This window comes from uncultured Rothia sp., assembly GCF_963544205.1.
Classification (GTDB): Bacteria; Actinomycetota; Actinomycetes; order Actinomycetales; family Micrococcaceae; genus Rothia.
The window spans coordinates 1-230,686 of the sequence record NZ_CAUUDY010000001.1 but is presented as its reverse complement, the minus strand read 5'-3'; the positions used below and the strand labels follow the sequence as shown (position 1 = coordinate 230,686).

Sequence of the window (230,686 nt, the reverse complement as noted above, 5' to 3'; positions counted from 1 at the left end):
GCCTGGGTGTGCTTACCCTGGTCACCGGTCTTCTGGCTCTCTTCGGTGTTCTGGCGTGGGGTTGGGCTGTTCTCTTCCTGATTCTTGCCGGCGGCGCATGGGCTGTGAGCCGTTTTGGTTTGCTGGAGTCTGTCTCTAACCAGGTCAAGGCGAGCCGCGAAGCACGCCGTGCCAAGGCAGAAGATGCCGAGGATAATGACGCTGAGGCGTACGAAGAGTCCGACGACGAAGAAGTTTACGATGACGCTTCCGAGTCGGTAGAGGACTCGACTGCCGAGAGTGCAGATTCTGAAGCTACTGAAGAGCCTGAGCCTCAGGCTCGCCCCGCCAGCCGTGAGGTTGCTAATCGCAAGCCTGCGCGTGGCGTGAACCGTGAGGCATCACGCCCGAGCCGTGCGCACATTGCGGTGGACTCCTCTGAAGAGGCGCACCAGGCAGAAGCACCTGTAGCATCTGAGTCTTCTCACGCTGCCCGTCCCGTACCTGCCCGTTCTGCTCGTTCGGCGGAGGCGCCCGCGGGTCACCGTCAGGAGCGCCGCCAGCAGCGTCCGAGCCGCTTCCAGCCGATTCGCCGCGGTAGCGTGCTCTTTGACCAGGAGAGCGGTTCTGCCGCTCCCTCCGCTAGTGCCCCGCGTACTGCGGCACAGCATCAGGTAGCTCAGGCTCCGGTTGCTCCGAGTCAGCCGGTTCAGCAGCAGCCGGTGCAGCCCCAGCGCACTCAGTCCGTGCCGTTTGCACAACCCGCTCAGCCTGCACAACCCGCTCAGGCATCTGCTCAGGTCCCTGTTGTTCCTGCCCAGCCGGTAGCGCCTCAGCTTGCCCAGGCGTCTGCCGCTCAGCAGCAGGCTCCCGCACAGCAGCCGACTATCCAGCCGGCCCAGCCGATGGCTCGCCAGGCGCTACGTGATGGTTCGCCCGTCCGCCAGGCACCTGCTACTCAGGCTCCCGTTCCATCGATTCCTGAAGAGATTCCTCTGCCGGACGTCCTGGATGATTCCGAGTTCGATGCTCTGGATATTGCGTCCCTGAACGACCCGGCGCTCTCGACCGGTGCTACGGCGAGCGGTGGTGTTCGTTCGACGAACCGTCACCCCGGTGCTGGCTCCTCCTTTGAATCGGTCAGCAATACCTGGAACCCGGTTCAGCTGCCCAAGCCGCTGAGTGCTCTGCATCGCCAGGACCAAGATAAGAAGTAAGCGCCCAGCTTTTCATGCGTAAAACCCCGACAGTACGTACTGTCGGGGTTTTCGTGTTCTGGGGGGGGATGCTGAGAGGAAAAGTTAAAAAGAAAAGGAACCCCGTCCATGGGGTTCCTTTTCCAGCATCACACACAGGAAGAAAGTCTTCTAGACCGACTAGGAAGGCCTTCCCACAAGGCCTGACCTATTCGGTAATAAAAATATATCCTAATTCCCGTGCGGGTGACAAGCTGAAAATAGCGACAGCCTGTCAATAAACTAAGGTTGCCCTAAGTGAAATCCGCGTCATTGCAGGCGAAAAGGGGCAATAGTCCCCGCCTGAAAAAGTTTAAAAAATTTTCGCGCCCCTCCATGAGTCGAAATGAGACGCCTCAAAAACCTTCAATCAGGCCAATAACGCCCGCTCATGAGAGAATAGCCGGGTGAAAGATTGGTTTGACGCACTCCCGATTGAGGTTGCCCTAGCTTTCATGTGGGTGGTCGGTATCGTCCGTACCAGCATCGTGTACGCTCTCGGTGTGCTCGCTGCTGAAGGTGGCGCCCGCCTCGACCGCATCCGCAAGGCCATGGATAGCCCGCTCTACCGTAAAGCGCGCCGCTTGATTAACCGGTGGGGCGTTATTGCCGTGCCCCTCTGCTTTCTCACCGTGGGTCTGCAAACCGCAGTCATCATCACGACCGGCTTCACGAAGATGCCGCTGCGCCGTTGGGTGCCCGCGATGCTGGTCGGCACCTTCATGTGGGCGTGCATCTACACCACCATTGGCTTCGCAATTCTTGCCGCTCTCGGGCTGGAGCCGTGGATGTTCCCGCTCGCTCTCGCCGTTGTTATTGCGGTGTTGGTGATTGCGGCTCAGCTGCGCGAACGACGCATCAACCGCGAAACCGTTGAGAACGCTCCGGAGAGTATCACCGAGAGCTAGTCCTTTCTCCAGTAGGGGATAGGTGCACTATTTCGCCGGGTTGAGGGCGCTCACCTGAGCCCACTCATTTGACCCCAATGCACCCGCCCAAGATGTGCTAGCGTGGAGAGATGAGTTCATCCGCATCCTCCACCGCAGGTACCCCCGAAGAACAACCCGTCAACGAGCACGCTCTCGCCGCAATCGACCCCGAGCAGAGCGCGCCCGAAAACACTACCGACCAGGTAGAAACCGAAGTGCCCGCTGAGGCACCCACCCGCGTGTACCTGCACCCCGAGCAGCTGGCAATGATCCAGACTCCGGAGGCTCTGCCCATCCCCGTACTGCAGCGTTCCATGCTGCGCATTAGCTACGTGCCCGCGATTATGCCCGGCAAGTGGTTCAACCGTTGGCATGAGCGTTACGGTGACCGCGTGCAGTTGGCGGAGGTGCCCGTGCGTGAGGCGCGCGGCCTGGACTCCCTGCACCAGGATTTGTGCCTGATTGATCCTGCCCCTGAAGCGGCGGCAGAAGGAGAAAATGCTGCTGAGGCGCCCGCCGAGGCTGTCGAGCACGCCCCTGTACCCGTCGTTGAGGTCCCCGAGAACCCCTTCGCGCACATGAGTATTGTGCGCCCGGACCGCGAACCGGCAAGCACCGACGGCGAGAAGTACCACAGCATCCGCCTCTACGAGGAGCTGCCCGTGGTCATTCTGCCCGTGGACCACGTGCTCACCGTGCTCGACGAGGTACCCGTGGAGGAGCTTGCCGAGGAGTTCCTGCTGCAGCCCGCCTCCGATATTCCCGCCTATGAGGAAGTCTCCCGCGCATGGCGTGAGAGCGCCGGCCGCATCGTACCCGAGGACCTGACCGATAAGGAAACCATCGAGCTGGTTGCCGCCGGTGTGGGCCTGTACATTGTGCCCATGTCCATTGCACGTTTCTACCACCGCAAGGACCTCACCTACCGCCCCGTCGCGGGTCTAGACACCTACCCGGTGCACCTGGTGTGGCCGCGTGCCCCCAAGGGTGAGCCGCGCAGCGAAGAGCTCGAGGCGCTCCTGCAGGACTTCATCGGTATTGTGCGCGGACGCACCGCAACCAGCGACCGCGGCAGCGAAACCCGACAGGCACGTGCTGAACGCGTCGCCGCCGAAAAGGCGAAGGCGAAAGCGAAGGCACGAGCCGCCAACGCACGCCGTGAAGCACGCGATAAGAAGCGCGCCAACGCCAAGAAAAACGGCAACGCACGCCAGCACGCTCGACAGTCCGCCAAAGCCGCCAGCGCACGCCGCGGCAAGAAACGCTAACGAACGATAGACGGTAAAATCAAACCATGGCATTAGCAATGGAAACCCGACCCGCAGCCTACGCAGTGATCATTGAGCAGGGCAAGCTGCTCATGACCCGCTGGGTGCCCGAAGACCGTGCACTCAGCCCCCTCTGGTCCCTGCCTGGCGGCGGCATGGAACCCGGCGAACAGGCCGACGAAACCGCGCTACGAGAGACCCTCGAAGAGACCGGTTACAGCGTCGCCATTGAAGACATTCTGGGCGTGCACGCCGGACACTTCCCCGTGCGCTCCACCCAGAAAGACCCGCAAGCGCTACCCTTCTGCGCCCTGCGGGTGGTTTTCCGTGCCCACATTGTTACCGGCGAACTGCGCCACGAAATCAATGGCTCCTCCGACACGGCACGCTGGGTACCCATCGCTGAGCTGGACACCATCCGCTACGGCACCCTCATCGACGAGGTAGCCTCCATGATGGGCTACTCCAACGCCGCCAGTTGGGCACGCGAATACCGCGAATTTCTTGCCGATGAAAACGCACGGAAGCTTCCCTAATGAACCGACTGACCCTCACCCGCCGTGCGGCGCTCACCTCCCTGGCGCTCATGCCGCTGCTCGCCGCCTGCGGGAATAATGACGCAACCCCGCAGGTGGACCCTTCCGCATCCAGCTACGGTACCCTGCGTATCGGCTACGGCGCCCTGCGTGAGATGCGCGCCGTAGCGCACGTGTACGCGCGCGCCCTGCGACAGATTGGCTACTCCGTTGAACTTGTCGACACCGACAACAGCCGCGTCGCCGCCCTGCGCGGGCTCATGGTTCCTTCGGCTAACTCTGCCACCCCTACCGCAACTCTGCCCGACGACGAGGAAACCGGCAGCACCACTGCCGCCGCCCCTGAATCGTTGGACCTGGTCATCGACTACAGCGGAGACCTGCTGCTCTACCTGACCGACGACGGCAAAATCAGCCCCGCCGCCGCACAGAACGAACGTATTGCCGCCTCCGTAAGTGCCTCCGCTCAAGCGGCAGGCGTGACCCTGCCCCCGGCGGCCACCCCCACCGCGGAGGAGAGCACCGCCTCCGCACATGCTACGGACGGTACCGCGAGCCCCTCGGCAAGCTCCACCCGCTCCGCAGACCCCATCAACCTGCGCGCCATGAGCACCACCGACATGACCAACGCTATCTCGCGCATCCTGCCCGAAGAGCTCATGCTCCTCAACGGCGCCCACGCCACCAACAAGGATGTGCTGGTCACTACCCGCGCCGTGAGCGCCCGCCACAAGCTCAACTCCCTCGCGAACCTGCGTGAGGTGCAGTCTTCCCTGGCGTTCTCCATCCCGACCGGGTACTCCAGCGGTACTTATGGCGTGGATTCTTTGCGTAGCCTCTACCGCTACCGTGTGCACGACCCGAAGATTCAGGACGACCCCGCCGAGCGCGTCAACGCCCTCACCGCAGACACCGTGCAGGTGACCCTGCTGCACAGTAGCGACTCCGCGATTGAAGAGAATCGCCTGGTCACCCTGGAAGACCCCTCGACGGCGCTTTTGCAGCAGCAACTGGTGCCCATTATTCGCCGTACCCTGCCAGATAGCGCCCGGACGGCAATTAACCGCGTATCATCTACATTAGACACGGGTAACCTCTCGTTCCTGTTGCGTCTGACTAGCGGTTCCAACCCCATCGCAGATGACGACGCAGCACAATTCATTTTGGATCACCCTAGAAAGTAAATCATCATGACGAAGTACCGTCAGTCCTCAAAGTTGAGCAACGTCCTGTACGACATCCGCGGCCCCATTCTGGATGAAGCCAATCGCATGGAAGCGATGGGCCACCGCATCCTGAAGCTGAACATTGGTAACCCCGCGCCCTTCGGCTTTGAGGCGCCGGATGCCATCATGATGGACATCATTCGTCACCTGCCCGAAACTCAGGGCTACTCTGACTCCCGCGGCCTCTACTCGGCACGTACCGCCATTGTGCACCACTACCAGAACCGCGGCATCATGAACCTCGACACCGAATCTATCTACTTGGGTAACGGTGTGTCTGAGCTGATCCCGATGACCCTGCAGGCACTGTGCGAGACCGGCGACGAAATCCTGGTCCCCATGCCCGACTACCCGCTGTGGACCGCAGCTACCGCGCTGGTCGGCGGCAAGCCCGTGCACTACCTCTGCGATGAGGAAAACAACTGGTACCCGGACATCGAAGACATTAAGTCGAAGATTACCGAGCGTACCAAGGGCATCGTGGTTATTAACCCGAACAACCCCACCGGTGCCGTCTACCCGCGTTCCGTGCTTAAGCAGATTGTGGATGTGGCACGCGAACACGGTCTGGTCGTGTTCTCTGATGAGATTTACGAAAAGATTACCTACGATGGCGCAGAGGCCATCAACATGGCGACCCTCACCGGCGACGACGTGCTCTGCCTGACCTTCTCCGGCCTGTCCAAGGCATACCGCGTCTGCGGTTACCGTGCGGGTTGGGTCGCTATCACCGGCCCGAAGAAGGACGCTTCCAGCTACCTGGAAGGCATTCACCTGCTCGCCTCCATGCGCCTGTGCGCCAACGTTCCGGCACAGCACGCCATCCAGACCGCGCTCGGCGGCTACCAGTCCATTAACGAGCTGATTGTTCCCGGCGGCCGCCTGTACGAGCAGCGCACCCTGGCGCACAAGATGCTCAACGAGATTGACGGCATCAGCTGCACCAGCGCGGACGGCGCTCTGTACCTGTTCCCGAAGATTGATGTTGAGCGCTTCGACATTACCGACGATGAACAGTTCGCCCTGGACCTGCTCAAGAGCCAGAAGATTCTCTTCAGCCACGGCCGCGCGTTCAATTGGAAGGACCCGGATCACTTCCGCCTGGTGTTCCTGCCCGATACGCAGACCCTCACCAGCGCCCTGGAGCGCCTGGGTAACTTCATGGCTGACTACAAGCAGAAGCACTAGCCCTGTCGCCTCTGCCTTGTGACAGATAGAAATAGCCTGCCCCGCAGTTCTGATGAGCTGCGGGGCAGGCTATTTCTGTTTGACGGCTGGAGGATGTGCCAGAGCGGGTGCTGGAAGCGGCTTTAGTTTGCCAGGTTCTCCTGACCAGCCTGTGCACCGCGTGCCGCGTTCAGGCGCTCCTGCGCGCCCTGCAGCCACGCCTCGCAGCGGGCGGCAAGCGCCTCGCCACGCTCCCACAGGGCGATAGAGGTCTCCAGGTCGCTGGCGCCGGACTCCAGCTGGCGTACGACCTGCTCCAGTTCGGCACGTGCCTGCTCGTAGCCGAGGGTTTCGACGGGTGCGCCCAGCTCGGCGCTGTTGAAGCTAATGTTCTCGCTCATTGAGGAACCTTTCAGAGGTAAAAACTAGAGATAAAAACTAGGGGTAAAACGTAGGGGTATCGAGGTTTAGGAGATGTTTGAGGGATCCGTAGAAGTCACGGCCGCCTGCGCCGAACCGGTCGCCGCACGCACCGTAATCTGCTCGCCCTCGCTCAGCGCCGAAGCGTCACGCACAATAGCGCCCGCGGCATCCTGAACGATAGAGTAGCCGCGGTTGAGCGTCTGCGCAGGCGAGAGCGAACGCACCCGCGCCAACGTATGCGACAGAGTCGCCGACTCACGCTCCAGACGGTGCTGCACCGAACGGTGAGCGCGCTCGCGTAGCTGGCTCAGCTCCTCCACACGCATGAGCAGGGAGGACTCCGGGTGGGTGAGCACCGGGCGGCTGCGCAGCTGCGCAATGTAGTTCATCTGCATGCCCACGTAGCCGAGCACCGCGCGGTCCAGGCGGGCACGGGCCTCGGTGATGCGGGCGGTTTCCTCCGAAATATCGGGCACAATGCGCTTACCCGCATCGGTGGGGGTGGAGGCGCGCAGGTCGGCGACCGCATCGAGGATGGGGGAGTCCGCCTCGTGACCGATTGCCGAGACTACCGGGGTGGTGGCCGCCGCGACGGCGCGGATGAGCGCCTCCTCAGAGAAGGGCAACAGGTCTTCGAAGGAGCCGCCGCCTCGGGCGATGACGATGACGTCCACCTCCGGGTGGGCGTCCAGTTCGGCGAGCGCGGCAATGACCTCAGCCGCCGCACCCTCACCCTGAACGCGGGTATTGCGCACCTCGAAGACCACGCCGGGCCAGCGCAGGGAGGCGTTGCGGATAACGTCCTTCTCCGCGTCAGAATCGCGACCGGTAATCAGGCCCACACGGTTCGGCAGCATGGGCAGCGGTTTCTTCCGCGCGTCAGAGAACAGCCCCTCAGCGGCGAGAGCTTCGCGTAGACGCTGCAGCTGCTCGTGCAGGTTGCCGGTGCCGACCGCGTACACTTCCTTGCCGATGAGGGAGAGCTTGCCGTTCTTCCACAGGCTCGGCTTGGCGCGGGTGACGATGCGAGCGCCTACGGTCACATCGGCCGCCAGGCCGCTACCGGCACGCCCGAAGAGCGCGAGGGTGAAGGAGAAGTCTTCATTGAGGTCTTTGAGCTCCATGAAGACGTTGCCGCCGCGGCCGTTGAGGGAGGCGACCTGCGCCTCCACCCAGAGCTCGGGAACCTTGTCTACATAGTTTTTGAGGTTCTGCGCGAGCAGGGCGAGGGGCCAGGGGTTGGTGGCGGTGGTTTCCTGAGACTTCCTGGGAAGCTGCCGCTCGTGCACGGGCGGCACCACCAGTGCGGGTGCCGGCTGCGCTGCGGAGGGGTTGTAGAAGTTCATGCCTTCTATTGTCCCTGATTGGTCGGTTATGCGCCTGCGCACAGGTCAGCCTGGCGACTCGGGTAGCTTGCACGCAGTGCAGGCAGAACTTAGCTTCTGGCGCATTCTGCGGGTCCGAATCGGCTTTGAACACTGTGAGCGGGTACCCTAGGCTCATGCGCTCACCCGATCAGTCAGCACATCAGAACAACGCCCTCAACACCGCCGCGGCTTCGTCAGCGGCGGGTACTGGCGCGCAAAACTACCCGGCGGACGCGACCCGAGTCGTCGATACTCGGATTACCCGCACGGACGGCTACTATACGGCGGATGAAGACACCACCCTGCTACAGCCCACGCGCACGCTCGGCCACGCCGCAGCCCCCACCAAGGCTGAACTGCATGCCGCCCCCGAGCCTCCCTTTGCGGCGGGTCTGCGGAGGTTCCTGACCGTTGTGCTGTGCGCCCTCGCCCTGGTGACCGGTCTGGGTGCAACCACGGGTGCCTGGGTGAACTCCAAGCTCATGTCAGAGCGCGGTTTCTCGCAGATTTCCTCCAACCTGGCGGAAGATTCGCAGCTCGCCTCACGCATCGCGGACGGTGCAGTCGAAGACCTCATGAACTCCGAAGCTATGACAACCTTCCTCGACGGCACCAAACAAAGCGGCTTATACTCCATTCTTGTAAAGCCGACACAAGACGGCATACGTTCCCTGCTCAACCGTTCCGCGGCTGAGCTGTCAAAAACTGAAGAATATCGAAGCCTCTGGAAGGAAATAGCCGAGGAAACTCGCCGCTACAACCTCGAACACCAGGACGGTCCCGCCGTCATTGTGCTCACCCCCTTCTACCGTGCGCTGGATGCGAAGGTCGGTTCTATCGGCTCCTTCGACCCGGACCTGACGAAGCTCGGCCCTGAAACCCTCAACATTGACCGGGTAAAGGACGGCAACAACCAGCAGGAGCAACAGGAATGGTACCTGCACGCCGGCATTAACCGTGCCGCCGCGCTGGGCAAATCCACCGTGCCGCTGACCATCATCTCGGTGCTGAGCCTGCTGCTGGCTACGTTGCTGGCACCCAGGCACCGCATCCTGGTACCGGTGGTCACGGCTCTGCTCTACGCCCTGCTGGGCTGGGGCGCCGCAGCCTGGTTTGGCGGCCAGAGCCCTGAATCCCTGGGAATTACCAGCCACAGCACCGCCGGAACGGCGCTGATTACCGGGGCATGGAACCAGCTTGCACCGTCACTGACCGGGCACTTGCAGGCGGCGGCAAGCTACGGGCTGGTCATGGCAATCCTCGCCCTACTGCTCGGTATTCTGATTCGCCTCATCGCCCTGGGACGTAGCCCTGCGAGCGGTGCCACAGTCATCACACACTAAAAGTCCGAACAACGTAGGATAGTAACCATGTCCACTGAAACTATTGCCCTGGGCCTGCCGCCCGTACCCCGCGAGCGCCGCAGCCGCGCCGACGTTGAAGCCGCCGCACCCGTCACCGGTGAGAAGAAAGTCCTGCTCGCCACCCCGCGCGGTTACTGCGCGGGCGTTGACCGTGCCGTGATTGCTGTTGAGAAGGCACTGGAGCACTACGGCGCGCCCGTCTACGTGCGCAAGCAGATTGTTCACAACCGCCACGTGGTGGAGACCCTGGAGAAGCAGGGCGCTATCTTCGTTGATGAAGTGGACGAAGTTCCCGAAGGTTCCGTGACCGTGTTCTCGGCGCACGGAGTGTCCCCGGCGGTGGTTTCCGCAGCCGGCGACCGCTCCCTGAACACCATTGACGCGACCTGCCCGCTGGTGAACAAGGTACACCGCGAGGCCGTGCGCTTCGCCAAGCAGGACTACGACATTCTGCTCATCGGCCACACCGGCCACGAAGAGGTCGAGGGTACCGCCGGCGAGGCGCCCGAGCACATCCAGATCGTGAACTCGCCCGATGAGGTGGATCAGGTGACCGTCCGAGACCCCGAGAAGGTCGTCTGGATTTCCCAGACCACCCTGTCTGTGGATGAGACCCTGGAGACCGTGGCGCGTCTGCGTGAGCGTTTCCCCTCGCTGCAGGATCCGCCCTCGGACGATATCTGCTACGCAACCTCCAACCGCCAGGGCGCCATCAAGGAAATCGCTCCGCGCGCCGACCTGGTGATCGTGGTGGGTTCGGCAAACTCCTCGAACTCCGTGCGCCTGAAGGAAGTAGCACTCGAATACGGCGCCAAGCGTGCCGAGCGTGTGGACTTCGCACACCAGGTGGACGAGTCCTGGTTCGAAGGCGTGGCAACCGTGGGCCTGACCTCCGGCGCGTCCGTACCCGAGGTTCTGGTTCAGGAAGTGCTGGCACTGCTCGCCGAGTACGGCTACAGCACCATCGAAGAGGTCGAGACCGCGAAGGAAGACATTCTCTTCTCCCTGCCGAAGGAGTTGCGTTCCGCTCTGAAGAACGACGAGAACGTAGGCCGCCAGCTCGGTGGCCGCGGCGCTAAGCCCACTCGCTAATACTTTTAGCTTATGACCCCGTGTCCTCTTCCCCATGTGGGGAGAAGACACGGGGTTTTTGCGTCTGCTGTGCGGGATGCGCGGGTAGGGGTGTTTGCGCAGCTTCGCGGTCACGCTACGCGGGGGAGTGCCCCCTCTGCGGCGCTGAGCGCCTTGAGGACAGAGCCCCCGCTACGCGTGACCGCCTCCGCTGCTGAAAATGCCTCGTCATACCGGCCCCTCCGTGAACTCATGACATTTGTCATGGGCAGGTCATGACACTCTGTACCGCAGCGGCGCGAAAACCGGCGGTGTAATAGAAACATGAACACCGCAGCACTTCAGAACAGCAAGCCCAACACCGCAGAAACCGTTATTTCCGCCCGCGCCCTCAGCCAGGTTTTCACCACCCGCGCCGCCGGTAAAGTCGTAGCCGTCGACTCGATTGACCTGACCGTCAAGCGCGGCGAAATCATCGCACTGCTCGGCCCCAACGGCGCAGGCAAGACCACCCTCATCGACATGATTCTTGGTCTGACCCAGCCCAGCGGCGGCGAGTTGAGCGTCTTTGGCCGCAACGCCTCCGAGGCGGCACGTGCCGGTCTACTCGGTGCGGTTCAGCAGACCGGTGGCCTGCTCAAGGATCTCACGATCCGCGCCACGGTCGAGATGATTGTGGCGCTGTACCCCAAGCCCATCAACGTGGACGAGGTACTCGCCAGCGCAGACCTGACCGAGATTGCGAAGCGTAAGGTCGGCAAATGCTCGGGCGGTCAGCAGCAGCGCCTGCGTTACGCCCTGGCGACCATGCACTCGCCGGAACTGCTGATCCTGGACGAGCCGACTGCCGGCATGGACGTGAACGCGCGCCGCACCTTCTGGGAGCGCATGGAAGCCATCGCCGAACGAGGAACGACCATTCTTTTTGCGACGCACTACCTGGAAGAAGCACAGAACTTCGCCCAGCGCATCGTGCTCATGGAATCCGGCTCCATCATCGCTGACGGCTCCTCCGACGAGATTCGCGCCCTGACCGGCCACCGCCACCTCAGCTTCCTCGCCCCCGCACCCATTACTGACCTGGATGTGCCGGTCGAGGTGACCGAAGAGTCCGGCGGGTACCGCCACCGCATCTCCGTGCTGGAGATTGAGCAGGTACTGCGCACTCTGCTGAACAACTACAGCATCAGCGACCTGGAGGTCACCAAGCCCTCCCTGGACGAGTCCTTCACCCTGCTGACCGAGCAGGCCGCCGCCTCTAAGGCATCCGACGCCTAAACACTACACCATCTAAACGCTACGCCGCCGCTACACACCTCAAGGAAAACATCATGCTCCGCTACGCACTCTACGACATCCGCGCTTCTATTCTCTCGACCGACCGTTTCTTCTTCGGCGTGGCACTGCCCATCGTCTTCTTCCTGCTCTTTGGCGCGATGCAGGACTACTCCTCCCAGCCGATGGGTGACGGCAACGTAGCAGCGTACGTCATGATTGGCATGGCGCTGTACGGTGCCGTGCAGAACACCGTGGCGATTAGCGGCAGCACCGTCACCGAGCTCTCCAGCGGCTGGAACCGCCAGCTGGCGCTGACCCCGCTGACCACCGGCAAGTACCTGGGCGCGAAGGCGCTAACCGCCCTGGTGATTTCTGCGCTGCCGGTGATTGCGGTGAACATTGTGGGCATGTTTACCGGTGTTGAGATCCCTGTGAACCAGCAGCTTGCCGCCGGCGCGCTGACGGTGCTGTGCGGTCTGGTGTTCGCCTTCTACGGCATCATGATGGGTCTGCTGATTCGTAACGAGAACGCCGTGTCCATTGCGAACGGTCTGCTGGTGATTATGAGCTTCTTCGGTACCGTGTTCTCCCCGCTGAGCACCGACCTGCTGAAGTACGCACGCTTCACCCCGCTGTACGGTGCCGCCGAGATTGCTCGCTACCCCTTCACCGCAGGTCAGACCATTATTCTGGGTGGTGAGGACTGGTTCGTGACCGAGCCGCTCTGGTACGCAGTGGTGAGCCTGGTTGTGTGGGCGGCTATCTTCCTGGGTGTTTCTGCCCTGCTGATGCGCCGCGCAACCCGTCGCTAAATGCTTCTTCCCGCCGCAGTCTCAAGGGTCCCGTAGCATCAGGGGCTCCCGAGGCTGCGGCGGAAGCCGTATCCACTCACACTGCATCTACTAACACTGCCGCTACTGACACCGCCGCACCGGTGGTATCTGCACCCGCGGCACCCGCACGTTAGGCTAGAACCATGACCGAAACCCACACCCATTCCTACGAGAACGAACACCCCCACGCAGAGAACGAGGTGGCACCCTCCGCCGCGAAGCGCACCCTGGGCAAGCACCGCTTCCGCTTCCTCCACCGTGAACGTAGCGGCAACGTGAACTGGCTGGCGCTGGGCTTTAGCGCCCCGTGGCTGGTGTTTCTGCTCATGCCGCTGGACAGCTTCCTCACCACCCCGGAGCTGGGGCCGGTGCGCTGGGCCGGTGTGGCACTGGTGGTGCTGTTTGCGGTGGTGAACTGCTCGGCGTACGCGGTGCCGTGGCTGGTGCCGGTCACCTCCACGGTGCGTCGAAGCGTCATCTGGACGGTGCTGATGGCACTGCCTGTGGCTGGTCTGACGGCACTGCGGCTTGAATCGGCGTATACGGTGTTCTTGTCGTTCAGCATGTACTTTGTGGCGTTCTGGGTTTTTGGCACAATCGCCCCGTACCCCCTGCGCTTCGGTGTAGCGGCGACGATTGCCCTGGCCTGCTGGCTAATCTTTATGGCGGGCATCGGTTTTGACGTCACCGCGCACGGCGGAATTGCCCTCTTTATCGGCGCGCCGCTGCTGGGTCTTCTGGGCTTCTCTTACCTGATTGAGCTGGGCGAACGTGCGGACGTAGCACGAGCCTCCCTGGCGCTCTCCGAGGAACGCGAAGAAATTGCCCGCGACGTGCACGACGTGCTGGGCCACTCCCTGACCGTCATCACCCTCAAGGCAGAGCTGGCGCAACGTCTGCTGGAGATTGATCCCGCCCGCGCCGGCGCCGAGATGGAGGCGATTGCGCAGCTGTCCCGCGCATCCCTGGCGGAGGTCCGCTCGACCGTGACGCGCCTGCGCGTGCCCGACTTCTCGGGTGAGATTGAGGGCGCAGGGCGTGCCTTGCAAACCGCCGGTATTCGCGCCGAACTGCCCGAGAGCAAGAGTGCGCTCGCGGTGGCTGGCGTGAACGCGAAGCTGTTCTCCTGGGTTCTGCGTGAGGCGGTCACGAACATGGTGCGCCACTCGGGCGCGAACGCGGCGCGGGTGCGTCTGAGCGCAACCGGCCTGGACATCCTCGATAACGGCACGGGTGTGGGCGATGCGCGCGGTAACGGCCTGACGGGTATGGCTCAGCGTGTGGCGGCGTCCGGCGGTAGCGTGGTGATTGAGGCGGCGCCCGAGCAGTGGCTGGCGGAGAACCCGAACCCTGCCGGTGGGGTGGGTACGCGCATCCGTGTGAGCATGGACGGTGACACCTCACTGCTGTAAATAGTTGCTGTAGATTGTGGAACTTAGCGCCGCGCCCTGGACGGGGGAGCTACCCGCCCCTGTATGGTGGTGGTAGACAACCTCACGCGGTTGTTCCGCCCGCCGTTATCACCCCGTCTTCAGCCCTGGGAGGCTCCCATGATTCGTGTTCTGCTCGCTGACGATCAGCAGCTCATCCGTGAGGCTCTTGCCGCTCTGCTGGGTCTGGAGGTTGACCTGCAGATTGTGGGTCAGGTCGGTAGCGGTGACGAGGTGTTGGGCGCTGTCGCCCTGTTGAAGCCGGACGTGGTGCTGTTGGATGTGCAGATGCCCGGTACTTTGCTGGCTGATGGTATTGAGGCGGCTGCGGCGTTGCGTGATGCGGGTGCTTTGAGCGAGTCGGGTGAGCCGGTGCGCACGCTGATTGTGACGACGTTTGGCCGCCCGGGCTATGTGCGCCGCGCCCTGGAGGCTGGTGCGAGTGGTTTCGTGGTGAAGGATACGGGTGCTCGCCAGTTGGCGGAGGCGATTCGTCGTGTGCATGCGGGGTTACGTGTGGTGGATCCGTCGTTGGCGGCGGATTCTTTGGTGACAGGTGCTTCTCCGTTGACGGAGCGTGAGGCGCAGGTGCTGCGTGAGGCGGCGTCGGGTGGTACGGCTCAGCAGATTGCGTCGGCGTTGTTTTTGTCGGCGGGTACGGTGCGTAATTATTTGTCGGCGGCGATGGCGAAGACGGGTGCGTCGACTCGTCAGGATGCGGTGCGTATCGCCACGGAGAACGGCTGGCTTTAGCCCCCTGCTCTCATCAACACGGGCGGCTCCTGCGCGAACACGGTAGAATGGTAGTGTCTATGCCCGCAGGCACCCCGCACCCGTTTCTTCCTGAGACTGGCGGTGTCGTGCTTGGAAGCGGGCACCATTTTCGCCCTGTGTCCGCCCGCACCCGCCGCATCACGTACGCGGCGCATCCTGATTGTATGGCGGCACATGATTCGAAGGAAAACTTGTGGCTCTAACTATCGGCATTGTTGGCCTGCCTAACGTGGGCAAGTCCACCCTGTTCAACGCTCTGACCGGCAACACTGTGCTGGCGGCTAACTACCCGTTCGCGACTATTGACCCGAACGTGGGCGTGGTGAACCTGCCGGATGCGCGTCTGAACCGTCTGGCTGAGATTTTTGGTTCGGAGCGTATTCTGCCTGCGACTGTTTCGTTCGTTGATATTGCGGGTATTGTGAAGGGCGCTTCTGAGGGTGAGGGCTTGGGTAACAAGTTCCTCGCGAACATTCGTGAGGCGCACGCTATTGCCCAGGTGGTGCGTGCGTTTGATGACCCGGACGTCATTCACGTGGACGGCAAGGTCGACCCCGCCTCCGATATGGAGACCATTAACACTGAGCTGATTCTGGCTGACCTGCAGACTTTGGAGAACGCTATTCCGCGTCTGGAGAAGGCTGTGAAGATTAAGAAGGGTGACGCCGCTCAGCTGGAGACTTATAAGGCTGCGCAGAAGATCCTGGAGGATGGTGACACCATCATTTCTCGTGCGAAGGACGCGAAGCTGGAGTTGGCTCATTTGAAGGAGCTGAACCTGCTGACTGCTAAGCCGTTCATTTACGTGTTTAACGCGGATGAGGGCATTCTGGCGTCTGAGGAGAAGCAGCAGGAGCTGCGTGACATGGTTGCGCCGGCTGAGGCTGTGTTCTTGGATGCGAAGCTGGAGGCTGATCTGGTGGAGCTGTCTGAGGAGGAGGCTCGCGAGATGCTGGAGATGAACGGTCAGGATGAGTCCGGCCTGGACCAGCTGGCTCGCGTGGGCTTCTCGACCCTGGGTTTGCAGACTTACCTGACTGCTGGCCCGAAGGAGGCTCGCGCCTGGACTATTTATAAGGGTGATACTGCGCCGCAGGCTGCTGGCGTGATTCACTCTGATTTTGAGCGCGGCTTCATTAAGGCTGAGGTTGTGTCTTTCAAGGACCTGGATGAGGCCGGCTCCATGGCGGAGGCGAAGGCTCGCGGTAAGGTCCGTATGGAGGGCAAGGACTACATCATGCAGGACGGCGACGTGGTGGAGTTCCGCTTCAACGTCTAAATCTGATGATGGGTCGATAGGACTTTGAGAATTCGGTGACGGAGGGATGACGAAATTCATCTCACTGTCACCGGATTTTTTGTACCCTTAATGCGTAATGTAATTCGCTAATTGAATTTTGTGCAGGAGGTATAAAAATATCGTCTACAGGTGACGTAGAAGCTTTTAGATGTTGTAAATTTTTTATTTTTTGATTATTGGATGAAGTTCTGTTGGATTGCAGCGCACCACGGTTTTTGAACGAGGCGAGATTAGCCGTGATGCTTGACTCTCTACCCTTTTCCGTTCTTTCAATGCCCCTGTACCTAAAGGAGTGTACAAATGACAGCCTACGATGATGTTTTGCGCTGGGCAGGTTCAAGACCCTGGTGGCAGCAGAAGGTTCTTGCGCGCATTATTGCTGGTGATACTTTTGAACAACAAGATTATGAGGACATCGCGCGAAGTCTAATGGAGGAACCTGAATCTCCCCCTGATGGAGGTTGGTTTTCAAACCTCACACCACCTCAGGCAACGCGGGATGAATCTGTTCGTATAGTCGCGGTACGAGGCCTCGCCAACGTTAATCGTCTTGCCCCCGGCCAAGAACTTACATTTGACCCAAATGGGCTAACCGTGGTGTATGGAAACAACGGTAGCGGTAAGTCTGGTTATGCTCGAGTGATTAGCTCAATGGTCGGAGCGCGTCATCAAGATAGGGTCCTACCGGATGTGTTCGTGAGTGATCCTGGAACGCCATCAGGCGAAGTTGTCTTCAGTGTTGGTGATGATGAAAGAAGTGCCCTTCTAGGTCAATCACCTGATCCAGACCTCAAGCGCATAGCATTTTATGACGAACACTGTGGGGATAGCTATCTGACTACAGAAGCGGAGATTTCCTACCGTCCTTCAGCGGTCAAGCTGCTGGAGGATCTCGCAGTCGTCTGCACTGGTGTGTCCCGTGTGATTGAAGCGTGGAAGCAAGATATAAGCCAACCTGGGCTGCTGCCTAAGGTCGATTCTCAAGGTTCCGCTAAGGCCTTTCTTCGTGACCTCAGTGCCTCAACCACGGATGATGATATAAAAGCAGCAACCCAGTGCCCCTCTGACATTGACGAGCAATTGGATGCACAGAAGAGCATAACCGCTCGTCTTCGTGTCAGTAACCCTACCCTAGAAAAAGCCCGACTAATCGAGACTTCCAATGCACTCACTATGATTGCAAATCATTTGGAGACTCTTGAGGCAAAGACTGGAGAGCAAGCTGAGAAACGACTCGCTGTCCTGGTCGAGAAGGCAGAATCTGCGAAGAAAGCCGCGGATCTTGCTTCACAGAGGACGTTTGAGAATGACCCTCTACCTGAAGTTGGATCAAGTGTGTGGAAATTGCTGTGGGATGCAGCAGAGTCATATTCAAATGTTGTTTACCCCAATCACAGTTTCCCGAATACTTCGGATGGCGCGGTCTGCGTCCTATGTCAGCAACAGCTTGATGCTGATGCTACTGACCGACTTGTGAGGTTCCAACAGTTTGTCGTGGATATGACAGCTGAGGAAGCACGGCGCGCCCAGCACCAAGTTGATGAAGCACGAGACGAGCTTAAGAAATGGAGTAATACGCCAACAGACATATCAGAGGCAGTCATTAAACTTGAACTGAAAGAATATTCTAATGCGCAAAAACTTAGGTCTATCCTTGAGGACCTACAAACTCGTGCCTTGGCACTTGTTGCGGGTGATTCGACTGATTCGGCTGATTCGGCTGATTCGGCTGACGTCATTACCGCTGTGGCTACTCTTCGGAGGGACGCAACCACTCATCGTAACCAAGCAGATGGCGTAAATTCGGAGGGGTTTGCAAAAAATCTTGCAGAGGCAGAAGCACAGGAACTCCGTCTACAGGATCAAATTGCGATGCGCGATGGGTGGCAACTCATTGAAGCTGAATGTACTCGACTTCAGACGATAGATGAGTTTGATAGGAAGCTGTCCGAGGCAAACACCCGTTCAATTACCAAGAAAGTCGGCGAACTTACCCGCGCCTACGTAACTCAGGAGGCAGACGAGTTCTTTGCTCGCGAAGCGCAGAATTTCGGTCTGGAACAGGTTAGGTTTAAAGCCACCAAAGCTCGACAAGGTTCTCAACTTCATAAGGCGGACCTTCAAGGTGCTCGCACCGGAACGAAGCTCACAGATGTCCTTTCTGAGGGAGAGCAGACTTCCCTTGGCTTTGTAGGATTTCTCACGGAGGCTCATTTCGATGCTAGTAAGTCAGCCCTAATCTTCGATGATCCGGTTTCCTCTCTTGATCATATGAAACGTGAATCTGTTGCTAGGCGAATCGTTGAGTTAGCCAAAGATAGGCAAGTTGTGGTGTTCACGCATGATGTAGCCTTCACCATGCTCCTGTATAAAGCGGCAAAAGAGTGCAATGTGTCATATGCCACGCGAGGCATTGAAAAGCGAAGGAAAGCAGAGCCGGGTTATACGACTGAACATCATCCTTGGACTGCAAAAGACGTAGCCCAACGTATACATACGTTCAACGAGGAAGTGCGTGTTCTGCGTAGTAACGAAGCAGGGATGTCTAATGAGGAGTATCAACGAGAAACCGAAAAGATCGCAGGCCACATGTCTCAAACTTGGGAGCGGATTATTAGTCAGGTCATCGTGGAGCCTCTGGTTGACTACCGAGAATTAGAAGTTCGAGTCGGGAAACTCCGAATTATTGGTCGTGTCACAGAAGAAGATGTGAAGACCTATGATGACTCCTACAAGCGTATTTCTGCGTGGGCATCACGGCATGACCCTCATCCTACACTTAACTACTCCCCACCATCCGTTGACGAGCTATCGAACGAATGCGAAGTCATCAAAGCTTGGTACGAGAGGGTGAGGAGATATCAGAAATAGTGAAAGAAAGTCTACAAGCCGAAGAATCTCCCCGTAACTCACTTTGCTGGCTCAGATGAGTTAGTAGAAAAGGTGAACATGGACCCTAGGTCGGAGGATGGCGACGTGGTCGAGTTCCGCTTCAACGTCTAAGCGATAAAAGCATAAAAGCGGGGCCCCGCACTACAAACCGTAGTGCGGGGCCCCGCTTTATTCGCCCTTACGAGCTGCCTAGGTAGCTACCGGGTTTAAGCCTTATCGACCCGAATTAGTGGTCAGCACCAACCATAACGTTGGAAGCCTTAATCACTGCGTAAGCAGTCTCGCCAACCTTCAGGCCCAGTTCCTTAATGGACTCGTTGGTGATGGAAGCAGAGATAACAACCTCGGGAGCGATCTCAATCTTGACGATGCCGTTGGTTGCACCCTCAGTAATCTCAACAACCTTGCCTGCGAACTGGTTACGTGCGGAGAGCTTCATGAAGCCGTGCCTTTCACTCAATAAACGTACAAATACTCTAAGACTTTACACGCCACAGTCACTGAAACCAAAATATTACGCACGAACCAGGCAAATTTTATTTGTCGGCTTCACCCACACCCTGACCCCACCCCAAAGGACCGGCAAAAACCCGCCCCTCACATGCGGTTCACGCCCGCCAAATGGTATAGTCAGCACGAACGCGAGAATCCTCGCACCCTCCACCGTCGCACCCCCGCCTCGCTGACGCGCGCCCACACGCCACAGCACCACCGCCCAAAGCCGCGGTAATCAGGGACAGGGGAGCGGCGCATCCGCACAGACAGAAGAAGGAACCATGAGCGAAAACCTCAACGAAATCGAAGCACCCGCCTGCCCCGAATGCAGCGAAAACTACACCTACGAAATGGGTGAACTCTGGGCATGCCCCATGTGCGGCCACGAATGGGAACGCACCGCAGCAGGCGAAACCGAAGAAGAAGCAGGCGCCAAGGTTCTCGACTCCGTCGGTAACGAGCTCGTCGACGGCGACTCCGTCACCATCGTCAAGGGCCTGAAGGTCAAGGGCGGCGCAGACATCAAGGCTGGCACCAAGGTGCGCGGCATCCGCCTGCTCGAATCCCCCGTGAACGGCCACGACATTGAGGCAAAGGTCCCCGGAGCAGGCCAGATGTACCTGAAGTCCTCCGTGGTTAAGAAGGCATAAGCCAAGAAAGCATAAGCCAAGACACTATAAGCGCCTCGTGTGAGGCGCAGAAAAGGCGGTACCTCCCGCACTAGCTCACGCTAGGGGAGGTGCCGCCTTCGTGTATGAGAGAAGCTCAGTGAGCCCTAGTCAGGTCGAGTGAAATATTACTTCCTGCCGGTCATGCCCAGGTACAGGGAGATGGTCAGCATCGCCGCGAAGACCGACAGAATCCAGCGCATCCAGTCGATACCTGCGGTCGCGGCAACGCCCAGCTGAACTGCCGCCCAGTTGCCGACAGCCGCGCCGATAGCGCCGCAGACAATAGTCCATAGGATCGAAATGTTCTGGCGGCCTCGCATGAAGAAGCGTGCAATCACGCCGATAATTGCGCCGGTGATAATGGTGCCGATAAGAGCGTCCATTGTTGTCTCCAAAGGTTGTACACCTGCCGCTGTGACAGGTGGTGTGGTAGTTCCAGTGTAGGCAATGCTGGTTACGGAAAGCTTAATAATGGGTATGTTAAGGTAAACGGCACCTCAATGTTTTACGTGTAAAACACTGAGGTGCCGTTCCTAACGAACGAAGTGACTACTTCGACTTGCGCCAAATCTTCAAAGCGCTACAAATCAGCGGCAGCTGCAGGGGCAGGCGACCGTACGCAATAGCCTTACGCTGAGTGGACTGGTTACGGGCATCCAGAGCCATCTGAATGTTCGCGGGGAACACCGCAACAAACAGCAGAGCCGCCAGCAGACCACCGGCGCGGCGGGTCTTATCATTAGCCAGCAGGGCAGCGGTGCCCAGCTCAGCTACACCCGAACCGTGAGTGTACGCGTGGGGAGGACCCGGCAGGTACTTCGGCACAATCGAGTCAAAGGGTTCCGGGATGATGAAGTGCAGCGCACCCATCACAGCGAGGGCACGAGCCATGCGAGTAGCCGAGCGCTCAGCGCTGTACTCTTTCTTCTTAAAAATACTCATGCTCCCATTATGCGCCCGTCAGAGGCTTATTCCCCGCCTCAACGATGCGCTGAACCGCTGCGTGTTTGACTGTCTAAAATGCGGACTAGGCACGTCAAACAGAAAACATTGTTCAAAAGCAGGTAAGATAGGGAGCAACGGCACCACGTGCGGATGACGCCCCGCCTGCCCTCACCTTTAGGTGAGTCGCCAGACGGAGTAAAACACCGGGTGCCTACCGGAACAATCAAAGGAGTTATACCGTGAAGAAGATTCTGTGCATCGCTATCCTGGCAGGCGCCGCATACTTCGGTTACAAGAAGTTCGTTGCCTAAATAGCTAGCCCTCGGGCACTCTACATATCCTTAAGCAACGGAAAACCCGCCGTCTCACATATGCACCATATGCGAGACGGCGGGTTTCTCGTATGCCCAACCTCCCGGGCTTCAAATGCGTAGCCTAAGAGTTATAGCTCGGAGGAGGGGTGCCTTCCATATCGACTTGGTTCTTTGCCGGATTCCAAGTGAATTCAACGGTCGTGCGGCCGCTCGCGCTGGCGGAGCTCTCATCACCCTTCACGTAGCGGTAAGTCACGCTAATTGAGCTGTCGGAGGTGCGGGTAATCACCGGGGGGAAAGAGTACGGCTCGTAGGTTGCGGTACCAATGAACTTGCCGCGGTGGAACAGCAGAATGTGGTGCACCATCGAGGAGATACAACAATCCTTATGAGAGCTTCCGGGAATAGCGTCAATCCACGACAGCTCAGCACAGGGGTCATAGCCTTCATAGGTTTCTGATGTGTTCGTCCACTGAGCCCACTTGCTCTTATTCTTCAAATCGCGCAGAGCCTTAGACACCACGGTCGACGCAGAATCAGACGCACAGGTGGAATCCTTCTTCGACTCAGACTTAGCTTCAGACTTGGAATCCGACTTCGACTCGGATGCCGTCGGCTCAGCATGAACCGTAATCGTCACCACCGACGGCACCGGAGCAGGCGACGAAGCACTCGGGGAAGCGCTCGCGGATGCACTCGGGCTCGCCGACGGGGTCGGGAACAGCGCCTGAGTGGAGGTCGCGCTCGCGGATGCAGAAGCGCTGCTAGAAGAAGACACTACGGTACCCGAAACAGCAGAATCAGTGCTTGCCGAGCAGGAAGTGACAACAAGAGCTAGAGCGGCGCCCAATGCGGGTAGAGCCAAAGCGGTACGGCCGGTGAAACGGCGGCGATTAGAAGACATGGATACTCCTGAAGATGCGCGGCAGCGCGCACCGGTGCTGGTCAAGAAGTGAATAGTGAACTCGTCCAGTATAGGGAAAAAGAGGCGGGCACGTGGTGCGCGCGGTCAGTGCCGTTCGTTACCAGCGCCGTTCGTTACCAGCGCCGTTCGTTACCGTGACATGTGTGAGCATCTGCCCGGCCCAACCCCCCGGCCCAAACACCCAGCACCAAAAACCGGCTAGCAGACCTTATCGTCCGTCAGATAATGCACCAGCCAGGCGCGCCTCGCGGTCGCAATACGCGCCGTAATCCGCGGAAAAACCCACAGACTAATCGCGCCCTGAGCCCACAAAATCAGAGAAAACAGCAGCGGCCGGAACGCAACATCGCGCGGATCCATGCCGGGGTTGAGAAGGCGCGCGAGCGCATCCGACAGGAAAATCGACGGGAACATCAGCGACATCAGCACCGTACCCAGCACCCAGCCCGGCCCAAAACAGAGCAGAACCCAGCGGGCACTCATCCGCAGGTTCTTGCGGTGCGCCCAGCGGAACTGCCAGCCGCGCAGACGGTATGGGTAAATCACGCCCAGAATCGAGCCCAGGGACACCACAATAGCCGGCACCACAAAGAACGACAGGGACATCATGAGCGTGGGGGTCAGGTTCTTGTCCTGACTGTGCAGAATCAGCGCCAGCAGGGTGCCAGAAACACCCGTGATCAGACCGATTGCAATAGCCTTCGTACGCACGAATAGGTGCAGGGCGTGCGGGTCGCTACTGCGCAACGCACGCAGTGCATGCTCCTCATCGTGGCCCATCAGGTTCGTTGAGGTGACGTCCGCAACCATCCAGCCGACCATCACCAGCGCAAAACCAGCCGGGCCCTTAAACTCGCTAAACAGCCACGAACGCCAGGCTTCCGGGAGCAGGTACCAGCAGATTGCCGCCAGCAGGGCGTTACACACAAGGGTCTGCGTTTCCACCGGGAGGGGACGCGTGAACATGCGGCGCAGCTCAGCGCGCACACTCGGACGGTACGTATTCTGCGGATCAACGAGGGCACGACCCTCCACCCGCTGACGGCGCAGGTCCTGACGGAGTGCCCTGAAATTCGTCACGGGATGCGCCAGCGGCGCAAGGCGGGAAGATACGTGCCTCAAAATGCTCACCAGCCCATTGTAGAGGCGCCGCCGGGGTGAAACGGCACGGCAGAAAATCAGCTATGCGGAAACTACACCCGCTAACGCCTGTGTCCCCTTGCACACCCGCCCCATCCGGGGGACAATGAAGGCATGGCTGAAGTAACTCTACAGAATGAACTCGTAATCCACACCAACGGCGACCTGCCCGCAGTCGGCGCAAAGCTGCCCGAATTCTCGGTCCTCGCGGCTGATCTCTCCGAGATCTCCTCCGCAGACTTCGCAGGTAAGAACCTGGTGCTGAACATCTTCCCCTCCATCGACACCGGCGTTTGCGCAACCAGCGTCCGCACTTTCAACAAGGATGCAGCAAACCTGGACAACACCGTCGTGCTGTGCGTCTCCAACGACCTGCCCTTCGCAATCGGCCGTTTCTGCGCAGCCGAGGGCATTGAGAACGTTGTGACCTCCTCCGCTTTCCGCTCCTCCTTCGGTGAGGACTTCGGCGTGAAGCTCGTGGACGGCCCCCTGGCTGGTCTGCTGGCACGCTCCGTGGTTGTCGTGAACCCCGACGGTGAGGTTGTCTACACCGAGCTGGTTCCCGAAACCACCAACGAGCCCAACTACGAAGCAGCCCTGGCAGCTATCAAGTAAGCTTAGTACGGGAGCCGGACAAGGTGCCGGCACCCGCATAGTACTTCCGTCAGGGACACCTGGCGGTACACAGCACAGCAGATACTGAACGTCGACAACGCATGATCTAGGGTTCACCCACACATGCGGCTGGCGACAGCATAACGCCCCGCCCACCCGGTATTTCGAGTGGGCGGGGCGCTTTACTACATCCAGACTTAGCGCGCGGAGGCTCCGGGGTGACCGGGAGCTTCGGAGGTTTCGGCGGTTTCGGCGGGCTCCTCATCCGCGACCAGCATATGCTCCGGCAGGGTGCCGCGGCGCTTAGCCACCACAAAACGCGACACCAACAGCAGAATGTACACCACCATCGAAATCAGCAGCATCGACTGCGGCGCCACCAACAAACCAACCGCCGCAGACACACCCGCAATAGCGGCAGTCGTGCGGTCCTGAGAACTGCGATACGCATCGATAGCGAGCACCGCGAATAGTGAAGTCATCACAAAATCCACGCCCTTGAGCTCACTCAAGAAACTTGCACCCAGCACATAGCCGAGCGTAGCGCTCGCCAGAACGCTCAGGTGCAGGCCCGCGTGGATCCACAGGATGCGGGAGGCACGAAGCTTATGGCGGTCCGGTCCGGTGTTCAGCGCGTACGCCTCATCAATGAGCGTGTACACGGTGTAGAACTTCGCCAAACCACCACGCACTCGCTCAATCGGGTAGGACAGACCGTACATGAGGTGGCGGGAATTAATGAGCAGAGTCATCACCGCAATAGAGAACAGCGACGCATGATTCGAGATCATGTCAATCAGCACGAACTCTACGGAACCGGCAAAAACAACGGCAGGCAGCAGGGGAGCCACCCAGAACGGCAGACCGTAACTGTGCACCAGCACGCCCAAACCAATGCCGACAAAGAACAGGCCCAGCATGATGACACCGGCAACGCGCATCGCCTCGGCGAAGCCGCTCTCGCGCGGCTGCTGAGGCCCCTGTGCATCGGGGGAGGCGGGAGCCTCCACCACGGGAATCATGCCGGTTAGCGGAAGCGCAGAAGCAATGACCTGCTCCACCTGCTCGGGAGAAGCCTGATGGGGCGCGGGTTGGCTCGCCTGCTGAGGTGCGGGCTGAGAAGAAATAGCAGGGGAAGAAACAGAGTTCTTAGAAATGCTCATCATGACCCCCTAGAAAACCCAGTTAGCCAGCACAACGCAGGTGACGGTACCCGCCACCATGCTCAGCACCATATTCTTACGCCACAGGTGCGCCCCCACGGTCACCACCAGACCCGCCAGGTACGGTGCCGCTGTAGCGAATGAAGAATAATTAATCTTCGCCACCGCATAGATGGCAAGCAGTGCGACTGCGCCGAGCGGAATCCAATGGCTGAGCGCATCCAAAAGTTCGGAGCCAGCCAGAGCCTTCTTCAGGCCGAAGGGAAGCAAACGAAGCAGGAACGTAATACCTGCAGCCACAAGAATTGCGGCAAGAATATAGCCGGTGGTCACTTCACTGTTCATGAAGATTTTCTCTTTCTGCACATACTCAGCGAAAGACTCCGAAAGAGTGCCCCGAAAGGGGGGGGGAAGAGTCCCCGAAAGAGGGGCGCGGGTGAAGCCGTGAAAGCATCCGCGAAAAAGGGTAGGGAGAGCCCAACCGAAGAAGGGGCCGGGTGCTAAGTAGTGCGGTAGGTACGTGAGTTGATGAAAGCCGCGAAACATGGAGGCGGAGGGTCGTTCCTCCTGCGCGAGAGCAGTTATTTTGCGCGGATAGTTGTGCGCGTCGCTAGTTCTCGCGTGACCTCGGGTGATGCCGCTCCCGGTGCGGTGTTACTCCGGGGCGGCACAGCGTTCTGCGTCGCTAGTTTCCTTAGCGGTGTCTTTCATCTGAGTCATGGGTACCTCAACCTCTGAATCCTAGAAATAGAAAGAGGGGAGCGTGAAGCTCTACTCATCTATCCTAACCGGTTTTGAATACGTATGTAACGTTCTTATCGCTGTGTGGAAGCGGGCGCATCAGCGGAAGCGGTGGTGCCTGAGCTCTCTGCGGCAGTGCCTGGGGTCTCCGCGGCGCTTTCAGCCTCAGCCGCTACCTCATGCATAGCACGATGCGGTAGCGTGCCGCGGCGCTTCGCCACCGGGAAACGCGCCAACAGCAGCACCACATACGAACCCAACGCCACCACCAGGAACGAGGACGGCGCAAAAATCAGCGCCACCGCAGCCGAAACCGCAACGAACAGCGCCGTCACACGATCCGGGTTAGCGCGGTAGCCGTCCATAGCAAGAACCGTGAAGATAGCCACCATCACGAAGTCCACGCCCTTCAAATCGCTCAAGAAGCTCGCGCCCAGCACATACCCGAGGATTACGCTCAAAATCCAGGAGACGTAAATCAGCACGTTCACCCACAGAATGCGGGCACCCGAACGCTCATTGCGGTCGGGACCGGAGTTGAGAGCAAACGCCTCATCGCAGAGAGTATGAATCGCCAGGGCTTTAGCCCAGAACCCCTTCACCCTGTGCAGAGGGTAGGAGAGGCCGTACACCAGGTGGCGGGCATTCACCAGGAACACCGTCAACGCAATCGACGCTAGGGGCGTGCCAGCGCTGACCATGCCCACCATAAGGAACTCCACCGAACCGGCAAACACCAGGGCAGATAGCAATGGAGCAGTCCAGATGGGCAGACCGTGCGCGTTGAGGATAATGCCCAAACCCAAACCCAGCACAGCGATACCGAGCATCACAACAGAAGAATCCGCAATAGCCAAGCGGAAATCATTCTGTGCGCTCGCATGCTTAGCGCCGGGGGTCTGTGCCATCAGTGGGTTCCTTGTGTGCGTTACGTTCTGTGAAAAGCCTGTCTGCCTGTGCGCGGGTAAAGATAACGCCCGCCGCGGCTTTCAAGTGTATAGGAGGGGGTGGTTGAGCGTCGAGAAAAAGCGGCGGGGAATAAAATATGAGAAACACGCTTATAGTGAGTGACACTAAACAAAGAACCACCCGAAAGGGTACCCCTGAAAGGAACCTCAATGGCTGATCAGAACGCCTCCCAGAACACCGCAGAAGAGCAGAAGAAGGTGTACAAGCGCCAGCAGGAACGCCGCGAACTCGACAACTACCGCCAGACCAAGATTGAGCGCATCGACCGCCTGCGCTACCGTGCCTACGGTGCCAACGGCGCAACCCTCGACTTCGGTGTGGGTGAGGGGCTGCTGACCCCCGTCGAGCTACTGCTTGCCGCGATCGCCGGCTGCTCCTCCGTGGATGTGGACGCGGGCACCTCCCGCCGCTCCACCCCCGAGGTGTTCGAGGTGCTCGCCTCGGCGCTGAAGCAGACTGAAGACGGTGCGGTGCGCCTCGACGATGTTGAGGTGGACTTTGATGTGCGATTCCCCGAGGACGAGCAGGGCGCCAAGGCTCAGAAGATGGTGGACCGTCTGATTCAGCTCAGCGAGCAGAAGGACTGCACCGTTTCTCGTACCGTGGAGCACCCCACGAACGTTTCGTTCCACAACCTGGCGGACTAAATACGCCGGATGAACTGAATAGCTGGGCGAACTCGCCTGATATGGAACCCTCCCGTACCGCTTGTGATGAGCCGGTGCGGGAGGGTTTTTCTGTGTTTTTGTGGTTTTGGGTGGAAAAGAGCCTAAAAAGCGGGTAGGATTGACCCTCAGATTAGGAAAACTTACGGTACGTAAGAAATCCTTAAGATTGAAGAATTTCTTGACCCAGGCACAAACCTTCGGCGGCACCACCCGCAGCAGGACTAGACTGGACACCAGACTAGACCGCTAGCAAACGCACGAAGCAATAGCCTCAGAAAGAAGACCTGACATGGCACAGCCTACAGAGACTTCCGGCGCTGCATCGGAAGCCACCCCCGCAGAGGGTGAACTGAAGCGAGGCCTCTCCGCCCGCCACATGCAGATGATCGCAATCGGCGGCGCAATCGGCACCGGCCTCTTCGTCGCCTCCGGTAAGACCATCTCCACCGCAGGCCCCGGCGGCGCAATCCTCGCCTACGCCCTCATCGGCGTCATGGTGCTCTTCCTCATGCAGTCCCTCGGCGAGATGGCTGCGCACCTGCCCGTCCCCGGCGCATTCCAGACCTATGCGGCACGCTACGTGTCCCCGTCCTTCGGCTTCGCCATGGGTTGGAACTACTGGTTCAACTGGGCGATTACCGTCGCCGCCGAACTCGTCGCCGTCGGCGAGGTGATGAGGTACTGGTTCCCGGACATCCCATCCTGGGTGTGGGCGGCAGGATTCCTCGTGCTGCTGACCGGCATCAACGCCCTCTCGGCACGCTCCTACGGTGAAAGCGAATTCTGGCTCGCAACCATCAAGGTCGTCACCGTGGTCGTCTTCCTCATCGCAGGTATCGCCATGATCTTCGGCATCCTGGGCGGTAGCTCCCCGGGCGTCTCCAACTGGACCGTCGGTGAGGCACCCTTCGTTGGCGGCGCACCCGCCGTACTCGCCATCTTCATGGTGGCAGGCTTCTCCTTCCAGGGCACCGAAATGATCGGTGTGGCTGCCGGCGAATCCGAGAACCCCCGCCGCGACGTGCCCCGCGCACTGACCAGCGTGTTCTGGCGCATCATGCTCTTCTACATCGGCGCGATGGCCGTCATCGGCTTCCTGATTCCTTACTCCGACCCGAACCTGCTCACCGCAGCGGACGGCAACATCAACATCTCCCCGTTCACCCTCATCTTCGAGCGTGCGGGCATCGCCTTCGCGGCAGCCATTATGAACGCCGTGATCCTCTCCGCAGTGCTCTCTGCAGGTAACTCGGGCCTGTACGTTTCGGCTCGTATGCTCTTCGCACTCGCCCAGGAGGGTAAGGCACCGAAGATGTTCACCCACATCAACTCCGGCGGCGTGCCCATGAACGCACTGCTGGCAACCGCAGCTATCGGTGCAATCGGCTTCATCGCCGCGCTGCTCTCGCCGGATGGCGCGTACCTGTGGCTGGTGAACGTGTCCGGTCTGGCCGGCTTCATCACCTGGGTGGGTATTGCCGTGGCTCACTACCGTTTCCGCCGCGCATACCTGAAGCAGGGCAACAGCCTGAAGGACCTGCCCTACGTGGCGCCGTTCTTCCCCGCAGGTCCGATTATCGCCTTCCTCATGTGCCTGGTTGTGATTGGTGGCCAGAACTACGAGGCGTTCCTGAGCGGTGACTGGGCTGGCGTACTCAGCTCCTACATTGGTCTGCCCGTGATTATCGCGGTCTGGCTGGTGCACCGCGTGGTCACTCGTGACCGCCTGATTCCGCTGGAACAGATTGACGTGAGCGGCATTGAGGTTAAGGCTTCGAAGTAACGCGAACGCCAGCTGATAACGCCTGCGTCAGCTGATTGAATGAGCTGATACGTGAAGAGCCGCCGGTTCCCCCTACTGAGGGGAGCCGGCGGCTCTTTGCTATCCGCAGTTTATTCCGGACGGGTGAACTGGGCTGTATGCCCTGGGACTCTTAGGAGCTGCGGCGCGAGCGCAGAACGCTCAAACCCAGACCCGCACAGATCGCGGCAACACCAATGCCAACAATCACGCCAACACTGGATGCACCGGTGCTCGCCAGGGTGGCCTTCTTGGGGCTGCTCTCCTGAACCGGTTGATCCTTAGCGAGGCGGTCCTTTGCCAGGGTGTCCTTAGCCGATTGGGCGGCGGTCACCGGAGCCTCCTGAGCGGGCTTACTCTTGGGATGCGCCACGGTCGCGTCCTCCAGCTTGTCAGCGTTGGGGGTCTTATCGGCAACCGGCGCCGGAGCGACCGTTGCCTCCGGCAGTGCCGGGACGGTCGGTGCGTCGGTCGGGTTTACACCTACGGTTGCCTCGGGCAGTGCGGGAACGGTGGGTGCATCAGTGGGGTTTACGCCCACGGTTGCTTCCGGCAGGGGTGCCACGGTGGGGGCGTCAGTCGGGTTTACACCCACGGTTGCTTCCGGCAGGGGTGCTACGGTGGGCGCGTCAGTCGGGTTTACGCCGATGGTTGCTTCGGGCAGAGGCGCTACGGTGGGTGCGTCGGTGGGGTTCACGCCGATGGTTGCTTCGGGCAGGGGTGCTACGGTCGGTGCGTCGGTGGGGTTTACACCTACGGTTGCCTCGGGCAGGGGCGCTACGGTCGGTGCGTCGGTCGGGTTTACACCTACGGTTGCCTCGGGCAGGGGCGCTACGGTCGGTGCGTCAGTGGGATTTACACCCACGGTTGCTTCCGGCAGCGGTGCCACGGTGGGCGCGTCAGTCGGGTTTACACCCACGGTTGCTTCCGGCAGGGGTGCCACGGTGGGTGCATCGGTGGGGTTTACACCGATAGGTGCCTCGGGCAGGGGAGCTACGGTGGGTGCATCGGTGGGGTTTACACCGATAGGTGCCTCAGGCAGGGGTGCCACGGTGGGAGCGTCGGTGGGGTTCACGCCCACGGTTGCCTCAGGCAGAGGAGCCACCGTCGGAGCATAGGTCGGAACCGCAGAAACCACGGGCTCCTGCGCGAAAAGCTCAAGAGGCTTCTGTGCATCAAACGAGCCGTACTCAGCACCCTGAACGCCAGCCGCCATGGTGCCCGCAATGTACTTGTGAGAGGTATTCAGCGTCGCCGCAACATCCGCCGGGACCTTCACCTCCGTCTCAAAAGCACCGTTGTGAATCTGCGAAGCAGGTACGGTCACCTCAGCCACGAAGCGCATACCCGTCTGGGGAAAACGACCGGGAACCCACACATTCGTATCAGACACCACCACGCGCACACCGTGCGGGGTCGCTTCACCGGTGTAGCCGGTACCGCGCACCTTCAACACGGTCTCACCCTTGGTGTTCAAACGCGGTGAATCCACCTGAAGAACCGGTGCGGCGCTATCCTTCACAACGTCCATGCGCAGAATCTGACCGCCCCCGTAACCATCAACGGTGATATTAGCGACGAAGCTGTAGTTCTTCGCTGGGTCAATCAATTTTCCAGGAACGTAATGGGTCGCAGTCGCCGTGCCATCCTTGAATGGGCCCGCAACGTGCACCGTCTGAATCGGGTTTAGAAACGGGAAACCCCTATGGTTTGCCTCATGCAAAGCCGGGGAAAAAGCAGTAGTTTTTGCGGGCAGCTTCGTTGCCTTGAGCGTAATCTTATTCTGACGCAGGGCGGTCTTCAGCTCACGGGTATTGGTCTCAACCTTGTAGTTGTAGACCGTAAAAATCGGCGGGTTCACCGGATTCGGGGTATTAGCCGCTGCGACAGAAGGCAGAGCGCACAGGCTCAACGACGTGGCAAGAAGAACAGAAGCGCCAGCGCTACCGTAGCGGCGGGAACGAGAAGAGTTAGCCATCATGAAGTTCCTTCTACATGGGTGATTGAGCGATCCGCACTCTTCCTGTATCACGCCAAGTCGAGTGCGTATACGGTACCGCGACGTCGCGGTTAAATACACCGTAACACGCGCCTAAACGCATGAACCGGACATAACATAACTCGCCGAAATATTACGTAAAACCAACGCCTACAGGGCGCACAATAGGGCGGAATAATAAGACAAATACGCGTTGCGCCGGGTGGAGGACACGGAAATGCTAGGGTAGAAAGATGCCCACGCAGAAGAACCCGCAGAACCGAGTAGAAGCAGCCCAACCCACCGAGCACAGCGCTACTGAACACAGCGCCATCGACAGCACGCACCGCGTCGTGAACGTGTGCGCTGTAGCAATCCGTAACCGGGACGGGCTCGTACTCACCGTGCGTAAGCAGGGCAGCGACGGGTTCATGATGCCCGGCGGCAAACCCGAACCGGGGGAGACCCCGATACAGACCGCCTGCCGCGAAGCGAACGAAGAAATCGGGCTCACCCCCGACCCCGCCCGGATGTACCACCGCGGACTCCTGGAGGCGGCGGCACTGAACGAGGCAGGCTTTACGGTACGCGCCGAAACCTACGAATACGCACCCACCGACGAACAGCACGAGCTATTGGCTTCTCTGGTGCCGCAGGCAGAAATCGCTGAGCTGCGCTGGGTCAACCCCGCCATGAGCTGCCCCTCCGATTCTGCATCGCAGGCACCGCTGAATATCGAGCAGATTTTCCCGCTGCTGGCACGCACCCCGCTACCGTAACCCCCGCCCCTGACGCGCCCCCTGAACCGGCGGGTGGCACACATGAGGTACACAGGTGCATCCGGTACCCTCAACACAGCAACATCTATCGCGGGTAGAACGCATAGAGGCGCTCCACCCCGGAACCCCCCCATACACCCCAAGGAGAACCATGAAGAAGACTGACTACAACCTCGCCGTCTACTGCGGTGCACGCTCCGGCAACGACCCGCTCTTCACCACCCGCGCCCAGGAGCTCGGAACCCTCTGCGCCCAGAACAATATTGGCGTGGTGTACGGAGGTGGCCGCACCGGCCTCATGGGCACCGTCGCGGGCGCAACCCTGGACGCCGGCGGCGTGGTCTACGGCGTGGTCACCCACAAGCTGGTCGGACTGGAGGGCGTGTACCCCGGCCAGACCACCCTCGACATTGTGGACACCATGCACCAGCGCAAAATCGCCATGATTGAGAAGGCTGACGCGTTCGTCGCCATGCCCGGCGGCCCCGGCACCCTCGAAGAGTTCTTTGAAGTTTTCAGCTGGCAGTTCCTCGATATTCACTCCAAGCCGGTCGCCCTGCTGAACGTCAACGGCTACTGGGACAAGCTCATCGACGCGATGCACTACATGGCGTCCACCGGCCTGCTCAACGAACGCTACCTAGACGAGCTCATCATCGTCACCACCCCCGAAGAGCTACTGGAGGCGCTCGCCAAGGACCTAGAGCGCCGCGCCGCCGAAAAGAACACTGCTGAATAAAACTAACGCAGAAAACGAGATTGACTATGGCAACCACCCCCAACCAGGCACGCACTCTGCTGCTGACCTTCTTCGGCCCGTTCCCCGGCGTGCCCGTGAACCCCACCGTAGCGCTCGCCGAAGGCGCTCAGCGTCTGCTGACCCGGATGCGCCCGGATTTGAACGTCATCACCCGCGAGCTGCCCGTCAGCTACGACGGTTCCAGCACCGCCCTGCGCACTGCCCTGCAGGATGTGCAGCCCGATGCGCTCATCAGCCTGGGCGTGGCGGTTGGCCGCGACGTGGTCAGCCTCGAACAGGTCGCCATCAACCTGGACTCCGCCGGTATTGAAGATAACGACGGCGACCAGCGCTGCGATGAGCCGATTGCTCCGGGCGGCCAGGAGGCGTACTTCTCCTCCCTGCCGGTGCGCGCGAGCTTTGAGCGTCTGCGTGCGGCGGGGGAGCCGGTCGAGATTTCGTACACCGCCGGAACCTACGTGTGCAACCACGTGTTTTATGAGGGCCAGCGCATCAGCCGCGAGCTGGGGCTGAGCATCCCCGCAGGGTTTGTGCACGTGCCAGCCACCCGCTCCGACGGGGAACCGCTCGAAGACTCCGACACCGAGCTAACGGCCCACCGCGAGGCAGGGGGAGTCGTACGCGATCAGCGGGGTGTGCCGACCCTACCCGAGGGCACCGTGGTGCGCATTATCGCCGAGATCGCCTCCGACACCCTGCCCGCGCTGGACTAGCGGCACTGAGCCAGCTAGAACCCGTATAACTAGAACCCATATAGCAAAACCGCCGGATAGCCTCCCGACTTGGGAGCCTATCCGGCGGTTTGTGCATCCTACACCTGCAGGCTATAAAACCCGCGGGCGTAGGTCTGAGCTACTACTTGGTGCGGTTCTTCAGGTAGTAGTCAATCAGCGAAGCGGTCGAAGAATCCTGGCGCTCCAGAACCTCGCGGTCACCCTCAATAGCGGGAACCAGGTCCAGAGCCAGCTTCTTACCGAGCTCAACACCCCACTGGTCGAAGGAGTCAATACCCCAAACAACACCCTGAACGAAGGTGATGTGCTCGTACAGGGCAATCAGAGAGCCCAGAACGCGCGGGGTCAGGCGCGGCGCCATGATGGAGGTGGAGGGGCGGTTACCGCTGAAGATACGTGCGTTGACCACGTGCTCTGCGGTGCCCTCTGCACGGACCTCTTCCTCGGTCTTGCCGAAGGCGAGAGCCTGAGACTGTGCGAAGAAGTTAGCAAGGAACAGTTCGTGAACGTCCTGCTCGCCGTCCTTGGTCGGGTGGACCGGGTTAGCGAATGCCAGGAAGTCCGCGGGGATCAGGCGGGTGCCCTGGTGGATCAGCTGGTAGAAAGCGTGCTGGCCGTTGGTGCCGGGCTCGCCCCAGAAGACTTCACCGGTTGCGTAGTTGACGAAGGAGCCGTCTGCGCGAACGGACTTGCCGTTGGACTCCATGGTCAGCTGCTGCAGGTATGCGGGGAAGCGGTGCAGGTACTGGTCGTAGGGCAGAACCGCGTGGGTCTCAGCACCCAGGAAGTTCACGTTCCAGATGTTCAGCAGACCCATCAGAACGGGCACGTTCTGAGCCAGGGGAGCGGTGCGGAAGTGCTCATCCATTGCGTGGAAGCCGGCGAGGAATTCAGCGAAAACCTTCGGGCCGAAAACAATAGCCAGGGAGGTGCCGATTGCGGAGTCTACGGAGTAGCGGCCGCCAACCCAGTCCCAGAAGCCGAAAGCGTTCTCGGGGTCAATGCCGAATGCTGCAACCTTGTCGAGTGCGGTGGAGACAGCCACGAAGTGCTTAGCCACAGCCTCGGACGCTTCCTTACCTTCCAGCGCGCCAGCCTTACGCAGGGAGGAGAGCAGCCACTCGCGTGCAACGCGTGCGTTGGTCAGGGTCTCCAGGGTGCCGAAGGTCTTGGATGCGACGATGAACAGGGTGGTCTCGGGGTCCAGGTCGGAGACCTTCTCAGCCACGTCGGTCGGGTCAATGTTGGAGATGAAGCGTGCGGTGATGCCTGCATCAGCGTAGGGCTTGAGAGCCTCGTACACCATGACCGGGCCCAGATCGGAGCCACCAATACCGATGTTCACCACGGTCTCGATGCGCTTGCCGGTCACGCCGGTCCACTCGCCGTTGCGCACGCGCTCAGCGAATGCGTAAATCTTCTTCAGAACGGCGTGAACGTCTGCGTCTACGTCCTGGCCGTCAACGGTCAGTGCGGGGGTGTAACCCTCGGGGCGGCGCAGTGCGGTGTGCAGCACGGCGCGGTCCTCGGTGACGTTAATGTGCTCACCGGAGAACATAGCCTCGCGAGCCTGCTCCAGCTTGACCTCTTCAGCGAGCTTGACCAGCAGCTCGACGGTCTCGGGGGTAATCAGGTTCTTGGACAGGTCGACGTGCAGTTCGTCGGCGGTGAAGCTGAGCTTCTGCGCGCGTTCCGGGTCAGCGGCAAACCATTCGCGCAGGTTCGGAGTGAGGGACTTGTGGTGAGCGGACAGAGCAGACCACGCGGAGGTGGTCGTAGGGTCAATAGAAGTAGTCATGTTTCCATTCTCTTATTTTCGGGTGTCTATGTCACCTCTTTCGAGAGTGATATGGGACGATACGGCGAAAAAATCGAAACCTGGCACGCTGTTGTGGGCCTTGCAACATCAAGATGTAGAGTAAAACCTATGACTTCTTCACCTGAACACACGCCCGCTGATACTCACTCACTGCGCTACCTGCTCATCTCCCGTGAAGGGGAAACCCTCCTCAACGATGACGGAACCCTGCACTACCTGACCGGTAAGGATGCTGTCGAGCCGCTGACCGAAGAGGCGGTCCTTGCGCGCAGTGTAATTCGCCCCGCCGCCTACGGTGCTGACGCCCAGAAGAATAGTGAGGCAGAGGTGCACGTGCTCTACTGTGAGGATGAAACCCTCGTGCAGGTCGCCGCCGACCTGAACAACCCTCGGGTGCGCGCCTCCACCAGTGGTTTCCGCTACTACCCGGTCCACGATGACCCGGAAGGTCGCGCCCACTACGCCACCGCCCTGGCACGCCGCGACTATCTCATCGACATGCGCTACTCCGCCTACAGTGGCGAGGAGGCGCCCCTCGGCTCCAAGGGAATCCGCCGCACCGCCTCCGGCGAGCTGGTGTTCCCCCGCATTGAACCCGCCGTGATGGCGCTGGTGACCAGCCGCGACGGCGAGCGCGTGCTGCTGGCGAATAACCGCCAGTGGCACCCCAACCGCTTCGCCCTTATCGCCGGTTTCGTTGACCCCGGCGAAAACCTTGAAGAGGCGATTGCTCGCGAAGTTTACGAAGAGACCGGTCTGCACACCCTGAGCACCGAATACCGTATGAGTGATGTGTGGCCTTTCCCGCGCTCGCTCATGATTTGCTACCGGGCGCGTGTGGATGAGAACGAACCCATCATCCATCACGACGGTGAGATTCGTGCCGCACGCTGGTTTACCGCCGCTGAGCTGCGTGAGGCGATTGCTATTTCAGAGGAGCGCGGTAACAGCGACGAGGACGACCCCGCCAAGCTGGAGTTGCCCGGCACGAACGCTGTTGCCCGCCGCATGATTGATGAGTGGCTCGCAGAAAAGCCCTAGTGATACACTGGTAGCTAAGCCCAACGGAGGGGGGTCCGTTTTGGCGTGCCCGGAAACGTTCTCATCGCAGAGCGGGCCCACTGGCATACACTCAAACCGGCAAACACCCCCAGATAACCTATCTAAGGTACTGCCCCGTGACCCCCCGCGCCTTCTAGAGCGCACCCGCTGGCAAGACTATCCCCTAGATTTAAGCGAGAAACTTAACGCATGTCTGAAAACACCGCTTCGCGCCCCGACCTTCGCAATGTGGCCATCGTGGCACACGTTGACCACGGCAAGACCACCATCGTCGACGCGATGCTGCAGCAGACCCACGCCTTCTCTGCCCACGCAGATGTTGAAGACCGAGTCATGGACTCCGGCGACCTCGAAAAGGAAAAGGGCATCACCATTCTGGCGAAGAACACCACCGTGTTCTACAACGGCCCTTCCGCCAACGGTGAGACCATCACCATTAACGTTATTGACACCCCCGGCCACGCCGACTTCGGTGGCGAGGTGGAGCGCGGCCTGTCCATGGTTGACGGCGTTGTGCTGCTCGTGGACGCATCCGAAGGCCCGCTGCCCCAGACCCGCTTCGTGCTGCGTAAGGCACTGGCTGCTAAGCTGCCCGTGATCCTCGTGGTGAACAAGGTTGACCGCCCCGACTCCCGTATCGACGAGGTCGTTGGCGAGTCCATGGACCTGCTGCTCGGCCTGGCATCTGACCTGGCGGACGAAGTTCCGGACCTGGACCTGGACGCTGTGCTGAACGTTCCGGTGGTGTACGCATCCGGTAAGGCTGGCGCTGCATCCCTGAACCAGCCCGCAGACGGCCAGCTGCCCGACAACGACGACCTTGAGCCGCTGTTCAAGACCATCATCGAGCACGTGCCCGCCCCCACCTACGACCCCAACGAGGTTCTGCAGGCACACGTGACCAACCTGGACTCCTCCCCGTTCCTGGGTCGTCTGGCACTGGTCCGTATCTTCAACGGCACCCTGAAGAAGGGTCAGACCGTTGCGTGGGCACGTCACGACGGTGAAATCAAGAACGTCCGCATCTCCGAGCTGCTGGCTACCAAGGCTCTCGAGCGTGTACCCGCAGAGTCCGCTGGCCCCGGCGAAATCGTCGCAGTGGCTGGTATCGAGGACATCACCATTGGTGAAACCCTCACCGACGCTGAGAACCCCAAGCCCCTGCCGCTGATCAAGGTGGACGATCCCGCGATCTCCATGACCATCGGTATTAACACCTCCCCGCTGGCTGGCCGCGTCAAGGGCGCAAAGGTCACCGCACGTCAGGTGAAGGACCGCCTGGACCGCGAGCTGATCGGTAACGTGTCCATCAAGGTTCTGCCCACCCAGCGTCCGGATGCGTGGGAAGTTCAGGGTCGTGGCGAGCTCGCCCTGGCTATCCTCGTGGAGCAGATGCGCCGCGAAGGCTTCGAGCTGACCGTGGGTAAGCCCCAGGTGGTTACCAAGACCATCGACGGCAAGGTCTACGAGCCCATGGAGCACATGATCATTGACGTGCCCGAGGAGCACCTGGGCGCTGTCACCCAGCTGATGGCTGCACGTAAGGGCCGCATGGAGAACATGTCGAACCACGGTACCGGTTGGGTCCGTATGGAGTTCGCTGTTCCCGCACGTGGTCTGATTGGTTTCCGTACTCAGTTCCTGACTGAGACTCGCGGTGCCGGTATTTCTTCCTCGTACTCGATTGAGCACGAGCCCTGGGCTGGCGAGATTGAGTACCGCACCAACGGTTCGCTGATTGCTGACCGTGCCGGCGTGGTGACCCCCTACGCGATGATTAACCTGCAGGAGCGCGGCACCTTCTTCGTGGAGCCTACCTCTGAGGTGTACGAGGGCATGATCGTTGGTATGAACTCCCGTGCAGACGACATGGAAGTTAACATCACCAAGGAAAAGAAGCTGACCAACATGCGTTCTTCGACCGCGGACAACTTCGAGAACCTGACCCCGCCGAAGAAGCTGACCCTGGAAGAGTCCCTCGAGTTTGCTCGTGAAGACGAGTGTGTTGAGGTGACCCCCGAGGCGATTCGTATTCGTAAGGTCATCCTGGATTCCAACGAGCGTGTCCGCGAGTTCCGCCGCCGCGCCCGCGCTAACGACTAATACAGTCGACTAATACAGCGCCGACGACTATGAGCGCGTCAGCGACTCACCTGCTGTAGCGGGTGCTGTCGTTGTCCCAGCGCCGCCGCTGCCTTCTGAAGAGGAGGTAGCGGCGGTTCTGTTTAACCGCCCCGATTCGTTCGGGAACTAGCGGCGGGGTGGCGGGAGAGAAAACGAGGGCGGGGTGCTTTGGCTGGTGGCTCAGAAACGCCTTCGAAAAGCCTGAACACCCCGCGCCATGCGGGTGAGTGTGTAAGATAAAATAATGCGCCCGAGGCGGTGGCACCTACCCGCCACCCCGTACGGCGCTGTTGACTGTCCAAGAAGCCCGACCCTGCGTATGAGAGGGAAAGCCTGTGTCTGAAACCGAGAACACTCAGCCTGATTCTGCGACCCCCAGCTACCCCACGCAGGGTGAGCGCATCGCCCCCGGCTCGCGCCGTGACCTGCTGCCGAATAACTACGATGCGAAGAAGGCTCGCATCCTGTTTGTGCATGCACACCCGGACGACGAAACCTCCTCGACCGGCTCGACCATGGCGTACTATGCGCAGAAGGGCGCGGAGGTGTACCTGCTGACCGCTACCCGCGGTGAGTTGGGCGAGGTCATCCCCGAGGAGCTACACCACCTGGAGGTCGGTAAGCCCGGCTGCCGTGATAATGGTGAGGCGCTGGGCGAGTACCGTACCGGTGAGCTTGCCGGCGCTATCAAGGCGCTGGGTGTGAAGAAGCAGTTCTTCCTGGGTCAGGAGCCCGCCGTTGCCGAGGGGACGCTGCCCCTGTACCGTGACTCCGGCATGGCGTGGGGTCCGGAGGGTAAGCCCGTAGCCAACCCGGTGGCGGCGGCTGATTCGTTGACCGCGCAGCCTCTGGAACCGCAGGCTCAGGCGTTGGTGGCGGCTATCCGCGCCCTCAACCCGGATGTTCTGGTCACCTATGACGCTGACGGCGGCTACGGCCACCCCGACCACGTGCGCGTGTACGAGATTGTGCACCGCGCCCTGCAGATTCTTGACGACGATGATGACCGCCCGATTCTCACCTGGGGTATCGAGGGCGAGTTTGATACGGCTGATCAGCGCGTGCAGGCGGCTATCTACGGTGACGGAACCGCCAAGCGTAAGGCGATGGAGGCGCACCGCACCCAGATTACGGTGGTGGACGAGAAGACTTTCGAGTACTCGAACAAGGTGCCGCAGAAGATTTCTGCCGTGGAGACCTTCCGCGTGCTCGACGGCGACCCGACCGCGACCGTGCATCCGAAGCCGCAGGAGGCGGGTCTGGTGGCGGGCGTTCTGACCGGCTCGATTCTGGGTATTTTCGCCGGTATCGCCGGTTCAATTTACCACGCCTGGGTCGTGTATGCGGGGGATACCGCCCTGCCGCTGGGCTTGCTGGTGGCGTACCTGACGGTTTTCTTTACCGCCCTGTGGTGTGCCCTGTCGTTGCGCCGCGGCTACGCGGCGGCTGTCGTGGCTGTTGCAGTGTTCGTGACCGTGTACGTGCTCGGTTATGGTCGCCCCGATTCGCCGTTCGTGCTGGTGAACCCGAGCCATTCGGCGATTGGCTTCTACGGTGCCCTGTGGTGGTTTGGTGCCCCGGTTGCGGCGATGCTGGGCATGCTCGTGTACACGCGCGCTCGCGTGAAGGACGCGCAGTATTTCTCGCCGCGTGCGGCGCATCAGCGTGCGCGCGCTAAGAAGTAGTCTGAAGCCATCACTACGTCATAGCCTAAGGGGAGGGGCGTTCCGGTGTGCCGGGGCGCCCCTCCTGCCGTTTTGGGCGCTGTGCTGCTACTGCCTTCTACGCCCGCCGGATAGAAGCTCGGATAGAGGAGAATAGGAAAGAAAATGTATGCGTTATTCGGTGAATTTTACGGGGTGGAAATAGTGGCGACTTCATCAAAAAATTCATGTGACGAAGATTTCATTTTTGGCTTAATCTATTTTTAAAAGCCAGCCGACTAGTCGTAACGCAAAGAAATGCCAGGTCAGCCTAGCCTAAAAAATACCCCCACAAACCCATGAGCGCGTTGTCTGATACACCACGAAAATACGGTTAAACAGCCGGTGCGCGATAGACTATACACAGACTTCCCCGCCGGGTACCAACCACTCGGCGGTTTACTCTGTAGATTCTGCCCTGCAGCAGACGACCCGCAGAACGGCGGGCACGGGGCGAACAGCTTGTAGAAAGGCACACCAATGACCTACGTAATCGCGCTTCCCTGCGTGGATGTCAAAGACCGCGCATGCGTTGAAGAATGCCCCGTCGACTGCATCTACGAAGGCGAACGCACCCTGTACATCCACCCGGATGAATGCGTGGACTGCGGCGCCTGCGAGCCCGTCTGCCCCGTAGAAGCAATCTACTACGAAGATGACGTCCCCGAAGAGTGGACCGAATACGTCAGCGCCAACGCAGACTTCTTCGACGACCTGGGTTCCCCCGGTGGCGCAGCAAAGCTCGGCCCCACCGGCAAGGACGTGCCCTTCATCGCGGCACTGCCCCCGCGCGGCGAGTAAACCCTGCGGCGAATAATAGCGACAACCGCATAGACTGACCGCACCCGCTAACGGGTGCCAAGAGCCTCCATCACAGCACCCGGTGCCCACGCACCGTCTAGGCGCTGGAATGGAGGCTCTTGCTGTAGGCACACCAGCGCACGGACGCTAGACTAAAATGACGAAAACTATTCCCAAGCAACCAGGTGACACAATGACTTACGGCCTGAACCTGCCCGAATACCCCTGGGAGGCGCTCGCCCCCTACCGCGCAACCGCGGCCGCCCACCCGGACGGCCCGGTGGACCTGTCCATCGGCACCCCGGTTGACCCGACCCCGCAGAACATTCGCGAGGCGCTGGCGGCTGCCTCTGACGCTCCCGGCTACCCGACCACCCACGGCACCCCCGCCCTGCGTGAGGCTATCGCCGAGTGGTTTGAGCGCCGACGCGGCGTGAAGGGCCTGAGCCCGGACGCGATCATGCCCACAGTTGGTTCGAAGGAACTCGTGGCGTGGCTGCCGTTCCTGCTGGGTCTGGGCCCGGGCGATGTGGTCGTGTACCCGCGCGTTGCGTACCCCACCTACGATATGGGTGCCCGCTTTGCCCGCGCCGAGTCTGTGCCCGCCGACAGCCTGGACGAGCTGGACGCTGACACCCGCAGCCGCGTGAAGCTGATTTGGGTGAACTCCCCGGCGAACCCGAACGGTGTGGTGCGTACCGTGGAGCAGCTGCGTGAGATTGTGGCGCAGGCGCGTGAAATCGGTGCCGTGGTGGCATCTGACGAGTGCTACGCGGAGCTCGGTTGGGGCGCCTGGGATGAGGCGCGCGGCGGCCAGCCGGTGCCGTCCATCCTGGATCCTCGCGTGTGTGACGGCGACTTCACCGGCCTGTTTGCCGTGTATTCGCTGTCGAAGCAGTCGAACCTCGCCGGTTACCGTGCCGCGTTCATTGCCGGCGCCCCCGAGCTGATGCCGAACCTGATTAATAGCCGTAAGCACGCCGGCATGATTGTGCCCGCCCCGGTGCAGGCCGCCATGATGGTGGCGCTGGCTGATGAGGCGCACGTGGCGGCGCAGAAGGACCTGTACCGTGCCCGCCGCGAGGTACTGCAGGAGGCGATTGCCGCCGCCGGTGGCCGCATCGAGAATTCTGAGGCTGGCCTGTACCTGTGGACCACTTTCGGTGAGTCCACTTGGGATTCGATTGGTCGCCTGGCGGAGCTGGGTATTATTGCTGGCCCCGGCGTGTTCTACGGCGAGGACGGCGAAGGCTACGTGCGCATCGCTCTGACCGCTTCCGATGAGGCGGTGGCGAAGGCTGCTGAGCGCCTGAAGGCATCTGCATCTAAGTAGTCCCGACGGGTCTAACTAGCCCGCATAGCAGAAAGCCCCCGTACCCTCCCGAAAGGGGAGTGCGGGGGCTTTGCCGTATCTGCTGATAATCGTTGGCTGAGGAGCCCGAACGAGAAGGGTTACTTGCGGTCGCCGGGCAGAACGAACATCTGAACGGTCGGCGGGTTCGGGTTATCCAGAGCGTCCGGAATCAGGTTTCGGGTCACCTTTGCGGAGGTGCGCGACGCCAGCCTGTCCGTAATGCCGGTTGCTACAGCCGTCAGCACGAAGTTCACCGTCACGAAGAGTGCCGCCGCCAGAATCAGGGTCTGCAGCACGTTGCCGTCACCGGAACCGATGCGGCGCGCCGAAGCGAGCAGCTCGGGGTAGGAGATGATGTAACCGAGGGCGGTGTCCTTCAGAATCACAACGAACTGGCTGAGCATCGAGGGCATCATCGCGGTGAACGCCTGCGGAAGCAGGATCCGAATCAGCGTCTGGGTCGGGGTCAGACCAATCGCAAGACCCGCCTCGCCCTGACCCCGAGGAAGTTGCTTCACACCCGAACGCAGTAGCTCAGCAATCACCGAGCCGTTGTACAGGGTCAGACCAACCACCACGGCGATGAAGGGCAGCTGAGCCGGCGGAAGGCCGCTGTACTTGCCCAAGAACAGCCAGAAGAAGATCATCATGATCAGCACCGGCACGGCGCGGAAGAACTCCACCACCACGGTGCCGAACCAGCGGATAACGCGGTACTGGGAGAGTCGAGCAATACCGAAGACCACACCGAACGCAACCGAGGTAACCACCGAAACCGCTGCCGCCGACAGGGTCGAGGCGAGGCCCGGCAGGTAGTAGGAGCTCCAGGCGCGGGCGGTGAACAGGTCAGTCCACTTTTCTGCCTCCAGCTGCCCCTTCTGACCCATCACGGTCAGCACATACACCGCAAATAGTGCAAAAAGGACTACCGCAGCAATGTTGAAGATGCGGATACGACGCTGCGCGATAGGACCCGGCTCGTCGAAAAGCACCGAAGAAGCGGCGCGGGTGTCATTACTGATAAAAGGGTTTTTCATCGCTTTACCGCCAGCTTACGGGATGACCAGGTGGTCAACGCACCAATGGGAACAACAATGATGACGAAGCCCATCGCAAACATGATGAAGATAGCAAGCACCATGTTCGCGTCGAACTCAATCATGGATTTCATCAGCCCGGAGGCCTCCGCCACCGACGCGACCGAGGCGACAGTGCTGTTCTTCGTCAACGCAATCAGAGTATTGCCGAGCGGGGTAATGGCGCCGCGTAGAGCCTGAGGGAAAATCACCAGGCGGGCGGTGTCGAAGAAACCCAGACCGATAGCGCGTGCCGCCTCAGCCTGACCCTTCGGCACGGTGTTCACACCCGAACGGATCGCCTCGCAGATAAACGCCGAATGGTAAATCGACAGGGCAATGACCGCGTACACGAAGAAGTTCGTGTCGAAATCGTGCGAGAAGGAGAGCTGGAACTGCGTCCACACACCCAAAATGGCGAAAGTCATCATGATGGTGAGCGGAGTATTACGGACAGTATGCACATAGGCGGTGCCCACCCAGCGCAGGGACGGGACGGGGCTGATGCGCATGAGCGCCAGCACGGTACCGAGAACGAACGAGCCAAGAGCTGCCCAGAAGGTCAGCTGAATATTGGTCATGAAGGCGCCAACCACATCGTACTTGGACAGGAGGGTGCCGAGTTGGTCAAAGAATGACATTCGTGAACCTCTCTAGAGGCCTAGGCGCAGGAGGTGCCCAGGTGCGGCGGGTTGGTTTCGGTGTTGTAGTGGTAGCCGGTGCCTTCGGTGTACTTGGTGATGAGCTTCTCCCAGGTACCGTCGGCAACCATCTCGTTGATGGCGTTGTTCACGGCTTCGCACTTGTCGGTGCCCTTGGGCAGACCCACGCCGTAGCGTTCGGTCGTGAAGGGGGAGCCGACCACTTTCAGCTTGCCCTTGTTCGCTTTGGTGGCTGCCAGACCGGCGAGGGTAATGTCGTCGGTGGTGACGGCGTCCACCACGCCGCCGTTGAGGGCGACCACGCAGTCGGAGTAGCTGTTCTGCTTGACCAGGTTCACGTTCTTGGCGAACTTGTCCTGCACCTTCTGGGCGCTGGTGGAGCCGGTGACGGAGCAGAGGTTCTTGCCGTTGAGGTCGTCCGGTCCCTTGATGTCGGTGTTGTCGGCACGCACGAGCAGGTCCTGACCTGCGGTGTAGTAGGGGCCTGCGAAGTCCACGGTCTTCTTGCGGCTTTCAGAGATGGAGTAGGTCGCAAAAATCATGTCTACCTGGCCGGTGTTGAGCATGTTTTCGCGGTTAGCGGCGGGGGATTCTACGAACTCAATCTGCTCTTCGGAGTATCCGAGCTTGCCGGCGACGTAGCGTGCCACCTCCACGTCGAAACCGGTGTAGGTGTTGCCGTCCTGGTAGCCGAGGCCGGGCTGGTCTACTTTGATGCCGATGCGGATCTTATGGTCGCTGTCTGCGCTGGAGCAACCGGCGAGGACGCCGGTCAGAGCGAGGGATGCTGCTGCGGCGAGTGCCGCGAGCCTACGTGAATATTTTTGCATGTCGGTCCCTCCGCTTTAGTGGTTGATGATCTTGGAGAGGAAGTCCTTAGCGCGCTCGCTCTTCGGGTTGGTGAAGAACTCGTCCGGGTGCGCCTCTTCGACGATCTCGCCGTCGGCAAGGAAGACGATGCGGTCAGCTGCCTTGCGGGCAAAACCCATTTCGTGGGTTACCACGATCATGGTCATGCCTTCTCTTGCGAGGGAGACCATGGTGTCGAGCACTTCGTTGACCATTTCGGGGTCGAGTGCGCTGGTGGGTTCGTCAAAGAGCATGACTTTGGGCTTCATGGCGAGGGCGCGGGCGATGGCGACGCGCTGCTGCTGACCGCCGGAAAGTTCAGCGGGCATCTTGTGCACCTGGGAATCCACGCCGACCTTTGCGAGTAGGTTCATGGCTTCTGCTTCTGCCTCTGACTTGGACATTTTGCGGATTCGGCGGGGCCCAAGGGTTACGTTATCGAGGATGTTCTTGTGCGCGAAGAGGTTGTATGACTGGAAGACCATGCCGACTTCGGCGCGGAGCTTGGCGAGGGCGCGGCCTTCTTCGGGTAGTTCTTGTCCGTCAATGGTGATGGATCCGCTGGTGATAGTTTCGAGGCGGTTGATGGTTCGGCAGAGGGTGGATTTGCCGGACCCGGAGGGGCCGAGGAGGACGACGACCTCACCTTTTCCCACGGAAAGATTGATGTTCTTCAGAACGTGGTTGGTGCCGTAGTACTTGTTGACGTCGGCGATTTCGATGAGGTTTTTCTGCGCTTCGGGAGCTGCCTGTGCGGACATGATGAACCCTTTCACGTGAGGTGCGTCTATGATGCGGGTTGTCTGTATGCTGAGTTTTCAGCTTACGCCTCATGCGGTTTCCTGTCTGCAAAATATTCACTTTACTGTGTAAGCAATGTGAATTTTTAAGCATGAATGCATAGTTATAGTATTTTTGACGCAAAAATATGGGTAAAAAACACCCCATCTTCACAAAAGGCTCTGACTAGGGAATATATTCTTCCCTTTCTCTACGCACTCACGAGGTGTCAACTGCCTTTGGGGAGGTAGTCACGACTTGGTAAAAATTTCGAAAAAAGCGCAGAAAAGTGCCCGATAGGTGAGATAACACCTATCGGGCACTCTTCAACACCCCTCACACGGGGCTAAAACAGCTTAAGATTCGTAACCGTTGGGGTTGTTCTTTTGCCAGTTCCAGTGGTCGCGAACCATGGTCTTGATGTCGCGGCTAGCGCTCCAGCCCAGATCCGCCAGAGCAGAGGAAGGATCAGCGTAAGAGACCGCAACGTCACCGGGGCGACGATCCACAATCTTGTACGGCAGCTCCTTACCGCACGCCTCCTCGAACGCGTGCAGAACCTGCAGAACCGAGTAGCCGTTACCGGTACCCAGGTTCCAAGTGTGCAGACCGCCGTGCTGGGTAATGTAATCCAGCGCCTTCAGGTGGCCGTCAGCCAGGTCAACCACGTGGATGTAGTCACGCACGCCGGTACCGTCAACGGTCGGGTAGTCGTTACCGAACACGTTCAGGTGCTCGCGGCGACCCACAGCAACCTGCGCGATGAAGGGCACCAGGTTGTTCGGGATGCCCGCCGGGTCCTCACCGATACGGCCGGACTCGTGCGCACCAACGGGGTTGAAGTAACGCAGCAGAGCAATGTTCCACTTGGAATCGGACGCAGCCAGGTCAACGAGCATGTCCTCGATGTGCTCCTTGGTGCGGCCGTAGCAGGACTGCGCATCCATGTTCATCTTCTCAATCAGAGGCATGGACTCGGGCTCACCGTACACGGTAGCGGAGGAGGAGAACACGATGGAGTGGCAGTCAGCCTCGTCCATTGCGTACAGCAGGTTCAGGGTGCCAGCCACGTTGGTCTGGTAGTACCACAGCGGCTTCTCTGCGGACTCGCCCACAGCCTTCAGGCCCGCAAAGTGAATCACAGCGTCGGGGCGAACCTGCTTGAAGAGAGCCTTCATGCCTTCGAGGTCGAGCAGGTCAACCTTGTGGAACTCGGGGGCGCGGCCTGCGAGTTCAGCGACGCGCTTGAGGGACTCTTCGGAAGAGTTTGCGAGGTTGTCCATCACCACGACCTCGTGGCCTGCCTTGAGCAGTTCAAGTACAGTGTGGGAACCGATGTAGCCGGCGCCGCCGGTAACGAGTACCTTCATGATGTCCTTTCGGGCTTTATATATCCGGAAAAAGTGCTCCGGATGGGGGACAAAAGCTGTTGAGCTGTATCTAATGGTACAGCCGCGAATAGGGTGTAAGTACCTTCAGACACTGTGCGCTTGTGCACTCTGGTGTGAGCAAGTGAGAGGCGTTATTTAGGTGTGTCGCCACTCGCCCCCACCTAGCTTTATAACCCGCAGCTAATCCCACCAGAAATACCACTGGCGGCTCTGGTGAATAAACTCCGCCAGCTGCTCAACATCTTCAAACACCTGGAACGGAAGATCAGAACAAAACGCGAACTGCTCGACCGCCAGATTCTTCGCCTCGACCGGGTCGGTGACGGGGCGCTCTACCAGAAACTCCAGGCAGTCAGCACCGTCAAGAGCCGCCGGGATGGCACCGTACTTTTCACGCCAGTAGTGGGTGAACGCCAGCTGCGTTTCAGCGTCCGGGCAGTCATTCCAGCCGCCGAAGGGCAGGTACGCGGGGATATTGGCGGGGTCATCGGTCGGAATCTGTAGCAGGAGCATCTCGCCTTTATCCTCCTCATCCACAAGCTCATAGCGGAGCAGAGCACAAAGGCACGGGGCGTCAGCTTCGGGCTCTTCATTGGGCAGAAAATCGGAGCTCATAAACTCGCCCATAAGTTTGTTGAGGTTGAAGTCGTCCGGGTCGTCTTCGTTAGCCTCTTCGCCGTCGTCCATAACCCGGCGCAGCTGCCGGGCAATGGCGGTGCTGCCGTGTTCTTCGGCGGAGGCGCCACCCCGGGCGGTACGGTAACGCCCCAGAACGGCACGAGTGTAGGCGCTCACCTGCTCGGGGGTCAGAGTCTCAACATCGTCAATGATGTCGTGCTCAAGGGACACCGCAATGACCATGCTCTCAAGCACCGTGTCGTTCAGATTCAGGAAGAAGGGGACAAACCCCTCCGCGCGCCCCAACTCAGCCAGCTCATCGTAACGAGCCATGGCATCAGCTGCCGGGGTACCCGCCGGAATACGTTCGTGCGGGTAGGGGAAGAGGCGCGTAAAGTGCCGGTAGGTTTCGCTCATCGTCGACTCTGACTTAGCTGATTCGGGCATCTGAATTCCTCTCTGAACTGTGCGGGTGGTCAGTCATGGCGGGGCGGTGTGCCCGGTACTACCAGCCTAACGAAAGCTCGAGTAGTCCGCCCTGAAAATGGTCATTGTAGCCCTCGTGGATTTGCACCCAGCTTATGAGAGCCGCACAGAGGAAGCAAGGGCATAGAAAAGGGGCCGGGATGCTTCACACATCCCGACCCCTATAGCTCGCAAGGGCAACCAGCACTAGTTCAGGTGCAGCGCCTCGTTCAGCTCCACGGTGTTCTTCGCACGCGGCAGAACCTCAATCGCACCGCTCAGCGAATTACGGCGGAACAGCAGGTTCGACACTCCGGACAGCTCCGCAGCCTTCACCACTCGCGCCTCCTGACCGGGCAGCAGAACGCTCACACGCGAACCGGCGGTCACGTACAGGCCCGCCTCAACCACGCAGTCATCGCCCAGAGCAATACCGATACCGGACTCCGCGCCCAGCAGGGAACGCTCACCAATGGACACACGCTTCTTGCCGCCGCCGGAGAGAGTACCCATCGTGGAGGCACCGCCACCCACATCCGAGCCGTCGCCCACCACAACACCCTGAGAAATACGGCCCTCAACCATGGAGGTGCCCAGGGTACCGGCGTTGAAGTTCACGAAGCCCTCATGCATCACGGTGGTGCCGGACGCCAGGTGCGCGCCCAGGCGCAGACGGTCGCCGTCACCAATACGCACGCCGGCGGGAACCACGTAATCCACCAGGCGCGGGAACTTATCAATGTGGCTCACGCTCAGGTGACCCAGCTTGCGCAGACCAATCGCGAGCTTCTGGAATTCGGCGGCAAGCACCGGGCCGTGGTTGGTCCACGCCACGTTCGCGAGGGTGCCGAACAGGCCGTCCAGGTTCAGCTCGTTGGGGCGAACCAGGGTGTGGGAGAGCAGGTGCAGACGCAGGTACGCGTCGAGTGCGTCTTCGGGTGCCTCATCCAGGTTGATGGAAACGGTGCGCACCTCGGTGCGGGCATTGCGCGCCGGGTGCTCAGCGGCCAGTTCCTCCAGCTCGTCCGCGATGGACAGGTCGGGGGTCTGGGTCAGGGAGGGGGCGGGGAACCAAGCATCCAGAACGGTGCCGGCGTGCTCGCCGGAGACAACAACATTGACCAGTGCGACGCCGGAGGCGTAACGGGGAGTGTTTTCAGACATGCCTTCCATTATAGTTTTGGGGCTTGGAACCCCTTCAAGACCGTCTCATATGCTCGATATGGGCGTTGTGTGCGCGGGTATGCGCGCGGGGGAACCTGTAAGGTGGAAGGATGAGCGTTTCCCCGAATACTTCTGATCGTCACCCGGTCCCGGCGCCGCCCCTGAACTTGGACGTGTCTATGCCCGAGCTAACGCGTGCCCTGCTGGATTTCGAGTCGGTTTCTGGTAACGAACGAGCGATTGCTGACGCCGTGCACACGGCGCTGTCGTTCTGCCCGCACCTGCACCTGACCCGTGACGGGGACGCCATTATTGCCCGCACCGAATTCCCGCCTCTGCCCGGCGCTGAGGGGGAGCGTACCCGCATTATTCTTGCCGGTCACCTGGACACCGTGCCCCTGCCCACCGTCGAGGGTTCCCTCGGCACCGTGCCGGCCACCGTTCGCGAGGAAGACGGCGAGTACGTGCTCTACGGACGCGGCGCGACCGATATGAAGGGTGGCGTGGCCGTCCAGCTGAAGCTTGCCGCCGAGCTGACCGCGCGGGACACCGACTACAACCTGACCTACATCTTCTACGACCACGAGGAGGTCGCTAGCGAGCTTTCCGGCCTGGCGCGCCTGATTCGCAACCACGGGGAGCTCATCACCGACGCCAACTTCGGCGTACTGCTCGAACCGACCAACGGCACGATTGAGGGCGGCTGCAACGGCACCATGCGTTTCTTCGTGCGCACCCGCGGCCTGGCCGCCCACTCGGGCCGGGCCTGGCGCGGCGAGAACGCAATCCACGCCCTGGCACCGGCGTTGGCGGCGCTCGCCTCCTATGAACCGAAGACCATCGCGGTGGAGGGCCTGGACTATCGTGAGGGCCTGAACGCGGTGCAGATTTCTGGTGGCGTTGCAGGTAACGTGATTCCCGATGCGGCGGCAATGCATGTGAACTACCGATTCGCGCCCGACAAGACCCTGGACGAGGCTATCGCCCACGTGCGTGAGGTTTTCTCCGGTTACGAGCTGGACTTTGTGGATCTTTCCCCGGCGGCTCGCCCCGGCCTGGACACTCCGCTGGCGGCATCCCTGATTGAGGCGGTGGGCGAAGAGCCCCAGCCCAAGTACGGTTGGACGGATGTGGCGCGCCTGAGCGAGATTGGTATTCCCGCCGTGAACTTCGGTCCCGGTGACGCCCTGCTGGCGCACACCGATAATGAGCACGTGAGCTTTAGCCAGCTGACCCGCTGCCACGCGGATTTGCGCGCCTGGCTGCTCAGCGACCGCGACGAGGACTAACTGCAACGCTGACTAGCCGCGGTGCTGATTCTGTCGGTGCTACTCTGACTAGTTGAATCTAGGTGACCGCCACTGACGTGATGGTCCTAAATGATGTGAGAACAACATGAACTTTCTTCTGATTCTGATTGCCCTGCTGATCTCGGGCATTGCGGTGCTCGCCGTTGTGGCGCTCGGTGGTGAGCGTGCCGTGCCCGGTGCCGCGTTCTTTAGCGGCGTGGGCCGTGACGGCCTGGGCACCTTTGACCGCGTGGAGGATTTGGGCTTCCTCGCTGCTCTCTTGGATGCTCCTGAGGGTGAAAAGGCACCCGAGAATGCACCCTCCGCTGAGGTCTCTTCTGCCGCTTCGACCGCAGAATCCGCTGATGCCAGCGTGGTTGCCGCTGAGCCGGTTCGCCGCGGTGCGGTTCCCCTGTCTGATGAGTCGGAGTCCACTCTGAGCGCTCACGAGTTCGTGGAGAAGCGTAAGAGCCCGCAGGCTGAGGGTGCGTCTTCGGCGGCTGAGGGGAACTAGCGCCTGTGAGTGTTTCGCCTGAACGTAATAGTGCTTCCCCCGCGCAGGATGCCGCTACCCCCGCCTCCGGCAAGGAGCAGAGCGAGTCTTTTGATGAGCTCCTGACCTGGGCGTACACTGCCGCCGGTGAGCGCCTGCACCGTGTGGGGGAGCGTCTGCGTGCCCTGCCCGCGTGGCTGTCGGTGCTGCTGATTTACGGTCTGTCCCGCGTGTGGGGCTTCATCGTTTTTGCCGTGGTCGGTCAGCAGCAGTTGCGCAGCCCCTGGGGTCAGCATCTGGACTACCTGTCGTTCATTAGCATCTGGGATGCCGGCTGGTATGAGCAGATTGCGGTACAGGGCTACCCGAGTGAGCTGCCGGTGAATGCGGCGGGTGTGGTGCAGCAGAATCAGTGGGCGTTTTACCCGATTTTTCCGCAGCTTTCCGGTGCTATTAGCCACGCGACGGGCATCGACTACTACCCGGTGGCGGCGACGGTTGCTCTGCTTGCCGGTTTCGCAGCGGCGTGGGTGATTTACCTGCTGTTTGAGGCGTCGTTGAAGGCGACCGGTTTCAAGAGTGAGGAGTCGCCTTCTGCGCTGTCCATGTGGGCTGTGGCGCTGGTGTCGTTCTTGCCGGTGGCGCCGGTGCTTCAGGTGCCGTACGCGGAGTCGTTGAACCTGGTGTTCCTTGCCGGTGCGCTGCTGTGCCTGGTGCAGGGACGCTACGGCCTGCTGGTTCCTGTGGCGGCGTTGGCGTGCCTGTCCCGCCCGGTGGGTGTGCCCCTGGGGGCGGCTGCTGGCCTGTGGTGGTTTGCATGCTGGGTGCGTTCGAGCCGCCAGTCCGGTATCGGCGCGGCGTTTGTGCGTCATCTGGGGCAGCTGGTGAGCGCCCTGGTGGTGTGTGCGTGTGCGCTGGTGTGGCCTGCGATTGCGTGGTGGGCTACGGGCCGTGTGGATGCGTACACCGCCACGGAGACGGCGTGGCGCGGTACGCATTTGGCGCCGATTCAGCCGTGGCTTTCGCAGGGTTACCTGTACTTTGGGTATGCGGCTCCGGTGCTGCTGACTCTGCTGATTTTGGGCTTTATTGCTCTGTGTTTGAGCCCGCTGGCACGTAGGGTTTTGGCGGCTCCGCTAAACCTGTGGTGTCTGAGCTATTTTGCGTATTTGATTCTGTTTTTGAATCCGCAGTCGTCGACGTTCCGCTTGCTGTTGCCGTTGTTCCCGCTGGTGATTGTGGTGGCGGCGGCGAGCCGTTCGCGGGCGTATCGTTGGGCGCTGTTGGTGGCGGGTGCGTGTGCGCAGTGGGGCTGGGTTGGCTGGCTGTGGCATTGGAAGCAGCTCCCCGGCGGCGGAGATTACCCGCCGTAAACCGCTGATTCTTTCCAACGGGCGCTTGAGACCGCCGGTGAGCTGCCGGCGGTCTTGTGGGTTCTTAGCCGTGAGCGCAATGCCCCTCCGTAGCGCGGTAGCGTACGCCTTCTGCTTGTCCAGAGCTTAAAGACACGTCCAGAAAGCGCCGCGGGTTCGGCGGTGCTGGCTCGGAACTGATAATCTATATTCTGTGTTTGGTATTAGTGGCACCGAGTTTATTATTTTGGCCATCATCACGTTCGTGGTGATTGGTCCCGAACGCATGCCCGAATACGCCCGACAGATTCGTGAATTCGTCAAGACTGTGCGCCGCATGGCGTTCGACGCGAAGGACGACTTCAAGGAGGCCCTGGGCGAGACGGGTCTGGAAGATATTAACTGGCGCCAGTACGACCCCCGCCAGTACGATCCGCGCGTGATTGTGAAGCAGGCATTCGCTGAGGATGACGCTGAGCGTGAGCGTGAGGCGAGGGAACGTGAAGAGGCGCTGCTGAAGGAGAAGGAGAAGGCTGAGAGCCGTGCTCTTCCGCGAGGCGCATACGCCCCCTTCGACGTGGACGCCACCTAAGATTTTGAAACGAAAGAACCCCGCACCGGTGATGGTGCGGGGTTCTTTCTGTATCAGCTTATAGAGGCTCAAACCTAGACGAAGAGCGGCAGGCTCTGACCCGCCCTCGACTCGCCGGACTGCAGCAGCTGCGAGGCGATGGACTGAATCTCTTCAGCCGTGGGGGAGTTGGGGTGACCCCAGACGACGGGCATGCCATCGTCGCCGCCGGTACGCAGGTTCACATCCAGCGGGACCGAACCGAGCAGCGGTACCGGGTAGGAGAGCGCCTCCGAAAGACGCTCAGCGAGCACCTGACCGCCGCCAGAACCGAACATGTCGAGCACGGTGCCGTCCGGCAGGGTCATTGCCGCCATGTTCTCGACCACGCCCACGACCTCCTGACCGGTCTGCAGGCTCAGGGTGCCGGCGCGTTCCGCCACATCCACGGCGGCGTGCTGCGGGGTGGAAATGAGCACCAGCTCCGCATTCGGCAACAGCTGAGCCATGGATATAGCAATATCGCCGGTACCCGGAGGCAAATCGAGCAGCAACACATCCAGGGCGCCGAAGTGCACGTCCATGATGAACTGCTCCAGGGCGCGGTGCAGCATGGGGCCGCGCCAGGCGACCGGCTCGTTGCCCTTGAGGAACATGCCGATAGAAATCACGCGAATAAAGCCGCCGCTGACCTTCTGCTCACCCCAACGCTGGGCGGGGGCTGGCACGTCCACGGTCGGCGGAAGAATTAGGTCATCTAGGCGGGTTGGGGCATCGGTAATACCGAGCAAACCGGGGATGGAGAAGCCGTGCACATCCGCGTCAATAATGCCCACCGCAAGCCCGCGCGAGGCGAACGCTGCGGCAAGGTTCGCGGTCATGGAGGACTTACCCACGCCGCCCTTACCGGACACCACACCGAACACGCGGGTCAACGAACCGGGGGCGGTGAACGGGTTAGAACGCTCCGGCTTGAGCATCGAACGCAGGGCGGAACGCTGCTGCGGGTTCATCGCACCCACCTGCAGCTGCACGCGCTCAATACCCTCAAGGGTGGCGGCGGCGTCACGAACCTGCTGTTCGATGGTGTTCTTCAGCGGGCAACCCTCAATGGTGAGCAGAACCGTGACCTCAGCCCAGTGACGGCCGGGAATCGGCTCACCGCGCTCATCCAGTTCAGGATGCACGAGCGCAGTCTCCACCATGCCCAGTTCCGTAATGGGGCGGCGCAGTTCGGGATCCTCGACGCGGGCGAGTGCCGCGTAGAGCGCATCCTGCAGGGGCGAATTAGCGGTCACGGGCGCCTCCCTCACGGGTGCGCTCTGCCTGCTGCTGTGCCTGCTGAGATTCGCGGCTCTGAGGCTGGCTCAAATCGCCGCGGTGGGAATCCTGCGCGGAGTCCTTCACAGGGCGTTCAGCCTTGTCAGAAGACTTCTCGGTACCGTTCTCGGCGCCCGCAGACTCCTTCTTTTCAGGATTCTTCTCGGAGCCCTGCTCCTCAGCGTCCTTCTCTTCACCCTCGGAGATATCGATATCGTCGATTGCCTCCTCCAGGTCCTCAATGTCCTCACTGATGTCCTGCAGCTGCTCGGCGTGACGCTCCTGCTCCTGCGCAATGTTCTGCAGTTCTTCAAGAATGTCGCGCAGCTCGCTACGGACGAAGTCACGGGTCGCAACCTCACGCAGAGCAATACGCAGCGAAGCGATCTCGCGGGTCAGGTACTGGGTCTCCTCCAGGTTCTGCTGATCACGCTTACGGTCCTCGGATGCAACCACGCGGTCGCGGTCATCCTGACGGTTCTGCGCCAACAGCAGCAGGGGAGCAGCGTAAGAAGCCTGCAGCGACAGCATCAGGGTCAGCAGGGTGAAGTTCAGGCTACGCGGGTCGAACTGCATCTCCTCCGGCGCTAGGGAGTTCCAGGCAAGCCACACGCCACAGAAAATGGTCATCCACATCAAAAACTGCGGGGTACCCATGTAGCGTGCGAAGCCCTCGGTCATGCGGCCGAAAGCGTCCGGGTTGGGGCTTGCGAACAGCTTCGGCTTGCGGGTGCCGGGGGTGCTCAGCTGCGAGTCGCTACGCTGCGGGCGGGAGTCGCCGCGCTCGCGGTTGCGTTCAGCGTACTTCTTCTCCAGACGGTCCTTGAGGATGCGCGCCTTATCGATGCGGGGGTTCTCTTCGGTACGGTTTGCGTCGCGGCGGTTCGATTCAGGCAAAGCGTCGTCCTACCTTTCGTACGGGAGTTCCATCATCGTAAGTGCGCCAGTCTTCGGGCAGGAGCGCATCGAGCACGTCGTCGATGGTCACTGCGCCTACCAGGCGGTGCGATTCGTTCACAATGGGAACGATGGTCAGGTCATAGGTTGCCAGCACGCGTGCCAGCTCTTCCAAACTAGCCTGGTCAGAGACCGGCTCAGTGTCGGTATCGAGGATGTGACCAATCGGCTCGCTCGGCGGCACACGCAGCAGCTTCTGCATGTGCACCAGGCCCAGGTACTTGCCGGTCGGGGTTTCCAGGGGCGGGCGGGTCACCATGACGGCAGCCGCCATCGCCGGAGGAATCTCCTCGGCGCGGATGTGCGCGAGCGCCTCCGCGACGGTCGCCTCGGGGGAGAGGATAATCGGCACGGGGTTCATGAGCGAACCGGCGGTACCTTCGTCGTATTCGAGCAGTCGACGCACGTCGTCTGCTTCGTCGGGTTCCATGAGTTCGAGTAGCTTTTCACGCTGGGCGTCGTCCAGCTCGATGAGGAGGTCGGCTGCGTCGTCCGGTTCCATCTCTTCGAGGACCTGCGCGGCACGCTCGTCGTCCAGGTGCGAAAGAATCTGCACCTGGTCCTCTGCGGGCAGCTCCTGTAGAACGTCCGCGAGGCGCTCATCCTGCAGTTCGGCGGCGATTTCGACCATGCGCTTATCGCTCATCTCGTGGATAGCGTCTGCAAGGTCGGCGGGCTTGGAGTTCTCGTGGTTCGCCACGAACGCGGTTGCCGCCTGCGGTTCCACGTCGGTGGAGAGCAGAGCCTCGTCCCAGTCGACGATGAGGGTCTCCTTGGAACGGCGGCGCCACGTGCTGGAGCCGGAGCTGACGCGGGAGACGAACAGCTCGGTCACGCCCCAGTCGCCGTTGCGGCGCTGCTCAATCGCGACGTCCTCGATAACGGCGTCGCCGCTTCCGTCGAGCAGGCGCACGCGGCGGTCGAAAAGCTCACCGACGATGAGGGTCTCAGAGTTGCGCTGCTCGAAGCGGCGCAGGTTCACCAGGCCAGTCGAAATAATCTGTGAAGCGTCGATACTTCGCACACGGGTCATGGGCATGAACACGCGCTTCTTGCCGAGCACCTCAACGATGATGCCGACAACAATAGGTTCGGTGCCCTTGGCAGGGCGGGCGCCCGCAATGGACGCGCCCAGGCCACGTTTGAGCACGACGACGTCTCGGAGACGGCCGAGGCGGTCACCGAAGGGGTCAAAAACGTCGAGGCCCAAAAGGCGGGCAATGTAAATCTTGCTGGGGGTGCTGAACTTCGAATTGCTCACCTCTCTAGGGTACGCTCCGCCGCGGGGATTCGCACTTTGAGGAGCTTATTTGAACAGGTGTTCGCTACGCCTGTAGAGGAGCTGACTACCCACCGGGTCCAGGGTTAGGGCGGGCGGTAGAATAGGAGCCATGACTTCTAACCTGCCGAATATTCCCTCGACCCCGCCTTCTTCATATCTTGCCTCTCGCCTGGCGCAGGCTCAGGGCAAGCCCCTGCCCGCCGGTGAGGCGGTCGCCTCCTTCGTTCGTCACGATGATGCGCTCGCCGCTTTTGACGTGCTCAGCGAGCAGGATTATCCGGTGACGGCGCTGTACCTGGTCAATGACGGTATCCGCCAGGTGGAGTACCCGGTACAGCCCGGTTACGGTCGTGCCCTGATTTCTGCGGCGATTCAGGGTGCGGTGATTGGCCTGGTGTTTTCGGTGCTGATGACCCTTGCCGGTGACTCTTTTATCTCTGAAGCACTCAAGTACATGCCGCTGTCGGTTGCCGTGTTTGTGCTTTGGCAGATGTACGTTCTGCGTCGCTCCCATGGGGGTCGCTACCCGATGCGTACCGAGGCGATTCCTTCGCGTACCGTGATGTACGCTCTGCCGGAGTACGCTCAGGATGCGCGCCGCGTGCTGGGTGCGCACCCTCGCTTCTCGGCGGCGGTTGCGGCTGCGCGTGCGGCGGCGGCCCCGGAGGCTTCGCAGGCGCGTGCCGCTCAGAGCACCGTCTCGATGAATGGCGCACCGGTTCCGACCGGCGCCCCGAAGGCACCCTCGTACCGTGCGCAGGCGGGTAGCCAGCCAGCGCCGAACCAGAACCTGCCCGAGCGTGATACTACTGCGCAGAACGCGATGGCTCAGAGCGCGGCGCAGAACATGCCCGCGCCGGTTACCCCCGCACCGCCTGCTCAGCCCACTCAGCCTTCCGAACAGGACCAGGCAAGTACTGACCAGGCAACCGCTCAGAAGTCAGATACGCAGAAGCGCCCGGCGCAGCGGTACGGTCTGCGCGTGGACGATCCGGAAGAATACGCGAAGCTGATTCAGCCCAAGCCGCAGCGTCCAACCCCGTGCCCGCAGGGCCTGCACGATAAGCCCTCGCAGGACTCCGAATAACCGAACCTGCAATGGCGGTAGCCACCCACAACGGCGGGAAACCGGCATAGAAGACAGCATCATAGAAGACAGCACTTAGAAGACACGAGAAAGCCCCTCACCGAACGAATCGGTGAGGGGCTTTCCCTATCAGACGTTACTAACGTAACGGGGGGGGGGCTAGGCGTTACTTCGCCAGCTTCGCCATCCACTCCTCAATGCCCTCAACGGTGCGCGGCAGTGCAGCGGAGAGGTTCACGTTGCCGTCCTCGGTGCAGAGCACGTCGTCCTCAAGGCGGATACCGATACCGCGGTACTCCTCGGGAACCGACAGGTCCTCGTCCTTGAAGTACAGGGCCGGCTCAATGGTGAAGACCATGCCCGGCTCCAGCTCAGCCCACATGTACAGCTCAGCCTTAGCCTGCGCGCAGTCGTGCACGTCCAGGCCCAGGTGGTGGCTGGTGCCGTGCGGCATCCAGCGGCGGTGCTGACCGCCCTCAACGGTGAGCGAAACATCAGCGGAAACAGGCAGCAGGCCCCACTCTTCCAGACGGTGCGCCAGAACGTTCATGGCAGCTTCGTGAATCTCGTAGAACTTGGTGCCCGGCTTAGCCACAGCGAATGCAGCGTCAGCGGCATCCAGCACAGCGTTGTAGACCTTCGCCTGAACCTCGGTGAACTTACCGTTCACGGGGAAGGTGCGGGTCACGTCAGCAGTGTACAGGGTGTCGTCCTCAACGCCTGCGTCCAGCAGCAGCAGCTTGCCGTCATCGACGGTGCCGTTGTTACGAATCCAGTGCAGGATAGTTGCGTTGTTACCGCACGCTGCGATGGTGTCGTAGCCCAGGTCGTTACCGTCGGTACGTGCCACGGAGAAGAACGCAGTCTCAACGACGCGCTCACCGCGGTGGTGCTCCTTAGCCTTCGGCAGTGCACGAATGACCTCTTCGAAGCCCTTGACGGTCATGTCAACGGAACGCTGCAGGTTCTCAACCTCGATAGCGTCCTTAATCAGGCGAGCCTCGGAGAGAGCCACAGCCAGTTCGGAGTCCAGCTTGTCAGCCTGCTCCAGCTCCACGCCGGTGTTATAACGGGAAGTGTCAACCAGCGCATCAACGGCCGGGTCAACGTTGCGGACCAGGCGGATATTCACGCCGCCCAGGCCCTGGTTGCCGGCGTTCTTGGTGATAGCAACCTCAAGCTCGGACAGGTCGCGGGTACGCAGACCGTAACGCTCGGAGAATTCCTTCAGGGTGGGGCGGGGGCCAACCCAGAACTCGCCGTAGCGTGCATCCGCGTAGAACTCTGCGGTGTCGCGGCCAGCCAGCGGACGGAAGTACAGGGTGACCTCGTGGTTGGAGCCGTTGTCGCCGGTACCCTCTTCGACGGGCTCAAAGATGAGCACGGCGTCAGGCTCGTGGTCGATGCCCAGACCGGTCTGGTGCGCAAACGCCGAGTGGGGGCGGAAGCGGTAGTCGCAGTCGTTGGAGCGGACCTTCAGCGGGCCTGCGGGCATGACGAGGCGCTCGCCGGGGAATGCCTTGGAGATCTTGGCGCGGCGCTCAGCTGCGTAGTCTGCTACGGGCTCGCGAGTGTAGCCGTCATCTTCGGCAGGTGCCCAGTTTGCGGCAATGAATTCGGTGAACGCAGACGCCTTAGGGGTGCTGCGGTGGTCAGTCTTCTGAGCTTCGGTGCTCTTCTCGTTGTTCTCAGTCATGGGTTAATCATATCGCCTTCACCACAGGTGGGCAGGTGTTTTAGCGCTTTTGACCATAAGAGAGGGTGCGGTGGGACAGAATATATCTTTGACCTGCGACCGGGTGCCTGATATTGCGCCGCCGATATTGGTAGGGTTGAATCAGAAGAGTAGATGACATGCCTTAAAACCCCGCTGAGGTAGCGACGAACTAGCAGGGGCGGGGAAGGAGAGAATATGACGCAGACAGAACACCGAAACAATGCACCTAATGCGCAGCAGGCACCGCAGCCCGCTGAATCGGGCGCGCCTGAACACCTGAACCGTGCCGGGCGTTACGATCTGCATATTCACTCCGCTATTTCTGACGGCACGCAGAGCCTGACCGAGCTGGTGCCGCTGATTGCTCGCGCCGGGTTGGCAGGGTTTGCGCTGACCGATCACGATACGACGGCTGGTTGGGCGCAGGCGGCTCAGCTGGCGGGTGAGTACGGTCTAGATTTTCTGCCGGGTGCCGAGTTCTCTTGCCGTTACCGGTACACCGACGGCGAGGGCCGCGCACGCACGAAGACTATTCATCTGCTCGCTTATGGTTTTGACCCGGTGGGTTCGGAGTTGGCGCGCCGTGTGGAGGCGATTCGCGCCAGCCGTGAGGGCCGTGCGCAGGCTATTGTGGGCCGTCTTGCCGCTGACTACCTGCTGACCTGGGATGACGTGTTGGCGCAGGTGGGGGAGGGGAACACGGCGGTGGGCCGCCCCCATATTGCGGATGCGCTGGTTGCTGCTGGTGTGGTTACTGATCGTTCTGAGGCTTTTGCGAAGCTGCTGTACACGGGCAGCCCCTACTATGTGCCGCAGGATGCGCTGGACCCGCTGGAGGCGGTGCGTCTGGTGCGTGAGGCTGGGGGCGTGCCGGTGATTGCGCATCCGATGAGTACGATGCGTGGCCCCGCCCTGAGCCTGGAGTACCTGGGTTTGATGGTGGATGCTGGCCTGGCAGGTGTGGAGGTGTATCACCGTGAGAACTCCCCGGAGGACCGGGCGCGTCTGCTGGAGTTTATTGAGCGTCAGCGCGCGGCGGGCCGTGAGGTGCTGGTGACGGGTTCGAGCGATTATCACGGTGCGGGTAAACCGAACCTGCTGGGTGAGAATACGACGGATGCGGCGACGGTGGAGCGTATCCGCGAGCAGCTGGCGGCCCAGTAGTAAGACCAAATAGTAAGGCGAAAGAGTGTGGGGCGGGTTCCCGGTAAAGGAACCCGCCCCACACTCTTTTATTTTGTTCTAAAGTGCCGTATAGCTATGTGGGTTGTATCGGTGAATCCTCCAGCTGGCATGACGCAGTCTCAGATAAAGCACATAACCACGAGGCAGCGAACTGGTATATCAGTTCGTGGGCTAGTGACTGCACCTTTACAGGAGTACGCTCAGACAACCCCTACGGACCAAGCCAAGAAGTACCCCTAGAAAGAATCCTTGCTTCACTGTGGGGCTTCTATCTTGAAGGTAGTGTTAGGCGTTTGAATATTATTGGAGCAAACGCATACGACCAATGCCACATGGACTACGAAGACAATAACAAACCTAAACCCAAGGCGCTGGAAGGTGCATGGAAGTTCTCTATTGAGAATCCCCTGAAACAAGCCTGCAAGATTGAAATTATTCAGTATGCCTATACATCTAATGAAACTGCAGAGAAGAAATTAAATCCAGAAGATTATCCACTCAAGAAATAAAAATTACTGAAGAATACCCCTCACCTGTCAACGGGTGAGGGGTAAATCCTATTTAAAATTAAAAGATTTATCTGCCAAACGAATCACTTCGATAGCCTGCTCATACGTAGCGTAAGTCAACCATTCAAATTTATCATTAGGTGATACGATACCGTACTGTCGATACGATACGTTCTCAATAGAATCTTTATTATTTGGATTCTGAAGACCATAGTATAGCCAGGTGTATGCTTTATGGAGCTCCGAATTATATGGCATATTCGGCCATTTTTCTTTCCAAGGAGTATATAGAAAATAGGCATTAGGATCGTCTACTTCTACCGTTACGTTTGGACTACCCGCCAATCGATACACCATCAAGGCAGTAGCAGCCTCACTAGCAGGGGTATCGTAATGGAAATTCCCATCACTCCAACCCCAGGTAATGCCCCGCTGACGAGCCCACATCACCACAGGAAAACGCGGATCATCAGTCTTGATATCACCATACGGAGACTGAGCCAGAAGATTCTTCACCTCAGGAGAACCTGACAGACGGTACAAATACTCCACAAACTGGCCGCGAGAAATAACACTATCTTTCTTGACCATTTGGTACTTCTGGCGCTCAGAAATCAGACCAACACATTGTGCCCAACTAAAGATAACGCGACGCCCCAACTCACCATCTTGCCGATAATACTCATACTCTGCGCGGTCGTTACAGGTCACTGCCGGTTCGTCCGGCTGCACAATAGGGGTCACCTCGTGAGGCTTCAAATGCCCGGTAGCATACGCCGGAACACTGCCGCACACCATGGCGCTAGCCAAGAGTACAGCGCCGCCAGTCTGGACGACCCGCTTCGTGGGGCGGGCGAATAATTGTCGAAGCATCATAGCTCCTTCATGAACAGAAGGGGGCACAATCTTTGTGCACCCTCATGAGTAGAACGTTCTCAGCGTATCAAAAATCCTAACCTTCAGGTAGAGATTTAGGGAATATGCAATGGGATGAAAACAAAAGAATGGGGCGGGTTCCCGGTAAAGGAACCCGCCCCACACTCTTAACGCGTGCTCTCACGAACGCGCAGACAAGACAGCCTAGACGCTCTCACGCGACGCATGATGCTGCAACACCGCACCCGCAGCCGCCGCATCCATCTGAGCAGCCGCACGCGCCGCACGAGCCTTAGCCCGCGCCTGATGCTGACGCTGACGACGCAACTCATCACGACCATCAATACGCATCTTCTTATCCACCGCATCCATCGACCAGTGACGCACAAACCGGCACGACGCACCCTCAACCGGCTGCGTAGTCTCCGTGAGCGTATCCAACACGGCCTTCAACGCATGACGGCTCGCCGCCGTCAACGCATCACGACTCGTACCGCCACGAACACCCACCGTACGCTTCGGCGTGAACAGCACACTCGCCCCACGCGGAACACCACGATACTCAGCGAACGACACCGGATCCACACCCAGGCGCTTAGCCATCACCTCAATAGCCGGCGGATTCTGATCCACACACACGAACTTACGACCCAGCTGAGCCGCCGCCGCACCCGTAGAACCAGAACCAGCGAAGAAATCCAACACCCAATCACCTGGGCGGGAACTCGCAGCAATCATACGACGCAACAAACCCGTAGGCTTCTGCGTGGGATACCCCGTCTTCTCCTTACCCGTAGGCGACACAATAGTATGCCACCACACATCCGTAGGGAGCTTACCGCGAGAAGCCTTCTCCTCAGTCACCAGACCGGGAGCCATATAGGGTTCACGATCAACCTCCGCAGTATTGAAGTAATAGCTGCGGTGATCCTTCGCGTACACCAAAATATTGTCGTGCTTCGTCGGCCAGCGGCGCGTAGACTTCGCACCGTAGTCGTAAGCCCAAATCAGCTCATTAATGAAGTTCTCACGACCAAAAATCATGTCGCACATAATCTTCACATAATGAACCTCACGCCAATCCAGGTGCAGGTATAGGGTGCCGTCCTGCGCAAGCAGACGATGCGCCTGCTCAATACGCGGCGCTAGGAACGCCCAATAATCCTCGAACGAGTCGTTATAGCTCGCCAGAGTCTGCAGGGTGCTCGAATAGCTCTTGCCCTTAAAACCGGTGCGGTCACCCTTCTCAGAAGCCTCCGCGCTCAACGTGCGGCGCGTCTGCTTCTTACCCGTATTGAACGGCGGGTCAATATAAATCACGGTGAACGCACCATCGGGCAGCTCACGCAGATACTCCAGGTTATCTGCCTGCACCAGCAGCGACGGGCCCTGCGGATCGAAAACAGTCGAATCCGTGCGGTTCGCCTCAGCGGCAGGGGAGGGCGCGGCAGGCGCCGGGGATACTGAAATACCCAACCCCGGCCCTAGCCTTCAGAACCAGCACGGTCAGCGCCACGGCCCTTACCGCGAGAACCTTCAGAACGAGAACCTTCAGCACGCGAGCCTTCAGGGCGGCGACGGGTACGGCGGCGGCCCTCACCCTCCACGGGCTGACCCTCAACACGGCGGGTACGGCGACGCTGACGAGGCGCACGCTCAGAACGCTCAGAAGAGCGTTCGGTACGCTCGGATGCGCCCTTCTCGGAACGCTCAGTGCGCTTGCGGCCCTCGGAACGGCTACGGCGCTCGCCGCGGCCCTCACCAGAACGACCCTCACGGCCACCGTCGCGACCGCCGCGGGAACGGCGCGAACCCTTCTCGCCGTCACGACCGCCAGAACGGCCACCATCGCGGCCACCGCGAGAACGAGCCGGACGGCCATCACGCGAGTCACGGGCGCTCTCAAAGAACTCGTCACCCATGCCCTCAGCCACACGCTCCTCGCGCGGCAGGCGGCCCTTAGTGCCAGCCGGAATGTTCAGGTCATGGAACAGATGCTCAGAGGAAGAGTACGTCTCAACCGGCTCAGGAACGCCCAGCTCCAGGGCATCGTTAATGACCTTCCAGCGCGGCAGGTCATCCCAGTCAACCAGGGTCACAGCGGTACCCTCATTGCCCGCACGGCCGGTACGGCCGGTACGGTGCAGGTAAGTCTTCTCATCCTCGGGCACGCGGTGGTTAATCACGTGGGTCACGTCTTCAACGTCAATACCGCGAGCCGCCACGTCGGTCGCAACCAGAATGTCGACCTTGCCGGCGCGGAACGCCTTCAGCGCCTGCTCACGCGCAACCTGGTTCAGGTCACCGTGCAGGGGAGCGGCAGCGAAGCCGCGGTTCACCAGCTCCTCCGCCACACGGGCAGCATCACGCTTGGTCTTGGTGAAGATGACGGTACGGCCGCGGCCGGTAGCGCGCAGAATGCGGCCAATCATCTCGTCCTTGTCCAGGTGGTGCGCACGGTAGACGACCTGGCGGATTGACGCCTTAGTCTTCGAGGCGTCCTCGGGGTCAGCGGCGCTAATGCGCATGGGCTTGGTCATGTACTGGCGTGCCATCGCAATGACCGGGCCGGGCATGGTTGCAGAGAACAGCATGCTCTGGCGGTCCTCCGGCAGATAGCTGAGGATCTTCTCAACCGACGGCTGGAAACCCAAGTCCAGCATCTCGTCAGCCTCATCGAGGACCACGATCTTAACCTGCTTCAGGTTCAGGAAGCCCTGCTGGTACAGGTCGATAATGCGGCCGGGGGTGCCCACCGCAACCTCCAGGCCGCGGCGCAGCAGCTCAGCCTGAGGCTCAATCGGCACACCACCGTACAGGGTGGCGACGCGGGCGTTGCGCAGCTTCGCAGCAATCGCCAGGTCCTCGCCCACCTGAATAGCAAGCTCACGGGTCGGAACCAGAATCAGCGCCTGAGGTGCGCCGGGGTACTCCAAATCAGCCCAACCCTCATCGTCGCGGCCGACCACACGCTGAATGGTAGGCAGACCGAAGCCGAGGGTCTTACCGGTACCGGTCTTCGCCTGACCAATGATGTCCTGGCCAGACAGAGCCACGGGAAGAGTCAGCTCCTGGATGGGGAAGGGGGAGGTAATGCCAACCGCCGCGAGGGCGTCGCTAATATCCTGGCAAACGCCGAAGTCGGCGAAGGACTTTGCAGTCTGAGTGGTTTCCTGCGTGTTCGTTTCAGTCACTGGACCGTATCTTTCTACCCCTGCTCGGGGTGTGTTTCTCCCCAAAACGGGGTGTACCAGCCAGCGCCTCAATGATGGAGGCGGTGACGGGCGGGCGTCGAAAGCCGGCCGCGGGAAATTCTTACACGGGAAATTCTTACCGAGACGCCGCCTGCACGCATGGTTATTACTCATGGTTCATTCATGATGAGAAGGCGGTGCAGCCTCGGGGTCTTGAAAGGGGTACGACCGGTCATTCACTTAACCCCTCAATATTAACCTGGATTTGCTTCCGGCGCACCCCCGACCGGTTGTGGTGTGCGCCCGTGATGGGCGATATACCGCCCCAAAACCGGGTGTCGCGAGGTTTTTGTGCGGGCGGTTTAAAACGCAAACCCCCGCATTCGGCACGGCGTAACCATGTGGCGCATAAAGCGCGGTTACGCATCGTGACGGATGCGGGGAAAGCTCAAGCTAAAGGGTAAACAGCTACCGAACTAATTAGGCGCCGATACCGAAACCAACGTGACGCTTAGCGTCGGAACCCAGCTCAACGTAGCCAATCTGAGCGCCAGAAATCAGGGTGGTGTTGCCCTTATCATCCATAATCTGCAGCAGCGAGCCATCCTCAATAGCCTTCGAGACCTTCTCCATGAGGATTTCCTTAGCCTCACTGGTCTCAACAACGATTTCACGAGCAATGTGGCGAATGCCAATCTTGATTTCCATGAGTCTCCTCGCAGAATAGTCCGGTGCAACCAAACGTGCGCCGGGTATGGGAACTATCTTATCTAGCATCTACTCTAGCGTGAATGCGCCCATCGGCACCGTGAACGGGCGGTACTTCGCCGGGGGCTAATAAAATACTCACCGCCGGATGCGCGAAAACCTACGTGAAAACCCGCGCGAAAACGCCGGGAAGAGCGGGGGAGAGGTGCTCTTAAGAGTCCTCCACCTGAATACCGTAGAGAGTCTCCAGCGCCTGCACGTAATCCTCCGTGCGGCCCTCCGCCGCAAGCTTCTTGGCACGCACCGTCGGGGTGTGCAGCAGGGACTTCACCATGCGGCGCATCGCCAGCTCAAACTGCTCCGTCGCCGCACCGCAACCAAACTGGCTGCGCACCTTCTCCAGCTCGGAATCCAGCACATCCATAGTGTGCGAGCGCAGCGCAACAATCGCGGAGTCAATCGTGCGGGAACGCTGACGGGACAGGAACGCCGCCAGCTCAGACTCCACGATGCGCCTAGCCGTCGCCACGGATTCCTCGGTTTCTTCGGGTGCGGCAAGGCGCACCGATTCGAGGGTAATCAGCTCAACGTTCGGCAGGTCAGCGACCGAGGGGTCAAAGTCACGCGAAAGCGCCAGGTCGAGGATTGTGTGGTGACCGCCCGGAATCTGCTCGGGAAGCAGTGGGTCGGATCCGCCGGAGCAACCAATAATGACGTCGGCAGAAGCCATGGCCTGCTCCATGCCGTCCACCGGCACCGCAGAAACCTCGCGCTTTGCCGCGAACTCGGCGGCACGACCAGAACGGGAATTGACCCAAATATCGGTGCAACCGCGCTCGCGCAGCGCCGCAATGGTCGCACCTGCGTAAGCACCCGTACCAAAAATCAGGGCGCGGCGGGTCGACCAATCCTTCTCGGCAACCTCATCCGCAAGATCCAGGGCAACAGACACAATCGAGCGGCCCTGGGCGCCAAGCGCCGTATGCTGACCCACCTGACGAGCCGTATGCGCCGCATGTTCAAACAGCTGAACCAGCTCACCGGGAAGGGGTACGCCGTCCTCTTGTGCCTTCGCCTGCGCGGCAGCTAGGGCGCGGCGCACCTGACCGGTGATTTCGCGCTCGCCGACCACGGCAGATTCCAGACCGGAGGCGACCGTCAGCAGGTGGCGTGCAGCCTCATCATCGGCGTACACGTCGAAGCTGGAATTGACCAGTTCTTGATCCAAGCCGGAGGTGCGCGCAATCGAATCAGCAATCAGCTCACGAACCATGTGTACATGGGCGGATACGTGTAGCTGAACATACATTTCAAGACGGTTACAGGTGGCAAGAACGACTGCACCCTTCACGCCCAGCTGGCGTGCCATATCGCCCGCCAGAACATCGGGTACGCCGGAGGCACCGGCGCTCAACGCAGCGACGGTGGTCAGATCAACGGTGTGGTGCGATGCCACAAATGCATAAGTACTCACTAGAGATTAATCATAACCACGCCGACTAAGCCCCTGTAAAGCTCACAGGACCTAAGTTCCATCATCGTAGGGGGCAAGAAAATCTGTACGGTGGGGGAGCGGGCACGAAGAGTAGGCGCAAACTAAGGTGTCCCTCACCGCTAAGAAAGCCATCATTAGGTAAGAGTCACCATGACATAGTGTCGCAAAAACGCCCACATAAACCTGTCACACTAGAGACTATGAGCGAAAACCAGCACACTACCCTCGCGTCGGCAGAAGGCGCCGCACAGGCACCCGCCCTGCCCGCACACCCCACCGACGCCCAGCGACCCCTGCTCACCGACGAACAGCTCGCGCACCTACCCGCCAACCACCCCCTGCGCGCAGGCACTACCGCCGACTCGCCCATGCTCCGCGCCCTCACCGGCCGCCCCTCCAGCCACCGACCCGTCTGGTTCATGCGCCAGGCAGGCCGCTCCCTACCCGAATACCGCCAGGTACGTGAAGGCATCCCCATGCTGGACGCATGCCTCACCCCCGAGCTCGCCGCAGAAATCACCGTGCAGCCCGTCCGCCGCCACAAGGTCGACGCCGGCATCTTCTTCTCCGACATCGTCATCCCCATGAAGCTCGCGGGCGTCAACGTCGACATCGTGCCCGGTAAGGGCCCCGTACTCGACCAGCCCGTACGCACCCTCGACGAGGTGCGCGCCCTGCCCGAACTCAAAGACAGCGACCTCGACCCCATCCGCGAAGCCGTCGCCGCAACCGTAGAAATGCTCGGCGACACCCCGCTCATCGGCTTCGCCGGTGCCCCCTTCACCGTCGCCGCCTACATGGTCGAAGGCGGCCCCTCCCGCGACCACCTGCGCCCGCGCACCATGATGCACGCCGACCCCGCCGCCTGGCACGAACTCGCCGAATGGGCAGCCCGCACCGCAGGCCAGTTCCTCCGCGCGCAGATCGAGGCTGGCGCATCCGCCGTGCAGCTCTTTGACTCCTGGGCAGGATCCCTCGGCGAGAGCGACTACCGCCGCTACGTGCAGGCACACTCCGCAACCGCCCTCGATATGGTGCGCGAATACGGCGTGCCGCGCATCCACTTCGGCACCGGCACCACCGCCCTGCTACCCGCCATGCACGAAGCCGGCGCAGACGTTATCGGTGTAGACTACCGCCTGCCGCTCTCGGCAGCGAACACCCTGCTCAACGGCGCCGTACCCCTGCAGGGCAACATCGACCCGGCACTGCTCGCCGCAGGCAACGAAAACCTCTACGCACACGTAGACGAAGTGCTCGCAGAAGGCAATGCCGCCCCCTCGCACGTGGTCAACCTCGGCCACGGCGTACCCCCGACCACCGACCCGCAGGTGCTCACTGACCTCGTGGCATATATCCACGAACGCACCGCGCAGGCATAGGATAAATAACGATAAATAGACGGCGCAGATGCCGGACACCCTCCGGCATCTGCACCGAACATCTGCACCCCGAACCAACCACCACACCCGTTACCGCAATGGGCAACTCCACTGCACGCAGACCAAAGGAGAACCACCATGGGCCACACCAACCAGGCACCGCACCGCACCGCACAGGTCAGTTCCTCCGCCGCGCCCCAGAACGCACGAGCTTTCACCCGCAACGAGAAAGCCCCCACCGCCATCGTCATCGGCGGCGGCCCCTCCGGCCTCATCTCCGCACGCCGCCTCGCCGCAGCCGGTATGCGCGTCACCCTGCTAGAACAGCGCCACCACCTTGGCGGTGCGGTTGGTGCCCACGAAGTTGGCGGCCTTCTGCTGGACTCCGGCGCAGAATCCTTCGCAACCCGCAGCCCCATTGTCAGCGACCTCGTCAAGGAACTCGGCCTGGGCGACCAGATCGTCACCCCCAACTCCTACGGCTCCTGGCTGTACCTGCCGCAGGGCGCCCGTCGCACCCCCAGCACCGGCATCATGGGCATCCCCGGCAATGTGAACGATAAGTCGCTGATCCCCGTCATCGGTAAGAACGGTCTGCGCCGCGCCCAGGTGGACAAGTTCCTGCCCGTCTCCGCAGGCGAGAACGCGAAGACCCTCGGTGAGCTCGTGCGCATCCGCATGGGCCAGCAAGTGCTCGACAACCTCGTCGCACCCGTAGTCTCCGGCGTGTACTCCACCCACCCCGACAAGCTCGACGTCGATGCGACCATCCCCGGTCTGCGCGAAGCCTTTCGCAAGCACCGCTCCCTCTCCGCCGCAGCGCACGCTTTCCGTTCGGCAGCCCCCGCAGGGTCACAGGTCGCCGGTATCGTGGGTGGCATGAACCAGCTGTCCGAACGTCTCGTCGAAGACCTGTACGCCGCTGGCGTTCGCATCGTCACCGGATTCGACGTCATCGCCGTTGACCGCGACGAATCCACCGGCCAGTGGTTCATCATCCAGCGCCACACCACCGACGGCGAAAACACCCCCCTCTACGCCGACTACCTGGTGCTCGCCACCGACGGCCCGACCGTGGCACGACTCATCGGACCGCACGTCTCCACCGCACTACCCGCCCTGGAACCCGGCCCTGAAGTCGCCCTCGTCACCCTCGTCGTTGATGCCCCCGCCCTGGACAAGCACCCCCGCGGTACCGGCCTGCTCGTCTCCGAAGAAGCCACCGCCGTACGCGCCAAGGCACTCACCCACGCCACCGCCAAATGGCAGTGGGTCGCAGAAGCCGCAGGCCCCGGACGCCACGTCGTGCGCCTCTCCTACGGCCGCGGCGGCGAAGACGCCCGCTTCTCAGAAGTGGCACTCGCCGACGAACAGCTCATCACCCTCGCCCTGCGCGACGCCACCCGCATGATGGATGTAGCCCTCACCCGCAGCAACCTCGTTGACGCGGACGTGGTGCGTTGGCGCGGCGTACTGCCCGCCTCCACCCCCGGCCACCGCGACCGAGTCAAGGAATTCCGTGAACGCGCCAGCGAACTCGGAACCCTCAGCACCGTCGGCTCCTGGGCGGCAGGCTCCGGCCTGGTCTTAACCGTCAAAGACACCTACGAGCAGATGGACCGCCTCATCTACCACGCGGCACAGGACTGGGAGGGCGTCACCGCACCCAAGGTCGCAGCCGCCAAGTAGACGGCGCAGCGGCGGCAGAAGCTCAGCCAATAACTCAGCTCAGCCAGTAACTAGACCAAAAAATTGAGAAAACGCGCAGCTACGGAAGCCGCGCCTCCAGCACAGCGAACCCTCGCTGAAGAAAGGAACACACAATGTCTCACGATCACGCAGCACACGGCCACGGCGGCGCACACGGCGCAGGTCAGGGCGGCTACACCCACGCAGGCCACGGCTACGGCGGCGCACCCAAGGGCTACGCAGTCCAGCACTCCGCAGCTGACGAGAACCGCCGCGGCCGCGAAGAAGGCGAAACCCTGCACTACGCCCTGTACACCGTGTTCGCACGCTCCGGCGCACGCCCCGCAGAGTCCAACACCGACGAGGCACGCGCCGAGTTCGAGAAGGTCGCAGAACAGCTCGCAGCAGACGGCGTGACCCTGCGCGGCATCTACGACGTCTCCGCAATGCGCGACAACGCAGACGTCATGATCTGGACCCACGGCGCAACCCCCGAAAAGCTGCAGTCAGCCGTCCGCAAGATCCGCCGCACCGCACTCTTCGCAGGCACCACCATCGTCTGGTCCACCATGGGCGTACACCGCGAAGCAGAATTCACCCGCAACCACGCACCCGCCTACGCACGCGGCAAGGCACCCGAAGCATGGGTCTGCGTCTACCCCTTCGTACGCTCCTACGACTGGTACTACATGAACCCCGAACGCCGCGCAGAAATGCTCAAGAACCACGGCATGAAGGCAATCGACTTCCCGCAGATTCTGGCAAACACCGTCGCAACCTTCGGCATGAACGACTACGAGTGGGTCCTCGCCCTCGAAGCACCCCAGCTCGTTGACCTCGTCGACATGATGCGCCACTTCCGCAACACCGAAGCACGCCTGCACGTGCGCGAAGAAACCCCCTTCTACACCGGCCGCCGCATCGGCGCAGACGAAGTAGCAGAGGTTCTGGCGTGAGCCATCAGCCGAACAACGGCGTAACCCTCAACGGCACGCTCCTGCCGGACAACGTGGTACCCAACCGCACCGACCCGGCGAACACCGCCTCCAACGGCCCCGCCGCGCTCAACGAGCAGACCCTCGGTGACTACCGAAGCGAACGCAGCATCACCCGTGAACGTGCCGAAGAGGCACGCCCCTACGACCTGGTGATTCTCTCCTCCTTCGGTGGCCCCGAGGGGCAGGAGGACGTCATCCCGTTCCTGCGCAACGTAACCGCTGGCCGCGGCATCCCGGATGAGCGCCTCGAAGAGGTCGCCACCCACTACCGCGCCAACGGCGGCATCTCGCCCATTAACGAGCAGAACCGTGCCCTGCTCGCCGCACTGCAGCAGGCGCTCGCCGAACGCGGCCCGCACATCCCGATCACCTGGGCAAACCGCAACTGGAAGCCCTACGTGAAGGACGTGCTCGCCGAAGCCTACGAGAACGGGCACCGCAACGTGCTCGTGCTGGCGACCAGCGCCTACCCCGGCTACTCGAGCTGCCGCCAGTACCGTGAGGACTACGGCATGGCGATTGAGCAGCTCGGCCTGGAAGGTCGCGTGCACGTGGGCAAGATCCGTCAGTTCTTTGACGTGCCCGGCTTCTCCCGCGCTTTCGCTGATGGGCTGAAGGATGGCCTCGCCACGGTGCGTGAGCAGCTCGCCGCACGCGATAGCGGTTCGCTGAACCCGCGCCTGCGGATTATGTTCTGCACCCACTCGGTGCCGACCTCCGCGGCGAATGAGGCAGGCCCGCGCGGCGTGAACTACGAGGGCGGCTCCGCCTACGTGGAGAAGCACCTGCAGGTCGCTCGCGCCGTGCTTTCGCTGGTTCACGATGAGGCCCCGCAGCTTCTGCAGAACGTCGAATGGGAGCTGGTGTACCAGTCCCGTTCCGGCCCGCCGTCCATGCCGTGGCTGGAACCGGACGTCAACGACGCCCTGGAGGCGCTGCCCACCCCCGCCAACCCGGCGGAGGATGGCGAAGCCCCCGTGGAAGGCGTCGTGCTGGTGCCTCTCGGCTTCGTCTCCGACCACATGGAAGTCAAGTGGGACCTGGACACCGAGGCGCTGGACACCTGCGAACGCCTGGGCGTGGTCGCCGTGCGCACCCCCACCCCCGGCACGCATCCGGCGTACGTGGAGTCGCTGCGCCGCCTCATTGAGGAGCGTGTGGAGAGCGGCGTTTCAGCCGACCTGCGCCCCGAACGTGAGAGCGTCCTCGCCCCGAGCGCGAGCGGCCAGTACGGCTGGTTCGACGAGTGCGAACCCGCCTGCTGCAAGCCCGGTCGTGGCGCGCCGAAGCCGGTCATCGCCGAGTACGCAGCCGGTGCTGATACCGCCGAGTCTGAGGAAGCTCCCGCCAGCCGCTCCGGTGGATGCGGTTCCGGCGGATGCTGCTCCCACTAACACCACCCCTGTAGCTCCGGCTCGCCCCAACACCCCCCTGACCGGGGTGTGCGGGCGGGTCGGAGCGCACGTGCGTCTACACGTTGCCCCTGACTGAAGCAACAGACAAACACACAACGCACAGACAACGCCTACGGGCTATCACACACATCACCGACAAGGAGAGATATGAGCCATCACGAGTACATCTTGGGCACCCGCGGGTCTGCCCTCGCCCTGACCCAAAGCCGTATCGCCGCCGAAACCGTCACCGCCCTCTACACCGAACACCAGGCACACCACGGTACCGCAGATGCCGCGGAGGTCGTGGACTTCACCCTGCGCACCGTCAAAACCGAAGGCGACGTGCTCACCGGACCCCTGGCAACCCTCGGCGGCACCGGCGTATTCGCTGCGGCACTGCGCCAGCGTCTGCTCGACGGCGAGAACGCCTCCGAAGAAAACCGCGTGGACATGGCAGTGCACTCCCTCAAGGACCTGCCCTCCGCGCCCTGCCCCGGCCTGGTCGTCGCCGCAACCCTCAAGCGTGAAGACCCCCGCGACGCCCTTGTGGCACGCGACGGCCTGACCGTCGACACCCTGCCCGAAGGCTCCCGCGTGGGTACCGGCTCGCCCCGCCGTGCCGCCCAGCTGCGTGCCCTGCGTCCCGACCTCGAAATCGTGGATATTCGCGGCAACGTGGGCACCCGCATTGGCCGTGTCAAGGGCCTGGAAGAGCACGCCGGTAAGCAGGTCGTGCTCCGCCAGAACACCGAAACCTCCGAACGCGCCGACCACGGCGTAGGTACCGAACGCAGCGGCGACTGCGACGCCGTGGTGCTCGCCGTCTCCGGTCTCAAGCGCCTGGGCAAGGAACACCTGATTACCGAGTACCTTGACCCCAGCCGCATGCTGCCCGCCCCCGGCCAGGGCGCGCTCGCCCTGGAAGTGCGCGAAAGCGAATTCGAGAACCCGGACCCCGCTGTGCTCTCCGACGCTGAGGTGGCACGCCCGGTCCGCGCCCTCGGCCGCGCCCTGCTCGCCGCAAACCACCACGAAACCCGCCTCGCCGTCAGCGCTGAGCGTGCCCTGCTGCGCCGCCTCGAAGCCGGATGCGCCGCCCCCATCGGCGCGTACGCGCAGGTGATTGAGGGCGACCTGGTGCTCAGCGTTGTGGTGGCGTCCCCGGACGGGTCGGACATGCTGCGCCACACCTCCGCAACCGCCGAACTGGATGTGCCCGGCGCCGAACGCCTGGGCGTGCGCGTGGCAGAAGACCTGCTGCAGATGGGCGCCGCCGCCCTTGCCGGTTTGGATCTGAAGTAGGCGTCATGTCTGCCGCTAGCCCGCAAGCTGAGTCCGTGCAATCTGAGTCCGCTGAGACTGAGCCCCCGGAAACTGACACCCCGCGCACGGTTCTGCTGACCCGCTCCGCCGCCCAGGGTGCCGCCTTTGCGCGCGCCCTCGCAGAGGAATGCGCACAGAATGGGTTGGGGGAGTGCCGGGTACTCTTCGCACCCCTACAGCAGGCACGCACCGTCGAGCCGAGCGAAGACCACGCCGCCGCGCTGGAGGCGCTCGCCTCCGGTCACTACGCGTGGGTGAGCTTCACGAGCGCCAACACGGTACGCGCCTGCGCCGAACTGTGGGGCGAGGACTTTGCCCGCGCCTGCGCGAGCGGGGGAGTGCGGGTTGCCTGCGTGGGTGCGGCAACCGCCCGTGCCGTGCATAGTCAGCTGGGGCTGGACACGGATTTTCAGCCGCAGGTGCAGAGTGCCGTGGGTATGCTCGCGGAGTTTGAGCGCCCCGCCCCCGTAGACCCCGCCCCCGTAGACCCCGCATCTGATGCCGCCGCAACTGAGCCCACCGCCGTGCTGGTTCTGGAAGGCTCCAACGCCCGCCCGACCCTGCGCGAAGGCCTCAAAAACCTGGGCTGGGATAGCCGCCGCTGCGTGCTCTACGACATGGTGCCCGCCGAGCAGGTGGCGCCCGGCGAGCTGAGCCTCAGCGCCGCCCGCGCGCTCGTGCAGGGGAATGCCGTAGATTCACCCGCGCCGGATGTGCTGGTGGTGACCGCCCCCTCCCGCCTGCACGCCCTGCTGGACGGCGCACCCGCGCTACCGCCCGAAGCCGTGCCGCCGGTGGTGGCGATTGGGGCGAGTACCGCCTCCGCATGCCGCGCCCTGAACCTGCGCTACGTGCAAGCCGATTCGCCGTCCCCGCAGGATTTGGCGCGCGCCGCTGCATCCCTCATCTACTAAGACCACATATTTTTATCGAGTTTTCAGGAGAGATCATGAACCTCACCCGCCGCCCGCGCCGCCTGCGCACCACCGCAGCCATGCGCTCCCTCGTCGCTGAGACCACCCTGCGCCCCGCGCAGCTGATTCAGGTGTTCTTCGTTCGCGACGGCATCGACGAGCCGCAGCCGATTCGTTCGATGCCCGGTCAGTTCCAGCACACCCTGGAGAGCATCATCCCCGCCGTGCGTGAGGCCTACGAGGCGGGCATCCGCTGCATTGACCTGTTCGGCATTCCTTGCGATGAGGATAAGGACGAGGTCGGCTCGACCGCGTGGGATCCGCAGGGCATCCTGAACCGTGCGATTGCGGTGTGCCGTGAGGAGTTCGGCGATGACCTGGTGGTCATGGCTGATACCTGCCTGGACGAGTTCACGAGCCACGGTCACTGCGGCGTGCTGGTTGATGACGGCCATGGCACGCTCGTGGTGGATAACGATCAGACTGTGGAACTGTACTGCAAGATGGCGGTTTCGCAGGCGCGTGCGGGTGCGCACACGGTGTCCCCGTCGGGCATGATGGACGGCCAGATCGCGGCGATGCGTGCCGCCCTGGACGAGGCCGGCTTTGAGGATGTGTCGATTCTGGCGTATTCGGCGAAGTACGCTTCTGCGTTCTTCGGCCCGTTCCGTGACGCGGTGGAGTCGACCTTCAAGGGCGACCGTAAGACCTACCAGCAGGACCCGGCCAACCGCCGCGAGTCGCTGCTGGAGGTGCGCGCTGACCTGGAGGAGGGCGCGGATATGGTGATGGTGAAGCCTGCCGGTAGCTACCTGGATATTGTGCGTGAGGTGGCGGAGTTTTCGCCGGTGCCGGTGGCGGCGTATCAGGTGTCGGGTGAGTACGCGATGATTGAGGCGGCTGCGGCGAACGGCTGGATTGACCGTAAGGCTGTGGTGTTGGAGTCGCTGCGTTCAATTCACCGCGCCGGTGCGGACGTCATCCTGACCTATTACGGTACGGAGGCGGCAGGCTGGCTCCGCGAGCTGGACGCCTAACCCCCTCCCTCTTTGAACGCTGAGAAGCCACATGTGTTTCGAAAAGCCACGTCTTTGGTGGCTTCTCGAAACACATGTGGCTTTTCGCCGTTTATGGTTGTTCTTCGCTGACGGGTTTGTACCCGAGGGAGGTGCACACAACGTTGCCGTTGGTGAAGTATTCCCCGAGTTTCTCACGGTCGGCGGGGGAGCGCAGGTCCGCCCAGCGTTCCTGCTCCAGGTAGAACGCAACCTGGGAGGTCAGGCAGACGACCCGCTCATCGTGCACCGCCACAATGTGCCTGCGCAGCCACGGCATGCGCTTGGCAAGGTTCGGCGGAATCTTGGACGGCACCTTGATTTCTATCTGCCATTGCGAGGGCTCGTAGAAGGTCGGCTTGATTTGTTCGGGGTTCTTCGGGAAGACGCAGAACTCCTCAATATCGGGGTAACTGTACTTCTTCGCGGGGAGGAAAAGCCGCCCGACGTAGAACGAATCGGGGTTGAACAGCAGGTACCGCCTCATATAAACCCACCGAGTTACTACAGTTACGGTGGTAACAATTGCCAGCGTTATGGAAGCTCCACCAATGGGCATTGGCTGAACACCTAGAACTGTCCAACCGACAAGCGAATAGAAGAAGACGATGAGAGCCACAACCAACACAAAGTGGGTTTCAACGTAGAAATCATTCTTTGCCCGAACCGGTTTAGCTTGAGGATGAGCCCCATTCGGCACAGCAAAAAGGTTGAGACGCATCAATGCTGCGCTATAGATTTGAGGCAACCCGGCTGTCGTGTCATCCGTATCGATGCTTCGGGCTTTGCGCCAGGTGCGGCGACCCGAACGTGCACCCACGAACACCATGTAGAACGGCAACAACAGAGCCGGTAGCAGAATGCCATTATGGGCAATATCTGTGTACAGACGAAAGATGGACCGTGCGACAAGGCATGCCCACACATACATGAGCACGTGGAACCAAGCCTCAATCGAGGAGATACCGTAGACGCTATCGATTTCTTTGCGGGCACGGGTGAGGTTAGAGCGCAGTTTATGTTTTGGCAGCGGGTTACCCTCCAGGGAGCGACGTTCGGCATACCTCATCGCCTTGTTGACGGGAGAGCCGTAACGGGCGATGTAGAGCTCTTTTGCTTTCTCCGTGGTGATGGTTGCCGGATGGGTGATAGCGGGCACTACGCATAACCCTATGTAAACGATAAAGGCGATGAGCCATATGTAGCGTACCGGCTCTAGGGGTATCCCCAAAGCGCTTAGCTCCATGAGTTGTCCTCTCTACGGGGTTGTCGGTGATGATGATCGGTGATGATGTGTGGCTTCTCGCTGGGCACTAATTCACTGCGCGGAAGGATGCGATACGCGCCGCCTTCTTCGTCAGCTCGTTTGTCGGTTTGTAGCCCAACGTGAGGCAGATGGCGCGCCCCTCCACAAAATACAGGGGCAGCCTCTCGCGGTCTGCCGGGGAGTCCACATCTGCCCAGCGTTCCTGCTCCAGCTTGAACGCAATATGTGCCACCAAACAATCGATGCGGTAATCCCCGAACCCAAAAGTCTGCTGGGAACCATTGGAGAAGGTGACGGCAAGACGCCAATCACTGGGCATCTGCTGATCAGGGTCTATATCCTCGGGATCGCCCGTGTACCACGGGTAAACCTTGAACCGCTCAATATCGGAGTACCGGTAGACCTTGGGCGAACGGAAAAACCGCCCACGCTTCACCACGGTCGGCGTGAACTGGTAGTACGAACGCACAGTACACCACAGGTACGGAATGGCCAGCACGTAGACAACAAGAAACGCTATTGAGGTCTTACCGATGTAGGTGGGTACATACTCGAGCAGCTCGGTGTTCGCGAGCGAATGAAGGTAGCAGAGCAGGAAGAAACCACCGACAGGAACCGCCACAAAGAGGAAGATTCCCTGCCCCTTCCAATCAACTTGAATGGGCTCACTACTGGGCATGGCGACCGTGCCGCGGAACGGGGCACTGAGCCGACCCAGCGTCCTGGTGTAAATAGCGGGCATGCCCAGGTGACGTTCGTTAGGGCTGAAACCGCGTGCGACGCGCCAGCCGCGGCGACCCCAGCGCGCCGCCCAATACACCATGAGGAACGGCAGAAGCAGCCCCGGAATCAGGATCCCGTCGTACGCCATATCCCAGTACAGAACGAACGTCGAATAGACGATGACACACGCCCAGCCGTACACGAGGATATGCCCGAAATCCATAATGATGTTCGAGCCCTTAATGCTTTCCAGCTGGGCGTCAGCCCTGCGGAATGCCGCTTCTTCCTGCTCGGAGGTGAGGTAAGTGCCAGCATCCGCGAGCTCTGTAATTGCCTCCTTCACATCCTCGACGGGGGAACCCATCACCGAGGTGTAGACTTCGCGCGCTCGCGAGGCGCCAATGAGCGTCGGGTAGGCGACCTCCACCAGCAGGCAGCACGCCAGGTAGATGAAGAACGCCACCAGCCATACGTTGCGCACCTGCTCCATGGGCAGGCCCAGGGCTGCAAGGTCCATGAGTTGTCCTCTCTACGGGTATCGGTGATGGTGTGTCTACGGTGCTGAGAAGCCACATGTGTTTCGAAAAGCCACGTCTTTGGTGGCTTCTCGAAACACATGTGGCTTCTCGCGGTATAAGAGCGGCTAAGAGCAGCCCGCCTACTTGTACTGCGCCTTCTGGAAGGATGCGCGGCGTGCCGCCTCCTCCGCATGCTTACCGGCAGGCTTGTACCCCATGGTCGTGCAGATGACGCGGCCGTCCACGAAGTACTTCGCCAACATTTCACGGTCCGCCGGCGAATCCAGCTGCGCCCAGCGTCCCTGCTCAATATTGAACGCAATCTGCGCCACCAAACAATCAATCTGGTGATCATTCAGCGAATAGTCGTGCTTGCGGCCGCCAGGAAGCAGAATCTCCAGCGTCCACTGGCTCGCGTCCTTCGGGTTCAGCTTGATAGCGTCCGGGTTCTTCGGGTACACACGGAATGCGCGAACCTCAGAGTAGGGGCGGGACTTCGCCGGAAGGAGCAGACGTCCAGCCTGGAACGAATCCGGGTTGTACAGCACGTAATCGCGGCTACGCATCAGCAATATGATGATCAGCAGAACGCCCGCCGCAAGCAAGAACCAGGATGCGTGACCGATATAGATCGCTTCCCAATCCTCGTCAATGCTCCAGCCCGCCAACGAAACCAGGAAGACCGAGGCGAGCAGGAACGCAATACCGCCGAGGATCCAGTAGGCGGTGCGGTCGTCACGGATCGGCTCTACACCCGGCACCGTGCCGCGCACACGGAACGGTGCGCTCAGCTTACCCAGCGTCGCCGAGTAGATGCGCGGCATGCCCAGCACACGGTCGTCCTTGCTGTATCCGCGAACTGCACGCCACTGACGGCGGCCAATACGCGCACCCAGGTACACCATGAGGAACGGCAGAATCAGCGCCGGTAGTACAACACCGTCGTACACGATATCCCAGTACAGGGTGAAGATAGAGACCGCCACAATCCAGCCCCACAGGTACATGACCACGTGGAACCAGCCGCTAAACACGCCGGCGCCCTCAATAGAATCCAGCTTCTTCTTCGCCTTCTTCGTGGCGCTACCCTTGCGGGAGGAGCTCAGCGGCGCACCCATCGCGGTGCGTTCCGCGGTGGCGCGGCGCGCCTCATCAACGGGCGAGCCGGACACCTCAAGGTACAGTTCGGCTGCCTTCTCCTTCTTGATGGGCACCGGGTAGGCGATATCCACCAGCAGGCATAAGCCCAGGTACACCATGAAGGCGATCAGCCACACGTCGCGTAGCTGCTCCATGGGCAGTCCCAGAGCGCTCAGATCCATGAGCGGCTCACCTCCTTACGTCTGTCGAACCCTTACGCGGATGCGGCAGCAGCTGCGGCAGCCGGAAGAGCCGAGATGATACGGTCCATCGCCTCACCGTCGTGGGAGGCAGAAACGAACCACGCCTCGAACGCGCTCGGCGGCAGGTACACGCCGGATTCGAGCATGGAGTGGAAGAACGCGTTGTAGCGGCTGGTTGCCGACGCCTTGATGTCGGCGTAGTTGTGCACGCCCGCCTCGGAGGTGCCGAACGCCACCGAGAAGAGGTTGCCGGCGCTCTGGATGGAGTGGTCCACACCGGCGGCGTTGAACGCCTCGGTCAGAGCCTGCTGCAGCTGGGCGCTACGCGAATCCAGGTGCGCGTAAACGGCGGCATCAGCCAGGGTCAGAGTCGTAATGCCCGCCGCAACCGACAGCGGGTTACCGGAGAGGGTACCCGCCTGGTAGACGGGGCCGACCGGTGCCAGGTACTCCATGACCTCACGCTTACCGGCCAGCGCCGCGATGGGCATACCGCCACCAATGACCTTGCCGAACGTGAAAATATCGGGAACCCAACCGCCATCCTCGGGAGCAGCGTAACCCCAGTAACCAGCCGAAGACACACGGAAACCGGTCAGCACCTCATCAAAAATGACGAGCGCACCGTTCGCATGAGCAATCTCGTGCAGGCCACGGTTGAAACCGGGCTCGGGGGTCACCACACCCATGTTGCAGGGGGCCGCCTCAGTAATAATTGCGGCAATCTGACCCTCATGGTTCGCGAACGCCTCACGCACAGCGTCCAGGTCGTTATAGGGCAGAACGATGGTCTCCGCGGCGGTTGCGGCAGTCACGCCAGCAGAACCCGGCAGTGCCAGGGTAGCCACACCCGAACCAGCCTCAGAGAGCAGCGCATCCACGTGACCGTGGTAGCAGCCCGCGAACTTAATAATCTTGTCGCGACCGGTCACACCACGCGCCAGACGGATAGCAGTCATGGTCGCCTCAGTACCGGTGGACACCATACGCACCTGATCAATCGCACCGGGAATCGCCGCGTTAATACGGTTGACCACCAGCTCAGCCAGCTCAGCCTCCGGCGCGCTCGCCGCACCAAAAGACAGGCCGCGCTCAGCCGCCTGCTGAACCGCCTCAACCACCTGCGGATGCGCGTGACCCAGAATCGACGGGCCCCACGAGCAGACCAGGTCAACGTACTCGTTGCCGTCCGCATCGTACAGGTACGCGCCCTTAGCCTTCGCCGCAAACGCAGGGGTGCCGCCCACAGAATTGAAAGCACGCACCGGGGAATTCACACCGCCGGGAATCACCGCGCGAGAACGCTCAAACAGCTTCTCGCTGGCTTCGTGGTGCAGCGGGTGGGTAGAGGAAGGAGTCATCGTATCGGTGCCTTTCAACAGAGACGGCGAACTAAAGAATTACAGGGGACGATGCGCACCAGGCAACGGAGCCTGCACGCTATGAGCGTCCCGTACCTAACCATCATAGGCGCTACAGATGAACCGCAGGTGACAAGCACCTGAACGTACCGAAAGGTGACGATAAAACACAACAGACAAGTTAGGTAACAGAAAGAAGAATAAGGCGGCTACCGCAGGTGCCGGTCGGTATCCAGACGGTTCAACACCTGAGTGTCCTGATCAAACAGCCAGTTCTTATCAAAGAGCAGACGCACAAACGCCAGGCCCATACCCAACGCCATGAAAATCAGCAGGGACTGCACGAAACCGCTCGCCGCCGAGTACATGTCACCGCTAGCAAAATGCGACATCGAACGGTAGAACGGAACACCCGGAACCATCGTCACCACCGCCGGAACCGACAGGGAAATACGCGTGTACTTACGCTGATGCAGCGGCGCCACAATCTCAGCCAAAATACCCACACCAAACACGGCAATCGTCGCTGCCATATGCGCGGGCATACCAGCCTCAACCATGTGAATACGGATGGGGTTCGCCACCGCAGCAATCACGCCACCCCACACACACGCCACCGGGGAAGCGGCAAAAAGCATCGCGAAGCCAGCCGCCGCAACACCCGAGGAAAGCACCTGCAACACCAAATACAGGGTCGGGTCAAGGTTAAGAGGCGCAGGAGCCGCCAACGGCAAATGGAACAGTGAACCCAAAACCCACACCGCAAACGACGCACTCAGCAACAACAAACCCACATAGGTTAGACGCGAAATACCCGCCAAAAAGTCCATGCGAGAAATGTCGAGCATGCCCGTCACCATGGGGAAACCGGGCACCAAGAACAGTACCGACGAAATGAAACCAATCATATGGTTCGGGCTAATCCAACCCGCCGCGACCAGCACATTAACAATCGCAATGTACAGGCCCGCCGCCAGGAAGCCGCACGCCATCCACGTTGCCAAATGGCTCACCCCGCGCTTGAGCAGGGTCGAACGCAAAAACTGGCCGGCACCCGCCGCGAAGAACACCACCGTGCACTCCACCAGACCGCCACGGTTCAAGAACGCGAACCCGGCACACGCCACCGCCGACGCCAGCGCCAACATCCAGCGGGTGTACAGAGGCTTCGCCGAATCAATAAGGTCAAGCTCAGCGTTCGCCTCAGCCGGGGTAATCTTTTCAGGAAGCTCAGAAATGAACTTACCCAGCTGATCCAGCTTATGAGCGTTAATGCCCATCGTGCGCTGCTCAGCCACCTCGGTGCGGAAATTACCGTCAGTGTACGAAGAAGTCGAAATTTCGGTGAAGGTCACCTGCGCGTGATGCTCCTTCAACCCCACAGCCTTCGCCAAACGCGCCATCGACGCCTTAATACGGTAGGCGCTCGCACCCGACTTCATCAGGATGCGGCCCAGGCGGAGCACCACCTGCGACTGCGCCACCAAATGCTCATGAGCCAGACGGGTAGACCCCAGATAAATACTGCGCGTATTAGTGTCAGGGTACGGCTCGGTAGTGCGGGGCTGATCATCCATGAGAGGCCTTCCGGGTCGTGCTATTCACGTGCTATTCGTGTAGGTGCGGTTACCTTCTAGCATAGGGGAGAAGCCCAAACGGGGATAGTGTCAGCCCGTCAGTAAAGGAGAGATATATTGGGTAGCCGGGGTGAGTTTAGCGGCGCAGGTTTAGCGGCGCACCGGCCAGCGGCCGTCAATGACCTCAGATTCCTTACCCGGCTGCGTACGCAACCACGCCTGGAAGCTCGCCGCCTGCTCCGCCGCCCACTGAATCTGCTGCTCGTGCAGCTGGCGTGCATCCACGTTGAGAACTTGCGGGAACTGCTCGGTCAGCTTCACCAGCAGACGCTCCGCCGCCAGGGCATCATCAGCGGAGGTGTGCGCGTTCTCCAGGGAGACACCGTACTCGGCGGCAAGAACCTCAAGGGTGCGCTTGCCGCGCTTACGCGGAATCACGTGCTTATGCAGAACGTACGGGTCGAGCACCGCGCCGGGAGGTAGCTCACCGTTGGCAATATTGTGGCGTAGCATTTCATGGTGCAGTACCGAAAAATCGTAGGCGGCATTGAACGCAATAATCGGCACACCGTCAAGGTTCAGTGCACCAATCGCGCCGGCAAGCTCCCACACGACCTCGCGGGCGGGACGGCCGTGCTCACGCGCGTACTCAGTCGTAATACCGTGCACGGCGGCGGCACCGGCAGGGATCTCAACGCCGGGGTCAGCCAGCCACTCGCCACGGCGCACCACATTACCCTGAGGGTCCAGCAGGATCAGGGAAGCAGTCACGATGCGGGCGGTGGTGACGTCCACACCGGTGGTTTCAAGGTCAAAAGTGGCGCGCAGGCCGTTCATCCAGGTCATGCTATAAGACTAACCCAGCGGCGGTGCAGGCGCGCGCCCGGTCGTCACGCGGCTGTGGATAAGCCCCCGGCAGAGCGACATATTAAGCCACCCGGGCGGCACATAAGTAGCTGACGAGCCCACATGACCGCCGACAAGGTACAACCACGCTACAGCCGATAGACTGAAACCATGACAACCCAACTTCTCACCGGCATCCCCGGAACCGGTAAAACCCACCACCTCACCGAACGCGCCCTGCGCTACCTCGCCGACGGGAACGACCCCGCCCGGCTGCTCATCCTCGCACCCACCCGCACCGCCGCGACCCGCATGCGCGACACCATCGCCGCCTCCAGCGACCGCAGCCTCTCCGTAGCACCCACCCGCGCCTGGGCAGCATACGCCTTCGACCTGCTCAAACGAGCCCAAACCCGCGGGCTACTCAGCGGCGTAGAAGGCAACCTCAAACTCCTCTCCGGCCCCGAACAAGACGTCATCATCGGCGAACTACTCGCCAACCACGCCGAAGGCATCGCACCCGGACCCGCCTGGCCCGACGTACTCCGCGACGCCCTCGCAACCCGCGGATTCCGCCACGAAATCCGCGACTTCTTCGACCGCATGGCAGAATACGACCTCACCGCCGAAGACGTACACGCCCTCGCCACCGAACACAACCAGCCCGCCTGGAACGCTCTCGCCCAACTGCACACCGAATACCGTGCCGTGCGAGCCCTCCGCGCCAAAAACGCCTACGACCCGGCAGTACTCATCAACGACGCCTGCCGGCTGCTGCTGCGCACCCCCGAATTCCTCGCCGAAGAACGCCGCCGCTACGACCTGATCCTCATCGACGACGTGCAGGAACTCAGCCCCTCCATCTACCGGCTGCTACGCCTCATCGCCGCAGAAGTCGCCCCCGCAGACGCCGCGCACCTGACCGAAACCCACCCCGACCTCTTCGCTGAAGGCCCCCAGGTTGTCATGACCTACAGCGACGAAGCCGTCGTCCAGGGCTTCCGAGGCGCCCGCCCCGACCTCGTCACCACCCTGCAGGCAAGCTTCCCGAGCATGCGCACCCGCACGCTCACCACCTCGTACCGCCTGCCCGCACTCATGATGCCGCTCGTGGCGGACATTCGTCGCCGCCTGCCGCGCTACACCCGGTTCGTGCCGCTTACCGCTGAACAGGAAGGCGCGAAGAATGGTGTGCGGGAGGGGGCGAAGGACAGCGTAAAGAACGGCGCGCCCGCAACCTTTGGACGCATCAACACCACCCCCGCCGACGAAGCCCTCACCTGGGGCGCCGCCGACGAGCCGCTGCTGCATCTGGGCGCCGACGGCAAAATCCTCGACCCCGCGCACTACCGCACCGCACCCGCCGGTGTGTATAAGTATGCGCTCTCCAGTTCTCAGGACGAGGCGAACCTCATCGCCCAAATGCTGCTCGAAGAACGCATCTACGGCAACCACCCCTACCGCGAGTCCGCCATCATCGTGCGTAGCAGCGCGGACGTGGCGCGTATCCGCCGCGTGCTCTCTTCGAACGGTATTCCCTCGCGTACCTCCGCGGCGCTCGTGCCGGTGCGCGACGAGCCCGCCGTACGCCCCTTCCTCGATGCGCTCAGCCTGCTCGTCTACGCCCGCAAGCGCGGCGAGAAGGCGCTCAACCCCGCCGTGCACATGCCCGCCGCAGAAGGTGCGGAAGGTGCGGAGGCGGGGGAGCGTGGCAGCTATGAAACGCTCAGCGCAACCGAAGCTGAAGAGCTCATGCGCCGAAGCCTCGACGACGTCATCGCCGAAGAAAGCCGCGCCAACCCCCTCGGCGGCGCGCAGAGTGCCATCACCCTGCTCACCTCCCGACTCGGTGGCGCATCCAGCATGGACGTGCGACGACTCCGCCAGCAGCTGCGATCCATCGAACTGCAAAGCGGCGGCCACCGCCCCAGCGACGACCTGCTCCTCGGTGCCCTGCTACACCCCGAAACCCTCCCCGAAGAGGGTGTAGGGCGCGCCGTGCACCGCATCGCAGCTGTGCTCTTCGCCGGACGTAAAGCACTCGCCCGCCCCGAATCCACCAGCACCGAAGTGCTCTGGGCGCTCTGGGAAGCCAGCGGCCTCGAAAAGACCTGGGTCGCCCAGTCGCGCGGCGCAGGCCCCGACGCCGATGCCGCCCACCGCAACCTCGACGCCATGATCGGTCTCTTCGAAGCCGCCGACCGCTTCGACGAGCAGATGCGCGGCGCCGGTGCCGAGCAGTTCCTCGACTTCATCGACGCGCAGGACCTGCCCATGGACACCCTCGCCGCCCGCGGCGTCCGCCAAGACGCGGTCGAGATTCTCACCCCCGCACTCGCCGCCGGTCAGTCCTGGCGCACCGTATATGTATGCGGTCTGCAGGAAGGCACCTGGCCCAACACCACCGTGCGCGGCTCCCTGCTGAGCACAGGCGACCTCGTAGACCTATGCGATGCGCGCCTCCGCCAGCGCGCCCAGCAGGCAGAACAGCAGGCGGGGGAGAGCGAGCAGCCGGTGCCGCCCGCCCGCATCCGCAGCTACCCCGAACGCGTGCGCGACACCCGCCACGATGAGCTACGCATGTTCGCCGTCGCCGCCACCCGAGCTAGCACCCGCCTCGTGCTCACCGCCGTGCGCAACGACGATCAGGCACCCGGCGAATTCTTCGATTTCGTGCTACCCACCGACGCGGTCGGCGACTCCACGGACGTGCCCATCACCCGCGTGCGCCGCCCCGCCACCCTGCGTTCCCTCGTGGCGGAGCTTCGCCGCACCCTCGTTGAGGAATCGATGAACGCGATGCGTGCCGAAGACGCTCAGCAGGAGGGCTCACAGCAGGACGGCGCGCCGATGCACAGCGCACCGGAGGAAGAGGCGCTCACCCCGGAGGCTTCCGCGTACCGACTCGATGCCGCCTCCCGCACTCTGGCGCGCCTGGCGAACGCCCAGGCGCCCGGCGCCGCACCCGACGAGTGGTGGGGCCTGCTGCCGCTTTCTAGCACGGAGCTGCTTTTTGCGCATCGCCCGGCAGACCACGCTGAGCTGGACGAAAACCACGGTGAAGACGGCGAGGAACACGGCGAAGAACACGGCGAAGAACAGGCTGAAAACCCCGGCCGCCGCACGATTACGCTTTCGCCCTCGCGCCTGGAAACCATCCACAGCTCCCCGCTGGACTGGCTGGTTTCCGCCGCCCGCGCGGAAGCCCAAACCGACCTGTCCCGCTCGCTCGGAACGCTCGTTCACGCCATCGCCGAGGAGTACCCGACCGGCACCCTCGAAGAGCTCCAAACCGCCCTCGACGAGCGCATTAGCTCCCTCGGCGTGCCCGCCCGCAAGGAGGATGAAACCGACGAAGAGTACCGCGAGCGCGTGCCCTGGGAATCCTACGCCCTCTACGAGCGCGCCAAGCGCATGATTCTGCGCCTGAGCTACTACTACCGTCAGCACATGGGTGACGCCGGCTGGCAGAACCTCGGTGTTGAAGGCTCCTTCGCGGTGCGTGTGCCCGTGCCCTTCGACCCCGCCGGCGAGGTCGGCGAGCTGGATGCGCTGCTCACCGGCCGTGTGGACCGCCTCGAGGGTACCGCCCCGGCTGAGGACGGCACCCGCCGCTACGCCATTGTTGACCTGAAAACCGGCAAGTCTAAGCCAGACGGTAAAACCATGGAAACCCATCCGCAGCTTGCCGCCTACCAGATCGCGGTGGAGGCTGGCGCGGGTGAGCAGCTGGAGGAGCGCTACCGTGCCGAGGCCGCCGCTCTGGAGGCGGGCGAACCGCTACCGGATGCCCGTCCCCAGGAGCTGGAGTACACCGGCTACACGGGTCGTTCCGGAGGCGCGGCGCTCGTGCAGCTAGGCGCCTCGGGCGTGAACGACGAGAGCAAGACTCGTCTGCAGGTTCAGCCCGCCCTGACGGAGCACGACTCTTGGGCGGCTGAGCTGGTGCAGCACGCCGCGGAGCTGATTGCTGGCTCGCAGGTGCAGGCTCGTCACCGTGAGGGCGGCTATGGGTGCCGCCTGCCGGAGATTTGCCCGATTTGTACGCGCGGCCGTCAGGTGACTCAGCCCTAGTACCCCCTGTTCTTTTGTTATCACTCACCCTGAACCTCCCACGCGAATGACCCATGAGGAAGAGGAAACATGACTGACTCTGGCGCACACAGCGCTGATATGTACAGCGCTACTAACTCCGGCGCTAATCCCGGTCCTGGCACCGGCATGCTCACCCCCGCCCAGTGGTGCGAGCACAATAGCTGGCAGCTGCCCAACGGCGCGCTCTTCTCCGCAGAGGCCGCCGCGAACAACCCCGAGCTGAAGCCCGCTGGCTACCGTAGTGCCCTCGATATTGCCGAGATGCTCAACGGCGCCGACGGCAAGAAGCCGACCCCCGAGCAGATCCGCATGATTGAGGCGGGCCCCGCCCCGACCCTCGTTATTGCGGGCGCAGGTTCGGGTAAGACCGCGACCATGGTTGACCGCGTGATTTGGCTGGTCGATAACGGTTTTGTGCGCCCTGAAGAGGTGCTCGGCGTGACCTTCACCCGCAAGGCGGCAACCGAGCTGCGCAGCCGCATGCGCGCCGGTTTGAACACGCTACGCCGTAGCCGCCGCATCGCCCCGACCGACGAGGAGCTACGCGAGGGCATCGCTGATCCGACCGTGCTCACCTACCACTCCTACGCGAATAACCTGGTCAAGGAGTACGGTCTGCGCCTGGGCGTGGAGCAGGACGCGCAGATGCTTGGTGACGCGCAGAAGTGGCAGCTTGCCGCGCAGATTGTGCAGTACTGGGAGGGGGAGCTGCCCCTCGACCAAGACGGTGTGCCGGTGTCTGCGGCGACCATGATTAACCAGCTGCTGCAGCTCTCTGATGAGTGCGCGGAGCACCTGGTTGAGCCGCAGGAGGTTATTGACTTCTGCACCGAGCAGTTGGCGGCGTACGCGGCGGTGCCCGATCCGCGCCGTGCGACGAAGACCGAGAGGGACATTCAGAAGGTTCAGCGTCTGCTGCGGAACCGCCGAGTGTACGCGCGCATGGCAATGAGCTACGCCCGTGTGAAGGCGCGCATGCAGGTGCTGGATTTCGGTGACCTGATGCGTTTTGCTGCCCGCATTGCGGAGGCTAACCCGGCGATTCGCGAGGGCGAGCGCGCCCGCTTCAAGGTGGTTCTGCTGGACGAATTCCAGGACACTTCGCACGCGCAGATGAGCCTGTTCTCCTCGATTTATGGCGCCAATGAGGCACAAGGTATTCCGGCGCATCCGGTGATGGCTGTGGGCGACCCGAAGCAGTCGATTTACGGTTTCCGTGGCGCTTCGGACGGTCAGATGTTCAGCTTCTACCGTCATTTCCCGACCGAGCACGCGCAGCCGCTGTTCCTGTCCATTGCGTGGCGTAACGACATTTCGGTGTTGAACGCGGCAAATCACGTGGCGGAGAAGCTGAAGGAAGTACCCGAGTGGGTGCGTGCCGCCGACGGCGATATTACTGCCGCTCAGGTGCCTGACCTGCGCCCGCGCTGCGCCCTGGTGGGGGAGCCCGGTTCGCCCGCTTTTGAGCAGGCTGCCGCGGGCATGGTGGGCCGCGTGGATTTGACCTACCACGAGTCCGACCGTGAGGAGGCTGTGGCGATTGCCGAGCGTATTGCGGCGATGCGCGCACAGGCGGTACGCGAGTATGAGCGCGCCTACGCGGCGCATCGTTCCGGTGACGGTTCGGTGCGTCCGCGCTTGAAGATGCCCGAGATTGCGGTGTTGGCGCGTGTGCACGGTCAGTTGGACCCGATTCGTGTGGAGTGTGAGCGCCTGGGCATTCCGGTGCAGCAGGTGGGCCTAGGCGGTCTGCTTTCGCAACCTGAAGTGGTTGATTTGGTGTCGGCACTGCGTGTGCTGGCTGATCCGAACCGTTCGGATGCCCTGGCGCGCCTGCTAACCGGTGCGCGCTGGCGTTTGGGTGCGGCGGATATGTTGGCGCTGGGTGATTGGGCGCAGTCGCTGGTGCGTGAGCGTGAGCGTGCCCTGCGTGAGCAGATGGCGTTGCGCATGCTCGCGGAGGCTGAGGATGCCGACACCGCCGAAAATATCCGCCTGGAAGCAGAGCACCTTCGCGCCGCCCAGGAGCGCCTGGACGAAACCCTCAAGGGCGCGGTGGAGGACTCCTCCGGATACGCCTCCCTGATTGAGGCGGTGGAGAACCTGCCGCAGGACGGCGCGGACGGTGAACCCCTCTACGGTGAGCAGTACCGCGGCCGTCGTTTCTCCCCGGCGGCGCTGGAGCGTCTGCGTGCTTTTGCGGAGCAGATGCGTGTGCTGCGTGCCGGTTTGAGCGAGGATTTGGGCACGCTGCTGTACGAGATTGAGCGCACCATGCTGCTGGATATTGAGCTGGCGGTCCGCCCGGGTACCGACCCGCTGGGTTCGCGCGCGAACCTGGACGCTTTCCATGAGGTGGCCGCCGCCTACGGCATGTCGGCGCCGCGTATTAACGCGATGATTTACGCCGGTGCCGACGGCGTGAGCGCGGAGGAAGGCGACCCCGGTGCGCGCCGCTTCCTGCTGTCTTCGGGCGGCGTGAGCTACGTGATGGGCTTCCTCGCGTGGCTTGAGCGTGCCGATGATGAGGAGAAGGGCCTGGCGCTGGGCGCCGTGGAGCCTGACCCGAATGCGGTGCAGCTGATGACCATGCACGCGGCGAAGGGCCTGGAGTGGGATCATGTGCTTCTGCCGGGTCTGTGCGGTAGCGCGACCGGCGGGCAGACCCCGAACCTGTGGCAGATGTCGGCTAATACGGCTCTGCCCTGGCCGCTGCGTGGTGACCGCGAGTACCTTCCGTCGGTCCTTGAGACGGCGGAGGAGATTACCGCCTTTGAGAAGGCAAAAGACCTGGAAGACTACCTTGCCACGCATAAGGATGACGCCACCGAGCACACCGGCATGGAGGACCGCCGCCTCATGTACGTGGCGATGACCCGTGCCCGTAACCTGCTGGCGATGAGCGCCTACCGGTGGAAGAGCACCGCCGCAACACCCCAGCCGGTGCAGCCCTTCTGGGAGGAGCTGCTGGAGATGCTCTTCAACCCGCTCGTATGTCTAGATGCGCCCTCTGTGCGCCTCCCGGAGACGATGGATGCGCCCTGGGCGGCACCTCAGCTGGTGGGCATGGGCCTGTCCTACACGATGCCGAACCCCGCCGACAAGCGCAAAAAGGTGCACCTGAACCATGTGCGCCGCTGGGCTGAGCAGCTGGCTGAGTCGAAGTACCGCCTGACCGAGCCGGTCACCCTGGTGCACGGCACGGTCGTGGATCCCGCGCTTCTGCCGCCCGTACCCGATGAGGCGGCACTGCTGGAGGAGCTGGAACGCTACCCCCTAGACGCCGACGAGCTCACCCCCGAGCAGGCGGAGGCGCGCGCGGCCGCCCAGGCAACCTACGTCGAGCAGGTGCAACGCTACGCCTGGGCGCTAGTGGAGGTCATGGCTCCCGCCCTCGCGCAGGATTGGCAGCTGGCGGCTCCTCATACCCGCGCCCGCACGGTGGCGGAGAACTGCTCCCGCCTGAACCTGCCCGTGCCCGAGTGGATTGTTGAGGCCACCGAGCGTGAGAAATGGCGTGAAACGCAACCGCTCGAGCCCGGTTACTCGCCCACGGTGGCGGCGGCACTGCCGATTGAGGTGCGCGGCCAGTTCGCGCAGAAAAACTACGAGGATAGGAACCCGAACCTGGGTGCGGTGCTGACCGCCATGTGGCCTTTTGACCCGCTGGAGCGCCCCGTGATTTGGCGTTGGGCGTCTGACGATGCCCTGACGCAGGGCACGGAGGCGATGCTTCGCCGCGGCCAGCATGAGAACCTGCAACGTGAGATTGCGATTAACTCCTCGAGCCGTCGTGAGGCGGTGGAGCGTGCCGCCCTGGCGGTGGAGCTTGCCGTCGGTGAGGGTGATCAGCAGCGGAGCGCAGAGGCTACAGCGGGGGAGAGCGCAAGCCGCCCTGCACCTGTGGCAAGCGGCGACTCCGCCATTCCCGAGTCCCTACGCCAGCAGGCGGTGGACTGGGAACGCGAAGCCGACCTGCTGCTGCTCATGATGGGTCAGACCGACCCGGTGCTGACCGAGCAGCTGCCGGGGCACCTGTCCGCCTCCACGTTCATTCGCCTGAGTGAGGACCCGCAGGGCACGGTACATCAGCTGATGCGCCCGGTGCCTCAGCGCCCTTCGCGTGCGGCAACGATTGGTACGGCGGTGCACGCGCTGATTGAGGAGCACTTCGGGGTAGCGCCGACCGTCGACCCGCTGGAGGCACCCGAAGCGGAGGACACGGTGGGCGTTGACCTGCCGGGCTCCGCCTCCGCTGCCTCCGCCGCATCAGGTGCGCCCGCTGAGTCTGCAGACCCCGCTGACCTGCAGGAACAGGTGCTGGGGGAGGGCTCCGAGGAATTCACCTTCGAGGACGCTTACGAGGAATCCGAGAGCGAGCTGGACGCCTCCGTGCAGCGTCTCTGGGAGCGCTTCGCCAACAGCGAGTGGGGCAGCGACGAGTGGAAGGAACGCATCTGGGCGGTCGAGTACCCGGTCGAAACCCATATCGAGGGCGTGAGCCTGCGCGGCCGAATCGACGCGGTGTTCCGCACCGAAGACGAGGACGGCGAACGCTGGGTTCTGGTGGACTGGAAGAGCGGCTCCCGCCCGAAGGCAGCCTCGATGCAGTCGCGGCGCTTCCAGCTGGGCCTGTACCGTATCGCATTCTCCCGCATCATGGGTGTGGACCCGGAGCGTATCAGCACCGTGTTCGTGTACCTAGGAGGTAAGGGCGTTGCGGAGGTGTGGGATCACCAGATTCGCGGTGGCCTGCCCACGGAGGCGCAGCTGGCGAAGGTGATTCGTGAGGCGCGCAAAGGCTAGATAGCAGGGCTAAGCGGCAGTGCTAGCCGGCATGCGCTCGCGCGTTAGCTTTAGCCAATAACCGCATACAGAAAAGCAGCTCACGGAGGCAGTGCGCCTCGTGAGCTGCTTTTCTGTGCGGACTTTTCGTGTTAACGGCAGAGGACACCTCTTCACCCCACTGCATTAGGGTGATGAGGCGTCCTCAGCCGCTGAAGAACTATAGAGGTACTTCGTGCCCTCGCACGCTCCGGGAAAGAATCGCGCCGAACGACTGCCGCTCTCGCGGCCTCACTCGCGCCGCCGGCGCCCCGTGGGGTTTGCGTGCGTCTTTACTCTCAAACACAACCTCGAAAGTAACTCTATAGATTTCTGCCATCGGTGATTGGTTGCGCGGTGCATGAATCCGGCTCGGGTCTGACATGACCGGTCAGGGTCCCGTCCAATCTGTCTCCCCAATTTATCGCTGCCACGATATCAGCGCTGGTCAGTGCGCTATGGGGAGTGTGTCCGCTGGTTTTCTCGCGGCACAGCAAAAGTATTCCAGGAGTTTTTGAAAAAATCTACGGGCAAAGTTTTTACCCTAAAATGCACTATTTTGAGCATGGTTCAAGGCGAAGTTGAGGCAGTGTGGATTCTCAATTACAGAAGTTGGATTAAGTGGGTTTATGGTGTATTTGCACTGTGGAAATATTGTGAATGGCGCCTGTGTCTCACCTTCAAGTCTCAGCCTTAATCTGAGTCATTCATGCACAAAAATGCAAAACCGGTGCTCAAAAAGTGCCGGAAAACACTTAAAGAAATTTTGATAAAAAGCCGTCAAAAGCCCTTCCAACTAGCCCTTATAAGCATCATTCCACCACTTTGGCAGACAGTCTGTAGAACTGATTTCGCTGGGCGCCACGCATGATTTAACCCCTGCAGATACAGTTTCAGCCCCGCAGTGCAGTACTGCGGGGCTGAAATTGAAAACCTGAGTGGCGGGCGGCAACCTGGCGGCTACTTACCCTAATAGCTACTCGGCGGGGCCGACCAGCGGGCCGACCTCCTCCTGTCCGAGCAGTTCGCCGGAGGCACGCAGGTCGTCCTGAATGTCCAGGAGCATGGACACCGCGTGGGTTGCGCCGTCGCGGTCGCCAACCTCCACGGTGTGGGTGAGCCATTGGGCGATCGCGAACTCTGCGTAGAAGTTCGCGCGCTGCGCCAGGTAGGCGTCGGGCAGTTGAGGCATCTGCTGGCGGTACACCTCGATTGCCTCGTCGGTGAAGTCGATGTCCTGGCAGGAGTACAGCCAGGCGAAGTCCTGCGCGGGGTCGCCCACGTGCACATCGGACCAGCCGGTGACCTCCACGATGCGCGCCGTCGAGGGCGTTACGTGCAGTACGAGGTTCTCGGCGCCCATGTCACCGTGGACCACGCGCGGGCGGAACTGCCACATGGGTCCGGGGGAAAGCACGGTACGCCAGTGCGCGAGCAGGTCGGCGGGCACCTTGCCGGTTGCGGCGGCACGCTCGAGCTCAGCGTTCTTGCGCAGGCGAATCTGCTCCGAAGAGTAGGAAGGCAGGTCGGCTTCGTAAATGATGTCTTCGGGCATCACGTGCAGGGTCGCGATGTCCTTGGCGATGATGGACGCCAGGGAGGGGCGGCGCGCCGCAACTTCGCGGCGGCTCAGCTCAGCGAGCTGGTCCACGTCGTAGATGGTGCCGGGGATGTGCGTGTACACGAACACGTTGCCACCCGCGTAGGGTACTGTGCCGGCGACGGTGGGTACGGCAAAGGGCAGTCGGGCGCGCAGACCGGGGCTGAACGACTGCAGGATGAGGTGTTCAGCTTCCAGACGCATGCTGGCGTCGGGGCGGCGCGGGGCGCGCACTCGCCAGCGGCGACCGGTGGAGTCGGCGATGATTGCCGAGTCGAAGTCGTCGCTGTCTTCGCGGACCGGTTCGGCGCCGACGGGGTAAATCCCGGGCACTCCGGCGGAGACGATGGCTGCTAGCTGAAGGGGAGATAAAGTCACGGGTTAAGGTTACCAAACCAATGTGTGCCGTTTAGTAGTTTTTGGGATCTTTATGCCAAGTGGTGAAGATACTTGTGGACAAGCCTAAACGTGCTCGCTTGCGCTGCCCGTTGAGCTTCTACTTACCCACTCCAAAAGAGGCGGGTTCCTCACGCCCTGAATGAAAGCAGTAGCTAAGAAGCCGCGGCGGGTCTGGAGAACACAGTCTGGGAGAATACAATGGAAGACCGGCTATCACCGCCTCGCGCACCCGCATACACACATGTCCGTATGCCCGCGCGAGCGCATGCCGCCTGCCCGTACCGCCCGCCTTACTGATGGAGCATTATGACCGCCACACCTCAGCAGCCTCAGCATATGATCTCCGCAGACGATATTCTTGCCGGGCTTGACCCTGATCAGCGTGCGGTCGCCACCGAACTGGACGGGCCCATGCGCGTGCTGGCGGGTGCCGGTACCGGTAAGACCCGCGCGATTACGCACCGCATCGCCTACGGTATTGCGATCGGTCGCTACCAGGGCCCGCGCGTACTCGCCCTGACCTTCACCCTGCGCGCGGCGGAGGAGATGCGTACCCGCCTGCACCAGCTGGGTGCGCACGGTGTGCAGGCGCGTACCTTCCACTCGGCGGCGCTACGTCAGCTGGCGTATTTCTGGCCGCAGGTGGTGGGCGGTACGTTCCCGTCCATCGTGCAGAATAAGGCAGCGCTCATTACGGAGGCGGCGAACCGTCTGCGCATCAGCACGGACCGTTCCCTGCTGCGTGATTTGGCGTCGCTGATTGAGTGGGCGAAGGTTCAGCTGCTCACCCCGGACACCATCATGCAGCGTCTGAGCGAGAAGCAGCTGCCCTCGGCGGTTACCCCGCAGAATATGCAGCGTATTTTCCAGGCGTATGAGGATTTGAAGGATGAGCGTAACCTCATCGATTTTGAGGACGTGCTACTACTGACCATCGCCATGCTGGAGGAGGACGAGAAGCTCGCCGCGACCGTCCGCAACCAGTACCGCCATTTTGTGGTGGACGAGTACCAGGACGTCTCCCCGCTGCAGCAGCGTCTGCTGGATGTGTGGCTGGGCGGCCGCGACGATATTTGCGTGGTGGGCGACGCCTCCCAGACGATTTACTCTTTTACCGGCGCGACCAGCCGTTACCTGCTGGATTTCGCGCGCCGGTACCGTGGCGCGCACACGGTGAAGCTGACCCGCGACTACCGTTCCCATTCGCAGGTGGTGGAGTTGGCGAACCGCCTGTTGGCGGCGCGCCGTCCGCATCCGGATTCGAGCCCGCATTCGTGGGCACCGCCGCTGGAGCTGATGTCTCAGCGCGGCCCCGGCGTGGACGTGGAGTGGTTCGGCTACGCGGATGATGAGCAGGAGGCCTCCGGTATTGCCGAGGATATCCGCGACCTGATTGAGAAGGACGGCGTGCCGCCTTCGGAGATTGCGGTGCTGTTCCGCACGAACGCGCAGTCGGCGGCGATTGAGTCTGCGCTGGCTGCCGCCCACATTCCGTACCAGCTGCGTGGCGCAGAGCGTTTCTTTGAGCGCCCCGAGGTCAAGCAGGCGATGCTTGCCCTGCGCGGTTCGGCGAAGTCCACGGACGGTACCGAGGACGTCACCCGCTACACCCGTGACGTGCTCGGCGGCCTCGGCTATAAGGAGGAAGGCCCCCTTTCGGGAGGCGCCACCCGCCAGAAGTGGGAGTCCCTCGCCGCCCTGGTGCACATGGTGGACATGATGGCGCAGCACCGCCAAGAGCAGCTTCAGGAGTACCGCGCGAACCCGCGCCCGGGCGTGCCCGAGCCACTACCTTTGACCATGCACGAGGTCGTGGCGACCCTGAACCACCGCAGCGAATTCAACGACGCACCGCAGGTCAACGGTGTAACCCTCGCCTCCCTGCATGCGGCTAAGGGCCTGGAGTGGGACGCCGTGTTCCTGTGCGGCCTGAACGAGGGCCTCATGCCCATCACTTTTGCGACCACCCCGGACGAGGTGGATGAGGAGCGCCGCCTGCTGTACGTGGGCATTACGCGCGCCCGCAAGTACCTGTGGCTAACCTGGACGATGACCCGCACCGTGGGCGGTCGCGGTCAGCGTAAGCGTTCGCGTTTCCTGGACGATATTGATCCGGCGAAGCGCCGCCGCAGGGCTGAGAGCGCCGGCTCGTCGTATAGCCAGCCCCGCTCGGCTCAGGCTCGTTCGACACAGCCCCGTGCCGTACAGCTCCGCCGTTCGTCGAAGGGAAGAGGAAACTATGGCTCAGCGTTTTAAACGTGAGATTCTGCCCGCCACCGAGGACCGCCCGCAGATTGAGCTGGTCCGCTCGGCGCGCCGCACCCGCACCATCAGCATGCAACGCGACGGCGTGGACGAGCACGGCAACCCCGCCTACCGCCTGCTCATTCCCGCCGCGAGCACGAGTGAGGAGATTGACGAGCATATTGCCCGCCTGCTGCCGCGCATTCAGCGTCGTGCCGCCCGCCGTGAGCGTGCCACACAGCTGACGGTCACGGACGAGTACCTGCGCTCCCGCGCCCTGCACCTGGCGCAGAAGAACCTGCCGGAGCTGGTTGCCTCGGGCAGGCTTGAGCGGCTATCGATTCGCTGGGTGACGAATCAACGTCAGCGCTGGGGCTCGGCAACCTACGCGAACACGCAGATCCGCATCTCCTCGGAGCTGCAGGGTGTGCCCGAGTACGTGCTGGACTCGGTGATTCACCACGAGCTCTGCCACCTGCTGCAGCCGAACCATTCGGCGGCGTTCCGTACCCTGGAGGCGCGCTACCCGCAGCTGCTGCGGGCGCAGGCCTACCTGGAGGGGTACGCGCTGGGGCGCTCGCATGCCGAGGGTGAACGGGACGAGCAGAACAGCGCCGGCTAAAACAGACCCAAAAACCTAAATAACCAACCGGGAACACTCAAACCCGAAACACTCGAGCGGGGGTGGCTTGTACATTCACAAGCCACCCCCGCTTTACGGTGTCAGCTATTTACTTTTCGCCGCTTTATTTTTTTCGCGGCGTTACTTCGCTCAGCTTTACTTTTCTTCGGGCGCATCGCCGAAGCCGCCGTCCAGCAGCTTCTGCAACTCCGATTCGAAGTCCACGTCGTCCAGGCTGATTTCGTTCATGCGCGCATCGTATGCGGTGAAATCTTCCAGCTCGGCGGGCGTGGGCAGGGTCTCCGGGGTGTCCCAGAGGCCGTCGCGTGCCTCAATGCCGTGGGAGTTTTCGTACCAGCGCCAGAACTGCTGTGCCTCGCGCACCAGGCGCGGGCGCAGCTCCAGGCCGACCAGGTTCTCAAAGACCTGCTCGCTGGGGCCACCGTCGATGCGGCGGCGCGCCATGATTTCGGTCAGCTGCGGTGCCTTGGGCAGGTTGCGGGTCGCGTCCTCGGTTACGACGGATACCCAGCCTTCGATGAGGGCGAGCAGACCCTCCAGACGCTGCACCGCCAGTTCCTGGTCTTCGGTGCGCTGGGGGCTGAACATGCCGCCTTCGAATGCTTCCTGTACGGCGTCGGGGTTGCTCATGTCTACCTGGGATGCGGCGTCCTGCATGCGGTTCATATCCACGCGGATACCGCGGGCGTAGCGTGCCACGAGCTGGACCAGGTCTTCACGCAGCCAGGGGTTTGCCTTGTGCAGGCGGATCAGCGCGGATTCGCGCACGGCAAGGTAGAGCAGGACCTCCTGCGGGGGCACCTCAATGTTCTCGGCGAGCTGCTGGTAGCCGTTGGGCAGCAGCGCGGAGGAACCGGGCGCGAGGGGGAAACCAACGTCGGTGGAGGAGTACACCTCACCGGCGAGCTGCGCGAGCGCCTGCGCCATCTGCGCACCAAAAATCACGGAACCAATATTGTTCAGGAAGCCGCTGTTGAAGATCGAGGCGATTTCTTCGGGCAATTCGTCCGTGGGGCCGGGCATGACCATGGACTGGGTGACTTCGGCTGCGACGGGCTCGACCATTTCGCGCCAGGAATCAAAGGAGTGCTCAACCCATTCCGCCTTGGACCATGCCTGCACCGGCAGGTTGTGGCGTTCAACGGTGGTGACGGCGTCCAGCCAGAGGTCAGCGAGGTTCGCGGCGTCTTCTACGGCGCGCTTGAGGTTTTCGGGTACGGAGGGGTCTTCACCCTTGGCGGCGAGCATCTGGCGGGTCTGGTTCTTTACGCTATCCCAGTTCACGCCGCTGGGGCTGTCGGATGCGCCCGCGCCGGAGAACATTGCCTGCACCTGCGCAAACATGCTCTGCATCATGGCGGGGTCAAAGCCCATGCCCATGTTCTTGAGGTCTTCGGGGTCGATGCTGATGCCGAAGGGGTTCTGGCCGCCTTCGCCGAAGAGCGCACCGAAGGGGTTCTGCGCGTTGGAGGCGCCCTTGCCGCCCTGGCCGGTTGCCCCTGCGGAGGGGTCGAAGCCCTGCTCCTGCATCTTCTTAAGGAATTCTTCGAGGGGGTCGCGCTCGTTGGAGGCGCCGCCGGTGGGGTTCTCAGACATGTGAAGCCTTTCGTAATCCGGGGGTGGGCGTAGCTGGCCCGCTCGCTGTCCAGCCTACCGATTTTTGCTGAGAATTTCCCGCGCCACCGCTGTGGAGGCGGCTTAATCAGCTGAGGGCTCACAAGCTTGTCTCTGGCGCCCTTGTCTCTGGCGCCGGGGTTTGTCTGCTCGTCATCCGGCTGAAGATGCCCGCCCGCGTGCTGAAAAGCCGGTTTATCCGGTACTGTAGAAACCATGACTAAGCCCACCCCCGATGCTGAGCAGCAGCCGAACGACGCCTCCGCGAGCGTGAAGAGTACTGAGAAGACGGCTAAGCGCCGTTCGCGTTTTGCGCCGCGCCGCGTGAACCTGCGTTCGGTCAGTGCTGTGGCGACGTGCGCCCTGCTGGCTGGTGCTTTTGTTCTGCCGAGTTCCTATGTGAAGGAAGGCCCCGGCCCGCTCTTTGACGTGCTCGGAACTTACCAAGATAAGGACGTCATTGAGGTCTCGGGCGCGCCCAGTTATAAGACGTTCGGCAAGATGAACATGACCACGGTGTCGGTTTCGGGTGGCCCGTACACTGAGCTGTCCGGTGCGGAAGCGTTCTACGGCTGGTTGGCGTTCGACGGTAACCGTAGCCTCGTGGTGCCGACCGACGCCCTGTACCCGCACGTGAGCCACGAGCAGGCGACGGCGGCGACCGGCGCGCAGATGGCTGATTCGCAGACTCAGGCGAAGGTCGCGGCGATGCGCCAGCTGAAGATGCCCGTGACTGAGAAGGTCGAGGTGCTGACCACGGTGGAGGGTTCCCCGGCGGCGAGCGTGCTGAAGGGTGACGACCGCATCGTGAAGGTGGGGGACAAGCAGATTGAGACCCTCACCGATGTTCCGAAGGCGGTAAATGCTTCGAACGGTTCGCCGATTGACGTGACCGTGGAGCGTGACGGCAAGCAGCAGACCTTTAAGCTGACCCCGGTTCGTTCGAGCGACAACAGTCGCTGGATTCTGGGCGCTGGTTTGAAGCAGAGCTACGACCTGCCGGCGCACGTGCAGTACAACCTGGACGGTGTGGGTGGCCCGAGTGCGGGTCTGATGCTGGCACTGGGCACGGTGGATAAGCTCAGCGAGGGCACTCTGCTTGCTGATGAGGATGCCGGCGGCGACCCGTACCGCAGCTACATTTCGGGTACCGGCACGATTGATGCGAACGGTAAGGTCGGCGCGATTGGCGGTATCAAGTACAAGATTCTGGCGACGGGCCGTTACGGTGCGCGCTACTTCTTGGCGCCTAAGGAGAACTGCGATTCGATTGTGAAGATGCAGGCGCAGGACCCCGACCTGTTCAACTACTATCACGCAGGCCAGGTTAAGGGTCAGATGGTGGTAGTCCCTGTCTCAACCCTGGATGAGGCGGTAAAGACGGTGGAGGCGATTAAGTCCGGCACCCCGGATGATTCCCTGCCCCGCTGCGGTTCCTAACTGTGACTCCTAGCGGCGCAACCACAACCCAATAACGTCAGCACAGCCCCGGTACTTTACGGTACCGGGGCTGTTCTGCACCCTATTCTCTGTCCTCATCAGCGCCCTCATATATTTCACCCGGCTTACGCCTCATTCTGCCCTTCTGCTTCACCTCTGAGATACTTAAAGGCAGTTATTTTCTCTGAACGTATGATGAGCGAGGAATTGTGTCTGAGTCGACCAATAACACCGCGCATCCCAAGCCGAAGAAGTCAGGCCCCAAGCGTCGTAGCCCCTTGCGGGTGACGATTGCTGTGGTGGCGGTGCTTATTGCCGCTTTTGTGGGTGCGTCTCAGGTGTACACGGACTGGCTGTGGTTTGATCAGCTGGGTTATAGCACCGTGTTCACTACCCAGATTTTGTTGAAGGCCGCCGTGTTTGTGGTGGCTGCCCTGGTGGTTTCTGTGCCGCTGTGGGCTTCGATGTCGTATGCGGTCCGTCATGCTGATGTGGAGCCCGCGTCCGAGAAGAAGCCGAAGGAGACGCCGAACCCGAATCAGAGCGTGCCGACTAGCGGCACGGATGCTGCCGAGCAGATGCTGCGTGACGTGTTTGGTCAGCAGCGTGCTGAGGAGAGCATGCGCCGCTACCACGAGAGCGTGGATAAGGCGCGTAAGGTTCTGCTGATTGCGGTTCCGCTGCTGCTGGGCCTGTTCATTGCTTCGGCGACGATGACTCAGTGGAGCACCGTCGCTCTGTTCTTCAACCAGCAGTCCTTCGGTAAGACTGACCCGGAGTTCGGTATGGATTACGGGTTCTTCCTGTTTGCGTTGCCGTTCTTCCGCATGGTGGTGACTCTGGTGACCTCCGCTGTGGTGCTGTCGGCGCTCGCGGGCGTGTTCATGCACTACTTCTACGGCGGTATTAAGGTGCAGCCGGGTGGTGTGAGCACTACCGCGGCGTTCCGCCGTCACGCTGCGATTGTGGTGGCTGCGTTCTTGCTGACTCGTGCGGTGAGCTTCTGGCTGGATCGTTATTCGTCGACTCAGCAGCAGGTGGGCCGCTGGGCTGGCGCGATGTACACGGATGTGAACTCGTCGATTCCGGTGAACGCTATTTTGGCGATTTCTGCGCTGCTGGTGGCTGTTATGTTTGTGGTGGCGGCTTCGATGAATCGTTGGCGTTTGCCGCTGATTAGCACCGCGATGCTGGTGATTGTTGCTCTGGTTGCTGGCGGCCTGTACCCATGGATTGTTCAGCGTTTCCAGGTGGTTCCGAATGAGCAGGGTGCCCAGTCGAAGTTCATTCAGCGCAATATTGATGCGACCCGTTACGCGTACGGTCTGGACAAGATTGAGACCACCCCGTATGACGCGACGATTGATACTCGTGCCGGTGCGTTGAGCTCTTCGAGCGCGACCATTGCGAATATTCGTCTGCTGGATCCGAATGTTGTGTCTTCGGCGTTTGCGCAGATGCAGCAGTTCCGTCCGTACTACCGTTTTGATTCGCAGTTGTCGGTGGATCGCTATTCGGTGGGTAATACCACGCAGGATACGGTGCTGGCGGCTCGTGAGCTGAACCCGGCGCAGACGAGCGGCGATTCTTGGTATAACCGCCACGTGGTGTACACCCACGGTTACGGTGTGATTGCCGCGTACGGTAACCAGGTGGATTCTGCGGGTAACCCGAAGTTCTTGCAGTCCGGCATTAAGGCGACCGGTACTCTGAGCGAGGATTATGAGCCGCGTATTTACTTCGGCATGAGCTCGCCGGAGTACTCGATTGTGGGCGGTAAGGGCGACACCCTGGAGCTGGACCGTCCGCTCTCTGCTGACGAGACTAACGCCTCCGATGCGAAGTACACCTTCACCGGTTACGGTGGTCCTCGCGTTGATTCGCTGCTGGCTCGCCTGTCCTATGCGATTAAGTTCCAGTCCTCTGACATTCTGCTGTCGGATGCGGTGCGTGAGGGTTCGCAGATTCTGTACGAACGCAACCCGCTGGATCGTGTGCGTAAGGTGGCGCCGTACCTGAGCGTGGATTCTAAGCCGTACCCGGCGATTGTGAATAACCGCGTGCAGTGGATTGTGGACGCATACACCACGAGCGACCAGTTCCCCTACGCGCAGGGTAGCTCCCAGGATGCGGCAACCGCTGCGGGTGCTCAGCGTTCCAACTCGGTGAACTACATCCGTAACTCGGTGAAGGCTACCGTGGACGCGTATGACGGTTCGGTGACCCTGTACGCGTGGGATGAGGAGGATCCGGTGCTGAAGGCGTGGCAGGGCGTTTTCCCTGGCACAGTGAAGAGCTACCGTGAGATGAACGCTTCGCTGATGAGCCACGTGCGTTACCCGACTGACATGTTCAATGTTCAGCGCACCATGCTGAATAAGTACCACGTGACGAACGCGAATAGCTTCTACGCCGGTGACGATGTCTGGTCGATTCCGAATGATCCGACCAATGATCGTAACCAGCCGATTTCGCCCTACTACCTGTCCCTGCAGATGCCCGGTGATTCGCGTGCGCACTTCTCGTTGACGACCACGTTCATTCCTCAGCAGAGCGATTCGAACTCTCGTAACGTGATGTACGGCTTCCTGGCGGCTAATGGTGATGCCGGTACCGGTAAGGACGGCGAGCGTAGCCCCGATTACGGCAAGCTGCGTCTGCTGGAGTTGCCGCGTTCTTCGGTGGTTCCCGGCCCGGGTCAGGCTCAGAATATTTTCAACTCTGATGCTGAGGTGTCGAACCAGCTGAACCTGCTGCGCCGCGGTTCGTCTGAGGTTATTAACGGCAATATGCTGACTCTGCCGGTGGGCGGCGGCATGCTGTACGTTCAGCCGGTGTACGTGCAGTCGAGCGGTGACGCTAAGTACCCGCGTCTGCAGCGTGTGCTGGTGAGCTTCGGCGATAAGGTCGGTTTCGCTCCGACTCTGGAGGAGGCGCTGAACCAGGTGTTTGGTGGCTCTTCGGGTGCGAAGCTGGACGGCTCGGCGGCTAGCCCCTCGGCTTCTGCCTCTGGCTCCTCTGGTACCTCTGGTTCTTCGGGCGCTGCGACCGGTGGCTCGTCGGCTTCGCAGTCTTCGGAGCTGAAGCAGGCTCTCAACGATGCCTCGAAGGCGATGACCGATGCTGATGCGGCGATGAAGAAGGGCGACTGGGCTGCCTACGGTGAGGCTCAGAAGCGTCTGGAAGCAGCCGTGAAGAAGGCTCTGGAGGCTGAGGAGGCGCAGAGCGCGGCTTCCGCTAAGGCTTCGGCAGCGCCCAGTGCCTCTGCGGCTCCGAGCGCCTCTGCAGCTCCCAGTGCCGCGGCTTCTGCAAGCGCCCCCGCAAGCGCGAAGCCCAGCGCCAGCGCCTCGGCTTCTCGCTAAGACTAAGAGGCTAAGCCTAAGAGACAGCGGGGGAGTAGCCCATACCGGATGCTCATGGGTCTAGCGTCCTCGCTCTAGATCCGGGGCCTGCACTGGATACGGCTCCTACCGACTAGCTCTAGCGGTCTCTGCGGGAACATCTCTGCGGGAACGGGGTGGAAGTGATTCACTTCCACCCCGTTCCTGTATGTTCTACCCCTGGCACTGCCCCGTAGCCCCTATTCCTACCCAACTGCTTTCTACCCAACTGCTTTCTACCCAACAGCCCCTATTTTTGTGTGCTTGGTTACAAATCGCGTTTTTGGCTTGCATGCCCGGTTTGGGGTCTGTATAGTTGTATGAGTCGCCGCGGGGTGGAGCAGTTCGGTAGCTCGCCGGGCTCATAACCCGGAGGTCGCAGGTTCAAATCCTGTCCCCGCTACCAGAAAAACCCGGTATCTCAACGAAAAGTCGCTGAGATACCGGGTTTTGTTTTGCCCTGACGAGACCGAATCCCTATGTTATTCCCTACCTTTCAGCCAAACTCAGGCCCGTCGTCGAGGTGGGGGGAGGGGGGACTATCACCCAACATCGAGGACTATCATCCAACGCCCCTTCGGGGCGTATGACTATCTTCGCTCGTGCATGATCTCGTGGGAGGGAGGTTGCAGAGGAGGATTTTCACCGCCTAATCGGCGTTGATACCGGCTGTTTACCGCCTGAAAATGCAAAAGCGGTATAGCATTTTCCCTCGTATCTCAACCGAATCCCAACCCTTTACCGCCTTCACCGCCTAAAACCGAAAACTTTTATATATACACACGCATATGTAGGAAGATGAACACTCGCGTGTACACTTTTTAGAAATTAGGCGGTAGAGGCGGCAACACACTATGTTTTGACTGATATACCAACGTTTTCGATATACCGCTTAGCCTCAAACAGGCGGTAACTAAGCGGGTTGAAAGAGTAGCGTCCCGCATAGTGGTGTAACTGTGTGGTGATCGGCCCGTTGCTTGTGATGGGTGCGGTCACCGTGTGATCCTTCGAGAAAGCTCTTCTACTTCTGACTCGAAATGATTTGGAGGCACAACGATGACCGCTCCTCATATTATCGACCCTGCTGGCATGCTTGGCGAGGCGTTGTCCCAGGCATCCCCAGATTTGATGCGTTCCTTGCTCCAGCACGTCATTAACGCGTTGCTATCAGCGGACGCTGATGCGGTGTGCGGGGCCCAGTGGGGTCAACAAGATCCGCAGCGTCACACCAGGCGCAACGGGTATCGCTACCGGCCCCTGGACACCAGGGTCGGCACCATCGACGTGGCGATCCCCAAGCTGCGCTCAGGCACCTACTTCCCAGAATGGTTACTGCAACGGCGCAAACGCTGTGAAACCGCGTTGATCACAGTGGTCGCTGACTGCTACCTGGCAGGAGTATCCACGCGCCGTATGGACAAGCTCGTCAAAACCCTGGGGATCACAGGACTGTCCAAGTCCCAGGTCTCACGGATGGCAACAGACCTCGACGAACACGTGGACCAGTTCCGCAACCGGCCCCTCCACGATGCCGGGCCTTTCACCTTCGTCGCCGCTGACGCACTGACCATGAAAGTACGCGAAGGAGGACGCGTCGTCTCGTGCGCGGTTCTGGTTGCCACCGGAGTCAACAATGACGGACACCGCGAAGTGCTGGGGGTGCGCGTGTCCACCAGCGAGACCGCTCCAGCCTGGAAGGAGTTCTTCGCCGACCTGGTCGCCCGAGGCCTGACCGGCGTGCGCCTGGTCACCAGTGATGCCCATCTGGGCCTGGTTGAGGCCATCGCCGCCAACCTACCCGGAGCCACCTGGCAACGATGCCGTACCCACTACGCCGCTAATCTCATGTCCGTCACCCCCAAAGCACTATGGCCCGCTGTCAAAGCGATGCTGCACTCGGTGTATGACCAGCCCGACGCGGCATCGGTCAACGCTCAATACGACCGGCTCTTGGACTACGTCCACGACAAGCTCCCCGCCGTGTGTGATCACCTCGATCAAGCCAGGGCAGACGTCCTCGCGTTCGCGTCCTTCCCCACCGGGGTGTGGACCCAGATCTGGTCCAACAACCCCAATGAACGCCTCAACCGCGAAATCCGCCGCCGCACCGACACCGTGGGAATCTTCCCCAACCGACAAGCAATCATCCGCCTAGTCGGAGCCGTCCTCGCCGAACAAAACGACGAATGGGCCGAAGGCCGACGCTACCTCAGCCTCGACATCCTCACCAAATCACGACTCACACCACAACCCACCGGGCAGGAGGACACCCCACTCCAACTCAGCGCATAACCCAACCCGAAGGACACAAAACGATTACACCACTCCACAGGACTTGGCCTGAGCAAGAGCACGTTCTACAATTGACGCATAAGTTCAAGTTCAAGGAGGTTCGCATGACCGCTTACGACCACTCGTCGGGGTACACCTACGGCACCGATGCCGTCCCCACGTCTCCGCTCACACTCGAGGATCTACGCCAGATTGAGGCCGCCGCGCACGTCCAGCCCGGTGACGCAGAGCTGCTCGCGCGAGCAGAACCCATCCTGGCGCCGCATGCCATGGAAATGGTCGACACGTGGCGCGGGATTTTGGCTCAAAAGACCTACCTGGCAGCACATTCCGCGCATCCGGATGGACAGCCGAACCCCGAGTACGCGCAGGCGTCAAAGCCCCGATTCGCCCAGTGGATCATCGACATGTGCACGCGCGAGCGGGATCAGGCGTGGTTGGACTACCAGTACCTGATCGGAGCTCGACACATGACCGCGGCGAAGAACGCGGCGGATGGGGCGGACTCGACGCCATTCGTGCCTCTGCGCTACGTGCTCGCCTTCATCGCGCCGACTGTGGAGGTCGGGCACCGTCTCCTGGCGGAGGGCTTCGAGGGCGCAGAACTGGACGCTGTCCGTGACGCGTGGACTCGCGCTGTGACTGTCGCCGTGACAGTGTGGGCGTATGCCTACCGCGATCACCCCGAGCAATTCTGATCCGGCGCTCGCCACCTACGACTCCCCCATCGGCCGCCTCACGCTTGATAGCGGTGTATTCGTCTTTCGCACTCTCTGACTGCTCTCCCTGGAAGCCTCAGTGGCTTCCAGGGAGAGCTTTCTTTCTGGGTTATAGGACACTACGTGTTGCTGGTTGGGTGACTTTTCGGCTTTCTGGTGCGGGAAAGTCACTCTTTCAGTTGGTCGTGTTTGCCTCGTTCCTGTGAATACTGCATCGTGCTCTGTGTGTGGCTGCCCCATGATCCGTCACGGTAAGAAGTCAACAGGAGGTCCTTTGAAGATCGCGGTGGTAGAAGTCCGCTCATCATCAAGGACCTCGACCTCTACCCACAACCCCCGACCAATACCTGGTCACCCACACTCAACTCGGAAGAGCCGGAAATAGCCTTCGTGATAGCGGAATAAAACGAAGGTGTGGAACTTGCAAGGACCGATCTCAAACTGGGATTCGATAGAACAGTTTAGCAAACGCTGACTTCGCTTTGCCGTCACTTGGAAACCTATCCGTTGGAAGTGCAGCTATCCTCACATACGCTTTTCCAAGCGAAGTATAGCTATGCACGTTTCACCGACGTTAGTAAAAACCCCGAACTTATCGCAGCCAACAGAAACCCGGTAGAAAATATATAGGAGCCAAAGGTGGCGCCTTTTAAAATCCAAGTCGTGGGAACGACAGCAAACAAGATCGGTGAGGTCGCAGGTTCAAATCCTGTCCCCGCAACGGATAACTCCCGATAGCTTAGCTATCGGGAGTTTTTTTATTCCCTAAAACCCGTACTCCCGCCGACCTGTCTCCTTCTGCTGTCCTCCCGTCACCTTCCGACCGCCGGTCTGCCTTCTTTCGCCACCTTCCTGCACCTTTCCTGTCGGCGACCTGTCTTCATTTGCCGCCTACTTTTCTTCTTCTTGTGCTACCTTTCTGCCGCCTGCTGGGCGGCTTTCTTTATATCTCCTGCCTCTCCGTATCTCCTGCCTTCTGTAATCTGCGGAGGGGGTCTTCTGAACCTTGTCGGGGCGGTGCTTCGGGGAGACTGATGGGGGGGGGGGGCAGCCTGCTGCCCCTTCCGGGGTGCTTGAGGTGGATCTTTCGGCCTCTCGAAACCCCTCTTGAAACCTCCTCACGGAATTTCATAGAACCGTCGTGAAAGTACCCTGGACTGGTTTCGGAACGTCTCCCGATGCGTCTTTCGAGGTATTCCTCAGTCCGTCTATCGGGGCTTCAAACGGGTGTGCTCATGGGGGTGGTGGAGCCACTTCCGAGTGGTTATGGGGGGATGGCTTTGAGGTTGCTGCTTTTGGGGGCTCTGAAATGGGGTCTGACGGGGATTTGAAAGGGGTTCTGAAGGAGGCTCTGGGGCGGGTCTCAAGGACCCAACGAGGGGTCCAAAAGGGTGCCTGAGTGGGGGAGTGGCGAGGGGGATATTTTTGCCTCAAAGTGCATTCTCAAAGTGGAATATGCGAAAGGTGTCTATATTCCGGGCTTGGAAATCACCCGTTTTACCCCGGAATTCCGCGGTTTTTGGCAAAAATTGGGCTTCGAGTGCAACAATTCACCCCGAAAGTGATTGTAATCACATACGAAACATTCAAGTTAATTGTAGAGTTTTTTGAAACTCTTTCAAAAAACGCTCAAAAACCCCGGAAAATCAAGGAAAAATAGCCCATTCAACCTCTACTTGAGGGTGATTCAAGTTAAACTAAAAGCTTAGAAAAAGCTCTTGTTAAGATTGAATCTTGTTCGATACCCAAAAATAGCCCCAAAAAACCGCTGGAAAAGGCTTTTTGACCTGGTAGCTTTGAGTACGTGGTCACCGCGGTCCGCCGCGTAGCTCTCCGAAATGAATACTGCACCCCTCCATCACACGAGGACGTCCCCGCAACACACACGGGACGGTTACTGGACTTGCTCCATGCGGCATCACATTCGCAAGCCGACCGCCTATAGGCTTCTCACCTATAGACCACCTATCACTCAACCACTCTCGGGCGTCCGCGCCCCACGAAACACCAACAACGAGGACAACCCATGGCACTTCGCCCCCGCACCGTTAAGGCTGGCTCTCTCGCAGCCATCGCCGTACCCTCCGTGCTCGGTAGCACCCTGGTAGCACCCGCTTCCGCATTCGCACCCGTCGTTCAGGACATCCCCGGCGCAGCTACCCAGGCTCCGAAGTCCCTGTTCACCTCCACCGTGCAGCCCACCCTCTCGCAGGTTGCTGTGCAGATTCGCCAGCAGGCAGAACAGGCAAAGCAGACTCAGCAGGCTCCCGCAACGACCGCGGTTCAGCCCATCCAGAAGACCTACACTGCTCAGGCAAGCCCCTCGGCTACTTTCCAGTCCGCGCAGGCTACCCAGGCGGCTCAGCCTTCCGCTCAGCCCACCCTGGCACAGGTTGCCCAGACCCCTGCAGCTACCCAGAACACTGCAACCCCCGCCGCTCAGCCCGCGCAGACCGCACAGGCTACCCGGGCAGCATCCGGTGTGGCGGCAACCCGCACCAACCAGACTTTCCTGTCGTACACCTCCCCGGCTGGTACCACCTCGCAGTACCACGTCTACGCTGAGGGCGTGGACTTCTCCAAGCCCGTTGGTGTTGTCTTCTACTTCGACGGCGACTACTGGCGCAACGACCAGTCCAAGGTCTACGACCCCTCCGGTGAGCTGGCTCAGATGGCTGCATCCGCAGCGGCACAGAACATGCTGTTCGTGCCCGTCATCTCCCCGGACGCCAACCGTTACGATGCTGGCGTGACCTGGTGGGAGGATATGGAGCGCAACGGCGAGTTCTTCCGCTCCTTCGCGTCTTCCTTCATCGCGGCTAACGGCGTGGATTCCTCCAACGTGTGGACCATGGGCTACTCCGGTGGCGCTGAGTTCATCACCTACGAGCTGAACACCAAGCCCCAGACCTGGCGCAACGGCGGCGGCTCCATCATGGTTGCCGGCGGCGGCCTGGACGAGGGTACCCCCTCGGCTGCGCTGAAGTCCCAGCCCATGTTCTGGTACGCAAACTCGAACGACGGCACCGGTGAGACCTACCCGCAGACCTGGAGCGCACGAGGCGCCGTTGAGGGTGGCTACAACGCCTACCGCAATGCTGGCTACACCAACGCTTCCGCGACCGTTCTGAACGGCTCGGGCCACTTCGACTACAACTTCTCCGAGATTCTGAGCAACTCGCTGACCAAGGGTAAGGCAACCGCCGCTCCCAAGGTCGAGCAGAAGGCAGAACAGAAGACCGAACAGAAGTCTGAGCAGAAGCAGAACAACGCTCCTCGCGCCCGCACCATGAGCTCCGCAACCTACCAGAGCTACACCTCCCCGGCGGGCACCACCTCCCAGTACCACGTGTACGCGAACAACCTGGACTACTCCAAGCCCGTCGGCGTGGTCTTCTACTTCGACGGTGACTACTGGCAGCGTGACGAGTCCAAGGTCTACACCCCCGACGAGGGCATGCTCGCGGCAATGGGTAAGATTGCTAACGCCCGCAACATGGTCTTCGTGCCGGTCATTTCCCCGGATACCAACGCATCCGGTGCCGGCATCACCTGGTGGGAAGACCTGGACGCTAACGGCGAGTACTTCCGTTCCTTCGCGAAGTCCTTCGTCAGCGAGAACAACCTGGACGCTTCCCAGGTGTGGACCATGGGCTACTCCGGTGGCGCTGAGTTCATCACCTACGAGCTGACCGACCACAACACCTCCTGGCGTAACGGCGGCGGCTCCATCATGGTCGCCGGTGGCGATTCCGACGGCTCCGTGGACGCTGACGCAACCACCAAGGCATCCCCGATGTACTGGTGGGTTGGCGCGAAGGACACCTCCGGTAACACCTACCCCGTCACCTGGAGCGCACGAGGCGCCGTCGAGTCCGGCTACAACGCATACCTTGGCGCAGGCTTCTCTGACGCCCGCGTGAAGCTGATTGACGGCTTCAGCCACCACGACTACGACCTGCCGCACATCCTGGCGTCCTCCCTGGACTTCGCCGGCAAGACCCCCGCACTGGGCTACAGCGACCTGTCCGACTCGAACCCGAACTACAACGAGATCAGCTGGAACTCTGACCACCGCATCATGCTCGGCTTCGCGGACGGCACCTTCCGCCCGAACGCATCGGTCAACCGTGCGCAGCTGGCAACCTACCTGTACCGCGTGGCTGGTCGCCCCGCAGTGAACGCACCGGCTGTTTCGCCGTTCAGCGACGTTCCGACCAACCACCCCGCGTACAAGGAGATTTACTGGCTGAGCCAGCAGGGCATCAGCGGTAGCGACTTCCGCCCCCTGGAGGCCGTCACCGAGTCCACCATGGCTGAGTTCATGTACCGTGCGGCCGGCTCCCCGGCACAGGCTCAGGGCGGCTACGCGTCCCAGGCCCTGGCATGGGCTGCCTCCAACGGCATCGGTACCGGCTCGACCTCCTCGGCAGCCATCACCCGCGACGCAATGGCAGGCTACCTGTACATTTACGCGAACTAGGCTCGCACCCCTTAACGCAAAAAGAACCGCCCCGTTCCTGAGGTTCAGGAACGGGGCGGATCTTTATAGGTTTAGCTCAACGCTAGACCAGGCTTAGAAGGTCCTAGGCTTAGAGGGTCTGGGTGGGGTATTCCACGGCCAGGGGCTCCGGAGCTGCCGGAGCGTTCTTTGCCTTCAGAGCTGCCAGGCGAGCGTCCAGCTCGGTGTCGCGCTCCATCTGGTCCAGGGTGTTGAACTGAGCGTCCAGGGAGGAAGCTGCCAGCTCCTGCTGACCGATGACGCGTGCCTCTTCGCGGCGAACCTTCTCTTCGAAGCGGCTCATCTCGCTGGTCGGGTCCAGAACGTCGAACGCCTTCAGAGCGTCGTTCACCTGGGTCTGAGCTGCTGCGGTCTTCTGACGTGCGGTCAGCTCATCGCGCTTGTACTTGACCTCTTCAAGCTTGGAGCGCATCTTCTCCAGGCCGTCCTTGAGCTGGTTGACAACCTGAGTCTGAGAAGCCAGCTGAGGCTCAACAGCCTGTGCAGCCTTCTCAGCCAGCAGCTGCTTGTTCAGAGCGATCTTAGCGAGGTTGTCGAACTTGTCAGCGTTGGCAACGTCGCCAGCTGCGCGGAACTCATCAGCCTTGTTAGATGCAGCCAGAGCCTTGGTGCCCCACTCCTGAGCGGTCTTGACGTCCTCAGCGTGGTCCTTTTCGAGCAGTCGCAGGTTGCCGATGGTCTGTGCTACTGCAGCCTCCGCCTCGCGGATGTTGTTGGTGTAGTCACGGACCATCTGGTCCAGCATCTTCTCCGGGTCCTCGGCTGCATCAATCAGAGCGTTGATGTTTGCCTTAGTGAGCTGTGCAATACGGCCGAAGATGGTCTGCTTAGCCATAATCTCCTACTTTCTGTTCCACGGGCTGCGGGGGAGCACTACGCTCCTCGTGAGCCGTGCCCGTATAACTAATTATGTGGCAGATTTCTGGGTGCATGCTGTGAAAATGATGCACGCCTGATTTCTGCAACCTAAACTTTTGGTAAATTGCCTCGGGTGCTTTCCAACTGGGGAAGAAAGCGGTGAGGCGAGCTACGTACCCCGCCGGTCAGCCTGCAGAAAAACCTGTGAAAAACCAACCGGCAGGATTTGTAGCGTGGAGGCGGTTAGAAGCTGCCGCCGTCACCGCCGCCGCTACCCCAATCGCCGCCTCCGCTGAAGCCGCCGCCCCAGCTACCGCCGCTACTACCGCCACTGCTGTGGCCGCTACTGCTACCCCAGCTACTGGTGCCGGAGTTAATGGCGGTCATCAGAGCGCCCAGCAGCAGGCCCTTCGCCAGGTCGCCACCGAAGCCGCTACCGCCTCGGTCGTTCTGGTTGTTGTAGTAGTTGCCGACCTCGCTCTGAGCGCGGTTCTGTGCATCGGTCGCCTTCTGGATCGCCATATTGGCTTCCTTCATAGCGTTCAGCGGATCCGAAGAAGCCAAGCGCTGAGCCTGACCCAGGTGACGCTCCGCCTCAGAAACAGCGGTCAGAGTCATCGGGCCCACCGCAGCGCGGCGGTTATTGATGTAGCTACGCGCACCGTTCACCGCAGCGTACGCAGAACGCATCGTACGATCCAGATTCTGCGAAGCCGCGCGAGAACGCTCGCGGGTAGCACGCATATTGGTCATCGCCTTATCCAGCTCAGCGGAGAGCTGACGCAGCTGGTTCGCCAGAGTCAGCGGGTCATTCGGGCGAGCCGAAGCGCTCTGGTTGACCTGGTTGAGCACCGCCTCCATACCGGCGGCGACCGCACCCAAATCATCGCGACGCTGAGACGCCGCGAGGCTCTTCGCCTCCGCCACGTCACGCTGAATGCTCAGCAGGTCGGTGCTCAGACCCAGCTGAGCCTGCTCCAGCTCCTGCGCGCGGGTATTGACCGCAGCACCCAGAGCCTGAATCTGCGAAGCAGCTTCCTCTGCGGTGCGCAGGTGAGCAACCGCCTCCGAACGGGCAGTAGCAACGGTAGCCTGAGCCTTCTCAACCTCAGCAGCGCACAACACCATGTTCGAGTCCAGCAGGGTAGGAGTCTTCGAAATGGGCTCCAAAGCGCTGGGCAGGTAACGTTCCTTCAAAGCGCGGTACTGGGCGGCAATCTCCTCCACCGAGGCACGCAACTGCGGCAGGCGCTGAGCCAGAGCCTCAATAGCCTGTGGTGCCTCCTGCTCCAGGTTACGCAGCTGAGCCAGCTTAGCGTCCTGCTCCTGAGCAATGCGGGTGACTTCCTGAGAATTATCGATAATCTCAGTCAGCCACGCACGCTGTTCAGCTTCGGTATCGGGAATGCTGTCGGTCAGAAGCTGCTGACGCTGGAAGGACTTACGCATCAGATCCTCAGCACGCGCAATCTCCTGCGCGAACTCAGCGACCTGCTGGTCCGTGTACTGGGCGCGCGCAAACTCCAGCTCCTGCTTCGCGTGGCTCATCGTGGTATCAGCCTGCAGCAGGGCGCTACCTGCTCGGGTACGCAACTCTTCCAGCGGAACCTCGGGAATGGGGGAGTAGTTACGAGGCGCACCGTAGGAACGCTGAGGCTGCTGCTGAGCGTTCTTCTTCTTGCGGCGGCGGTACATCGCGTAACCGCCGGCACCAACAGTCGCTGCCGCACCCACACCGAGCACACCGGTCACCACGCCAGAAGAGCTACCGCCCTTCTGAGCCTCGATACCCTCAATCGCGGCAAGAGCCGCACCCGAATAATCGCTATTCTGCAGCTTCGGTTTGATGTAGTTCTGGTACACCTTCGTCTGCTGATCGCTCGACAGGGTCTTCGTGCTACCCGCCAAGAAATACGCCTGGCGAGTCTCAGTAGCAATCACCAGCACCACATCGGCAGAACCCCAGTTGTTCTTCGTGGCAAGCGCCTTCGTCCAGCTCGAAGAAGTAGACGGGTTCTCAAACTTATCGATGGTCACCACATGCAAATCCACGTTGTGCTTCTTCGACAGCGCCGAAATCTTAGACTTTAGGGTAGCGGTATCACCCAAAGACTTCGTGGAATCGTACACGGTGGTGCCCGTAATCTGCATCGGGTCAGCAGCCTGCGCCGACGTGCTCAAAAATGCAGAACCAGCCGGCAAAACCACCGGGGCACAAGAAAGACCTGCCGCCAGCACTGTGGCACCCAAGATAGTGCGCAGGCGAGGGCGTGCGGGACGAATCTGACGCGCAAAGGCGTGCTCGGTCATGGTCTTTCCTCCGTTGTCGTGAAGTATGAATGGACCTGCACTTCACGGCGTGCTTGTTCAACGCACACCTTAGTGCTGGTCACATTATTAGTGTAGCGGTGGCACACGGGCACAACGGCACAGATACGAGAATATTGCGCCGCTGTTTGCCGACCGTTTACCGACTTCCCAGGCTTTATACAGGAAAGCCGGTATATAGGAAAGCCGGGGTCTAGCCTCACACCAGACCCCGGCCCACCGGCTATTCAGCTAGTTAGCGTCGACGCGCAATCTGCAGATTGCTCATCAGATGCTCCACCACCTCCGCGGCATCAACATCGTGGATACTCTGTGCTACGCCGTTCACCACCTGCACCCGCGAAGACGAGGCGAACATCCAGCCTAAGAACTGCACAGTATTCAGCAACCTAGAACTGCGATCTGCCTGCTCCCGCATCTGCGACCACAGGATGCGGGGGACCGGCACGTCACGACCCCTATACTCCCGGGAGCTAGCGTGAGCCTCCAGAAGCTCAGCGAGCGCCTCAATATTTTCGCTCAGCTCCTTCAAATCCTCATCCGCGGCAGAGGGACCGACGAAATGCCGATCAACCAGGCTCAAAGGCATGTAACCGCTACAGCTACTCACCCACGCCAGCTTCAACCGTAGATTCTGCAGACGAAGCACCTGCCGTAGAAGCCGCGAATGGGTGCGCAGCACTGACAACGGCATGGAAGATAACCTTTTCTCCTCCGAAAGCAGACCCTCGGCACCCTCCCCGGAAAACGCCTTATACGGATCCGAGACGCCCACCAGAAGCACCGGTCCCTCGTAGTGAACGAACGCCAGAACCTCGGGCACACTCGAGAGGGAACGGATGCGCTCGCCAATGGTCGGAAGATCCTCCCCATCGGGGGCGTACTGTTCGCGGCTGAACATCAACGTCTGGATAGGCTGCTCGGCAAGGTCGGGCGAGTCATGAGCAAGCGCCCGCAAATCGGTCACAACCTCCGCCAGAACGCCGTCCTGCTCAACCTGCAGAAGCTCCTGGAGAAGCTCAACGACAGAGCGAGCCTGCAGGGTCAAAACAGCGGCGCAGAACTCCGCATCCTGAAGCTCAAGACGTACCTTCTCCAGGCGCTCTTCCAGTGTGGACTGCACGCCCTTGAGCTCAAACTCGCTCAGCAGTTCCGGGCGGAGCATGCGGTGCGTACCATCCTCGCCAGGACGGTAGAAAAGCTCGCTAAACTCCAACGTAGACTGCACACCCTTCAACGCCCGCTCTCGCAACTCGGGCAGAACGTCAAAGGCAACTTCCGCCATCTCATTCCAGACCTTGGCCTCATCGAGATTCGAATCCTTACGAACAGTCTTCTTCCAGGTCTCGGCAAGCTGCATGGCGCGATCAAAATCGCTCAGCTCCACAAAAGCCGCCAGCTTTTGCGCGCTCTCACGCAGATAACGCACCGCATACAGGCGGTCGCTCAAAGAATCCGGGAGAGTATCCTCCAGCAGGCGCCAACGGAAGGTACGCTCAAAGCACTCCTCGGTCAGGCTAATGACGGCGGCGCTCAAAGAGAGCGCGTGATCACGGGCAAAAGCGAAAGAGCCCGGGGTATCCGCCAGACGAGGCAGGGACGTGTAGAACTCCAGCGCCCCGCTCAGCTTCAGTCGAGACTTCCGAATCGTCTCTTCCAGCTCGGCGGCAAGCACCGCGCGGTCAGCCTGGGCAGTCTCCTTGAAGCTGTGTAGCGGGGAAACCTGCGCACGCTCCAGCGTCTGCAGGTTCATGACCGCACGCATGAGGTAGTTCTCCAGGATCCTGACCTGCTCCCAGCGCTGACGCTGATTCAGCGGAACATGATTCTCCTGCGTGCCGACCAACAGATGCTGCGGCACACCGCTAATCGACGGCAACGCAAAGACCTCATCCTCAGATTTACTGGCAGAAAGCACCATGGGGTAGCGGCTGCGCTGTGCGTTCTCTAGAGGGGGAATGAGCTTGAAGTTGGTGCTCAAAGAGAATGGGTCGGAGGGTGCCGGGTTACTCTTGGGAGTCTGCTGGGCGGCCTCCTGTTGCGGGCGCTTTTCAGGCTGCGCCGGGGTGTTCTGGGGCATGCTCTGTTGCTCCTGGCTTTCTGCTGAATGGTTCTGCCCCGAAGATGAGTCGGCGCTGCCCGCCTGCATTGGCTCCAGTGGGGACGGTGCCGCCACCGGCTGAGGAGGCTGAGGCGAGGGCGCCTGAATCTGCTGGGGGAGCGGGGACTGCGCCTGGGGCGTTGCAGATACCGGGGCCTGCGCGGGGTTCGGTACCTGGTTCTGAACAGGATCCTGCACCGACTGCTGATCGCTACTGCTGGGCTGTGCCGGCTTCGGCTGGTAGTGCATCGGGTAGCTCACCGCGCCCTGTACCTGCTGAGGCGGCATCTGCTGAGGCGGCATCTGCTGATTGGATACCTGCTGATTCATCGCCTGGTTCTGCTGCTGCTGTTGCAATACCTGCCGCCTAATCTCACGCGCGCGACGGCGCGACGGGCTCAACGACGCAAACAACGCCACCGCCGCGCAGATCAGTACAAACAAAAGTAGCGCGTACAGGCGGGTTGCGCCATCCAGCGAAGATGCCACCGCCGGTAGGGTCGGCAGCGCGCCAACAAGAGCGAAAACAGCAGAAATAATCCTCATGACTTCACCATAACCCAGCTGGCTCCTGAACGCCCCCGGTACCGTTGCCTTACCGCATACTAAAAGGGAAGTAGCCGGGGTGCCGGGTGCTCTCCGCCAGCGCCTCCCGCACCCGCGTCACAGTTAAAAGACGATGCGGCGCAAGCCCTCATGCAGGGGCTCACGCCGCATCGATCATCACTCAACTCACTATCACACCCGGGTCGGTCCTCACACCGACCCTTCGGGACATACTGGGGATTCTCGCCCCTCCGGTGCAGGGCTCTCATCTCCTGCTCCGGAAAACTATCAAACTTTATGCGCTACCTGCCGGCGGTCAATGCGTGGGTGGCAAGCGGCTGCGCCAGCTCGGAGGCCTTCTCTGCACGATGACGGCGGTACACCATTCCCGAGCAACAAGCCACAATACCCGCACCGATACCGATGGAGCTTGCCAAGACCGCACAGAAAATCAGGGTTCCGATCATCATGGGTTTCTCCTCGTGTTTGTCCTTTGCATTGGTTTTCGTTCCTAGGTGTTTTCTCGTTCCTACGTGTCTTCAACATTACGGACCGACTCTGTGCTGAAGCTGTGTATGCGGACGCATCATGCTGTGTAAACCGTGGAGAAAAACTGGGCGCTTTAAAAGAGCAGCCTGAGAGCGACGAAAAATAGCGAACAAAGCCTAGAAAATAACGCTAACTTCTGCGGGATGGTAGAGCGCCCCATGCCAGTGAATCTGCACCGAGTGAAAAAAATGGGAGAAATTCCCAGGGAACTCCCCGAAAACCAACAGCGAAAAGATATCGAACGCCCTAAAACACCCTCTACAGTAGAAAGATAGCGTGCGCCCAGGGTGACGCATACGCACGACTTCTAGGAGAGCTCATGACTCAAAACAACGGATGGTCTTACGGCGGCAATGACGGCGTCACGGACGCAACCCGTCCCATGCAGAACGTGAACGGACAGACAGGCTACCAGTCCGCAAACCAGCAGCAGGGTCAGAACGCATACCCGCAAGCATATGCTTCTCCCGGCTACACCTACCCTCAGGCAGCTGCCGCTCAGGTTGCTGCGGCACAGTCTGCGCCCCAGGACACCAACAATAACAAGCGTTACGGCGCAGGTGTTGTGCTCACCGCAGCTCTGCTCGCAGCCCTCGTTGGCGGCGGCGTCGGTGCGGGCGTCGGAGGCGGCATCGCGGCATCGAATAACAGTTCCACCAGCTCATCCTCCCGCGGCTCCGTTAGCTCCAATATCAGCAACTCCTCCACCGTGGCAGGCGTAGCAGAAACCGCGAAGAAGGTCCTGCCCTCTACCGTGACTATTGTTGCTTCGAACGGTTCCTCCTCCGGCGGCGGTAGTGGCGTCATCCTCGACAAGGAAGGCCACATCCTCACCAACCACCACGTGGTCACCCTCGAATCTTCCAGGGAAGCATCCACCATTGAGGTGCGTCTGAGCGATGGCACCGTGCGCACCGCATCCGTGGTGGGCCTGGACGCAGCCGCTGACCTGGCGGTCCTGAAGATTAGCCCCTCCGGCCTGGACCTGCAGCCCATCACCTGGGGCGACTCCTCCAAGCTGGTCTCCGGCGAGGCCGTGGTTGCCCTCGGCGCGCCGTATCGCCGTAGCGAATCGGTGACCTCCGGCGTGGTGTCGAACGTCAACCGTGTGCAGCCGGCTGACGCAAAGGGCCAGAACTACATCCCCATGATTCAGGTTGATGTGCCCATCAACCACGGTAACTCCGGTGGCCCGCTGGTGAACCTCAAAGGCGAACTGGTCGGCATCAACGCACAGGGCCAGGCAAGCCAGGACGGTGGTGCCGCTGACGGTATGGCGTTCTCCATTACCTCCAACTACGCCAAGCGCATCTCCTCCGAGATCATCGCCAAGGGCAAAGCAACCCACGGCTACCTGGGCGCGAGCGTGAAGAACAGCCCCGCAGACACCGGTTCGGGCTCCTCCAAGCTCATCCCCGGTGGCGTTGAAATTGCCTCGGTGGAGTCTAATAGCCCCGCCGCAAAGGCAGGTCTGCGCTCCGGTGACGTAGTGATTGAAGCCGACGGTCACGCCGTGAATAAGAGCGAAGAGCTCAACGGTACCGTTCGTGCCGCGGCGGCAGGCTCCGACTTGAAGCTGAAGGTCAAGCGCGGCTCCTCCACCCAGGACATCACCGTGACCCTGGGCGACGCCGACAGCCAGAAGTAAATAGCCAGAAGTAAAACGCACTCTGCTCCTGAACAGGTAGAAGCGCGATTGGGAAACACCCGCTCAGCCGACTCTACCGTTCAGCAGGACTAACCGCTCAGCAAGAGTGCCACCTGGCGTAACGAAGAAGCTCCCACCCCGTATCTGGGGTGGGAGCTTCCTTTCGTTAGTACAGCAAAATGCATTGGTGCCGCAGAGCGGGGGTGGGTCAGGCGCCCTCAAGAACCTCGCCCACGCGCTTCTGCAAAGCCGGGATAACCTCCTGCTCGAACCACGGGTTCTTCGCCTGCCACCTAAAATTCAGCGGCGAAGGATGCACCAGCGGCAGAAACTTAGGAAGATAAGACTCCCACGCACGAACTGTCTCCGTCAGGTTCTTCTGCGCCTTCGGGGCGTGCACACCATCCAGGTAGTGCTTCTGAGAGTACGCGCCCACCAGCAGAATCAGCTGAACGTTCGGCATGAGCTCGAGCAGCTGCGGATGCCACTTCGGCGCGAAATCCTTACGCGGCGGGTTATCGCCGTGCGCGCCCTTACCGGGATAGTAGAAATCCATTGGCAGCAGCGAAATCAGCTCGGGGTTATAGAACTGCTCATCCGTCACGCCCATCCACTCGCGCAGCTTCACACCGCTTGGGTCATTCCACGGGATGCGGCTCTCCTGCGCGGTGCGCCCAGGCGCCTGACCAATCACCACGATGCGCGCCTTCGGGGACGCCGAATAGACCGGCTCCCAACCCTGCTCCGTGAACTCCCTATTCTGCGGGTCCTGGCGAATCTGCTCAGCCAGGGGAGGGCGCGTCTCCAGAATCTGCTGAACCAGAGGCCCCGACAGATTATGGTGCGCAACAGCCATGCTAGATGGCGCCTCCCTCAAAACCGTTCTGACGCCACGCCTCAAAAATTGCGATAGACGCAGAATTAGCCAGGTTCAGCGAACGGCGGCCCGGCTTCATCGGAATCTTCACGCGCTCGGTCACGTGCGGGTCCTGCTGAACCTCAGCGGGCAGACCCACCGACTCCGGGCCAAACATGAACACGTCACCCGGGCGGTACTCAATATCCGCATACGAGGTCGAGGCTGTCGTCGTGAACGCGAAAACACGCTCCGGGGCAAGGGCCTCCCACGCGTCCTCAAGGGTCTCGTGCACCGTCACCACCGCGAGGTCGTGGTAGTCCAGACCGGCACGGCGCAGGTGCGCGTCATCAAAGTTGAAACCCAGCGGCTTCACCAGGTGCAACTCAGCGCCGGTAATCGCCGCCAAACGGATAGCGTTGCCGGTATTGCCGGGAATTTCAGGGGTATAGAAAAGAATCTTGAACACGTTCCTAAGTGTACCGCGCAGCCTACGGGTAGCATCGGGAGTAGCGCCCGCCGACCCACCCACTCGTGAACACGCCTAGAACAGCCCGGACAGGGCGCGATAAAATAAGCGAGGCGAAAGACCGCCGAACAACCCAGCAGGAGGAACCATGAGCGCAGAAACCAACCGTCAGAACGGCCGCGTCTACCTCGACCACGCCGCCACCACCGACGTACTGCCCGCCGCCATCGACGCCATGGTCGAACAGATGCGCAACGGCGGCAACCCCTCCTCCCTGCACGCCGTAGGACGCGACGCCCGCGCCACCGTCGAGTACGCCCGCGAACGCATCGCCCGCGCCATTGGCGCCGACCCCGCCGAGGTTATTTTCACCTCCGGCGGCACCGAGGCGGACAACCTCGCGGTCAAGGGTATCTACTGGAAGCGCCGCGAAGAAGACCCGCAGCGGACCCGAATTCTCGTCTCCTCCATTGAGCACCACGCTGTGGAAGAAACCTGCGAATGGCTAGAAAAAGCAGAAGGTGCACAGCTCGAATGGATCCCCGTGGACGAGCACGGCAGCGTCAACCCGCAGACCGTTCGCGAGCTCATCGAAAAGAACCCCGAAGACGTTGCGCTCGTGACCGTCATGTGGGCGAACAACGAGGTCGGTACCGTACAGCCCATCCCCGAAATTGCCGCTATCGCCGCAGAATACGGTATTCCCGTGCACTCGGATGCGGTGCAGGCGTTCGGTGCGGTGCCCATCGACTTCCACACCAGTGGCGTGGCGACCCTCGCGATTTCCGGCCACAAGATTGGCGGTCCCATGGGCATTGGCGCGCTGGTTGCAACCCGCGCCGTGCAACTGACCCCCGTGCTCCACGGCGGTGGTCAGGAACGCTCCGTGCGTTCCGGCACCATCGACGCGCCCGCCATCGCGGGTTTTGCGGAGGCCGCCGTGCACTCGGTCCAGCACCTGGAAGAGGAATCCGCCCGCATCGCCGCGCTACGTAACGAGCTCGTCGCGGCAATTAGCGCGCTCATCCCGCAGGCACACCTGAGCGGCGAAAACCCGCTCACCGAAGAATACCCCGGCCAGAAGCGACTGCCCGGCAACGCCCACTTCACCTTCGAAAACGCCGAAGGTGACACCCTGCTTTTCCTGCTGGACATGCAGGGCATCAGCAGCTCCACCGGATCCGCCTGCAACGCCGGGGTGACCCGCCCCTCCCACGTGCTCATGGCAATGGGCATGGACGAAGACACCGCCCGCAGTGCCCAGCGCTTCACCCTCGGCCACTCAACCACCGGCGCCGATATTGCGCGCCTCATCGCGGCACTACCCGCTGCCTACGAACAGGCCGCGAAAGCAGGATTGTCCTCGCAGCTGCCGGATGCCTCCCGCTGGCACTAGAAAACCAGAAGAGAAGATACCAACCCGCTCTCAGCCTGCAATCTCAGCGTTCGCTGAGGGCGGGCTGAGGGTGCACTGCCCAATATCCCGCCGAGCCCCTGCGTACAATGGATAGCTACAGTAACGGAAAGCGCGCCCACACAGGGCACGCTCCGAACGTTCCTAGAGGCTCAACACAACAGAAGGATAGGCAGTGAAAATTCTTGCAGCTATGAGTGGCGGCGTTGACTCCGCAGTCGCCGCAGCCCGCGCCGTAGACGCAGGACACGAAGTAGTCGGCGTTCACCTCGCCCTATCCCGCATGCCCGGCACCCTGCGCACCGGCTCCCGCGGCTGCTGCACCCTCGAAGACTCCATGGACGCCCGCCGCGTCTGCTCCCAGCTGGGCATCCCCTTCTTCGTCTGGGACTTCTCCGAACGCTTCAAGGAAGACGTGGTCGACGACTTCATCTCCGAATACGAAGCCGGACGAACCCCCAACCCCTGCATGCGCTGCAACGAAAAGATCAAGTTCGCCGCGCTGCTCGAACGCGCCCTCGCCCTCGGCTTCGACGCCGTGGTGACCGGCCACTACGCCCGCGTCATCACCACCGAAGACGGCAACCGCGAACTGCACCGCGCCGCCGACTGGGCGAAGGACCAGTCCTACGTGCTCGGCGTGCTCACCCACGAACAGCTCAAGCACGCCTGGTTCCCCCTGGCTGACACCCCCTCCAAGGCACAGGTACGTGCGGAGGCGGCAGAACGCGGCTTCTCTGTGGCGAAGAAGCCGGACTCCTACGACATCTGCTTCATCCCCGAAGGCGACACCCGCGCCTGGCTGGGCGACCACATCACAATGCGCCCCGGCCTCATCAAGGACACCCACGGTGAGGTGCTCGGCGAGCACCCCGGCGCGCAGGCGTACACCGTGGGCCAGCGTAAGGGCCTGGCGTTGGGTCGCCCCGCTGCCGACGGTAAGCCCCGCTTCGTGCTGGAGGTGCGCCCCAAGGAGAACGAAGTCATCGTTGGCTCCCGCGAGCTGCTTGCCGTGCACGAAATCCGCGGTATCCGCGCCACTTGGGCTGGCGTGCCCGTGGAGCAGGCGGCACGCTTCCTGGAAGAGCCCGCACAGCTGGGCGCTTGCAGTGAAGAGTTCGAGGTGACCGCGCAGGTCCGCGCGCACGCCGACCCGGTCCGCGCCAAGGCGCACATGACCTGGGCGCCCGACCCCGAATCTGAAGAAGAAGGCGCACTGCGCCTAGAAACCGTGGTGCGACTGCTGGACCCGCTCTCCGGCGTAGCACCCGGTCAGACCATGGTGCTCTACCAGGGCACCCGCGTGCTGGGCCAGTCCACCATCGCCCGCGCCTACTCGCTGGACCGCGAAGACATTCAGGAAACCCTGGGCGCTTAGCTTCTCTACCAGCGCCGACTAGCCGCTCAGAATAGCCACACTCAGCTGTTCCCGCCCCGTTGCCGCAGCCGCATCATACTGCTTGAGCGCAACGCACAGAAGACCACAACCGAACTGAGGAGAGACCGATGACCCCCGAAAACACGTCCTGCGAATTTGACCCCCACGCCACCTCCATGGGCGATGAAGTCGCACCGGAGGTCTACGAGGAGCTCTTCGCCATGCGCCGCTCCATCGACAACTTCGACGCAGCGCTGGTGCACATCCTCGCGGAGCGTTTTCAGGCGACCAAGCGCGTGGGCATCCTGAAGGCTAAGCACAACCTGCCCGCCGGCGACCCCGGTCGTGAAGAGGCGCAGATCGCTCGCCTGCGCGCCATGGCAAAGGAATCCAGCCTGGATCCGGAGTTCGCGGAGAAGTTCCTGAACTTCATTATTTCTGAGGTGATTCGCCACCACGTGCGCATCGCAAACGAGCAGGCTGAGCAGGACGGCGAGGCAACCGAAGCTGAGAAGTCCGAAGGCTAGTAACGCGCTACTTTCGCGTCGCTACGTTTGAATTTGTACGTTATCTAATCCCTCTGGATAAACCCCTATGCCCGCTCAATCTTCCAACCGCCAGAACGCCCGCACCGAACCTGTGCCGGAGCGCCTGCTGTTGCCCGGTGAGTACCGCGCCCCCGAGGGGGACGAGCTGACCGAACAGGACCTCACCGCGCTCGCTACGGAGCGTCCGCTGGTACGTGCCAGCGGACTGGGCGATTTTCCCGGTGACGATTTGGGCGAGGCGATGTCCCGCGTGGAGGGCGAGCTGGGCTCCCCGCACCTGCCGTTCCTGCCGCACCTTCCGGCGTTGGGTTGGAAGAGCACCCCGCTGGCACGCACGCTGGCGATGTGCGAGGGACTCGCCTTTGACGGTGCCTCGTTTGGCTGGCGCATGGTGCATAGCGGCGGCAGGGGAGCACGCGAGTCTGCCCTGGCGCAGGATCGTCTGCTCTCGGACATCAACCTTCTCGCTGATCGCGTGGGTGTGCAGAAGAAACGTTTCGGCTCCGGACAGGACACCGCCCCGGTGTATAAGATTCAGCTGGTTGGTCCGCTGACTCTTGCCGCCAGCATCTACCTGCCCGGCGGTGAGCGTGCCATCAGCGATGCCGGTGCGAGCCGTGACCTGCTGGAGTCTTTCCTGGAGGGCCTGGAGCGCTGGGTGGAGTCTCTGCGCGAGGCTCTGCAAGCTCCGCGGGCGCTGATTGCCGTGCAGCTGGATGAGTCGGAGTTTCAGCGTCTGCTGGAGGGTTCTATTCCTACGGTGAGTGGCTTCCGTTCGTTGCCTTCGCTGCAGCCTCACTACTATCAGCAGGTGTACCGCCGTGTGGCGGAGCGTTTCGCGGAGCTGAACCTGCAGCTCATCCTTGATGTGGATGGCACCGCGCTCAAGCCGGTGCAGGAGCTGAAGCTGCTGAGCCAGGCGCGTCCTACCCTTGATGCTTTGGCACTGGTAAAAGCTATGCAGGTTGAGGGCGCTACTCCCTGCGCTTTGCTGTTGCACCCGGACCGTGCTCGTCCGAAGGGCCCCGGCATGTTGCAGGTTCCGCCGCTGAGCGACCCCCGTTCGTGGGAGCCTGTGGCGCAGCTGCTGGAGGCGCAGGCTCAGCTGTGGCTTCCGGTGGTGACCTCTGCGCGGGTGCCGGATCAGGTGCGCCGCCTGTACAGCCTGTGGCGTGAGGTTGGTCTTGAATCTGCCCAGCTGAGTGCGGTGGGTTTGATGCCTGATGAGCGTATTCAGCGCGGTTCCGCGTCTGCTGGGTTGGTCTCGGGCACAGTGAGTGTGGTGGATGCCACGGCTTCCCTGGCTCGTGTGACAGAGTGTGCCCGTGCATTGGCTGAGTGCGCGGTATGATTAGAGAATCAGCTTTTTATATAAGTATTTACGACAAATCTTTAGGGAGGTACTGTGAGCGCAAGCGACGCACACACCATTTTGGTGGTTGATGACGATGATGCTCTGGCAGAAATGATTGGCCTCGTGCTCGCGCAAGAGGGCTTTAACGCTGTTTTTTGCGAAAATGGCGGCCGCGCTTTTGAAACTTTTATGCGCTCCACTCCCGATTTGGTGCTTTTGGATTTGATGCTTCCTGGCATGAACGGTATTGAGGTGTGCCAGCAAATTCGCCGCTCTTCTAATGTGCCGATTATTATGTTGACCGCTAAAAGCGACACTGAAGATGTTGTTAAGGGTCTTGAAGCTGGCGCTGATGATTACATTGCGAAGCCTTTTAAGCACGCTGAATTGTTGGCGCGTATTCGTACTCGTTTGCGTCCGCGTGAGAGCCGCCAGCTGGTTGTGTCTATTGGCGATATTGTCATGGATATGGATGGCCGTACCGTCAAGTACCACAGCACTGAGGTTCCGATGACTCCTCTGGAGTTTGACCTGCTGGCTGCGCTGGTGCGTCACCCGGGTCAGGCGTTGAGCCGTCAGGAACTGCTGGACATGGTCTGGGGTTACACTGATGTGAGCGATTCGCTGGTAAACGTGCACGTCCAGCGTTTGCGCGCTAAGTTTGATGAGCTGGGTGCAGATCGTTTTATCCAGACGGTTCGTGGCGTTGGCTATAAGATTCCGACCGAGCTGGTGGGATCTTCCGGTAGCTAATCGGAACCTATTCATAGGCGAAGGGATAACCTGATTGTCTGTTGCGAAGTCGAGCCATGAGCACGGCGCTTTGACGGCGGAGGCGGTAGCCTCCGCCTCTTCGCGTACCCGCACTTCCAAGCCGCGTAATGCGAAAAAGCAGAATAGTAGGAGCCTGATGCAGCGCGCTCAGCGTCTGTGGAAGGAATCTCTGCAGTTCCGTGCTCTGGGAACCGCGGGCATCATGATGTTCCTGAGCTTCTTGATGGTGGGTTGGTCCTTGTCGAGCCAGATTGCATCGAGTCTTTTTGAGAATCAGAAGAGCCAGGCGTTGGCGGAATCAGAGAGTGGTTTCCGCAACGTTCAGAGCGTGCTGGACTCCTCTGAAGCCCGTAGTGACAGCGAGATTCGTCGTAATGTGAGCCGTACCCTGACCGTCTTGGACGCGGGTAGCTCGGGTAAGCGCAATTGGATTCTTGTGCCTTTGGAAGGTCAAGGTAAGCAGGGTTTTATTCCTGAGCAGAGCAGTAATAATTCTTTGAATTCTTCGAGTATTCCGAATGATTTTAAAAAAACTGTTCGTGATAAGGACGGTATTTTCTGGCAGACCTCTACGGTGACTACTGTCGAAAATAATCGTGAGCGCACCTATCCGGTGCTTATCGTCGGTACACATATTTCTATTTCTCAGAACCCTAATTACGGTTTGTTCCTTGTGTACGATATGACGGATTCTTCCGCCACGATTGCGCATATTAACTTTGTTCTTTTTGGTGGTTTCTGTGCACTGCTTACTGTGGTGCTTTCTGTGGTGTGGATTGTGACTCGTTTTGTGGTCCGCCCGATTACGCAGACCGCTATTACGGCGGAGAAGCTGGCTGCTGGCGACCTGGATCAGCGTGTGTCTGTACACGGTGAGCATCAGGCGGCGCGTCTGGGCTATTCCTTCAACCTGATGGCTGACTCGCTGCAGGAGAAAATTGTTCAGCTGGAGCGCCTGTCGACTTTGCAGCAGCGCTTCGTATCTGACGTTTCTCATGAGTTGCGCACTCCGCTGTCGACGGTGCGTTTGGGTACTGAGCTGCTGTACGATTCGCGTGAGAATATGAACCCGATGCAGGTCCGTAGCGTGGAGCTTCTGCATGAGCAGGTGGACCGTTTCCAGTCAATGCTTTCTGATCTGCTCGAGATTTCGCGCTTCGATGCTGGTAGCGCAATGCTGACCATTGACACGGAAGACTTCATGCGTGTTCTCTCGAATATTTTGCAGGAGGCTCTGCCTCATCTGGAACGTACGCATACGAAGCTGAACGTGCATACGAGCCATGAGAGCATCATGGTGGATATGGACCGTATACGTATTGAGCGTGTGCTCCGTAACCTGCTGTACAACGCGATTGAGCACGGCGAATCCCGACCGATTGACGTGTACGTGGATGCAAACGCCACGAATCTGGGTATTGCGGTGCGCGACCACGGTATCGGCTTGTCTGAGGATGAAGCCGTTCAGGTGTTCAACCGTTTCTGGCGTGCTGATACTTCGCGTAAGCGTACCCTGGGCGGTACGGGTCTGGGTCTGTCGATTGCTGCTGAGGATGTGCGTCTGCACGGTGGCACGATTGAGGCGTGGGGCGAGAAGGGCCGCGGTGCTTGCTTCACGGTGAACCTGCCCTTGGTTCATGGCGCTCCGTTGGGTGAGTCGCCGGTTCTGGTGACGGGTGAGCCTGAGTCAAGCTCGCATCGTTCGGCGACGGCTAAGGATACGCTGCCCAATATCGCTCCTCGTACGGCTGCTGGGGGCGACCTCTAGAAGAGGCGCGGGGCCCTGGTCCCTGTCATGAAACGGGGGATTGGGGTCGGTGCGGTTGTATTTGCACTTATCCTTGCGTATTTGCACTGTTTACCCAGTACAATCAATGCAGATATATTTTCACGGTGTTGCTATTTCGCTGTGTTGATTCTTTCGCCGCGCTGCGATGGCCTGCAGTGGTAGCTGGTGATTGTTTGTCTTTGTTCGTATAGGAAGGTTAAGACCTCCATGTCTCACAGGGGTATTGTTTCTCGACGCGCCGCGCTGTCTTGGTGCGCGGTGTCTTTGGCGACGCTGATGAGCTCTTGCGCGGGTCTTCCTTCGAACGACCGAGTGACTCAGCACAGCAGTGGTCTGGACGTGAAGAGCGTTAATACTTCTCCGGCGCGTGCGCCGGGACCGCTGGCGGGCGCTACCCCCGAGGCGATTATTGAGGGCTTCGTGCGTGCTGGCGTGGATAGTATCGAAAATTATGCTGTGGCGCGCCAGTATTTGAGCTCTTCTTTTGCGGGCCGTTGGAATCCCTACGGTACGACTCGTGTGTACCGTAATACGGTGCAGCCGCGTAGTGATGATAGCGGAAACGCTGAGGGTACGTACCATGTGCGTTTTCAGCAGACTGCGACCGTGAATAGTCAGGGTATTACGAGTACCTTCCCTGAGGCTCAGACTGAGACTCAGGATTTCACCGTGGTCATGGAAGATAACCAGTGGCGTATTAGCTCCTGCCCGGATGGCTTGTGGCTGGATGGCACTGAGTTTGAGCGTGTGTTTAGCCCGTGTCGCCTGTATTTCTACGATCGTGCGTTCCGTTATGCTGTGCCGGATATCCGTTGGTTCCCGCATACGGACCGCTATTTTGAGTTGCTGGTGCGTACGCTGATGGCTGGCCCGGCGTCCTACCTGAAGGATGTTGCGTTCTCGGCGTTGAACGAGTCGATGAGCCTTGAGACGGCGACCATGAGCGATAACCAGGATGTGCTGGTTCGCCTCTCGGGTGAGCACCTGGACGATAACCGTTTGGCGCGTGTGCGTGAGCAGATTATGCACGGTTTGGAGAACTTCTCCGGTCTGGGTAAGACCGAGGTGTTCTACAACGGTACTTTGATTCCTGAGAACGCGCCGAGTGGCTTCTCTGCGGTGAAGCTGAACCCGGGTGTTCCTGCCCGCACGGTTGCTATTAATTCGAACGGCCAGATGGTGGCGCGTGATGATTATATGAGCAATGCGGGCGAGCAGCTGCTTCTGCGTGGCGTGAGCCAGTTGAGCTCCCCGGCGATGGGCTACACTGCGGATGTTTATGCATGCTTGGCGAATGATGCCGCGAGCCTGTACACGGTGTATCAGGGTACTGCCCGCCGCGTGTGGCAGAGTACCGCGCTGACTGCCCCCAGTTTTGACGCGTACGGTTGGGTGTGGGCTGCCGATGGTACGGGCGTTGTGCGTGCATTCAAGCCGGACTCTGAGGACGCGAATGAGCGCGAGCGCGGCGTGGATATTGGTCTGTCGTGGCAGCGTAATTTGAGTTTTACGAGCGTGAACGTTTCTCACGATGGTGCGCGCATGGCGATTGTGGCGTCTACTGAGGGTGCGTCGGCTGTGATTATTTCCGGTATTGTGCGTGATGATGCCGGCAAGCCTCTGCGCCTGACGGAGATGGTGCGTCTGAGCTCTTCGGTGACCCCGCGTAATGCCCGTTGGGCTGGCGACCAGAGTGTCGTGGTGGTGAACGTGAAGAACGGTGAGTCTGAGGTGATTTCCCTCAGCGGTGAAGAGACGAAGCTGGACCGTTTGGATGGTGTGATGACCATTTCGACGGCGGATAATACGTCGAACATTATTGCTCACCGTTCTGACGGTTCGTGCTACCTGATGGAGGAGCGCGGCTGGATCCGTTTGGATACGACGCTGCACGAGATTAGTTACGCCGGTTAGCCTGGGACACCGGGTATAGCGCGCGGAAAGGTTGCTTTCGGTGAGTTCAGGACAGCGTGGTTTGAACGAGCCCGTGAACGGGTCCCTGAGCAAGTCTCTGACCGGGCTTGCGGGCGTGCTCAAGAGTGCCGGCGGGTCTTTGGGTGAGGTTCTGATGCCGCGTACCTGCCCGTGTTGTGCGGTGCCGGTTGCGTATGGTGCGGGCTCGCCGCTGTGTGAGGCGTGTCTGCCGCAGCTGCATGCGGCGTTGGCTCGTGTGGAACAAGTACAGGTTCTGCAACCTTTGTCTTCTGGCGACTGCGCTACTGGCGGAGGTGCCCCTGAGGTACGTGCGGCATCCCGTTATGAGGGAATCATGCCGCGTGCGCTGCTGGCGTTGAAGAACGCGGGTCGCACTGATTTGTTGCCCCTGCTGGGCGAGGGCTTGGCGCGTAGCGTGTATGAGCTTCTGCGCGCTCGCCGGGAGGAGCTTCAGGCTGAACCCGGTTCTTCTGCGCCGGTTGAGGTTTTGCTGATTCCGGCACCGTCCTCTGCGCAGAGCGTGCGCCGCCGCGGCTATGCGCCCGCGAATCTTTTGGTGCAGGAGGCGGTGCGTCAGCTCAATCGGCGTCTGCCTGCCTCGGTGCGGGTGCGCGCTGTGGATGTTATCGGGTACGCTCCTCGCACGCGGCGGGGGAGCGGCGCCTCCATTATTTCTGACGCGCTTTCCCGTGCGCAGAACGAGCAGAAGGGCCTGGGCGCTGTGGGTCGTGCCGAGCGGATGCACGGTGCCTTGCGCGTCATGGAGCCTGCTCTGTGCGCGGGGCGGGTGAGCATTATCTGTGATGACGTGGTGACTACCGGCGCGACTGCCTCGGAGATGGTGCGTGTGCTGCAGGAATCAGGTTCGCGGGTGCTGGGCGTGTGCGCCGTTGCGGCGGTACCGAAAAAAGCTCAGATATAGCGTTTCTTGTAGTTAGTTGCAAGAGATACACGATTTTTAGCTGTTAAAGTTCGCAGACCGACGAATAGCTATTATTTGGGCTAAATATTTGTCATATCTAGTGATATAAACCATGTTTCGTACTAAAATAAATACAAGGGAACGGCATTGGAGTCGAACCCCCGTACCGGGTCCAACCGGACGCGGTATAAGCCCCCAACCTGGAGGGAATGATCGTGGAAGTCAACATCTACGGCCGCAATATCAAGGTCACCGAACGCCTGGAAGAATACGTGAACGACAAGGTTCAGAAGTTCGCGCAGCTCGGCGATAACGTGAAGGACATCGACGTCAAGTTCAGCAAGGACGGTCACCTGGGTGGCGAGTCCATCCGCGTTGAGATTACCGTTGTTGGTACCGGCCCTGTCCTCCGTTCCGAAGCCCAGGGTCACGACAAGTTCGCGGTCTTCGATGAAACCTACGGCAAGCTCCTGGAGCGTCTGCGCCGTGCACGTGACCGCCGCAAGCTGCACAAGCGCGGTGGCAAGCACCCCGTCTCCGTGGCGGACGCTACCGGCTCGATTCCCGTGGTTACCGAAGCAATTACCGAGATTCTGCTGCCGGATGTTCCGGTTGAAGAAGCAGCATTCGACAACAGCGAGGTTACCCTCGCCGACGAAGCCGCATCTCCCATCGAGATTCGCCACAAGAGCTTCAAGGGCGAGCGTCTGACTCCCGCAGAAGCTGTTGACCGTATGGAACTGGTCGGCCACGACTTCTACCTGTACATTGACAGCGAGACCGGCGCACCGGCTGCGGCATACCGCCGTAAGGGTTGGAGCTACGGCATCATTACTCTGGACAACGAGTAAAACTAACGTACCTGCTGAATGCTGAGGCGTAAGGCTCTTTAGGGGTCGTACTCAGCGAGCAGGCTCAAGACCCGGGTGGTCTGGGAACACACACCGTGTTTCTCCAGGCCCCCGGGTTTTTCTTTGCCTTCCACACATCTGTTTCTTTAGACGTTCCTTTAGACGGATGGGGCGGCTCCGCCTCAACCGGAGGGTGAAAGATTCGAGTGTCACCAAATGTCACCTCGTGGGCGCACAGCGTAAAAAAGAGCTCGGACGGGCGAATTAGGCGGCTCTGCCATACAATATGTAGGAAGGCCTCACCGCGCGCACTTTCGCGCGCCCTTGGTGAGGGTACCGAAACAAGCAAGGAGTAGAAGCTCAGTGGCATCTTTCTTGGAGAAAATCCTCCGAACCGGCGATAAGAGGGTTCTGCGACAGCTCGAAGCGTACACTAAGGCGGTGAACTCGCTCGAGGACAGCTTCGCATCGATGACCGATGAGGAACTGCGAGCGGAAACTGACAAGTTCCGCGAGCGCGTCAAGGACGGCGAATCCCTCGACATTATGCTGCCGGAGGCCTTTGCGGTGGTCCGTGAAGCATCCAAGCGTACCCTGGGCAAGCGCCACTACGACGTGCAGCTCATGGGTGGTGCAGCGTTGCACCTGGGCAATATTGCCGAAATGAAGACCGGTGAGGGTAAGACCCTCGTCGCGACCCTGCCCGCGTACCTGAACGCGCTCAGCGGCAAGGGCGTGCACATTGTGACCGTGAACGACTACCTGGCTGAGTACCAGGCGAACCTCATGGGTCGTGTGTTCCGCTTCCTCGGCATGGAGTGCGGTGTGATTCTGTCCTCCATGGAGCCGGACGAGCGTCGTAAGCAGTACGCCGCGGACATCACCTACGGTACGAACAACGAGTTCGGCTTCGACTACCTGCGTGACAACATGGCGTGGACCGTGGAGGAGCAAGTTCAGCGCGGCCACAACTTCGCCATTATCGATGAGGTGGACTCCATCCTGATCGATGAGGCACGTACCCCTCTGATTATTTCCGGCCCCGCAGCCGGTGAAGCTAACCGCTGGTACGCAGAGTTCGCGCGCATTGCCGCGACCCTGCTCAAGCGCGGTGAAGACTACGAAGTAGACGAGAAGAAGCGCACCGTCGGCATCCTCGAATCCGGCATTGACAAGGTGGAAGACCACCTGGGTGTGAAGAACCTCTACGAATCCAAGAACACCCCGCTCATTGGCTTCCTGAACAACTCCATCAAGGCGAAGGAGCTGTTCACCAACAACAAGGACTACGTGGTCATTGACGGCGAGGTCCTGATTGTTGACGAGCACACCGGTCGTATTCTGCCGGGCCGCCGCTACAACGACGGCATCCACCAGGCGATTGAGGCGAAGGAAGGCGTCGAAATCAAGCCTGAGAACCAGACCATGGCGACCGTGACCCTGCAGAACTACTTCCGCATGTACGACAAGCTGTCCGGTATGACCGGTACCGCGGAAACCGAAGCAGCAGAGTTCATGAACACCTACGAGCTCGGCGTGGTGCCCATCCCCACCAACAAGGGTGTGCAGCGCATCGACAACCCCGATAAGGTGTACCGCGACGAAATCGCCAAGTTCAAGGCAGTGGTCAAGGACATTAAGGAACGCCACGAGAAGGGCCAGCCGATTCTGGTTGGTACCGCAAGCGTGGAGAACTCCGAATACCTGTCCCGCCAGCTGGCGAAGGCTGGTGTGCGCCACGAGGTGCTGAACGCGAAGAACAACGAGCGTGAGGCAGCCATTGTTGCGCAGGCGGGCCGTAAGGGCGCCGTCACCGTGGCAACCAACATGGCTGGCCGTGGTACCGACATTATGCTCGGCGGTAACCCCGAATTTGAGGCCGTCGAGAAGATGCGTGAGCTCGGCCTGGACCCGAACACCAACTCCGAAGAATACGAGGCACGCTGGCCCGAGGTTCTGAAGGCCTGCGAAGACGCCGCTAAAGAAGAGCACGATGAAGTCACCAAGCTCGGTGGCCTGTACGTGCTCGGCACTGAGCGTCACGAGTCCCGCCGTATCGACAACCAGCTGCGCGGTCGTTCCGGCCGTCAGGGCGACCCGGGCGAGTCCCGCTTCTACCTGTCGCTGACCGACGAACTGATGCGCCTGTTCAACACCGGCATGGCAACCCGCCTCATGGCGGCAGCCCCCGAGGACTCCGCACTGGACTCCAAGATCGTTAGCCGCGCCATCGCTACCGCACAGGCAAACGTTGAGGGTCGTAACGCTGAGCAGCGTAAGAACGTGCTCAAGTATGACGATGTGCTCAACCGCCAGCGTGAAGCGATCTACAAGGACCGCGGCCGCATCCTGCACGGTGACGACCTGAAGGAACAGATTTCCGGCTTCGTGGACGAGGTGCTGACCACCATCATTGACGCCCGCGTCTCTGAAGGCCACGCCGAGGACTGGGACTTCGACGAGCTCTGGAGCGCCCTCAAGCAGGTGTACCCCATCTCCATCACCGTGGACGACCTCGCTGAGGACGCCGGCGACCGCACCAAGATCACTCGCGACCAGATCGTGAAGGAAGTCCTGGCGGACGCACACCTCATCTACGAAGAGCGCGAGAAGAGCGTTGGCGAAGAGAGCATGCGTGAAATCGAACGCCGCGTCATGCTGTCCGTCATTGGTGAGCGCTGGCCCGAGCACCTGTACGAGATGGAATACCTCAAGGAAGGTATCGGTCTGCGTGCGATGGCTCAGCGTGACCCTCTGGTCGAGTACCAGCGTGAAGGCTACGACATGTATCAGTCGATGCTCGGCGCGATCCGCGAAGAGACCGTGACCTACCTGTTCAACCTGGACCTGTCCAAGCAGCGTACTCAGGCTTCTGCCGTGCGCCTGGCTGAGCCTTCGCGCCCGAAGTTCCTGCAGTACTCCGCCCCGGATGAGGACGGTCACGAGCAGGTTCACGTGGAACGCTCGAAGGACAAGTAGCCTCAGCGTAAAAGCTGACGCACCGCAAAGCGTAAAAAGAGCATAAAGCACAACAGAGAGGGTGCGAATCCAAGACCGGATTCGCACCCTCTCTGCGTGTCTGTGCTTGTTTTTGTAGGGGCGTGTTGTGCAGGGGCGCGTTATGTGCGCGTTGTGTAGGGGAAACCTTAGTCTTCGTCTGTGCGGCTCTGCGGCTGCTCGATGGAAGTAATCAGCCAGGAGCCGTAAATCAGACGCATCTGCATGGTCACCACGCGAACCTTATCCGCGCAACGCAGTAGCGCCACCACCTCGTAGAGCTCCTCGTGCACCTTCTGCGCCCGCACCCGCAACAGAACCGGCGGAAGAGTCAACAGCATCTCCTTACGCACCTGGCGCGGGTTCTTCGGGAAGAAGGGCAACAGGCGGTGGAAACAATCCGCTGACACCCACTGCGCCAGCTGCTGACGCGAACGACGAGCCGACATAATCTCCAGGTACGCAATCGCCACACCCGCGCAACGACCCTCCAGCTGGCGAGCCAACGCATCCGCAGGACGCAACGGGCGGCCCCTCTTCGCCACCTGCGGGCGCTGCGCCGAATGCTGCTCATAACGCGGTAGCGGCAACAGCGAATAGACCAGCGAGCTGTTCCTCCTCTGCACCAGGGTCATCGTGCCCTGCCCCTGCTCCGGTAGCGGGGCGACCTGCTCGGCAATCACAGGCTGAGCCACCGGCTGGGAGGTTCGTGCCGCCTGATGCTTTGAATACGGGCTGGCAGGCTGATCGTTACGGGAAGCGTGCGCAGCAGGAGAATGCGGCGGCGTCCACGGGGCGCGGGGGAGAAGGTTAGCGAAGCTCATGACGGCTCCTTTCGGTGCAGAAGGATATGTGAGGTGAGTTGAGCGAACGAAAGACAGTCGGGGTGAAGCAGAGAGGGGAGCGGAAGACGCAGGTGAGGCTAGTGAACGGGCTGCTCAGGAATCTGCAGAACCTGCCCCTCGTAGAGCAGCTCGGCGTTCTGGCCCAGCGCGTCCTTGTTCGCCTCGTAAATGTCGAGGGTGTAGTCGTAAATGGTGGAGGCGTCGGTGCCTTCGCCCAGCTGGTCTGCGGCAATCGACCAGAGTGTCTCTCCCGACTGCACCGTGTAAGAGTAGGTGCCCGCCTCAGTGCGGGGAGGAGAGAAGAACGGGCTGCGATCATGCAGGGAACCTGCCGCCTCCGTGGGGTCAGGCGCCAGGGGAATATCGGGAACCTCAGCGGAGAGCTGCAGAGGAGCGGCGGACTGATCCGGGGTGGTATCAGGCAGCGCCGCATCTGAGCTGGAGCCCGGGCTGGTATCTGCCACCGCGGCATTCGCTGAAGCTGCGGTACTCATCGAGTCTGCGGTCATGACCGCGGAGATAGTCGTCTTCGGCATGCCCTCCGTACCGGCCAGCCCGGCGCTGCTGGGCGTAACCACCGTAGCCTGCGCGGGAGCCAAAACCGCGCCCACTCCCAGCGCCGTGCCGCCGAGCGTCAGGACGATGCGGCGCATAAAGCGCGGACGGAAAATCGCCGGGACCTTCAGCTCTGCAGGGTGCGCGCTACGGCTCGAAACTCGCAGGGAATGAGCGTAGAAGAGAGCGCAGATAAAGCTGACGAACCACCATGCAGTAATGAGGACCGCTACCGCCCCCGCGCAGAGCAGCGAAGCATCTGTCAGTGGGTGCGCCGACGGGATGCGGTGCAGGTTCACACTCAACGCGCCCAGGACCGCCGCGGAAAGCAGGGGAGGGGCGATGAAGAGCAGAGCGTCCTGGTAGTTAGCCTTGGTGCTGGTTTCGTGACCTGCGTCAGTGCCGGATGCCAGAGGAACAACGGATGCAAGGGGATGCGAAGCGAAGGCTGCGGGGGTTGATCCCTGCGTGGAAAGACGGTCCACAATGACCTCCAAATGGTGTGTTTGATGTGTTTTGGTGTTGCTTCATTTATACAGGAAGTCGCGCCAAAAATGAAGCAAAAAGCATCAAAATGCATGAAAAACATGTAATTTGATGGGATTTGCTTCAAAAATTAGGCTTGAGAATCATTATCTGACCAGAAAATGCCCCAGTTCGTATCTGCACCCGTCCTCGGGTAGGGTCATACCATGAGCATGGAAAAGTTCCTACGAGACATTGAGGCGCGCCTCGCCTCCGAACGCGCCTGGGATATGGAACAGGACGCCCGCCAAGTCGCCCGCGTCCAGTACTCCACCATCACTCTCGACGACCGCCTCCTCGCGCAGGTAGGCGGGCCCATCCGCATCTGCGCCACCGACATGCAAACCTACGAAGGCAAGCTCGAAATGGTCGGCGAGGAATGGGTCAGTATTGAAGCGCGCGGCGAGAACATCATCATCCCCCTGCGCGGAATGCTTTGGTGGGAAGGCGGCATTGCCCCCGGGCGAGCCGACATTCGCCCCGAACGCTACCGCATGAAAATCCAGCTCGCCCTCCGCTCCCTCGCCATGGCGCGCGAACCCGTCCGCCTCTCCCTTGAAGGTGGAACCGTCAGCTACGATGGCGTCATCGAGCGAGTCGGTGCGGACTTCCTCGAACTGCGCCTGCTCAACGGCGGTCAGTACCCTCGCATCTACGAACGCGACCAGTATGCGCGCGCAGCCTATGGTGCGCAGGGGGCCTACGGTCAGGCGGGCTATAGTCAGGGTGCCTCCGGCTACTCCCGCGCACCTCGCGGCGCCGGCGTGCGCACCATTCCGCTAGCTCGCGTCAGTGCGGTGATTGCCCGCATCTCGCGCTAAAAAGCGCAGGATAAATAGTGGGTAATGCCAATTGTGGGCACCTTCATAAAATGTGGCTCGACAAGTATAAATATCCGCACCAACGCAATAGAAATACAAAAAAGGTCCGCCCCTCTCCATTGAAATCTCAACGAGAGAAGCGGACCTTTCTGAAACCACTCGAGCGTTACGCCCGCGAGGTGCATGTCGAATGCTACTCAGCCTTAGCCTTTGCAGTGAGCTTGCCGGAAGCAATTGCCTCCAGAGTCTGCTCGTGGCGCTCGGTAATGTACTCTTCAAAACGAGAGCGTTCAATACGCCACTGGTTACGCCCACCAATCTGAATGGCGGGAAGTTCGCCGCTACGCACCAGAGCGCGTACCTGCGAAAGCGAAACCTGCAGCTCCTCGGCGACGTCGCTCAGAGTGAGGAAACGAGGTGCAGTCATCGAATTGGATCCTTTCCGTGAGTGAAATCCTGGGCCCCTAGCTACCGTTAGTAGCCGTTCATATAGAGTTCGTAGTGAACATCTATTGAGTACTTTCAGTATATGTCATCAGTGTGAAATTTGCCCGCAAAAAGCCTTATATGAGCCGAAAAGTTATCTAATCACCCCTTCAAAAGGAACGAAACCCAAAAATATTTCATAAACACGACTCTTGTTGAGAGAGAGTACTAAATGAAATATGCTGTTAGGGTTAGTGCCAGAATCCAGTCAAAGCACTATCGAACACACACCACTCGCTCATCGGTCAGTTGAACAACACCCGGAATCACCGCCGGCTTCCGCACCGAAAGGCACAACCACATCATGCGCATACGACAGAGCGCGACGAAGCGTTCCACCCTCACCGAGCCCCACGCCAAACGCCTCAAAAGGCCCACCGTCAAGGACTGGCGATTCATCCTCGGTGTGTTGCTCGTGCTCGTCTCCATCACCGGCGTGCAGCTCTACGTACAGGCAAACAACAGCAAAACCGAGTACTACACCGCCAAAAGCGAAATCCGCCTCGGCGAGAAGATCACCGAAGACAAACTAGCCCGAGTCGAAGCGAACATCGACTCCGCCAAGGACAAGTACTTCACCCGCGCCGATACCGCCCAGATGAACGGCAAAATCGCGATTCAGCGCATCCCCGCCGGCAACCTCATCAGCAAGGAATCCGTAGGCACCGAAACCTCCCCGGGTCGCCGCCTTGCAACCGTCAGCATTGACCGTGCCGCCGCCTCCGCACTGAAGGCGGGCGAGCGCGTGGACGTGTGGACCTCCGGCCCGCGCAACCCCGACACCAAGAGCGATAACCGCACCGAAAACGGCGCCCGCGCCATCGTTACCAACGCCGAAATCGTCGCGATTACGGTCGACGAGGGCGTGCTTGGCGCCAACGGCAAGGCAACCGTGCAGCTGTGGGTCAAGGAAGAAGCCCTCACCGACCTGGTGAAGGAAAGCAATAGCGACTCCAAGATTAGCCTCATCCCTGGCACCTACGGGGAGGGCCAGTGAACATCCCCGTCATCCTCTACGGCGATGACGGCTCGCTCCTGAACCGCATCGAATCCCAGCGCGGCCGCGTCTCCGTGGCGCGCACCGTTCAGGACTTCAGCGAGGCCGTCGGCATGGCGCACACTGGTATTGCCCGCGTGCTACTCTGCGTGCACGTACCCGCCGAAATGAGCGCCTCCACCGTGGATGCGCTCGCCGCCTCCGAGGTACTCTTGGCGGTCATCGCCCCGGACAACCTGCCCCTGCCCACGCAGGCGCATCGCATCCGTCCAGAAGCTGCCCTCGAAGAGATTCTGGGCTCGCTCGAGCAGGCGGTGGATGCGGCGCTCGCCCGCCCCTCCGTCGGTTACGGCATTCCCGCACAGGCCCCGAATCAGGCTCCCGCACAGGCGGTGCACCACCCGGAGGCTGCCTACGGTCAGAACGCCAGCTACGGATACGACGCAGGGTACGGCTACGACAACGCCTACGGTGGCTACGGCTACGATAACGGCGGACACAGCCCGGCTGGGTACGAGTCGGCTGGCTACGGCTACGACCCCGCCGCGGGTGCTGCTACAAATGCTGGCGCACACTACGGCGCCGACTACGGAAGCTACGGAATCGAACCCGCCGCCCCGGCACCCGGTGTGCCCGGTGCGCATGATTCGGCAGAAGCCTCCTCGACCGCTCCCAGCAATGAGGAATCCGTGCTCAGCCAGGCCGCCGCCATCGTCGACTCTTTTGCGCCCGGCAGCGACTACGCCCTGCACGTGCAGAACGAGAACAACGACGGCACCCTGCCGCAGCACCCGGACATCAACCAGGATCCCGCCGCCCCCTCCCGCTACCAGCCGGGCCACCGCCTCGGCAAGATTGTGACCGTCTGGGGCACTCACGGCGCGCCCGGTCGAAGCACCATCGCCTTCAACCTCGCAGCCCTCGCGGCACAGCAGGGCCAGCAGGTCTGCCTCATCGACGCGGATACGTACGCGCCCAGCCTGGACGCGCTCATGGCGCTCGAGGACACCGGTTCCGGCCTGGCGATTCTCTGCTCGGATGCCGACCGTGCCCAGCTCGACGAGAAAAAGGCGGGCGCCATCATGGAACGTGTGCCCCTCAAGAACGGCACCTTCGATTTCTTGAGCGGCATCACCTCCTCTTCGCGTTGGCCGGAGGTTCGCGCCCGCGCCTTCACCGAGGTACTCGAATGGCTCAAGCACCGCTACGACCTGGTCATCTGCGATGTTGCCGCACCCATCGAGGTGGACGAGGAGCTGACCTTTGACGGCCCGGCGCCGCGCCGTAACGCCGCGACCCTCACGGCGCTCGCCTGCGCTGACCGCGTGATTGCGCTCGGTGAAGCGGACGTTATCGGGCTGCCGCGTCTGATCAACCTCGCCCGCGAGGTGCAGGCACGCCCCGAACTATTCGCCCCCGAAACAGACGTGCAGTACTGGCTCAACCGCAGCCGCCGCGAAGCCGCCGGATTCAACCCGGAGGCGAAAATGCGCGATAACTGGGCACGCTACCTGTCGGTGCCGCTCACCGGCGTGATTCCGTACGAGCGTAAGGTCATGGACCGTCTGCGCCGCAACGGTGAAGCGCTGCTGGAGGTGGCGCCCCGCCACGCGGTCGTGCAGTCCTTTGAAGCGATGCTTGAGGGCATGTATGCGGTACGCCCCGGAGCGTAGCCTCAACGCCTGATTGCCGAGCTTAGCCTACCGTCTGCGTTGTACGGGGGCTGTGCTGAGGGAATCCGCAACCCGGCTTATTGGTTGTTTTCTTACGCTAGATTTTGGTGCAAGAAAACGCCGATAAGTCGGGTTTTCTGTGTCTTTACGCCGGGTTTTACGTAGGGTTCTGGGCCGGGGTTTTGAATCGGGGAAGGTGACAATAATGCAGGGCAGTAGCGCGAATATTTCACCTCAAAGTTGAGGGGTTCATCTCATCTCAGGGCGTCATATTTGCGATTAAAAAGCGCGCTCCAAGAAATGCTCTGTAAACTATTCCACGTATTGTCGTTTGAATGGGATTTGCGGCGAACAAACCGTAAAATGGTTGAACACACCCGAACTTAGGGAAGCACACAAACATATGTCTTTTGCAGAAGGAATTATGAGCGCCTGCGACTTCGGTCCCGGCGACACTGAACGCATTCACCTCATCATGGGCGAATGGCAGGTCATCTCTGACATCGCCCAGAGTGACCTGGTTCTATGGTTCCCCACCGACTACGTTGTTGCCGACGGCAGCTCTCCGGATGCCGTCTCTGGTCCCAGCGCAACCAGTACTTTCCGCGCCTTCGCGCACGTGCGCCCCTCTAACGTCCGAACCCTCTTCCACCATGACATCATCGAGCACGATATGGAAGACGGAATCCGCAACGAAGCATACCGCGTCTGGACCAGCCAGAACATCAGCACCTACACCGATGAAGGAAGTGGCGAAGGCGTGGGTGCCCGCCCGAGCGTGCACGTGACCTTCGTGCCCATTGTGCGTAACAACCGCACCATCGCGCTACTGACCAGCCACAAGATTGCTACCCCCAGCGGCTACCCCTCCATCAGCGACGAGGTCTACGAATTCGCCGCCGACACCATGCTCTCCATGGTGCATTCCGGCCTGTGGCCCGACCCCCTCGCCCAGGGAAACAACACTCAGGGCAACCCCCGCGTGATTGACGGCATTATTGTGCTTGACCCCTCCGGTCGCGTGGTCGTTGCGTCCCCGAACGCAAACTCCATGTACAACCGCATGGGCATGACCGGCTACCTCGAAAAGCGAAACCTCGCAGACGTCACCCGCGCCATGCTTCCTTCCGGTGAGCAGGCAGACGAAACCCTGCAACTCGTCCTTGCTGGGCGCAGCGACCTGCGCACCGAACTGGTCATTGCCCGCGCCCGCGTCACGATGCGTTCCATCCCGCTGCTGGCGCAGAGGCGTGCCCGCATTGAACGTGAGGGTGCCGTGATTCTCTGCCGCGACGTGACCGAGTTGCGCCGCCGCGAGCTGGAGCTCATGACCAAGGATGCGACCATCCGCGAAATTCACCACCGTGTGAAGAACAACCTGCAGACCGTCTCCGCTCTGTTGCGCCTGCAGTCGCGCCGCATGACCACGGACGAGGCTCGCCAGGGCCTGGAGCAGGCGATGCGCCGCGTGGCAACCATTGCTACCGTGCATGAGGCGCTCTCGCAGGGCCTGACCCAGAATGTCGACTTTGACGAACTGATTGAGCGTCAGTTCCACCTGGCGGCTGAGCTGGCGTCGCCCGGTCAGCACGTGTCCACCAAGCTGATTGGCTCCTTTGGGTCTTTGCCGAGCCAGTTCGCTACTCCTCTGGCGCTGGTCATTAACGAGGTTGTCGCGAACGCTGTGGAACACGGCCTAGACGGTGAGACCGGCACCGTGACCCTCGAGGGTATTCGCGGCACTAATGATGAGGGCGAGAACATCCTCACCGTCGTAATTACCGATGACGGTAAGGGCATGGGCGATAAGAAGATTGAAGAGTCCGGACCGAACGCCTACCGCCCGGTGACCGGCAAGGAAGGCCTGGGCATGCAGATTGTGCGTACCCTGGTGGCGAGCGAGCTGAACGGCTCGATTCGCTGGGAGGCTAATGAGCCGAAGGGCACCCGCGTGGTCATTACCGCGGTGCTCGTCTAGCCGCCTTCTTGCATGACATGTAGAACTGCCGCCGCTTCCAATCAGGGGAGCGGCGGCAGTTTGCTGTCTAGATAGGTTCTGTATATGGCAAAAGCGTGGTGCAGTGACAATGTCACTGCACCACGCTTTTGATGCCCTATTGAATACTCCGGAAGTTAGGATGCACGGCGGGCACGAGCTGCGCGACGCTTCATCGCACGACGCTCGTCTTCACTGGTGCCACCCCATACGCCGGAGTCCTGGCCGGTCTCGATGGCCCACTTCAGGCAGACGTCTACAACCTCGCAAGAGCGGCAGACGGTCTTAGCCTCTTCAATTTGCAACAGGGCAGGTCCGGTGTTTCCTACGGGGAAGAACAGCTCCGGATCCTTGTCCAAACAAGCTGCACGACTACGCCAATCCACGGTGGACCTCCTTCATGATTTACGGTCTCACGCGGTGGCAAGACACATCTATTTTCCTGTGCGCGTGTCAAATACATCCGCTAATGGGATGCACACCCTGGGTTAGGGTGAAAATTGACTTATCAACTTTCGCATGTTGGAGCGGATGTGACAAGTACTTTTCTCTAAAAACTTCAGTATTACACTGAGGCATCTATCACTTAGGCAAACCTTTGTCTAATTGAGAGGTTGAGGAATCGCATGGTGACATATCTGTTCTGAACCCCGTCTCATAGGCGAGGCGTGGGCGGCTGGGTGAGTGGCGCCTCGGGCATAATATATAGCGGTACCTACCCCCTGCACACCGCACCGACGACGAGGCGGTGAACCCGAGGCAGGGGAGCACCCACCCGCTAACGCACTAGCGCATCGACCAACACATCGGACCGAATACACCCCGGTCTGCCGCCGACACTACCCATGAGGAGCCCATCGTGCCGTCACGCCCGTTCAACGTCATCTATGCATTCGCCCTGACCGAAACCTTCGCGGCGTACATCCTGATTCGCGGTATCCTCTACCCCTTTATCGTCAGCGGAATGTCTACCGCTCAGGCGATTGTGGGCGGTGTGCTCCAGGTTCTCATCGCCGCGGGCATGACCTACTTTGGCCTGCGTTTCTACCGCGGCCGCTTCGGTTCGCGCCTGCCCATGATCCTGATTACCCTCTGCGCACTGTGGGTCACCGCAAGCACCCTCGTCATGAACGTGAGCGCCTACGGCCTGAACATTGGCCAGGTCATCACGATTGCGGGCGTTATTGGTGCGGCGGCTGCCTTCATCTTCGTGCTCATGCCCAGTAGCCGCCGCTATATTGAGGCGGTCACCGAGGCATCGGGCGAAGAAGCGGAGAAGTACAACCGCCGACGCCGCTAAACCACTAAACCCTAGACCGCTGCCGGCACCTTCTGCACGGGCGTAGCCGCCTGCGCTACCGGGCTCAGCGCCAGGGGAACCTGCGCCGCATAGACGGAGGCGCCGTCCACCACCACGAGGCGACCTGCGGGCTGCTCACCCTGCGTGAACCGATCCAGCGGTAGCGCGGTCACCGTGCACATGTCGGCGTCCGCCAGGGAGGTGGGCGCGAGCAGGAGCGCACGCGAGCATCCCATGAGCGCAGCCAGCAGGGGTGAGGAGGCGCGCCTCGGCCAGGGCGTGTAGGCGACCAGCATGGCACGGAACTCACCTCGACGCTCCAGAAGCAGCTGCTGAACGGCGGGCTGCAGGTACTGCAGGTCGTCAATGAGCACGAGCGTGTGCGCGGGGTTCTTCACCGAGTCCAGGAGTGCACGGGTACGCTCCACGCTCGGCGGCTCGCCCGACGCTCCGCCATCACCCGAAGTGCCGCCAGAACCCTCAATGACGAGGGTTTCCAATTGGGGGTTGAGTTGAGCAATGCTCTCTAGCAGGGTGGTTTTACCCGCTGAACGGGAACCCTGCACCGGAACCACAGCGCCAGCCGGGGCGCTCATCCACACCGGCATCTGCCGACGGTCAAACGCGACCAGCAGCTTAGCGCCCTGCGGATTGCATGCGGCGTGGGCAGCAGTCACATACTCGGTCGAGGGCATGCGGTAGTACTCGGGGAACTGCTTCAACAGTGTGCCTGGGCGAGCGGCTGAACCGTTAGAAGCGCTCGCGGCGTTACTCCGCAGAACCTGAACCAGCTCCTGGAAGCCCGCAACGCAGGGCGAAAGAATCGAAGCGCTCAGCGGCTGATCCCCAATCAACTCCTCATTAATGGCACCCTCCACGCAGTAGTGGCTCTGCGCCGGGGTGGGGTAATCCTTGCTCGTCGAACGCATCAGATCGGCGTCCAGGAAGCGGCGGCTCAACAGCGTAGAATGCGCCGCAGCGGCGAAACGACCGCGCGGGTTCAACGCGGAGGTGAACACCACCGAATAGCCGCGACGGCACCCCTGCGAGAGTAGGTCGTAGAGCAGGTTCTCCGTATCGGGCTGGCGAACCAGCGCCTCCAACCAGCTGTCCAGGCCGTCCACAATGATGAGCGGGCGGGCGGTAGCCTCGGCACCCCACAGGTTCGGGGTGCGCAGCTCCTCCAGGCAGAAACGCAGATGCGAAAGCTCCTGCGCGCCCACGAGCGTCTCAAAGGCACCGGCGTAGGGTTCAAGGTCGCGGTGGAGCGCGCCGTCAGAGGTCAGCAGAACAACCGGCGTGCGGGCGGCGAACGCCTGAGCTAGCAAACCATACAGCATCGGGGCTCGTTCGGCGTTCTGCGCTAGCAGCGCCAGTGCCTGATGCCCCGACCAGCTAATGCGGCGGCGCACGCCGTAGCGGGCAATCTCCAGCTCGCCCAGCAGGTAGCCTTCGGGGGCGGCGCTGGGCTCGGTGGACTCATGAGGGGTCACCGCCGGGTCAATACCGTACGCGACCGGTCCGCTAACCGGCGCCTCCAACGCGGGTAGCGGGGTGTTCTCGGGAAGCTCCGGCGGAATCGGGCAGTACTTATCCTCAACCGCCGCACTCTTCTGCGCACCCCTCGGAGCGTACTCGCGTTCGTAGAGCGCACGAATCTGCTGCGCCGAACGAATCAGCAGCTCATCCTCATTCCCACCCGTCTTCTGAACGGGGGAGACAGTAGTCAGCTCACGCCAGCCGCCCTCCTCAAGACCCAGCACCTGCACCGGGCGGGCATCGCTGGTCGAGGGGACCGCATCCACCAGCGGGGCACGGAACGGCAGAGAACGACCATCGGGCAGGCGCACGTACCCGGCACCCGGATGCGCCGCCGAAATATACGCCGCAGACTCGTGCTCCAGCAGGTTATAAGAATCCTGCGCGCTTGCCACACGCAGGCAAATGCTCGTGGCAATATTGGCGCGAATATCCTGCGAAATAGCGCCCTGCGGACGCTGAGTCGCCAACACCAGGTGCAGACCCAGCGAGCGACCAATCGTGGCAATGCGCATCAGCTCAGCCATCGCGTCCGGCATGGAATCGATGAGCATGCGGAACTCATCCACCACAATCAGCAGTTCGGGGTAGCGCGGAGTCGTGCCCGCCGCCTGACAGGACGCCAGGTAGTCGCGGTAGGAGTTCACGCCGAGTGCCTGCAGATCCACCTCGCGGCGGTGAATGTCGGCGCGCAAAAATTCGAGGGCACGCTCCACCGCGGACACGTCAAAATTGCTCAAGACGCTGAGCGCATGCGGTAGCTGAGCCAGAGGACCCAAACCCGCAGAACCCTTGAAGTCCACCAGAATCAGCCCCAGACGCTCGGGCGGGTAACGCAGGGCGGCGCTGAGCACCAGCGAACGCAGAAGCTGCGACTTACCGGCACCGGTCGTGCCACCGAGCAGCCAGTGCGGGCCGTGCTCAGACAGGCCAATATTCAGCGAGCCACCCGAAGAAACACCCAGGTAGCAGCGAATATTGGAGGCGTAACGCTGAGCAGACCAGCGCTGCAGAACGGACTCCACCGCCATGTCATCGGCACGGTTCTTCTGCTGTGCGCTCTGCCGCTGAAGCGAAGAGAACAGATGAGCCGACTGGTGCACCTGCGCCTCGTTGAGCGCGCCCTGCTCCTGCTCGCATCCGGTTCGGTAGAGGTTCTCAAGAGTGGCGCAGAACGACCTAACGCTTAGGCCGTCGGCGTGCTGGCACAGGCCCTCACACGCCAACGGGTGCACCTGATAGACACCCTCGGTGGGTTGCACCGGAGGCGCCGAATAACCGTGCGCGCGGTAGCGGATGCTTTGGTGGTGGCTACCCTCGCTCGTACACTCAATCCAGGCGGAACTAAAAAGCGCACCGGGTGCAGGGGCCGGGCTATCAGCCTCGGCACCGCCCACCACGCAGAGCGCCGGAGCGCTTATCTTCTGATCACGCGGGGAGGCGAACGCGCGGGACTGCGAAGACTCAGTGGTAGCCTCGGAGGTTAGTGCGGTCAGCAGGGGAGCGTAAACCGCGCTCGTATGCTGCGGCATGAGAATTAGCGGCGGAACAGATGCGGACAGCTCCGACTGCAGGCTACTTTGCAGAGCCTGCAGGTACTTCTCCTGTTGCGCGCCCGGCAGGCAATGCACGCTTACGCCCGGCACCACAGCCAGAGTTTGCAAGAGACTATTAGTGCGCTGCTGATCAGCGCTCTCAGCACCCGCCAGCAGAACGTGCACCGCACCGGGATACCCCGCCACCAACTGCACCAGGTAGGCGCGTAGATGCGCCTCCTCCAGCTTCAGGTAGTGACCGAGAGCCGGGGTGGGCAGCGGCAGGTAGTGGGGCGCATCCTGCTTCTCCAAAGTGCCCAGCGGGAGGTTGCGACCGCGCAGGTAAGGCTGGCGAGGACCGCACCCGAGCACAATAGCCGGGTAGGCAGCGTCATGCATGGCAGAGGGACCCGAAATCGCCAAGTTACCCGCGGTCGCCAGGGCGAGGGCACGCTCCTTCTCCTGTGCCGCCGCCTGACGGGTCTGCTGCGAGGCGGCGCGGTTCTCCGCCCGACCGCCAAAGAAATGCAGAAGCATCAGCAGCGAAGACGCCGCAGACATCAGCAGAAGGAACCACATGCCGGTCACCAGCGCAATAATCAGACCCACCACAATCGGCAGGCACACGCTCAACAGAATCTGCTTGAGCTTACGCGGCGCGGGAGGGTTCACGACCACCGGCTCAAACGGGTTGCCGGCATCTCCCAGGGGAGCGAGCGTCTGTGAGGGCTCGCCGGAATTCTCTGCAATGGTGTGCGCGCTCGTCTTCTCCACGGTGCGCTCGCCGTCGGTGCTGGGGGAGGTGAGCATGCAGAGTGAGGAGCCGAGGCGGAAGGGATCGTCCCAGCGCAGGACGCGCGGCTCTGCACTCTGCATCTTTTCGCTGCCCTCGCTTGCGACCGGACATTTCTCAATCCAACGGATGCCGGAGCTATCGGCGTAGAAGCTGCCGTGTACCGGCTTGAGGAAAGGATCCTGCAAGTGAATATGGCGCGGCTGCTCTCCTCCGCGGGGAGCTAGTGCCGCCCTGCCGAGGCTGGTTCGGCCGCGGCTGATAGGGAAGGACGCGCCCGCGTCGGGGCCGCGCAGGATGCGTAGCACACTGACGGCGGGTGCGTTCAGCGGCTGAGAGTCGTTTGGAACCGTGCCGCCAAGAAGATTACGTGTGGGCATAACGCTTTCAGAGATGCCATTTCCAGGTGCGTTCTGCGGGGTCTCCAGCTCGGTGCCCTCGCGCACGGGGAATAGCTGAAACGGGGTGTCCTTCGCGGTGAGGGGCGCGCCGGTTTCAGACTGTTGTAGAGCCTGGTTGAGTGCCTGTTCCAGGGAGGAACCGTCGCCCGCGTGTGCCAGCTGAAGCTGTACCCCGTGGGGTGCCGCCTCACCGTCGAGGCGGATGACGCGGGGGTATGGGAGCGCGTCGGTGGTGTTGTGGTGATCGAGAAAGAAGAGAGTCATACCCTCAGAAAACATTAAAAAGCATTAAAATTCAATAAATAGACTGTTTGCAACCTAAAATGTTCGTATTTTTTGAATTTTTCGACCCGTTTTTCAAAAAACTGTGGATAACCCACCGAAATACTGCCCGGATTACCGTTCAAAAGCCCGGTAATACGCCCACTGAAACACCTACGTTAAGCCCACCTGCACATCCCCATTGATGTCCGTCATAGAGCCCCATCGCTCGTGGCGTTTCATGACCCCACCCCATCGATTGTTTTGCGGCGCAGCAAAATCGCGATGGCTAACCGCAATGAATATTTACCCGTAAACAAACATTCTTCGCCCCCGGTGGAACGTCAAAATCCGCAGAAAAATGAGCCCCCGCAGCCCCGCTTGACCTCGGGGTTCGTGAAGAATATTCGCCCAGGGAAAGAGCGCGCGAACAATAGTCCAAAAGCCACTAAAAACACGTCATAAGTATGCGTGAGGCATGATAAACGGGTATCTTAGATTATGACTATATCCATCACGGGAGGGGCTTTTTGCACCCACCCGTGCGGATTGCGGCGCGACTGAGAACTCTCGGATGTGTCCAATCTGGTAGGTGAATACCGCCCTCGCAGAAGGGGCGGTGCGCCGTGATAATACAGGAGAAAACATTGACCGCTGACCTCGTAGTAGTCGGTTCGGGCCTCTTCGGTCTGACCATCGCAGAACAGGCTGCCACTGAGCTGGGCCTGAAGGTTGCCCTGCTCGACCGCCGTTCCCACATCGGTGGTAACGCATACAGCGAGAAGGAGAAGCAGACCGGTATTGAGGTGCACCGCTACGGTGCGCACCTGTTCCACACCTCCAATGAGCGTGTCTGGGAGTACGTGAACCGTTTCACTGACTTCACCAACTACGTACACCGCGTGTACACCCGCCACAACGGCATTGTCTACCCCATGCCGATTAACCTGGGTACCATCAACCAGTTCTTCAACGCAGCTTACTCTCCGGCAGAGGCAAAGGCGCTTATCGCTGAGCAGGCTGGCGAGCTGGCTGGTACCGACCCGCAGAACCTGAACGATAAGGGTATCTCCCTGATTGGCCGCCCCCTGTACGAGGCGTTCATCAAGCACTACACCGCTAAGCAGTGGCAGACCCCGCCGGAAGAGCTGCCCGCATCCATCATTTCCCGCCTGCCGGTTCGCTACAACTACGACAACCGCTACTTCAACGACAAGTACGAGGGTCTGCCCGTTGACGGCTACGCAGCATGGCTGGAGCGCATGGCGGCGCACCCGAACATTGAGGTGCACCTGAACACTGACTTCTTCGAGCCCGGTCACCAGTACTCTCGCGAGAACGTTTTGGGCCAGATTCCCGTGGTCTACACCGGTCCGGTTGACCGTTACTTCGACTACGCTGAGGGCGACCTGTCCTGGCGTACCATCGACCTGGAAGAAGAAGTTCTGCCGATTGAGGACTTCCAGGGCTGCTCCGTGATGAACTACCCGGATGCTGATGTTCCCTTCACCCGCATCCACGAGTTCCGTCACTTCCACCCCGAGCGTGACTACACCAAGGACGCAACCGTCATCATGCGCGAGTACTCTCGCTTCGCAAACAAGGGCGACGAGCCGTACTACCCGGTCAACACCTCCGTGGACCGTGAGAAGCTGCTGGCGTACCGCGACCTGGCTAAGGGTGAGAACAACGTGCTGTTCGGTGGCCGCCTGGGTACCTACAAGTACCTGGATATGCACATGGCTATCGGTGCTGCACTGTCCATGTTTGACAACAAGATCCGCCCGCACTTCGCTAACGGCGCGAAGATCGAGTCCGGTGGTGTTGACGCATAACCATGGCTGATAAGACTTTGAAGAACCTGCAGCGGGTTATTTTCCCGAGCGCAGTTGAGACTGACGTTGTGCCCCTGTACGTGGACGCGAGTGTCGCGACCGGTGTTCAGTTGCCTACCCGTATTGACGGCGATGCTTCGACCTCCATTGCGGAGGCGATGAACACCTCCGGTCAGTCTGTCTCGAGCGCCAGCGCAAACCGTGATGCCGCTAATAACCTGAACAGCCGCCGTTCCATCACCGTGAGCGCGGGTCAGAGCCTGTCTTTCGGTACGTACTTTAACGCGTTCCCCGCGTCGTACTGGCGCCGTTGGACTGACCTGAAGAAGGTCGTGCTGAGCGTTCAGACTCGCGGCGAGGGCATGGTCATTGTGTACAAGTCCAATGGCCGTGGCGTGATTCAGCGCGTGGACGCGAAGCTGCTCTCCGGCGAGGAGACCAACACCTTCACCCTGCCCCTGGCACCGTTCGGTGACGGTGGCTGGTACTGGTTCGACCTGGCGGGCACTACTGACCTTGAGCTGGTTGAAGCGAACTGGCTGGGCGATATTGAGCCCCGCGCTGATGTGAAGGCTGGTCAGGCGACCGTGCAGATTACCACCATGAACAAGGTGGAGTACTGCATCAACAACATTCGTGCTCTGGGTGAGAGCCCCGAGATTTTCGATGCTGTGCACGAGTTCCTGATTGTGGATCAGGGCACCCAGAAGGTGCAGGACCACGAGGACTTTGAAGAGGTCGTGAAGCCCCTCTCCGGTAAGTTCCGCATCATTAACCAGGGCAACCTGGGCGGTTCCGGTGGCTTCTCGCGCGGCATGTTTGAGGCTGTCAACAACGGCTCCGACTATGTGCTGCTGCTCGATGACGACGTCATCGTGGAGCCCGAGTCGATTCTGCGCATGGTGACCTTCGCGAACTACTGCAAGGAACCCACCATCGTTGGTGCGCACATGTTCGACATGTTCGACCGCTCGGTCCTGCACGCGTTCGGTGAGGTTGTTGACCCGTGGCGTAATTTCTACGCTAAGCCGCACGATGACATGGCGATGGGCCACAACCTGGGCCACCACAACCTGCGTAACACCCCGTGGCTGCACCGCCGCGTGGACGTGGACTACAACGGCTGGTGGATGTGCCTCATCCCGACCGCGGTCATCAAGGAAATCGGTCTGTCCCTGCCCCTGTTCCTGAAGTGGGATGACGCTGAGTATGGTCTGCGCGCTAAGGCTGCAGGCTTCGCTACCGTGTCCTTCCCTGGTGCGGGCGTGTGGCACGTGTCCTGGACCGATAAGGACGACTCCGTCGGCTGGCAGGCGTACTACCACGAGCGCAACCGCCTCATTACCGCACTGCTGCACTCGCCCTTCGATAAGGGTGGCCGCGTGCTGCTGGAGTCCCTGTTCTTGGACGTCAAGCACACCCTGTCCATGCAGTACTACACCGAGGCTGGCCGCCTGATGGCGCTGGAGGATCTGCTGTCCGGCCCCGAGCACCTGCACCCCTCGCTCTCGCAGCGTCTGCCGGTGATTCGTGCGATGGCTAAGGAGTACCCGGAGTCTCAGGTGAAGCCGAACGTGGATGACTTCCCGGCTATTCAGACGAAGAAGCCTCCGTTCCGTGGTCGCCGTTCCTTCGCGTCCCCCGGTTACAAGAAGCTTGCTTCCTGGACCGCGAAGACTGTTGCTCGTCAGCTGTTCAAGCCGGTGAGCGAAGAGGCGAAGGCTCACCCGCAGATTCAGCTGAACTACGGCGAGACCAACTGGTGGACCCTGTCGAAGTTCGATTCGGCTCTGGCGACTAACGCTGAGGGTACCGGCCTGTTCTGGTACCGCCGTGATCCCGAGCAGCTGAAGTCGAAGCTGGCACAGGCTGCTAAGCTGCACGTCCAGCTGGTGACCGGCTGGGAGAAGCTGCGTGAGCAGTACCGTTCGAAGGCGGCCGAGGTTGCATCCTACGATGCGTGGGCTAAGACCTTCGCTGAGCATACGGATTCTGAGCTGACCCGATGAGCGATCTGAAGTCTGTTCCCCTGAAGGCGCCCGGCCGCGGCCGCGGCATCCTGGATGCGATGAAGAATCGCTACCTGCTTCGACTTCTGGTCGATAAGGAAATCCAGGTCCGCTACCGCGGCTCGGTGCTGGGTATTCTGTGGTCCTACATTAAGCCGGGTGTGCAGTTCCTGGTGTTCTACATTGCCATGGGTCTTTTCCTTGGTCTGGAACGCGGTATGCACAACTACGCTGTGTATCTTTTCTCGGGCATGATTGCGATTAACTTCTTCTCGGAGGGTTTTGGTAATGGTGCTCGCGCCATGGTGGTTAACAGCGCTCTGATTCGCAAGATTTATCTGCCGCGTGAGCTGTTCTCGCTGTCTACGGTGTGGGTGGCTCTGGTGCATTTTGTGCCGCAGATTGTGGTCATGCTCCTGGCATGCTTTGCGGTGGGCTGGCATCCGTCCTTGTTGGCTTTTGAGTCGATTCTGGCGGGCATGCTCATCGTGATGCTGCTGTCCTATGGTCTGGGTCTGATTTTCGGTGTGGCTAACGTGTTCTTCCGCGATTCGGAGAACATTGTGGACATGCTGCTGATGGTGGCTACCTGGTTCGCCCCGGTGCTGTACTCCTGGACCATGGTGCGTGACACTCTTTACCCGTGGGTGTTCAACGTGTTCATGATGAACCCGTTGACCGTTGCGGTGGAGCTGTTCCACTATGGCTTCTGGCATCCGACGCTCCGTCCTGAGGATTTGGCGCTTCCTGCTTCGCAGGTGGTTCCGCATCTCTTCAGCTTCTGGACTCCGATTGCCATTGGTATTTCTCTGCTGACCGTTTTGATTGGTGATTTGCTCTTCCGTAAGTTTGAGGGCAACTTCGCCCAGGAGCTCTGATTCTGTGGATATTAAGAAGCTTGAGTTCCCTCCGGTGAGCCCGGACGCTCCCGTGGTGATTCACGTGGAGAACCTGGTGAAGCGCTTCGTTCTGCGCCACACCCGTTCGATGAAGGAAGCTTTTGTTTGGCTGATTAAGGGCCGCAAGGGTGATCTTTCGGAGAAGTTCAATGCGCTCAACGGCGTGAGCCTGGATATTCGTCAGGGTGAGCGTGTGGCTCTGCTGGGTCTGAACGGCTCGGGTAAGTCTACGCTGCTGAAGATGATTTCTGGCGTGATGCGCGCTGATGAGGGTGAGGTTCTCACTCGCGGCAATATTGCTGGTCTGATTGAGGTGGGCGCTGGTTTCCACCCGGATCTGACTGGCCGCGATAACGTGTACCTCAACGGCGCGATCTTGGGTATGACCAAGGAAGAGATTGAGGCTTCCTTCGATTCGATTGTGGATTTCGCTGAGATTCACGACTTTATCGATACTGAGGTGAAGTTCTACTCTTCGGGTATGTACCTGCGCCTGGCGTTCTCGGTTGCGGTTCACACGAACCCGGATATCTTCCTGGTGGATGAGATCCTTGCGGTGGGCGATGAGCCTTTCCAGAAGAAGTGTATTGCGAAGATTCAGGAGCTGTGCTCTGCCGGTAAGACTCTTGCCGTGGTGAGCCACGACCTGGATTTGGTTTCTAAGATTTGTGACCGCGGCGTGGTGCTGGAGCACGGTAACCTGCGTTTTGACGGTCCGATTAAGGAAGCTGTGAAGGTGATTCGCGGCGGTGACTAATCGCTAGATGATTGCTTGTGATGGGGCGTGTATTCCCGATGGGGGAGTGCACGCCCCTTTGCTGTGCCCGAATGTTGTTGCTTCAAGAGAGGCGTCTGCGGGTGTTGTAAGACGAAATGTTACGCGTGCACCAAGTGCAATATAGTTGCGGTCGGCAGCGAAGGGTTCGAGGGGTGCGCGGGCGACTGTTCTGTGAGTCACAGCTGACTAGGTGTTTTGAATTTTGATGCACGTTAGGTAACGATATGTGCGATTATATGCATCAAAAATACTCAAATACTATACTCGTAAATATTAAGGGGTGTTTTATTACATTTTGATAAATTTGATGCTTTGACGCTAGGGTGATGGTGGCATTGATGTATCAATGCTTCACCGTATTCCACACAACCACACAACACACAGCATCGGATCATTTCAATGGAGAACACCGTACTGGATACCCGGGCGGAGCATCTTACTCTGCTCGAGGAAAATATCCGTGAGGCAATGCGCCACCGTAGCCTGGACCCGCATGAGGACCAGCACGCCGTTCGCGGGCTCATTGACGAGCACCTGAACGATTATGAACAGCGACGCACCCGCATCTCCCTGCCCGATTTGGGTGACCGTGACTCCGTGGCCCAGCGCCTGCATGACGAAATCTGCGGCTTCGGCGTGATTCAACCGTTCCTGGATGATGAGAGCGTTGAAGAAATCTGGATTAACTCTCCTGATGAAATCTTTATTGCCCGCAATGGCGAGAGCGAGCTGACTGGCCTGCACCTGAGCGCCGAGGCAATCAATAGCCTGCTGGAGCGTATGCTCAAGCCTTCGGGTCGTCGAGTGGATCTTTCCTCCCCGTTCGTTGATGCATCCCTGCCGGACGGCTCCCGACTGCACGCGGTGATTCCGGATATTACCCGCAAGCATACGAGCATTAACATCCGTAAGTTCGTGGTGCGTGCCCGCCGTCTTCCTGATTTGGTGCGCATGAACTCGCTGAGCGCCGGTGCGGCGTCTCTGCTGCACGCTGCGGTGGAGAGCGGCATGAACATCCTCGTTTCGGGTGCGACACAGGCGGGTAAGACCACGATGCTGAACTGCTTGTCGGCGTCCATTCCGCCGCGTGAGCGTGTGATTACTTGCGAAGAAATTTTTGAGCTCGCGGTTCCGCTACGCGATGTGGTGGGTTTGCAGTGCCGCCAGCCGAACCTTGAGGGCACTGGCGCCATTGAGTTGCGCCGCCTAGTCAAGGAGGCGCTGCGTATGCGCCCGGACCGCATCCTCATTGGTGAGGTTCGCGAGGCGGAATCCCTGGACATGCTCATTGCGCTCAACGCTGGTCTGCCGGGCATGTGCACGATTCACGCGAACTCGGCACGTGACGCGGTGACCAAGATTTGTACCCTGCCGCTGCTGGCGGGCGAGAATATTTCCTCGGCGTTCGTGGTGCCGACCGTGGCGTCCTGCTTTGACATTGTGGTGCATTGCGGCCGCGATTCGCGCGGTCAGCGTCAGGTCGAAGAGATCAGCATGCTGGGTGGCCGCGTTGAGGACGGAGTGATTGAGATGTCCCCGCTGTTTGTGCGCCGTGACGGTCAGATGGTGTGCGTGGCGTTGGAGCTGCCGAACCCGGACCGTTGGATTCGTGCCGGTCACCGTCCTGAGCAGGTGCTGGCTGCGGCGAAGGCGGGTCAGTGATGCCTCTGTTTCTGAGCCTGATTTTGGGGTTGGGCGTCTGCCTGATTTACCTTTCCTGCTTTCCGGATAACGGCAAGCCGCCGAAGCCGAGTAACGACCCGGCGCTGGTTGTGGCGCTGCGTAAGGCGGGTATGCATTCGCTGACTCCTCGCACGTTCATGTGGGTGAGCGTTGCCAGCGGCGTGAGCGCGTCGGTTCTGCTGTTGATGGTCACTCAGCTTTTGCCGCTTGGCTTGCTGGGCCTGATTGGTGGTTTTGCGGCACCTCGCGTGATTGTGAATCATCGTGCTCGCGCGGCGGATGCCCGTATTTGGCAGTTGTGGCCGGATGCGGTGGACCACCTGCGTTCGGCGATTCGTGCGGGTTTGTCCTTGCCGGAGGCGCTGATTCAGCTCTCGTACCGCGGCCCGGAAGAGTTGCGTGATGCCTTCGCCCATTTCTCGCGTGATTACCGTGCGTCGGGTGAGTTTGTGCCGTCGCTGAACCGTTTGAAGGAGTACCTCTCTGACCCGGTGGCGGACACCATTATTGAGGCGTTGAAGATTGCTCGCGAGGTGGGCGGCTCGGACCTGGGTAAGCTGCTGGGCACGCTGAGTGATTTTCTACGTGAGAATGCGCGTACCCGTTCGGAGCTTCTGGCTCGTCAGTCGTGGACGGTGAATGCGGCGCGTCTTTCGTGCGTGGCACCGTGGTTTGTGCTGTGTCTGATGGCGACTCAGCCTGCCGCGCGCATGGTGTATAACTCGTTTGCCGGTGCGATGCTGATGATTGCCGGTGCCGCTATTTCTTTTGCGGCGTACCGTCTGATGCTGCGTATTGGCGAGTTGCCGCGTGAACGGAGGGTTTTCGGATGAACCTGCCTCTGATTTTTGGTCTGGTGTTGGCGACCGGCGTGGGTCTGATTCTTTCTTCGGTGCTGAATACTCGCAGTATTTCGTTCTCGGATCGTGTGGCGTCGCAGCTGCGCGGTGAGACTCTGCGTGAGTCGTTGCTGAAGGAGCAGGAGCGTCATGAGCCGAGCTTGCTGGAGGCGATTTCGGCGTTCTGCGCGCCGCTGCTTCGTTCGCTGTCTTCGTCGTTGAGCGGCTCGTCGCTGAGCGATAGTTCGGTGCAGGAGCGTCTGCGCCGCGCGGGTTCTTCGCAGAGCGTGAGCGCGTTTCGTGCTGAGCAGCTGCTGTGGGCTCTTGCCGGTGTGACCGTCATGAGTGCTTTGACTGTGATTGGTGTGGTGCAGGAGCGTTTCTCCATCCTGGTGGCTCTTGTGCTGGTGCTGGTGAGCGGTTTGAGCGGCTTTCTGGCGCGTGACTGGTGGCTGGGCGAGGCGGTGACCAAGCGTGAGAAGCAACTGGTTGCTGAGTTCCCGGCGCTGGCGGAGATGATGGCTCTGTCGGTGACGGCGGGCGAGTCGGCGCTGGCGGCTTTGGAGCGTATCTGTTTGACCTCTCGCGGCGAGTTGGCTCGTGAGTTTTCTGAGATTTTGGCGCAGACCCGCACCGGTATTTCGCTACTGAGCGCGTTGCAGGAGTTTGCGGAGCGTACTCGCGTTCCGGCGTTGAGCCGCTTCGTTGAGGGTATTGCTGTTGCGATTGAGCGCGGTACCCCTCTGGCTGATGTGTTGCGTGCGCAGGCTCAGGATGTGCGCGATAACGCTAAGCGTGAGCTGATGGAAACAGCCGGTAAGAAGGAGATTGCGATGCTCGCCCCGGTGGTGTTTTTCATCCTGCCGCTGACCGTAATTTTTGCGGTCTTCCCGGGCTTGTCGCTCATGCGTTTGAACTTTTAGATTTTGCGGCGGGTACACACCGTACCGGCTGCACCGCGGCGGGCTGGGCTGATTGCCCGGCGCGCCGTACCAACCACACACTACACCCTTTGATAGAAGGAGAAAATCATGTTCCGTCGTTTCCGCACCACCCTCACCGTGCTGATCGCCCTGGCTATCGCATCCGTGCTGGCTCTGCGCCTGAAGAACACGCAGGATGACCCCGAGCGCGGCGACGTGCCCGGCTGGGTCATGATCACCATGATGAGCGCCGTGCTGGTTGCAGCTATCCTGGCGATTGCTCAGCCCGCTCTGACCAAGATGTTCAACGACGCGATTGCTCTGGTTCACCAGTAATGCGTAAGCCCCGCATCGCTTCTGAGCTGACTGCCGCTGAGCTATCCTCCGCAGAATATTCTGTGGAGGAGAGCGAGCGCGGTGACGCCAGCACGGAATTCGTCATGGTCGGTGCACTGCTGGTGTTGCTGACCATGGCGATTCTGCAGGTTTCTTTCGCCCTGTATGCACGAACCATGCTGGTGGATGCTGCGGCGGCTGGGGCACGTTACGGTACGATGCGTGACCGCACTCCGCAGGAGGGCATGGAGCGTACCCGTCAGATGATTGAGGGGGCTCTTCCGTCGTCCTATGCTGAGAATATTTCGTACCGTCAGAGTAGTGATTCTACGGGCGTGCGCACCTTGGAGGTGACGGTGAAGTCTCCTTTGCCGGTGCTGGGCCCGTGGGGTTTTCCGGATTCTATTGAGGTGAAGGGGCATGCGATTTATGCGGAGCAGCGTTCCGGTGATTAGCGACTTTTCGCTTCGGCAGCGGGTGAAGGAACGCCTGAAGAGCCGCTCTGGTCGGTCTCTTTCTGAGCAACACGACTCTGAAGAGGGTAGCGCCATTGTGGAGTTCCTGGGTTTGGGCATTACTCTGCTCATCCCGGTGCTCTACGGCATTCTGACGATTTTTAGCTTGCAGTCTTCGGTGATGGCGGCTCATGCGGCGAGCGCCCAGGTGGTGCTGTATGTGCAGGAGCAGCCGCAGGACTCGTCGGTTGGCCCGGATTTGGCTCAGCGTCTGGCGGTGCATGCTGCCGCGGATTACGGGGTTGAGCCTTCCGATGTGAGCGTGTCGTTGAGCTGTGCGTCGGGGGAGTGCGTCTCGGGTACGAAGGCGTACGCCACGGTGACGGTTCAGGCGCGTCTGCCGCTGCTGCCTTCGTTTATGGGTGGCGGCGTGATTCCGGTGAGTTCTCATGCGACGAGTTGGGGGTCTGGTCATGCTGATTCCTAATGGTTCGCCGGCTCACCTGTTTCCGACTGCTCACCTGTTCTCGGCTGTACGGGAGCGCTACGCCCACGTTCGTGCCCGTGCGCAGAGCCGTGCGCTCGCCTCAGGACCGGTCGCATCAGGCCCGGAAGAAGGCAGTATTGCCCCGTTGATTGTGGGCATGGTGGCGTTGCTTCTGCTCATTGGTTCGGTGACGGTGGCGATTACCGGCGCGTATCTGCAGACTCAGCACCTGCAGGATATGGCTGACGCTCAGGCGAACTCGATTACCCGCACGATCCGCACTCCGGAAGAGGCGAGTGGTTCGGCAGCGTGGGAGTACGCGAGCGCGTACTTGGCTGAGGTTCAACCGGGGCAGGATTTTCAGGCGTTGCGTCTGGATAACGTGTCCGTGGATTCTGACCAGAGCGTGCACGTGTACCTGTCGGCTCGTATTCGTCCGCCGCTGCTGTCGATTCTGGTGCCTGATGGTATTGAGGTGACCGCTCACGGTTCGTCGCGTTTGAAGACGAGTCAGGGCCCGTCCAGCGACTAACCCGTCCAGCGACTAGGGGCGCTGTGAGCCCCCCCCATAGGGCGTTGTGAGCCCCCATTAGACTGCGAGGGTGCATCCGCAAGGTAGTGTAACGGCTAGCGGATGCGCCCTCGTTTTATGCCCTTTTGATGTCTTCGTTGCGCGGCTTCTGCCCTCTGTCTGCATCATCCTTCTGCGCTGTGGGCTGTTGCGGGCTGTAACGGCGGGACTTTCTGGCAGTTTCGCGATAGTGTTAAAGGCTATGGCATCCTTCGACTTTTCTGCTGAGATTAAAGAGCTTCGCGCGATTTTCACCTCTATTGCTGCTGTGAGCGATATTGAGGGGATTGAGCGCGCCATTGAGGACCTGTCTGCGCAGGCTGCGGCACCCGATTTGTGGGATGACGTGGAGAATGCGCAGAAGGTGACGAGCGCCCTGTCGTATAAGCAGTCGGAGCTGAATCGTCTGCGTTCGCTGTCTTCTCGCATTGATGATGTTGAGGTGATGGTGGAGCTTGCGGAGGCTGAGGACGAGGAAACTGCCGCCGAGCTGCTTGCTGATGCGGAGCGTGAGTGCGGTGAGATTCGCGCCAAGCTGGAGGAGCTTGAGGTGCTGGTGCTACTGTCGGGTGAGTACGATCAGCGTGAGGCTGTGGTGACGATCCGTTCGGGTGCCGGTGGCGTGGATGCTGCTGATTTCGCGGAGATGCTTCTGCGCATGTACCTGCGTTGGGCGGAGAAGAACGGCTATCCGACGAAGGTTCTGGACACCTCTTACGCTGAGGAGGCGGGCCTGAAGTCGGTGACCTTTGAGGTGAACGCGCCGTACGCCTTCGGTCGCCTGTCGGTGGAGGCGGGCACTCACCGTCTGGTGCGTATTTCGCCGTTCGATAATCAGGGCCGCCGCCAGACCTCGTTCGCGGCGGTTGAGGTGATTCCTCTGATTGAGCAGACGGATGCTATTGAGATTCCCGAGTCTGAGATTAAGGTGGATGTGTTCCGCTCCTCGGGCCCGGGTGGTCAGTCGGTGAATACGACGGATTCGGCGGTGCGTATGACTCACTTGCCGACCGGTATTGTGGTGTCGATGCAGAATGAGAAGTCGCAGTTGCAGAACCGTGCGGCGGCTTTGCGCGTGCTGCAGTCTCGCCTGTTGCTGTTGCGTAAGGAGCAGGAGGACGCGAAGAAGAAGGAGCTTGCCGGTGACATTAAGGCAAGCTGGGGTGATCAGATGCGCTCCTATGTTCTGCATCCGTACCAGATGGTGAAGGATCTGCGTACCGGCTATGAGGAGGGTAATACCTCTAATGTTTTGGATGGCGGTTTGAACGCCTTTATTGATGCTGGTATTCGCTGGCGTGCTTCGGGGCGCGCGGCTGAAGAGAGCTAAGACGTATAAGGATTGAGTGATGGCTCAGAAAAAGAAGAAAGACGCGAAGAAGGACCCGAATAACGCGATTATTGCCCAGAATAAGAAGGCTCGCCACAACTACAACATTGTGGATACCTATGAGGCGGGTATTGTTCTGCTGGGTACTGAGGTGAAGTCTCTGCGTGATGGTGGGGCGTCCATTGTGGACGGTTTCTGCCAGGTGACCGATAACGAGATGTGGCTCGAGGGTATTCATATTGCGGAGTATGGTTACGGTACATGGACGAACCACGCGGCTCGTCGTCGCCGTAAGCTGCTGCTGCATCGTTCTGAGATTAACAAGTTGGCGCAGAAGCTGAAGGAGACCGGTTACACGGTGGTTCCGTTGAAGCTGTACTTCTCGAATGGTCGTGCGAAGGTTGAGATTGCTTTGGCGACCGGTAAGCGTGAGTACGATAAGCGTCAGGCTTTGCGTGAGCGTCAGGATGACCTGGAGGCGCGCCGCGCGATGCGTTACCGCAACCTCGGCTAGGGCTGAGGCAAAACTTGTGACAGCGGCGGGGGACCGGGCTTATTTCCTCGCGTATAATGGTTGAAAATTCGTGGCGTACCGCGAGCACCATACTTTATGAGGAGACACATGTCTGAGAACCCGAACTACCAGCAGAACCCGGGCGAGTTCATTCCCGCGCCGCAGCAGGCACCCGCATACAACATGCAGGGCGGCTACCCCGGCTACCAGCCGAAGCCGAGCTCGGCTCTGGCGATTGCTTCGCTGGTTCTGGGTATTCTTGGTCTGCTCACTGGCTTGATGATTTTCGGTGCTGTTCTGGGCCTGGTCGGCGTGATCCTGGGTATTGTTGCCCTGGTGAAGGTGAAGAACGGTACTGCTTCCGGTAAGGGAATGGCGATTGGTGGTATTGTCACCGGTGCGCTGGGCATGATTGCTGCTGCTGCTATGGTGGTGCTCGGCATTGTTCTTGCGGGTCAGTGCGTTGAGAATGCGGTACAGGATTCGAACGGTAACTACGTGTGCACCGTGGCCGGTGAGACCATGACCCTGACTCCCAAGGATTACGACGCAGCCCGTCGTTAAACCATGTTGAGTCTTTGAAACGTTGAGGGACCGAATAGTGTTGAACTATTCGGTCCTTTGCTCTTTTTCGGCACTGATTCTGCCCGATTGGTGGATTCTCGGCGCTGATTCTGAAATCTGGGACTTCACAGATGACCCAGATGATGGCTTATTTATATAATGGAACCGAACTCAGCGCGCAATGGTGCGTTGGGCGAGTATAAATTGTTCGCTGCAACTGTGAAGGAAAGAACGACGGATGTCTGAGAATAACTACGGAAACAACCAGGGGAACGCACAGAACCCCTACGCTGCTCAGCAGCCTAATTCTTCCGCCCAGAGCTCCTACGGTCAGGATTACGGCCAGGCTCCTTCGGCACAGAATACCTACGGCCAGGATTACGGTCAGAGCGCATCCGCTCAGAACGCCTACGGTCAGGCTCAGCAGCAGAACGCCGCTCAGCAGAACGCCGCTCAGCAGAACTCGGCACAGCAGAACCAGTACGGTCAGTTCGGTGCGCAGCCCTCTTCGCAGAATGCTTACGGTCAGAACGCTGCCCAGGGCGCTTCGGCGCAGAACAGCTACGGCCAGCAGCAGTACGGCTACGGTCAGGACGCTTCCTACCAGGCGCAGCCCGCTCAGCAGAACCAGTACGGTTACGGCCAGGACGCCTCCTACCAGGCGCAGCCCGCTGACTACAACTACCAGCAGAATTCTTACCAGCAGCAGCCTCAGCAGGACGCTTATGGTTACGGTCAGCCTGCGGGTTACCCGTATGCGGCTCCCGTTACGAAGAAGGCTCCCGGCATGGCACTTGCGGCGATGATTCTCGGTATTGCCGCTGTTGTGACTGGCTTCGTCGTGTTCGGCGCTCTGCTGGGTATTGCCGCGATTATTCTGGGCGCGCTGTCCCTTAAGAAGGTCAAGGAAGTTGGCGTAGGTAAGGCATTCGCGCTCACCGGTATTATCACCGGTGCGGTGTCTGTCCTGATTTCGATTTGCATGCTTTTCGTCATCATTTCTTTCGCTCAGACTACTGAGAAGTGCCTTGAGGTTGGTACCGATGACGGTCACGGTAACGTGGTCTGCCAGGTTGGTGACAACCCGAACAGCCGCATGACTGTTCCGGCTCACCGCTAAGTTTTAACCGCCTAATGCGGTACGCGACGGGGTGGGGCTCCCAGATTTTCTGGGGTGTCTCACCCCGTTTGCTGTGCCCGTGATTTTCTGTGCCCGCCGTGTTTCGGGTGTGCGCGGTGGATGTTCCAGCGGTGGATGTCTCGGTAGCGGAGGCGCGCTCGCACTCTTCTCGGGTAGCATTCTCAGCGTCAGTTCATAGCTAGTGTTCTCTGCTTACGTTCTCTGGCAGTGAGCGCGCCGCCCGTGCTGGGGAGAGGACTTGCACGCCGTTAAACATCTTAGATATACTGAATCTCTACCGTGTTTGAATGGCACCACGGCGTCTAGGTACGTTGAGGAAAACTTTCAGAGAACGGTGGGGCTTTTTGATAAAAGCATAGGGGGATGATCGGTTTCGACGATGTGAGTTGAGATGGGTGAAGCGTGCCGAGGATGCAGGGTTATCTCGTTAACGCCCTCTGCAAAAAATTAAGTGCAGAATCTAAGCGCACTGACTTCGCACTCGCTGCCTAAGCGCGAGTTGCCGTCTGTCGGCCTGAGCATGCCTTTGGCTCAGTTACCGGCATCGACTTAAAAGGCCACTGCTGCTAGCCCTTGTTGCGGGGGCTAGCGGGACTTTTACGTGACTAGGTTCGTCGGTATATGTGTTTATGCAAGTACCGGAGCCGAAAAGTAGCGTTCGCATAAACTGCGCACGGAGAAGCCCCGTTGACGCCACATCGGACCGGGGTTCGATTCCCCGCATCTCCACGATCTCCCAACCGCCCGCTCACCTGCACGGGTGCGCGGCGGTGATAATCGGTTCCAATCCAGAGGATGAACCGCGGTAGGTTTCTACCACCCGGCAGGACGCCCCACGGCGTCACCTGCCGGGTATTTTTATGCCCAATTTTCGGGCCGTTCAGGGTGTACCTGTGGGCTTGGAGGGCGCTCAGGTGACCGCATTGTAATGAGAACGTCATCAGAGAAGACGAAAACGCACCCTATGCCGTAGTATCGAAGGGTAGATATCGTTGTTCGGTGTCGGCTGTTCATTCAACCTCACTGGCAATGTACGAGAGCAACCCAAAAGTCGCTTATAGGCGCACCACCACCGCTACGATGCGGCAGCCACTATGACGACCACTCAAGGACACACCATGGAAAACCAGATTCCCGCCCCCTCCTTCCCGGAGCAGAACAACGCAAACTCCCCGCAGCCGGTACCTGCAGGCGTAGCACCCGGCGCTCCCCTCGGCGCCGCACCCGGTGGCCCCGCCCTGGGCGTAGCACCCGCTAACGTGCGTGACCGCGACGACAGCTACCAGCGCATCCCGGACATCTACCGGGTACCTGCTGAATACCGCCGCCCCTATGGTGAGACCACCGGCGACTTCCGCGGTCCCGGCTACTTCTACTCCATCGGCGCTTTCGGTGCCTCCCTGGGCGCCCTGGCACTGACCCTCTACGCGTGGGTTCAGGTCGCGGCACTCCACTCTGAAGCAACGCTCAACTCCCGCGGTTACAGCTCCTCTGCGTATAGCTCCGGTCTGAGCCCCAACATCATGGTGATTGCTCTGCTGCTCGTGGGCCTGATCCCGGTCGGCGTTTCCATTTGGCTTGCCATCTACTCGGCGAAGGTGAACGCCGGTCACACCACCAAGTACACCTCGAAGATGACGACCTTCAACATTCTGGCGTACATCATCTCGGGTCTGAGCCTGCTGGGTCTGCTCGGCACCCTCACCATGCTGTCCTAAAACTGGCAACGCTTGCTCTCATAGCGATACATAGCGAGGCGGCGGCTTTCCACTTACCGGAAAGCCGCCGCCTCGCTATATTTCTACCACCATCGGGGGAGGGGCTAGGGGCAGAGACAGCCTAGGAACGGGGTGTGAGCGCCTCCAGCACCTGCTGCTGGACCGCCGCCGTGTTACTTGCCACCAGGGACACCGGGTGCACGCCGGAGACCGAAACGCCCGCGTGCTCGGGCAGGTCGCCCTCCAGGGTGGAGGCGACGCCGCCAGCCTCACGGATTAGCGGCAGAAGCGCTGCCACCTCGTAGAACGACAGGGACGGATCAACCACAGTATCCACCGCGCCCTCAGCGAGCATACACGCCGCCCAGAACGAGCCGTACGCACGGGAACGACCCACGGAGCCCAGAAGCTGTACAAGCTCGCCAGAGCGGTCCACAGCGCCTTCAGAGGCTACCTTCCAGGACGCGAGGTCGGTGTATGCGGCAGATAGCTGATCCAGCTGAGTCAGCGAGGACACCTCAAGACGAGTCGCTTGCGCCAAGGACTTACCCGTGTACGCGCCCGAACCGCGAGCCGCCCACCAGCGGCGACCCAGCGCGGGCGCAGACACCACACCCACCACCGGCTCACCCTGATCCAGCAGAGCAATCAGAGTCGCCCACACCGGCACGCCGCGGCGAAAATTATCCAGCTCAGCAATCGGCGCAATCACCCACTGGCGCGACGCCTGACCGTTATAGCCGGCATGCTCACCGGCAATACCGTCACGAGTGCGCACACGCGACAGCTGAGCGCGCAGAAGCTCCTCAACCTCCTGAGCCACACCCGAGGTGTAATCGACCGGTTCCTGCTCCTGTACCTGCGGTTCTGCGGGCTGCTGAACCGCCTGCTGCCAGGGCGCCAACGGCGTTGCGGCGGGTGCCGCCTCGGCGGGCTCTAGTACCTCGGAAGCGGGGGAGAAGACCGGGCGGTCACGAAAACGCATGGCGCTCACACGATCGACGCTATCGGCAAGAATATGCGCAAGACGCAAATCGTCGGTGTACTGCTGGGGACGGCTCATAGTAATGCTCTTCTTCAGTATCGGTGATGTAGTCAGCAAAAATGTGTGTGAGGGAGGGTGGCAGAGCACCCTGCAGAGAACCCTAGACGAGAGCGCCCAGTTCCTTCTCCGAATCGCCCTCTTCAGGAGTCAACAGCAGCAGCTTACGCAAGGACTCCAGGCGGGCGGGACCGCTCTCACCGGCGTGACCGGCGGCAACGTACGCCTCCAGACCGCACTCGGGAGCCTGCGCCGCGTGAGTACACGCCTTCGGGCAGTCCGCCGCACCGGGCGCCAAGTCCACGAACGCCTCCACGACGGTCTCCGGTGGCACATGCGCCAGACCGAACGAACGAATACCCGGAGTATCAATAATCCAGGTGCCCGGCTCCATCGGCTCCCCATTCGCATTCACCGGACGCAACGCCAACGCCGACGAGGAGGTATGACGGCCACGGCCCGTCACCGCGTTCACATGGCCGGTCGCACGCTCAGAGCCGGTCAGCGCATTCACCAGGGTAGACTTACCCACACCCGAATGGCCCAGAAGCACCGACACCTGACCCAGCAGCTCCTGCAGAAGCTCCTGAACCGGTGCAGACTCTAGACCCTTCGCGCCCTCCTGGCTCGGCGCCAAACCATCCGAAGACGAAGACAGCACAATCTTCAAACCGCTTGCCGCATAGTAATCCAGCAGGTTCTGCGGGTACCGCACATCGGTCTTGGTGATGCACAGAATCGGCTCAATACCGGCATCAAACGCCGCCACCACGGCACGGTCAATGAAGCCGGTACGCGGCTCCGGGTTCGCCGCAGCAACCACAATCACCAGCTGCTGAGCGTTCGCCACAACCACGCGCTCCGACGGGTCGGTATCGTCGGCGCTACGGCGCAGAACGGAGGTGCGCTCGCCCAGACGCACAATACGCGCCAGGGTATCCTTCGCGCCGGAGGTGTCACCCACCAGGTCCACAAAGTCGCCGGTCACAATCGCGGTGCGGCGCAGCTCCTTAGCGCGCGCCGCAATGAGGGTACGCTCCTTCTCGGTACCCTCATCCACGACGACCGACCAGCGGCCGCGGTCCACCGTAATGACCCTGCCACGAATCGCTTCTTTGAAGGTCGGGCGGTCCTTCGTGCGGGGGCGGGAACCCTTCTTATTCGGGCGCACGCGCACATCCGACTCATCCCATTCAGAGAAATCGCGCACGTTCATGCGGGAAGAGCCCATTTAGATGACCTCCTGGTCAGCGGTAGCATCAGCGGTGGAGGCGCCGGTCTGCCACTGCGCCAGCATGTCCTCCCACATTGCGGTAAATTCGGGCATGGTCTTCGCGACGGTGGCAACATTCTGCACCACCACGTTGCCGCGGCGCAGACCAATAATCGCCGCAAAGGTTGCCATACGGTGATCGTCGTAGGTGCGCGCCAGAACCTGCTCAGCCTCAGTGGCAGCGGGGATGGGCGCCTCAATCACCAGCGAATCTGCGGTGTCGTGGGCACTGCCTCCCAGACGGTTAATCTCAGCGGCGAGCGCTGCGAGGCGGTCCGTCTCATGACCGCGCAGATGCGCAATACCGGTCAGCTCCACGCGGCCCTTCACGAAGGCGCAGGCTGCCGCCATGGTCGGCGCCAGCTCGCCACCGGCAGACAGATCAAAGGAGAAGTCACCCTCGGGAAGCTGCGCTGGACCGGTCACGGTCAGACGTCCCTCAGCGTAGCTCACCCGAGCGCCCAGCGCGGGCAGAAGCTCACGCCACATATCGCCCACCTGGGTCGTACCCGCCGAAGAATCAGCCGCGGGTGCCGGCCAGTGAAGAATAGTCACCGACTCGCCGGTAACCACGGCGGCGGTAAGGAACGGACCGGCATTTGAAAGGTCCGGCTCAATGGTCATCTCAAAGCCGGGGAAGGAACCGGGGTGAACCGTCCAGCGGTACTCGCCACCCCCTGCTTCGTTGCCTTGAGTCGGGTAGTGCTCCTGCACCCGAATACCCATCTGGCGCAGCGCCTCCACGGTCATCTGAATGTGCGGGATGGACGGCACCGAAGAGCCCTCATGCACCAGCACCATACCCTGCGGCAGGCGAGGCGCCATCAGCAGCAGAGCCGACACGAACTGAGAAGACGTAGACGCATCAATACGCACCACGGGCGCCTCAGAAACGCCCTCGCTGGAAGCCAGACCGGGGGAGCGTAGCACGAAGGGCAGAGCGTTCTCGCCCTGCTCACAATCCACCTGCACACCCAGCTGACGCAGACCCTCTAGGACCGGACCCATCGGACGCTGACGGGCGTGCGGGTCACCGTCAAAAGCGAACTCACCCGGCAGAAGCGCCGCCAGGGCGGGCACAAAACGCATCACGGTACCGGCAAGACCGCACTCAATCGACACAGCACGCGGCTCAGCTTCCACGAAGCTCAGGGGAGTGACCTTTACATCCGGACCGAACGGCGAATCGGTCGGCACCAGCTCAATACCCGCACCCAGCTGACGCAGAGCCTCAATCATCAGCGCCGAATCACGCGAATGCAGGGGCGCACGCAAATACGACGGCGAATCAGCCAGAGCGGCAAGCAACAGGTAGCGGTTCGTGAGCGACTTAGAACCCGGAATATGCACCAGCGCGTTCTTACCAGCGGCTTCGCTGGAGGCGGGTGCCAGGGGAGCGGGCCAATCACCGGGGGAAAGCTGCACTGCTGCGTCGCTCATATATCCTCTTCTGGGTCGAATCACGGGGAGGCGCAGGCTGTGGTGCGCTGCGCCAGTTGACGTCTACCCCTATTCTACCGGTTGAGGGTTTGCGAGCCGCCGAGGACTCTAGCGATGAGATAGGCAGTGCGAACCAGGCAGCGCTAACCAACGCAACATGCAGAAAGGCGGCGCACCGTCATTGGTGCACCGCCTTCATGCGTACAGGAGCATTATGAGTTCGCGTTACTTAGAGATTCGCCTCGGCGCAGAACTTCTGCACATCCTGCAGCAGACGCGCCTTCAGCTGCTCGGGCGCCTGCTGAGCGCACGAAGAACGCATCTTCTCACGAATCATCAGCTCAAAGTCCTTCACATCCGCGCAGTCGGGGCAGGCATCCAGATGCGCCTGAACCGTGCGCAGCTGCTCGGGGCTCAGCTCCCTATCGAGGAATTCGTAGAGGCGCTTGAGGGTCGCCGAGCAGGGCTGGCCGCCGCAATCCTCCAGCGGCTCAGAAGCCGCAGAGGCTTCGGGGACAGAAGAATTCTTGTCTGTGGTTGACATCGGGGTTCCTTTCACACGGAAGGTATAAAGCGTTAGGGGAGTCTAGCCTCAACCGCATGGGGGGCTAGCTCACATGTAGAAGAGCGAATCTAAGAATCCGCAGGCGCCTCGGAGCTAGAGCCCGCCGGCGGGGACTTTACGCCCCTGGCCGCCTTAGTGCCCTTGGTAGCCTTTGCCGGCTGCCCCTTAGCGCTCGCCTTCGCTGCGGCTTTTGCCTCAGCCTTCGCTTCTACCTTTGCGATGGTCGATGGGCGCAGACCGTTCTCACGCGCATAATCGAGCAGCTTCTCACGCAGAATACGGCGGCCACGATGTAGGCGAGACATCACCGTGCCCAGAGGGATATCCAGAATCTCCGCAATATCCTTGTACGCGAACCCCTCCACATCGGAGTAGTACACCACCATGCGGAAATCCTCAGAGAGCTCGTTCAGAGCCTCACGAACCTCCGTATTCGGCAGGGCACTCAGCGCCTCCGCCTCGGCAGAACGCAGACCCACCGCATCATGCTCACCGGCCTGAGCCAGCTGCCAATCCTCCACCGTCTCACCCTGAGACTGCTGCGGCTCACGCTGACGCTTACGGTACAAATTGATGTACGTATTCGTCAGGATGCGGTACAGCCACGCCTTCAGGTTCGTACCCTCGGTGAACTGGTGGTACGAAGCAAAAGCCTTCATGTAGGTTTCCTGCACCAAGTCTTCAGCATCGGCAGAGTTGCGGCTCATCCGCAGGGCAGCAGCGTAGAGCTGATCCACATACTGCATAGCGTCCGCGGTAAAGCGTTCGCGTAGCTCGCGGGTATCCGCCGCGGTGTTGGTTTCAGCCATGTTTCTCCTCTACAGGAACGCGCCAGGCGTTCACTTCCATAACGTAGAATTCTTCTCTTTATTCCGCAGAACGCGCACAAACATCTGCGGGTAAAGCAAAACCCCGGGTCCGAATAATATCCGAAACGCCGGGGTTTTAAAGTGTATGCAAGATACCTTATGCGTTGGGGCGCTTACCGTGGTTTGCGCCGCCCTTACGACGGTCCTTGCGCTTACGACCGCGCTTGCTCATCAGAGCCTCCTTATAGTGTTCATGGATGCACGCCCCACCTTCGCGGTGCGTGCCCCCTATTACCTGCCCTAGCAGAGGCGGTCACCGAAAACCGGTGCTCCACGCTATAAGGGCAACGCCGTCTATTTTTTCATAGAAACGGCATGATTGCATCTTGGAACCGGGATATGAGCTAAAAAACACGAACTTTCTTCGCCTCAACTCACAACCCCAGCCGGGGGAGCAGGCTCTTAGCCGTGCTCAGGAATGTTCAGCCAGTTGTACCAGCCGCGGTGTAGAACCAGCCACGCCATCAGACCGTAACCGGACTGACCCGGACGGCCGTCATTAGCGGCAAGGTCGTTGCGCCACTGCTCGTGATGCAACAGCGGGTTGAACGTATCCACGTACACATGGTTACGGCGGGTCACCACATCCGCGTACGCCGCCGACAGGTCAGCGATACGGCGGTTACGCTCAGCGTCCAGGGTCGGCGGCGGACCAACAACCAGAACCTTAATGTTGTTCTGCGACGCCATGTCCACAATGTTCGCCAGGTTCAAACGCGAACGTGCACTGGTCAGACCCAAATCAATGTCAAAGGTCGACGGAGCAATAATGAGGCGGTTATCAGCACCGGGAACGAAGCGGCGGCGCGCCTCCTCGAACCAGCGTGCGTTCAGCTGCTCGCTACCTTCATTGGGGGCGGCAAGGTTATATGCCGCAATGGATGCGGTGGTCTGCGGGGTGCGTGCCATAACACGGCCAAACCAGCCGAGAGTACGGGGATCGCCAACACCGGCGAGCAGGTCATCGCCGACTGCCACAATTCGAATATTGCGTTGCTCCACGGAATTCTTTCTTCTGCAGTATGCGCCCGCCGTGAGAGGCGGCAAGGCACGTGAGTAATAGTCTTTATATCTAGGATAAGCGCTCTTGAGCCTCTTTTCGAACTTAATACCCTCTCCGGTAAGCATCCGAGACTAAAAAACCGTCTCCCCACCAGAAACATCTGACGGGGAGACGGTTTTTGAACAGCTAAATCCTTAGCCGGTTAGCCGTAGAAGACCTTAGCCTTCGAAGACCTGGTTGAACAGTGCCTCAGCCTCAGCTGCGTGCAGCTTACCGGTACCGGCAGCCGGGGAAGCAGCTGCGGGGCGGGAAGCAAGACGCATACGGCGGTCGATCAGCGGCTGCAGGTTCAGAGCCATGAACGGCCACTGACCCTGGTTAGCAGGCTCGTCCTGAGCCCACACAACGTCGGTAGCGTTCGAGTACAGAGCCAGCTGCTCCTTAATCTCGCTCTCGGGCAGCGGGTACAGCTGCTCCACCGAGACAATAGCGGTCTTGGTGTCGCCGCGGCGCTCGCGCTCCGCTTCCAGATCGTAGTAGAGACGACCGGACACGAAGACCAGACGCTCAACCTGAGCCGGGTTGATACCCGAACGATCGCCAATCACCGGCTGGAACGAACCCTCGGTGAAGTCCTCAATCGAGGATGCAGCAGCCTTCAGACGCAACAGCTGCTTGGGGCTAATCACTACCAGCGGCTTGTACGGACGGTGCTGAGAGTGGCGACGCAGCAGGTGGAAGTGCGAAGCCGGGGTCGAGGGGCAAGCCACAGTCATGTTGTTCTCAGCGCACAGCTGCAGGTAACGCTCAACACGAGCCGAGGAGTGGTCAGGACCCTGACCCTCGTAGCCGTGAGGAAGCAGCATAACCAGCGAGGAGCGCTGGCCCCACTTCTGCTCGGAGGAAGACACGAACTCGTCAATGATGGTCTGAGCGCCGTTCGCGAAGTCACCGAACTGAGCCTCCCACACCACGAGCGAGTCGGGGCGCTCCACAGAGTAGCCGTACTCGAAGCCGAGAACGCCGTACTCAGAGAGGAAGGAGTTGTAGATACGGAACTTGCCCTGATCCTCAGAGAGGTGCTCCAGCGGCGACCACTCTTCATCAGTGATGTGGTCGTGCAGAACAGCGTGACGCTGAACGAAGGTACCGCGCTGAACATCCTGACCGCTCATACGAACGTCGGTGCCCTCCATCAGCAGCGAACCGAAGGCGAGCAGTTCACCCATACCCCAGTTCACGTTGCCGGTGCGGCCCATCTCAACGCGCTGCTCCATGAGCTTCTTCAGCTTCTTGTGGATGGTGAAGCCCTCAGGAGCCTTGCCGAACGCATCAGCAATGTGCTGGAAGGTCTCCAGCGAGATAGCGGTCTTGCCAGCGTGAACAACCTCGGTGTTCTGCTGAGCAGCCGGCAGTTCCAGACCGGAAACGTGCGGAGCAGTCGGAGCCGGTGCCGAAGACTGAGTCTCGACGAAGATAGCGTCCAGCTTCGAGTGGTAGGAATCCAGAACCTCGTCTGCCTCTTCCTGAGAGACATCGCCACGACCGACCAGATCCTGTGCGTACAGGGTGCGGGTCGAAGGCAGAGCGTCGATGTCCTGGTACATCTTCGGCTGGGTCATCGACGGATCGTCAGCCTCGTTGTGACCGCGGCGGCGGTAGCAAATCAGGTCAATGACAACGTCGCGACCGAAGCGCTCACGGTACTCGAATGCCAGGCGTGCGGCGCGAACCACTGCGTCCGGGTCATCAGCGTTGACGTGGAAGACCGGAGCCTTAGTCATACGCGCAATGTCGGTAGCGTGGGTTGCGGTGCGGCCGTCGTTCGGCAGGGTGGTGAAGCCAATCTGGTTGTTCACCACAACGTGCACGGTGCCGCCGGTGGTGTACGCCTTCAGGTCAGCCATCTGCAGGGTCTCCATGACGATACCCTGGCCAGCGAACGCTGCGTCACCGTGAATCAGAATCGGCAGGACCGGGTGGCCCTCAACGCCCTGCTCGCGGTAGACGTCCTGCTTAGCGCGGACGATACCCTCGAGCACGGTGTTTGCAGCCTCAAGGTGCGAGGGGTTAGCAGCCACGTACACCTGGGTCTGCTTACCGGAATCGGAGGTGAAGACACCCTCGGTACCGAGGTGGTACTTCACGTCACCGGAGCCACCCTCGTAGGGTGCTGCGGTGCCGGAGAACTCACGGAAAATCTGAGCGTAGGACTTACCAGCAATGTTGGTCAGCACGTTCAGGCGGCCGCGGTGTGCCATACCAATGGCAACGCCCTTCAGGTCGTTGTTAGCGGCCTTGTCCAGAACAGCGTCCAGCAGCGGAATCAGGGACTCGCCACCCTCCAGGGAGAAGCGCTTCTGACCCAGGTACTTGGTCTGCAGGAAGTTCTCGAATGCCTCAGCCTCAACCAGTTTGGAGAGAACACGCAGCTGCTCCTCGCGGGTGGGCTTAGCGGCGCCGCGCTCCAGGCGCTCCTGGAACCATGCGCGAACCTCGGGGTCCTCAGAGTACATGTACTCAACGGAGAGGGAACCGGAGTATGCCTCGTGCAGGCGCTCCAGGATGGTGCGCAGCGGCAGACGCTCGGCACCGCCGAAGCCACCGGTCGGGTAGACGCGGTCCAAATCCCACAGGGTCAGGCCGTAGTTCTCCAGCTTCAGATCCGGGTGCGAACGCATCTTGTAGCCAACGGGGTTGGTTGCTGCGGTCAGGTGGCCGTGCACGCGGTACGCGTGAATCAGCTGCTGAATACGTGCAACCTTGGAAATCTCGTGAGCGTCATCGACGTGGTTGTCGCGTGCCCAGCGGACCGGCTCGAAGGGAACCTTCAGGTCACGGAAGATAGCGTCGTAGAAGTCGTCGCCGCCGAGCAGGTAGTGCTCAACCAGCTTCAGGAACTCACCGGAACCTGCACCCTGAATGACGCGGTGGTCGTAGGTGCTGGTCAGGGTGATGATCTTGGACAGACCCTGCTGGGTGATGAGCTTCTCGGACAGGCCGCGGAACTCAGCCGGGTACTCCAGAGCACCCACACCGATGATGGCTGCCTGGCCCTTAGAAAGGCGGGGCACCGAGTGGACGGTACCAATACCACCGGGGTTGGTCAGCGAAACAGTGGTGCCGCGGAAGTCCTCAATGGTCAGCGCGCCGTTGCGGCCACGCTTAACGATGTCGTTGTAAGCCTCCCAGAACTCGCGGAAGCTCAGCTGCTCAGCACCCTTAAGGTTCGGAACGACCAGGTTGCGGGAACCATCGGGGCGGGGCAGGTCAATAGCCAGGCCAAAGTTTACGTGTGCGTTGTGGATTGCAACGGGCTTGCCCTTCTCATCCACACCGTAGGTCACGTTCATCGAGGGCATCGCTGCCACCGCGCGAATCACAGCGTAACCAATGATGTGGGTGAAGGAAACCTTGCCGCCGCGGGTGCTTGCCAGGTACTTGTTAATCGCTGCGCGGTTCTCGATGAGCAGCTTTGCGGGGACCGCACGAACGGTGGTTGCGGTGGGGACAGTCAGCGACTCTTCCATGGTCGTGACGACTGCCTTAGCAGGGCCGCGGAGGGGGACAATCTTGTCTTCAGCAGGTTCCACAGTTTCAGCCTTCTTGGTAGCAGCGGGAGGGGTAGGGTTAGCAGGCGCAGCCGCAGGCTTCGGTGCCGCGGGAGCGGGAGTTACAGCAGGTGCGGCAGGCGCAGCCGGTGCGGCGGGTGCCGCAGCAGGAGCTACACTAGCGGTACCGGCGCCTCCCAGCGCCTTGTCGATGGTCTCAAAAATGGGCCACCATGAAGGGTCCACGAGGTTCTTGTCCTTCTGGTAACGCTCGTACTGTTCTTCAACGAACCATTCGTTACCGGCAAATTCCTCAGGCACCAGATGTTCTGGCAGATTTGGCACGTTAAACGCCTCTTCCAATTAGTGTGAATTTATCCGTCGCGTCCGGGACTCTCCCCGGCATAGACGACCCGCGTCTTCGAGGGGCGAATCATCACGCTGAGCATGTGCGCATCGCCTAAGATGGTGGCCGTATGTGCGGGGTGTGCACCGTACAAACCTGCCTAGCGTGCCGTGAACGTCGGGGTTCATCCGCTTGCTTGGCGGCACACTCATGCTCCTATGTATAAGTGTAAAGAGAATCACGGTGAACTTTCCAGCTCATCGCGCCATATCCGCAATGCAATTTTTCACTCTTAGGGATTAGCAATGAGCCGCGTGCGCAACAAGTGCTGTCTTGCGCTTGTGAGCAGGCACTCTACAGCACCGGGAAGAGACGAAACCTTCGCTAAAATATGGGGTATGGATGACCCTTTGAGTAAGACTCTGACTACTAGCCAGCGCAGAATACTGCCCGTGTACTCTGCGCAACACGGCACTGTAACACCCAAAAACACCACCTCCGATGCTCAGCATCTGGACAGCCTGGTTGCGGGGCTACCCCGCCAGGCCCAAGGCACCGCACACCAGCCGATGGAGGCGGTGGCTGAGTGGATCTAATCCTCCTGCTCATCGGCCTACTCCTCATCCTGGGAACGGGCTTCTTCGTTGCCGTAGAGTTCTCCCTCGTGGCGCTCGAAACCGCCACCGTACAGCAGGCAAAGGACTCCGGCGATAAAGCCGCCGACGCCGTCCTGCGCTGCCTCAAGACGCTCTCCACTCAGCTATCCAGCTGCCAGATTGGCATCACCATCACCACGCTGCTGACCGGTTACACCCTCGATGCCGCCATCAAGGCGCTCACCACCGGTGCCATCAGTAGCCTGGGCCTGCCCACCAGCGTGACCGACGTGCTCACCCTGGTACTGGCGATGCTCATCGCAACCCTGCTCTCCATGGTCGTCGGCGAACTGCTCCCCAAGGGCCTCGCCATCGCCGAACCCTATGACGTGGCACGCCGAGTCGCCCCCGCGCAGCTCGCCTTCACCCGCGTCATGTCCCCGCTTGTGCGCGTCATGAACGGCTCCGCCAACTGGATTCTCGGACGCTTCGGTATGGAAGCCAAAGAAGAACTCTCCGCGGCACGCACCCCCGAGGAGCTCTCCTCCATGGTGCGACGCTCCGCAGAAGAAGGCACCCTCGACTCCGACGCGGCACGCTTCGTGGACCGCACCCTACGCTTCTCCGAGCTGACCGCCTCCGAAGTCATGACCCCTCGCGGCCAGGTCGCCATGCTCGAAGACACTGCCCCCGTCACCGAGGTCATCGAACTGGCACGCTCCACCGGCCACTCCCGATTCCCGCTCTACAAGGGCGACCACGACAACATCGTGGGCGTCGTGCACGTGAAGAAGGCCGTCGGCGTACCCCCGGAGGTACGCGAAACCCTCGAAGCCGGAGCCCTCGCAGAAGACGTGCTGCAGGTCCCCGAAACCCTGCACCTGGACGCGCTGCTCACCCAGCTGCGCCAGGGTGCCCTGCAGCTTGCCGTGGTCCTCGACGAATACGGCGGAACCGCCGGCATCGCAACCCTCGAAGACCTCGTCGAAGAAATCGTCGGCGAAGTCTCCGACGAACACGACCGCGGCCGCACCGAACGCCCCCTACGCTACGGCAACGGCGACTGGGTCTTCTCCGGCCTACGCCGCCCCGACGAAATCAACGCCCTCATCCCCGGACTCGAGGTTGAAGAAAGCCCCGAATACGAAACCGTCGGCGGCTTCATGATGGAACGACTCGGCCGCATCCCCGAAGTGGGCGACAGCGTCCCCGTACCCGGCGGCACCCTGCGCGTCGACACCCTCGAAGGCCGCCGCGTCGACCGCATCCGATTCACCCCCGCACCTAGCGCACAGGAACAGACCGAGAAGGGAGGCAACGCATGAACGACTGGGTAGCTATCGCACTGCTCGTCATCCTGCTCGCCGGAAACGCCTTCTTCGTCGCCGGTGAATTCGCCATCATGTCCACCCGACGAGCACAAATCGAACCGCTCGCAGAAGAAGGCAATAAGCGAGCGCAGACCGTCATCTACGCCCTAGAGAACGTCTCGCTCATGCTCGCCACCTGCCAGCTGGGCATCACCATCTGCTCGCTGCTGATCCTGAACGTCTCAGAGCCGGCGCTGCACCACATGCTGGAAGTGCCCCTGCACCTGGTCGGCCTGCCCCACGCCATCGTGGACGTCATCGCCTTCGGCGTCACTCTGATTCTGGTCACCTACCTGCACGTAATCTTTGGCGAGATGGTTCCCAAGAACGCCGCCGTGACCCTCGCCGCTCGCGGTGTGGCTCTCTGGATTGTGCCGACCCTGGTGACCTTCTCCAAGATCTTCGCCCCCGTGGTCGCTCTGCTGAACAACCTGTCCAATAAGCTGCTGGCGCTCATGAAGGTCGAAGCGAAGGACGAAGTCGCATCCACCTTCACCCTGGGGGAGCTACAGACCATCGTGGCAACCTCAACCGCGGAAGGCACCGTGGAAGACGACGCCGGCGTGATTGAAAGCGCCCTCGAATTCACCGAGAAGGACGTCTACGAAATCATGGTGCCCGGCGATAAGCTCGTCACCCTACCCTTCGGTAGCACCCCCGCCGAGCTGGAACGTGCCGTGGCACGCAGCGGATACTCCCGCTTTGTCGTCACCGACAACGACGGAACCTACATGGGCTACCTGCACGTGAAGGACGCCCTCGCCATCGCCCCCGAGCGGTTCGAGGAGCCCTTCCCCTGGTACAAGCTGCGGTCCCTGGACACGCTCACCCCGACCACCGATATTGACGATGCGCTCGCCTCCATGCAGCGCAGCCGAACCCATATCGCGCAGGTTATGGACGAGCACGGCGTAACCCTCGGCGTGGTCTTCCTTGAAGACGTGCTGGAGGAGCTGGTCGGCGAAATCAACGACACCACCCAGGATGCGGTGCGTGAGCGTGTACGCCGCCAGCAGGCGCGCGAAGCGCAGTAATAAGCCCAGTAACCGCATCGTGAGATACCCCGGGTGAAACAGGGAAATCTTGAACACACAGCCCGCCCGGTACCCTCGTCAAGGAGGGCACGGGGCGGGCTATTTTGCGCTCAAAAACGGTGTATGGGCGCATTCAAAGGGGCAGTCTCAGACGGCGGGATGAAGCGGCAGTATAAAGTAGCGGTGGGGGAGCGCCGTAGGCTGAGCTAACTATCCCTGTTGCATAAGCTACTGACAGGGAAAAGGGCTGCCTAACAGCACCCAAATGACACCAATAAAGAGTTGTTTATACGGGTGTGCGCATGATGTAGTTAAGAAACCTACAGACTAGAACGAAACCGAAAGAGAGCCCTCATGTCGAACCCGAAGATTACCCGCAAGCACTTCCTCACCGCAATGGGCTCACTCGCCGCGTCCTCCCTGCTGCTGGCAGGCTGCGCAACCGAGAACAAGACCTCCGGCTCGTCCTCCTCGGCAGGCTCCAACGGCAAGGTGAAGGTCGTCGCCTCCACCGACGTCTACGCAGACATCGCCAAGCAGGTCGGCGGCGACTACATTGAGGTCACCGCACTGATCGCCTCCACCAGCACCGACCCCCACTCCTACGAAGCCACCAGCGCCGACCGCCTCAAGGCGAAGGACGCATCCCTGATTGTCATCAACGGTGCAGGCTACGACCTGTTCCTCGAAGACCTCGCCGGCAAGGACAACACCTCCCAGAAGATCGTGAACGCGGTCAAGGTCAGCGGCAAGCTCACCGACGCCGAATACACCCACCTGGTCGAGGACCACCGCGGCGGCGAACACCACGAAGACGGCGGCGACCACGCTCACGCACACGAGTTCAACGAGCACCTCTGGTACGACTTCGAAACCATGAAGAAGGTCGCCCAGAAGATCGCTGAAGAGCTCGCGGACCTCGACTCCGCACACGCTGAGGCGTTCCGCACCAACGCATCCACCTTCTCCAAGGAACTGGACGCACTGGATACCACCGCCAAGGCAATCGCCGGCGAGGGCAAGAAGTACCTGTCCACCGAGCCCGTGCCGGACTACCTGATTTCCTCCACCGGCGCAGAGAACGCAACCCCCAGCGAATTCGCTGAGGCGGCAGAAGCCGGCAACGACGTCCCCGCCCTGGTCCTGAAGGAAACCAAGGACATGGTCACCGAGAAGAAGGTCCAGCTGCTCGCTTACAACGAGCAGACCTCCACCTCCCAGACCAACGAGGTGCTGCAGGCAGCTAAGGACGCCTCGGTGAACTACGTATCCTTCACCGAAACCCTGCCGGAGAACACCAACTACCTGGCATGGATGAAGACCAACGTCAGCAACCTCGAAAAGGCGCTCTCCTAAGTGACTGACAACAATAACGGTGCCACCCCCGCGATTTCCATTCGCGGGGGTAGCCTCGCTTTCGGGGCCCGCACCCTCTGGAAAGATCTAACCCTCGACATCGGCGCTGGTGAGTACTTTGCCGTGCTCGGCCCCAACGGCTCTGGCAAGTCCACCTTCCTCAAAGTCGTTCTCGGCCTGACCGGACTCAACGCCGGCGAGATTTCGGTGCTCGGCAAGCCCGCACGCCTGGGTAACGCAGGCGTCGGCTACGTGCCGCAGCAGAAGTCCATCCCCACCTCCACCCCGATGCGCGCCCGCGACCTGGTCGGGCTGGGCGTGGACGGACACCGCTGGGGCATCCGCCTGCACGGCAGAAAGTACCGCGCCAAGGTCGACGAACTCCTCGAAGCCGTCGGCGCGACCGAATACGCAAACGTGCCGGTGGGTCTGCTCTCCGGTGGCGAGCAGCAGCGTCTGCGTATCGCCCAGGCGCTCGCGAACGATCCGAAGATTCTGCTGGCTGACGAGGCGCTGCTCTCCCTGGACCTCAACCACCAGTACGCTGTGGCTGAGCTGATTCACCGCTTCAACCGTGAACGCGGTGTGGCGGTGGTGTTCGTGACCCACGAAATCAACCCCATCATCGAGCATGTGGACCGCGTGCTCTACCTGGCGAACGGCCGCTTCACGGTCGGCTCGGTGGAAGAGGTCATGACCAGCGAGACCCTTACCTCCCTGTACGGAACCCCGGTGAGCGTGCTCAAGTCCAATGGCCGCTACGTGGTGGTGGGTGAGACTCACGCCAGCGACCACTGCCATATTGAGGGCACCGACCAGAACATTCACGGATCCCACCTGAAGTCTGGCCCGTCCGATACGCAGCGCACCCTACACCTTCCGGGAGGAACCACTCGATGACTCTTCTAGCTTCCCTTCCCGTCCTGGCTCCGATTGCCGCCGCGCAGAATGATTTGCTCTCCCGCATTTTCGTTTTTGACCGCTACGGCGAGCTGCTGCACATGCTGCAGAACTCCATTTTTGCTGGCGCCGTGCTGGGCCTTATCGGCGGTTTTGTCGGCATTTTCGTGATGATGCGTGACCATGCCTTCGCGGTGCACGGCATCTCTGAAATGTCTTTTGCGGGTGCCGCCCTGGCGTTGTTGCTCGGCTATGACGTGGTGACCGGCTCCATGGTTGGTTCGATTGCCTCGGCGCTGCTGATTGCTTTTCTGGGCTCTAAAGCGAGCGACTCAAACTCGGTGATTGGCGCGCTCATGCCTTTCGGTCTGGGTCTGGGTATTCTTTTCCTCTCCCTGTACCAGGGTCGTAGCGCGAATAAGTTCGGTCTGCTGACCGGTCAGATTGTGTCCGTGGATGCCGACCAGCTGAACACCATGATTATTGGTGCGGTGGTTATTATTTCCCTGCTGGTGATGGTGTGGCGCCCGCTGAGCTTCGCTTCCTTGGACCCGGAGGTTGCCCGCGCTAAGGGCGTGCCGATGCGCTTCCTGTCCCTGGTGTTCATGGTGATTCTGGGTATTGCTGTAGCGCTGTCGGTGCAGGTGGTCGGTTCGCTGCTGGTGCTGGCTCTGCTGATTACTCCGGCGGCTGCGGCAATGCAGGTGACTGCCTCTCCGGTACGCACCCTGATTCTGTCGGTGCTGTTCGCGGAGGCGTCCATTGTGGGCGGTATTCTGCTGGCCCTTGCCGGTTCGCTGCCGATTAGCCCCTACGTGACCAGCATTTCCTTCCTGATTTATATGGTGTGCCGCGTGATTGGTGGCGTGAAGCGCCGCCACAGCGCGTCGGGCCGCCAGCTGACGGAGAAGGCATAAACCTCTTAGAAGGGCTTACAGCCCCTGCTGACGGGTAAACCTTAAAGTAAGAGCCCCACCTCGTTCCCGAGGTGGGGCTCTTTACTGTCGTGCTGTGGTAGCGCTACGGATTATGCACCCGGTGCGCGAGGCGGGCTCAAGCTGTTCGGCAATGTGTCGCCTTGTCCAGATGCCCTGTGTGTCGTGCTGCGGCGGCGCCGAAGATCTTTGAAGGCGCCGTATCCTTCGTTGAGAAGGAGTTCCCCGGTGGGGGAGAGCTCCTCAGAATGAGGGGCTTAGAGCCTGCGGCTTGGCCTGCAACGTTAGCGTGCAGTGCCGCCCTGCGATTCTTCCTCGCGACGTGCCAAAGTGCAGTCCGGGCAGTAACCGGTCACTTCAACCACGTGTTCCAGCTCCGAGAAGCCGTGCTGCTTGCCCATGGCAAGTGCCCAGTCCTCGAGGGCGGGTGCTTCCAGCTCGATGGCGGCGCCGCATCGGCGGCAGAGCAGGTGGTGGTGATGGTCCTTGACCTGGCAGTGGCGGTACAGGGTCTCACCCTCAACGCCCTTGACCGAGTCGAGTTCGCCGGCGTTAGCCAGCGACTGCAGCACGCGGTAGGTGGTTGCGAGAGAGACCTGTTCCTTGCGGTTCGCGAGGGTCAGGTGCAGATCCTGTGCTGAGATGAAATCGCCGAGCTCTTCCATGGTCGCCTTGATGATGCGACGCTGGCGGGTATTTCGGGCTTCGGCGGGCTTCGTAATTCTCCGTACGGGAATATGAGTGTCCATTGCTGAACCTTTCGGGGCGGAGGGCCGCCCCATTGTGTGGTCGATCTTGTCTTACGACTTTACACTAGAGGCGTTCAAAAGGTGGTTGATTTGCGGCTTATCTCAAAAATTGAAGCCGCCGCCGGGCGGGTGCTGGGGTTCGCGGTAGACTGAAACTATGAAGATGACGAAGTACACCCACTCATGTATCCGCCTTGAGAATGAGGGGCGCACCCTCGTTCTTGACCCCGGCAATTTTGCCGCTGAAGGTGAGCATGCCACCGCGCTGGAAGGCGCCGATTACCTGTTCGTGACCCACGCGCATCCGGACCATTTTGATGGCCCCTCGGTGCTGCCGCTGATTGCTGAGCGTGCCGAGTCGCAGAACCCCCTGAAGATTTGGGCTCCCGAGGCTGTCGCCCAGGTTATCAAGGAGGCTGTGCCCGCCGCTGAGGTTACCGTTGTTTCCTCCGATTCTGAGTTCAGCATCCCCGGTTTTGAGGTGAAGACCTACGGCGGTCAGCATGCCCTGATTCACCCGCTGATTCAGACCATCGCCAACGTCGGTTACCTGATTAATGGTGCCGTGTACCACCCGGGTGACTCGCTGGTGGTTCCGCACCGCGTGCGTGCGAATACCGTCCTGGTGCCGATTCACGCACCCTGGTCGAAGGTTCAGGAAGTCATCGATTTTGTGATTGCGACCGGCGCGCAGCGTGTGGTTCCGATTCACAACGGTATGATCAACCAGAACGGCACCGGCATTATTGAGGGCCTGGTGACGAACTTCGGCGCGAAGTACGGCACCGAGCTGAAGCACCTGAACCCCGGCGAGAGCATTGAGGTTGAGGCGTAGAGCCTGAACGTTGAGCTTCAAGCGCGCCGACGACGGCGCATGAAGGAGATTATTGTGAGCACGATTTTTACCAAGATTATTGACGGCGAGATTCCCGGTCGCTTCGTCTGGAAGGACGAGCACTGCGTCGCCTTCCTGGACATCATGCCCCTGTCGGAAGGTCACCTGCTGCTCGTTCCCCGCGCTGAGGTCGACCGTTGGCCCGACCTGCCGGCTGAGCTGGCGGCGCACCTGTTCGCTGTGGCGCACAAGATTTCGGGTGCCCTGGATCAGGCGTTCGATAAGGACCGTGTGGCTCTGATGATTGCGGGCTTCGACGTGCCGCACACCCACATCCACCTGTTCCCGGCTGACGGCATGGCTGAGTACGATCCTGCCAACGCCAAGAAGGATGCCACCGCCGAAGAGCTGGATGCGGCAGCCGAGAAGGTGCGCGCCGCTCTGCGCGAGCGCGGCCACGGCGAGTTCGTACCCGAGGCATAAGCGCCTACCGCAACATAGCGTGTAGCTACAAGCGAAGGAGCCGCCCTCTACAGGTTGAACTGTAGAGGGCGGCTCCTTCGTTGCTATACGCCGGTAGGGGCTTAGTGCTTCTCAGCCTTGGAGATCTGGTCGGCCAGGTCCTCGGGAGAGAGGTTAGCGGAAGAGAACTCGGGGGTCAGCGGCAGGTGCAGCTGCAGACCGGTGCCGGGGCAAATCTCGACCTTTGCGGAGCGCAACTTGAAGTCGACCACGTGGCCGCCCTGAACGCGGTTATCGTCGATAAAGTGGGCGTGGCAGCCGGGCACCGAAATACCCTGCTCGTAGATGGGGGTGCGGAAGCCAACAATCGTGCCGGTTACGTTGTCGAACTGGACGATGTCCTCGTTCTCGGTGGCGGCGACCATCTTCGGGTAGGGCTTCTCCTGCTTGATGACGGTGCGGGTGCGGACCCATTCGAAGTCGCCGTAAATCTTGACGGCGTACATGTAGTTCTTGGAGACGGTGAAGTCATCCAGAATCTGGGAGGCGGACTTACGGAGTAGGTTCTGCGGTAGTTCACGCTTAATCATGGGCACGAAGTTGGTGACCACGGCGTAGGGGGTCTGCTGGCGCAGGTCGGGCAGGGAGACGGAGCCGTCGTGACGCACCTGGTAGCAGACGCCGTCGAGGACGACCATTTCGCCGTCGAGGCCGTTGAAGGTACCCACACCGAAGTTGCCGTGGCTCAGGAGCTCACCGATGGTCATCTCACCATCGTAGATACCGTCCAGCAGCTGGGACATGAGGCCGGTCTGAAAAACTTCGTTACGGAAAACAGTTTCACCGTTTAGGATGGTCGGCTGATATGCCATGAGATTTCTCCTCGTTACAGTGGATGCGGCGTCAGACGGGTCGGTCGGTCATCAGCGATACTCGCCCCAGCAGATGCTGAAAAGGTGAGGGGCGGTGGGGAGAACACGGCTTCGTGACGTCGTTTCTCGCGGAAATTCGTAGGTGCCGCCGGCCGGGCGCACGCACTTTCATTGTACGCCCGCCTGCGAACATATCTACCGGTCAGTGGGCCAACATCTTATGATGTGACCTCTAGCCCGCTGAAAGCAGGCACCGGCACGAGGGCATAAAAATAGACTGGCGTTCCCTCCGGTTGCACGACAAAAAGGGAGGGAACGCCAGCACCAACAGCTTAGCCCTTAGAGCCGCTCTAAGCGCAACTAAGGTGCGCAAGACCCATCGAGGCATAAAAATATTGGACACGTACTGTCGCCAAAAGTGCTACAGCAAGATAGAAGTCCGCAGAGATACGCCCGAGAACACAACAACGGCCTATACGTTCCCAAAGGAACATATAGGCCGTTGCCTGCTATTCAGACCTCACATCTAGAAGCCCGGAATTAGACGCCGTAGTACAGCTGGTACTCAAGCGGGTGCGGAACCAGCGAAAGCGGCTCCAGCTCATTCTTACGCTTGTAGTCGATCCATGCCTGAATCAGGTCCTCGGTGAAGACGCCACCCTCGAGCAGGAAGTCGTGGTCAGCCTCCAGAGCCGCCAGTGCCTCCTCCAGGTTAGCGGGAGCCTTCTTGATGTCCTTAGCCTCTTCGGCGGGCAGCTCGTACAGGTCCTTGTCGATCGGTGCCGGCGGCTCGATGCGGTTACGGATGCCGTCCAGACCAGCCATCAGCTGAGCAGCGAATGCGAAGTAGGGGTTAGCGGAGGGGTCCGGTGCACGGAACTCCAGGCGCTTAGCCTTCGGGTTGGTGCCGGTAATCGGAATACGGATACCAGCGGAACGGTTACCCTGCGAGTACACCATGTTGATGGGAGCCTCGTAGCCGGGAACCAGACGCTTGTAGGAGTTCACGGTCGGGTTGGTGAACGCCAGAACAGCGGAGGAGTGCTCAATCAGACCGCCAATGTACCAGCGTGCGGTGTCGGAGAGGTTAGCGTAGCCGCGTTCGTCGTAGAACAGGGGCTCGCCGTTCTGCCACAGCGACTGGTGGCAGTGCATACCGGAGCCGTTGTCACCGAAGACGGGCTTGGGCATGAAGGTTACGGACTTGCCCCATGCGTCAGCGGTGCCCTTGATGACGTACTTGAACTTCAGCAGGTCATCGGCGGCCTTGGTGAGGGTGTCGAACTTGTAGTTGATTTCTGCCTGGCCGGCTGCGCCCACCTCGTGGTGGCTACGCTCAACCTCGAGGCCAACCTCATCCATGGCAACGCACATGGCGTCGCGCAGGTCAGCCTGCTTGTCGACGGGGGAGACGGGGAAGTAGCCGCCCTTGACGGGGGTCTTGTTGCCCAGGTTGCCGCCCTCTTCCTTGCGGCCGGTGTTCCAGGGAGCCTCGTCAGAGTCAATCTTGTAGAACACAGAATTCGGCTCAACCTGGTAGCGGACGTCCTCGAAGACAAAGAATTCAGCCTCGGATGCGAAGAACGCGGTGTCTGCAATGCCGGTGGACTGCAGGTATGCCTCGGCGCGCTCAGCAACGCCGCGGGGGTCACGGTGGTAGGGCTCACCGGTGCGGGGGTTCACGATGGAGCAGATGATGACCAGGGTCTTCTCAATGCGGAAGGGGTCAACGTATGCGGACTGAACATCGGGGATCAGCTGCATGTCGGACTCAGCAATGCCCTGGAAGCCGCGAATGGAGGAGCCGTCAAAAAGCTGGCCGTTGACGAAGAAATCGTCATCAATCGCCTTGGCGGGCAGGTTGAAGTGCTGCTGCACGCCGGGCATGTCGGTGAATCGGATATCAACGAAGACTACTTCTTCGTTCTTGATAAAGTCGAGAACTTCCTGGGGGCTGGTAAACATGAGGACTGCTCCTTGTTCGACTGACGGTGCAGGAGGGTATCTTCCCTCATCACATTCAGTCTTTGGTTTAGTTTTTGGCCGCGGGCAAAACCCTGTGACATATCAAGCATAGTGGTTATTTTTTGCGCGTGCGTGACTATCGTGTTTCGGTAATGTTACAAATCCTGGAAAGGAGTTACATTTTGGTTGCCTCACGAAACACAGCGTAGCCGCTAACGCCCCGTATCAGGGGCAGTAGCAGAGCCTGCAGCAACGCCAGCAACAGTGCAATAATCGGGTGTAACAAAAGGCTCCGACCCTCCCCACACGGGAAGAGCCGGAGCCTTCAAAAGCTTATATCAGATGCTCATTTAGCGGCCGCGCATCGCACGACGATCGGGGCGAGCACGCATCGGGTCAACACCCTTCGGCAGACCGTTCATCGGGTTACGCATAGTGTTCAGGGTGCTCAGACGACCCGAAACAACCTGCATCTCCTGCTGAGTCAGAGCCTTCGGAAGCTTGTTCATGGTCTTCACAACGTCCTTGAGCTCAACCTGACCCTCATCGTGACCGGTCTCAATCACGTGAACCGGAACGCCCGGAGCCACACGAGCCAGGTGCTTCTTCTCAGTGTTCACCAGCGAGTTCACACGGCTGTGAGGGCCCTCGGTCACCAGCACAATACCGGGACGGCCCAGCGCACGGAACACCAGATCCTGGTTACGGTTCGCAGCAACGGGCTGCTCCTCAACAATCCAGCCGCGGCGCACCGAGTTCATCGCCGCACCACTACGACCGGGCTGGTTCTCAATCTGAGCAAAAGCCGCAGTCTGCGCGCGGCGACCCAGCAGAAGCATCGCCACAATAGCGGCAACGCCCAGACCCAGAATCAGGAAAGTAATCCAGTTACCCAGGGCAATACCGATGAGGAGGAAAACCAAAAGGGTACCCAGAGCCGACAGACTCAGAATCCAACCGATATTCGGGTCGGACTTCTTGGTCATCTGGTAGACCTGCTTCATCTGGGCGAAAGTGCCCGGAGTGCGTTCCTTCTTCTTTTTCTTCTCTTCGCGCTTATCTGCCACGATTCTTCCTCGGCTGGTTCTTCCGCGGCCCCGAGAAGCGCCTCAAACGCTCACGGAACCATAGTGACGTAACGATGCAGTGTATGCCTGCAATTTTTCTAGTTTACCCTACCCGCACAAGGGGCGGGGCATAAGGGGAGGCTCCCCGAACACCGGACGAACACCGGGTTCGAGGAGCCTCAACGCTCTCAGACAGATTCTGAAAAGGCTTAGTAGCCTGCAGCCACCAGAGAGGAGGCTTCCTGCAGAGCAGCACCCTCACCCTCAATGTGGGCAAGGTTCTCAGGAATCGGGTAGCCGTTCTTACGCATTGCACGAGCCCACAGACGACCTGCACGGTACGAAGAACGAACCATCGGGCCCGCCATAACGCCAGCGAAACCAATCTCCTCAGCCATGTTCGCAAAATCCACGAACTGCTGCGGCTTCACCCAACGCTCAATCGGGTGGAAGAGCGGGCCGGGGCGCAGGTACTGGGTGAGGGTAATGATGTCACAACCAGCATCATGCAGATCGCACAGCGCCTCGTAAATCTCCTCGTCGGTCTCGCCCATACCCAGAATCAGGTTGGACTTGGTGACCATGCCGCCTTCCTTAGCCTGGGTAATAACATCCAGGGAACGCTCGTAACGGAACGCCGGGCGAATCTGACGGAAGATACGGGGGACGGTCTCCAGGTTGTGCGCGAACACCTCAGGCTTAGCGTCAATCACCTTCTGAACATGCTCGGGAACACCCTTGAAGTCGGGGACAAGCATCTCAACGCCGGTGTTCGGGCACATCTTGTGAATCTGACGGGTAGTCTCTGCGTACAGCCACGCACCGCCGTCTTCCAAGTCGTCACGAGCAACACCGGTCACGGTTGCGTAACGCAGACCCATGACCTTCACGTTCTTAGCAACCTTGAACGGCTCAGCGTAGTCAACAGCAACAGGCTTGCCGGTCGCAATATTGCAGAAGTCGCAACGGCGGGTGCACTCGGAACCACCAATCAGGTAGGTTGCCTCACGGTCTTCCCAGCACTCGTAAATATTGGGGCAGCCAGCCTCTTCACACACGGTGTGCAGGCCCTGACCGCGAGCCAGCTCGCGCATCTCGTTGTATTCGGGGCCAACAATAGCCTTGGTCTTAATCCAGTGAGGCTTCTTCTCAATGGGAACCTCAGCGTTGCGGGCCTCCACACGCAGTAGCTTGCGTCCTTCAGGTGCGGTGCTCAAAAGTCTTCTCCTTGGTTTCGATGTGCCCTCTGTGCAGGTGGGCCATCTTCTATTTTACGCCCGCTCAGGCGTAGGTGAAACTGATTTTCGTATATGACGAACAAAGCCGAATGCGTTACGTGTACGGCCCGTTCGATGCTTCTTGGCTGCGTCTAACCCCGTGTTTAGTCCTGCGCCGCAACGGGCTCGAAGGACTCCGCCAGGCGGTCCTGGTACTTCAGAAGCTCCGCCTCCAGTGGCTCCAAAATATCGGCGGGGGTGACGGTGCGGCCCAGCTGCTCCGAAATAGTGGTAACACCCGCATCGCTAATACCGCAGGGAATGAACTGCTGGAAAGGTGCGGTGTCGTTGCAGCAGTTAATCGCGAAGCCGTGCATGGTGGTGTTACGCGAAACGCGCATGCCCAGTGCCGCGATCTTCTTGTCCTGGGTGATACCGTCGCCCAGAATCCACACGCCGCTACGGCCCTCAACGCGCTCACCCTTAATGCCCATGCCAGCCAGGACGTTAATGATGATTTCCTCGATGATGCGCACATACGCCACCACGTCAATGGGCTCGGGCAGACGCAGAATCGGGTAGCCGGTCAGCTGGCCGGGGCCGTGCCAGGTCAGCTTGCCGCCGCGGTCAATCTTGACGACGGGGGTGGACTTGTCTGCGGGGTACTCGTGGTCTTCGGTGCGTTTACCGGCGGTAATCACTGCCTCGTGCTCAAGTAGAAGAATCGTATTCTGGCGGGTGCGGTTAGCCACCTCATCGTGGATGCGGTACTGCTCGTCCAGGCACTCAACATAGTTCACATAGTTCGGGGCGAAGCCCACGCGTTCAATCGTCACAGACATACTTTCTACCTTAGTACTGCTGGTGGAGGGAAGAAAATTAGGGCGCCCTGAATCACGTGATGAGCGAACACGTCGGAATGTTACGTGAGGGTGTGCTCAAGGGGAGGAAGGGTGAATAAGCAGATAAATGCCTGAATTCGGCTTTGGGGTTCCTTGGAGTATTTGAACTGTTTTAGTGTGCTTAAAGATATTATTTGATGTAATTTGATAACATGATGGTATGAGAAGCAAAGAAGCACACGTTCTGGAAAGCATCGCCAACCCGGCTCTACCCACCTTGCAGATTGTCGAGTACCGGGGCGAAACCACCGCAAGCGCCCCCACCGAGAGCGCACCTGCCGTACGTTCCGTACCCTCCGCGCACCCCGGACGCTACACCCTGCGCACTATTTCTCAGCCTGCTCTGTCCGCTCCCGCTCCGGCTCTGCGGGCGGCAGTCAAGGGGTACGGATTCGAGGAAAATACGGAGGCATCTGCTCAGGGGCACGCCCAGACCCCGCAGGTAGCCGCCGCCCTACGTAACGCGCCCGGAATCGCCAAGCTCCACGCCGTTACTAGTGAGAGTGCCGATAGCGCCGATCAGCTGTGCCTCTGGTACGAGCCCCTCGACGCGGGTACCCTCGACAAGCTCCTGCGTGCTCGCACCCTGACACCCGCCGAGCTCATGACCCTGGCGCGAACCCTGCACCGGGCGCTCGGCAGCCTCAAAAAGGTGGGGGAGGGGCGCGCCGAACTAAGCGCCGAATACATCGCTCTGAGCGCCGCCGGAGTGCCCAAACTCCTGCTACCTGACGCCGTCTACCGTGAAACGGCCCCTCAAGATACGGAACAGCTTACCGCCGCTCGGGGCAACTACGCACGCTCCGCAGCAGCCCTGCTCTGGCAAGCCGCCTGCGGGCACGCGCCGGAACCCTCCGCCGCCCGCGTACCCCTCTCACTGCGCATGGATTCACAGCGCATGGGAGCGGTCGGTACTGCAACCGAAGGGGTGCCCAGCAGCGAGTGGATTGAGCGCCTCGGCAGAGCTCTCGAATACCTGCTGGACGCACCCGCCCAGGAGGCAGCGCTCGCCGGACTGAGCTCCGTGGTCGCGCTCGCGGAGGAGATGCCGCCTCGTCCGCTGAACGTCTACCTGAGCTGTTCGGAGCGCGCTCGCGCGCTGATTCCCGCGGCAGTGGATCCTGTGCCGGTTCAGAAGCCCTCAAAGCTCCAGAAGACGCAACGCTACCTGGCAGAGCATCTGCCTCGCGTGAAGAAGCCAGCAGTTGCCGCCGACCCTAAACCGTTGAGCCCCGTGTCGAGCTCCGCATTGAGCCTTGCAAAGAGCGCACCCGCTCCGAAGAATGCAGATGACGCAAAGAACGCAGACGGGACGGGCGCATCCCGCCTGAGGGGGCTACGCGGCGCGTTCGCCCGCCCCACAGCGCGGCTGGGATTGACCGTGCGACTGGGACTGGCTGCACGCCTGGGACTCGCCGCGCTGGCTCTGGGGGCCATCGCCCTACCGCTCGGGTTCACCCTCTACGGGCAGAACGCCCCGGCAACGGCACAGCCCGTATCCGCGCAAGCCGTGAACGCAGCGGGGGAGCAGGCACCCGGCGGCACGGAAGAACAGAATCAGGCTGTGCAGGGCGATCAGATTCTACGAGCCCTCATTGACCAGCGAAACCAAGAACGCCGTGCTCGAGGCGGCGCAGAGCTCACCGTCGACACTGCAGAAGAACTCAGCCGTGACAACGAGAACATCCGCGTTATGGCGGTAGTCTCCGCGCCCGGCTACCGCGCCGATAAAACCGAGCAGGAAGCCCGCAAGCTCAGCGAAGAAAACGGCGTCACCCGCCAGAAAGTCATCTTCGACCTGCACCGCGGGGAGAAAGGCTGGGAGATAGCCCGCGCCGAACCCGTCCCGGCATAGCTGACACCGTAGAAACGCGGACACAACAAAAGGCGGCGGCCCCACCCACCGAAGTGGATGGAGCCGCCGCCTTCTGCTTACTGTCCGGGAAAACCCGGAGAGCTACGCTCGGTTACCCATCAGGGCACCGCCACAAGGAAACTTCCTTGAATCTATGCAGGTCTTAGAGGCCCAGCTCAGACTCGAAGTTTGCCTCCTCCAGGCGGGTCTTGAGGGTGTGCAGGAAGCGACCAGCGTCCGCACCGTCGACCACGCGGTGATCGTAGGTGAGGGACAGGTAGCACATGGAGCGGATAGCGATAACGTCGTTACCGTCAACATCCTTAACAACCATGGGGCGCTTCACGATGGAACCGGTACCGAGGATTGCAACGTTCGGCTGGTTGATGATCGGGGTGTCGAACAGTGCACCGAAGGAACCAATGTTGGTGATGGTGAAGGTCGAACCCGACAGCTCCTCGGGGGAGATGTCGCCGGTACGTGCGCGGCCACCCAGGTCGCCAATAGCCTTTGCCAGGCCAGCAATGCCCAGGTCAGAAGCGTTCTTGATGACCGGAACCAGCAGACCCTTGGGGGTGTCCACAGCAATAGCGATGTTCTCGGAGCCGTGGTAAGTGATCTGCTTGTAGTCTTCGGTCATGGAAGCGTTCAGAGCGGGGTGCTGCTGCAGAGCCTCAGCGGTTGCCTGGACGAAGAAGGGCAGGAAGGTCAGCTTAGCGCCCTCACGAGCAGCGAAGCCGTCCTTAGCCTTTGCACGCAGCTGAACGATGCGGGTCACGTCAACCTCGGTGACCTGGGTCAGCTGGGTGGAGATGTCCAGGGACTCACGCATACGCTTTGCAATAACCTGGCGGATACGTGCGGTCTTCTCGACGGTGCCACGCTTGGGGGAAACCTCGAAGGTGTGCGGTGCCTTTGCGGAACCAGCAGCCGGAGCAGCAGCTGCAACGGGTGCAGCAGCGGCGGGAGCAGCGGAACCCTTAGCGGCGATAGCAGCCTGAACATCCTGCTTGCGGATGCGGCCACCAACACCGGTGCCCTTGACGGTGGACAGGTCGATGCCGTTGTCCTTAGCGAGCTTACGGACCAGCGGGGTCACGTATGCTTCACCCTCAGCAGCTGCCGGAGCGGCAGGTGCAGCGGGAGCTGCGGGAGCTGCGGGTGCAGCAGGAGCAGCAGCGGGTGCTGCGGGAGCCTCAGCAACCGGAGCCGGTGCTGCGGGAGCAGCCGGTGCAGCAGCAGCGGAAGCGTCGCCGATGATAGCCAGAACCTGGCCAACCTCTGCGTCCTCATCCTCGGGGATGCGGATCTCAAGCAGGGTACCTGCTACGGGGGAGGGAACCTCGGTGTCAACCTTGTCGGTGGAAACCTCAACCAGGGGCTCGTCAACCTCAACCTGCTCGCCAACTTCCTTCAGCCAGCGGGTAACGGTGCCCTCGGTGACGGACTCGCCCAGTGCGGGCAGTACGACCTCGGTGCCTGCAGCAGCAGCTGCGGGAGCAGCCGGAGCAGCAGCGGGTGCTGCGGGAGCCTCAGCAACCGGAGCGGGAGCTGCAGGAGCAGCAACAGCTGCGGGAGCAGCCGGTGCAGCAGCGCCGGAACCGTCGCCAATGATAGCCAGAGCAGCGCCGACCTCGACGTCCTCGTCCTCGGGGACGAGAATCTGCTCAACAACGCCTGCTACGGGGGAGGGAACCTCGGTGTCAACCTTGTCGGTGGAAACCTCAACCAGGGGTGCGTCAACCTCAATGGTGTCGCCGACCTCAACGAGCCAGCGGGTAACGGTACCCTCGGTCACGGACTCGCCCAGTGCGGGCAGTACTACGGTGTGGGACATAATCTTTCCCGTTCTCCTTGTGAATGCTTGAACTAGAAAAATGTGAGCGGCGACCCGGATGCGCGCCGTATGCGTCGAAGCACATCGACGCGCATCCGGATAGGGGCGTTGTTCAGCGGATACGCCCGGCAACCGCTAACGACCAACGGTCGTCAATACTAAGCTGACGCGCTAACGCCAGTCAGCAAAATTTATGCGCTGTGCAGCGGGGTGCCGTTCAGGACCATTGCAGCCTCACCCAGGGACTCGTTCTGAGTCGGGTGTGCGTGGATGAACTTAGCGACGTCCTCGGGGAATGCTTCCCAAGCAACCCACATCTGAGCCTCACCAATCTGCTCACCCATGCGCTTACCAATAGCGTGAACACCAACGATGGGGCCGTCCTTCTGGCGGACAACCTTCACGATACCGGTAGCACCGAGGATAGCGGACTTACCGTTACCAGCCAGGTTGTACTCAGCGGTCTCAACGTTCTCAGCGCCGAACTTCTCCTTAGCCTTGGGCTCGGAGTAGCCAACGGAAGCGATCTCCGGGTCACAGAAGGTGACCTTGGGGATGTTGATGTCCTCAACAACGGTGGGGTTCAAGCCAGCGATTTCCTCAGCAACGAAGATACCCTGCTGGTAACCGCGGTGAGCCAGCTGAACGCCGGGGACGATGTCGCCAACAGCGTAGATGTTGCCCACACCGGTGTGCAGACGCTCGTTAGCCAGAACGAAGCCGCGATCCATGGGGATGCCCTGCTCCTCGTAGCCCATGTTTGCGGTGTTCGGGCCACGACCAACAGCGACCAGAACGATCTCTGCCTCGAAGACCTTGCCGTCAGCCAGGGTGACCTTAGCACCGTTAGCGTCCTGCTCAACCTTCTCGAAGAGGGTGCCGGTGTTGAACTTGATGCCGCGCTTCTTGAACGCACGCTCCAGAACCTTGATGATTGCCGGGTCCTCGTTGGGGACCAGGTTCGGCAGGCCCTCGATGATGGTGACGTCAACGCCCATAGCGTTCCACATGGATGCGAACTCGCAACCAATCACGCCGCCGCCGAGCACGATAGCGCTCTTGGGCAGGTAGTCCATCTCCAGTGCCTCAGTGGAGGTCAGAACGCGACCCTCAATGGGCAGACCGAAGGTCTTGGAGACCGAGCCGGATGCCAGGATAATGTTCTTACCCTTGTACTCAACACCACCGACGGTGATGGTGTCCTGAGCGGTGAGCTTACCCTCGCCGGGGATAATCTCAATGCCCTTCATCTTCAGCAGGCCTGCAAGACCCTTGAACTTACCGGAGACGATGCCGTCCTTGTAATCGCGAACCTTGCCCATTTCGATGGACTGCAGCACAGCGTTAACGCCAACCTTGGACGCCTCGCGTGCCTCTTCAGCCAACTCAGCAGCGTGCAGGTACGCCTTGGTGGGGATACAGCCGGTGTGCAGGCAGGTGCCGCCGACCTTTTCCTTCTCGATCAGGCCGACGGTGAAGCCTAGCTGGCGTGCGCGAATAGCTGCAGAGTAGCCAGCGGAACCGCCGCCGAGGATGAGGATGTCGAATTCTTGAGCCACGATATTGCTCCCTTGCATAGTTGTGGGGGCTAAAGACCCCGTGCAATGAGTTCTTTACCAATTTATTGGTAGGTTCCCCAGCATGCGCGAAAGGCCCGCGACTTACAAAAAATCGCGCGCCCCTCCGCGTACGCAGAAAAACACTTAATACAACAATACCCCCGTTGGCGGTCGTTTAAGTTCACTCAGGGCGGTTTTAGCCGATTAATCGCCCAAACAGCGCAAATTTTTCACCACTCAAGAAAAGAGGCGCGTCATATAACAGCGCGGTGACAGGAGCAGTACGGCGGTCGCACAGAACCGGTCAAGAACAGAACCAGTCAAGAACAGACGCAGAGGAGGGCTTCCCGGTAGAAATACCGGAAAGCCCTCCTCTAATCAGCTCTATGCTGGCGGATGTCTATGCTGGTGGATGCGCACGGACACGTACCTAGTGATGCCGCGCGCCCAGCAAAGCTACAGGCTACTTAGCGTAGGACTGGATGAAGTTCACCAGGGTAGCGGTACCGAAGCCGGTACCCTCCTTCGGGGTGTAACCGTAGGGTGCCTCCTCGTTGAACGCGGGACCCGCAATATCCAGGTGAGCCCAGGGGATGCCCTCGCCCACGAACTCCTTCAGGAACAGGCCCGCGGTCAGCGCGCCACCGTAGCGGGAACCAATGTTCTTGATGTCAGCGACCGGGGACTCCAGGCTCTTACGCAGGTAGGACTCCAGCGGCATCGGCCAGTAAGACTCACCCGCAGCAGCACCGGCTGCAATCACGCGGTCACGAATCTCCTCGTCACCGAGCAGAGCCGCAGTGCGCAGACCCAGAGCAGCCATAGCCGCACCGGTCAGAGTAGCGATATCCAGGATGACGTCCGGGTTCGACTCAGAAGCCAGAGCAATACCATCAGCCATGACCAGGCGGCCCTCAGCGTCAGTGTTCAGAACCTCAACGGTACGACCATCACGCATGGTGATGACATCCTCCGGGCGCAGAGCGTGACCGCCGGGCATGTTCTCAGCCAGGCACAGGTAACCGGTCACAGCCACCGGAACATCCAGCTCAGCAGAAGCAAGTACAGCGTTCAGAACGGATGCGGCACCCGCCATATCGCACTTCATGGTCATCATCGAAGCGGCAGGCTTCAGGGAGTTACCGCCGGTGTCGAAAGTAATGCCCTTACCCACCAGAGCCACGTGAGCCTTCGGGTTCTCCGGGGTGTACTTCACAACGGCAAGAACCGGCTTGCGGGGCGAACCCTGACCAACACCGGAAATGCCGCCGAAGCCCTCCTCAGCCAGGCGATCGTGGTGGAACAGCTCAATCTCAACGTTCGAGTAATCCTCAGCAACCTCAGCCACGAACTCAGCGAAAGTCTCCGGGTACAGGTGCGACGGAGGCAGGTTCACCAGGCGGCGAGCATCCTTAGCGGTCTCACCCAGAACCAGGGCGTGAACCAGAGCCTCCTCAGCCTCTTCCTGGTCAATCGAGGAAACAATCAGAATGGAATCGATCTCTTCCTTAATCGAGTCCTGAGTCTTGCCACGCAGGCCCTCCTCAACGAAGTTACCTAGCACAGCGCCGTGAGCAATAGCCTCAATTTCCTCAACCGAAGAAACGCCGAAATCAAAAGCAATCTCCTCAGCGGAACCAACCAGCTGACGAGCCGCAGAACCGGCAGCGTAACGCAGAGCGTCCAGACGCTCCTGACCCTCAGCAGTATCAGAACCCAGACCCACCAGAGCCACAATGCCGGCACCGGTGTCCTCAAGACCGGGCAGGCGTAGCAGCTGATCGGGCGCACCCGAGGCGCCCAGCGCCTCCAGCAGCTCGTTAATACCCTCAACAGAGTCCTCAGACAGAGAGCTCGGTGCCAGGTAGGCGCCGTCCGAACCCTTCAGAACGCCCAGAACCAGAACGTCAGCTTCGAGCGCTTCAAGGTCGGTGCTGTGAATAGACAGAGACAGAGACATCGTTACTCCTTTGCGTATGTCTTCTCAAAATAGTCGGGGCACATCCTCGCGCCCGAAAAACTCAACTGTAGGCCCTCGAAGAGTGAGGATGAATACCGCCGCGCAAAGCCGCGCGGACTACTGCTTCTACTCTACACGGATATGTAGGAGGGCGTGAGGTTCAGCTCTCACCCCGAACAGCTGGCGGGGTAGGAAAAACTCGCAAGAAGCCGAGCTGCAGCGTCATAAGAACGTCAGCAAGACGCTAAACAAGTTCACCTACTGCGAGAAAAGCCCGCACACTGTCGAGACAGCGCCGTAGTGGCATAAAATGAAAGACTACGGAAAGCGTCAGATAACAGAAGACGCCCCTTCGCCCCAACACCTCGGGTGCCGGCAGAAAACACTAAGCCCACCCGAACGCGGCGCGAACCAGACAGAAGTGAGGAGGCGCAATGCTCAACCCCGAAGATCTCTACTTAGCCAACACCAAAATATTGGACGACCCCAGGATGCACGGGCTGACCCTCGTCATCGCCCTCTCCAGCCCGCAAGACGCAGGCTCCACCGCAGGCCAGCTCGGACAGGTGCTGCTCAGCGAACTCAAAAACATTGAAATCGTCGAGTTCGACAGCGACCAGCTGCACGACTACCGCGCCCGCCGCCCCTTCATCCGCTATGAAAAAGACCACTTCGAAAAGCCGCAATACCCGCAGCTGAAGCTCTACGCCGTAGAAGACAGCCTCGACAAGCCGTTCCTGCTACTCACCGGTGCCGAACCGGACCTGCAGTGGCAGCGCTTCGAAAAGGCGGTGCTGACCATCGCCCAGCGGGTCAAGCCCTCCCTGGTCGTGCTGGTCTCCGCATTCCCCATGCCGGTGCCGCACACCCGTCCCTTCCCGATTACCGCGCACGGCTCCCGCAAGGACCTGATTCGCGGCATCTCCCCGTGGAAGCCCAGCGCGGACGTGCACGCGACCGTCACCAACCTGCTGGAAGTGCTCTTCACCGAAAACGGAATCGACACCGTCGGCTTCGGCGTGAACATTCCCCAGTACATTTCGGAGGCGGACCTGCCGCAGGGCACCCTCACCGCCCTCGAACATGTGGGTATGGCGGCGCACCTCTCCCTGCCCACCGAGAACCTGCGTGAAGCCGCACGTCACGTGCACAGCCAGATCAATGATCAGGTCAAGCAGAACCCCGAAATTGGTCGCATGATTACGACCATGGAAGAGAACTACGACGAGAACTTCCGCACCTCCGACATTGCGGTTCCCCTCTCGCGACGCGACGCGCACAACGTGCCCAGCCGCGACGAAATTGGTGCGCTCTTCGAGCGGTTCCTCGACGAACAGTAAAGCGTGCGCAGTAGGGGAAAGCACTCGGGGCGCCCTTACTCTGCATGACGGATTATGACGCGGCACCCCGCGCCGCTGTGGACAAACCCCGGTCAACAAACGAACAATACGAATAAATCTGTGGAACCTTCGGATACATGAACCGAAGTATCCACAGATTTATTTGTATAGCCTGAGCACCCGCGCAAACCATGCCACCGTGAAGGCATGAACGCAAACAACATCTCCAGCGGTAACACCCCCAGCGGCAACACCCCCAACAGCGACCACTTCAACAGCGGCGGCTACGATAACGGCACGCCCCCGCCCATCCGCAACGAATACGACGTGCTCAGCTGCGCCCTCCACCAGCACGGCTACTGGCCCGACCACTCACTCATCATCCTCACCGCAACCGACAACACCCTCGGCCCCAGCCTGCGCGTCAACCTACCCGACGAACCCTGCACCCTGCCCGAACGCGCCGACTTCCTCCACGAAACCTTCGCCAAACTCCCCATCTGCCACAACGGCGAGACCCTCACTCGCTTTTACGCCGTCATCGTCGACGGCGACAACACCGTGCGCCAACGCCAACTCAACCCCGACACCGCCCAGCTCGCCGCCATCGAAGAAATCCAACAGGACGTCGACACCCAAATCCCCATCAACGCCTGGCTCCACCTGCTCCACGACCCGCGCATCGTCAGCGAACTACGCTGCGAAGACGTCATCTACGCAGGCAGCGCCAGCATCTGGGCACTCAACCCCGAACAGCAGGCGCTCACCCTCCTCGCACCCATCGAAGAAATCCGCCACAGCAGCTACTACACCTGGCTCACCCGCCACGGCGACACCATCGCCCCCAACGCCCAACACAACTACGCCCACAGCCCCTGGGACACCGACCCCACCGGCAACCCCGAAACCCGCCACGACTGGGAAAACGCCGTAGAACTCTGGGACCACACCCGCACCAACACCGCACGGCGCGACGACGCCCGCCGCACCAACGTCCACGCCATCTACCACCAAGCCCAAATCGACCTCTGCTACTGGGACGCCGCCATCAACGCCGCCGCGCACCTGCTCGCCACCCACCCGGTCGATGATGCTAAGGCACCCACCATCGGCGACGCACTCCGCGAACTCATCCCCGCCGAAGTCGCCGGGCACCTACGCGCCTCCATCGCGCCGGCAGCACTCAACTCCATCACCGCCGAAATGCTCACCTACCTCGCCGGCTACGGGCTCAACCACGCCCAAAAAGCGCTCGCCTACCTGCACTACTCCGCCCAATACACCTACCACGCCTTCGGCGGCGAATACCCCAGCCCCGACCGCGCGCCGCTCGAACCACCCCGCTACGGCACCCGCATCACCCGCAAAACCTACATCCCCGCCAGCTTCACCCACGCACTCAGCGCCACACCCGGTACCGAACAGGCACACGTACGCGCCGTGCCCGAAAAATGCGTGCAATGGCAAGACTGGATCCGCCGCACCCACCGCACAATTCAACAGAGCCGCACTATTCAAGAGAGCAGCAACAGTCAACAGAACCGCAGCAACCAGCACGACAACCTCAACGGCTGGGCACTCGAAAACCTCACCCCCGCCGACCTCGCCAGCGCCGCCGAACTCAACACCATCAGCCGCGACCTGCTCCCACGCCTCGAGGAACACCCCAAAGACCACAATGCCCACAACGAATTCGAAAACCTCAAACAACGAATCGACGAAAGCTGCACCAACAGCGAATACCTCACCAAACACCACGCCGTCTACACCCACTACCTCAACGCCCTCAAAGGAAAACTAGACAGCCCCCACTGGGCACGCCTCAACGCACTCGAACTACTCACCAGCCTGCTCACACCCCACAGCACCGACGGAGAATACGCCGAACTACGCAACACCCAAGCCTGGGCCAACTGGTACAAGGGCTACAGCACCTACGCCCGCATGCTCCGCCAAGAAGCCCACCGCCACACATTCGGAAAGGACCTCAACATCCTCGATGTACACCTCAACGCAGGCAACCTACCCGCCTGGATCAAACACACCATCTGCGGCGAACCCGGAACACACCGCCAACCCGTCAGCACCCTCAAACCCAGAAAGCCCAGCGCATAAAACCAGAAAGGAATAGACCAACAACAAAAGCAGGGGAGGGGCGCGCCGCCACCCGGCACGCCCCTCTCTCACGCACAGTCGCACCCACCCAAAACCAAGCCCACAAGCCCTCAAACAGCGCGTCAAGTTGAAAGCAACCAAAAATCTGCAATACTTATATATTGACCCCGTACAGTCAATGCGCTACAACGCGCCCTCAAACCGCTCCACACAACGAGCAACGGAACCCTGCAAACCACCCAACGCACGCGGAATAAAACCCGCCCCCACAGCGTTAAACCGGACAAACGCAGAAAACACCCCGACCGAGGACGCCAGCACAGACTTGACAGGGTCTTAGGTGTTTTGCAAACAAAACACCCCACCACAAGCCAGAAAGGGTTCTAGTGGCACCTGCAACCAGCAAGAAGACCGCGACCGGCGACGCAACCGAAGAAACCGTCGCAAAAACCACCACCAAGACCACCCGCACCAAGAAGGCAACCACCAAGGCCGCAGCGGCAACCGAAGACACCACTGGCGCAACCGCCGAAACCAGCGCAGAAACCACTGCCGAAACTGAGGCAGAAAAGCCCAAGCGCACCCGCAAAACCACCACCAAAACCGCAACCAAGCGCAAGACCGGTGGCCGCCGCAAAAAGAGCGACGACGACGAATTCGACCTCGTCCTCGACGAAGACCTCGAAACCACCGACGTCGAAGACGAAACCGACGAAGAAGACGAAGAAACCGTAGCCAAAAAAGAAGAAAAGAAGGCCGCAGAAGCAGTAGCAGCCAAGGGCTCCGGCTTCGTCCTCACCGCAAACGACGACGACGACGCACCCGCACAGCGCGTCGTCACCCCCGGCGCAACCGCCGACCCCGTCAAGGACTACCTCAAGCAGATCGGCAAAGTCTCCCTGCTCAACGCACAGCAGGAAGTCGACCTCGCCATGCGCATCGAAGCAGGCCTCTACGCCGAGCACAAGCTCGCCGAAAACCCCGACATGGACAAAGACCTCAAAAAAGCCCTGCGCTGGGTCATCCACGACGGCAAGCGAGCCAAGAACCACCTGCTCGAAGCCAACCTGCGACTCGTCGTCTCCCTCGCCAAGCGCTACACCGGCCGCGGCATGCTCTTCCTCGACCTCATCCAGGAAGGCAACCTCGGCCTCATCCGCGCCGTCGAAAAGTTCGACTACTCCAAGGGCTTCAAGTTCTCCACCTACGCAACCTGGTGGATCCGCCAGGCCATCACCCGCGCAATGGCAGACCAGGCCCGCACCATCCGCATCCCCGTGCACATGGTAGAAGTCATCAACAAGCTCGCCCGCGTGCAGCGCCAGATGCTCCAGGACCTCGGCCGCGAACCCACCCCCGAAGAACTCGGCAAGGAACTCGACATGACCCCCGAAAAGGTCATCGAAGTCCAGAAGTACGGCCGCGAACCCATCTCCCTGCACACCCCCCTCGGTGAAGACGGCGACTCCGAATTCGGCGACCTCATTGAGGACTCCGAAGCAGTCGTCCCCGCAGACGCCGTATCCTTCACCCTTCTGCAGGAACAGCTCCACTCCGTGCTCGACACCCTCTCCGAGCGTGAAGCCGGCGTGGTCGCAATGCGCTTCGGCATGACCGACGGCCAGCCCAAGACCCTTGACGAAATCGGCAAGGTCTACGGCGTGACCCGCGAACGCATCCGCCAGATTGAGTCGAAGACCATGTCTAAGCTCCGTCACCCGTCGCGTTCGCAGGTACTGCGAGACTACCTGGACTAAAAGTTCCTGACTAGCAGTTCTAAGATGCGGGCGGATGCTCGTGCAGCTGTTCTGCTGGCCGGCACGCAGACGATGCTCGCGGGGGAGTGCCCCCTCTGCGGCGCCCAATAAGTAAAAGGGCCAGCCGCCTTGAGGATGGGGCCTCCGCCATTACGCATCGCTGCTATGCCGTCTAGGTTCAGTTTCGCTAGTTCTAGCACATACAGAAAAGGCTCTCCGAGATACTGGAGAGCCTTTTCTGCGTATGTAAACAGTTTGTATATGCGGCACGCGGACGCTGCTCGCGGGGGAGTGCCCCCTCATCGGTGCCTGAGGCACCTCGAGGACGGAGCCCCCGCTACGCATCGCCGCTACGCCGCTAACATTCAGTTACTCTACGGTTCCGTAGAGATAGCTGTGCATGCAGTTCTGCGAAGATATACCTCGTCCGCTACGCATCGCCGCTGCGCCGGGTACCGCTACAGTCCCAGCTGGCGCAGATAGCGGTCCGCAACCTCCTCCACCTGGTCCAGGCCGCGCACACGACCCAGCGCCTGCGACCAAGCATCAGATTCCTGCTCTGCGCCCACCGGGAAGCCAGCTGCCGCCCACAACGCCGCCGTCATCGCACCCACCGAATCCGAATCCGAATCAACCGACACCGCACGGCACAACCCCTCAAACAAGGACGCACGCACCGTCGCCTCATCAGCATCAGCAGGCAGGCTCTTCACAGCATCCGCCGCACACCAGAGAGCCACACCCAGCAGCTCCGGCGCAGTCCAACCCGTACCAAAATGCTCCGCCACAGCCTCCGGAACCGGCACCGTACCCACCTCCAGCAGCTCGAGGGCACGACTCAGCGCCGCCGCCGTACGCGAAGCATCACCCGGAATCGAATCATCCGCGTCCACCGTGCCGCACCAGTCAAGCACACGACGCGCCGCACCCAACAACGCATCAAACGAGCCGGAGGGAGTAGCCAACAAATCGCGGATGAGTAGCGCGTACGCCGCCGCCGAAGCCAATGCCTCCGGATGCCCATGCGTCAACGCCGCCGCACGCACCGCCAACATAACCACCGTGCGCTCCTGCGCCACCGGCAACACACCCAACGTCGCCGAACGCACCAGCGCTCCACTGCCCAGAGCATCAGGGTTCACAGACTTCGAAACCAGCTGCATCTCACCGGAACCCAACGCCCGCAACGTCGCCGCACCCGGACCGCGACGCGCCGTCAACTCGTCCGACCCATCAATCTCACGATTCAACGAAAACGGCGCAGACTCCGGCAAGCTCTCACCAATACCGCGGAACCAACGCAAATACGCCAACCACAGACACGCCAACTCATCCGCCGCCGCGCCCTCATTATTCCACTCCAAAACCTCCGTCAGACCATCCAGAGTGAAGCACGTCAGCTGCGTATCATCACTAATCAGTAGCTCACCAAACGCCGAATCCCACGGCTTAGGGTCGCGCACCGCAATCTGATCCGCCGACAGTAGCTCAAGGGGATAACCCAGCGCATCACCCAGCGCAGACGCACACAACAGACCGCGCACCCTGCCCGCAAACTCAGCCGAAACCTCAGGTGCACGCGTGAACTCAACAGAAGAAAAACTCATAGGGCGATTATCCCACGGGCGTTCAGGATGCGGAGGTGAGGGGATACAGGCGGCTTCGTGCTCAGGATGCGCGGGGTTGGGGTATACCAAGCGGCTTCGTGCTCATACTCGCGGGGGAGTGCCCCCTCTGCGGCGCCGGGGCGCCTTGAGGACGGAGCCCCCGCTACGCATGAGCACCTACGCCGCGGAAGGTTCCGCCCGCGAATGACGAAGCGTAGGGCGCAAAAGATAAGGCAGTGCCATACTGAAACCATGAAGATTCTGCACACCTCCGACTGGCACCTCGGCCGCACCTTCCACCGCAGCCCCCTCACCCGCGAACATCAGCAGTTTATCGACGAACTGCTCAACTACGTGCACGCCGAAGGTATCGACACCCTCCTCATCAGCGGCGATGTCTACGACAGCACCATCCCCACCGCCGAAAGCACCACCCTGCTCGACCAGGCGCTCACCCGCCTCATGCGCGCCGACGTGCAGGTCATCCTCAGCTCCGGCAACCACGACTCCTTCCGCCGCCTCGGCTACGGCGCCGCCTTCTTCGAAGCCTCCGGCGTGCACCTGCGCACCAGCTTCGAAGACGCCACCCGCCCCGTCGAACTCACCGACGGCACCCAGCGCGTACACGTCTACGCCATCCCCTACCTCGCCCCGCGCCTCCACGCCACCGCCCTCGGTGTAGAACCCACCCATCAGGCAGTCCTCGGCGCCGTCACCGACGCCATCCGCGCCGACGCCGCAGAACGTCGCGCCCGCGGCGAAGGCGCCGACCGCATCATCGTCATGAGCCACGCAACCGTCAGCGACACCGCCGGCAGCGCCGACAGCACGCCCCGCAGCGACTCCGAACGCGACATCAGCGTCGGCGGCATCGACTGGGTACCCGCCTCCCTCTTCGACGGGTTCGACTACGTAGCGCTCGGTCACATCCACAAGCGCTACCCCGTCACCCACACCATCCGCTACAGCGGCTCACCCCTCGGCTTCTCATTCAGCGAAGAACACAACCGCAACGGCGCCTACCTCATCGAAATCAACCCCGGCGAAGAACCCGCCATCAGCGGCCACGAATGGGCCACCCGCGTACACATGAAAACCCTGCGCGGCACCATGGACGACCTGCTCAACAACCCCGAAAACAGCCCCTACGAGCAGGGCTACTACTGCCGCATCGAACTCACCGACGAAACCCTACCCGTCGGCGCCGTTGACCGCCTGCGCAGCCGCTACGAAACCATCTCCCACTTCAGCTACCGCAGCACCCAACCCGCCGCCGACAAACCCGTCGCCGCGCCCCTCACTCGCGACGCCGACCCCGTCGACACCTTCGACCAATTCCACCAGTACGTACGCAACCGCCCCCTCACCAGCGAAGAACGCGACGTCATCACCACCCTCAGCGACCACATCAAAAGCCACAAGGACAACGCATGATCCTGCACAACCTCGAATTCGAAGCCTTCATGGCATACCCCAAGCGCCAAGAAATCAACTTCGATACCCTCAACAACGCCGGCGTATTCCTACTCAACGGACCCACCGGCGCCGGTAAAACCACCATCCTCGACGCCATCTGCTACGCCCTCTACGGCGAAACCAGCAGCGACCGCGAATCCGCCAAACTGCACTCCACCTACGCGGCACACAGCGGCACCAAACCGCGCGTGCTACTCGACGTCACCCTCCACGGCAAGCGCCTGCGCATCGACCGCACCCCCGCCTACAACAAGCCCATCACCCGCGGCGCCCGCAAAGGCCAGATGCGCGAAGAAAGCACCAAAGCAACCCTCGCCGAACTCGCGCCCGGCGCCGACCCCGCCGACGAAAAGGCATGGACCCCCATCTCCAGCAGCGTCGCCGAAGTCAACCGCACCATCGCCGAACGCACCCACCTGACCAAAGAACAATTCCTCAAGGTCGTGCTCCTGCCGCAGGGCCAGTTCGCGCAATTCCTCAAGTCCAAGCCCAAAGAACGCAAAGAACTGCTCAAAAAGATGTTCCCCGTCGAACACTACGAACAGCTCTTCGCTGCACTCACCGAGGAAGCGAAAACCGCCCAGCAGGAAGTCGCCCAGGACGAAAACACCCAGCGCGGCTACCTCGAACGTGCCCGCGCAGAAATGCTCGCCCTACAGGCACTACTGGATGCTGTAGATACGGATGCTGAGGGCACCGATACCGAGGGCTCTGCTGTTGAAGGGTCTGTGGAGGCTGGGGAGGCGCCGGAAAACCTCACCGCTGAGAACGTCACCGCCGAAACCCTCGACGCATGGGTCGCCGGCGGAGTAGAACGCGCCCGCAAAACCTCCGCACGCGAAAAGCAGGAACAGCAGCGCCTCACCGACGAAGCCGACCAGAACACCCGCCTGCTCGCCGAACGCGCCCAGCTGCAGGCCGACTGGCGCGAATACGAGCAGCTCTGCGAGCGCCGCACCCGCCTGACCGAACGCGCCGACGAGCACAAGGCACAGCGCGAAGAGCTGGCGCAGGCACGTGCCGCCGCGCCCCTGCACGCACAGTACGCGCAGGTCCATGCCGAATCCCAGGCGCTCACCGCCCGCCAGCAGGAGCAGGCTGCGTGTGCTTCCGCGCTGGACGAGAGTGGTCGCGCCCTGCTTACGGCACTGCGCGATGAGGAAACCGCGGAAGACGTCACCTTCCCCGAGGAGACAACCTTCGCCGCGCTCCCTTCCCTTGAACCCGCCGAGCAGCAAACCCAGCTCGAGGCGCTCCTCGACACCCTGCGCGCCCTGCAGAAGAAGGACGCACAGCTTACCGACGAGGAAGCCGCCGCAGCCACCCTGCTGAAGCAGGCTAATGCCCTCGAGCAGGACAAGTCTCGTGCCGAAAAGACGCTGAGCGACCTGACCGCCGCCGCCGAGCAGCTTGCCGAAGAACTCGCCGGCTACAGCACCGCCGACGAGGAACGCACCCTCGCCGCGCACCTGGTCACCGAGGCGCAGCAGAAGCACGATGCCGCCCAGCAGATGCAGCAGAAGCTGGACGCCTCCGCCGCCGCGGTTGCTGAGGCTGAGAAGCAGAGCAAGCGCACCGCCACCGCCGAGCAGAAGGCGCAGGAAAAGTGGCAGGCTTCGGCTCAGCAGGCGCTCGCCGCGACGGAGGAGTTCAAGAACCTGCAGGTGCTGCGCCTCGCCCAGGCGTCCTCCTTGCTGGCGCGCGAGCTCAAGGACGGCGAACCCTGCGCGGTCTGCGGCTCGGTCGAGCACCCCGCCCCCGCGCAGATTGCCGAGGGTGAGCAGCTGGTTGAGCGTGCCGACCTGGACGCCGCCAAGGAACGTGAAGACAAAGCGCACAAGCAGGCGCGCATCCACGAACTGGCTAAGGACCGGGCGACCAAAGCCCACCAGGAAGCCTCCGAGGCGCTCGCCGCCGCCCGCACCCAGTACGAGACTCTGGCGGCTCAGGGCGAGTGCGATGTGGAGCAGACTGCCGCCCAGCTGCAGCAGGCGCAGACCCGCCTCGCGCAGGCTCAGTCGCGTGTGACCGCGCGTGACGGCGTGCTGGTGAAGGTTGAGCGGGTGCGGGTTGAGCTGCAGAAGGCTCAGGAGGCGCTACGCACCATCGAGGGCGCGGCGGTTGAGGCTCAGACTCGTCACCGTGACGCTGCGGCGCGCTGTGAGGCTACCGCGGCTGATTTGGCGCCTGCTCGTGCGGCGGTGGGTTTTGCGCAGCGTGTTGAGGCTGTGGAGGGCTACCGTGCGGCGCATCAGCGTCTTGCTCGTGCGGTGTTGCTGTTGGGGCAGGCGCGTGAGCGTCATGCTCTGGCGGCGGCGCAGGCGCAGCGCCTGTTGGGCGAGTCTGCGTTTGAGAGTGCTGAGCTGGTGCAGGCGGCGGTCCGCACCCCTGAGCGCATCGACGCCCTGGAGCAGGCTGTTGCTGCGTATGAGCTGGAACATGCCCGCCTCCTTGAGGGCTTTGGCCGTGAGGCGATTGTTGCGGTGGCGGCTCGTGTTGCCGCTGGCGAGCAGGCGCCGGATGATCTGCAGGGCGTGCGTGAGCAGGTTGAGCAGTTGCGTGCGGCGGCGCACCGTTTGACTCTTCGTGAGGGTGAGCGGGAGAGCGTGCTGCGTTCTTTGCAGGCTCTGCGCGGCGAGTATGCGGCGTTCCGTGCGAAGACGGCGCAGCGTTATGACCGCGCGCAGATGCTGGCGAACCTGGCGGCGGCGGCTCGCGGTGACACGCTGGGCGGTTATGAGCATCAGGTTGACCTGGTGAGTTATGTGCTGGGTGCCGAGTTTGAGCGGATTCTGCATTCGGCGTCGCTGCACCTGGATCGTATGAGTGAGGGCCGCTACGGTATGGTGTTCAGCGATCACCGTGCGAAGGGTAGTCGTTCCGGTGGCGGCCTGAACCTGGAGATTACCGACACCTGGACGGGTGAGCCGCGTGAGGCGTCCTCGCTGTCCGGTGGTGAGTCGTTCTTGGCGTCGCTGTCGTTGGCGTTGGGTTTGGCTGAGGTTGTGCAGGCGAATAACGGCGGTATCGAGCTGGACACCCTGTTCATTGATGAGGGCTTCGGCACGTTGGACGCTGAGACCCTGGACATGGTGATGGGCACGATCGAATCTCTGCGTGATAGTGGCCGCACTATTGGTCTGATTTCGCATGTGGAGGAGATGAAGAACCGTATTCCCGCCCAGATTGTGGTCGAAAAGGGTCAGAACGGCTCCTCGGTGAGGGTAAACTCCTAGTAGGCATAAATTCGCTTCCGGGCCGCTGTTGTGGCATGTCCGGCGGCTTATTCGTGAAAGAGATGATGACCTCGACACCTCAGGATAGGGACCCGAATTCAACGTATCGTGTGGAACCTTCGGCTGATGCGCACACTGGCGCATCCGCGCCGGAGGTTCCTCCGCGCACCATGAAGGTGAGCCCCGCCTCCGATGCGCTGAATAAAATGCGTGCTTCGGGCACGGGTATTCCGACGGTTCCGGGCACCTCCCTGACGGATGTGGTGCGCAACAACGAGCACGTGTTGCAGGAGTTGCCGCCCCGCCCGATTCCGGCTGCGGATGAGATTAATACGAACGCGTCGGTGCCGGATATTTTGCGTCAGCATTGGGCGTTGTTCCTGCGCAACGGTAAGGAGCAGCGTCGTCACCTGTATGCGGTGCTTCGTGCTGAGGGTTTTGCCCGTAGTGTGTTGACGATTCTGTTCCACATTCCGGCGGCTTCTTCGGCGTTTGCGCTGTATATTCTGTTGGCGAGCCACCTGGGTAGTGTGCATGATGGCGGCTATGCGGTGGCGGCGTTTACCGGCGCGTATTCGGTGCAGATTATGCTCGGCCCGATGCTGGTTCGTGCCCTGGGCTTGAGGTCGCTGCTGGCGATTACGTCGCTCCTGAATATTGCCGCGGTGCTGAACATGCTGGTGATTGGTTGGCGTCTGACGGTTGACCCGAATAACGTGAGTACGACCTACCATGCGTTGTCCTGTGTGGCGATGGGTTTCACGACCCCGCCGTGGACTCCGTTTGCGCTTGAGTCGCTGTATCGCCGTAATTATCAGTACAGTGATGTTCGCTTGTCGACTGCGGTTTCGTGGGGTACTACGGCGAATATGTCGATGCACCCGCTGGCTGCTCTGCTGGTGTGGCTGGGCGATGCGTACATCACCCCGAATAATGAGTATGCGGGCTTCTGGATCACGATTATTCTGGATGCGCTGCTGTTCATTGTGGTGCTGGCTGCGCCGAGGTTGCTGCCGGATATTTCGCGTATTCGTATGGCTCCGCCGCAGAACCTGGTGCGTCCGAGCCGTCAGACGGTGGTGCTGATCCTTGGCCTGGTTCTGCTGGGCGCTTGCATGGGTTCGGTTGGCTCTGGTTTGCTGGGCTTCTCGCTGATTCACGGTTCGATGAACCTGTTCATGGCGATGGTTGCGACCGGTACCGGCGCGCTCGTGGTGGTGGCTTTCCCGGTGGTTCTGGGTGGCCGCTCGGTGAACCCGTGGCACGGCTGGCTGGCGAGTGGCGTTCTGCTGATTATGGCGGCGCTGTATTTGCCGGCGAGCGATGATACGTCCACGATTTTCTATGCGTTGGTGCTGTGTGGCGCGGTGCTGGGTGTGGCGTTTGGCGGCCATGAGCTGTGGCTGAACCGTTCTCTGAAGCATATTCCTGATGCGCAGGCGAGCTTCTTTACCCGTTCGATGCTGGGTATTGGTCTTGCGATGGGTAGTATGTGGGGCGGCTATATGGGCGATGCTCCGTATTACCGTAATGCGTTTATGGTGCCGGTGATTATTGCGACGCTGTATTTTGCGTTGGGCCATTTGTACGGCTATTTGTGGCGTTCTGAGCATGAGGAGCAGCTGACTCCTTTGTCTGAGACGGCGCGCGGCTAATTCTGCACATGGCTAATTCGGCGCGCGGCTCGACCGCACGCATCTGAGCTTGAGCGTTGCGAGCGCATACTAAAGGCGGATGCCCCGCCACCTTCTGTGGGTGGTGGGGCATCCGCCTTTTGTGTACCGTGCTCGGCTGTTGCGCCTCAGCGTGAGGCTACAGGTTTAGTGACCGCGCTTGATCCATGCGGGAAGCTCGGGCGCCTCCAGGCCGATGCCGGTGCTGTCGCCGTGGCCGGTGAGGACCGCGGTGGACTCGGGCAGGGTCAGCAGGCGGGTCGAGATTGACTCGATGATGGTGTCGAAGTCGCTGTAGGAGCGTCCGGTTGCGCCGGGGCCGCCGTTGAAGAGGGTGTCGCCGGAGAAGACGACGCCTTCGCTGTTCTCCCAGCTGAGGGTGGGTGCGTAGAAGCACACGGAGCCGGGGGAGTGGCCGGGGGTAGCGAGGACGGTCAGCTCGGTCTCGCCGATGCGCAGCACGTCGCCGTCAGCGAGTTCGTGGTCGAAGTCCCAGGAGGGGTACACCATTTCCCAGAGCACACGGTCTGCGGGGTTCAGGTAGACGGGTGCGCCGAAGCGTTCTGCCGCCTCCTTGGCGCTGCGGATGTGGTCGTCGTGGGCGTGGGTCAGCAGGATCTTCTCCACGGTGCGGCCTGCGACGGTGCGGGAGATCTTGTCGACGTCGTGGGCGGGGTCAATGATGATCACGGAGGAGTCATTGCCGATAATCCAGACGTTGTTGTCGACGTCCCAACAGCCGCCGTCCAGCGAGAAGGTGCCGGAGGTGACGACTCGTTCAATACGTTCGCTCACGCTACGCTCCTAGAGTTCCACGACCGAGCGCAGCACGCGGCCGGTCTTCATGGTTTCGAATGCTTCGTTGACGTCTTCGAGGGTGATGCGCTCGGAGACGAAGCCGTCCAGGTCGAGGCGGCCGAGCAGGTACTGGTCCACGAATTCGGGGAAGTCGCGGGAGGGCAGGGTGTCGCCGTACCATGCGCTCTTGATGGAGCCGCCGCGGCCGAACACCTCATCCAGAGGGATGTCCCAGGTGGTGCCGGGTGCGGGCACGCCGACGAGGACGACGCGGCCAGCCAGGTCGCGTGCCTCGAATGCCTGCTTGAAGGTGGGGGCGATGCCGACAGCGTCGATGACGAGGTCTGCACCGAAGCCGCCGGTGAGTTCCTTGATGGCCTCGACGGGGTCGACCTTGGAGGAGTTCACGGTGTGGGTTGCGCCGTGCTCGCGTGCGCGTGCCAGCTTATCCTCGTCGATGTCGACGGCGATGATGGTGGTTGCGCCACCGAGCTGTGCGCCCGCAATTGCTGCGGTGCCGACGCCGCCGCAACCGATGACTGCGACGGACTCGCCGCGCTTGAGTTCACCGGTGTTCAGCACAGCGCCCAGACCTGCGGTGACGCCGCAGCCGAGCAGGCCGATTGCTGCGTACTGTTCGGGGCTGATGTCAGCGGTGATCTTGGTGCACTGACCTGCTGCGACGAGGGTCTTCTCCGCGAAGGAGCCGATACCCAGCGCGGGGGTGAGCTCGGTGCCGTCCTCGAGGGTCATCTTCTGGGTTGCGTTGTGGGTTGCGAAGCAGTACTGCGGCTGGCCCTTGCGGCATGCGCGGCATTCGCCGCAGACGGCACGCCAGTTGAGGATGACCAGGTCGCCGGGGGCGATGTCGGTGACGTCATCGCCGACAGCCTCTACGATACCTGCGGACTCGTGGCCGAGCAGGTAGGGGAAGTCCTGACCGACGCCGCCGGTGACGTAGTGGTGGTCGGTCTGGCAGACACCGCAGGTGAGGACCTTGACGAGTGCTTCGCCCTTGCCGGGGTCGGGTACGTTGATGGTGGTGACGGTGACGGGCGCGTCCTGGGCGAGGGCTACGACAGCCTTAACCTTGTGCATGGTGCTCCTTTGCTAAGGCGCGGCTGAGGTTCAACCGCAGATAAAGGTTTTTTGATACGTTCCCATTCTAAGAGCTAAGGCATACCTGATGCACCCCGGGGTTGAGCGTGAAGCCCCCAGGTGAATGTGACGTTTTATGACGTTGTCTCTTTTTCGCCCGGATATCGTAGCCTGCGGCTACTTACTCTGCCGCCTCCACTTCGGCCGCAAAGGTGAGCGCACCGCGTCGGAACGCACCCGAGGTCAGGGCATTCACGTGATCGCGGCCGGGCAGGGAGATGAAACGGTTGAGCGGGTTGTCCTCGCGCACCATGTCGTAGAGTTCCGCCCCGTCGGCGGCGATGGTGTCCGCGTCGCCGAGCACGACCGCAACGGGTGCGTGTGGATGCGCGCCCGGGTGACCCGCAGGTAGGTCGGGGGATCCGGCACGCAGCGCGGGCACGTCGAAGAACGGGCCGAAGGGAATCCGTACGAACTTCAGCAGCGCGTCGGGCTGAACGGGGGAGTTGTCAATAATCGAGGTGAAGGAGGCAATCGCCTCGTCGGTGGAGTCCGCCGCCGGGGTTTCACCATCCGCCGTGACGCTGGTGCCCTCGTGCGCTTCGAGCATGGCGCGCAGGGTGATGAGGTGGTCGTGTAGGGGCAGGCCGCCCAGGGTGAGGGATGCGACCGCCTCCGGGTGGGTGAGGGCGAGTTCCCAGCCGACGCGGGCGCCGAAGGAGAAACCGATAACGTGCGCGCGGGGCTCCAGTTCAACGCCGAGGTCGTTCTCGGTGGCGACGGTGCGCAGTAGCTGGGCGAGCAGATTGGTGAACAGGTGCATGGGGGTCAGCGGCTGACCAGCAGCATCGACAGGGGACACCGAATCGAACGGAATTGTGCGGCTGCGCACGCCCGTGTTGTTGGGGAGCTTGCAGTCGATGGCGTGCATGGATTCGGGGTCTTTGAGGTATTCGTCTGAGTGGTAGGGCAGGGTAACAATCAGCACGGGGTATCCGGCGCGCAGGTATTGGCGAATCCAGCTGGTGCCCCCGTAGAGCTGTTCGCCGCGGGTGGCGAAGCCGTGAATCATGAGGGCGGGGACGCGGCTTTTGAGTTGCTGCGGCTGGTAGAGGGTGTACTCGAGGTCGGGGAGAACGACGGCGGATGCTGCGGCATCGGGCGCATCAACATTGGGTGTAGCGGCGTTGGGTACAGCAAAGGGCGCGGGAGAGAATTCTGCACTGGTCATATGTCTATCTTAGTGACCAGCGCAGGGTTTCTGTCCCGCGCCCTTTTCTATCTCGCGCCCTTGATGTGTTGAGGCGGTACGCGCTCAGCTGAGCTGCCGCTTAGTTCTTCTGTGCCGCACCGGTTGAGTTATCGGTGCCCAGGTCGAAGAGCGCCTCCTGCTGAGGTTCAGCCTTTGCGCTCGCTTCTGCCTTCGCCGCGGTTGCCTCAGAAGCCTGAGTTTCGGCGGCATCGGCCTTAGCCTGCTTCTGCTGCAGCTGTTCCTTACCGTTTTCGATGCGTTCCTTACCGTCGGCAATGAACGTGCGAATCATGGTGGTGTTGGTGTCCACCGCCTTCTGCACGCGAGCGGCAATGGAGGGGCCCTTCGGCTTGGGGAGCATGTCCTGGCCTGCCGCCTGCTGCTGTAGTTCGCGTCCGGCGGACATGAGGCGTTCGCTCTGTTCTTTCATCGCACGGGATGCGGTGGTGCTGCGCGGCTGAACCTTCAGGTGTCCGTGGTCGTCTTCGCCGGCGAGTACCTGGCGCATGAGCATGATTTCTGCGTCCAGGTGCGCGCCGAAGAGGAGCATATTGTTCATGATCCAGATGAACAGCAGCATCACAATCACACCACCAATGAGGCCGTAGGTGGCGTTGTACTTGCTGAAGTTGTTGGCGTAGAGGGTGAAGCCGAAACCGCCCAGGCCCATGCCGAAGAGTGCCAGCGCCGCACCGGGGGAGAGCTTCCACTGTTTGAAGCGGCGCACGTTCGGGGTTGCGGCGTACAGCAGGGTGATGAGCCCGATTGCCATGAACAGGATGAGGACCCAGCGGCCGTTCAGCCAGATGAGCTTGATGAGCTCCATATCGACGGTTTCGGGTACATACTGACCGACCATGTCCAGGACGGTTACGCCCAGCAGCATCATGAGCATCATGAGTACCACGAGGATGATGAGCACGGTGGTGACGAAGACGTTCAGCGGCTTGAGGATCCAGCCGGGGCGGCCTTCACGCACGTTGTAGACCGTGTTGAGAGCTCGACCGAAGGATCCGGTGTACCCGGAGGCGGACCAGATCGCACTGAGGATACCGGTCAACAGCACCAGTCCTGCGCCATGGTCGCCGGTAATCTGCTTGATGGGGTCTTCCATAATGGCGTACATCTGGGCGGGCGCGTTGTCCTTGAGGAAGGCGAGGATGACGGCGGCGCTTTCCTCACCGTGACCGAATACGCCCAGTAGGGAGACGATCGCCAGCAGGGCGGGGAAGATGGACAGCACGGTGAAGTAGGTGAGTGCTGCCGCCATGTCGGTGCCGCCGTTTGCGCCGAATTTGTAGATGGCACGGCGCAGGATGTAGAGGATGCTTCCCTTGGGGAAGTCGCGCAGTTTCACGCTTGCGTACTTGGGGGCCGCGGGCTTCTTCTTACGGGAGAAGAGTCCGCGTCGAGCTCCGGCGGGTACCTGGGTTGAGGAGGTGTCCGTGGAAGAGCCGGTGTGTGCAACCAATGGGGCTCCTTGAATGAGTGGGGTGTACACAGTGGTGCGCCTATGAGCTTCAGCGTGTGGGCGCACAGAAGGGGCGAGGAGAACAATGAGCTGTCCTTCCCGCCCCTGCGGTGACATTATAGGGTTTTCTAACCCTCCCGCATTTTTCTGCGAGTGCAGATAGCTGACCTGTCGGTCAGTTAGAGAGGGTAACCGCCCCGAAAAGCCTCAAAAAAGGCTTGTCAGCTAGGGTATAAAGCTACCTGCTGAGCCTAACTGAAAACTAGTTGTGAATACCCAGAACCTTAGCGGTGTGAGCCATCAGCTCATCAGCCAGATCCGGGTTGTCGTTGAGCTTCACGCCGTAACCGGGGATGAGCTCCTTCAGGCGAGGCTCCCAGCCGGACATCTTGGCGGGGAAGCACTGCTTGAGCAGGTTCAGCATAATCGGAGCCGCAGTAGAAGCACCGGGGGATGCGCCCAGCAGAGCCGCGATAGAGCCGTCCGCTGCGGAGACAACCTCGGTACCGAACTGCAGGATGCCGCCCTTCTTCGCGTCCTTCTTCATGATCTGGACGCGCTGACCAGCCTCGATGAGCTCCCACTCGCCGCCGTCAGCCTCGGGGTAGTACTGGTGCAGGGTCTCCAGGCGAGCGTTCTTGTCCTTGACCAGCTCGGAGAGCAGGTACTTGACCAGGGAGAAGTTATCCAGACCTGCACGGGTCATGGGGTATAGGTTGTGCAGGCGCAGGGACTTCGGCAAATCCAGTACGGAACCCTGCTTCAAGAAGTTTGTCTTGAAACCGGCGTAGGGTCCGAAGAGCAGAGCACGCTTGCCGTCCACGTAGCGGGTGTCCAGGTGGGGAACAGACATGGGAGGTGCACCCACCGAAGCCTGACCGTACACCTTAGCGTTGTGCTGGTTTGCGGTTGCCTCGTGGGTGTTGCGCAGGAACAGACCGGAGACGGGGAAGCCGCCGTAGCCCTTACCCTCTTCAATGCCGGACTTCTGCAACAGGTGCAGGGCGCCACCGCCGGCACCGAGGAACACGAACTTCGCGTTGATGCTCAGAGGCTCATCCTTGTTGATGCGGTTAATCGCCTCAACCTGCCAGGAACCGTTCGACTCGCGGTTCAGGTTGGTGACCTGGTAGCCGTAGCGAACCTCAACACCCTTGGTCTGCAGGTAATCGACCAGCTGCTCGGTGAGGGAGCCGAAGTTCACGTCGGTACCTTCGGGGGACCAGGTTGCAGCCATCGACTCGTTACCCTTGCGGCCCTTGACGGTCAGCGGTGCCCATTCGCCAATCTTCTCGCGGTCATTGGAGAACTGCATACGCTCGAAGAGCTTCTCCTTGCGGAAAGAATCGTAGCGCGCAGCCAGGTACTTGGAGTGGTCTTCGCCGAAGACCAGGGACATGTGGGGGACCGGGTTGATGAAGCTGGTGTCAGTCAGAATATTCTTCTCAGTCAGGGAAGCCCAGAATTGGCGGGAAACCTGGAACTGCTCGTTAATATTCAGCGCCTTAGCTGCCGAGACGGTGCCGTCGGGGCCAGCGGGTGCGTAGTTGAGTTCGCATAGCGCCGAGTGGCCGGTACCTGCGTTATTCCAGGGGTTGGAGGATTCCTGAGCAACCTTGTCGAGGCGTTCGAGCAGGATAATATTCCAGGTCGGTTCGAGCTCCTTGAGGAACACGCCGAGGGTGGCGCTCATGATGCCGCCGCCGACCAGGACGACGTCGGTTCGTTCAGTACGTGCTACCACTGAATTCTCCCTTAGGGGTGCGGGTGCCCGGCCTGGGCACAATGACTGTGGGGTACATCATCTAGCCTACTCCTTTTAGCGGGGTTGGCATAGCTAGAATCAGCAAATAACAGGAGAGTGTTGCAGTTCACATGTTAGCTTCCCTGGAAGGTAAAAACCCTCCAGGGCACGCCAAACACACACGCAACGCAACACTCAAACCTGAACTGCCTACAACTTACGTAGCTTACCGAACAGCTCAATCGCATTCTGCTCCGTCTGATAGCCCTGAACCTCACGGCTCACCGCCACCTTAGACGTCACATTCAGCAACGGAACCGCCGGCATGAACTGACCCAACTGAGACACAACCTTCGCATACAACTCGCGCTGCGAATCCACCGAATCGGCAGAGTCCGCGGTACGAATCGCCTCCAAAATCTCAGTAAAACGAGGCGACGGCGCCACCGCCACAGCAGTAGGCGACGGCGAAGGCGACGCCGACGGGCTCGGCGAAGCAGAAGCAGAAGCCTCCTCCTCAGGCATCAACGGGTCCGGCGAATAACTCGGCTGCTGGCTCGGAGTCGCAGAAATCCGCACATTCGAATTCGCACCACCCGACGACGGCACATCAGAACTCTTCTTCGTCAAACCAGTCGTCATATCTGCCGGCGCGTTAGCAATCAACGAACGCACCTGATGCTCAGCAATCAGCGGCGCCAACACCGGACCAAAGAACGCATACGGGTCACGGTACATGCCGTAGAAACCCGCCAACGTAATACCGCGCTCAGAAGAAACCTCACGGCTCTTCGACAGATACTCAGACCACGGCAGAGGCACAGGCTTAATATTCAGGCCCACCTCAATCAGCGAAGCCACCATCTCCGAATACACCTTCTGCGGAGTATCCATCCACGGCAGAGACACATCGGCAGGGTAGTAGCACTCAATCACCTGATTGTCGTACCCAGCAGTCGCCAACAGCGAGCGCGCCATATCCTGATTGCGCTCCGTGTAATCCTTCGCATCATCAGCCTTAATGCGGAACGACGGCGAAATCAGCGTCTGCGCATCCGAGGTGCCCTGCGGATAATACTGACGTAGTGCACCGCGATCCACAGCATGCGAAATAGCTCGACGCACCGAAATATTCTTCAACACCGGATGCGCCGTATTCAGGCTCAAATACACCAGCGAGAACGGGTCACGGCCCGGCGTCTGATAGCCATCACGCGCCAACTGACCCAGATCAGAAGAATTCACCTGATCACACGCATCAATGTGACCCTCCATCAGCGCAAAATAACGCTTATCCGACGATGTGAGGGTCGAAATCTGAATCTCATCCAGCTCAGGTGCCTGACCATCAAAATGGGTATTCTTCAGCAAGCGAACCGTGCCGGCCTCGAACGACTCCACACGGAACGCACCCGTACCCACCGGGTTACCCGTCAGCTTCTGATCAGAACCAAAAAGTGACGGGTCAATAATGCCGAACGCCTGCTGCGTCAAAATACGCGGGAACGCCAGCGAAGGACGCGACAGCGTCACCACCACAGAGTTATCCTTCGCCACCACCGACGACACCAGCGGCAAGAACGACTGCACCGCAGACGACCTAACGGCATCCGCCTTCGGCGCATTCTTATCACCCGGCTGAGCCGGTTCAGAAGCTACCGCAGAAGCACTAGCCGAGGCGGTAGCCGACGGGGTAGCGGACGCACTCGCAGAAGCACCCGGAGTAGCAGCACCCGACGGCGACGCCTGAACAGGCGCAGGCTCCACCGCCGACGGATCAGACGAACCCGGCTTCGGTACACCAAAACCCCACGCAAACAACGGCTGAGCAGGCACCGCCAAAGCAGCAGTACCCTCACCCGTAGCCAGCGCCTGCCACCTCTGGAAATTCTGCACCACAGCAGCCGCAGTCAACGCAACGCCACTACTAAAATGCACATCACGCAACACAAATGTATGCGTCAAACGGTCATCAGAAACCGTCCACGCACTACACAAAGAATCCTGAACCTCAGGATCACCCGTGTAATGATTCGCCACCAACAACGTCTGCAAAACCTGCGCCGTCACCTGATACGTACTCGCCACAGGAAACAACGCCGGATCCAAGCCCAACGGAGCAGCACCCTGCGCAAAACGGAACACACGACGCGCATCAGCAGACGACGCGCTCGCACCCGCCGAAGAACCAGCAGAAGACTGACCAGAACACGCAGAAAGCGCCAAACCAGCACTAAAAAGCGCGCCAAAACGCAAAACGGTACGTCGACTCAAGCCACTCGAGCCAGCAGTGGCTCGCAGCAGCGCATCAGAATTGCCAACAGCTGACGATGCATGAGGCTGATGCTGCACGGGAGGGTCCTCTCTTCCGTCGCGGATGCTTATCTCTCAGGATAGCGGTTCAACACCCATCCGGGCGAGACATCCCACACGGGCAAGATACATGCAAGAGGACCCGCCGCCACGACAACCGTGACGGCGGGTCCAATGTAAATGTGTGTGTGCGCGAGGGGGGACTTGAACCCCCACGCCGTAAGGCACAGGAACCTAAATCCTGCGTGTCTGCCAATTTCACCACTCGCGCGCAGTGTCACCCCACATCCGAAGATGCATGCGTCTGAGGCAACAAAAAATTAGTGTACACGAGGAATCAGGGTTCGCCAAGCCTTAAAAGAAGCCCCCATAGGGCAAAAAGCCCGCAAACACGCCGAACAGCAACCCCAAGCGGAGTCGCCGCCAACCGTGCCGCTCAAGCCCCCAAAAGCACGACCCTACTTCGGGTCAATACCCAAATCACGACGCAACTTAGCCACATGACCCGTCGCACGCACGTTGTACTGAGCCACAGAAATAACGCCCTGCTCATCAATCACAAACGTCGAACGAATCAGGCCCTCATACACCTTGCCGTAATTCTTCTTCTCACCCCACGCACCATACGCCTCAGCCACCGCATGATCAGCATCAGACAGCAGCGGGAACGTCAACGACTCCTTCTCCACAAAACGGGCAATAGCCGCCGGCGAATCCGGAGAAACACCCAACACCACGTAACCCAGCGACTTCAACGACGCCAAATTATCGCGGAAATCGCACGCTTCCTTCGTGCAACCCGGAGTCGAAGCCTTCGGGTAAAAATACAAAATCACCTTGCTACCCGCATAATCACTCAGGCTATGCTCCACGCCCGACGCGTCAGAAAGGGTAAAAGCCGGCGCCGGAGTACCCGGCTCAAGACGAACACTCATCAATAACTCCTCAAAACAACAAAAACTAGGGGAGGGGCGGATGCGCCCCGCACAATACACACAGTCTAGTGTCCCACACACCCCACCCAAACAATGTGTTCAGGCTCACCCTATTTCGACTTGCGCACACCACAAAAAACCGCGTATAGTATTTTTCTGTTGCAAGGGAAACCTTGAAACAGGCAAGCGCCTCTAGCTCAATTGGCAGAGCAATTGACTCTTAATCAATGGGTTCTGGGTTCGAGTCCCAGGGGGCGCACTTCAAAGAAAATCCCGCTGATTCTTCGGAATCGGCGGGATTTTTGCGTTCCCCTTGAAATGCAGTCTTCATGGGTTGAGGAATCGGTGTTCGTCCTCGTTCCTACAGGGGCTGGGTGGGTGGGTACCTCGCTTTTCCCAAGACTACGGGGTGCGCTACATGTTTCCTCCGCGCCTACGCAGGGGCACCCGTCACCCGGACGCTCCGCCCTCTCCTCGCTCCGCATCGGAGAGCGTCCGGGCGACACCCTGAGGGCGCTTCCGGAAAACGTAGCTGCACCCCCAAGGGTTCCCGGCGGGTGCGCGGAGGTTTTGGTGGCCTCCGTAGTGTCATCAGGGTGCCCGAAGCGAAGCGAGGGCGGGTGCCCCTGTAGGAACGAGGAGGGTGCCGAACCTCGAGCTGATCCCGCCGCGGGTGGTTCGTGGTTTTGGTGTGCGCCCCGTGCCTAGCGAACTGGGGCGGGGGAGGGCTGTCGCCTTTTAGCGTGTTGCGTGGTGGTTGGTGTTTTGCGTGTGGAGCGAGGACGTTCACCGCCCCTCAAGCGTCCAGCCTGACCGGGTGTAGGCACAGGAAAGCCCGCCGCAACCCAAAAGTCACAGCGGGCAATCACCTCAAAAAGTCATATGGCTACAGGACCGGCCAAATCCGCGTCACAAACTCACGGAAATCCTCAACATCCTTACCCTGCTCCAGCAGGCCAGTACCAAGGTGAGTCGCAACCTCCACATTATCCTCAAACGACAAATAAAACGAGCTGCCATTCACCGACTCAATCGTCACCGCATCATCACCCACACGGTAAGCATGCAGCGCATTCGTATTATCAATCGTCGTAGCCGTACCCGCAGGCGTCAACGCAGGCAAATTCACCGGAGCAATAATCACCTCATCCGGCGCATCCTGATAACCCACAATAAAATGCTCCTGATTCGGGTACTGATGCAACGCCAAATCAGGATTACGGTAAACCGCACGGCCCGTCGCATACACCAAATTGTAGGCACCGTAATTAATAATCTGCTCGTCAAAAACCGGGTGCAGAACCCGAATGAGTTCCTCACCCGTCAAAAACTCGCTACTCTCAACAGAGTTACGGGGGTCAACAACCTCTGCGTACTTACTTGCTTCGGTCAGCTCATCAGCGACCGGGATGATTGGTTCGGTCATAGCTTCAGTCTACCGGGGCAACCAACGAAGGTCACGAGTATTCGCACATATTACGCGCCATGACGCCCAAAAAAATGCGAGTTTTTCTCACCTGTTCAAATGAGCACCCAAGAGTGCACGCACGCGCACAAGGTGTCCACATCATGAAAGAAAGTATCCGACTTGCGCCTTTATGAACAAAAACGACTGTGTTGCCCGACAGAGATTTGACTCACCCCCTCTCGGGGCGCACCATAGAAGGGTGAAGACAGCAATGTTCCAGCGAATTCTACGCCTTGTCGACGTCGCCTAGGGCGCGTGGCAGGGTCTATTCACTGCGACTGAGCGCCCCTACCGCTACCACCAACAGCGAGGGGCATTTTTTATAGCTTGGTACCCCCGGGCATAGGATGCGTGAGGATCACACAAACCCCACGCAGAACATTGAGTACAACGAAGAACCATTAAGACACGAGGCATTTCCATGACTATGGGATTTTCCACTTCTGATGACGCGGCAAACGCTCCCGCAGAACGCATGACCGGTTCTCAGGCAATCGTCCGCACCCTCGAAGACCTGGGTGTGACCGACGTATTCGGCCTGCCTGGTGGAGCCATTCTGCCGACCTATGACCCCCTGTACGACTCCAAGAAGGTCCGCCACATCCTGGTCCGCCACGAGCAGGGCGCAGGCCACGCCGCTCAGGGCTACGCAGTGTCCAGCGGCAAGACCGGCGTGTGCATCGCAACCTCCGGCCCCGGCGCAACCAACCTGCTGACCGCAATCGCAGACGCAAACATGGACTCCATCCCCCTGGTCGCAATCACCGGCCAGGTGTCCACCAAGCTGCTCGGCTCTGACGCGTTCCAGGAAGCTGACATCGTCGGCATGGCAATGCCCATCTCCAAGCACTCCTTCATGATCACCGACCCGCAGGACATCCCCCGCGCGCTGGCTGCAGCATTCCACATTGCATCCACCGGCCGCCCCGGCCCCGTGCTCGTGGACGTCACCAAGGACGCACAGGTCGGCATGATGGAATACCGCGGTATCCCCGAAGATCTGGAACTGCGCGGCTACACCCCCGTCACCCGCGGTCACTCCAAGCAGATTCACGAAGCTGCAAAGTTCATCACCGAGTCCAAGCGCCCCGTCTTCTACGTCGGCGGTGGCCTGGTCCGCGCAGGTGCCTCCGAAGAGTTCCACAAGCTGGCTAAGCTCATCGGCGCACCCGTCGTCACCACCCTGAACGCAATCGGTGCGTTCCCCGACTCCGACCCCCAGAACCTCGGCATGCCCGGCATGCACGGCACCGTCCCCGCCGTCGCCGCAATGCAGAAGTCTGACCTGCTCATCACCCTCGGCGCACGCTTCGACGACCGAGTCACCGGTAAGCTCGACTCTTTCGCACCCGAGGCTAAGGTCATCCACATTGACGTTGACCCGGCAGAAATCTCGAAGATCCGTTTCGCAGACGTGCCGATCGTCGGCGACCTCAAGTACGTCCTGCCTGAGCTGACCGACCTGCTCTCCACCGAGTTCGCACAGCAACTGCCGAACCTCACCGAATGGTGGAACGAGCTCAACGTCATCCGCAAGGATTACCCGCTCGGCTACGAGAAGCCCACCGACGGCCTCGGTTCCCCCGAGTACGTTCTCGAGCGCATCAGCGCCCTCACCGGCCCCGACGCATACTACGTCACCGGCGTTGGCCAGCACCAGATGTGGGGTGCACACTACATCCAGCAGGAAAGCCCCCGCCACTTCATCAGCTCCGCAGGCCTCGGCACCATGGGCTACGGCGTTCCCGCCGGCATGGGTGCAAAGGTCGCACACCCCGACTCCACCGTGTGGATCATCGACGGTGACGGCTGTTTCCAGATGACCAACCAGGAACTGGTCACCTGCGCACAGAACAACATCCCCGTCAAGGTTGCCATCATCAACAACTCCTCCCTCGGCATGGTGCGCCAGTGGCAGACTCTGTTCTACAACGAGCGCTACTCCAACACCGACCTGAAGGACGGTCACGGCACCGCACGCATCCCCGACTTCGTGAAGCTCGGCGACGCATACGGTTGCGCCACCTTCCGTTGCGAGCGCGACGAAGACGTGGACGCCACCATTAAGGCTGCCCTCGAAATCAACGACCGCCCCGTGGTCATTGACTTCACCGTCAGCCCCCACGCACTGGTCTGGCCCATGGTTCCGGCAGGCGTTTCTAATGACAAGATTTGGATTGCGAAGAACACTTCGCCCGAGTTCGATCGTGAGGGAGAGAACTAATGTCTCAGCACACTCTGTCCGTTCTGGTAGAAGATAAGCCGGGCGTTCTCACCCGAGTTTCCGGTCTGTTCTCCCGCCGCCTGTTCAACATCCTCTCCCTGGCTGTGGGCCCCACCGAAAACCCCGGTGTCTCCCGCATCACCGTCGTGACCGAGGGTGACGCTCACACCATCGAGCAGATCACCAAGCAGCTGAACAAGCTCGTCCACGTGCTGAAGGTCGTCGAGCTTCCCGCCGACTCCTCCACTCAGCGCGGCCACATCCTGATTAAGGTCAAGGCAGATGCAGTAGCACGCCTGCAGATTGTTCAGGCAGCTGACCTGTTCCGTGCATCCGTGATTGACGTTTCCCCCGAATCCGTTGTCATCGAGGCAACCGGCTCCGAGGAAAAGCTCAACGCACTGCTGGATGTTCTGGAGCCCTACGGCGTCCGCGAAATCGTTCGCGCTGGCACCATCGGCCTGGCTCGTGGCCCCCGCGCCATGAGCGAGCGCATCTAGCGCACAATACCTAACGCTACATTCCCGTAGTGTCTCTCCCGCCCGCACAAACGAAGCATAAGCATTCGCCGTGCGGGCGGGGGAGCATCAGGTACTCTCTATTTCTTTCTCCACTAGGCGCTTTCTCTACCCAAGCGCCCCAAAACCAAAGAAATAGATGCAGTACCGCATAAACTCTGCAGGTTACGAAATCTTGAGCCACAATCTGAGAAGTGCTCTCGTAAACCCGCACCCCCATAGCTTTCAAGTAGAATAGTGAATGCTGAGCCCAGCCTGGGCCGCATATCGAACTTACTGAGGAGAAGAAAAATGGCAGCAACCATTTTCTACAACGACGACGCAGACCTCTCGCTGATTCAGGGCCGCACCGTAGCAGTTATCGGCTACGGCTCCCAGGGTCACGCACACGCACTGAACCTGCGTGATTCCGGTGTGAAGGTCATCGTTGGCCTGCCCGAGGGCTCCAAGTCCCGTGCCAAGGCTGAGGCAGAAGGCCTGCGCGTTGCAACCGTCGCAGAGGCAGCAGCAGAAGCTGACGTTATCATGATCCTGACCCCGGACCAGGTCCAGGCAAAGGTCTACGCAGAGAGCATCGAGCCGAACCTCAAGCCCGGCAACGCACTGTTCTTCGCACACGGCTTCAACATCCGCTTCGGTTACATCACCGCCCCCGAGGGCGTTGACGTGGCAATGGTTGCTCCCAAGGGCCCCGGCCACACCGTCCGCCGCGAATTCGAAGCAGGCCGCGGCGTTCCCGCCCTGGTTGCAGTCGAGAAGGACGCATCCGGCGAGGCACTCGCACTGGCACTGTCCTACGCAAAGGCACTGGGCGCAACCCGTGCAGGCGTTATCAAGACCACCTTCACCGAAGAGACCGAGTCCGACCTGTTCGGTGAGCAGGCAGTTCTCTGCGGCTCCACCTCCCAGCTCGTCCAGTACGGCTTCGAGGTCCTGACCGAGGCTGGCTACCAGCCCGAGATCGCATACTTCGAGGTTCTGCACGAGATGAAGCTCATCGTCGACCTGATGATCGAGGGTGGCATCGCTAAGCAGCGTTGGTCTATCTCCGACACCGCAGAGTACGGCGACTACGTCTCCGGCCCCCGCGTGATCTCCCCCGAGGTCAAGGAAAACATGAAGGCTGTCCTGGCAGACATCCAGAACGGCAACTTCGCAAAGCGCTTCATGGAAGACCAGGCTGCAGGCGCACCCGAGTTCAAGGCACTGCGCGCAAAGGGCGAGGCACACCCCATCGAGGCAACCGGCCGCAAGCTGCGCGAGCTGTTCTCCTGGAACACCGCTGACGACGACTACACCGAAGGTTCGGTCGCTCGCTAAGCAGTAGCTCAGCAATAGCTTTCTAAAATCCGGCGCACCACCCACACCCCGCTACAGGGGAGGGGAGGCGCGCCGGATTCTTGTCTAACGAGAGCCTGCAAAAACCCCAAAACAAAGAGTGTGATGCAGTTCATGCTCACTCGAGTTGCGGGCACCCAAAGAATGCCGTATAGTATTTACTTGTTGCGAGGGAAACCCGCAAAAACAAAATAAGCGCCTCTAGCTCAATTGGCAGAGCAATTGACTCTTAATCAATGGGTTCTGGGTTCGAGTCCCAGGGGGCGCACTTCAAAGAAAATCCCGCTGATTCTTCGGAATCGGCGGGATTTTTGCGTTCCCCTGTGAATACAGTTTTGAGGGGGTATAGATATTTCCCCTTGCTCCTACAGGGGACCTGTCCTCGCAGAGCTCGGACACCCTGATGTCGCGGCGGGGAATATCTATACCCCTGTGTGTTTGTGGTTCAGGGTTCGCGGAATCCCGCCGGGTTCTGTAGGGGTGCGCGGTGGTTTCGTGTGCGCCCCGTGCCTAGCGAACTGTGGCGGGGGAGGGCTGTCGCGTTTTGGTGTGTTGCGTGGTGGCTGGGTGCTTGGGCTGGTGCGCCGTGTTTTCCGGAAGCGCCCTCAGGGTGTCACACGGACGCTCTCCGAAGCGAAGCAAGGAGGGGCGGAGCGTCCGGGTGACGGGTGCCCCTGCGTAGGCGCGGAGGAAACATTCGGCGTGGCAGCCTCCACCCGCGAACAACGAGTCACCGCGTATCAGAGTGTAACCCCGGTGAGAGCCTCGCCTAATACTGCGGTAAACTGAAAGTTATGACTGCAACTCCGTTCTACATCACCACCGCCATCTCCTACCCCAATGGCAACCCGCACATCGGCCATGCCTACGAAACCATCGCCGCCGACGTGCTAGCCCGCTTCAAGCGCCTCGACGGCTTCGACGTGCGCTTCATGACCGGCACCGACGAGCACGGCCAGAAGATGCAGACTACCGCCGAGAAGCTCGGTAAGACCGCTAAGGAACTCGCCGACGAGAACTCCGCACGTTTCAAGGCAATGAACGACGCGCTGAACATCAGCTACGACCGCTTCATCCGCACCACCGACCCCGACCACTACATCGCATCCCAGGCAATCTGGAAGCGCATGGAAGAAAACGGCGACATCTACCTCGACAAGTACGCCGGCTGGTACTCCGTCCGCGACGAAGCCTACTACGCAGAAGACGAGACCGAAGTCCGCGACGGCCAGCGCTACGCCATCGCAACCGGCACCGAGGTTGAGTGGACCGAAGAAGAGTCCTACTTCTTCCGCCTCTCCAAGTATGGCGACAAGCTCCTTGAGCTCTACGCCAACGAAGGCTACGTCTACCCCGAATCCCGCCGTAACGAACTCATCTCCTTCGTCAAGGGCGGCCTGAACGACCTGTCCATCTCCCGCACCACCTTCGACTGGGGTGTGCCCGTACCCGGCAACGACAAGCACGTCATGTACGTGTGGGTCGACGCCCTCACCAACTACCTGACCGGCCTCGGCTACCCCGACACCGACAACGAACTGTTCACCAAGTACTGGCCCGCCGACCTGCACCTCATCGGTAAGGACATCACCCGATTCCACTCCATCTACTGGCCCGCATTCCTGTGGTCCGCCGGAATCGAACTGCCCAAGCGCGTCTTCGGCCACGGCTTCCTGCTCGTCAACGGCGAGAAGATGTCTAAGTCCGTCGGTAACGTCGTCGACCCTGCAAACCTTGTTGACGCATTCGGTCTCGACGCGGTCCGCTTCTTCCTCATGCGTGAAGTGTCCTTCGGCCAGGATGGCTCCTACTCCGAAGAGTCCATCATCAACCGCATCAACTCCGATCTGGCCAACAACCTCGGTAACCTCGCCCAGCGTTCCCTGTCCATGGTCGCCAAGAACTGCGGCGGCGCAGTGCCCGAGCATGGCGAATTCACCGAGGCAGACCGTAAGATCCTCGACGAGGCCGCAGCCCTCTACGAGCCGGTTCGCGCCGACTTCGACGAGCAGGCGTTCCACCGTGCGCTCGACCGCATCTGGACCGTCCTCGCAGATACCAACGCCTACTTCGCAGAGCAGGAACCCTGGACCCTGCGCAAGAACGGCGAACTCGACCGCATGAACACCGTGCTGTACGTGACCCTCGAGGTCGTACGCCAGGTCGCCCTGCTGCTGCAGCCCGTCATGCCCGACTCGACCGCCAAGCTGCTGACCCTGCTCGGCGTACCCGAAGGCGAGTCCCGCCAGTTTGCATCCCTCGGCACCGCGCTCGTGCCCGGCACCGAATTGCCCGCACCCGCACCGGTGTTCCCCCGCTACGAGGCACCCAAGGCATAACAGTTGCTTCTGGCATAGCGAATAGCGTGAGAAAGCCCCCGGCATCCTGACCCCAGAGGGGGAGGAGCCGGGGGCTTTTCGCATGCACTATATAGAGGTATGGGCGCGGGGTAGATGTACCGGCTGAGTCGCCACTCATACTTAAGGATGAGGTCGGTACCCCTCCCAGCCCGCCTCAGACGCTTCTCCGCCCGGAGGATTAGCGATAGCCCCTGTGTCCGCAGCTCAAGACCCGGTGAACACCTACCAAAATCAACCTGGAGGATGATAAAAACACCGTAGTCAGCGCCACATTGCGTGAAATAATTGAACTATGACTACGACAATTCCTCACGCCCAGGCGGCGCAGCCTGCCGTCTCCGCACGAAACCTTTCCAAAACCTACGGCATCGGTGAAGCAACCGTCCACGCCCTCAACAACGTCTCCGTCGACTTTGAACAGGGCAAGTTCACCGCCATTATGGGCCCCTCCGGCTCGGGTAAGTCCACACTGATGCAGACCATCGCAACCCTGGACACCCCCGACCCGAACCCCACCACCTCGATCCGCATTGGTGGCGTGGAGCTCTTCGGCCTGAAGGACAACGCCCTCACCGAATTCCGCCGCGAACACATCGGCTTCATCTTCCAGGCGTTCAACCTGGTGCCCACCCTCACCGCGGGCCAGAACATTGACCTGCCCCTGGGCCTCGCCGGTAAGAAGCCCGACCCGCAGTGGCGCGACTACCTGGTCAAGACCCTCGGCCTGGAAACCCGCCTCGACCACCGCCCCGAACAGCTCTCCGGCGGTCAGCAGCAGCGCGTCGCCATCGTGCGTGCACTGCTCGCACGCCCCGAAGTGGTCTTCGCCGACGAACCGACCGGTAACCTCGACTCCAACTCCGGCGCCGAGGTGCTGCGCCTGCTGCGTGCCGCCGCAACCGACCACGCACAGACCATCCTCATGGTCACCCACGACGCAAACGCCGCCTCCTACGCAGACCGCGTAGTCTTCATCAAGGACGGCATGGTCGCCGGCGAAATGATCGAACCCACCTACGACGCCGTCCTCGGCGCAATGGCACAGCTGGAAGGTCGATAAGCCGTGGCAACCACACTGAACACGGTGGCGCGCTCCAACCTGCGCGCCTCCAAAGGAAAATACGTCCTCACGGGCATAGGCATCGCGATTTCCTCATTCTTCATCGCAGCCATTATGATGCTCACCAACTCGCTGCAGGCGACCGTCAACTCCTCCGTCGGTGACGTGCTCTCCCGCGCCGAGGCGGTCGTTGCCTCCGCCGCTACAACCTCCGACGGTCAAGACAGCACCTCTATCTACCTGACTCGTGACCAGATTCAGAAGGTGGAGCAGAGTGACCTGCTCTCCGGATACTGGGTGCAGTACGCCGTCACGGGTGCGATCGGCACCGGCGACCAGAAAACCCGCGTGCAGTACAACCAGCTGCCCGCCGACTCAAGCCTCTTCCCGTACAAGGTGCAGGGTAAAATCCCCAGTAGCGACCACGAAATCATGGTCTCCACCTACTTCGCGAAGAAGCACAACCTCTCGCTGAACGGCAAGGTCACCAGCACCGACGTTGTGGAATCCGTCAGCGCCCCCGGTACTGACAAGACCGCCGAATACACCGTCGTCGGCCTGTTCGACCCCGGCTTTGAAGGCTCCACCACCAATCAGGCTGTCTTCATTGGTGGTACCAGCCTCGGCGAAGCTGCGCTGAAGGCATCCGAGGCAGAAAACAAGAGTTCCGCGGCAGGTTACCGAAGCATGGCTGGCGCGAACCTCATCTACCTCAAGTTCAAGGACGGCGTAACCGACGCCAAGCTCAAGAGCCTGCAGGACTCCCTGAGCAGCGGTGACACCAAGAACGACCCGCGCGTGATGACCGGTCAGAAGTTGCTGGAAGACTACCAGAAGACCATCTCCACGGTCTTCACCTCCATTAGCGTGGTCCTGGGCGCCTTCGCAGCGCTGGCTCTGCTGGTCTCCTCGTTCGTCATCTCCAACACCTTCGCGGTGCTGGTCGGCCAGCGCATCCGTGAGCTCGCCCTGCTGCGCACCCTCGGTGCCCGTGGTGGCTCCCTCGTGCGGATGCTACTCATCGAATCCGTTACCGTGGGCGTGGTGTTCTCCCTCATCGGTGCACTGCTGACTTTCCCGGTCGGCGCGCTGGTTGGTGCGAACCTGACCACCATCATGATTTCGTACTCGATTACCCCGATCCTGGTGAGTGTGCTCCTCTGCACCCTCGTGACGGTTTTGGCGGCGCTCTCTCCGGCGCGTACCGCCCTGCGCATCTCGCCCATTAGCGCGATGAGCGAGCACACCAACCTTGAGGTGCGCAAGCCCGGCAAGGTCGGCCCGATCCTGGGCCTGGTCTTCGGTGCCGCAGGTATCGGCCTGGCTATGCTGGCTCAGAACCAGGGTTCCGGTGAGGGTGCCGGCAATAAGGCCATTGCCCTCATGATGGGGGCCGCGCTGCTGCTCGGTATTGCGGTCTTTCTCCTTACCCCGCTGGTGCTGCCGCCGCTGGTACGTGCCCTCGGTAAGGTCACCCGCACCCAGACCGGCAAGCTGGCGCTCGCCAACGCACTGCGTTCGCCCAAGCGCACCGTCTCCACCGGCCGCGCTGTGCTGGTGGGTACCCTGGTCGTGTCGACTGTGCTGACCGGTTACTCGGTGCTGAGCGCCTCGCTGACTAAGGCACTGGATCAGCAGTACCCGATTTCTGCGCAGGCGAAGTACAGCTCGTTTGACCAGTCCGAGGCAGCCTCCACCGTGACCAAGGCGGAGGAAATCGCCTCCAAGGTCAAGGGTATTAAGAACGTTCAGGCATCCGCCGTCGGTTACGCAGCCGGCGTGGTTGACTACACCGTCGAGTACGAGGGCCAGACCGCCAACCAGAATTCCGACCTGGTGGCGTTGAGCTCCTCCGATCTGAAGGCAATCCTGCCGGGCGAAAACTCGAACCTTGCCGATGACACCGTGCTCGTACCGCAGGGCCTCTGGAAGTCCGCTGGATTGAATGAGTCCAGCCGTCTGAAGGCACACGGTCCGCTCGGCGAAGTGGAACTCAAGCCTGTCAAGTCCGCAACCAAGCAGAACCTGCTGATCGTCAACCCTGCCACCGCCGCCAAGCTGCAGGACGCCAAGAACCCGCAGAAGGTTGCCAACCCTGCCGCTGAGGAAGCTCAGAAGCGCCTGGAAGACGCAATCGCCAGCGGTGACAAGGAAGCTCAGACGAAGGCAGCTCACCTGACCGTCACCAGCCAGGCAACCGGTAACGACACCGTCGTTCTGGTGCGCGCCGCCTCCCCGCTGACCAGTAGCGAGAACGCGGCCCTGCAGGCTGACCTGAACCGAGCCAGCCCGGACAGTTCCTTCACCGGTGGTCTGCAGGAACGTCAGACCTACGACCAGCTGCTGACCGTCATGCTGACCTTCACCCTGGTGATGCTC

General features: G+C 60.7%; 174 protein-coding genes, 4 tRNA genes, 1 other RNA gene and 1 pseudogene (1 of these 180 cut by a window edge). 106 read left to right on the top strand and 74 right to left on the bottom strand.

The features are described from left to right. The 6 genes from RWZ58_RS00895 to RWZ58_RS00870 form a co-directional block, all read left to right on the top strand. Positions 1–1,196: the 3' portion of a hypothetical protein gene (locus tag RWZ58_RS00895; protein WP_314656811.1), read on the top strand. It extends 454 nt beyond the left edge of the window; 1,196 of the gene's 1,650 nt are visible here — the last part of the coding sequence; its start codon lies beyond the left edge, outside the window; the stop codon is at positions 1,194–1,196. A 425-nt stretch (positions 1,197–1,621) separates the two neighbouring features. Next, positions 1,622–2,122, top strand: a complete 501-nt coding sequence (locus RWZ58_RS00890) for a hypothetical protein (RefSeq protein ID WP_314656809.1) — start codon at positions 1,622–1,624, stop codon at positions 2,120–2,122. Positions 2,123–2,232: 110 nt separating this feature from the next. Further along, on the top strand, positions 2,233–3,411 hold the full coding sequence (locus RWZ58_RS00885; protein ID WP_314656806.1) for a LysR substrate-binding domain-containing protein: 1,179 nt from the start codon (positions 2,233–2,235) through the stop codon (positions 3,409–3,411). Between the two features lie 26 nt (positions 3,412–3,437). After that, complete coding sequence (locus tag RWZ58_RS00880; RefSeq protein WP_005508451.1) at positions 3,438–3,947, top strand: NUDIX domain-containing protein; 510 nt, start codon at positions 3,438–3,440, stop codon at positions 3,945–3,947. Then, positions 3,947–5,131: a glycine betaine ABC transporter substrate-binding protein gene (locus RWZ58_RS00875; RefSeq protein ID WP_314656804.1), complete on the top strand. Its 1,185-nt coding sequence runs from the start codon at positions 3,947–3,949 to the stop codon at positions 5,129–5,131. Before RWZ58_RS00880 ends, RWZ58_RS00875 begins: the two co-directional genes overlap by 1 nt. A 6-nt stretch (positions 5,132–5,137) precedes the next feature. Beyond that, the gene (locus RWZ58_RS00870; RefSeq protein ID WP_005508453.1) at positions 5,138–6,361 is read left to right on the top strand and encodes a pyridoxal phosphate-dependent aminotransferase; all 1,224 of its coding nucleotides are present in this window, start codon (positions 5,138–5,140) and stop codon (positions 6,359–6,361) included. Between the two features lie 122 nt (positions 6,362–6,483). Here the strand turns inward: RWZ58_RS00870 and RWZ58_RS00865 are convergent, their stop codons facing one another. Beyond that, positions 6,484–6,741, bottom strand: a complete 258-nt coding sequence (locus RWZ58_RS00865; RefSeq protein ID WP_049327598.1) for an exodeoxyribonuclease VII small subunit — start codon at positions 6,739–6,741, stop codon at positions 6,484–6,486. 66 nt (positions 6,742–6,807) lie between these two features. Next, positions 6,808–8,109, bottom strand: coding sequence for an exodeoxyribonuclease VII large subunit (gene xseA, locus RWZ58_RS00860; protein ID WP_303939589.1), 1,302 nt, complete (start codon positions 8,107–8,109; stop codon positions 6,808–6,810). A 155-nt stretch (positions 8,110–8,264) separates the two neighbouring features. Between xseA and RWZ58_RS00855 the strand changes: the two genes are divergently transcribed. The 8 genes from RWZ58_RS00855 to RWZ58_RS00820 all read left to right on the top strand — a co-directional run bounded on the left by RWZ58_RS00855 (position 8,265) and on the right by RWZ58_RS00820 (position 19,051). Next, entirely contained in the window at positions 8,265–9,473 is a 1,209-nt protein-coding gene (locus RWZ58_RS00855) for a hypothetical protein (RefSeq protein WP_049338121.1), read from the top strand. Positions 9,474–9,500: 27 nt separating this feature from the next. Further along, positions 9,501–10,586, top strand: coding sequence for a 4-hydroxy-3-methylbut-2-enyl diphosphate reductase (locus RWZ58_RS00850; RefSeq protein ID WP_296547131.1), 1,086 nt, complete (start codon positions 9,501–9,503; stop codon positions 10,584–10,586). Between the two features lie 303 nt (positions 10,587–10,889). Beyond that, the gene (locus RWZ58_RS00845) at positions 10,890–11,843 is read left to right on the top strand and encodes an ABC transporter ATP-binding protein (RefSeq protein WP_314656801.1); all 954 of its coding nucleotides are present in this window, start codon (positions 10,890–10,892) and stop codon (positions 11,841–11,843) included. A 53-nt stretch (positions 11,844–11,896) separates the two neighbouring features. Beyond that, positions 11,897–12,655 (top strand): ABC transporter permease, encoded by a 759-nt coding sequence (locus RWZ58_RS00840; protein WP_303939586.1) that lies wholly within the window; start codon positions 11,897–11,899, stop codon positions 12,653–12,655. A 164-nt stretch (positions 12,656–12,819) separates the two neighbouring features. Then, positions 12,820–14,088: a histidine kinase gene (locus tag RWZ58_RS00835; RefSeq protein ID WP_314656798.1), complete on the top strand. Its 1,269-nt coding sequence runs from the start codon at positions 12,820–12,822 to the stop codon at positions 14,086–14,088. A 138-nt stretch (positions 14,089–14,226) separates the two neighbouring features. Next, positions 14,227–14,859 (top strand): response regulator, encoded by a 633-nt coding sequence (locus RWZ58_RS00830; protein WP_005505116.1) that lies wholly within the window; start codon positions 14,227–14,229, stop codon positions 14,857–14,859. 214 nt (positions 14,860–15,073) lie between these two features. After that, positions 15,074–16,159 carry a redox-regulated ATPase YchF gene (gene ychF, locus RWZ58_RS00825; RefSeq protein ID WP_005505132.1) on the top strand — a complete coding sequence of 362 codons (1,086 nt, stop codon included), beginning with the start codon at positions 15,074–15,076 and terminating at the stop codon, positions 16,157–16,159. A gap of 321 nt (positions 16,160–16,480) precedes the next feature. Further along, positions 16,481–19,051, top strand: coding sequence for an AAA family ATPase (locus RWZ58_RS00820; protein WP_012903122.1), 2,571 nt, complete (start codon positions 16,481–16,483; stop codon positions 19,049–19,051). A gap of 247 nt (positions 19,052–19,298) precedes the next feature. On the opposite strand, the gene RWZ58_RS00815 is transcribed toward RWZ58_RS00820, so the two are convergent. Next, a complete protein-coding gene (locus tag RWZ58_RS00815; RefSeq protein ID WP_005505155.1) occupies positions 19,299–19,511 on the bottom strand; it encodes a molybdopterin-binding protein in 213 nt (70 codons plus the stop codon). A 337-nt stretch (positions 19,512–19,848) separates the two neighbouring features. Here RWZ58_RS00815 and RWZ58_RS00810 point away from each other — a divergent pair, with 337 nt between their 5' ends. Then, positions 19,849–20,217, top strand: coding sequence for a zinc ribbon domain-containing protein YjdM (locus RWZ58_RS00810; protein WP_294643832.1), 369 nt, complete (start codon positions 19,849–19,851; stop codon positions 20,215–20,217). 146 nt (positions 20,218–20,363) lie between these two features. On the opposite strand, the gene RWZ58_RS00805 is transcribed toward RWZ58_RS00810, so the two are convergent. The 4 genes from RWZ58_RS00805 to RWZ58_RS00790 form a co-directional block, all read right to left on the bottom strand. Continuing rightward, positions 20,364–20,621, bottom strand: coding sequence for a GlsB/YeaQ/YmgE family stress response membrane protein (locus RWZ58_RS00805; RefSeq protein WP_204860808.1), 258 nt, complete (start codon positions 20,619–20,621; stop codon positions 20,364–20,366). 166 nt (positions 20,622–20,787) lie between these two features. Continuing rightward, positions 20,788–21,180, bottom strand: a complete 393-nt coding sequence (locus RWZ58_RS00800; RefSeq protein ID WP_200962825.1) for a hypothetical protein — start codon at positions 21,178–21,180, stop codon at positions 20,788–20,790. Between the two features lie 438 nt (positions 21,181–21,618). Further along, positions 21,619–22,401: an LppP/LprE family lipoprotein gene (locus RWZ58_RS00795; RefSeq protein ID WP_314656793.1), complete on the bottom strand. Its 783-nt coding sequence runs from the start codon at positions 22,399–22,401 to the stop codon at positions 21,619–21,621. A gap of 219 nt (positions 22,402–22,620) precedes the next feature. Then, a complete protein-coding gene (locus RWZ58_RS00790; RefSeq protein WP_314656792.1) occupies positions 22,621–23,544 on the bottom strand; it encodes a hypothetical protein in 924 nt (307 codons plus the stop codon). A gap of 132 nt (positions 23,545–23,676) precedes the next feature. Between RWZ58_RS00790 and tpx the strand changes: the two genes are divergently transcribed. After that, on the top strand, positions 23,677–24,177 hold the full coding sequence (gene tpx / locus RWZ58_RS00785; protein WP_314656791.1) for a thiol peroxidase: 501 nt from the start codon (positions 23,677–23,679) through the stop codon (positions 24,175–24,177). Positions 24,178–24,374: 197 nt separating this feature from the next. On the opposite strand, the gene RWZ58_RS00780 is transcribed toward tpx, so the two are convergent. The 3 genes from RWZ58_RS00780 to RWZ58_RS00770 all read right to left on the bottom strand — a co-directional run bounded on the left by RWZ58_RS00780 (position 24,375) and on the right by RWZ58_RS00770 (position 26,989). Next, positions 24,375–25,340: an AzlC family ABC transporter permease gene (locus tag RWZ58_RS00780; protein WP_314656789.1), complete on the bottom strand. Its 966-nt coding sequence runs from the start codon at positions 25,338–25,340 to the stop codon at positions 24,375–24,377. 9 nt (positions 25,341–25,349) lie between these two features. After that, positions 25,350–25,685, bottom strand: a complete 336-nt coding sequence (locus RWZ58_RS00775; RefSeq protein ID WP_044142340.1) for a branched-chain amino acid transporter permease — start codon at positions 25,683–25,685, stop codon at positions 25,350–25,352. A 470-nt stretch (positions 25,686–26,155) separates the two neighbouring features. Next, positions 26,156–26,989, bottom strand: coding sequence for an AzlC family ABC transporter permease (locus RWZ58_RS00770; RefSeq protein ID WP_314656787.1), 834 nt, complete (start codon positions 26,987–26,989; stop codon positions 26,156–26,158). 210 nt (positions 26,990–27,199) lie between these two features. Here RWZ58_RS00770 and RWZ58_RS00765 point away from each other — a divergent pair, with 210 nt between their 5' ends. Then, the gene (locus RWZ58_RS00765; RefSeq protein ID WP_314656786.1) at positions 27,200–27,697 is read left to right on the top strand and encodes an OsmC family protein; all 498 of its coding nucleotides are present in this window, start codon (positions 27,200–27,202) and stop codon (positions 27,695–27,697) included. 310 nt (positions 27,698–28,007) lie between these two features. Continuing rightward, a complete protein-coding gene (locus RWZ58_RS00760) occupies positions 28,008–29,501 on the top strand; it encodes an amino acid permease (RefSeq protein ID WP_314656785.1) in 1,494 nt (497 codons plus the stop codon). A 151-nt stretch (positions 29,502–29,652) separates the two neighbouring features. Here the strand turns inward: RWZ58_RS00760 and RWZ58_RS00755 are convergent, their stop codons facing one another. Next, entirely contained in the window at positions 29,653–31,500 is a 1,848-nt protein-coding gene (locus RWZ58_RS00755) for a hypothetical protein (RefSeq protein ID WP_314656784.1), read from the bottom strand. Between the two features lie 251 nt (positions 31,501–31,751). Here RWZ58_RS00755 and RWZ58_RS00750 point away from each other — a divergent pair, with 251 nt between their 5' ends. The 3 genes from RWZ58_RS00750 (at position 31,752) to RWZ58_RS00740 (ending at position 33,749) form a co-directional block, all read left to right on the top strand. Further along, entirely contained in the window at positions 31,752–32,276 is a 525-nt protein-coding gene (locus RWZ58_RS00750; RefSeq protein WP_314656782.1) for an NUDIX domain-containing protein, read from the top strand. A 151-nt stretch (positions 32,277–32,427) separates the two neighbouring features. Further along, positions 32,428–33,015: a TIGR00730 family Rossman fold protein gene (locus RWZ58_RS00745; protein ID WP_070616237.1), complete on the top strand. Its 588-nt coding sequence runs from the start codon at positions 32,428–32,430 to the stop codon at positions 33,013–33,015. A 26-nt stretch (positions 33,016–33,041) separates the two neighbouring features. Further along, positions 33,042–33,749, top strand: a complete 708-nt coding sequence (locus RWZ58_RS00740; protein ID WP_314656780.1) for a pyroglutamyl-peptidase I — start codon at positions 33,042–33,044, stop codon at positions 33,747–33,749. 142 nt (positions 33,750–33,891) lie between these two features. Here the strand turns inward: RWZ58_RS00740 and pgi are convergent, their stop codons facing one another. Continuing rightward, positions 33,892–35,568 carry a glucose-6-phosphate isomerase gene (gene pgi, locus RWZ58_RS00735; protein WP_314656778.1) on the bottom strand — a complete coding sequence of 559 codons (1,677 nt, stop codon included), beginning with the start codon at positions 35,566–35,568 and terminating at the stop codon, positions 33,892–33,894. A 129-nt stretch (positions 35,569–35,697) separates the two neighbouring features. Here pgi and nudC point away from each other — a divergent pair, with 129 nt between their 5' ends. The 5 genes from nudC to dapC all read left to right on the top strand — a co-directional run bounded on the left by nudC (position 35,698) and on the right by dapC (position 42,612). Then, entirely contained in the window at positions 35,698–36,630 is a 933-nt protein-coding gene (nudC, locus tag RWZ58_RS00730; protein WP_314656776.1) for an NAD(+) diphosphatase, read from the top strand. A gap of 210 nt (positions 36,631–36,840) precedes the next feature. Continuing rightward, positions 36,841–38,754, top strand: coding sequence for a translational GTPase TypA (typA, locus tag RWZ58_RS00725; protein ID WP_314656773.1), 1,914 nt, complete (start codon positions 36,841–36,843; stop codon positions 38,752–38,754). Between the two features lie 356 nt (positions 38,755–39,110). Continuing rightward, on the top strand, positions 39,111–40,460 hold the full coding sequence (locus tag RWZ58_RS00720) for a PIG-L family deacetylase (RefSeq protein ID WP_314656771.1): 1,350 nt from the start codon (positions 39,111–39,113) through the stop codon (positions 40,458–40,460). A gap of 498 nt (positions 40,461–40,958) precedes the next feature. After that, on the top strand, positions 40,959–41,279 hold the full coding sequence (gene fdxA / locus RWZ58_RS00715; protein WP_049354209.1) for a ferredoxin: 321 nt from the start codon (positions 40,959–40,961) through the stop codon (positions 41,277–41,279). Positions 41,280–41,472: 193 nt separating this feature from the next. Beyond that, entirely contained in the window at positions 41,473–42,612 is a 1,140-nt protein-coding gene (dapC, locus tag RWZ58_RS00710; protein ID WP_314656769.1) for a succinyldiaminopimelate transaminase, read from the top strand. Between the two features lie 119 nt (positions 42,613–42,731). Here dapC and RWZ58_RS00705 read toward each other — a convergent pair whose 3' ends face one another. From RWZ58_RS00705 to dapD, 7 genes are all read right to left on the bottom strand, one after another. After that, complete coding sequence (locus tag RWZ58_RS00705) at positions 42,732–43,670, bottom strand: amino acid ABC transporter permease (protein ID WP_314656767.1); 939 nt, start codon at positions 43,668–43,670, stop codon at positions 42,732–42,734. Then, positions 43,667–44,350, bottom strand: coding sequence for an amino acid ABC transporter permease (locus tag RWZ58_RS00700; protein WP_049327621.1), 684 nt, complete (start codon positions 44,348–44,350; stop codon positions 43,667–43,669). The genes RWZ58_RS00705 and RWZ58_RS00700 overlap by 4 nt, the downstream gene beginning before the upstream one ends. A 20-nt stretch (positions 44,351–44,370) precedes the next feature. Next, on the bottom strand, positions 44,371–45,201 hold the full coding sequence (locus tag RWZ58_RS00695; RefSeq protein ID WP_005508488.1) for a glutamate ABC transporter substrate-binding protein: 831 nt from the start codon (positions 45,199–45,201) through the stop codon (positions 44,371–44,373). 15 nt (positions 45,202–45,216) lie between these two features. Continuing rightward, a complete protein-coding gene (locus tag RWZ58_RS00690) occupies positions 45,217–45,981 on the bottom strand; it encodes an amino acid ABC transporter ATP-binding protein (protein ID WP_294626995.1) in 765 nt (254 codons plus the stop codon). Between the two features lie 375 nt (positions 45,982–46,356). After that, entirely contained in the window at positions 46,357–47,370 is a 1,014-nt protein-coding gene (galE, locus tag RWZ58_RS00685; protein ID WP_314656765.1) for a UDP-glucose 4-epimerase GalE, read from the bottom strand. A gap of 201 nt (positions 47,371–47,571) precedes the next feature. Next, positions 47,572–48,456, bottom strand: coding sequence for a DUF4253 domain-containing protein (locus RWZ58_RS00680; RefSeq protein WP_314656763.1), 885 nt, complete (start codon positions 48,454–48,456; stop codon positions 47,572–47,574). Positions 48,457–48,681: 225 nt separating this feature from the next. Next, positions 48,682–49,647, bottom strand: coding sequence for a 2,3,4,5-tetrahydropyridine-2,6-dicarboxylate N-succinyltransferase (gene dapD, locus RWZ58_RS00675; protein ID WP_314656761.1), 966 nt, complete (start codon positions 49,645–49,647; stop codon positions 48,682–48,684). Positions 49,648–49,748: 101 nt separating this feature from the next. Here dapD and dapE point away from each other — a divergent pair, with 101 nt between their 5' ends. From dapE to RWZ58_RS00655, 4 genes are all read left to right on the top strand, one after another. Further along, positions 49,749–50,927: a succinyl-diaminopimelate desuccinylase gene (gene dapE / locus RWZ58_RS00670; RefSeq protein ID WP_314656759.1), complete on the top strand. Its 1,179-nt coding sequence runs from the start codon at positions 49,749–49,751 to the stop codon at positions 50,925–50,927. Between the two features lie 106 nt (positions 50,928–51,033). Next, entirely contained in the window at positions 51,034–51,441 is a 408-nt protein-coding gene (locus RWZ58_RS00665; protein ID WP_314656758.1) for a taurine ABC transporter substrate-binding protein, read from the top strand. 5 nt (positions 51,442–51,446) lie between these two features. Continuing rightward, the gene (locus RWZ58_RS00660) at positions 51,447–52,793 is read left to right on the top strand and encodes a hypothetical protein (protein ID WP_314656756.1); all 1,347 of its coding nucleotides are present in this window, start codon (positions 51,447–51,449) and stop codon (positions 52,791–52,793) included. 193 nt (positions 52,794–52,986) lie between these two features. Then, on the top strand, positions 52,987–53,364 hold the full coding sequence (locus tag RWZ58_RS00655; protein WP_070541572.1) for a twin-arginine translocase TatA/TatE family subunit: 378 nt from the start codon (positions 52,987–52,989) through the stop codon (positions 53,362–53,364). Positions 53,365–53,438: 74 nt separating this feature from the next. Here the strand turns inward: RWZ58_RS00655 and RWZ58_RS00650 are convergent, their stop codons facing one another. The 3 genes from RWZ58_RS00650 to RWZ58_RS00640 are packed head-to-tail and all read right to left on the bottom strand — an operon-like array spanning position 53,439 to position 56,881. Next, positions 53,439–54,641, bottom strand: coding sequence for a P-loop NTPase (locus RWZ58_RS00650; RefSeq protein WP_314656751.1), 1,203 nt, complete (start codon positions 54,639–54,641; stop codon positions 53,439–53,441). After that, positions 54,631–55,560 carry a DUF1003 domain-containing protein gene (locus RWZ58_RS00645; RefSeq protein WP_314656750.1) on the bottom strand — a complete coding sequence of 310 codons (930 nt, stop codon included), beginning with the start codon at positions 55,558–55,560 and terminating at the stop codon, positions 54,631–54,633. The genes RWZ58_RS00650 and RWZ58_RS00645 overlap by 11 nt, the downstream gene beginning before the upstream one ends. Next, entirely contained in the window at positions 55,553–56,881 is a 1,329-nt protein-coding gene (locus RWZ58_RS00640; RefSeq protein ID WP_049346907.1) for a magnesium transporter MgtE N-terminal domain-containing protein, read from the bottom strand. The genes RWZ58_RS00645 and RWZ58_RS00640 overlap by 8 nt, the downstream gene beginning before the upstream one ends. 130 nt (positions 56,882–57,011) lie before the next feature. Between RWZ58_RS00640 and RWZ58_RS00635 the strand changes: the two genes are divergently transcribed. Beyond that, a complete protein-coding gene (locus tag RWZ58_RS00635) occupies positions 57,012–57,989 on the top strand; it encodes a hypothetical protein (RefSeq protein WP_314656748.1) in 978 nt (325 codons plus the stop codon). 166 nt (positions 57,990–58,155) lie between these two features. Here RWZ58_RS00635 and RWZ58_RS00630 read toward each other — a convergent pair whose 3' ends face one another. Next, positions 58,156–59,685 (bottom strand): aminopeptidase P family protein, encoded by a 1,530-nt coding sequence (locus RWZ58_RS00630; protein WP_314656746.1) that lies wholly within the window; start codon positions 59,683–59,685, stop codon positions 58,156–58,158. Positions 59,686–59,901: 216 nt separating this feature from the next. On the opposite strand from RWZ58_RS00630, the gene RWZ58_RS00625 reads away from it, so the two are divergent. Together RWZ58_RS00625 and RWZ58_RS00620 are read left to right on the top strand one after the other, a co-directional pair. Beyond that, positions 59,902–60,870: a PHP domain-containing protein gene (locus RWZ58_RS00625; protein ID WP_314656745.1), complete on the top strand. Its 969-nt coding sequence runs from the start codon at positions 59,902–59,904 to the stop codon at positions 60,868–60,870. A 353-nt stretch (positions 60,871–61,223) separates the two neighbouring features. After that, the gene (locus RWZ58_RS00620; RefSeq protein ID WP_294631947.1) at positions 61,224–61,400 is read left to right on the top strand and encodes a hypothetical protein; all 177 of its coding nucleotides are present in this window, start codon (positions 61,224–61,226) and stop codon (positions 61,398–61,400) included. A gap of 48 nt (positions 61,401–61,448) precedes the next feature. On the opposite strand, the gene RWZ58_RS00615 is transcribed toward RWZ58_RS00620, so the two are convergent. The 5 genes from RWZ58_RS00615 to RWZ58_RS00595 all read right to left on the bottom strand — a co-directional run bounded on the left by RWZ58_RS00615 (position 61,449) and on the right by RWZ58_RS00595 (position 67,652). After that, on the bottom strand, positions 61,449–62,276 hold the full coding sequence (locus RWZ58_RS00615; protein ID WP_314656744.1) for an S-layer homology domain-containing protein: 828 nt from the start codon (positions 62,274–62,276) through the stop codon (positions 61,449–61,451). Between the two features lie 204 nt (positions 62,277–62,480). After that, positions 62,481–63,752 carry a site-specific DNA-methyltransferase gene (locus RWZ58_RS00610; RefSeq protein ID WP_314656743.1) on the bottom strand — a complete coding sequence of 424 codons (1,272 nt, stop codon included), beginning with the start codon at positions 63,750–63,752 and terminating at the stop codon, positions 62,481–62,483. Between the two features lie 8 nt (positions 63,753–63,760). Then, the gene (locus tag RWZ58_RS00605) at positions 63,761–65,470 is read right to left on the bottom strand and encodes a DEAD/DEAH box helicase (protein WP_314656741.1); all 1,710 of its coding nucleotides are present in this window, start codon (positions 65,468–65,470) and stop codon (positions 63,761–63,763) included. A gap of 480 nt (positions 65,471–65,950) precedes the next feature. Then, entirely contained in the window at positions 65,951–66,178 is a 228-nt protein-coding gene (locus RWZ58_RS00600) for a DUF3107 domain-containing protein (RefSeq protein WP_005505268.1), read from the bottom strand. Between the two features lie 211 nt (positions 66,179–66,389). Then, positions 66,390–67,652, bottom strand: coding sequence for a glutamyl-tRNA reductase (locus RWZ58_RS00595; protein ID WP_314656738.1), 1,263 nt, complete (start codon positions 67,650–67,652; stop codon positions 66,390–66,392). A gap of 221 nt (positions 67,653–67,873) precedes the next feature. Here RWZ58_RS00595 and hemE point away from each other — a divergent pair, with 221 nt between their 5' ends. The 7 genes from hemE to hemB all read left to right on the top strand — a co-directional run bounded on the left by hemE (position 67,874) and on the right by hemB (position 76,413). Next, positions 67,874–69,055, top strand: coding sequence for a uroporphyrinogen decarboxylase (gene hemE, locus RWZ58_RS00590; RefSeq protein WP_314656736.1), 1,182 nt, complete (start codon positions 67,874–67,876; stop codon positions 69,053–69,055). Between the two features lie 138 nt (positions 69,056–69,193). Continuing rightward, on the top strand, positions 69,194–70,744 hold the full coding sequence (hemG, locus tag RWZ58_RS00585) for a protoporphyrinogen oxidase (protein WP_314656734.1): 1,551 nt from the start codon (positions 69,194–69,196) through the stop codon (positions 70,742–70,744). A 134-nt stretch (positions 70,745–70,878) separates the two neighbouring features. Next, entirely contained in the window at positions 70,879–71,700 is an 822-nt protein-coding gene (gene hemQ / locus RWZ58_RS00580) for a hydrogen peroxide-dependent heme synthase (protein WP_314656732.1), read from the top strand. Beyond that, a complete protein-coding gene (locus RWZ58_RS00575) occupies positions 71,697–73,136 on the top strand; it encodes a ferrochelatase (protein ID WP_314656730.1) in 1,440 nt (479 codons plus the stop codon). The genes hemQ and RWZ58_RS00575 overlap by 4 nt, the downstream gene beginning before the upstream one ends. A gap of 168 nt (positions 73,137–73,304) precedes the next feature. Then, a complete protein-coding gene (locus tag RWZ58_RS00570) occupies positions 73,305–74,441 on the top strand; it encodes a hydroxymethylbilane synthase (protein WP_314656727.1) in 1,137 nt (378 codons plus the stop codon). A 5-nt stretch (positions 74,442–74,446) separates the two neighbouring features. Continuing rightward, entirely contained in the window at positions 74,447–75,376 is a 930-nt protein-coding gene (locus RWZ58_RS00565; protein WP_314390318.1) for a uroporphyrinogen-III synthase, read from the top strand. 35 nt (positions 75,377–75,411) lie between these two features. Further along, positions 75,412–76,413: a porphobilinogen synthase gene (gene hemB, locus RWZ58_RS00560; RefSeq protein WP_314390316.1), complete on the top strand. Its 1,002-nt coding sequence runs from the start codon at positions 75,412–75,414 to the stop codon at positions 76,411–76,413. A 91-nt stretch (positions 76,414–76,504) separates the two neighbouring features. On the opposite strand, the gene RWZ58_RS00555 is transcribed toward hemB, so the two are convergent. The 6 genes from RWZ58_RS00555 to RWZ58_RS00530 all read right to left on the bottom strand — a co-directional run bounded on the left by RWZ58_RS00555 (position 76,505) and on the right by RWZ58_RS00530 (position 84,066). Continuing rightward, entirely contained in the window at positions 76,505–77,590 is a 1,086-nt protein-coding gene (locus RWZ58_RS00555; RefSeq protein WP_314656725.1) for a transcriptional regulator, read from the bottom strand. A 154-nt stretch (positions 77,591–77,744) separates the two neighbouring features. Further along, positions 77,745–78,938, bottom strand: a complete 1,194-nt coding sequence (locus RWZ58_RS00550) for a carboxylate transporter (protein WP_314656723.1) — start codon at positions 78,936–78,938, stop codon at positions 77,745–77,747. 141 nt (positions 78,939–79,079) lie between these two features. Next, positions 79,080–80,261, bottom strand: coding sequence for a sugar dehydrogenase (locus tag RWZ58_RS00545; RefSeq protein WP_314656721.1), 1,182 nt, complete (start codon positions 80,259–80,261; stop codon positions 79,080–79,082). A gap of 32 nt (positions 80,262–80,293) precedes the next feature. Then, a complete protein-coding gene (hemL, locus tag RWZ58_RS00540) occupies positions 80,294–81,643 on the bottom strand; it encodes a glutamate-1-semialdehyde 2,1-aminomutase (protein WP_314656719.1) in 1,350 nt (449 codons plus the stop codon). Between the two features lie 209 nt (positions 81,644–81,852). Continuing rightward, a complete protein-coding gene (locus tag RWZ58_RS00535; protein ID WP_314656717.1) occupies positions 81,853–83,220 on the bottom strand; it encodes a threonine/serine exporter family protein in 1,368 nt (455 codons plus the stop codon). A 150-nt stretch (positions 83,221–83,370) separates the two neighbouring features. Then, complete coding sequence (locus RWZ58_RS00530; RefSeq protein WP_294631918.1) at positions 83,371–84,066, bottom strand: 3'-5' exonuclease; 696 nt, start codon at positions 84,064–84,066, stop codon at positions 83,371–83,373. A gap of 171 nt (positions 84,067–84,237) precedes the next feature. Here RWZ58_RS00530 and RWZ58_RS00525 point away from each other — a divergent pair, with 171 nt between their 5' ends. Both RWZ58_RS00525 and RWZ58_RS00520 read left to right on the top strand, forming a co-directional pair. After that, complete coding sequence (locus tag RWZ58_RS00525; protein WP_314656714.1) at positions 84,238–88,140, top strand: PD-(D/E)XK nuclease family protein; 3,903 nt, start codon at positions 84,238–84,240, stop codon at positions 88,138–88,140. Positions 88,141–88,209: 69 nt separating this feature from the next. Next, entirely contained in the window at positions 88,210–92,967 is a 4,758-nt protein-coding gene (locus tag RWZ58_RS00520) for an ATP-dependent DNA helicase (RefSeq protein WP_314656713.1), read from the top strand. 994 nt (positions 92,968–93,961) lie between these two features. On the opposite strand, the gene RWZ58_RS00515 is transcribed toward RWZ58_RS00520, so the two are convergent. After that, positions 93,962–94,963, bottom strand: coding sequence for a phosphotransferase (locus RWZ58_RS00515; RefSeq protein ID WP_314656711.1), 1,002 nt, complete (start codon positions 94,961–94,963; stop codon positions 93,962–93,964). Positions 94,964–95,290: 327 nt separating this feature from the next. Here RWZ58_RS00515 and RWZ58_RS00510 point away from each other — a divergent pair, with 327 nt between their 5' ends. After that, on the top strand, positions 95,291–97,240 hold the full coding sequence (locus RWZ58_RS00510; protein WP_314656709.1) for an ATP-dependent helicase: 1,950 nt from the start codon (positions 95,291–95,293) through the stop codon (positions 97,238–97,240). Further along, the gene (locus RWZ58_RS00505) at positions 97,224–97,850 is read left to right on the top strand and encodes a M48 family metallopeptidase (RefSeq protein ID WP_314656708.1); all 627 of its coding nucleotides are present in this window, start codon (positions 97,224–97,226) and stop codon (positions 97,848–97,850) included. The genes RWZ58_RS00510 and RWZ58_RS00505 overlap by 17 nt, the downstream gene beginning before the upstream one ends. A gap of 156 nt (positions 97,851–98,006) precedes the next feature. On the opposite strand, the gene RWZ58_RS00500 is transcribed toward RWZ58_RS00505, so the two are convergent. Beyond that, on the bottom strand, positions 98,007–99,467 hold the full coding sequence (locus tag RWZ58_RS00500; RefSeq protein WP_314656706.1) for a zinc-dependent metalloprotease: 1,461 nt from the start codon (positions 99,465–99,467) through the stop codon (positions 98,007–98,009). A 234-nt stretch (positions 99,468–99,701) separates the two neighbouring features. Here RWZ58_RS00500 and RWZ58_RS00495 point away from each other — a divergent pair, with 234 nt between their 5' ends. The 6 genes from RWZ58_RS00495 to RWZ58_RS00470 all read left to right on the top strand — a co-directional run bounded on the left by RWZ58_RS00495 (position 99,702) and on the right by RWZ58_RS00470 (position 111,799). After that, the gene (locus RWZ58_RS00495) at positions 99,702–100,925 is read left to right on the top strand and encodes a PDZ domain-containing protein (protein WP_314656704.1); all 1,224 of its coding nucleotides are present in this window, start codon (positions 99,702–99,704) and stop codon (positions 100,923–100,925) included. Between the two features lie 209 nt (positions 100,926–101,134). After that, positions 101,135–104,287 (top strand): UPF0182 family protein, encoded by a 3,153-nt coding sequence (locus tag RWZ58_RS00490; RefSeq protein ID WP_314656702.1) that lies wholly within the window; start codon positions 101,135–101,137, stop codon positions 104,285–104,287. 347 nt (positions 104,288–104,634) lie between these two features. Further along, positions 104,635–104,711 (top strand) — tRNA-Met (locus RWZ58_RS00485). A gap of 650 nt (positions 104,712–105,361) precedes the next feature. Then, positions 105,362–106,597 carry an IS256 family transposase gene (locus RWZ58_RS00480; protein ID WP_005505322.1) on the top strand — a complete coding sequence of 412 codons (1,236 nt, stop codon included), beginning with the start codon at positions 105,362–105,364 and terminating at the stop codon, positions 106,595–106,597. Positions 106,598–106,701: 104 nt separating this feature from the next. Continuing rightward, complete coding sequence (locus RWZ58_RS00475; protein ID WP_005505324.1) at positions 106,702–107,295, top strand: protoglobin domain-containing protein; 594 nt, start codon at positions 106,702–106,704, stop codon at positions 107,293–107,295. 2,047 nt (positions 107,296–109,342) lie between these two features. Then, a complete protein-coding gene (locus RWZ58_RS00470) occupies positions 109,343–111,799 on the top strand; it encodes an S-layer homology domain-containing protein (protein ID WP_314656699.1) in 2,457 nt (818 codons plus the stop codon). A gap of 109 nt (positions 111,800–111,908) precedes the next feature. On the opposite strand, the gene RWZ58_RS00465 is transcribed toward RWZ58_RS00470, so the two are convergent. The 4 genes from RWZ58_RS00465 to RWZ58_RS00450 form a co-directional block, all read right to left on the bottom strand. Then, the gene (locus tag RWZ58_RS00465; protein ID WP_296548072.1) at positions 111,909–112,673 is read right to left on the bottom strand and encodes a PspA/IM30 family protein; all 765 of its coding nucleotides are present in this window, start codon (positions 112,671–112,673) and stop codon (positions 111,909–111,911) included. 266 nt (positions 112,674–112,939) lie between these two features. Then, complete coding sequence (locus RWZ58_RS00460) at positions 112,940–115,006, bottom strand: TPM domain-containing protein (RefSeq protein ID WP_314656696.1); 2,067 nt, start codon at positions 115,004–115,006, stop codon at positions 112,940–112,942. A gap of 253 nt (positions 115,007–115,259) precedes the next feature. Next, positions 115,260–117,671 (bottom strand): non-ribosomal peptide synthetase subunit, encoded by a 2,412-nt coding sequence (locus RWZ58_RS00455; protein WP_314656695.1) that lies wholly within the window; start codon positions 117,669–117,671, stop codon positions 115,260–115,262. A gap of 302 nt (positions 117,672–117,973) precedes the next feature. Further along, entirely contained in the window at positions 117,974–118,141 is a 168-nt protein-coding gene (locus tag RWZ58_RS00450) for a hypothetical protein (RefSeq protein WP_168167599.1), read from the bottom strand. Positions 118,142–118,539: 398 nt separating this feature from the next. Between RWZ58_RS00450 and RWZ58_RS00445 the strand changes: the two genes are divergently transcribed. Then, positions 118,540–119,868 carry a trypsin-like peptidase domain-containing protein gene (locus RWZ58_RS00445; RefSeq protein ID WP_314656692.1) on the top strand — a complete coding sequence of 443 codons (1,329 nt, stop codon included), beginning with the start codon at positions 118,540–118,542 and terminating at the stop codon, positions 119,866–119,868. 208 nt (positions 119,869–120,076) lie between these two features. Here the strand turns inward: RWZ58_RS00445 and RWZ58_RS00440 are convergent, their stop codons facing one another. After that, on the bottom strand, positions 120,077–120,724 hold the full coding sequence (locus RWZ58_RS00440) for a uracil-DNA glycosylase family protein (protein ID WP_314656690.1): 648 nt from the start codon (positions 120,722–120,724) through the stop codon (positions 120,077–120,079). A gap of 1 nt (position 120,725) precedes the next feature. Then, on the bottom strand, positions 120,726–121,193 hold the full coding sequence (locus RWZ58_RS00435; protein ID WP_005508556.1) for a tRNA (cytidine(34)-2'-O)-methyltransferase: 468 nt from the start codon (positions 121,191–121,193) through the stop codon (positions 120,726–120,728). A gap of 148 nt (positions 121,194–121,341) precedes the next feature. Here RWZ58_RS00435 and RWZ58_RS00430 point away from each other — a divergent pair, with 148 nt between their 5' ends. From RWZ58_RS00430 to secA, 10 genes are all read left to right on the top strand, one after another. Next, a complete protein-coding gene (locus tag RWZ58_RS00430) occupies positions 121,342–122,589 on the top strand; it encodes a cysteine desulfurase family protein (protein WP_314656687.1) in 1,248 nt (415 codons plus the stop codon). 193 nt (positions 122,590–122,782) lie between these two features. Further along, positions 122,783–123,985 (top strand): tRNA 2-thiouridine(34) synthase MnmA, encoded by a 1,203-nt coding sequence (gene mnmA, locus RWZ58_RS00425; RefSeq protein ID WP_314656685.1) that lies wholly within the window; start codon positions 122,783–122,785, stop codon positions 123,983–123,985. 128 nt (positions 123,986–124,113) lie between these two features. After that, the gene (locus RWZ58_RS00420) at positions 124,114–124,512 is read left to right on the top strand and encodes a chorismate mutase (RefSeq protein ID WP_005505356.1); all 399 of its coding nucleotides are present in this window, start codon (positions 124,114–124,116) and stop codon (positions 124,510–124,512) included. 67 nt (positions 124,513–124,579) lie between these two features. Further along, on the top strand, positions 124,580–125,884 hold the full coding sequence (locus RWZ58_RS00415; RefSeq protein WP_314656683.1) for a methionine synthase: 1,305 nt from the start codon (positions 124,580–124,582) through the stop codon (positions 125,882–125,884). A gap of 54 nt (positions 125,885–125,938) precedes the next feature. Beyond that, positions 125,939–126,640 carry an MtrAB system response regulator MtrA gene (mtrA, locus tag RWZ58_RS00410; RefSeq protein WP_080974466.1) on the top strand — a complete coding sequence of 234 codons (702 nt, stop codon included), beginning with the start codon at positions 125,939–125,941 and terminating at the stop codon, positions 126,638–126,640. Positions 126,641–126,674: 34 nt separating this feature from the next. Further along, the gene (mtrB, locus tag RWZ58_RS00405; RefSeq protein WP_314656681.1) at positions 126,675–128,429 is read left to right on the top strand and encodes an MtrAB system histidine kinase MtrB; all 1,755 of its coding nucleotides are present in this window, start codon (positions 126,675–126,677) and stop codon (positions 128,427–128,429) included. A gap of 228 nt (positions 128,430–128,657) precedes the next feature. Beyond that, positions 128,658–130,364 carry an LpqB family beta-propeller domain-containing protein gene (locus RWZ58_RS00400; RefSeq protein ID WP_314656679.1) on the top strand — a complete coding sequence of 569 codons (1,707 nt, stop codon included), beginning with the start codon at positions 128,658–128,660 and terminating at the stop codon, positions 130,362–130,364. Positions 130,365–130,404: 40 nt separating this feature from the next. Then, the gene (locus tag RWZ58_RS00395) at positions 130,405–131,307 is read left to right on the top strand and encodes a ComF family protein (protein WP_314656678.1); all 903 of its coding nucleotides are present in this window, start codon (positions 130,405–130,407) and stop codon (positions 131,305–131,307) included. 209 nt (positions 131,308–131,516) lie between these two features. After that, complete coding sequence (gene hpf / locus RWZ58_RS00390; protein ID WP_012903212.1) at positions 131,517–132,158, top strand: ribosome hibernation-promoting factor, HPF/YfiA family; 642 nt, start codon at positions 131,517–131,519, stop codon at positions 132,156–132,158. A 363-nt stretch (positions 132,159–132,521) separates the two neighbouring features. Then, on the top strand, positions 132,522–135,137 hold the full coding sequence (gene secA / locus RWZ58_RS00385) for a preprotein translocase subunit SecA (RefSeq protein ID WP_314656676.1): 2,616 nt from the start codon (positions 132,522–132,524) through the stop codon (positions 135,135–135,137). Positions 135,138–135,304: 167 nt separating this feature from the next. Here secA and RWZ58_RS00380 read toward each other — a convergent pair whose 3' ends face one another. Next, a complete protein-coding gene (locus RWZ58_RS00380; RefSeq protein WP_314656674.1) occupies positions 135,305–135,979 on the bottom strand; it encodes an Rv3235 family protein in 675 nt (224 codons plus the stop codon). A gap of 98 nt (positions 135,980–136,077) precedes the next feature. Continuing rightward, on the bottom strand, positions 136,078–137,040 hold the full coding sequence (locus RWZ58_RS00375; protein ID WP_314656673.1) for a LysM peptidoglycan-binding domain-containing protein: 963 nt from the start codon (positions 137,038–137,040) through the stop codon (positions 136,078–136,080). 207 nt (positions 137,041–137,247) lie between these two features. Between RWZ58_RS00375 and RWZ58_RS00370 the strand changes: the two genes are divergently transcribed. Next, the gene (locus tag RWZ58_RS00370; RefSeq protein WP_070690412.1) at positions 137,248–137,901 is read left to right on the top strand and encodes a histidine kinase; all 654 of its coding nucleotides are present in this window, start codon (positions 137,248–137,250) and stop codon (positions 137,899–137,901) included. A 193-nt stretch (positions 137,902–138,094) separates the two neighbouring features. Here the strand turns inward: RWZ58_RS00370 and RWZ58_RS00365 are convergent, their stop codons facing one another. Continuing rightward, positions 138,095–138,328: a helix-turn-helix domain-containing protein gene (locus RWZ58_RS00365; protein ID WP_044150292.1), complete on the bottom strand. Its 234-nt coding sequence runs from the start codon at positions 138,326–138,328 to the stop codon at positions 138,095–138,097. A 363-nt stretch (positions 138,329–138,691) separates the two neighbouring features. Between RWZ58_RS00365 and RWZ58_RS00360 the strand changes: the two genes are divergently transcribed. From RWZ58_RS00360 to RWZ58_RS00350, 3 genes are all read left to right on the top strand, one after another. Next, complete coding sequence (locus RWZ58_RS00360) at positions 138,692–139,384, top strand: SAF domain-containing protein (protein WP_314656670.1); 693 nt, start codon at positions 138,692–138,694, stop codon at positions 139,382–139,384. Beyond that, positions 139,381–141,057, top strand: a complete 1,677-nt coding sequence (locus RWZ58_RS00355; RefSeq protein WP_314656668.1) for a P-loop NTPase — start codon at positions 139,381–139,383, stop codon at positions 141,055–141,057. Before RWZ58_RS00360 ends, RWZ58_RS00355 begins: the two co-directional genes overlap by 4 nt. 403 nt (positions 141,058–141,460) lie before the next feature. Then, positions 141,461–143,035, top strand: coding sequence for a histidine kinase N-terminal domain-containing protein (locus tag RWZ58_RS00350; protein WP_314656666.1), 1,575 nt, complete (start codon positions 141,461–141,463; stop codon positions 143,033–143,035). A 155-nt stretch (positions 143,036–143,190) separates the two neighbouring features. Here RWZ58_RS00350 and RWZ58_RS00345 read toward each other — a convergent pair whose 3' ends face one another. Then, entirely contained in the window at positions 143,191–143,439 is a 249-nt protein-coding gene (locus tag RWZ58_RS00345) for a WhiB family transcriptional regulator (RefSeq protein WP_005505386.1), read from the bottom strand. 473 nt (positions 143,440–143,912) lie between these two features. On the opposite strand from RWZ58_RS00345, the gene RWZ58_RS00340 reads away from it, so the two are divergent. Continuing rightward, positions 143,913–144,353, top strand: a complete 441-nt coding sequence (locus RWZ58_RS00340) for an alpha-N-acetylglucosamine transferase (protein WP_314656663.1) — start codon at positions 143,913–143,915, stop codon at positions 144,351–144,353. An 11-nt stretch (positions 144,354–144,364) separates the two neighbouring features. Here the strand turns inward: RWZ58_RS00340 and RWZ58_RS00335 are convergent, their stop codons facing one another. Continuing rightward, positions 144,365–148,885, bottom strand: coding sequence for an FtsK/SpoIIIE domain-containing protein (locus tag RWZ58_RS00335; protein WP_314656661.1), 4,521 nt, complete (start codon positions 148,883–148,885; stop codon positions 144,365–144,367). Between the two features lie 644 nt (positions 148,886–149,529). Here RWZ58_RS00335 and glf point away from each other — a divergent pair. The 17 genes from glf (at position 149,530) to RWZ58_RS00250 (ending at position 164,964) form a co-directional block, all read left to right on the top strand. Next, positions 149,530–150,717, top strand: a complete 1,188-nt coding sequence (gene glf / locus RWZ58_RS00330; RefSeq protein WP_070848099.1) for a UDP-galactopyranose mutase — start codon at positions 149,530–149,532, stop codon at positions 150,715–150,717. 2 nt (positions 150,718–150,719) lie between these two features. Next, positions 150,720–152,726: a glycosyltransferase gene (locus tag RWZ58_RS00325; RefSeq protein WP_049352623.1), complete on the top strand. Its 2,007-nt coding sequence runs from the start codon at positions 150,720–150,722 to the stop codon at positions 152,724–152,726. Next, a complete protein-coding gene (locus tag RWZ58_RS00320; protein WP_049352622.1) occupies positions 152,723–153,604 on the top strand; it encodes an ABC transporter permease in 882 nt (293 codons plus the stop codon). The genes RWZ58_RS00325 and RWZ58_RS00320 overlap by 4 nt, the downstream gene beginning before the upstream one ends. Before the next feature lie 4 nt (positions 153,605–153,608). Beyond that, positions 153,609–154,382 carry an ABC transporter ATP-binding protein gene (locus RWZ58_RS00315; protein ID WP_049337844.1) on the top strand — a complete coding sequence of 258 codons (774 nt, stop codon included), beginning with the start codon at positions 153,609–153,611 and terminating at the stop codon, positions 154,380–154,382. A 420-nt stretch (positions 154,383–154,802) separates the two neighbouring features. Next, the gene (locus RWZ58_RS00310; RefSeq protein WP_297606276.1) at positions 154,803–156,065 is read left to right on the top strand and encodes a CpaF family protein; all 1,263 of its coding nucleotides are present in this window, start codon (positions 154,803–154,805) and stop codon (positions 156,063–156,065) included. Next, positions 156,065–156,919, top strand: a complete 855-nt coding sequence (locus RWZ58_RS00305; RefSeq protein WP_314656657.1) for a type II secretion system F family protein — start codon at positions 156,065–156,067, stop codon at positions 156,917–156,919. Before RWZ58_RS00310 ends, RWZ58_RS00305 begins: the two co-directional genes overlap by 1 nt. Further along, positions 156,916–157,848 carry a type II secretion system F family protein gene (locus tag RWZ58_RS00300; protein WP_314656655.1) on the top strand — a complete coding sequence of 311 codons (933 nt, stop codon included), beginning with the start codon at positions 156,916–156,918 and terminating at the stop codon, positions 157,846–157,848. Before RWZ58_RS00305 ends, RWZ58_RS00300 begins: the two co-directional genes overlap by 4 nt. 108 nt (positions 157,849–157,956) lie before the next feature. Beyond that, positions 157,957–158,184, top strand: coding sequence for a hypothetical protein (locus RWZ58_RS00295; protein ID WP_314656653.1), 228 nt, complete (start codon positions 157,957–157,959; stop codon positions 158,182–158,184). Next, positions 158,184–158,639 carry a pilus assembly protein gene (locus RWZ58_RS00290; RefSeq protein WP_314656650.1) on the top strand — a complete coding sequence of 152 codons (456 nt, stop codon included), beginning with the start codon at positions 158,184–158,186 and terminating at the stop codon, positions 158,637–158,639. The genes RWZ58_RS00295 and RWZ58_RS00290 overlap by 1 nt, the downstream gene beginning before the upstream one ends. Further along, positions 158,614–159,126 (top strand): pilus assembly protein TadE, encoded by a 513-nt coding sequence (locus RWZ58_RS00285; protein WP_314656648.1) that lies wholly within the window; start codon positions 158,614–158,616, stop codon positions 159,124–159,126. The genes RWZ58_RS00290 and RWZ58_RS00285 overlap by 26 nt, the downstream gene beginning before the upstream one ends. Then, positions 159,089–159,658: a pilus assembly protein TadG-related protein gene (locus RWZ58_RS00280; protein WP_314656647.1), complete on the top strand. Its 570-nt coding sequence runs from the start codon at positions 159,089–159,091 to the stop codon at positions 159,656–159,658. The genes RWZ58_RS00285 and RWZ58_RS00280 overlap by 38 nt, the downstream gene beginning before the upstream one ends. A 241-nt stretch (positions 159,659–159,899) precedes the next feature. Then, the gene (prfB, locus tag RWZ58_RS00275) at positions 159,900–161,027 is read left to right on the top strand and encodes a peptide chain release factor 2 (protein WP_049327697.1); all 1,128 of its coding nucleotides are present in this window, start codon (positions 159,900–159,902) and stop codon (positions 161,025–161,027) included. Between the two features lie 19 nt (positions 161,028–161,046). Beyond that, complete coding sequence (gene smpB / locus RWZ58_RS00270; protein WP_005505423.1) at positions 161,047–161,541, top strand: SsrA-binding protein SmpB; 495 nt, start codon at positions 161,047–161,049, stop codon at positions 161,539–161,541. Between the two features lie 108 nt (positions 161,542–161,649). Beyond that, positions 161,650–162,105, top strand: coding sequence for a DUF4190 domain-containing protein (locus tag RWZ58_RS00265; RefSeq protein WP_314656645.1), 456 nt, complete (start codon positions 161,650–161,652; stop codon positions 162,103–162,105). Positions 162,106–162,343: 238 nt separating this feature from the next. After that, positions 162,344–163,225, top strand: coding sequence for a DUF4190 domain-containing protein (locus tag RWZ58_RS00260; RefSeq protein WP_314656644.1), 882 nt, complete (start codon positions 162,344–162,346; stop codon positions 163,223–163,225). 380 nt (positions 163,226–163,605) lie between these two features. After that, positions 163,606–163,978, top strand: a transfer-messenger RNA (tmRNA) gene (gene ssrA, locus RWZ58_RS00255). A 386-nt stretch (positions 163,979–164,364) separates the two neighbouring features. Beyond that, a complete protein-coding gene (locus tag RWZ58_RS00250; RefSeq protein WP_314656643.1) occupies positions 164,365–164,964 on the top strand; it encodes a hypothetical protein in 600 nt (199 codons plus the stop codon). A 121-nt stretch (positions 164,965–165,085) separates the two neighbouring features. Here the strand turns inward: RWZ58_RS00250 and RWZ58_RS00245 are convergent, their stop codons facing one another. The 8 genes from RWZ58_RS00245 to RWZ58_RS00215 all read right to left on the bottom strand — a co-directional run bounded on the left by RWZ58_RS00245 (position 165,086) and on the right by RWZ58_RS00215 (position 175,052). Then, complete coding sequence (locus tag RWZ58_RS00245) at positions 165,086–166,027, bottom strand: inositol monophosphatase family protein (protein WP_314656642.1); 942 nt, start codon at positions 166,025–166,027, stop codon at positions 165,086–165,088. Between the two features lie 82 nt (positions 166,028–166,109). Next, complete coding sequence (gene rsgA, locus RWZ58_RS00240) at positions 166,110–167,237, bottom strand: ribosome small subunit-dependent GTPase A (RefSeq protein WP_049352597.1); 1,128 nt, start codon at positions 167,235–167,237, stop codon at positions 166,110–166,112. After that, positions 167,238–168,719 (bottom strand): 3-phosphoshikimate 1-carboxyvinyltransferase, encoded by a 1,482-nt coding sequence (gene aroA / locus RWZ58_RS00235; protein ID WP_314656639.1) that lies wholly within the window; start codon positions 168,717–168,719, stop codon positions 167,238–167,240. It abuts the gene before it with no gap. 229 nt (positions 168,720–168,948) lie between these two features. Next, complete coding sequence (gene rsrA, locus RWZ58_RS00230; RefSeq protein ID WP_294602780.1) at positions 168,949–169,263, bottom strand: mycothiol system anti-sigma-R factor; 315 nt, start codon at positions 169,261–169,263, stop codon at positions 168,949–168,951. A gap of 89 nt (positions 169,264–169,352) precedes the next feature. Then, the gene (locus RWZ58_RS00225) at positions 169,353–170,093 is read right to left on the bottom strand and encodes a sigma-70 family RNA polymerase sigma factor (RefSeq protein ID WP_314656637.1); all 741 of its coding nucleotides are present in this window, start codon (positions 170,091–170,093) and stop codon (positions 169,353–169,355) included. A 157-nt stretch (positions 170,094–170,250) separates the two neighbouring features. Further along, the gene (locus RWZ58_RS08695) at positions 170,251–170,325 is read right to left on the bottom strand and encodes a 50S ribosomal protein bL37 (RefSeq protein ID WP_095343185.1); all 75 of its coding nucleotides are present in this window, start codon (positions 170,323–170,325) and stop codon (positions 170,251–170,253) included. A 230-nt stretch (positions 170,326–170,555) separates the two neighbouring features. Beyond that, positions 170,556–171,155, bottom strand: a complete 600-nt coding sequence (locus tag RWZ58_RS00220) for a GDSL-type esterase/lipase family protein (RefSeq protein WP_005505446.1) — start codon at positions 171,153–171,155, stop codon at positions 170,556–170,558. Positions 171,156–171,374: 219 nt separating this feature from the next. Beyond that, positions 171,375–175,052: a multifunctional oxoglutarate decarboxylase/oxoglutarate dehydrogenase thiamine pyrophosphate-binding subunit/dihydrolipoyllysine-residue succinyltransferase subunit gene (locus RWZ58_RS00215; protein ID WP_314656634.1), complete on the bottom strand. Its 3,678-nt coding sequence runs from the start codon at positions 175,050–175,052 to the stop codon at positions 171,375–171,377. A 411-nt stretch (positions 175,053–175,463) separates the two neighbouring features. Between RWZ58_RS00215 and RWZ58_RS00210 the strand changes: the two genes are divergently transcribed. The 6 genes from RWZ58_RS00210 to RWZ58_RS00185 all read left to right on the top strand — a co-directional run bounded on the left by RWZ58_RS00210 (position 175,464) and on the right by RWZ58_RS00185 (position 181,226). After that, positions 175,464–175,649 carry a hypothetical protein gene (locus RWZ58_RS00210; RefSeq protein WP_296545367.1) on the top strand — a complete coding sequence of 62 codons (186 nt, stop codon included), beginning with the start codon at positions 175,464–175,466 and terminating at the stop codon, positions 175,647–175,649. Beyond that, complete coding sequence (locus RWZ58_RS00205) at positions 175,640–176,974, top strand: hemolysin family protein (protein WP_314656632.1); 1,335 nt, start codon at positions 175,640–175,642, stop codon at positions 176,972–176,974. The genes RWZ58_RS00210 and RWZ58_RS00205 overlap by 10 nt, the downstream gene beginning before the upstream one ends. After that, positions 176,971–178,053: a hemolysin family protein gene (locus RWZ58_RS00200; protein ID WP_314656630.1), complete on the top strand. Its 1,083-nt coding sequence runs from the start codon at positions 176,971–176,973 to the stop codon at positions 178,051–178,053. The genes RWZ58_RS00205 and RWZ58_RS00200 overlap by 4 nt, the downstream gene beginning before the upstream one ends. Before the next feature lie 354 nt (positions 178,054–178,407). Beyond that, positions 178,408–179,409 carry a metal ABC transporter solute-binding protein, Zn/Mn family gene (locus RWZ58_RS00195; RefSeq protein ID WP_314656627.1) on the top strand — a complete coding sequence of 334 codons (1,002 nt, stop codon included), beginning with the start codon at positions 178,408–178,410 and terminating at the stop codon, positions 179,407–179,409. Next, on the top strand, positions 179,410–180,309 hold the full coding sequence (locus RWZ58_RS00190) for a metal ABC transporter ATP-binding protein (protein ID WP_314656625.1): 900 nt from the start codon (positions 179,410–179,412) through the stop codon (positions 180,307–180,309). It abuts the gene before it with no gap. Then, positions 180,306–181,226 (top strand): metal ABC transporter permease, encoded by a 921-nt coding sequence (locus RWZ58_RS00185; RefSeq protein WP_314656622.1) that lies wholly within the window; start codon positions 180,306–180,308, stop codon positions 181,224–181,226. The genes RWZ58_RS00190 and RWZ58_RS00185 overlap by 4 nt, the downstream gene beginning before the upstream one ends. Before the next feature lie 302 nt (positions 181,227–181,528). On the opposite strand, the gene RWZ58_RS00180 is transcribed toward RWZ58_RS00185, so the two are convergent. Further along, positions 181,529–181,993, bottom strand: coding sequence for a transcriptional repressor (locus RWZ58_RS00180; RefSeq protein WP_314656620.1), 465 nt, complete (start codon positions 181,991–181,993; stop codon positions 181,529–181,531). Positions 181,994–182,150: 157 nt separating this feature from the next. On the opposite strand from RWZ58_RS00180, the gene RWZ58_RS00175 reads away from it, so the two are divergent. Continuing rightward, positions 182,151–182,828: an MBL fold metallo-hydrolase gene (locus RWZ58_RS00175; RefSeq protein ID WP_314656618.1), complete on the top strand. Its 678-nt coding sequence runs from the start codon at positions 182,151–182,153 to the stop codon at positions 182,826–182,828. A 54-nt stretch (positions 182,829–182,882) separates the two neighbouring features. Beyond that, positions 182,883–183,311 (top strand): HIT family protein, encoded by a 429-nt coding sequence (locus tag RWZ58_RS00170; protein ID WP_314656616.1) that lies wholly within the window; start codon positions 182,883–182,885, stop codon positions 183,309–183,311. Between the two features lie 101 nt (positions 183,312–183,412). Here the strand turns inward: RWZ58_RS00170 and budA are convergent, their stop codons facing one another. From budA to lipB, 5 genes and pseudogenes are all read right to left on the bottom strand, one after another. After that, positions 183,413–184,162 carry an acetolactate decarboxylase gene (budA, locus tag RWZ58_RS00165; RefSeq protein ID WP_314656614.1) on the bottom strand — a complete coding sequence of 250 codons (750 nt, stop codon included), beginning with the start codon at positions 184,160–184,162 and terminating at the stop codon, positions 183,413–183,415. Positions 184,163–184,702: 540 nt separating this feature from the next. Next, the gene (gene glnA, locus RWZ58_RS00160) at positions 184,703–186,127 is read right to left on the bottom strand and encodes a type I glutamate--ammonia ligase (protein WP_070831363.1); all 1,425 of its coding nucleotides are present in this window, start codon (positions 186,125–186,127) and stop codon (positions 184,703–184,705) included. A 350-nt stretch (positions 186,128–186,477) separates the two neighbouring features. Next, positions 186,478–187,194, bottom strand: a complete 717-nt coding sequence (locus RWZ58_RS00155) for a DUF4191 domain-containing protein (protein WP_005505470.1) — start codon at positions 187,192–187,194, stop codon at positions 186,478–186,480. Between the two features lie 209 nt (positions 187,195–187,403). Beyond that, positions 187,404–188,411, bottom strand: coding sequence for a lipoyl synthase (gene lipA / locus RWZ58_RS00150; RefSeq protein WP_049347251.1), 1,008 nt, complete (start codon positions 188,409–188,411; stop codon positions 187,404–187,406). A gap of 164 nt (positions 188,412–188,575) precedes the next feature. Continuing rightward, positions 188,576–189,265 (bottom strand): annotated as a pseudogene (lipB, locus tag RWZ58_RS00145) (lipoyl(octanoyl) transferase LipB); the annotation flags it as partial. A 208-nt stretch (positions 189,266–189,473) separates the two neighbouring features. Here lipB and RWZ58_RS00140 point away from each other — a divergent pair. After that, positions 189,474–191,168 carry a peptidase gene (locus tag RWZ58_RS00140; RefSeq protein ID WP_314656611.1) on the top strand — a complete coding sequence of 565 codons (1,695 nt, stop codon included), beginning with the start codon at positions 189,474–189,476 and terminating at the stop codon, positions 191,166–191,168. A 163-nt stretch (positions 191,169–191,331) separates the two neighbouring features. Here RWZ58_RS00140 and sucB read toward each other — a convergent pair whose 3' ends face one another. The 3 genes from sucB to RWZ58_RS00125 form a co-directional block, all read right to left on the bottom strand. Continuing rightward, positions 191,332–193,005, bottom strand: a complete 1,674-nt coding sequence (gene sucB / locus RWZ58_RS00135; protein WP_314656609.1) for a 2-oxoglutarate dehydrogenase, E2 component, dihydrolipoamide succinyltransferase — start codon at positions 193,003–193,005, stop codon at positions 191,332–191,334. 191 nt (positions 193,006–193,196) lie between these two features. Further along, positions 193,197–194,582: a dihydrolipoyl dehydrogenase gene (gene lpdA, locus RWZ58_RS00130; protein WP_070634771.1), complete on the bottom strand. Its 1,386-nt coding sequence runs from the start codon at positions 194,580–194,582 to the stop codon at positions 193,197–193,199. Between the two features lie 445 nt (positions 194,583–195,027). Continuing rightward, positions 195,028–196,524, bottom strand: coding sequence for a leucyl aminopeptidase (locus RWZ58_RS00125; protein WP_314656607.1), 1,497 nt, complete (start codon positions 196,522–196,524; stop codon positions 195,028–195,030). A gap of 434 nt (positions 196,525–196,958) precedes the next feature. Here RWZ58_RS00125 and RWZ58_RS00120 point away from each other — a divergent pair, with 434 nt between their 5' ends. From RWZ58_RS00120 to RWZ58_RS00110, 3 genes are all read left to right on the top strand, one after another. After that, positions 196,959–197,864, top strand: a complete 906-nt coding sequence (locus RWZ58_RS00120) for a PAC2 family protein (RefSeq protein ID WP_005508628.1) — start codon at positions 196,959–196,961, stop codon at positions 197,862–197,864. Between the two features lie 207 nt (positions 197,865–198,071). Next, positions 198,072–199,979: a metal-dependent hydrolase gene (locus tag RWZ58_RS00115; protein ID WP_314656604.1), complete on the top strand. Its 1,908-nt coding sequence runs from the start codon at positions 198,072–198,074 to the stop codon at positions 199,977–199,979. A gap of 386 nt (positions 199,980–200,365) precedes the next feature. Further along, entirely contained in the window at positions 200,366–201,736 is a 1,371-nt protein-coding gene (locus tag RWZ58_RS00110) for an RNA polymerase sigma factor (protein WP_314656602.1), read from the top strand. A 458-nt stretch (positions 201,737–202,194) separates the two neighbouring features. Here the strand turns inward: RWZ58_RS00110 and RWZ58_RS00105 are convergent, their stop codons facing one another. Continuing rightward, a complete protein-coding gene (locus RWZ58_RS00105; RefSeq protein WP_314656601.1) occupies positions 202,195–203,343 on the bottom strand; it encodes an ADP-ribosylglycohydrolase family protein in 1,149 nt (382 codons plus the stop codon). A gap of 252 nt (positions 203,344–203,595) precedes the next feature. Between RWZ58_RS00105 and RWZ58_RS00100 the strand changes: the two genes are divergently transcribed. From RWZ58_RS00100 to RWZ58_RS00090, 3 genes are all read left to right on the top strand, one after another. Further along, positions 203,596–204,777 carry an exonuclease SbcCD subunit D gene (locus RWZ58_RS00100; protein WP_314656599.1) on the top strand — a complete coding sequence of 394 codons (1,182 nt, stop codon included), beginning with the start codon at positions 203,596–203,598 and terminating at the stop codon, positions 204,775–204,777. After that, positions 204,774–208,055 carry an SMC family ATPase gene (locus RWZ58_RS00095; protein WP_314656596.1) on the top strand — a complete coding sequence of 1,094 codons (3,282 nt, stop codon included), beginning with the start codon at positions 204,774–204,776 and terminating at the stop codon, positions 208,053–208,055. Before RWZ58_RS00100 ends, RWZ58_RS00095 begins: the two co-directional genes overlap by 4 nt. Positions 208,056–208,120: 65 nt before the next feature. Next, positions 208,121–209,710 carry an MFS transporter gene (locus tag RWZ58_RS00090; protein WP_314656594.1) on the top strand — a complete coding sequence of 530 codons (1,590 nt, stop codon included), beginning with the start codon at positions 208,121–208,123 and terminating at the stop codon, positions 209,708–209,710. Between the two features lie 165 nt (positions 209,711–209,875). On the opposite strand, the gene RWZ58_RS00085 is transcribed toward RWZ58_RS00090, so the two are convergent. The 8 genes from RWZ58_RS00085 to bcp all read right to left on the bottom strand — a co-directional run bounded on the left by RWZ58_RS00085 (position 209,876) and on the right by bcp (position 219,339). Beyond that, the gene (locus RWZ58_RS00085) at positions 209,876–210,523 is read right to left on the bottom strand and encodes an MBL fold metallo-hydrolase (protein WP_303971901.1); all 648 of its coding nucleotides are present in this window, start codon (positions 210,521–210,523) and stop codon (positions 209,876–209,878) included. Between the two features lie 9 nt (positions 210,524–210,532). Continuing rightward, positions 210,533–211,624: an S-(hydroxymethyl)mycothiol dehydrogenase gene (locus RWZ58_RS00080; protein ID WP_314656592.1), complete on the bottom strand. Its 1,092-nt coding sequence runs from the start codon at positions 211,622–211,624 to the stop codon at positions 210,533–210,535. A 181-nt stretch (positions 211,625–211,805) separates the two neighbouring features. Then, the gene (locus tag RWZ58_RS00075; protein ID WP_314656590.1) at positions 211,806–212,855 is read right to left on the bottom strand and encodes an alpha/beta hydrolase; all 1,050 of its coding nucleotides are present in this window, start codon (positions 212,853–212,855) and stop codon (positions 211,806–211,808) included. A gap of 100 nt (positions 212,856–212,955) precedes the next feature. Further along, on the bottom strand, positions 212,956–214,347 hold the full coding sequence (locus tag RWZ58_RS00070; RefSeq protein ID WP_314656588.1) for a YihY/virulence factor BrkB family protein: 1,392 nt from the start codon (positions 214,345–214,347) through the stop codon (positions 212,956–212,958). Positions 214,348–214,609: 262 nt separating this feature from the next. Further along, positions 214,610–216,091 carry a malate:quinone oxidoreductase gene (locus RWZ58_RS00065; RefSeq protein WP_298699134.1) on the bottom strand — a complete coding sequence of 494 codons (1,482 nt, stop codon included), beginning with the start codon at positions 216,089–216,091 and terminating at the stop codon, positions 214,610–214,612. Positions 216,092–216,301: 210 nt separating this feature from the next. Beyond that, positions 216,302–218,443 (bottom strand): ABC transporter substrate-binding protein, encoded by a 2,142-nt coding sequence (locus tag RWZ58_RS00060; RefSeq protein WP_314656586.1) that lies wholly within the window; start codon positions 218,441–218,443, stop codon positions 216,302–216,304. Positions 218,444–218,593: 150 nt separating this feature from the next. After that, positions 218,594–218,675: transfer RNA gene (locus RWZ58_RS00055), tRNA-Leu, on the bottom strand. Between the two features lie 187 nt (positions 218,676–218,862). Then, the gene (gene bcp / locus RWZ58_RS00050) at positions 218,863–219,339 is read right to left on the bottom strand and encodes a thioredoxin-dependent thiol peroxidase (RefSeq protein ID WP_049346478.1); all 477 of its coding nucleotides are present in this window, start codon (positions 219,337–219,339) and stop codon (positions 218,863–218,865) included. 186 nt (positions 219,340–219,525) lie between these two features. Here bcp and RWZ58_RS00045 point away from each other — a divergent pair. Then, a tRNA-Lys gene (locus RWZ58_RS00045) sits at positions 219,526–219,598 on the top strand. Positions 219,599–220,225: 627 nt separating this feature from the next. On the opposite strand, the gene RWZ58_RS00040 is transcribed toward RWZ58_RS00045, so the two are convergent. Then, positions 220,226–220,765: a hypothetical protein gene (locus tag RWZ58_RS00040; RefSeq protein ID WP_314656584.1), complete on the bottom strand. Its 540-nt coding sequence runs from the start codon at positions 220,763–220,765 to the stop codon at positions 220,226–220,228. 463 nt (positions 220,766–221,228) lie between these two features. On the opposite strand from RWZ58_RS00040, the gene RWZ58_RS00035 reads away from it, so the two are divergent. The 7 genes from RWZ58_RS00035 to RWZ58_RS00005 all read left to right on the top strand — a co-directional run. Then, positions 221,229–223,031 carry an acetolactate synthase large subunit gene (locus tag RWZ58_RS00035; protein WP_314656582.1) on the top strand — a complete coding sequence of 601 codons (1,803 nt, stop codon included), beginning with the start codon at positions 221,229–221,231 and terminating at the stop codon, positions 223,029–223,031. Beyond that, positions 223,031–223,531 carry an acetolactate synthase small subunit gene (gene ilvN / locus RWZ58_RS00030; RefSeq protein WP_005505523.1) on the top strand — a complete coding sequence of 167 codons (501 nt, stop codon included), beginning with the start codon at positions 223,031–223,033 and terminating at the stop codon, positions 223,529–223,531. The genes RWZ58_RS00035 and ilvN overlap by 1 nt, the downstream gene beginning before the upstream one ends. A gap of 309 nt (positions 223,532–223,840) precedes the next feature. Next, the gene (gene ilvC, locus RWZ58_RS00025) at positions 223,841–224,869 is read left to right on the top strand and encodes a ketol-acid reductoisomerase (protein WP_314656580.1); all 1,029 of its coding nucleotides are present in this window, start codon (positions 223,841–223,843) and stop codon (positions 224,867–224,869) included. A gap of 213 nt (positions 224,870–225,082) precedes the next feature. After that, positions 225,083–225,155: transfer RNA gene (locus RWZ58_RS00020), tRNA-Lys, on the top strand. 526 nt (positions 225,156–225,681) lie between these two features. After that, the gene (gene metG / locus RWZ58_RS00015) at positions 225,682–227,226 is read left to right on the top strand and encodes a methionine--tRNA ligase (protein WP_314656578.1); all 1,545 of its coding nucleotides are present in this window, start codon (positions 225,682–225,684) and stop codon (positions 227,224–227,226) included. Between the two features lie 313 nt (positions 227,227–227,539). Then, positions 227,540–228,307 (top strand): ABC transporter ATP-binding protein, encoded by a 768-nt coding sequence (locus tag RWZ58_RS00010; RefSeq protein ID WP_314656576.1) that lies wholly within the window; start codon positions 227,540–227,542, stop codon positions 228,305–228,307. Between the two features lie 3 nt (positions 228,308–228,310). Next, on the top strand, positions 228,311–230,686 hold a 2,376-nt coding region (locus RWZ58_RS00005), incomplete at its 3' end, for an FtsX-like permease family protein (protein WP_314656574.1).

Coding starts and splice junctions, on each gene's coding strand:
- RWZ58_RS00820 (WP_012903122.1), top strand. CDS start 16,481: ATGACAGCCTACGATGATGTTTTGCGCTGGGCAGGTTCAAGACCCTGG.
- RWZ58_RS00250 (WP_314656643.1), top strand. CDS start 164,365: ATGGAAAACCAGATTCCCGCCCCCTCCTTCCCGGAGCAGAACAACGCA.
- RWZ58_RS00380 (WP_314656674.1), bottom strand. CDS start 135,979: ATGAGCTTCGCTAACCTTCTCCCCCGCGCCCCGTGGACGCCGCCGCAT.
- hemQ (WP_314656732.1), top strand. CDS start 70,879: ATGTCTCACGATCACGCAGCACACGGCCACGGCGGCGCACACGGCGCA.
- ilvC (WP_314656580.1), top strand. CDS start 223,841: ATGGCAGCAACCATTTTCTACAACGACGACGCAGACCTCTCGCTGATT.
- RWZ58_RS00440 (WP_314656690.1), bottom strand. CDS start 120,724: ATGGCTGTTGCGCACCATAATCTGTCGGGGCCTCTGGTTCAGCAGATT.
- RWZ58_RS00615 (WP_314656744.1), bottom strand. CDS start 62,276: ATGATGCTTCGACAATTATTCGCCCGCCCCACGAAGCGGGTCGTCCAG.
- RWZ58_RS00880 (WP_005508451.1), top strand. CDS start 3,438: ATGGCATTAGCAATGGAAACCCGACCCGCAGCCTACGCAGTGATCATT.
- RWZ58_RS00300 (WP_314656655.1), top strand. CDS start 156,916: ATGAACCTGCCTCTGATTTTTGGTCTGGTGTTGGCGACCGGCGTGGGT.
- RWZ58_RS00325 (WP_049352623.1), top strand. CDS start 150,720: ATGGCTGATAAGACTTTGAAGAACCTGCAGCGGGTTATTTTCCCGAGC.
- RWZ58_RS00320 (WP_049352622.1), top strand. CDS start 152,723: ATGAGCGATCTGAAGTCTGTTCCCCTGAAGGCGCCCGGCCGCGGCCGC.
- RWZ58_RS00225 (WP_314656637.1), bottom strand. CDS start 170,093: ATGGCTGAAACCAACACCGCGGCGGATACCCGCGAGCTACGCGAACGC.
- RWZ58_RS00855 (WP_049338121.1), top strand. CDS start 8,265: ATGCGCTCACCCGATCAGTCAGCACATCAGAACAACGCCCTCAACACC.
- fdxA (WP_049354209.1), top strand. CDS start 40,959: ATGACCTACGTAATCGCGCTTCCCTGCGTGGATGTCAAAGACCGCGCA.
- RWZ58_RS00295 (WP_314656653.1), top strand. CDS start 157,957: ATGTTCCGTCGTTTCCGCACCACCCTCACCGTGCTGATCGCCCTGGCT.
- RWZ58_RS00780 (WP_314656789.1), bottom strand. CDS start 25,340: ATGAGCATTTCTAAGAACTCTGTTTCTTCCCCTGCTATTTCTTCTCAG.
- RWZ58_RS00760 (WP_314656785.1), top strand. CDS start 28,008: ATGGCACAGCCTACAGAGACTTCCGGCGCTGCATCGGAAGCCACCCCC.
- RWZ58_RS00460 (WP_314656696.1), bottom strand. CDS start 115,006: ATGACCGAGCACGCCTTTGCGCGTCAGATTCGTCCCGCACGCCCTCGC.
- RWZ58_RS00260 (WP_314656644.1), top strand. CDS start 162,344: ATGTCTGAGAATAACTACGGAAACAACCAGGGGAACGCACAGAACCCC.
- RWZ58_RS00765 (WP_314656786.1), top strand. CDS start 27,200: ATGGCTGATCAGAACGCCTCCCAGAACACCGCAGAAGAGCAGAAGAAG.
- RWZ58_RS00430 (WP_314656687.1), top strand. CDS start 121,342: ATGAGCGCAGAAACCAACCGTCAGAACGGCCGCGTCTACCTCGACCAC.
- RWZ58_RS00475 (WP_005505324.1), top strand. CDS start 106,702: ATGACCGCTTACGACCACTCGTCGGGGTACACCTACGGCACCGATGCC.
- RWZ58_RS00850 (WP_296547131.1), top strand. CDS start 9,501: ATGTCCACTGAAACTATTGCCCTGGGCCTGCCGCCCGTACCCCGCGAG.
- RWZ58_RS00420 (WP_005505356.1), top strand. CDS start 124,114: ATGACCCCCGAAAACACGTCCTGCGAATTTGACCCCCACGCCACCTCC.
- RWZ58_RS00445 (WP_314656692.1), top strand. CDS start 118,540: ATGACTCAAAACAACGGATGGTCTTACGGCGGCAATGACGGCGTCACG.
- RWZ58_RS00400 (WP_314656679.1), top strand. CDS start 128,658: ATGTCTCACAGGGGTATTGTTTCTCGACGCGCCGCGCTGTCTTGGTGC.
- RWZ58_RS00010 (WP_314656576.1), top strand. CDS start 227,540: ATGACTACGACAATTCCTCACGCCCAGGCGGCGCAGCCTGCCGTCTCC.
- tpx (WP_314656791.1), top strand. CDS start 23,677: ATGGCTGAAGTAACTCTACAGAATGAACTCGTAATCCACACCAACGGC.
- RWZ58_RS00870 (WP_005508453.1), top strand. CDS start 5,138: ATGACGAAGTACCGTCAGTCCTCAAAGTTGAGCAACGTCCTGTACGAC.
- dapC (WP_314656769.1), top strand. CDS start 41,473: ATGACTTACGGCCTGAACCTGCCCGAATACCCCTGGGAGGCGCTCGCC.
- hemL (WP_314656719.1), bottom strand. CDS start 81,643: ATGACTCCTTCCTCTACCCACCCGCTGCACCACGAAGCCAGCGAGAAG.
- RWZ58_RS00815 (WP_005505155.1), bottom strand. CDS start 19,511: ATGAAGCTCTCCGCACGTAACCAGTTCGCAGGCAAGGTTGTTGAGATT.
- RWZ58_RS00665 (WP_314656758.1), top strand. CDS start 51,034: ATGAACTTTCTTCTGATTCTGATTGCCCTGCTGATCTCGGGCATTGCG.
- galE (WP_314656765.1), bottom strand. CDS start 47,370: ATGAAGGTACTCGTTACCGGCGGCGCCGGCTACATCGGTTCCCACACT.
- RWZ58_RS00180 (WP_314656620.1), bottom strand. CDS start 181,993: ATGGACACTCATATTCCCGTACGGAGAATTACGAAGCCCGCCGAAGCC.
- RWZ58_RS00520 (WP_314656713.1), top strand. CDS start 88,210: ATGACTGACTCTGGCGCACACAGCGCTGATATGTACAGCGCTACTAAC.
- RWZ58_RS00680 (WP_314656763.1), bottom strand. CDS start 48,456: ATGCCCGAATCAGCTAAGTCAGAGTCGACGATGAGCGAAACCTACCGG.
- RWZ58_RS00840 (WP_303939586.1), top strand. CDS start 11,897: ATGCTCCGCTACGCACTCTACGACATCCGCGCTTCTATTCTCTCGACC.
- RWZ58_RS00285 (WP_314656648.1), top strand. CDS start 158,614: ATGCGGAGCAGCGTTCCGGTGATTAGCGACTTTTCGCTTCGGCAGCGG.
- RWZ58_RS00750 (WP_314656782.1), top strand. CDS start 31,752: ATGCCCACGCAGAAGAACCCGCAGAACCGAGTAGAAGCAGCCCAACCC.
- RWZ58_RS00500 (WP_314656706.1), bottom strand. CDS start 99,467: ATGTCTGAGAACCCCACCGGCGGCGCCTCCAACGAGCGCGACCCCCTC.
- RWZ58_RS00705 (WP_314656767.1), bottom strand. CDS start 43,670: ATGAAAAACCCTTTTATCAGTAATGACACCCGCGCCGCTTCTTCGGTG.
- lpdA (WP_070634771.1), bottom strand. CDS start 194,582: ATGCAAGGGAGCAATATCGTGGCTCAAGAATTCGACATCCTCATCCTC.
- RWZ58_RS00885 (WP_314656806.1), top strand. CDS start 2,233: ATGAGTTCATCCGCATCCTCCACCGCAGGTACCCCCGAAGAACAACCC.
- glnA (WP_070831363.1), bottom strand. CDS start 186,127: ATGTTTACCAGCCCCCAGGAAGTTCTCGACTTTATCAAGAACGAAGAA.
- RWZ58_RS00545 (WP_314656721.1), bottom strand. CDS start 80,261: ATGGATCTGAGCGCTCTGGGACTGCCCATGGAGCAGCTACGCGACGTG.
- hemB (WP_314390316.1), top strand. CDS start 75,412: ATGAACCTCACCCGCCGCCCGCGCCGCCTGCGCACCACCGCAGCCATG.
- RWZ58_RS00565 (WP_314390318.1), top strand. CDS start 74,447: ATGTCTGCCGCTAGCCCGCAAGCTGAGTCCGTGCAATCTGAGTCCGCT.
- RWZ58_RS00810 (WP_294643832.1), top strand. CDS start 19,849: ATGAGCGAAAACCTCAACGAAATCGAAGCACCCGCCTGCCCCGAATGC.
- RWZ58_RS00365 (WP_044150292.1), bottom strand. CDS start 138,328: ATGACTGCACCTCGTTTCCTCACTCTGAGCGACGTCGCCGAGGAGCTG.
- RWZ58_RS00290 (WP_314656650.1), top strand. CDS start 158,184: ATGCGTAAGCCCCGCATCGCTTCTGAGCTGACTGCCGCTGAGCTATCC.
- hemE (WP_314656736.1), top strand. CDS start 67,874: ATGAGCGAAAACCAGCACACTACCCTCGCGTCGGCAGAAGGCGCCGCA.
- RWZ58_RS00470 (WP_314656699.1), top strand. CDS start 109,343: ATGGCACTTCGCCCCCGCACCGTTAAGGCTGGCTCTCTCGCAGCCATC.
- RWZ58_RS00800 (WP_200962825.1), bottom strand. CDS start 21,180: ATGAGTATTTTTAAGAAGAAAGAGTACAGCGCTGAGCGCTCGGCTACT.
- RWZ58_RS00770 (WP_314656787.1), bottom strand. CDS start 26,989: ATGGCACAGACCCCCGGCGCTAAGCATGCGAGCGCACAGAATGATTTC.
- RWZ58_RS00510 (WP_314656709.1), top strand. CDS start 95,291: ATGACCGCCACACCTCAGCAGCCTCAGCATATGATCTCCGCAGACGAT.
- RWZ58_RS00625 (WP_314656745.1), top strand. CDS start 59,902: ATGACGCAGACAGAACACCGAAACAATGCACCTAATGCGCAGCAGGCA.
- sucB (WP_314656609.1), bottom strand. CDS start 193,005: ATGTCCCACACCGTAGTACTGCCCGCACTGGGCGAGTCCGTGACCGAG.
- RWZ58_RS00535 (WP_314656717.1), bottom strand. CDS start 83,220: ATGGATGATCAGCCCCGCACTACCGAGCCGTACCCTGACACTAATACG.
- RWZ58_RS00495 (WP_314656704.1), top strand. CDS start 99,702: ATGACTAAGCCCACCCCCGATGCTGAGCAGCAGCCGAACGACGCCTCC.
- RWZ58_RS00185 (WP_314656622.1), top strand. CDS start 180,306: ATGACTCTTCTAGCTTCCCTTCCCGTCCTGGCTCCGATTGCCGCCGCG.
- RWZ58_RS00175 (WP_314656618.1), top strand. CDS start 182,151: ATGAAGATGACGAAGTACACCCACTCATGTATCCGCCTTGAGAATGAG.
- rsgA (WP_049352597.1), bottom strand. CDS start 167,237: ATGGGCTCTTCCCGCATGAACGTGCGCGATTTCTCTGAATGGGATGAG.
- RWZ58_RS00095 (WP_314656596.1), top strand. CDS start 204,774: ATGATCCTGCACAACCTCGAATTCGAAGCCTTCATGGCATACCCCAAG.
- RWZ58_RS00080 (WP_314656592.1), bottom strand. CDS start 211,624: ATGCACAAGGTTAAGGCTGTCGTAGCCCTCGCCCAGGACGCGCCCGTC.
- aroA (WP_314656639.1), bottom strand. CDS start 168,719: ATGAGCGACGCAGCAGTGCAGCTTTCCCCCGGTGATTGGCCCGCTCCC.
- typA (WP_314656773.1), top strand. CDS start 36,841: ATGTCTGAAAACACCGCTTCGCGCCCCGACCTTCGCAATGTGGCCATC.
- RWZ58_RS00700 (WP_049327621.1), bottom strand. CDS start 44,350: ATGTCATTCTTTGACCAACTCGGCACCCTCCTGTCCAAGTACGATGTG.
- RWZ58_RS00695 (WP_005508488.1), bottom strand. CDS start 45,201: ATGCAAAAATATTCACGTAGGCTCGCGGCACTCGCCGCAGCAGCATCC.
- RWZ58_RS00530 (WP_294631918.1), bottom strand. CDS start 84,066: ATGACCTGGATGAACGGCCTGCGCGCCACTTTTGACCTTGAAACCACC.
- xseA (WP_303939589.1), bottom strand. CDS start 8,109: ATGAACTTCTACAACCCCTCCGCAGCGCAGCCGGCACCCGCACTGGTG.
- hemG (WP_314656734.1), top strand. CDS start 69,194: ATGGGCCACACCAACCAGGCACCGCACCGCACCGCACAGGTCAGTTCC.
- RWZ58_RS00125 (WP_314656607.1), bottom strand. CDS start 196,524: ATGTCTCTGTCTCTGTCTATTCACAGCACCGACCTTGAAGCGCTCGAA.
- hpf (WP_012903212.1), top strand. CDS start 131,517: ATGATCGTGGAAGTCAACATCTACGGCCGCAATATCAAGGTCACCGAA.
- RWZ58_RS00505 (WP_314656708.1), top strand. CDS start 97,224: ATGGCTCAGCGTTTTAAACGTGAGATTCTGCCCGCCACCGAGGACCGC.
- RWZ58_RS00745 (WP_070616237.1), top strand. CDS start 32,428: ATGAAGAAGACTGACTACAACCTCGCCGTCTACTGCGGTGCACGCTCC.
- RWZ58_RS00630 (WP_314656746.1), bottom strand. CDS start 59,685: ATGACTGAGAACAACGAGAAGAGCACCGAAGCTCAGAAGACTGACCAC.
- RWZ58_RS00635 (WP_314656748.1), top strand. CDS start 57,012: ATGACTTCTAACCTGCCGAATATTCCCTCGACCCCGCCTTCTTCATAT.
- RWZ58_RS00305 (WP_314656657.1), top strand. CDS start 156,065: ATGCCTCTGTTTCTGAGCCTGATTTTGGGGTTGGGCGTCTGCCTGATT.
- RWZ58_RS00265 (WP_314656645.1), top strand. CDS start 161,650: ATGTCTGAGAACCCGAACTACCAGCAGAACCCGGGCGAGTTCATTCCC.
- RWZ58_RS00480 (WP_005505322.1), top strand. CDS start 105,362: ATGACCGCTCCTCATATTATCGACCCTGCTGGCATGCTTGGCGAGGCG.
- rsrA (WP_294602780.1), bottom strand. CDS start 169,263: ATGTCAACCACAGACAAGAATTCTTCTGTCCCCGAAGCCTCTGCGGCT.
- RWZ58_RS00280 (WP_314656647.1), top strand. CDS start 159,089: ATGCGACGAGTTGGGGGTCTGGTCATGCTGATTCCTAATGGTTCGCCG.
- ilvN (WP_005505523.1), top strand. CDS start 223,031: ATGTCTCAGCACACTCTGTCCGTTCTGGTAGAAGATAAGCCGGGCGTT.
- RWZ58_RS00525 (WP_314656714.1), top strand. CDS start 84,238: ATGACAACCCAACTTCTCACCGGCATCCCCGGAACCGGTAAAACCCAC.
- RWZ58_RS00040 (WP_314656584.1), bottom strand. CDS start 220,765: ATGACCGAACCAATCATCCCGGTCGCTGATGAGCTGACCGAAGCAAGT.
- RWZ58_RS00370 (WP_070690412.1), top strand. CDS start 137,248: ATGAGCATGGAAAAGTTCCTACGAGACATTGAGGCGCGCCTCGCCTCC.
- prfB (WP_049327697.1), top strand. CDS start 159,900: ATGGCATCCTTCGACTTTTCTGCTGAGATTAAAGAGCTTCGCGCGATT.
- RWZ58_RS00105 (WP_314656601.1), bottom strand. CDS start 203,343: ATGAGTTTTTCTTCTGTTGAGTTCACGCGTGCACCTGAGGTTTCGGCT.
- RWZ58_RS00805 (WP_204860808.1), bottom strand. CDS start 20,621: ATGGACGCTCTTATCGGCACCATTATCACCGGCGCAATTATCGGCGTG.
- RWZ58_RS00835 (WP_314656798.1), top strand. CDS start 12,820: ATGACCGAAACCCACACCCATTCCTACGAGAACGAACACCCCCACGCA.
- RWZ58_RS00035 (WP_314656582.1), top strand. CDS start 221,229: ATGACTATGGGATTTTCCACTTCTGATGACGCGGCAAACGCTCCCGCA.
- RWZ58_RS00415 (WP_314656683.1), top strand. CDS start 124,580: ATGCCCGCTCAATCTTCCAACCGCCAGAACGCCCGCACCGAACCTGTG.
- RWZ58_RS00795 (WP_314656793.1), bottom strand. CDS start 22,401: ATGTCTTCTAATCGCCGCCGTTTCACCGGCCGTACCGCTTTGGCTCTA.
- RWZ58_RS00875 (WP_314656804.1), top strand. CDS start 3,947: ATGAACCGACTGACCCTCACCCGCCGTGCGGCGCTCACCTCCCTGGCG.
- bcp (WP_049346478.1), bottom strand. CDS start 219,339: ATGAGTGTTCGTCTTGAGCCGGGTACTCCGGCGCCGGCTTTTACCCTT.
- dapE (WP_314656759.1), top strand. CDS start 49,749: ATGAGCGTTTCCCCGAATACTTCTGATCGTCACCCGGTCCCGGCGCCG.
- RWZ58_RS00350 (WP_314656666.1), top strand. CDS start 141,461: ATGTCTTTTGCAGAAGGAATTATGAGCGCCTGCGACTTCGGTCCCGGC.
- RWZ58_RS00245 (WP_314656642.1), bottom strand. CDS start 166,027: ATGAGCCGTCCCCAGCAGTACACCGACGATTTGCGTCTTGCGCATATT.
- RWZ58_RS00740 (WP_314656780.1), top strand. CDS start 33,042: ATGGCAACCACCCCCAACCAGGCACGCACTCTGCTGCTGACCTTCTTC.
- RWZ58_RS00865 (WP_049327598.1), bottom strand. CDS start 6,741: ATGAGCGAGAACATTAGCTTCAACAGCGCCGAGCTGGGCGCACCCGTC.
- RWZ58_RS00550 (WP_314656723.1), bottom strand. CDS start 78,938: ATGGACCTTGCAGCCCTGGGCCTGCCCATGGAGCAGGTGCGCAACGTA.
- nudC (WP_314656776.1), top strand. CDS start 35,698: ATGACTTCTTCACCTGAACACACGCCCGCTGATACTCACTCACTGCGC.
- RWZ58_RS00690 (WP_294626995.1), bottom strand. CDS start 45,981: ATGTCCGCACAGGCAGCTCCCGAAGCGCAGAAAAACCTCATCGAAATC.
- RWZ58_RS00195 (WP_314656627.1), top strand. CDS start 178,408: ATGTCGAACCCGAAGATTACCCGCAAGCACTTCCTCACCGCAATGGGC.
- RWZ58_RS00335 (WP_314656661.1), bottom strand. CDS start 148,885: ATGACTCTCTTCTTTCTCGATCACCACAACACCACCGACGCGCTCCCA.
- pgi (WP_314656778.1), bottom strand. CDS start 35,568: ATGACTACTTCTATTGACCCTACGACCACCTCCGCGTGGTCTGCTCTG.
- RWZ58_RS00600 (WP_005505268.1), bottom strand. CDS start 66,178: ATGGAAATCAAGATTGGCATTCGCCACATTGCTCGTGAAATCGTTGTT.
- RWZ58_RS00310 (WP_297606276.1), top strand. CDS start 154,803: ATGGAGAACACCGTACTGGATACCCGGGCGGAGCATCTTACTCTGCTC.
- RWZ58_RS00200 (WP_314656630.1), top strand. CDS start 176,971: ATGAACGACTGGGTAGCTATCGCACTGCTCGTCATCCTGCTCGCCGGA.
- RWZ58_RS00570 (WP_314656727.1), top strand. CDS start 73,305: ATGAGCCATCACGAGTACATCTTGGGCACCCGCGGGTCTGCCCTCGCC.
- RWZ58_RS00140 (WP_314656611.1), top strand. CDS start 189,474: ATGAGAAGCAAAGAAGCACACGTTCTGGAAAGCATCGCCAACCCGGCT.
- RWZ58_RS00115 (WP_314656604.1), top strand. CDS start 198,072: ATGAACGCAAACAACATCTCCAGCGGTAACACCCCCAGCGGCAACACC.
- RWZ58_RS00845 (WP_314656801.1), top strand. CDS start 10,890: ATGAACACCGCAGCACTTCAGAACAGCAAGCCCAACACCGCAGAAACC.
- dapD (WP_314656761.1), bottom strand. CDS start 49,647: ATGGAAGGCATGTCTGAAAACACTCCCCGTTACGCCTCCGGCGTCGCA.
- RWZ58_RS00360 (WP_314656670.1), top strand. CDS start 138,692: ATGCGCATACGACAGAGCGCGACGAAGCGTTCCACCCTCACCGAGCCC.
- metG (WP_314656578.1), top strand. CDS start 225,682: ATGACTGCAACTCCGTTCTACATCACCACCGCCATCTCCTACCCCAAT.
- RWZ58_RS00450 (WP_168167599.1), bottom strand. CDS start 118,141: ATGATGATCGGAACCCTGATTTTCTGTGCGGTCTTGGCAAGCTCCATC.
- budA (WP_314656614.1), bottom strand. CDS start 184,162: ATGGCATATCAGCCGACCATCCTAAACGGTGAAACTGTTTTCCGTAAC.
- RWZ58_RS00120 (WP_005508628.1), top strand. CDS start 196,959: ATGCTCAACCCCGAAGATCTCTACTTAGCCAACACCAAAATATTGGAC.
- RWZ58_RS00465 (WP_296548072.1), bottom strand. CDS start 112,673: ATGGCTAAGCAGACCATCTTCGGCCGTATTGCACAGCTCACTAAGGCA.
- RWZ58_RS00455 (WP_314656695.1), bottom strand. CDS start 117,671: ATGAGGATTATTTCTGCTGTTTTCGCTCTTGTTGGCGCGCTGCCGACC.
- RWZ58_RS00775 (WP_044142340.1), bottom strand. CDS start 25,685: ATGAACAGTGAAGTGACCACCGGCTATATTCTTGCCGCAATTCTTGTG.
- RWZ58_RS00620 (WP_294631947.1), top strand. CDS start 61,224: ATGGACTACGAAGACAATAACAAACCTAAACCCAAGGCGCTGGAAGGT.
- RWZ58_RS00755 (WP_314656784.1), bottom strand. CDS start 31,500: ATGATGGCTAACTCTTCTCGTTCCCGCCGCTACGGTAGCGCTGGCGCT.
- RWZ58_RS00100 (WP_314656599.1), top strand. CDS start 203,596: ATGAAGATTCTGCACACCTCCGACTGGCACCTCGGCCGCACCTTCCAC.
- smpB (WP_005505423.1), top strand. CDS start 161,047: ATGGCTCAGAAAAAGAAGAAAGACGCGAAGAAGGACCCGAATAACGCG.
- RWZ58_RS00075 (WP_314656590.1), bottom strand. CDS start 212,855: ATGACCAGTGCAGAATTCTCTCCCGCGCCCTTTGCTGTACCCAACGCC.
- RWZ58_RS00090 (WP_314656594.1), top strand. CDS start 208,121: ATGACCTCGACACCTCAGGATAGGGACCCGAATTCAACGTATCGTGTG.
- RWZ58_RS00830 (WP_005505116.1), top strand. CDS start 14,227: ATGATTCGTGTTCTGCTCGCTGACGATCAGCAGCTCATCCGTGAGGCT.